The organism is Mycobacterium appelbergii (genome assembly GCF_032883035.1).
Classification (GTDB): domain Bacteria; phylum Actinomycetota; class Actinomycetes; order Mycobacteriales; family Mycobacteriaceae; genus Mycobacterium; species Mycobacterium appelbergii.
Map to the genome: position 1 here is coordinate 115,344 of NZ_JAMQTH010000008.1, position 229,229 is coordinate 344,572.

Annotated in this window: 218 protein-coding genes and 2 tRNA genes (2 of these 220 cut by a window edge); 145 read left to right on the plus strand and 75 right to left on the minus strand. The window is 66.5% G+C overall.

Translation table 11 applies throughout. The annotated features are described in order from the left end of the window. Window positions 1–206 carry the final stretch of an esterase gene (locus tag M1247_RS19430; protein WP_317158021.1) on the plus strand. The gene continues 484 nt to the left of window position 1, outside the view, so only the last 206 of its 690 coding nucleotides appear in the window; its start codon lies beyond the left edge, outside the window; the stop codon is at window positions 204–206. 9 nt (window positions 207–215) lie between these two features. Here the strand turns inward: M1247_RS19430 and M1247_RS19435 are convergent, their stop codons facing one another. Further along, complete coding sequence (locus M1247_RS19435; RefSeq protein WP_317158022.1) at window positions 216–797, minus strand: CGNR zinc finger domain-containing protein; 582 nt, start codon at window positions 795–797, stop codon at window positions 216–218. 372 nt (window positions 798–1,169) lie between these two features. On the opposite strand from M1247_RS19435, the gene M1247_RS19440 reads away from it, so the two are divergent. After that, window positions 1,170–1,334: a hypothetical protein gene (locus M1247_RS19440; protein ID WP_317158023.1), complete on the plus strand. Its 165-nt coding sequence runs from the start codon at window positions 1,170–1,172 to the stop codon at window positions 1,332–1,334. A gap of 105 nt (window positions 1,335–1,439) precedes the next feature. Here the strand turns inward: M1247_RS19440 and M1247_RS19445 are convergent, their stop codons facing one another. Further along, complete coding sequence (locus M1247_RS19445) at window positions 1,440–2,723, minus strand: BamB-related PQQ repeat family beta-propellar protein (RefSeq protein ID WP_317158024.1); 1,284 nt, start codon at window positions 2,721–2,723, stop codon at window positions 1,440–1,442. A 106-nt stretch (window positions 2,724–2,829) separates the two neighbouring features. Here M1247_RS19445 and M1247_RS19450 point away from each other — a divergent pair, with 106 nt between their 5' ends. The 3 genes from M1247_RS19450 to M1247_RS19460 are packed head-to-tail and all read left to right on the plus strand — an operon-like array spanning window position 2,830 to window position 4,267. Continuing rightward, a complete protein-coding gene (locus M1247_RS19450) occupies window positions 2,830–3,570 on the plus strand; it encodes an acyltransferase (RefSeq protein ID WP_317158025.1) in 741 nt (246 codons plus the stop codon). Then, window positions 3,567–3,956: a YidH family protein gene (locus M1247_RS19455; RefSeq protein ID WP_317158272.1), complete on the plus strand. Its 390-nt coding sequence runs from the start codon at window positions 3,567–3,569 to the stop codon at window positions 3,954–3,956. Before M1247_RS19450 ends, M1247_RS19455 begins: the two co-directional genes overlap by 4 nt. Continuing rightward, window positions 3,953–4,267 (plus strand): DUF202 domain-containing protein, encoded by a 315-nt coding sequence (locus M1247_RS19460; RefSeq protein ID WP_317158026.1) that lies wholly within the window; start codon window positions 3,953–3,955, stop codon window positions 4,265–4,267. The genes M1247_RS19455 and M1247_RS19460 overlap by 4 nt, the downstream gene beginning before the upstream one ends. Window positions 4,268–4,282: 15 nt before the next feature. Here the strand turns inward: M1247_RS19460 and M1247_RS19465 are convergent, their stop codons facing one another. The 5 genes from M1247_RS19465 to M1247_RS19485 form a co-directional block, all read right to left on the minus strand. Continuing rightward, a complete protein-coding gene (locus tag M1247_RS19465) occupies window positions 4,283–5,047 on the minus strand; it encodes an ArsR/SmtB family transcription factor (RefSeq protein WP_317158027.1) in 765 nt (254 codons plus the stop codon). Next, window positions 5,040–6,413, minus strand: coding sequence for an MFS transporter (locus M1247_RS19470; protein WP_317158028.1), 1,374 nt, complete (start codon window positions 6,411–6,413; stop codon window positions 5,040–5,042). Before M1247_RS19470 ends, M1247_RS19465 begins: the two co-directional genes overlap by 8 nt. A 57-nt stretch (window positions 6,414–6,470) precedes the next feature. Beyond that, window positions 6,471–7,712, minus strand: coding sequence for a glycosyltransferase family 4 protein (locus M1247_RS19475; protein WP_317158029.1), 1,242 nt, complete (start codon window positions 7,710–7,712; stop codon window positions 6,471–6,473). Window positions 7,713–7,803: 91 nt separating this feature from the next. Beyond that, the gene (locus M1247_RS19480) at window positions 7,804–9,378 is read right to left on the minus strand and encodes a 1,4-alpha-glucan branching protein domain-containing protein (protein WP_317158030.1); all 1,575 of its coding nucleotides are present in this window, start codon (window positions 9,376–9,378) and stop codon (window positions 7,804–7,806) included. Continuing rightward, the gene (locus M1247_RS19485) at window positions 9,375–10,154 is read right to left on the minus strand and encodes a class I SAM-dependent methyltransferase (protein ID WP_317158031.1); all 780 of its coding nucleotides are present in this window, start codon (window positions 10,152–10,154) and stop codon (window positions 9,375–9,377) included. The genes M1247_RS19480 and M1247_RS19485 overlap by 4 nt, the downstream gene beginning before the upstream one ends. A 219-nt stretch (window positions 10,155–10,373) precedes the next feature. Between M1247_RS19485 and M1247_RS19490 the strand changes: the two genes are divergently transcribed. The 12 genes from M1247_RS19490 to M1247_RS19545 all read left to right on the plus strand — a co-directional run bounded on the left by M1247_RS19490 (window position 10,374) and on the right by M1247_RS19545 (window position 20,165). After that, entirely contained in the window at window positions 10,374–11,165 is a 792-nt protein-coding gene (locus M1247_RS19490; protein ID WP_317158032.1) for an electron transfer flavoprotein subunit beta/FixA family protein, read from the plus strand. 37 nt (window positions 11,166–11,202) lie between these two features. Continuing rightward, on the plus strand, window positions 11,203–12,159 hold the full coding sequence (locus M1247_RS19495; protein ID WP_317158033.1) for an electron transfer flavoprotein subunit alpha/FixB family protein: 957 nt from the start codon (window positions 11,203–11,205) through the stop codon (window positions 12,157–12,159). A gap of 175 nt (window positions 12,160–12,334) precedes the next feature. Further along, a complete protein-coding gene (locus M1247_RS19500; RefSeq protein WP_317158034.1) occupies window positions 12,335–13,078 on the plus strand; it encodes an SDR family oxidoreductase in 744 nt (247 codons plus the stop codon). A 57-nt stretch (window positions 13,079–13,135) separates the two neighbouring features. Next, window positions 13,136–13,519 (plus strand): cupin domain-containing protein, encoded by a 384-nt coding sequence (locus M1247_RS19505; protein WP_317158273.1) that lies wholly within the window; start codon window positions 13,136–13,138, stop codon window positions 13,517–13,519. Continuing rightward, window positions 13,516–14,169 (plus strand): nitroreductase, encoded by a 654-nt coding sequence (locus M1247_RS19510; protein WP_317158035.1) that lies wholly within the window; start codon window positions 13,516–13,518, stop codon window positions 14,167–14,169. The genes M1247_RS19505 and M1247_RS19510 overlap by 4 nt, the downstream gene beginning before the upstream one ends. Before the next feature lie 91 nt (window positions 14,170–14,260). Next, entirely contained in the window at window positions 14,261–15,097 is an 837-nt protein-coding gene (locus M1247_RS19515) for a GNAT family N-acetyltransferase (protein WP_317158036.1), read from the plus strand. Further along, window positions 15,094–15,936 (plus strand): lysophospholipid acyltransferase family protein, encoded by an 843-nt coding sequence (locus M1247_RS19520; protein ID WP_317158037.1) that lies wholly within the window; start codon window positions 15,094–15,096, stop codon window positions 15,934–15,936. The genes M1247_RS19515 and M1247_RS19520 overlap by 4 nt, the downstream gene beginning before the upstream one ends. A gap of 47 nt (window positions 15,937–15,983) precedes the next feature. Continuing rightward, window positions 15,984–17,207 (plus strand): cysteine desulfurase family protein, encoded by a 1,224-nt coding sequence (locus M1247_RS19525; RefSeq protein WP_317158038.1) that lies wholly within the window; start codon window positions 15,984–15,986, stop codon window positions 17,205–17,207. Then, window positions 17,207–18,277, plus strand: a complete 1,071-nt coding sequence (gene mnmA / locus M1247_RS19530; RefSeq protein WP_317158039.1) for a tRNA 2-thiouridine(34) synthase MnmA — start codon at window positions 17,207–17,209, stop codon at window positions 18,275–18,277. Before M1247_RS19525 ends, mnmA begins: the two co-directional genes overlap by 1 nt. After that, window positions 18,274–19,281 carry a uroporphyrinogen decarboxylase/cobalamine-independent methonine synthase family protein gene (locus M1247_RS19535; RefSeq protein ID WP_317158040.1) on the plus strand — a complete coding sequence of 336 codons (1,008 nt, stop codon included), beginning with the start codon at window positions 18,274–18,276 and terminating at the stop codon, window positions 19,279–19,281. The genes mnmA and M1247_RS19535 overlap by 4 nt, the downstream gene beginning before the upstream one ends. A gap of 69 nt (window positions 19,282–19,350) precedes the next feature. After that, window positions 19,351–19,845 carry an SRPBCC family protein gene (locus M1247_RS19540; protein ID WP_317158041.1) on the plus strand — a complete coding sequence of 165 codons (495 nt, stop codon included), beginning with the start codon at window positions 19,351–19,353 and terminating at the stop codon, window positions 19,843–19,845. Continuing rightward, the gene (locus tag M1247_RS19545; RefSeq protein WP_317158042.1) at window positions 19,842–20,165 is read left to right on the plus strand and encodes an ArsR/SmtB family transcription factor; all 324 of its coding nucleotides are present in this window, start codon (window positions 19,842–19,844) and stop codon (window positions 20,163–20,165) included. The genes M1247_RS19540 and M1247_RS19545 overlap by 4 nt, the downstream gene beginning before the upstream one ends. 79 nt (window positions 20,166–20,244) lie before the next feature. On the opposite strand, the gene M1247_RS19550 is transcribed toward M1247_RS19545, so the two are convergent. Further along, window positions 20,245–20,652 (minus strand): MmcQ/YjbR family DNA-binding protein, encoded by a 408-nt coding sequence (locus tag M1247_RS19550; protein ID WP_317158043.1) that lies wholly within the window; start codon window positions 20,650–20,652, stop codon window positions 20,245–20,247. 77 nt (window positions 20,653–20,729) lie between these two features. On the opposite strand from M1247_RS19550, the gene ligA reads away from it, so the two are divergent. Then, on the plus strand, window positions 20,730–22,844 hold the full coding sequence (gene ligA, locus M1247_RS19555; protein WP_458695238.1) for an NAD-dependent DNA ligase LigA: 2,115 nt from the start codon (window positions 20,730–20,732) through the stop codon (window positions 22,842–22,844). Window positions 22,845–22,848: 4 nt separating this feature from the next. On the opposite strand, the gene M1247_RS19560 is transcribed toward ligA, so the two are convergent. From M1247_RS19560 to M1247_RS19580, 5 genes are read right to left on the minus strand one after another with little or no spacing between them, the layout of a single operon-like run. Next, complete coding sequence (locus M1247_RS19560) at window positions 22,849–24,405, minus strand: polyamine aminopropyltransferase (protein ID WP_317158044.1); 1,557 nt, start codon at window positions 24,403–24,405, stop codon at window positions 22,849–22,851. Beyond that, the gene (locus M1247_RS19565) at window positions 24,402–24,872 is read right to left on the minus strand and encodes a DUF350 domain-containing protein (protein WP_317158045.1); all 471 of its coding nucleotides are present in this window, start codon (window positions 24,870–24,872) and stop codon (window positions 24,402–24,404) included. The genes M1247_RS19560 and M1247_RS19565 overlap by 4 nt, the downstream gene beginning before the upstream one ends. A gap of 22 nt (window positions 24,873–24,894) precedes the next feature. Continuing rightward, window positions 24,895–25,326, minus strand: a complete 432-nt coding sequence (locus tag M1247_RS19570; RefSeq protein ID WP_317158046.1) for a DUF4247 domain-containing protein — start codon at window positions 25,324–25,326, stop codon at window positions 24,895–24,897. Beyond that, a complete protein-coding gene (locus M1247_RS19575; RefSeq protein WP_317158047.1) occupies window positions 25,323–25,826 on the minus strand; it encodes a DUF2617 family protein in 504 nt (167 codons plus the stop codon). Before M1247_RS19575 ends, M1247_RS19570 begins: the two co-directional genes overlap by 4 nt. Window positions 25,827–25,833: 7 nt before the next feature. Further along, on the minus strand, window positions 25,834–26,445 hold the full coding sequence (locus tag M1247_RS19580) for a DUF4178 domain-containing protein (protein WP_317158048.1): 612 nt from the start codon (window positions 26,443–26,445) through the stop codon (window positions 25,834–25,836). 332 nt (window positions 26,446–26,777) lie between these two features. Between M1247_RS19580 and M1247_RS19585 the strand changes: the two genes are divergently transcribed. The 7 genes from M1247_RS19585 to M1247_RS19615 are packed head-to-tail and all read left to right on the plus strand — an operon-like array spanning window position 26,778 to window position 33,706. Continuing rightward, window positions 26,778–27,989: a hypothetical protein gene (locus tag M1247_RS19585; RefSeq protein ID WP_317158049.1), complete on the plus strand. Its 1,212-nt coding sequence runs from the start codon at window positions 26,778–26,780 to the stop codon at window positions 27,987–27,989. A 55-nt stretch (window positions 27,990–28,044) separates the two neighbouring features. Next, window positions 28,045–29,049 carry an AAA family ATPase gene (locus M1247_RS19590; protein ID WP_317158050.1) on the plus strand — a complete coding sequence of 335 codons (1,005 nt, stop codon included), beginning with the start codon at window positions 28,045–28,047 and terminating at the stop codon, window positions 29,047–29,049. A gap of 6 nt (window positions 29,050–29,055) precedes the next feature. Continuing rightward, window positions 29,056–29,931, plus strand: a complete 876-nt coding sequence (locus M1247_RS19595) for a DUF58 domain-containing protein (protein ID WP_317158051.1) — start codon at window positions 29,056–29,058, stop codon at window positions 29,929–29,931. Continuing rightward, window positions 29,918–30,394 (plus strand): hypothetical protein, encoded by a 477-nt coding sequence (locus M1247_RS19600; RefSeq protein ID WP_317158052.1) that lies wholly within the window; start codon window positions 29,918–29,920, stop codon window positions 30,392–30,394. The genes M1247_RS19595 and M1247_RS19600 overlap by 14 nt, the downstream gene beginning before the upstream one ends. Then, window positions 30,385–31,476, plus strand: coding sequence for a hypothetical protein (locus M1247_RS19605; protein ID WP_317158053.1), 1,092 nt, complete (start codon window positions 30,385–30,387; stop codon window positions 31,474–31,476). Before M1247_RS19600 ends, M1247_RS19605 begins: the two co-directional genes overlap by 10 nt. Next, a complete protein-coding gene (locus M1247_RS19610) occupies window positions 31,473–32,540 on the plus strand; it encodes a vWA domain-containing protein (protein ID WP_317158054.1) in 1,068 nt (355 codons plus the stop codon). Before M1247_RS19605 ends, M1247_RS19610 begins: the two co-directional genes overlap by 4 nt. Beyond that, window positions 32,537–33,706: a hypothetical protein gene (locus M1247_RS19615; protein ID WP_317158055.1), complete on the plus strand. Its 1,170-nt coding sequence runs from the start codon at window positions 32,537–32,539 to the stop codon at window positions 33,704–33,706. Before M1247_RS19610 ends, M1247_RS19615 begins: the two co-directional genes overlap by 4 nt. A 7-nt stretch (window positions 33,707–33,713) precedes the next feature. On the opposite strand, the gene M1247_RS19620 is transcribed toward M1247_RS19615, so the two are convergent. Beyond that, entirely contained in the window at window positions 33,714–34,382 is a 669-nt protein-coding gene (locus M1247_RS19620) for an ACT domain-containing protein (protein ID WP_458695239.1), read from the minus strand. A 116-nt stretch (window positions 34,383–34,498) separates the two neighbouring features. Between M1247_RS19620 and gatC the strand changes: the two genes are divergently transcribed. From gatC to M1247_RS19645, 5 genes are all read left to right on the plus strand, one after another. After that, window positions 34,499–34,798 carry an Asp-tRNA(Asn)/Glu-tRNA(Gln) amidotransferase subunit GatC gene (gatC, locus tag M1247_RS19625; RefSeq protein WP_317158057.1) on the plus strand — a complete coding sequence of 100 codons (300 nt, stop codon included), beginning with the start codon at window positions 34,499–34,501 and terminating at the stop codon, window positions 34,796–34,798. Continuing rightward, window positions 34,795–36,276 carry an Asp-tRNA(Asn)/Glu-tRNA(Gln) amidotransferase subunit GatA gene (gene gatA, locus M1247_RS19630; protein WP_317158058.1) on the plus strand — a complete coding sequence of 494 codons (1,482 nt, stop codon included), beginning with the start codon at window positions 34,795–34,797 and terminating at the stop codon, window positions 36,274–36,276. Before gatC ends, gatA begins: the two co-directional genes overlap by 4 nt. Window positions 36,277–36,361: 85 nt before the next feature. Then, window positions 36,362–37,540: a sensor histidine kinase gene (locus M1247_RS19635; protein ID WP_317158059.1), complete on the plus strand. Its 1,179-nt coding sequence runs from the start codon at window positions 36,362–36,364 to the stop codon at window positions 37,538–37,540. A 22-nt stretch (window positions 37,541–37,562) separates the two neighbouring features. Further along, window positions 37,563–38,222: a response regulator gene (locus tag M1247_RS19640; protein ID WP_317158275.1), complete on the plus strand. Its 660-nt coding sequence runs from the start codon at window positions 37,563–37,565 to the stop codon at window positions 38,220–38,222. Between the two features lie 73 nt (window positions 38,223–38,295). Continuing rightward, window positions 38,296–39,327, plus strand: coding sequence for an ATP-dependent 6-phosphofructokinase (locus tag M1247_RS19645; RefSeq protein WP_317158060.1), 1,032 nt, complete (start codon window positions 38,296–38,298; stop codon window positions 39,325–39,327). A gap of 77 nt (window positions 39,328–39,404) precedes the next feature. Here the strand turns inward: M1247_RS19645 and M1247_RS19650 are convergent, their stop codons facing one another. Continuing rightward, window positions 39,405–40,097 carry an NAD(P)-dependent oxidoreductase gene (locus tag M1247_RS19650; RefSeq protein ID WP_317158061.1) on the minus strand — a complete coding sequence of 231 codons (693 nt, stop codon included), beginning with the start codon at window positions 40,095–40,097 and terminating at the stop codon, window positions 39,405–39,407. Between the two features lie 74 nt (window positions 40,098–40,171). Here M1247_RS19650 and M1247_RS19655 point away from each other — a divergent pair, with 74 nt between their 5' ends. Further along, complete coding sequence (locus tag M1247_RS19655) at window positions 40,172–40,651, plus strand: MarR family winged helix-turn-helix transcriptional regulator (protein ID WP_317158062.1); 480 nt, start codon at window positions 40,172–40,174, stop codon at window positions 40,649–40,651. Between the two features lie 16 nt (window positions 40,652–40,667). Continuing rightward, on the plus strand, window positions 40,668–42,182 hold the full coding sequence (gene gatB / locus M1247_RS19660) for an Asp-tRNA(Asn)/Glu-tRNA(Gln) amidotransferase subunit GatB (protein ID WP_317158063.1): 1,515 nt from the start codon (window positions 40,668–40,670) through the stop codon (window positions 42,180–42,182). Between the two features lie 6 nt (window positions 42,183–42,188). On the opposite strand, the gene M1247_RS19665 is transcribed toward gatB, so the two are convergent. After that, window positions 42,189–42,818 carry a TetR/AcrR family transcriptional regulator gene (locus tag M1247_RS19665; protein ID WP_317158064.1) on the minus strand — a complete coding sequence of 210 codons (630 nt, stop codon included), beginning with the start codon at window positions 42,816–42,818 and terminating at the stop codon, window positions 42,189–42,191. Window positions 42,819–42,950: 132 nt separating this feature from the next. After that, a complete protein-coding gene (locus M1247_RS19670; protein WP_317158065.1) occupies window positions 42,951–44,072 on the minus strand; it encodes a PQQ-dependent sugar dehydrogenase in 1,122 nt (373 codons plus the stop codon). A 147-nt stretch (window positions 44,073–44,219) separates the two neighbouring features. On the opposite strand from M1247_RS19670, the gene M1247_RS19675 reads away from it, so the two are divergent. Continuing rightward, entirely contained in the window at window positions 44,220–45,071 is an 852-nt protein-coding gene (locus tag M1247_RS19675; RefSeq protein WP_317158066.1) for a DoxX family protein, read from the plus strand. Window positions 45,072–45,074: 3 nt separating this feature from the next. Here the strand turns inward: M1247_RS19675 and M1247_RS19680 are convergent, their stop codons facing one another. After that, window positions 45,075–45,509, minus strand: coding sequence for a PH domain-containing protein (locus M1247_RS19680; RefSeq protein ID WP_317158067.1), 435 nt, complete (start codon window positions 45,507–45,509; stop codon window positions 45,075–45,077). 262 nt (window positions 45,510–45,771) lie between these two features. On the opposite strand from M1247_RS19680, the gene M1247_RS19685 reads away from it, so the two are divergent. The 3 genes from M1247_RS19685 to ilvC are packed head-to-tail and all read left to right on the plus strand — an operon-like array spanning window position 45,772 to window position 49,203. Further along, the gene (locus M1247_RS19685; protein WP_317158068.1) at window positions 45,772–47,634 is read left to right on the plus strand and encodes an acetolactate synthase large subunit; all 1,863 of its coding nucleotides are present in this window, start codon (window positions 45,772–45,774) and stop codon (window positions 47,632–47,634) included. Then, the gene (gene ilvN / locus M1247_RS19690) at window positions 47,634–48,146 is read left to right on the plus strand and encodes an acetolactate synthase small subunit (protein WP_317158069.1); all 513 of its coding nucleotides are present in this window, start codon (window positions 47,634–47,636) and stop codon (window positions 48,144–48,146) included. The genes M1247_RS19685 and ilvN overlap by 1 nt, the downstream gene beginning before the upstream one ends. Before the next feature lie 43 nt (window positions 48,147–48,189). Next, window positions 48,190–49,203, plus strand: coding sequence for a ketol-acid reductoisomerase (ilvC, locus tag M1247_RS19695; protein WP_458695240.1), 1,014 nt, complete (start codon window positions 48,190–48,192; stop codon window positions 49,201–49,203). 69 nt (window positions 49,204–49,272) lie between these two features. Here ilvC and wrbA read toward each other — a convergent pair whose 3' ends face one another. Next, window positions 49,273–49,872 carry an NAD(P)H:quinone oxidoreductase gene (wrbA, locus tag M1247_RS19700; protein WP_317158070.1) on the minus strand — a complete coding sequence of 200 codons (600 nt, stop codon included), beginning with the start codon at window positions 49,870–49,872 and terminating at the stop codon, window positions 49,273–49,275. Window positions 49,873–49,911: 39 nt separating this feature from the next. Between wrbA and idi the strand changes: the two genes are divergently transcribed. Further along, the gene (gene idi, locus M1247_RS19705; RefSeq protein WP_317158071.1) at window positions 49,912–50,463 is read left to right on the plus strand and encodes an isopentenyl-diphosphate Delta-isomerase; all 552 of its coding nucleotides are present in this window, start codon (window positions 49,912–49,914) and stop codon (window positions 50,461–50,463) included. Here the strand turns inward: idi and M1247_RS19710 are convergent. Genes M1247_RS19710 through M1247_RS19745 form a run of 8 tightly spaced genes read right to left on the minus strand, consistent with a single transcriptional unit; the run spans window position 50,396 to window position 58,392 of the window. Continuing rightward, a complete protein-coding gene (locus M1247_RS19710; RefSeq protein ID WP_317158072.1) occupies window positions 50,396–51,484 on the minus strand; it encodes a Rieske (2Fe-2S) protein in 1,089 nt (362 codons plus the stop codon). The two genes, idi and M1247_RS19710, sit on opposite strands and share 68 nt — an antisense overlap. Continuing rightward, the gene (locus M1247_RS19715) at window positions 51,481–53,010 is read right to left on the minus strand and encodes an FAD-dependent oxidoreductase (protein WP_317158073.1); all 1,530 of its coding nucleotides are present in this window, start codon (window positions 53,008–53,010) and stop codon (window positions 51,481–51,483) included. Before M1247_RS19715 ends, M1247_RS19710 begins: the two co-directional genes overlap by 4 nt. Further along, entirely contained in the window at window positions 53,007–53,714 is a 708-nt protein-coding gene (locus tag M1247_RS19720) for a class I SAM-dependent methyltransferase (RefSeq protein WP_317158074.1), read from the minus strand. Before M1247_RS19720 ends, M1247_RS19715 begins: the two co-directional genes overlap by 4 nt. Beyond that, on the minus strand, window positions 53,698–54,039 hold the full coding sequence (locus tag M1247_RS19725) for a lycopene cyclase domain-containing protein (RefSeq protein WP_317158075.1): 342 nt from the start codon (window positions 54,037–54,039) through the stop codon (window positions 53,698–53,700). The genes M1247_RS19720 and M1247_RS19725 overlap by 17 nt, the downstream gene beginning before the upstream one ends. Further along, window positions 54,036–54,383, minus strand: a complete 348-nt coding sequence (locus tag M1247_RS19730; RefSeq protein ID WP_317158076.1) for a lycopene cyclase domain-containing protein — start codon at window positions 54,381–54,383, stop codon at window positions 54,036–54,038. Before M1247_RS19730 ends, M1247_RS19725 begins: the two co-directional genes overlap by 4 nt. Before the next feature lie 2 nt (window positions 54,384–54,385). After that, on the minus strand, window positions 54,386–55,330 hold the full coding sequence (locus M1247_RS19735; protein WP_317158077.1) for a phytoene/squalene synthase family protein: 945 nt from the start codon (window positions 55,328–55,330) through the stop codon (window positions 54,386–54,388). After that, window positions 55,327–56,910, minus strand: coding sequence for a phytoene desaturase family protein (gene crtI / locus M1247_RS19740; RefSeq protein WP_410506904.1), 1,584 nt, complete (start codon window positions 56,908–56,910; stop codon window positions 55,327–55,329). The genes M1247_RS19735 and crtI overlap by 4 nt, the downstream gene beginning before the upstream one ends. A 51-nt stretch (window positions 56,911–56,961) precedes the next feature. Continuing rightward, window positions 56,962–58,392 (minus strand): phytoene desaturase family protein, encoded by a 1,431-nt coding sequence (locus tag M1247_RS19745; protein ID WP_317158078.1) that lies wholly within the window; start codon window positions 58,390–58,392, stop codon window positions 56,962–56,964. Between the two features lie 77 nt (window positions 58,393–58,469). On the opposite strand from M1247_RS19745, the gene serA reads away from it, so the two are divergent. Together serA and M1247_RS19755 are read left to right on the plus strand one after the other, a co-directional pair. Continuing rightward, the gene (gene serA, locus M1247_RS19750; RefSeq protein ID WP_317158079.1) at window positions 58,470–60,056 is read left to right on the plus strand and encodes a phosphoglycerate dehydrogenase; all 1,587 of its coding nucleotides are present in this window, start codon (window positions 58,470–58,472) and stop codon (window positions 60,054–60,056) included. Further along, window positions 60,053–61,063 carry a 3-isopropylmalate dehydrogenase gene (locus M1247_RS19755; protein ID WP_317158080.1) on the plus strand — a complete coding sequence of 337 codons (1,011 nt, stop codon included), beginning with the start codon at window positions 60,053–60,055 and terminating at the stop codon, window positions 61,061–61,063. The genes serA and M1247_RS19755 overlap by 4 nt, the downstream gene beginning before the upstream one ends. 8 nt (window positions 61,064–61,071) lie before the next feature. Here M1247_RS19755 and M1247_RS19760 read toward each other — a convergent pair whose 3' ends face one another. Next, window positions 61,072–62,265, minus strand: a complete 1,194-nt coding sequence (locus tag M1247_RS19760; RefSeq protein ID WP_317158081.1) for an MFS transporter — start codon at window positions 62,263–62,265, stop codon at window positions 61,072–61,074. Window positions 62,266–62,384: 119 nt separating this feature from the next. Here M1247_RS19760 and M1247_RS19765 point away from each other — a divergent pair, with 119 nt between their 5' ends. The 5 genes from M1247_RS19765 (at window position 62,385) to M1247_RS19785 (ending at window position 66,167) form a co-directional block, all read left to right on the plus strand. Next, window positions 62,385–63,557: an alpha/beta hydrolase family protein gene (locus M1247_RS19765; protein WP_317158278.1), complete on the plus strand. Its 1,173-nt coding sequence runs from the start codon at window positions 62,385–62,387 to the stop codon at window positions 63,555–63,557. A gap of 48 nt (window positions 63,558–63,605) precedes the next feature. Then, entirely contained in the window at window positions 63,606–64,382 is a 777-nt protein-coding gene (locus M1247_RS19770) for a fumarylacetoacetate hydrolase family protein (protein WP_317158082.1), read from the plus strand. Next, on the plus strand, window positions 64,382–65,833 hold the full coding sequence (gene gltX / locus M1247_RS19775; RefSeq protein WP_317158083.1) for a glutamate--tRNA ligase: 1,452 nt from the start codon (window positions 64,382–64,384) through the stop codon (window positions 65,831–65,833). Before M1247_RS19770 ends, gltX begins: the two co-directional genes overlap by 1 nt. A gap of 115 nt (window positions 65,834–65,948) precedes the next feature. Continuing rightward, window positions 65,949–66,023 (plus strand) — tRNA-Gln (locus M1247_RS19780). 71 nt (window positions 66,024–66,094) lie between these two features. After that, window positions 66,095–66,167 (plus strand) — tRNA-Glu (locus M1247_RS19785). A gap of 85 nt (window positions 66,168–66,252) precedes the next feature. Here M1247_RS19785 and M1247_RS19790 read toward each other — a convergent pair. Then, window positions 66,253–66,954 (minus strand): IclR family transcriptional regulator, encoded by a 702-nt coding sequence (locus tag M1247_RS19790; RefSeq protein ID WP_317158084.1) that lies wholly within the window; start codon window positions 66,952–66,954, stop codon window positions 66,253–66,255. Between the two features lie 98 nt (window positions 66,955–67,052). Between M1247_RS19790 and leuC the strand changes: the two genes are divergently transcribed. The 3 genes from leuC (at window position 67,053) to M1247_RS19805 (ending at window position 69,970) form a co-directional block, all read left to right on the plus strand. After that, window positions 67,053–68,510 carry a 3-isopropylmalate dehydratase large subunit gene (gene leuC, locus M1247_RS19795; protein WP_317158085.1) on the plus strand — a complete coding sequence of 486 codons (1,458 nt, stop codon included), beginning with the start codon at window positions 67,053–67,055 and terminating at the stop codon, window positions 68,508–68,510. An 11-nt stretch (window positions 68,511–68,521) separates the two neighbouring features. Next, window positions 68,522–69,115, plus strand: coding sequence for a 3-isopropylmalate dehydratase small subunit (gene leuD, locus M1247_RS19800; RefSeq protein ID WP_317158086.1), 594 nt, complete (start codon window positions 68,522–68,524; stop codon window positions 69,113–69,115). A gap of 204 nt (window positions 69,116–69,319) precedes the next feature. Next, on the plus strand, window positions 69,320–69,970 hold the full coding sequence (locus tag M1247_RS19805; RefSeq protein WP_317158087.1) for an HU family DNA-binding protein: 651 nt from the start codon (window positions 69,320–69,322) through the stop codon (window positions 69,968–69,970). 59 nt (window positions 69,971–70,029) lie between these two features. On the opposite strand, the gene mutT1 is transcribed toward M1247_RS19805, so the two are convergent. From mutT1 to cofC, 3 genes are read right to left on the minus strand one after another with little or no spacing between them, the layout of a single operon-like run. Next, complete coding sequence (gene mutT1 / locus M1247_RS19810) at window positions 70,030–70,971, minus strand: 8-oxo-(d)GTP phosphatase MutT1 (protein ID WP_317158088.1); 942 nt, start codon at window positions 70,969–70,971, stop codon at window positions 70,030–70,032. A 56-nt stretch (window positions 70,972–71,027) separates the two neighbouring features. Then, window positions 71,028–73,238: an RNA degradosome polyphosphate kinase gene (locus M1247_RS19815; RefSeq protein WP_317158089.1), complete on the minus strand. Its 2,211-nt coding sequence runs from the start codon at window positions 73,236–73,238 to the stop codon at window positions 71,028–71,030. Between the two features lie 29 nt (window positions 73,239–73,267). Next, window positions 73,268–73,930 (minus strand): 2-phospho-L-lactate guanylyltransferase, encoded by a 663-nt coding sequence (gene cofC / locus M1247_RS19820; RefSeq protein ID WP_410506905.1) that lies wholly within the window; start codon window positions 73,928–73,930, stop codon window positions 73,268–73,270. 51 nt (window positions 73,931–73,981) lie between these two features. On the opposite strand from cofC, the gene M1247_RS19825 reads away from it, so the two are divergent. From M1247_RS19825 to M1247_RS19835, 3 genes are all read left to right on the plus strand, one after another. After that, window positions 73,982–74,980: an NAD(P)H-dependent glycerol-3-phosphate dehydrogenase gene (locus tag M1247_RS19825; RefSeq protein WP_458695241.1), complete on the plus strand. Its 999-nt coding sequence runs from the start codon at window positions 73,982–73,984 to the stop codon at window positions 74,978–74,980. Window positions 74,981–75,014: 34 nt separating this feature from the next. Continuing rightward, the gene (locus M1247_RS19830; RefSeq protein WP_317158090.1) at window positions 75,015–76,118 is read left to right on the plus strand and encodes a cystathionine gamma-lyase; all 1,104 of its coding nucleotides are present in this window, start codon (window positions 75,015–75,017) and stop codon (window positions 76,116–76,118) included. Between the two features lie 62 nt (window positions 76,119–76,180). Beyond that, window positions 76,181–77,302: a D-alanine--D-alanine ligase family protein gene (locus tag M1247_RS19835; RefSeq protein WP_317158091.1), complete on the plus strand. Its 1,122-nt coding sequence runs from the start codon at window positions 76,181–76,183 to the stop codon at window positions 77,300–77,302. 38 nt (window positions 77,303–77,340) lie between these two features. On the opposite strand, the gene M1247_RS19840 is transcribed toward M1247_RS19835, so the two are convergent. Together M1247_RS19840 and M1247_RS19845 are read right to left on the minus strand one after the other, a co-directional pair. After that, window positions 77,341–77,946 (minus strand): DUF3515 domain-containing protein, encoded by a 606-nt coding sequence (locus tag M1247_RS19840; RefSeq protein ID WP_317158092.1) that lies wholly within the window; start codon window positions 77,944–77,946, stop codon window positions 77,341–77,343. 157 nt (window positions 77,947–78,103) lie between these two features. Beyond that, complete coding sequence (locus M1247_RS19845) at window positions 78,104–78,997, minus strand: LysR family transcriptional regulator (RefSeq protein ID WP_317158093.1); 894 nt, start codon at window positions 78,995–78,997, stop codon at window positions 78,104–78,106. Between the two features lie 94 nt (window positions 78,998–79,091). On the opposite strand from M1247_RS19845, the gene M1247_RS19850 reads away from it, so the two are divergent. Continuing rightward, entirely contained in the window at window positions 79,092–80,249 is a 1,158-nt protein-coding gene (locus M1247_RS19850; protein WP_317158094.1) for an MFS transporter, read from the plus strand. Here M1247_RS19850 and M1247_RS19855 read toward each other — a convergent pair. Beyond that, window positions 80,246–80,488 (minus strand): Lrp/AsnC family transcriptional regulator, encoded by a 243-nt coding sequence (locus M1247_RS19855; RefSeq protein ID WP_317158095.1) that lies wholly within the window; start codon window positions 80,486–80,488, stop codon window positions 80,246–80,248. The genes M1247_RS19850 and M1247_RS19855 overlap by 4 nt on opposite strands. Before the next feature lie 104 nt (window positions 80,489–80,592). Here M1247_RS19855 and M1247_RS19860 point away from each other — a divergent pair, with 104 nt between their 5' ends. Together M1247_RS19860 and M1247_RS19865 are read left to right on the plus strand one after the other, a co-directional pair. Further along, entirely contained in the window at window positions 80,593–81,564 is a 972-nt protein-coding gene (locus tag M1247_RS19860; protein WP_317158096.1) for a thiamine-phosphate kinase, read from the plus strand. A gap of 25 nt (window positions 81,565–81,589) precedes the next feature. Beyond that, window positions 81,590–82,273: a uracil-DNA glycosylase gene (locus M1247_RS19865; protein ID WP_317158097.1), complete on the plus strand. Its 684-nt coding sequence runs from the start codon at window positions 81,590–81,592 to the stop codon at window positions 82,271–82,273. A gap of 14 nt (window positions 82,274–82,287) precedes the next feature. On the opposite strand, the gene M1247_RS19870 is transcribed toward M1247_RS19865, so the two are convergent. Then, window positions 82,288–82,641, minus strand: a complete 354-nt coding sequence (locus tag M1247_RS19870; protein ID WP_317158098.1) for a hypothetical protein — start codon at window positions 82,639–82,641, stop codon at window positions 82,288–82,290. Between the two features lie 85 nt (window positions 82,642–82,726). Continuing rightward, entirely contained in the window at window positions 82,727–82,921 is a 195-nt protein-coding gene (gene rpmB / locus M1247_RS19875; RefSeq protein WP_317158099.1) for a 50S ribosomal protein L28, read from the minus strand. A gap of 240 nt (window positions 82,922–83,161) precedes the next feature. On the opposite strand from rpmB, the gene M1247_RS19880 reads away from it, so the two are divergent. From M1247_RS19880 to M1247_RS19890, 3 genes are read left to right on the plus strand one after another with little or no spacing between them, the layout of a single operon-like run. Continuing rightward, window positions 83,162–84,793 carry a fatty acid kinase ATP-binding subunit FakA gene (locus tag M1247_RS19880; protein ID WP_317158100.1) on the plus strand — a complete coding sequence of 544 codons (1,632 nt, stop codon included), beginning with the start codon at window positions 83,162–83,164 and terminating at the stop codon, window positions 84,791–84,793. Further along, a complete protein-coding gene (recG, locus tag M1247_RS19885; protein WP_317158101.1) occupies window positions 84,793–87,033 on the plus strand; it encodes an ATP-dependent DNA helicase RecG in 2,241 nt (746 codons plus the stop codon). Before M1247_RS19880 ends, recG begins: the two co-directional genes overlap by 1 nt. Continuing rightward, the gene (locus tag M1247_RS19890) at window positions 87,030–87,734 is read left to right on the plus strand and encodes an HNH endonuclease family protein (RefSeq protein WP_317158102.1); all 705 of its coding nucleotides are present in this window, start codon (window positions 87,030–87,032) and stop codon (window positions 87,732–87,734) included. The genes recG and M1247_RS19890 overlap by 4 nt, the downstream gene beginning before the upstream one ends. 55 nt (window positions 87,735–87,789) lie before the next feature. On the opposite strand, the gene M1247_RS19895 is transcribed toward M1247_RS19890, so the two are convergent. From M1247_RS19895 to M1247_RS19905, 3 genes are all read right to left on the minus strand, one after another. Further along, window positions 87,790–88,653, minus strand: a complete 864-nt coding sequence (locus M1247_RS19895; RefSeq protein ID WP_317158103.1) for a hemerythrin domain-containing protein — start codon at window positions 88,651–88,653, stop codon at window positions 87,790–87,792. A 192-nt stretch (window positions 88,654–88,845) separates the two neighbouring features. After that, entirely contained in the window at window positions 88,846–89,295 is a 450-nt protein-coding gene (locus M1247_RS19900) for a MarR family winged helix-turn-helix transcriptional regulator (protein ID WP_317158104.1), read from the minus strand. 151 nt (window positions 89,296–89,446) lie between these two features. Next, the gene (locus M1247_RS19905; protein ID WP_317158105.1) at window positions 89,447–89,953 is read right to left on the minus strand and encodes a GNAT family N-acetyltransferase; all 507 of its coding nucleotides are present in this window, start codon (window positions 89,951–89,953) and stop codon (window positions 89,447–89,449) included. 62 nt (window positions 89,954–90,015) lie between these two features. Between M1247_RS19905 and M1247_RS19910 the strand changes: the two genes are divergently transcribed. Continuing rightward, window positions 90,016–90,594, plus strand: a complete 579-nt coding sequence (locus tag M1247_RS19910; RefSeq protein ID WP_317158106.1) for a TetR/AcrR family transcriptional regulator — start codon at window positions 90,016–90,018, stop codon at window positions 90,592–90,594. Between the two features lie 17 nt (window positions 90,595–90,611). Here the strand turns inward: M1247_RS19910 and M1247_RS19915 are convergent, their stop codons facing one another. Both M1247_RS19915 and M1247_RS19920 read right to left on the minus strand, forming a co-directional pair. After that, complete coding sequence (locus M1247_RS19915; RefSeq protein ID WP_317158107.1) at window positions 90,612–91,448, minus strand: aldo/keto reductase; 837 nt, start codon at window positions 91,446–91,448, stop codon at window positions 90,612–90,614. Between the two features lie 5 nt (window positions 91,449–91,453). After that, entirely contained in the window at window positions 91,454–92,296 is an 843-nt protein-coding gene (locus M1247_RS19920) for an aldo/keto reductase (RefSeq protein WP_317158108.1), read from the minus strand. Here M1247_RS19920 and M1247_RS19925 point away from each other — a divergent pair. Genes M1247_RS19925 through rsmD form a run of 5 tightly spaced genes read left to right on the plus strand, consistent with a single transcriptional unit; the run spans window position 92,295 to window position 98,973 of the window. Further along, on the plus strand, window positions 92,295–93,431 hold the full coding sequence (locus M1247_RS19925; protein ID WP_410506906.1) for an alpha/beta hydrolase: 1,137 nt from the start codon (window positions 92,295–92,297) through the stop codon (window positions 93,429–93,431). The two genes, M1247_RS19920 and M1247_RS19925, sit on opposite strands and share 2 nt — an antisense overlap. 32 nt (window positions 93,432–93,463) lie before the next feature. Further along, window positions 93,464–94,324 (plus strand): DsbA family protein, encoded by an 861-nt coding sequence (locus M1247_RS19930; protein WP_317158109.1) that lies wholly within the window; start codon window positions 93,464–93,466, stop codon window positions 94,322–94,324. Then, window positions 94,321–94,947: a vitamin K epoxide reductase family protein gene (locus M1247_RS19935; protein WP_317158110.1), complete on the plus strand. Its 627-nt coding sequence runs from the start codon at window positions 94,321–94,323 to the stop codon at window positions 94,945–94,947. Before M1247_RS19930 ends, M1247_RS19935 begins: the two co-directional genes overlap by 4 nt. 34 nt (window positions 94,948–94,981) lie before the next feature. Then, on the plus strand, window positions 94,982–98,410 hold the full coding sequence (locus M1247_RS19940) for a pyruvate carboxylase (protein ID WP_317158111.1): 3,429 nt from the start codon (window positions 94,982–94,984) through the stop codon (window positions 98,408–98,410). Continuing rightward, window positions 98,407–98,973 (plus strand): 16S rRNA (guanine(966)-N(2))-methyltransferase RsmD, encoded by a 567-nt coding sequence (rsmD, locus tag M1247_RS19945; protein WP_317158282.1) that lies wholly within the window; start codon window positions 98,407–98,409, stop codon window positions 98,971–98,973. The genes M1247_RS19940 and rsmD overlap by 4 nt, the downstream gene beginning before the upstream one ends. Here the strand turns inward: rsmD and M1247_RS19950 are convergent. Then, window positions 98,960–99,688, minus strand: coding sequence for an ArsR/SmtB family transcription factor (locus M1247_RS19950; RefSeq protein WP_317158112.1), 729 nt, complete (start codon window positions 99,686–99,688; stop codon window positions 98,960–98,962). The two genes, rsmD and M1247_RS19950, sit on opposite strands and share 14 nt — an antisense overlap. Before the next feature lie 90 nt (window positions 99,689–99,778). On the opposite strand from M1247_RS19950, the gene M1247_RS19955 reads away from it, so the two are divergent. From M1247_RS19955 to mutM, 6 genes are all read left to right on the plus strand, one after another. Next, complete coding sequence (locus M1247_RS19955) at window positions 99,779–100,207, plus strand: nuclear transport factor 2 family protein (RefSeq protein WP_317158113.1); 429 nt, start codon at window positions 99,779–99,781, stop codon at window positions 100,205–100,207. Between the two features lie 48 nt (window positions 100,208–100,255). After that, window positions 100,256–100,732: a pantetheine-phosphate adenylyltransferase gene (gene coaD / locus M1247_RS19960; protein ID WP_317158114.1), complete on the plus strand. Its 477-nt coding sequence runs from the start codon at window positions 100,256–100,258 to the stop codon at window positions 100,730–100,732. A gap of 175 nt (window positions 100,733–100,907) precedes the next feature. Next, window positions 100,908–101,645, plus strand: coding sequence for a cell division protein SepIVA (sepIVA, locus tag M1247_RS19965; RefSeq protein ID WP_317158115.1), 738 nt, complete (start codon window positions 100,908–100,910; stop codon window positions 101,643–101,645). A 58-nt stretch (window positions 101,646–101,703) separates the two neighbouring features. Next, window positions 101,704–102,306 carry a YceD family protein gene (locus tag M1247_RS19970; RefSeq protein ID WP_317158116.1) on the plus strand — a complete coding sequence of 201 codons (603 nt, stop codon included), beginning with the start codon at window positions 101,704–101,706 and terminating at the stop codon, window positions 102,304–102,306. Continuing rightward, window positions 102,303–102,995 (plus strand): ribonuclease III, encoded by a 693-nt coding sequence (gene rnc, locus M1247_RS19975; RefSeq protein ID WP_317158117.1) that lies wholly within the window; start codon window positions 102,303–102,305, stop codon window positions 102,993–102,995. Before M1247_RS19970 ends, rnc begins: the two co-directional genes overlap by 4 nt. A gap of 6 nt (window positions 102,996–103,001) precedes the next feature. Continuing rightward, complete coding sequence (gene mutM / locus M1247_RS19980; RefSeq protein WP_317158118.1) at window positions 103,002–103,856, plus strand: bifunctional DNA-formamidopyrimidine glycosylase/DNA-(apurinic or apyrimidinic site) lyase; 855 nt, start codon at window positions 103,002–103,004, stop codon at window positions 103,854–103,856. Here mutM and M1247_RS19985 read toward each other — a convergent pair whose 3' ends face one another. Then, the gene (locus M1247_RS19985; RefSeq protein WP_317158119.1) at window positions 103,857–104,543 is read right to left on the minus strand and encodes an Rv0361 family membrane protein; all 687 of its coding nucleotides are present in this window, start codon (window positions 104,541–104,543) and stop codon (window positions 103,857–103,859) included. It lies immediately after the preceding gene. A gap of 128 nt (window positions 104,544–104,671) precedes the next feature. Here M1247_RS19985 and M1247_RS19990 point away from each other — a divergent pair, with 128 nt between their 5' ends. From M1247_RS19990 to M1247_RS20030, 9 genes are all read left to right on the plus strand, one after another. Continuing rightward, complete coding sequence (locus M1247_RS19990; protein WP_317158120.1) at window positions 104,672–105,079, plus strand: OsmC family protein; 408 nt, start codon at window positions 104,672–104,674, stop codon at window positions 105,077–105,079. Next, complete coding sequence (locus M1247_RS19995) at window positions 105,076–105,363, plus strand: acylphosphatase (protein ID WP_317158121.1); 288 nt, start codon at window positions 105,076–105,078, stop codon at window positions 105,361–105,363. Before M1247_RS19990 ends, M1247_RS19995 begins: the two co-directional genes overlap by 4 nt. A 26-nt stretch (window positions 105,364–105,389) precedes the next feature. Beyond that, window positions 105,390–108,977 carry a chromosome segregation protein SMC gene (gene smc, locus M1247_RS20000; protein WP_317158122.1) on the plus strand — a complete coding sequence of 1,196 codons (3,588 nt, stop codon included), beginning with the start codon at window positions 105,390–105,392 and terminating at the stop codon, window positions 108,975–108,977. 169 nt (window positions 108,978–109,146) lie between these two features. Further along, the gene (gene ftsY / locus M1247_RS20005; RefSeq protein ID WP_317158123.1) at window positions 109,147–110,496 is read left to right on the plus strand and encodes a signal recognition particle-docking protein FtsY; all 1,350 of its coding nucleotides are present in this window, start codon (window positions 109,147–109,149) and stop codon (window positions 110,494–110,496) included. Window positions 110,497–110,691: 195 nt separating this feature from the next. Next, window positions 110,692–112,041 carry an ammonium transporter gene (locus M1247_RS20010; protein WP_317158124.1) on the plus strand — a complete coding sequence of 450 codons (1,350 nt, stop codon included), beginning with the start codon at window positions 110,692–110,694 and terminating at the stop codon, window positions 112,039–112,041. Between the two features lie 33 nt (window positions 112,042–112,074). Continuing rightward, window positions 112,075–112,413 (plus strand): P-II family nitrogen regulator, encoded by a 339-nt coding sequence (locus tag M1247_RS20015; RefSeq protein WP_099025406.1) that lies wholly within the window; start codon window positions 112,075–112,077, stop codon window positions 112,411–112,413. 87 nt (window positions 112,414–112,500) lie between these two features. Further along, window positions 112,501–115,050, plus strand: a complete 2,550-nt coding sequence (locus M1247_RS20020) for a [protein-PII] uridylyltransferase (protein WP_317158125.1) — start codon at window positions 112,501–112,503, stop codon at window positions 115,048–115,050. A 35-nt stretch (window positions 115,051–115,085) separates the two neighbouring features. Beyond that, entirely contained in the window at window positions 115,086–116,654 is a 1,569-nt protein-coding gene (gene ffh, locus M1247_RS20025; RefSeq protein WP_317158126.1) for a signal recognition particle protein, read from the plus strand. Window positions 116,655–116,690: 36 nt separating this feature from the next. Next, the gene (locus tag M1247_RS20030; protein WP_317158127.1) at window positions 116,691–117,755 is read left to right on the plus strand and encodes a metal-dependent hydrolase family protein; all 1,065 of its coding nucleotides are present in this window, start codon (window positions 116,691–116,693) and stop codon (window positions 117,753–117,755) included. A gap of 72 nt (window positions 117,756–117,827) precedes the next feature. On the opposite strand, the gene M1247_RS20035 is transcribed toward M1247_RS20030, so the two are convergent. From M1247_RS20035 to M1247_RS20045, 3 genes are all read right to left on the minus strand, one after another. Further along, a complete protein-coding gene (locus M1247_RS20035) occupies window positions 117,828–119,384 on the minus strand; it encodes a diflavin oxidoreductase (protein WP_317158128.1) in 1,557 nt (518 codons plus the stop codon). Between the two features lie 106 nt (window positions 119,385–119,490). Beyond that, window positions 119,491–120,324 carry a D-alanyl-D-alanine carboxypeptidase gene (locus M1247_RS20040; RefSeq protein ID WP_317158129.1) on the minus strand — a complete coding sequence of 278 codons (834 nt, stop codon included), beginning with the start codon at window positions 120,322–120,324 and terminating at the stop codon, window positions 119,491–119,493. A 73-nt stretch (window positions 120,325–120,397) separates the two neighbouring features. Further along, window positions 120,398–121,294 (minus strand): D-alanyl-D-alanine carboxypeptidase family protein, encoded by an 897-nt coding sequence (locus M1247_RS20045; RefSeq protein WP_317158130.1) that lies wholly within the window; start codon window positions 121,292–121,294, stop codon window positions 120,398–120,400. Window positions 121,295–121,382: 88 nt separating this feature from the next. On the opposite strand from M1247_RS20045, the gene M1247_RS20050 reads away from it, so the two are divergent. From M1247_RS20050 to trmD, 6 genes are all read left to right on the plus strand, one after another. Continuing rightward, complete coding sequence (locus M1247_RS20050; protein WP_317158283.1) at window positions 121,383–122,600, plus strand: osmoprotectant NAGGN system M42 family peptidase; 1,218 nt, start codon at window positions 121,383–121,385, stop codon at window positions 122,598–122,600. 27 nt (window positions 122,601–122,627) lie between these two features. Further along, window positions 122,628–123,047, plus strand: a complete 420-nt coding sequence (locus M1247_RS20055) for a nuclear transport factor 2 family protein (protein WP_317158131.1) — start codon at window positions 122,628–122,630, stop codon at window positions 123,045–123,047. A 224-nt stretch (window positions 123,048–123,271) separates the two neighbouring features. Further along, window positions 123,272–123,730, plus strand: coding sequence for a 30S ribosomal protein S16 (gene rpsP / locus M1247_RS20060; RefSeq protein ID WP_317158132.1), 459 nt, complete (start codon window positions 123,272–123,274; stop codon window positions 123,728–123,730). Window positions 123,731–123,738: 8 nt separating this feature from the next. Beyond that, window positions 123,739–123,981, plus strand: coding sequence for an RNA-binding protein (locus M1247_RS20065; protein WP_005148848.1), 243 nt, complete (start codon window positions 123,739–123,741; stop codon window positions 123,979–123,981). 9 nt (window positions 123,982–123,990) lie between these two features. Continuing rightward, on the plus strand, window positions 123,991–124,512 hold the full coding sequence (rimM, locus tag M1247_RS20070; protein WP_317158133.1) for a ribosome maturation factor RimM: 522 nt from the start codon (window positions 123,991–123,993) through the stop codon (window positions 124,510–124,512). Between the two features lie 2 nt (window positions 124,513–124,514). After that, the gene (gene trmD / locus M1247_RS20075) at window positions 124,515–125,192 is read left to right on the plus strand and encodes a tRNA (guanosine(37)-N1)-methyltransferase TrmD (protein ID WP_317158134.1); all 678 of its coding nucleotides are present in this window, start codon (window positions 124,515–124,517) and stop codon (window positions 125,190–125,192) included. Between the two features lie 129 nt (window positions 125,193–125,321). Here trmD and M1247_RS20080 read toward each other — a convergent pair whose 3' ends face one another. Beyond that, a complete protein-coding gene (locus tag M1247_RS20080; RefSeq protein ID WP_317158135.1) occupies window positions 125,322–126,266 on the minus strand; it encodes a serine hydrolase in 945 nt (314 codons plus the stop codon). Between the two features lie 341 nt (window positions 126,267–126,607). Here M1247_RS20080 and rplS point away from each other — a divergent pair, with 341 nt between their 5' ends. The 4 genes from rplS to M1247_RS20100 are packed head-to-tail and all read left to right on the plus strand — an operon-like array spanning window position 126,608 to window position 128,957. Continuing rightward, a complete protein-coding gene (rplS, locus tag M1247_RS20085) occupies window positions 126,608–126,949 on the plus strand; it encodes a 50S ribosomal protein L19 (protein ID WP_317158136.1) in 342 nt (113 codons plus the stop codon). A gap of 58 nt (window positions 126,950–127,007) precedes the next feature. After that, the gene (gene lepB, locus M1247_RS20090) at window positions 127,008–127,850 is read left to right on the plus strand and encodes a signal peptidase I (RefSeq protein WP_317158137.1); all 843 of its coding nucleotides are present in this window, start codon (window positions 127,008–127,010) and stop codon (window positions 127,848–127,850) included. Window positions 127,851–127,860: 10 nt separating this feature from the next. Next, window positions 127,861–128,655, plus strand: coding sequence for a ribonuclease HII (locus tag M1247_RS20095; RefSeq protein WP_317158138.1), 795 nt, complete (start codon window positions 127,861–127,863; stop codon window positions 128,653–128,655). After that, window positions 128,652–128,957: a DUF2469 domain-containing protein gene (locus M1247_RS20100; protein ID WP_015306240.1), complete on the plus strand. Its 306-nt coding sequence runs from the start codon at window positions 128,652–128,654 to the stop codon at window positions 128,955–128,957. Before M1247_RS20095 ends, M1247_RS20100 begins: the two co-directional genes overlap by 4 nt. A 19-nt stretch (window positions 128,958–128,976) precedes the next feature. Here the strand turns inward: M1247_RS20100 and M1247_RS20105 are convergent, their stop codons facing one another. The 4 genes from M1247_RS20105 to M1247_RS20120 form a co-directional block, all read right to left on the minus strand. Next, entirely contained in the window at window positions 128,977–130,143 is a 1,167-nt protein-coding gene (locus tag M1247_RS20105) for a glycoside hydrolase family 88 protein (RefSeq protein WP_317158139.1), read from the minus strand. Then, the gene (locus M1247_RS20110; RefSeq protein ID WP_317158140.1) at window positions 130,140–131,354 is read right to left on the minus strand and encodes a CaiB/BaiF CoA transferase family protein; all 1,215 of its coding nucleotides are present in this window, start codon (window positions 131,352–131,354) and stop codon (window positions 130,140–130,142) included. Before M1247_RS20110 ends, M1247_RS20105 begins: the two co-directional genes overlap by 4 nt. Then, window positions 131,354–132,727, minus strand: coding sequence for an MFS transporter (locus M1247_RS20115; RefSeq protein WP_317158141.1), 1,374 nt, complete (start codon window positions 132,725–132,727; stop codon window positions 131,354–131,356). Before M1247_RS20115 ends, M1247_RS20110 begins: the two co-directional genes overlap by 1 nt. An 88-nt stretch (window positions 132,728–132,815) precedes the next feature. Further along, window positions 132,816–133,847, minus strand: a complete 1,032-nt coding sequence (locus tag M1247_RS20120) for a LacI family DNA-binding transcriptional regulator (protein ID WP_317158142.1) — start codon at window positions 133,845–133,847, stop codon at window positions 132,816–132,818. Window positions 133,848–133,984: 137 nt separating this feature from the next. On the opposite strand from M1247_RS20120, the gene M1247_RS20125 reads away from it, so the two are divergent. From M1247_RS20125 to M1247_RS20135, 3 genes are read left to right on the plus strand one after another with little or no spacing between them, the layout of a single operon-like run. After that, on the plus strand, window positions 133,985–134,419 hold the full coding sequence (locus M1247_RS20125; RefSeq protein ID WP_317158143.1) for a MaoC/PaaZ C-terminal domain-containing protein: 435 nt from the start codon (window positions 133,985–133,987) through the stop codon (window positions 134,417–134,419). Continuing rightward, window positions 134,416–135,630, plus strand: a complete 1,215-nt coding sequence (locus M1247_RS20130) for a fumarylacetoacetate hydrolase family protein (protein ID WP_317158144.1) — start codon at window positions 134,416–134,418, stop codon at window positions 135,628–135,630. Before M1247_RS20125 ends, M1247_RS20130 begins: the two co-directional genes overlap by 4 nt. Then, on the plus strand, window positions 135,627–137,210 hold the full coding sequence (locus M1247_RS20135) for an aldehyde dehydrogenase (NADP(+)) (RefSeq protein ID WP_317158145.1): 1,584 nt from the start codon (window positions 135,627–135,629) through the stop codon (window positions 137,208–137,210). Before M1247_RS20130 ends, M1247_RS20135 begins: the two co-directional genes overlap by 4 nt. Window positions 137,211–137,216: 6 nt before the next feature. Here the strand turns inward: M1247_RS20135 and M1247_RS20140 are convergent, their stop codons facing one another. From M1247_RS20140 to M1247_RS20155, 4 genes are read right to left on the minus strand one after another with little or no spacing between them, the layout of a single operon-like run. Continuing rightward, a complete protein-coding gene (locus M1247_RS20140) occupies window positions 137,217–137,918 on the minus strand; it encodes a dienelactone hydrolase family protein (RefSeq protein ID WP_317158146.1) in 702 nt (233 codons plus the stop codon). Window positions 137,919–137,945: 27 nt separating this feature from the next. Further along, window positions 137,946–139,415: a protein adenylyltransferase SelO gene (locus M1247_RS20145; protein ID WP_317158147.1), complete on the minus strand. Its 1,470-nt coding sequence runs from the start codon at window positions 139,413–139,415 to the stop codon at window positions 137,946–137,948. 19 nt (window positions 139,416–139,434) lie between these two features. After that, on the minus strand, window positions 139,435–139,821 hold the full coding sequence (locus M1247_RS20150; protein ID WP_317158148.1) for a DUF2237 family protein: 387 nt from the start codon (window positions 139,819–139,821) through the stop codon (window positions 139,435–139,437). A gap of 16 nt (window positions 139,822–139,837) precedes the next feature. Then, complete coding sequence (locus tag M1247_RS20155; RefSeq protein ID WP_317158149.1) at window positions 139,838–141,442, minus strand: PucR family transcriptional regulator; 1,605 nt, start codon at window positions 141,440–141,442, stop codon at window positions 139,838–139,840. A gap of 113 nt (window positions 141,443–141,555) precedes the next feature. On the opposite strand from M1247_RS20155, the gene M1247_RS20160 reads away from it, so the two are divergent. Further along, window positions 141,556–143,049 carry a CoA-acylating methylmalonate-semialdehyde dehydrogenase gene (locus M1247_RS20160; protein WP_317158150.1) on the plus strand — a complete coding sequence of 498 codons (1,494 nt, stop codon included), beginning with the start codon at window positions 141,556–141,558 and terminating at the stop codon, window positions 143,047–143,049. A gap of 12 nt (window positions 143,050–143,061) precedes the next feature. Continuing rightward, window positions 143,062–144,450: an aspartate aminotransferase family protein gene (locus tag M1247_RS20165; protein ID WP_317158151.1), complete on the plus strand. Its 1,389-nt coding sequence runs from the start codon at window positions 143,062–143,064 to the stop codon at window positions 144,448–144,450. A 156-nt stretch (window positions 144,451–144,606) separates the two neighbouring features. On the opposite strand, the gene M1247_RS20170 is transcribed toward M1247_RS20165, so the two are convergent. Continuing rightward, entirely contained in the window at window positions 144,607–145,527 is a 921-nt protein-coding gene (locus M1247_RS20170; RefSeq protein ID WP_317158152.1) for a LysR substrate-binding domain-containing protein, read from the minus strand. Between the two features lie 157 nt (window positions 145,528–145,684). Here M1247_RS20170 and tcuA point away from each other — a divergent pair, with 157 nt between their 5' ends. The 15 genes from tcuA to M1247_RS20245 all read left to right on the plus strand — a co-directional run bounded on the left by tcuA (window position 145,685) and on the right by M1247_RS20245 (window position 163,263). After that, window positions 145,685–147,226 (plus strand): FAD-dependent tricarballylate dehydrogenase TcuA, encoded by a 1,542-nt coding sequence (gene tcuA, locus M1247_RS20175; protein WP_317158153.1) that lies wholly within the window; start codon window positions 145,685–145,687, stop codon window positions 147,224–147,226. Next, on the plus strand, window positions 147,223–148,635 hold the full coding sequence (locus tag M1247_RS20180; protein WP_317158154.1) for an MmgE/PrpD family protein: 1,413 nt from the start codon (window positions 147,223–147,225) through the stop codon (window positions 148,633–148,635). Before tcuA ends, M1247_RS20180 begins: the two co-directional genes overlap by 4 nt. Window positions 148,636–148,650: 15 nt before the next feature. After that, window positions 148,651–150,069 carry an MmgE/PrpD family protein gene (locus M1247_RS20185; protein WP_317158155.1) on the plus strand — a complete coding sequence of 473 codons (1,419 nt, stop codon included), beginning with the start codon at window positions 148,651–148,653 and terminating at the stop codon, window positions 150,067–150,069. Then, entirely contained in the window at window positions 150,066–151,580 is a 1,515-nt protein-coding gene (locus tag M1247_RS20190; RefSeq protein WP_317158156.1) for an aldehyde dehydrogenase family protein, read from the plus strand. The genes M1247_RS20185 and M1247_RS20190 overlap by 4 nt, the downstream gene beginning before the upstream one ends. A 54-nt stretch (window positions 151,581–151,634) precedes the next feature. Further along, window positions 151,635–152,999 (plus strand): MFS transporter, encoded by a 1,365-nt coding sequence (locus M1247_RS20195; protein ID WP_317158157.1) that lies wholly within the window; start codon window positions 151,635–151,637, stop codon window positions 152,997–152,999. After that, window positions 152,983–153,669: a cyclase family protein gene (locus tag M1247_RS20200; protein ID WP_317158158.1), complete on the plus strand. Its 687-nt coding sequence runs from the start codon at window positions 152,983–152,985 to the stop codon at window positions 153,667–153,669. Before M1247_RS20195 ends, M1247_RS20200 begins: the two co-directional genes overlap by 17 nt. Before the next feature lie 16 nt (window positions 153,670–153,685). Then, entirely contained in the window at window positions 153,686–154,864 is a 1,179-nt protein-coding gene (locus tag M1247_RS20205; protein ID WP_317158159.1) for a mandelate racemase/muconate lactonizing enzyme family protein, read from the plus strand. Window positions 154,865–154,885: 21 nt separating this feature from the next. Beyond that, on the plus strand, window positions 154,886–156,469 hold the full coding sequence (locus M1247_RS20210) for a GMC family oxidoreductase (protein ID WP_317158160.1): 1,584 nt from the start codon (window positions 154,886–154,888) through the stop codon (window positions 156,467–156,469). 23 nt (window positions 156,470–156,492) lie between these two features. Beyond that, the gene (locus M1247_RS20215; RefSeq protein ID WP_317158161.1) at window positions 156,493–157,956 is read left to right on the plus strand and encodes an aldehyde dehydrogenase; all 1,464 of its coding nucleotides are present in this window, start codon (window positions 156,493–156,495) and stop codon (window positions 157,954–157,956) included. A 109-nt stretch (window positions 157,957–158,065) separates the two neighbouring features. Next, on the plus strand, window positions 158,066–159,073 hold the full coding sequence (locus tag M1247_RS20220) for a tripartite tricarboxylate transporter substrate binding protein (protein WP_317158162.1): 1,008 nt from the start codon (window positions 158,066–158,068) through the stop codon (window positions 159,071–159,073). Continuing rightward, window positions 159,073–159,528, plus strand: coding sequence for a tripartite tricarboxylate transporter TctB family protein (locus M1247_RS20225; protein WP_317158163.1), 456 nt, complete (start codon window positions 159,073–159,075; stop codon window positions 159,526–159,528). The genes M1247_RS20220 and M1247_RS20225 overlap by 1 nt, the downstream gene beginning before the upstream one ends. Then, window positions 159,528–161,075: a tripartite tricarboxylate transporter permease gene (locus M1247_RS20230; protein ID WP_317158164.1), complete on the plus strand. Its 1,548-nt coding sequence runs from the start codon at window positions 159,528–159,530 to the stop codon at window positions 161,073–161,075. The genes M1247_RS20225 and M1247_RS20230 overlap by 1 nt, the downstream gene beginning before the upstream one ends. 88 nt (window positions 161,076–161,163) lie before the next feature. After that, entirely contained in the window at window positions 161,164–161,937 is a 774-nt protein-coding gene (locus tag M1247_RS20235; RefSeq protein ID WP_317158165.1) for an HAD-IIA family hydrolase, read from the plus strand. A 142-nt stretch (window positions 161,938–162,079) separates the two neighbouring features. Next, complete coding sequence (locus M1247_RS20240; protein WP_317158166.1) at window positions 162,080–162,805, plus strand: GntR family transcriptional regulator; 726 nt, start codon at window positions 162,080–162,082, stop codon at window positions 162,803–162,805. Further along, on the plus strand, window positions 162,802–163,263 hold the full coding sequence (locus M1247_RS20245) for a RidA family protein (protein ID WP_317158167.1): 462 nt from the start codon (window positions 162,802–162,804) through the stop codon (window positions 163,261–163,263). Before M1247_RS20240 ends, M1247_RS20245 begins: the two co-directional genes overlap by 4 nt. Window position 163,264: 1 nt before the next feature. On the opposite strand, the gene M1247_RS20250 is transcribed toward M1247_RS20245, so the two are convergent. Then, the gene (locus M1247_RS20250; RefSeq protein ID WP_317158168.1) at window positions 163,265–163,858 is read right to left on the minus strand and encodes an SRPBCC family protein; all 594 of its coding nucleotides are present in this window, start codon (window positions 163,856–163,858) and stop codon (window positions 163,265–163,267) included. A 106-nt stretch (window positions 163,859–163,964) separates the two neighbouring features. Here M1247_RS20250 and M1247_RS20255 point away from each other — a divergent pair, with 106 nt between their 5' ends. The 20 genes from M1247_RS20255 to M1247_RS20350 all read left to right on the plus strand — a co-directional run bounded on the left by M1247_RS20255 (window position 163,965) and on the right by M1247_RS20350 (window position 189,911). Beyond that, complete coding sequence (locus M1247_RS20255) at window positions 163,965–164,960, plus strand: LLM class flavin-dependent oxidoreductase (protein ID WP_317158169.1); 996 nt, start codon at window positions 163,965–163,967, stop codon at window positions 164,958–164,960. A 355-nt stretch (window positions 164,961–165,315) separates the two neighbouring features. Next, window positions 165,316–166,302 carry an ABC transporter substrate-binding protein gene (locus M1247_RS20260; protein ID WP_317158170.1) on the plus strand — a complete coding sequence of 329 codons (987 nt, stop codon included), beginning with the start codon at window positions 165,316–165,318 and terminating at the stop codon, window positions 166,300–166,302. Between the two features lie 38 nt (window positions 166,303–166,340). Continuing rightward, complete coding sequence (locus M1247_RS20265) at window positions 166,341–167,141, plus strand: ABC transporter ATP-binding protein (protein ID WP_317158171.1); 801 nt, start codon at window positions 166,341–166,343, stop codon at window positions 167,139–167,141. Beyond that, window positions 167,138–167,989 carry an ABC transporter permease gene (locus M1247_RS20270; protein ID WP_317158172.1) on the plus strand — a complete coding sequence of 284 codons (852 nt, stop codon included), beginning with the start codon at window positions 167,138–167,140 and terminating at the stop codon, window positions 167,987–167,989. The genes M1247_RS20265 and M1247_RS20270 overlap by 4 nt, the downstream gene beginning before the upstream one ends. After that, complete coding sequence (locus tag M1247_RS20275) at window positions 167,986–168,780, plus strand: ABC transporter permease (protein ID WP_317158173.1); 795 nt, start codon at window positions 167,986–167,988, stop codon at window positions 168,778–168,780. Before M1247_RS20270 ends, M1247_RS20275 begins: the two co-directional genes overlap by 4 nt. Then, window positions 168,759–171,122: a xanthine dehydrogenase family protein molybdopterin-binding subunit gene (locus M1247_RS20280; RefSeq protein ID WP_317158174.1), complete on the plus strand. Its 2,364-nt coding sequence runs from the start codon at window positions 168,759–168,761 to the stop codon at window positions 171,120–171,122. Before M1247_RS20275 ends, M1247_RS20280 begins: the two co-directional genes overlap by 22 nt. Continuing rightward, window positions 171,119–172,000, plus strand: a complete 882-nt coding sequence (locus M1247_RS20285) for an FAD binding domain-containing protein (protein WP_317158175.1) — start codon at window positions 171,119–171,121, stop codon at window positions 171,998–172,000. Before M1247_RS20280 ends, M1247_RS20285 begins: the two co-directional genes overlap by 4 nt. Next, a complete protein-coding gene (locus tag M1247_RS20290; RefSeq protein WP_317158176.1) occupies window positions 171,987–172,493 on the plus strand; it encodes a (2Fe-2S)-binding protein in 507 nt (168 codons plus the stop codon). The genes M1247_RS20285 and M1247_RS20290 overlap by 14 nt, the downstream gene beginning before the upstream one ends. Then, the gene (locus tag M1247_RS20295) at window positions 172,493–173,656 is read left to right on the plus strand and encodes an FUSC family protein (protein WP_317158177.1); all 1,164 of its coding nucleotides are present in this window, start codon (window positions 172,493–172,495) and stop codon (window positions 173,654–173,656) included. The genes M1247_RS20290 and M1247_RS20295 overlap by 1 nt, the downstream gene beginning before the upstream one ends. Next, on the plus strand, window positions 173,653–174,873 hold the full coding sequence (locus M1247_RS20300) for an amidohydrolase family protein (RefSeq protein ID WP_317158178.1): 1,221 nt from the start codon (window positions 173,653–173,655) through the stop codon (window positions 174,871–174,873). The genes M1247_RS20295 and M1247_RS20300 overlap by 4 nt, the downstream gene beginning before the upstream one ends. Before the next feature lie 31 nt (window positions 174,874–174,904). Further along, entirely contained in the window at window positions 174,905–176,089 is a 1,185-nt protein-coding gene (locus tag M1247_RS20305; RefSeq protein ID WP_317158179.1) for an acyl-CoA dehydrogenase family protein, read from the plus strand. A 61-nt stretch (window positions 176,090–176,150) separates the two neighbouring features. Further along, complete coding sequence (locus M1247_RS20310) at window positions 176,151–178,316, plus strand: thiamine pyrophosphate-dependent enzyme (RefSeq protein ID WP_317158180.1); 2,166 nt, start codon at window positions 176,151–176,153, stop codon at window positions 178,314–178,316. Window positions 178,317–178,328: 12 nt separating this feature from the next. Further along, entirely contained in the window at window positions 178,329–179,561 is a 1,233-nt protein-coding gene (locus M1247_RS20315) for a CoA transferase (RefSeq protein ID WP_317158181.1), read from the plus strand. After that, complete coding sequence (locus M1247_RS20320; RefSeq protein WP_317158182.1) at window positions 179,558–180,358, plus strand: acyl-CoA thioesterase; 801 nt, start codon at window positions 179,558–179,560, stop codon at window positions 180,356–180,358. The genes M1247_RS20315 and M1247_RS20320 overlap by 4 nt, the downstream gene beginning before the upstream one ends. Before the next feature lie 420 nt (window positions 180,359–180,778). Beyond that, window positions 180,779–181,516 carry an ESX-1 system-associated protein gene (locus M1247_RS20325; RefSeq protein WP_317158183.1) on the plus strand — a complete coding sequence of 246 codons (738 nt, stop codon included), beginning with the start codon at window positions 180,779–180,781 and terminating at the stop codon, window positions 181,514–181,516. Between the two features lie 219 nt (window positions 181,517–181,735). Next, window positions 181,736–183,172, plus strand: a complete 1,437-nt coding sequence (locus tag M1247_RS20330) for a gamma-aminobutyraldehyde dehydrogenase (RefSeq protein WP_317158184.1) — start codon at window positions 181,736–181,738, stop codon at window positions 183,170–183,172. A gap of 58 nt (window positions 183,173–183,230) precedes the next feature. After that, entirely contained in the window at window positions 183,231–183,575 is a 345-nt protein-coding gene (locus tag M1247_RS20335) for a RedY/HapK family protein (RefSeq protein ID WP_317158185.1), read from the plus strand. After that, entirely contained in the window at window positions 183,572–185,326 is a 1,755-nt protein-coding gene (locus M1247_RS20340) for a phytoene desaturase family protein (RefSeq protein WP_317158186.1), read from the plus strand. Before M1247_RS20335 ends, M1247_RS20340 begins: the two co-directional genes overlap by 4 nt. Before the next feature lie 49 nt (window positions 185,327–185,375). Then, complete coding sequence (locus tag M1247_RS20345; protein WP_317158187.1) at window positions 185,376–186,866, plus strand: APC family permease; 1,491 nt, start codon at window positions 185,376–185,378, stop codon at window positions 186,864–186,866. Window positions 186,867–186,911: 45 nt separating this feature from the next. Next, a complete protein-coding gene (locus tag M1247_RS20350) occupies window positions 186,912–189,911 on the plus strand; it encodes an aminotransferase class III-fold pyridoxal phosphate-dependent enzyme (protein ID WP_317158188.1) in 3,000 nt (999 codons plus the stop codon). 4 nt (window positions 189,912–189,915) lie between these two features. On the opposite strand, the gene M1247_RS20355 is transcribed toward M1247_RS20350, so the two are convergent. Continuing rightward, complete coding sequence (locus tag M1247_RS20355; RefSeq protein WP_317158189.1) at window positions 189,916–190,590, minus strand: GntR family transcriptional regulator; 675 nt, start codon at window positions 190,588–190,590, stop codon at window positions 189,916–189,918. 58 nt (window positions 190,591–190,648) lie between these two features. Between M1247_RS20355 and M1247_RS20360 the strand changes: the two genes are divergently transcribed. Together M1247_RS20360 and M1247_RS20365 are read left to right on the plus strand one after the other, a co-directional pair. Continuing rightward, entirely contained in the window at window positions 190,649–193,549 is a 2,901-nt protein-coding gene (locus tag M1247_RS20360) for an FAD-binding and (Fe-S)-binding domain-containing protein (RefSeq protein ID WP_317158190.1), read from the plus strand. After that, window positions 193,546–195,027, plus strand: coding sequence for an NAD-dependent succinate-semialdehyde dehydrogenase (locus M1247_RS20365; protein WP_317158191.1), 1,482 nt, complete (start codon window positions 193,546–193,548; stop codon window positions 195,025–195,027). Before M1247_RS20360 ends, M1247_RS20365 begins: the two co-directional genes overlap by 4 nt. Window positions 195,028–195,116: 89 nt before the next feature. On the opposite strand, the gene M1247_RS20370 is transcribed toward M1247_RS20365, so the two are convergent. Further along, complete coding sequence (locus M1247_RS20370) at window positions 195,117–195,584, minus strand: ester cyclase (protein ID WP_317158192.1); 468 nt, start codon at window positions 195,582–195,584, stop codon at window positions 195,117–195,119. Window positions 195,585–195,744: 160 nt separating this feature from the next. Between M1247_RS20370 and M1247_RS20375 the strand changes: the two genes are divergently transcribed. From M1247_RS20375 to M1247_RS20390, 4 genes are all read left to right on the plus strand, one after another. Continuing rightward, on the plus strand, window positions 195,745–196,113 hold the full coding sequence (locus M1247_RS20375; RefSeq protein ID WP_317158193.1) for a YraN family protein: 369 nt from the start codon (window positions 195,745–195,747) through the stop codon (window positions 196,111–196,113). A 1-nt stretch (window position 196,114) separates the two neighbouring features. Further along, a complete protein-coding gene (locus M1247_RS20380; RefSeq protein WP_317158194.1) occupies window positions 196,115–197,626 on the plus strand; it encodes a YifB family Mg chelatase-like AAA ATPase in 1,512 nt (503 codons plus the stop codon). Then, window positions 197,623–198,747, plus strand: a complete 1,125-nt coding sequence (dprA, locus tag M1247_RS20385; RefSeq protein ID WP_317158195.1) for a DNA-processing protein DprA — start codon at window positions 197,623–197,625, stop codon at window positions 198,745–198,747. The genes M1247_RS20380 and dprA overlap by 4 nt, the downstream gene beginning before the upstream one ends. 80 nt (window positions 198,748–198,827) lie before the next feature. Beyond that, complete coding sequence (locus tag M1247_RS20390) at window positions 198,828–199,406, plus strand: HutD/Ves family protein (protein ID WP_317158196.1); 579 nt, start codon at window positions 198,828–198,830, stop codon at window positions 199,404–199,406. Here the strand turns inward: M1247_RS20390 and hutI are convergent. Genes hutI through hutU form a run of 4 tightly spaced genes read right to left on the minus strand, consistent with a single transcriptional unit; the run spans window position 199,392 to window position 204,830 of the window. Further along, entirely contained in the window at window positions 199,392–200,567 is a 1,176-nt protein-coding gene (hutI, locus tag M1247_RS20395; RefSeq protein ID WP_317158197.1) for an imidazolonepropionase, read from the minus strand. The genes M1247_RS20390 and hutI overlap by 15 nt on opposite strands. Beyond that, window positions 200,564–201,937, minus strand: a complete 1,374-nt coding sequence (locus M1247_RS20400; RefSeq protein ID WP_317158198.1) for a formimidoylglutamate deiminase — start codon at window positions 201,935–201,937, stop codon at window positions 200,564–200,566. The genes hutI and M1247_RS20400 overlap by 4 nt, the downstream gene beginning before the upstream one ends. Next, window positions 201,934–203,163 (minus strand): allantoate amidohydrolase, encoded by a 1,230-nt coding sequence (locus M1247_RS20405; RefSeq protein ID WP_317158199.1) that lies wholly within the window; start codon window positions 203,161–203,163, stop codon window positions 201,934–201,936. The genes M1247_RS20400 and M1247_RS20405 overlap by 4 nt, the downstream gene beginning before the upstream one ends. Next, a complete protein-coding gene (hutU, locus tag M1247_RS20410; RefSeq protein ID WP_317158200.1) occupies window positions 203,160–204,830 on the minus strand; it encodes a urocanate hydratase in 1,671 nt (556 codons plus the stop codon). Before hutU ends, M1247_RS20405 begins: the two co-directional genes overlap by 4 nt. A 121-nt stretch (window positions 204,831–204,951) precedes the next feature. Here hutU and M1247_RS20415 point away from each other — a divergent pair, with 121 nt between their 5' ends. The 6 genes from M1247_RS20415 to M1247_RS20440 all read left to right on the plus strand — a co-directional run bounded on the left by M1247_RS20415 (window position 204,952) and on the right by M1247_RS20440 (window position 211,192). Next, complete coding sequence (locus M1247_RS20415; protein WP_317158201.1) at window positions 204,952–205,740, plus strand: IclR family transcriptional regulator; 789 nt, start codon at window positions 204,952–204,954, stop codon at window positions 205,738–205,740. Between the two features lie 298 nt (window positions 205,741–206,038). Next, entirely contained in the window at window positions 206,039–207,217 is a 1,179-nt protein-coding gene (locus M1247_RS20420; protein WP_317158202.1) for a CaiB/BaiF CoA transferase family protein, read from the plus strand. A 10-nt stretch (window positions 207,218–207,227) separates the two neighbouring features. Further along, window positions 207,228–208,007 (plus strand): enoyl-CoA hydratase-related protein, encoded by a 780-nt coding sequence (locus tag M1247_RS20425; RefSeq protein WP_317158203.1) that lies wholly within the window; start codon window positions 207,228–207,230, stop codon window positions 208,005–208,007. 25 nt (window positions 208,008–208,032) lie between these two features. Next, the gene (locus tag M1247_RS20430) at window positions 208,033–209,394 is read left to right on the plus strand and encodes an MFS transporter (protein ID WP_317158204.1); all 1,362 of its coding nucleotides are present in this window, start codon (window positions 208,033–208,035) and stop codon (window positions 209,392–209,394) included. 21 nt (window positions 209,395–209,415) lie between these two features. Continuing rightward, entirely contained in the window at window positions 209,416–210,306 is an 891-nt protein-coding gene (locus M1247_RS20435) for a LysR substrate-binding domain-containing protein (RefSeq protein ID WP_410506907.1), read from the plus strand. Between the two features lie 106 nt (window positions 210,307–210,412). Beyond that, window positions 210,413–211,192, plus strand: coding sequence for an enoyl-CoA hydratase-related protein (locus tag M1247_RS20440; RefSeq protein WP_317158206.1), 780 nt, complete (start codon window positions 210,413–210,415; stop codon window positions 211,190–211,192). 46 nt (window positions 211,193–211,238) lie between these two features. Here the strand turns inward: M1247_RS20440 and M1247_RS20445 are convergent, their stop codons facing one another. The 8 genes from M1247_RS20445 to M1247_RS20480 all read right to left on the minus strand — a co-directional run bounded on the left by M1247_RS20445 (window position 211,239) and on the right by M1247_RS20480 (window position 220,786). Further along, window positions 211,239–212,342: an aminotransferase class I/II-fold pyridoxal phosphate-dependent enzyme gene (locus M1247_RS20445; RefSeq protein WP_317158207.1), complete on the minus strand. Its 1,104-nt coding sequence runs from the start codon at window positions 212,340–212,342 to the stop codon at window positions 211,239–211,241. Further along, window positions 212,339–213,913, minus strand: a complete 1,575-nt coding sequence (hutH, locus tag M1247_RS20450; RefSeq protein ID WP_317158208.1) for a histidine ammonia-lyase — start codon at window positions 213,911–213,913, stop codon at window positions 212,339–212,341. The genes M1247_RS20445 and hutH overlap by 4 nt, the downstream gene beginning before the upstream one ends. Before the next feature lie 85 nt (window positions 213,914–213,998). Beyond that, entirely contained in the window at window positions 213,999–215,207 is a 1,209-nt protein-coding gene (locus M1247_RS20455) for an alpha-hydroxy acid oxidase (protein WP_317158209.1), read from the minus strand. After that, the gene (locus M1247_RS20460) at window positions 215,204–216,646 is read right to left on the minus strand and encodes a purine-cytosine permease family protein (RefSeq protein WP_317158210.1); all 1,443 of its coding nucleotides are present in this window, start codon (window positions 216,644–216,646) and stop codon (window positions 215,204–215,206) included. Before M1247_RS20460 ends, M1247_RS20455 begins: the two co-directional genes overlap by 4 nt. Before the next feature lie 63 nt (window positions 216,647–216,709). After that, window positions 216,710–218,047: a histidinol dehydrogenase gene (gene hisD / locus M1247_RS20465; RefSeq protein WP_317158211.1), complete on the minus strand. Its 1,338-nt coding sequence runs from the start codon at window positions 218,045–218,047 to the stop codon at window positions 216,710–216,712. Window positions 218,048–218,186: 139 nt separating this feature from the next. Continuing rightward, window positions 218,187–218,915, minus strand: coding sequence for an SDR family NAD(P)-dependent oxidoreductase (locus M1247_RS20470; protein ID WP_317158212.1), 729 nt, complete (start codon window positions 218,913–218,915; stop codon window positions 218,187–218,189). Beyond that, complete coding sequence (locus M1247_RS20475; protein WP_317158213.1) at window positions 218,912–219,925, minus strand: zinc-dependent alcohol dehydrogenase; 1,014 nt, start codon at window positions 219,923–219,925, stop codon at window positions 218,912–218,914. Before M1247_RS20475 ends, M1247_RS20470 begins: the two co-directional genes overlap by 4 nt. A gap of 51 nt (window positions 219,926–219,976) precedes the next feature. After that, window positions 219,977–220,786 carry an IclR family transcriptional regulator gene (locus M1247_RS20480; protein ID WP_317158214.1) on the minus strand — a complete coding sequence of 270 codons (810 nt, stop codon included), beginning with the start codon at window positions 220,784–220,786 and terminating at the stop codon, window positions 219,977–219,979. 234 nt (window positions 220,787–221,020) lie between these two features. On the opposite strand from M1247_RS20480, the gene M1247_RS20485 reads away from it, so the two are divergent. Together M1247_RS20485 and M1247_RS20490 are read left to right on the plus strand one after the other, a co-directional pair. Beyond that, window positions 221,021–221,878, plus strand: coding sequence for a siderophore-interacting protein (locus M1247_RS20485; protein WP_317158215.1), 858 nt, complete (start codon window positions 221,021–221,023; stop codon window positions 221,876–221,878). Window positions 221,879–221,910: 32 nt separating this feature from the next. After that, window positions 221,911–223,077, plus strand: coding sequence for an alpha-hydroxy-acid oxidizing protein (locus M1247_RS20490; protein WP_317158216.1), 1,167 nt, complete (start codon window positions 221,911–221,913; stop codon window positions 223,075–223,077). A gap of 30 nt (window positions 223,078–223,107) precedes the next feature. Here M1247_RS20490 and M1247_RS20495 read toward each other — a convergent pair whose 3' ends face one another. The 3 genes from M1247_RS20495 to M1247_RS20505 form a co-directional block, all read right to left on the minus strand. Continuing rightward, the gene (locus tag M1247_RS20495) at window positions 223,108–223,494 is read right to left on the minus strand and encodes a RidA family protein (RefSeq protein WP_317158217.1); all 387 of its coding nucleotides are present in this window, start codon (window positions 223,492–223,494) and stop codon (window positions 223,108–223,110) included. Window positions 223,495–223,577: 83 nt separating this feature from the next. Beyond that, entirely contained in the window at window positions 223,578–224,618 is a 1,041-nt protein-coding gene (locus M1247_RS20500; protein ID WP_317158218.1) for an aminotransferase class V-fold PLP-dependent enzyme, read from the minus strand. After that, a complete protein-coding gene (locus M1247_RS20505) occupies window positions 224,615–225,013 on the minus strand; it encodes a RidA family protein (RefSeq protein WP_317158219.1) in 399 nt (132 codons plus the stop codon). The genes M1247_RS20500 and M1247_RS20505 overlap by 4 nt, the downstream gene beginning before the upstream one ends. 454 nt (window positions 225,014–225,467) lie before the next feature. On the opposite strand from M1247_RS20505, the gene M1247_RS20510 reads away from it, so the two are divergent. The 4 genes in view from M1247_RS20510 to M1247_RS20525 are tightly spaced (each overlapping or abutting the next) and all read left to right on the plus strand, a layout consistent with a single transcriptional unit that may run on beyond the window. Further along, complete coding sequence (locus M1247_RS20510; protein ID WP_317158220.1) at window positions 225,468–226,352, plus strand: ABC transporter substrate-binding protein; 885 nt, start codon at window positions 225,468–225,470, stop codon at window positions 226,350–226,352. Next, window positions 226,349–227,209, plus strand: a complete 861-nt coding sequence (locus tag M1247_RS20515) for an ABC transporter permease (protein ID WP_317158221.1) — start codon at window positions 226,349–226,351, stop codon at window positions 227,207–227,209. Before M1247_RS20510 ends, M1247_RS20515 begins: the two co-directional genes overlap by 4 nt. Next, the gene (locus M1247_RS20520) at window positions 227,206–227,997 is read left to right on the plus strand and encodes an ABC transporter ATP-binding protein (RefSeq protein ID WP_317158222.1); all 792 of its coding nucleotides are present in this window, start codon (window positions 227,206–227,208) and stop codon (window positions 227,995–227,997) included. The genes M1247_RS20515 and M1247_RS20520 overlap by 4 nt, the downstream gene beginning before the upstream one ends. Next, window positions 227,994–229,229, plus strand: partial view of an NAD(P)/FAD-dependent oxidoreductase gene (locus tag M1247_RS20525; RefSeq protein ID WP_317158223.1) — the 5' portion only. Its footprint extends 60 nt past the window's final position; only the first 1,236 of its 1,296 coding nucleotides appear in the window; its start codon is at window positions 227,994–227,996; its stop codon lies beyond the right edge, outside the window. The genes M1247_RS20520 and M1247_RS20525 overlap by 4 nt, the downstream gene beginning before the upstream one ends.

Here is a 229,229-nt window from a genome sequence, read left to right on the forward strand (position 1 = left end):
TCGTCGAACGTGAACTGCAGAAGCAGTCCGGAGTGGAGCAGGCGATCCCGGCAGGTGTCGGCCTCGATCCGAGGCACTATCAGAACTTCGCGATCACCGATGATGCGGTGATCTTCTTCTTCGGCCAGGGTGAATTGCTGGCTGAGGCCGCCGGCGCCATCCAGGCATCCGTACCGCGTTCGGCACTGGCGCCTCTGCTGGCGTAGCCGTGCCATTCACCCTGTGCGGTGGCGGTGTGCGTGACGTGCGACGCGTGCCCGATTTCCGCAGTGCGGCGAACACCACTGCCGGCGCATTTGGTCTTTGACGAAGAAATGCGCACAGCCCGGGGCAAGACATGGATGCAACTGACCCCATTGGGGACTGACGGCGAGATCGATCGTCTGCCGTGCGATGACCGTGATGAGCGCATCGAGGTACTCCCTGCCCGCCCATACGTCGCGTCGCTGCGCAGTCGGGCCTGCGCAATCCACTTCGGGCCAGACCAAACCGAGTGCGGAGCTGCTGTTGACGATGTCAGTTGCCGCGGCCGCGTCGGGAACGGGTGACTGACCGAGGGTTCGCGGGTCCTGCGTTTGGTCGGCGGCGAGCCGGCGGACGGCGTCGCGTAAGGAGACGAGGCGGTCAACATGGGCGCCGATGAGCGTGTCACTGCTGGGTGGCTGCGGCGTCAAGTTCAACTGCCCGCTGATCTTGCGCAGCCACTGCTCTGCATCGTTCTGCTCGGCGAGAGAGTCATGAACGCGACCACGGTCGATGGAGATCGTATTGGCCAGCACGATCGGCACCGGTTCCATGCCCTCGTTCCCTTCACCCAGCGCCCGCGCGAATGACGGCGAGCAACGGTCCGAAATAATGATAGACGTACTGACAACCATTAGCACGTGATGAGCGGTCACTGAGCTTTGCGGCCCATACTGAAGCACCCGAAAGTACTGATGCGCGATAGGGACCGGAGCCGGGGGCGCTGACGTTCGCCCCCTGGTGCGGCAGGTCCGCAACTCGATTCTGCCAGTGACCGGTCAATTGCTGCCAGCGGAATTAATGGTAAGAGTCTCTGGTTACCATTAGCAGATCGCTACGGGAGCTGGTCACCGCACCGATCCGATGGTCAACAGGACTTCTCCTGTGTGACCGCTGGAATTCGACATGCTCAAAGGAGCACCACTGTGAAGAACATCGGGATCGCCTCGTTGATTGCCGGAGCCCTGACTGCTGGGCTGGTTGGATTGGCCGCACCGGCGCAGGCCGATATCGGCCATCACATCTGGGTGAACGACATCACCCAGCCGCATGTCTACGTACCGCACGTGGACACCACAGTTCACCCCTGAGTGTTCACACCCAGACTGCGCTCAGGGACAAATCCGGCCCGGATTTTGTCCCTGAGCGCAGTTTCGGCAAATGGTCCGGGCCTGGCGGGATGAGCCCGGTGGAGCTCAGGCCGGGGCGAAGCCGTACACCTGGCCGTCACTGGTCGCGGCGACGATGCGGCCGTCGTGACCGATCGACACCCCGACGGGCCAACCGGTGGCTTCCGGCAGCGGGTAGCTGTTGACGGTGTGCCCGTCGCCGGCGTCGAACACCAGCAGTGCCTGACCATGCCCACCATCGCGGGCCACCGCGTAACCGACGTGTCCGGAGCGGCTGGACGTGGTCAGCGGTGCCACGTCGTCGCGGGTCCACACCACCTCGCCGTTGTCTCCGGCATCGCGCACCGCGATCAGCGTGGCGTCCGGTCCGCCGCCGGCGACGATCAAGCCGTCCGGCGACACCGACGGCGGTGTCTGGGGAAGGTAATTGAGCGGCACGGACCACTTGGCCGAGCCGTCAGCAGTGTTGATGGCCCACAGTTTCTGATCGCGGCCGTTGACGTAGGCCGTCGTCCCGTCCGCCGAAAGCACCGGGCTGGCCAGCGGCCCGCCCCCGACCGCGGTACTGGTCCACTCCCGGCTCATCAGAGGACTCTGGCCGGGCCGGTAGCGCAGTCCGACCAGTACGGGAGCTTCGGCACCGGGCTCCCACAATCCGAGCACCGCGGTGCCGGTGTCCGCGCTGAACCCCGGCGCCGCCGCCACCGGGCACCGGGAACGGCCCAGTCGGCAATCGGCGAGCCCGCGCTCGGAATCGGTGGGGTCGACCCCGGAGACCAGGTCGAGCGGTTCACCCTCCACGGTGCCGCGATGCCCGTCGAACACCAGGACCTGGCCCAGGTGGGTGACCACCAACAGTTGGCCGCCCGCGAGGATGCGCGGGGTGTTGGGCATGCCGATCACCGGCTGGCGCCAGCGGATCCACTGGGTCGGCGGAAACGACAAGATCGCGCCGGGCTGACCCACATAGAGATTGTCGAACCCGTCGAACAGTGGACTGGTCCAACCACCGCCCTGCACCAACCGGGTGCACCAGCGTTGCCGTGCGTTGTTGTCGCCTTCCCACACCATCAGTGAGCATCCGCCCGCCGACTGGGCATTGACACCCACATAGCCTGTTGACCCGAGTGCGACCTGAGCGCCCAGTTCGCCTTTGGCCGACCGGCTCCATTCCAGCCGCAGCGCCTCGGCCCCGTCGGCGCCGGTGTAGCTGCTGTTGGCCGCGTCGCCGTATTGCGCGGACCAGCCTTCGGCGGCATGCGCCTGGACCCAGGAATCGGTGTCCTCACAACCGGCGAGCAGGCCCGTGAGCAGCGCCGCTACCACCAGCGCAAGGTATCGCCGGAACACGGTGTCCTTTCGTCGTGGTGCACTCTGGAGTCCATCGGGACCGGTCGCAATGGCCCCACTGAGGGTATCCCGCCGGTACCCACCGGCTCGCGTAGGCTTTCCGGCCATGACGACCATGTGGGGTGCCCCGATTCACAAACGCTGGCGGGGTTCCCGCCTGCGTGATCCGCGGCAGGCCGACTTCCTCACTCTGGCATCGCTGAAATGGGTGATCGCCAACCGCGCCTTCACGCCGTGGTATCTGGTGCGCTATTTCCGGCTACTGAAGTTCAAGCTCGCCAACCCGCACATCATCACCAGAGGCATGGTGTTCCTGGGCAAGGGCGTGGAGATCCAGTGCACACCCGAACTCGCGCAGATGGAGATCGGGCGGTGGGTGCACATCGGCGATAAGAACACCCTTCGCTGCCATGAAGGCTCGCTGCGCATCGGCGACAAAGTGGTGCTCGGCCGTGACAACGTCGTCAACACCTACCTCGACATCGAGATCGGTGACTCGGCGCTGATGGCGGACTGGTGCTATGTCTGCGACTTCGACCACAAGATGGACGACATCAATGTGCCGATCAAGGACCAGGGCATCATCAAGGGCCCGGTCCGCATCGGCCCGGACACCTGGATCGCGGCCAAGGTGACGGTTCTGCGCGGCACCACGGTGGGCCGCGGTTGCGTGCTCGGCGCCCACGCGGTGGTCAAGGGCGACATTCCGGACTATTCGATCGCGGTCGGTGCTCCGGCCAAAGTGGTCAAGAACCGCAAGCTGTCCTGGGAGACGTCGGCTGCGCAGCGTGCGGAGCTGGCCGCGGCGCTGGCCGACATCGAACGCAAGAAGGCCTCGAGCAACTGACCGGCTCGGGGCGCAAGCCCGGTGAAGATGCAGGCTCCGGCTCTGATGAGCCGGAGCTCGACTACCGTTTCACTCTCGCCAACGAGCGGACGTTTCTGGCGTGGCAGCGCACTGCGTTGGGTCTGCTGGCGGCCGCCGTCGCCGTCATCCAGTTCGTGTCCGACATGGCCGTGCCGGGCGCGCGTCACTTCCTCGGGCTGTTCCTCGCATTTCTCGCGACCGTGACTGCCGCAGTGGGACTGTGGCGGTGGCGCCAGGTCGATCGCGCGATGCGGACGGGGACAGCGCTGCCGCGCCATCCCACCCCGGCGTACCTCGCCGTGGGGTTGTGTGCCATCGGGCTGCTGGCCCTGGTCACCGCGCTCCTCGGAGCGGGCACCGGTTGACGGCACCCGATCCGGGCCTGCAGGCCCAGCGCACATCGTTGTCGTGGACGCGCACCTCGTTCGCGGTACTCGGCAACGGGGCATTGTTGATGCTGCACGACATCCAGGACCACCGCGCCGGGTTCGGCCTGGCTGCTGCAGCTGTGGCGGTCGTCATCGCATTGCTGGTTTACCTGGTCGGGGTGCGTAGGCAACGCACCCTGGCTCGGCATCCGCTGCCGAGGAATGTCCGGCCCGTCAGGGAGGTCCATGTGGTGACGATCGGGGTGCTGGTGCTCATCGTCGTTTCGGTGTTTTCGTTGCCGCTGTAGGCCTCTCGCCTCGCATCAAGGGGTCCAGTCGATTCCGAAAACATCACCCATCGCGGTGCGGCCGGTATCGGTGACCGTCAACGCGCGGCCTCGGGGTGTCCGTTTCACCCAGCCCGCGGACAGCAACCGGTCGAACACGGCCCGGCCCAGGCCACCGGACAGATGGTGACGCTGCTCGGTCCAGTCCACGCAGTACCGGATGAGTGGCCTTCTGCCCGTAGGTAGTTCAACTCCGATGTGGCTGAGAAAGCGTTGTCCGTCGCGGGTCAGTTCGTAACGGATGTCGTGGCCGGGGCTGCTGAGGGCATCGTGGCCGTCGCGGCGCGGGTCATAACGGCCATCCCCGCCGGTCAGCACCTGCCGGTCGAGCAGGCTGCCCATGATCTGCACACCCAGGCGCCCGGCGACATGGTCGTAGCAGGTGCGTGCGGTCCGCAGCCGCGCCGCCCGGGTGCCCTCCCGCAGAGAGGTGACCGGACGTGTCGGTGCGAGCCGCCCGAGCTGCTCGAGCAGGGCGCCGACCTCGGGACCCGACAGCCGGTAATAGCGGTGCCGCCCATGGGTTTGGACCGTCAGCAGCCCCGCCTCGGTCAGCTTGTGCAGGTGACTGCTGGCCGTGGGGCGGCTGATGCCTGCCTCGGTGGCCAGCACGCTGGCCGGCAGCGCACGGCCGTCGTCCAGTGCCATCAATACCTTGCAGCGGGCCGAATCGGCCAGCAGCGCCGCGAGGGCTGCGATGTCGACGTCGGCCACCGCGGGTAGGTCCTGCGCGTCACGCATCGCTCATCGCCCTCCGAATCAGCGCCGGATCGGGTCGCGCCAGCCGCAGTGCCACGACCGCGCCCACCAACTGGCATACACCACCGAGCAGTAGCGCGCAGCGGACACCGCCGTCGCCGCCCACCGCCGCCAGCGCACTGCCCAGCACCGCCACCCCGATACTGATCCCCAGCAGCCGGGCCAGATTGACCATTCCCGCAGCCAGTCCGGCCTGCCGAACCGGGATGGCGGCCATCGCCAGCGCTACGGCCGGTCCGGTGTTGAGTGCCAGCCCCGCACCGGCGAGCATGAACGACGATTCGAGCAGCCAACTCGAACCGTGGGGACCGGCGGCGGCGTAGAGCAGCAGGCCGGCGGCCATCAGGCTCAGGCCCGCGGTCATCACCAAGCGTGGGCTGGTGCGTCGGGTCAGTGCGGTGGCCGCAGGGATCAGCACCAGATAGGTGATGGGCATGGGCAGGAACCAGACCGCGGTCGTCAACGCGCTCACGCCCCGTTGTTGTTGGAATGCAAAGCTGTTCACCAGCAGCAGCCCATAGATGCCGAACGTCATCGCGAACGTCGCGAACAGCGCCGCCACCAGGCGGCGGCTGCGGAACAGATCCAGCGGCAGCATCGGGTGCGCACCCCGGCGTTGGGTCCGGACGAAGACCGCCAGGACCACCGCTGCGAGAACCGCGACCGTGGTGACCCGGCCGGCAGGCCAGGCCGCCCCTTCGACGAGTGCGACGGTGAGCGCACCGAGGCCGACCACCGCCAGCATCTGGCCCGCCACGTCGATGCTGCTCGCGCCCGGGTTGTGGGACTCCGGCAGATAGCGGTAACTCAACAGCACTGCCAGCGCACCGATCGGGACGTTGAGCCCGAAGATCCAGCGCCAGCCGACGGAATCGACGAGTACGCCACCCAACAACGGCCCGATCGCGGTGCTGCCGGCGGCCGCCATTGCCCATGCCGCGGTCGACCGGGCCCGGTCGACCGGATCGGGGAACGCCGCCGTGGTGATGGCCAACCCCTGCGGCAACATCATGGCCGCACCGACTCCCTGGGTCGCGCGGGCGGCCAGGAGCACCGGCAGGGCCGGGGCGAGCGCGCATCCCACCGACGCGCCGATGAAGACGATCAACCCGATACGCAGCAGCCTGCGCCTGCCGAACCGGTCACCGAGGGAGCCCGCGGTGAGCAGGAACGCCGCGAACGTGACGTTGTAGGCGTCGATGGTCCACTGGGCTCCGGCGATACCGCCGCCGAGGTCGTCGCGGATGGCCGGCAGTGCAAGGTTGACCGCGTTCGCGTCCACGAGCCCGACGAACAGGCCCAGATACGCCGCGATGAGCGTGAGAACTGCGCTGCGGGTGAGTGCCATACCCGCAGGTTAGGGCGGAAACAGTTCGGTGCCGGTCGAACTATCGGTGTGCTCGGCTCAGCGGTCGGGCAGCGCGTGCTCGACGATGGGCCTGCGCCGGTGTGGTTCGCGTTCCCCACGTTTGGCGGCGAGGTAGACCTGCGAGGTTTCATTCGCGACGGTATGCCAGTCGAAATCCGCGGTGAGCCGTTCGCGGGCGGCCACCGCCCGACGCGCGGCCGCCGCCGGATCGTCGAGCACCGCGCGGACCGCGGCGGCCAACCCGGCGACATCGCGTGGGTCGAATGACATTCCGGTCTGCCCGTTGATCACCGCCTCGCCAAGTCCGCCGACGTTCGACGTCACCAGCGGGGTACCGGTGGCGGCAGCTTCCAGCGCCACGATCCCGAACGGTTCGTAATGACTGGGCAGCACGGCGGCGTCGGCGGCTTGCAGCGCACCCACCAGGTCTTGGTGGCCGAGTCGACCGACGAACCGGGTGGCCTTGAGCACCTTGTGTTTCCGCGCCTGCTCGACGAGCCATTGCTGTTGGGTCCCGTCACCGGCGATGGTCAGCGTGGTGCCGGGGTGGGCGCGTCGGATGCGGGGGAGTGCCGCGATCGCGTCGTGAATCCCCTTCTCATATTCCAGGCGTCCGACGTAGAGCAGTTGCGCAGGACCTTGGCGTGGCCGGCGCGGCGCGAACGGCCATAGGGCGGCATCGATTCCGTTGCGGATCACCCGGGTCTCGGCGAGTCCGGGACCGAACAGCTCGGTGATCTCCTCGCTCATCGACGTCGAACATGTGATCAGCGAGTCGGATTCGTGGACCAACCACGATTCGACGGCGTGCACCTGTCGGCTGATGGGACCCGACACCCAACCGGAGTGTCTGCCTGCCTCGGTGGCGTGGATGGTGGAAACCAGTGGCACATCGAAGAATTCCGCCAGGGCGACGGCGGGATGGGCGACCAGCCAGTCGTGGGCGTGCACCACATCGGGTACCCACCGCTGGCCCGAGGCGTCCTTGACCGTGAGCCCGGTACGGATCATCGCGTGGCCCATCGCCAGGGTCCACGCCATCATGTCGGTACCGAACTCGAACTCGTGCGGGTCCTGGGCGGCGGCCACGACGCGCACCCCTTCACTGACCTCGTCGCTCGACGGGTGCGTGCTCGGGTCGGTACCCGAGGGTCTGCGGCTGAGCACCACGACTTCGTGGCCTGCCGCGGCGAGTGCGGTCGCGAGGTGATGCACGTGCCTGCCGAGTCCGCCGACGACAACCGGCGGGTACTCCCACGACACCATCAGGATCTTCATGAATGCGTGCCTTCGTGCCGGTGCGAGCGTGCGGACAATGTCGTGGATTGACGGCGGGTCGAGCGGCAGACGCGCACCCTCGCGGTGGGGGTCATTTCGGCAGCCGTCGTGCGTCGAGGGCACCGAACAGGCCGTCGGCCTTGTGCCAGCCGTCGGCCAGACGCTCGGCATGTTCGCGGCGGCCCGCCGCGAGTGCGTCGCTGATCTCGCGGGTCGCGTGCGCGTGCAGGTGTGCCCGGTAACGCGCGTAGTCAGCAGCCGAATCCTTGCTGACCATGAACGGCCAGTCACTGGACACCGTGAGCAGTGTTTCGCGCAGGATCTGGTCGGCGACCCGGTCCCGCGGCGTCGGTGCGCTCAGCGATGCCTGCTGGGTCAGGGCCTTGTCCACGGTGCTCAGCGCGGCGTCGACAACCTCGTTGTTGAGGTGAACGAGGTCGCTGACCGCCTCCCCATTCCAGACCTGCCAGTTTTTGCCCGAACCCCATGAGCTGGGCGGTAATTCGACCGGGGCGCCGACGTACCCGTCGGTTCGGGCGTCCGAGAGCGTGCCGACCCGGATCCCGGCCTCGGGCAGTGCCCTCAGGACCCGCTCCAGCCACACCGGTCCCTCGTACCACCAGTGCCCGAACAGTTCGGTGTCGAACGCGGCGACCACGTGGGCGGGCCTGCCGATCCGGTCGCTCTCACTGAGCAGCCGCTGACGAACCACCTCGACGAAGTCGGCGACATGCTCGTCGACCGCACGGTCGGCGCGCTGTGGGTCGTAGGGCGCCTTGTCCTCGGAGGCCACGTTGCGTCCGGTGACGCGAGCCGGTTTGAGGCCTGTGGTGTGGTCGTAGGTGTGAAAGTCGCGGTATGCGGCGTGGCCTGGGTAGCCCGACTTCGGTGACCACACGCGGTAGCTGACCTGCAGGTCCCGGCCGAATGCGATCACATCGGAGTCGCCGACCGGACGTCCCAGCGCGGTGTCCCCGTGCAGGGACGGACCGTCGACCATGAAGTGGCCCACTCCTGCTGCGGCATAACCGTTTTCCATCCCCGGTGCATACGCGCACTCGGGCGCCCAGATGCCCTCGGGCGTATGGGCGAACCGTTGCTGCGCATCGGCGAGCCCCTCGCGGAGGGCGAATTCGCGCAACCGCGGGTTCAGTAGCGGCTGGAACGGGTGCGACAGCGGCCCGCCGAGCAGCTCGATGGTGTCGGCGTCGATCAGCTCGCGCAGCAGCGGGCTTCCGCCGTGCCGCCAGTGCGTGGTGAAATCCTCGATGGCTGCGCCGGCCTCGGCGTACTCGCGAATGCCGAACTCGCGCAACGCCTCCTGCTCACGCAGCGTGGTTGCCTCCAGTGCCCGCAGCTGCCAGTTCGCCAGCCAGTGATGCATACCGGTGAGGCAGTAGGGATCGTCGAGCTGGGCGGTGACCACCGGTGTCATGCCGAGGGTGATCAGATGCGTGCGATCCTCGGCAGCCAGGGTCCGCAGCACCCGCATCAACGGCAGGTAGGCCGCCGACCAGGACTGGTAGAGCCACTCTTCGCCGACGGGCCAACGGCCGTGATGTGCCAGCCACGGCAGATGGGTGTGCAGGACGAGGGTGAACAGGCCTGGCACGGGGTTCGGGTTCGGCGGGCAGGAGCGCAGCGACCCGGGGTTCGAATCAGTCATGGCCTGATCGCGATCGCCACGAGATCCAGGCTGTCATCAATGTTCCGGTTGTTGCGTCCGGCTTCTTCGAGGTCGAAGTCGTCGGTGCGCACTGCGGCGACGTCGGTGAGCAGCTGCTCGGGCCACGGGGCGTCGGCGACTGCACGCTGTACCTGGGCTTCGATGATGGATCCGCCGTGCCTGGCATCCAGGACGGCCAGGCCGGCGCCGTGAAAGACGCCGAGCATCGATTCGAGGGTGAACCCCGCGGATTCCAGCAGCTCGGTCAGCTCGGCGGCGTTGAGTTCCCTGGTGTGGAACGGGTTGAGCGGAGTGTCCCGGCCGGGGGAGAAGGTGATGCGGTTCGGGGTGGAAACCATGAACACACCGCCGGGCCGTAATACGCGGAAACACTCGGCAACGAATTGCGCCTGATCCCAGAGATGTTCGATGACCTGAAAATTGATGACGACGTCCACCGTGCCATTTGCCAGCGGCAACTCGGCGAGGTTTCCATGCCGAATGTCGACCCGCGGGTAGCGGGCCCGCACATGCGCGACGGTGGCCTCGTCGTAGTCGAGTCCGATCACCCCGCGAGCGACCCCGGCGACCAGGTCGGCGCCGTAACCTTCGCCACAACCGGCCTCCAGTACGTCGCGACCGCGGCAGCGGTCGGCGAGCCGCTGATAGACGACCTCGTGGCGGCGGAACCAGTAGTTCTCCTCGGCCAGACCCGGAATGGTCCTCTCGCCGGTCAGGGGTAGGGCGTCCTCCGGATCGCCAACGATTGTGCTCATTGGAAGGCAGGCTAACCCAGGCGAAGGGTTGGTGGACTATTCGCGAACGGTTCCCTTACGTCCGGACTGTGCTAGGGGAAAACCGGAATGCAGAGTTCGACCAGTTATGGTGTTCCTGCGAACCACCACAAGTTACCGGCGAGTAACATGGTGCTGGTTGCTCAGAACGTGATATTGCAGGCCGGTCCCCGGCCTCATCGAGGAGGACGAACCAGAGTCATGACGAACATCGTGGTCCTGATCAAACAGGTCCCAGACACTTGGTCGGAGCGCAAGCTCACCGACGGCGACTTCACCCTTGACCGTGAGGCCGCGGACGCGGTGCTCGACGAGATCAACGAGCGTGCCGTAGAAGAAGCACTGTTGATCCGCGAGAGGGAGGGCGCCGAAGGCACCGTCACCCTGCTGACCGCCGGCCCGGAGCGGGCCACCGAGGCGATCCGCAAGGCCCTGTCGATGGGCGCCGACAAGGCGGTGCACCTTAAAGACGACGGCCTGCACGGCTCCGACGTCATCCAGACCGGGTGGGCGCTCGCCCGTGCGCTCGGCACAATCGAGGGCACTGAGTTGGTCATCGCCGGTAACGAGGCCACCGACGGCGTCGGCGGCGCGGTCCCGGCCGTCATCGCCGAGTACCTGGGTCTGCCCCAGCTCACGCATGTGCGCAAGCTGACCGTCGAGGGCGGGAAGGTGACCGCCGAGCGCGAGACCGACGACGGCGTGTTCACCCTCGAGGCGGCGCTGCCTGCTGTGGTCAGCGTCAACGAGAAGATCAACGAACCCCGTTTCCCCTCCTTCAAGGGCATCATGGCCGCCAAGAAGAAGGAAGTCACCGTGCTCAGCCTCGCCGAGATCGGTGTCGAGGCCGACGAGGTCGGTGTCGCCAACGCCGGGTCGAAGGTGCTCTCGTCAACGCCCAAGCCGCCGAAGACGGCCGGCGAGAAGGTCACCGATGAAGGTGACGGCGGAACCAAGGTCGCCGAGTACCTGGTCGCCCAAAAACTCATCTAGACCCATCCACTTGACGCGAAAGACATAACGAGAACTCATGGCTGAAGTACTTGTGCTCGTTGAGCACTCCGAAGGCGCCTTGAAGAAGGTCAGCGCCGAACTGATAACCGCCGCCCGGGTGCTGGGTGAGCCTGCCGCCGTTGTGGTGGGCAAGCCCGGTACGGCCACGTCGCTGGTCGATGGACTGAAGGCCGCCGGTGCGGCCAAGATCTACGTCGCCGAGTCAGACGACGCAGAGAACTACCTGATCACCCCCGTGGTCGACGTGCTGGCCGGGCTGGCCGAGTCGGCCACGCCCGCAGGCGTCGTGATCGCCGCCTCCGCCGACGGCAAGGAGATCGCCGCCCGACTGGCCGCACGCATCGGTTCGGGCCTGCTGGTCGACGTGGTCGAGGTCCGCGATGGTGCAGTCGGGATCCACAGCATCTTCGGTGGCGCGTTCACCGTCGAGGCCCAGGTCACCAGCGACACCCCCGTGATCACGGTGCGTCCCGGCTCGATCGACGCCGCACCTGCCGACGGTGCCGGCGAGGTCGTCAACGTCGAGGTTCCGGCGCAGGCCGAGAACGCCACCAAGATCACCAAGCGTGAGCCTGCGGTGGCCGGCGACCGCCCGGAACTGACCGAGGCCACCGTTGTGGTCGCCGGTGGCCGCGGTGTCGGCAGCGCGGAGAACTTCTCCGTGGTCGAGGAGCTCGCCGACTCGCTCAGTGCTGCGGTCGGTGCGTCCCGCGCGGCGGTGGACTCGGGTTACTACCCGGGTCAGTTCCAGGTGGGCCAGACCGGTAAGACCGTGTCGCCCCAGCTGTACATCGCGCTGGGCATCTCCGGAGCGATCCAGCACCGCGCCGGCATGCAGACCTCGAAGACGATCATCGCGGTGAACAAGGATGAAGAGGCGCCGATCTTCGAGATCGCCGACCTCGGCATCGTCGGTGACCTGTTCAAGGTCACCCCGCAGCTCACCGAGGCCGTCAAGGCCCGCAAGGGCTGACCTCGCTGCGCGAGCAGACACAAAAGCACCCCAAAACCGCGGTTTTGGGGTGCTTTTGTGTCTGCTCGGCGCAATCTGGACGCGGGGACTACGGACTTTCAAGGGCTCGTCCGCGGCGGTGCACTGCCAGTGTGGTGTGGAGACATCAACACCAGTGAGAGAGGTTGTTCGCACAATGAGGATCACAGTTTTCGGCGCGACCGGTCTGATCGGATCCAAGGTGGGGGAGCTGCTCACCGAGGCGGGCTACGACGTGGTCGCCGCATCGCGGAAATCGGGCGCAGACGTGCTCAGCGGGGACGGACTGAAAGAGGCGCTCGCGGGCGCCGAAGTCCTTGTCGACGTGACGAATTCGCCGTCCTTCGCCGACGGCCCGGTGATGGACTTCTTCACCACCTCGACGCGGAATCTGGTTGACGCCGCCAAGGCCACCGGCGTCGGTCACTATGTGGCGCTGTCGATCGTCGGCTGCGACGGCCTGCCCGAGAGTGGTTACATGCGGGCCAAAGTGGCCCAGGAAAAGGCCATCCTGGCCTCCGGCCTGCCCTACACGATCGTGCGCGCCACCCAGTTCCACGAGTTCGCCGAGGCCATCACCGATTCGCTCGTGGTCGGTGACGAGGTCCGCGTGCCCGATGCCCGTATCCAGCTGATCGCCTCGGCCGAGGTGGCCGCTGAGGTGGCCAGGGCCGCGCAGACGGCACCGGTTACCAGCCCGGTGAACATCGGCGGGCCCGAGAAGCTTTCGTTCGCAGACATGGCCCGCGCCGTGCTGGCCAAGCGGGGCGAGGACAAGCCCGTGGTCCTCGACGCGCAGGCCACGTACTTCGGCACACCGGTCGACGACGACAGTCTGGTCACCGGCGATGACGGCAAGCTCGCCACGATCCGCTTCGCCGACTGGCTCGCCGAACAGTGACAACCTTCCGGCCCACCACGATTGGGGAGAAAACCAGTGTTCGACAACGCTGAACTGATGAAGGCCATCACGACGATCCAGACCATCACCCCGCCGTTCATACCGTCGGACGCCCACGTGATGACCTCGATCATCGAATGGCCGGCCGGAAGCGCGGGAGCACCGCCGCACCGCCATCCGGGTGGGCCGTCCTTCGGTTATGTCCTGGACGGGGAGATGCTCTTCGAGCTGGAAGGCGAAGCGCCGCGGGTCATCAAGGCCGGTGAGGCGTTCTGGGAGCCGGGTGGCGATGTCATCCATTACTCCGACGCCAACAACCGCACCGACGTGCCGCTGCGGTTCCTCGTCACGATGATCTGCGCACCCGGCCAGCCGATGCTCGTCGTCGTCGACGACGACGAACTCGCGCAGCGGCGGGACCGTCGGGTACCGCTGCCATGACGGAATTCGGCGCGCTCGTGCGGGAACGCCGGTCGGTCCGCATGTTCTTGCGGGACAAGCCGGTACCGCGGGAGTTGCTCGACGAAGCACTCGCGTTGGCGATGCGCGCGCCGTCGAATTCCAACATTCAGCCGTGGCGGGTGTTCATCACCTCCGGGGCGCGCCGCGACCGGCTGGTTGCGGCGCTCCTGGAGGCCGCGTCCGCCGGTTTTCCCGAGTCCACCGGTGTCCCGGAGTCCTTCCTGCCGCTGCGACGGGAGCTCGGTGCCCTGGTGTACGGCGCGATGGGCATCGCCCGCAGCGACACCGAGGCCCGTCGGCAGGCTCGGCTCCGCAACTGGGAGTTCTTCGGTGCCCCGGTGGGCGGCGTCGTCTGCATGCACCGTGACCTCGGCCTGGTCGACAGCCTGGGGGTGGGGATGTTTCTGCAGACCCTGGTGCTGGCCTTGACCGAGCGCGGCCTCGGCGCCTGCGTGCAGGTGTCGATCGCGGAATACCCGGAGGTGTTGCGGGCCCAGCTGGAGATCCCGGATGAGCTGACGATTCTGTGCGGGCTGTCGATCGGCTACCCGGATCCGGCGTTCCCGGCCAACGGCCTGGCCGTACCGCGTAACCCCGTCGAGGCGAACGTGGTGTTTCTGGAGCGCTGACGCGGCCCGGCGACAACTGGTCACCCATTCTCCACAGACATGTCACGCGCGCGATGCCGTCCGGCGACCCGGCTGGGCGACCGTGCAGACTATGAGCACTTCAGCTGTTCTCATCGCCGCAGATCGCCCAACGCCGTCGGCGGAGACGCCGCGTTACTCACTGGTGCTTTCCACCGACTCAGAGCTCATCGACGCCGCCCAGCGGCTCCGTCAGGACGTATTCACCGCCGAACCCGGTTTCGAGCTGTCCGGCACCGTGGACGGCCGCGACGCTGACCACTTCGACCAATACTGCGATCACCTGCTGGTCCGTGACGAGGATTCCGGTGAACTGGTCGGCTGCTACCGGATGCTGCCGCCGCCCGGTGCCATCGCCGCCGGAGGGCTCTACACGGCCACCGAGTTCGACGTCCGCGGCCTCGACCCGCTGCGTCCCTCGCTGGTCGAGATGGGTCGCGCGGTGGTACGTGCCGACCACCGCAACGGTGCCGTGGTCCTGCTGATGTGGGCGGGCATCCTGGCCTACCTGGACCGCTGTGGTTACGACTACGTCGCCGGTTGCGTATCGGTGCCGGTGGCAGGCGATGCCGACGGACCGCCGGGCACCCGGATCCGTGGGGTGCGCGACTTCGTGCGACGCAGGCACGCCGCGCCCGCTGAATACACCGTGCACCCGTACCGGCCGGTGGTGCTCGACGGGAAGAGCCTGGACAACATCGACCCGCCGTCGCGCACCACGGTGCCACCGTTGATGCGCGGTTATCTGAGGCTGGGGGCGCAGGTCTGCGGTGACCCGGCCCACGACCCGGATTTCGGCGTCGGCGACTTCCCGGCCCTGCTCGACAAGCGCCGGGCCGATACCCGCTACCTGAAACGCCTGCGGTCGGTGTCGGCGGCAACCGGCCTGGCTGACGGGATGTCGGCATGACCAGCCGGGGCTGCGACCACTCCTGGTTGCCGCGGGCCTCGTGTGACGCCGGCTGCGTCCAGGTCGGCAGCGCTGACACGGGCCGGCGGGCCGTGGTCTGGATCCGCACCACGGTGCGGGTGGCGATGGCGATTCTCCTGGCGCCCGGCGTACCGCTGCTCGCGGTGCCGCTTCCGGGCCGCACGCACATCCAGCGGTTCTACTGCCGGCTCATGTTGCGCTGCCTTGGCGTGCGGATCAGCGTGGCCGGTGGTCCGATCCGCAACCTGCAGGGTGTCCTGGTGGTCAGCGGCCACGTGTCCTGGCTGGACATCTTCTCCATCGGCGCGGTGCTGCCGGGCTCGTTCGTGGCCCGCGCCGACCTCGTCGAATGGCCCGCGCTCGGCAGGCTCGCCCGCATCATGAAGGTCATTCCGATCGACCGGGGCAGCCTGCGCCGGCTTCCGGCGGTGGTGGGCGCCGTGGCCGATCGGTTGAGTGCCGGGCACACCGTCGTCGCCTTCCCGGAGGGCACCACCTGGTGTGGCCTGGAGTACGGGCCGTTCCGGCCGGCGATGTTCCAGGCCGCCATCGATGCGGCCCGACCCGTACAGCCGCTGCGACTGGCCTATCGGCACCGCGACGGACGCCCGTCGACCGTTCCGGCGTTCGTCGGGGAGGACACGTTACTGCGGTCGGTACGGCGGGTGATCACCGCCCGACGCACCGTCTGCCACGTGCATGTCGGCTCGCTGCAACTGCCCGGCGATGACCGCCGTGATCTGGCGCTGCGCTGCGAAGCGGCCGTGCGGAGGCCACAGCCACAGCCGAGCGGAGCCGCGCACGTTCTGGTGGCCTGAGCGGGTGGTCGGGCCGGTGGCCGGACGGCGGCTATTCTGGATGAGCTATGACCGCCATCCCGACCGCGTCCTCAGGCGGGCAGGTCTACCTCGATCACGCCGCCACCACCCCGATGCATCCCGCCGCCATCGAGGCGATGACCGCCGCGCTGGCCAGCGTGGGTAATGCATCCTCGCTGCACGGTTCCGGGCGCCTGGCCCGCCGCCGGATGGAGGAGGCGCGCGAGTCGCTGGCCCAGTTGCTCGGAGCGCGGCCGTCGGAGGTCGTGTTCACTGCAGGCGGCACCGAGAGCGACAACCTCGCGGTTAAGGGCATCTACTGGGCCCGCCGTGACGCCGATCCGAAGCGGCGCCGGATCGTCACCACCGCGGTCGAACACCACGCGGTGCTCGACGCCGTGCAGTGGCTGGTCGATCACGAGCACGCCGAGGTGACCTGGCTGCCGGTCGATGCCGACGGTGCGGTCGCCCCCGATGCGCTGCGCGAGGTACTGGCCGCCCACCACGAGCTCGGTGACATCGCGCTGGTCACGATCATGTGGGCCAACAACGAGGTCGGCACGATCATGCCGATCGCCGATCTGGCCGCCGTCGCCGCCGAATTCGACGTTCCGATGCACAGCGACGCGATCCAGGCTGTCGGCCAGATCCCGGTCGATTTCACCGCCAGCGGACTGGCCGCGATGAGCGTGGCCGCACACAAGTTCGGCGGTCCGGCCGGTGTCGGTGCGCTGCTGCTTCGCCGCGACACCGCATGCGTCCCGTTGCTGCACGGGGGCGGACAGGAACGCGACGTCCGGTCCGGCACACCGGATGTGGCAGGCGTGGTCGCGATGGCCACGGCGGCGCGGGTGGCCATCGAAGGAATGACCGTCAACAGTGCCCGGGTGCAGGCCTTGCGGGACCGGCTGATCGACGGCGTGCTGGCGGCCATCGACGACGCCGACCTCAACGGCGCCCGTGGCAACGCCCGACTTCCCGGTAACACCCACTTCACTTTCCGTGGCTGCGAAGGTGATTCGTTGTTGATGCTGCTTGACGCCAAGGGTGTCGAGTGCTCGACGGGATCGGCCTGTACCGCAGGGGTGGCGCAGCCGTCCCACGTGCTGATCGCGATGGGCGCCGACCCGGCCAACGCACGTGGGTCATTGCGACTGTCGTTGGGCCACACCAGTACCGGTGCAGATGTTGACAGGGCGCTGGAGGTGCTGCCTGCCGCGGTAGACCGGGCCAGGCAGGCAGCGTTGGCGAGCGCGGGCACGGTGAAGTGATGCGGGTACTGGTCGCAATGAGCGGTGGGGTCGACTCCTCGGTGGCTGCCGCCCGGATGGTCGACGCCGGTCACGATGTCGTCGGAGTACACCTGGCGCTGTCCTCCGCGCCTGGGACGCTACGCACCGGATCACGGGGGTGCTGCTCCAAGGAAGACGCCGGGGATGCGCGCCGGGTCGCCGACATTCTCGACATCCCGTTCTACGTATGGGATTTCGCGGACCGATTCAAAGACGACGTGATCGACGACTTCGTCGAGTCCTACGCCCGCGGTGAAACCCCGAATCCCTGTGTCCGGTGCAACGAGCGCATCAAGTTCTCGGCCCTGGCGGCCAGGGCGCTGGCGCTGGGCTTCGATGCAGTCGCCACCGGCCACTACGCCCGGCTTTCGGACGGGCGGCTGCGCCGCGCTGTCGACGCGGACAAGGATCAGTCCTACGTCCTGGGTGTGCTGACCGCCGAACAGCTGCGCCACGCGATGTTCCCGATCGGCGATACGCCCAAGCCGCAGATCCGCGAAGAAGCTGCGCGTCGCGGTCTGGCGGTCGCGGAGAAGCCCGACAGTCACGACATCTGCTTCATTCCCTCCGGTGACACCCAGGCGTTCCTGGGGGCCCGCATCGGCGTGCGGCGCGGCGCCGTGGTCGATCCCAGCGGCGTGGTGCTCGCCGAGCACGAGGGCGTGCACGGCTTCACGATCGGTCAGCGCAAGGGCCTCGGCATCGCCGGGCCGGGCGCTGACGGTCGGCCCAGGTACGTCACGGCCATCGATGCGGACAGCGGCACCGTCCGGGTGGGCCCGGTGGAGGATCTCGAAATATGGGAATTGACCGGGGAGAAACCAGTTTTCACCAGCGGTTCGGCCCCCGAGGGTCCGGTGGAGTGCCAGGTGCAGGTGCGCGCCCACGGTGGTATCGCCGATGTGGTGGCCGAACTGCGTGACGGGCACCTTGCCGTGACGCTGCGCACCCCGCTGCGTGGGGTTGCGCCCGGCCAGACCCTGGTGTTGTACCGGCCCGATCCGGCCGGTGACGAGGTCATCGCCAGCGCCACCATCGCACGCGCGTGAGTGTTTTCGCCGGAGCCACCGGTGTCGGATCATGGCCGGGTACGGCGGCGCGCGAGGCGGCGGAAGTCGTCGTCGGCGAGCTGCACACGCTGACCCATCTCGTCGAGCTGCCGGCCCGGGGGATCGGTGCGGACATGATCGGACGCGCAGGTGCGCTGCTGGTCGACATCGGCATCGACACGGTGCCACGTGGGTACCGCATCGCGTCGGGGCGCAGTGCCGCGACGCGGCGTGCCGTGAGCCTGCTCGGCGAGGACATCGATGCACTCGAGGAAGCCTGGGAGCGGGCCGGGCTGCGAGGCAGCGGGCGCGTGGTGAAGGTACAGGCGCCCGGACCCGTCACCCTGGCCGCGCACCTGGAGATGACCGGCGGTCATCGCGCCATCACCGACCGCGGTGCGTTGCGTGACCTGTCGGCCTCACTGGCGGAGGGCCTGAAAGTGCACCGTGCGGAGCTGGCCCGCCGGCTCGACACTCCGGTGGTGCTCCAACTCGACGAACCGACTCTGCCCGCCGCGCTGGCCGGACGATTGACCGGCGTGACGGGCGTGACGCCGGTGCATCCGGTCGACGAACCGTTGGCGATGAGCCTGCTGGACCAGTGCACCGCGGCCGCGTCCGAGGTGGTGCTGCACAGCTGCGCGCCGGAGCTGCCGTGGAAGGGTCTGTTGCGCAGTGCGATTCAGGCGATTTCTGTGGACGTCTCGACATTGACGGTCGCGGATCTGGACGGGATCGGTGAGTTCGTCGAATCCGGCCGGACCGTGCTGCTCGGCGTCGTGCCGACGACGGCGCCTGCGCGTAGCCCCTCGGTCGAAGAGATCGCCAAGGCAGCGGTGTCGGTGACCGACCGGCTGGGTTTCGCCCGGTCGGTGCTGCGGGAGCGGATCGGCATCACGCCGGCCTGTGGCCTTGCCGGCGCCACACCGGAGTGGGCGCGCACCGCTGTCGAGCTGGCGCAGCGGGTCGCCGACGTGTTCGCCGAGGATCCGGACGCATTCTGAGAGAAGCAACCAAAAGGTTGCGCTTGAGCCGATTCAGTTCTAAGCTGAGGAGCAACTGAAAGGTTGCATATGAGTTCTGATCGGATTGAGAAGGAAGTTCTGCTGCGCGCACCGCTGGACCGGGTGTGGCGGGCAATAAGCAATGCCGAGGAGTTCGGGCGGTGGTTCGGAGTCCGCTTCGACGGACCGTTCGTGCCCGGCGCCTCGCTGTCCGGCGTGATGACGCCGACCGAGGTCGACGCCGAGGTGGCCGCGTCCCAGGAGCCGTACGCAGGCGAGGCCGACACGTGGCACATCGTCGCTGTCGAGGCGCCGCACCGATTGTCATTCCGCTGGCATCCGTACGCCGTGGAACCCGGCGTCGACTATTCGGCCGAACCCACGACGCTGGTCGAGTTCACGCTGATCGAGCAGGCCGACGGGGTGCTGCTGAAGATCGTCGAGTCCGGATTCGACGCCATCCCCGCGGATCGACGTGTCTCGGCCTTCGAATCCAACAGCGAGGGCTGGGCCGCCCAGACCGAACTGGTGCGCAAGTATCTCGCGCAGGACGCACCGGTGTGACCGTCACCGTCGACGAGCGTGCCCCACTGTTCGATGCGCTTGGAGATCCCAACCGGTTACGGATCGTCATCCGGCTCTGCGATGACGGACCTAGCTCGACTGCGCAACTGACGCAGGTCATTTCGGCTTCACGACAGGCGGCGACCAAGCACTTGCTGCTGATGGAGGCGGTGGGGCTGGTGAGCAGTCGACGACAGGGCCGGGAAAGGATCTGGCGCATCGAACCCGAGCCACTGGCCGAGGCCAGCGACTACCTGACCACGCTGTCGCGTCGTTGGGACCGGGCCATCGACCGCTTGCGTGCCTACGTCGAGGATTAGGCGCGTCCGCGTGCGTAACGCCAGGGCGCTGTCATCGCGACAGAATCGCCCTGGCGTTACGCACGCGGTAGCCCGCCGGTCAATTACCGGCTTCGTCGAGTTGCCTGATGAGCTTGCGTGGCGCGACCAACCGGAATGAGGCGTCGACGAGTTCGCGCACCTCGTCCCAGTCCACGTTCGCGGCAGTGAAATCCAGGCCCAGCCAGCCGAAGGGCCCCACGTAGGCCGGAAAGAAGAACCGGCTGTCCTGCTCGAGCGACCTGCGGTCACTGTCGTCGACTTTGATGAGCAGGGAATGCGGGTACGCGGTCATCTCCCCGCGCGTTTCGGTCTTGGCATTGCCGCCGTACATGGCGAACATCTTCGGCGCGCAGAACACCGGCCTGCCCCATGACACTTTCTCGAAGGCTTCGGGAAAGCCGAGTGTGATAGCGCGGAGCTCTGCCAGGCCCTGGTCGTCATCGCGGAACATGATCGGGTGAGGCATGGAGTCAAGGTTAGCGGCCGCACTGAACGCCTGATGAGGGGTCGAAGCGTGTCGGCCGCCTCGGCTAACCTGCCAGAGTGAGCGCAAAGTCGAGCGGAGATCCCGAAGCGGTGCTACCCGAGCAGCCCGACGCTGACCTGCGGCGACGTTGGCAGGAACTCGCTGACGACGTGCGGGCACATCAGTTCCGCTACTACGTCAAAGACGCGCCGGTCATCTCAGATGCCCAGTTCGACACGCTGCTGCGGGAACTGCAGGCACTCGAGGAATCCCATCCCGAACTCCGCACTCCCGATTCGCCCACCCAGCTCGTCGGCGGCGCGGGCTTTGCCACCGATTTCGCCCCGGCTGAGCATCTGGAACGAATGTTGTCGCTGGACAACGTGTTCGACTCCGACGAGTTGACGGCCTGGGCCGCGCGGATTCGCGGCGAGACCGGCGGCACCGCCCACTACCTGTGCGAGTTGAAGATCGACGGTGTCGCGCTGGCACTCGTCTACCGGAACGGCCGTCTGGTGCGGGCGGCCACCCGTGGTGACGGGCGCATGGGTGAGGACGTCACGCTCAATGCCCGCACCATCGAGGACATCCCGGAGCAACTGAGTGGATCCGACGAGTTCCCGGTGCCTGACGTGCTCGAAGTGCGCGGCGAGGTGTTCTTCCGGGTCGCCGATTTCGAGGACCTCAACGCCGGACTGGTTGCCGAAGGAAAACCGCCGTTCGCCAATCCGCGCAACAGCGCGGCCGGGTCGTTGCGGCAGAAGAACCCTGCCGTCACCGCACGCCGCAAATTGCGGATGATCTGTCACGGCCTGGGGCGGATGGAAGCTCCCGACGGGTTCGCGTTCAAAACGCTGCACGACGCATACCTGGCGCTGGGGGCGTGGGGGTTGCCGGTGTCGCAACACACCACCAGGGTTTCCGGTGTCGACGAGGTCGCCGAGCGGATTGCGTACTGGGGCGAACACCGACATGACGTCGAACACGAAATCGATGGTCTGGTGGTCAAAGTCGACGAGGTGGCACTGCAGCGGCGGCTGGGGTCGACGTCTCGCGCGCCGCGCTGGGCAGTGGCCTACAAATACCCGCCTGAGGAGGCCACCACCAAGCTGCTCGATATCCGGGTCAGCGTGGGACGGACCGGTCGGGTCACCCCGTTCGCGTACATGGAGCCGGTCAAGGTGGCGGGCTCGACCGTGGGGCTGGCCACGCTGCACAACGCCACCGAGGTCAAGCGCAAGGGCGTGTTGATCGGTGACACCGTGGTGATCCGGAAGGCCGGGGATGTCATCCCCGAAGTGCTGGGCCCGGTGGTCGATCTGCGCGACGGATCCGAGCGTGAATTCGTCATGCCCACAGCATGTCCCGAATGCGGCACCACGCTCGCACCGAGCAAGGAGGGCGACGCCGACATCCGCTGCCCCAACACCCGCAGTTGCCCGGCGCAGCTGCGGGAGCGGGTGTTTCACGTCGCCGGGCGCGGTGCGTTCGACATCGAGGGCCTGGGCTACGAGGCAGGGACGGCGCTGCTGCAGCACGGTGTCATCGCCGACGAGGGCGACCTGTTCACCCTCACCGCCGAGGACCTGCTGCGTACCGATCTGTTCACCACCAAGGCCGGCGAACTGTCGGCCAACGGGAAACGCCTGCTGGCCAACCTCGACAAGGCCAAGGCACAACCGTTGTGGCGCGTCCTGGTCGCGTTGTCCATCCGACACGTCGGGCCGACCGCTGCGCGTGCCCTGGCCACCGAGTTCGCCAGCCTGGACGCCATTGTCGCGGCCTCCGAGGAGCAGCTGGCCGCGGTGGAAGGCGTGGGCCCGACCATCGCTGCCGCGGTCGTCGAATGGTTCACCGTCGACTGGCACCGGGCCATCGTGGACAAGTGGCGCGCGGCCGGAGTGCGAATGGCCGACGAGCGGGACAGCAGCATCGAGCGCACCTTGGAGGGACTGTCGATCGTGGTCACCGGATCGCTGCCCCGGTTCTCCCGCGATGAGGCCAAAGAGGCCATCATCGCCCGCGGCGGCAAGGCCGCCAGTTCGGTGTCGAAGAAAACGGCCTACGTGGTGGCCGGAGATGCACCCGGATCCAAGTACGACAAAGCCGTGGAACTCGGTGTGCCGATCCTCGACGAGGACGGCTTCCGGCGGTTGTTGGCCGACGGCCCGCCCCCGCCTGCCGAAGAGTGAATCGTCAGCGGTAACCCAGCCGCATGTCTTCCACGATGAGCGGATGGGTCAGTGTCGAGGGTGTCATCGGGCGTGGTCCGATATCGGGGGAGAACACTGTCGCCGCGTCTAGCACCTGTTGATCGAGAAACCGCAGCGGGGGAGTGTCGGACGGCAGCGTCGGAGTCGGAGGCGTCGCCCCGCGGCGGGCCAGCGCGAAACCCCAGTCGCCGAACGTCGGCACATGCACGTGGTACGGAGTGACGGCGAATCCGGCGGATTCGATGGTGGAAACGTTGCGCCAGAACGCGTTCAGCGTGGAGAACGGGCTACCGGCCTGTACCACCATCAGTCCATCGGGGGCCAGTGCGCGCGTGACCAGCGCATAGAATTCGGTCGAATACAGCCGCCCGAGCACCGGGGTGTCGGGGTCGGGCAGATCGACGATGACCGCGTCGAAACCACCCGCAGGCACCGCCTCGGGCCGTCGCAACCATGTCATCGCGTCGTCGACCACAACCTGCACGCGTGGATCGTCGAGTGAGTCGTTGTTGATGTCGCGCAGCGTCGTGCGAGCCAGCTCAACGACTGCCGGGTCCAACTCGACCTGAACGATGTTGTCGATTGCGGGCTGCCGCAGCAGTTCCCGGGCGGCCAGGCCGTCACCGCCGCCGAGAATCAGCACAGAGTGTGCGCCCTCGCCCAGCGCCGGATACACCAGACTTTCTGTGTAGCGGAACTCGTCGCGGGTGGAGAACTGCAGTGCCCCATCGAGATACAGCCGGGTATCGGTGCCGCGGCGGGTCACCACGATCTCCTGGTAGGGCGACCGTTCATAAGCGACGATCGGATCGGCGTAGAGCCGTTGGCGGGTGGTCGTCTCGACGTCGTCGGCGACAATCAGGAGCGTGACCAGCAGCCCGAGCGCGCCGGCCAGCACGCACAGCGCCGTGGTCAGCTCCCGACCACTGACGATTTTGCGCAGCAGGAACAGCGAAACCACTGCAGCGGCAACGAGGTTGATGACACCGGTGGCCGCCGCGCCCCGGATCATGCCGAGCTGGGGCAGCAGCAGAAAGGGCCACAACAGGCCACCGACGAGTGCGCCCAGGTAGTCCGCGGCGTTGAGGTTGGCCAGCACACGGCCCGCATCGGCCGCACCGGCTGTGCGGCCCCGCTGTAGCAGCGTCATCAGCAACGGAACCTCGGCGCCCACCAGGGCGCCGATCAGGGCCGTCCCGATGACCAGCACCCACAGCGAACCACCGATGAAGGCAAACGTCACATACAGCGCCGCCGCTGACAGGCCGCCGATGATCCCCAGCACCGTCTCGACGGCGATGAAAGTGATGGCTGCCCGTCCCAGCAGCGGTTTGATCAGCAGGGCGCCGGCACCCAGGGCGGCGACGTATCCGGCCACGATCAATGAAGTGGCGACGATCCCGCCGCCGTGCAAGCTGGTCGAGAGGGTCAGCAGTGCCAGTTCGTAAACGATTCCGCAGGCCGCGCACGCAGCGACGGCGGCGAGTAGTAGGGCCCGCCAGCGTGTCGTGTACTCAGACGTGGTGTCGGCCGCCGTCATGACAGCGCGGCTGCGTTGACCCCTCCCACGGCCAGCAGTGCGACGGCGGTGGCGATCGCCGCGGGGTGCAGGGTCTCGGCGGTGATGAGGTCCCGGAATCGTCCCGGTACCACCATCTCCAGTATCACCAGCGCGATGCCCTGCAGCACGACACCGATGAGACCGTAGACCGCGGCATCGATCAGGCCCTGCCCCAACGAGTCCGAACTCGCGACGATCGCGGTGATCACCACCGCGGCCACTGCCGCATACATCGCGGACGCGACCGCGACGGCATTCGGGCGATGCTCGACGAACACCAGGCGACGCAGATCACCGGGGGTGAGCACATCGACCATCAGAAATCCCACGACCAGCACCGCGATACCGACCCCGAAATAGAGCACGGAGGCCACCACGTTCTGGGCGAGGTGGTCGGGGCTGATGTTGCCGAACTCGATTGCCAGGTATTGCGTTGTCTCGGTCATCTGAGTCGTCTCCTTTGACATGTCACTTTGCGTCGCCGCCCGGGCCGCCGGGACTGCCGCCAGAGCCACCGGCAGGTGATCCCGGGGTGAAGCCGGGCCCCAGGAAGATGTAGGAACCTCCGCTGTAGCCCGCGGCGAGGTCCTCGATCTTGATGCTGCAGGGCCGGGGGCTGTCCGCGCCCACGGTGACGATGTAGTCGTCATAGCGCAGATATTCGATGCCACGATCGGTGGCGCGCGCGTCGGGCGCCTTCTCGGCGACCAGTTTGTCGGCCACCGCCGACGGTGGTCCGTTGCAGACGTAGCGGGTGCCGCGCGCATCGGAGGAGTATTCCGTGTAGTTCTTGGCGACGTAAGAGCGCACGTTGGCCAGCTGGGATATCCCGATGAGCAGAAACAGGACTCCGCCGACGGCCAGCGCCCCTGCCAGCAGGAAGTATTGGTTGCGGGTCACGGCTGCCACCTGCTCGTCGTCCTGACCACCGTTCCACCACCGGTGTGGGGATACAGATGCCAAGTGCGCCAACGCCATCCGGAGCTGTACGGCCGGGCGGCAAGCACGGTCAGTGCGGCGTCGTCACCGGGGAACGCACCTCCGAACCAGTCCGGCTCGGTGGCGCAGCGTTCCCGCAGCTCTGCGGCCAGCGTCCGGAATTCGGCGTCATCGAGTCCGGTGGTCTGCGACCGCAGGCGGTATCCGGGGTGGTCGGCACGTTCGGGAAGGTCGGTGCCCCCGGGTTGCACGGTGCAGGAAATCTCTTCGGAGAAGCGGCCTTCCGCGTGATCGACGGTGATGACGTGTGAGGCGCCGAGAACCCCGAGGGTCAGCACGCCGCCGTGCGGGTGCTGGAGGCTGCAGCTGGCCAGCGGCGGCGGTGCCGGCGCATTGAGCGCCAGGCGCAGTGCCGCACCGGACACGTCGGCCGGCGATACGGCGAGTTCGAACAGGGGCACCGAATACCTACGCGGTCGCGGGCGGGGCGGGGTACACCGTGAGCTCACCCGGGAGCACCGTGCGACCGACCGACACCTCCCAGGCCATGTTGGGCCCCCACTGTTCGAACCCCAGGTACGCCGTCTCATCGGAATTGGCGTAGTCGACATAGGCCATGTCGCCGGCAGGCGGCAGCCCGGTGGTGCCTTCGGTGGTGTACGAGGCATGGCCGCGCTCGGTTTCGCGGTACAGCACGTCGTCGAGGGTGTGGTCGCCGCCCGGTTGCAGCGTCAATCCCTGACGGCGATTCCACATCGCCAGCTCGAGCCTGCCCTCGTCTTCCTCGACGCTGAACCAGACCGGGTCACCGGAACCACCTTCCAAAAGGTGCTCCCACCATACGAACGGTCCCTCACTCAGCGTGACCGATCCGCGCACCACATAATCGATTCCGCCGTGGCTGACGATGGCCCCCGGCCCCAATTGACGCGGACCGAAGGTCGGCATCTCGGCGAACCTGAGCGGATCTTGGCGCGCGGCGGGCGCATCGGTTTTGCGAGGCCGACGCAACGCGATGATGAAGACCACCACCGCCGCGATCAGCAGTATTACCGCGAGCACAATCAGCAGCGTTCCCACGCAAAGCCTTTCGTGTGGTGTTGGTGCGACCGGTCGATCTGTGGATCGCTGGACAGATGACTACACGGTAACAGCAGGTAGCGGTCGCGGACCCGGCGCTTTCTGGTGTCGGGCCTCGATGGGGCGCCATCGCGATGACGTTGCTGAGATGCGCCTCCCGCGATATCTCCGCCGATCCTCGGGTGTGACAAATTGGTGTCACCGCAAGGCGCAATCGCTGGTTAGAATGCCTCGAAGCGACGGAGCGTCCGAGGCTCTTCTGTGCGCTGAAATCGGGTGGCGAGAAGTGGGGGTTTGCCGGTGGGCCGCGAACCACGGTTGGGAGTTCTGCTGTGACGAATTGGCCAGGCGGCGAGGGCTACGGCGGTCCCAGCCCTATCGGCAACCCGGGCGGCCAGGGGGGTACCAATCCGCCCGGCGGCTGGGGCGCATCCCAGCCTGCGCCGCAACAACCGCCCACCTGGGGACCGCCCCACCAGCAACAACCTCCGGAATGGGGGCAGCAGGGCCAACCGGGCTGGCCGCAGCAGCCACCACCCCCATTCGGCCCGCAGTTCGGCGGCGGTGCCCCGCCTCCCGGCGGTCCGCGGCGTAATCGCAAGGCGCTGTTCGTCACCATCGGCGCCGGCGCGGCGGTGCTGCTGGTGATCGTGTTGATCGCGGTGTTCGCGTTGGCCGGTCGTGGCGAGGGCGGGGGATCCAGTGACTCCGCGGGCGCGACGGTGCAGGGCTACCTTGAGGCGCTCGCCAAGGGCGATGCGGAGGAGGCATTGAGTTTCGGCTCGGACCAGCCGGCGTCGAAGGAACTGCTCACCGACGAAATCCTCAAGTCGCAGATCGAAAAGATGCCGATCTCCAACATCCGAATTCTGGGCGACGATTCGTCCAACGGCATCGGTTACGCGCAGGTGCACGTGACCGCGAACTTCGGTGATCAGGTATCGGATACCACCTTCATGATGAAGAAGGCGGGCAACAAGTGGAAGCTCGATTCCGCTGCGGTGCGCCTGGATTTCTCGCGCCAGGGCACCAACAAGGCGGCCGGCACGATGACGGCCTTCGGAAAGCCGGTGGGAAAGTCGGTGGCCTACGTGTTTCCCGGCTACGTGGAATGGGGTTCGAACAACAAGAACCTGTCGGTGGACGGTAAGCCGATTCTGTTGGATTCGCTGACGGGATATTCGGGGCTTTCCACGACGCCCAAGTTCGACCTGAGCGATTCTGCGCACGCAGCGATCGTGGCGAGTGTCAAAGGCCGGTTGGACGAGTGCGCACGGTCGCGGGCGCTGTCACCTCCGGGGTGCCCGCAGCATCTCTTCGAGTACGGCGCGGTTGACGGCACGGTCGAGTGGCAGGCACCCAACGCCGACGACGCCCAGATCACGTTCTCGGACTATTCGATGTCGGCCCGCGTCACGATGTCAGGCAGCTTCGGCTATTCGGTGCAGGGCCGCGACGGCGCACGTGTCACCGGAAGCGATACGGCCACGATCTACGGAGACGCCGACCTCAACCAAACTCCTCCGACGATCGCGTGGAGTTGAGCCTCACCCCGCGCCGCACATACGGCGCGGTGACCCACGTACCGAGAGTGAGTGCATGACGACAGCCGCGCGTGTTCAGCCCAACCAGCACGAGATGGAGGGCGCCCATCGCATCGTCAACGCGATATCGCAGGTCTTCTCCAGCAAGGTTGTCGGACAGGAGAATCTCCGCGAGTCCCTGTTGATCGGTTTGCTCACCGGCGGCCACATCCTGCTGGAAAGTGTTCCCGGCCTCGCGAAGACGACGGCGGCGCGGGTGATCGCCGATTCGATTTCGGGTGGCTTCCAACGCATTCAGTGCACACCGGACCTGTTGCCCAGTGACATCATCGGCACGCAGATCTACGACTCGTCGTCAGGCCAGTTCGTCACCCAACTGGGCCCTGTGCACACCAACATCGTCCTCCTCGACGAAATCAACCGCTCCAGCGCAAAGACCCAGAGCGCAATGCTGGAAGCGATGGAGGAACGACAGACCACCATCGCAGGCAAGCTCTACCCGATTCCTGAGCCTTTCGTCGTCATCGCCACCCAGAACCCCGTCGACCAGGAGGGGACGTACCCGCTCTCGGAAGCACAGACCGACAGGTTCATGCTCAAGGAGGTGCTTCGGTACCCCACGCCGCAGGAGGAGGCCGAAGTCATCTTCCGGATCGACGCCGGCGTCTACGACCGCCAGGACAAGCCGAAACCGGTTGTTGCCCTGGAGGATATGCGGCGGCTACAGAACGTGGTCCGTAATGTCCACCTGGATCCGGTGCTGGTGCACTACGCCACCCAGTTGATTCATGTGACCCGCAACCCGCAACAGTTCCTACCGCCCCAACTGGCCAAGCTGGTGCAGTACGGCGCCAGCCCGCGGGCCACGATCGCGTTTTCCAAGGCAGCACGTGCCGTTGCCGTGCTGCAGGGACGCAACCATGTGCTCCCCGACGACATCAAGAAGTTGGCGCACCGGGTACTGCGGCACCGACTGATTCTGGGATTCGAAGCCGCCCGGCTCAATGTCACATCCGAAACCATCATTGACGCGGTGCTGCAGTCAGTTCGAGTGCCCTGAGCCGATATGGGCAAGTACCTCAACCGCGCCAAACAGTATTTCGGTACCGACGCCAGGGGTCTGCTGGAGGGTGGCAGATACTCGCTGCTGCACACCAGGACGCTCGAACTCGACGATCTGCGGCCCTATGTCCCCGGTGACGACGTCCGTGACATCGACTGGAAAGCCACCGCACGGGCCGGTTCCGTACTGATCAAGCGGTTCGTCTCCGAACGCCATCACAAGATCCTGCTGGTAGCCGATGCGGGGCGCAACATGACGGCGCTGACTCCGACCGGTGAGGTGAAACGGGAAGTCGCCACGAACGCCATGGGTGCGATCGGACTGATCGCGACGGGCCGCAGCGATGAGGTCGGCATGGTCTACGGGGACTCGAGGGGATCGGCCAATATCCGCAACCGGCGCGGAGAGACCCACATCGAGAGCATGCTTGAGCACTACTACGGGCATACCGCGGGCGATGTCGGCGCCTCCGACATCGTCGGTCAACTGGAGTATGTCGCGCGCGCCCACCGCCGGCGGCTGTTGCTGATCGTGGTGTCGGATGAGCCCGACGTCACTCCACGCCTCGACGAGGCGCTCAAACAGATTGTCGGGCAACATGAACTGATCTGGCTGATGGTCACAGACATGCCTGCGGTCGGCGCGGATGAGGGTGAGCACGACGGATTCGACGTGGCAACGGGCCGTTTCGTCCTCAACGGCGCCACCCTCGGGCCTCGGGTCGTGGCTGCCTACCGGGCCGCTGAGCAGGCCCGCGCCGCTCAACTGGACAGCTTCCTCACCTCGCACGAGGTCTGCTTCGCCCGGATCGCCAACAGTGCGGAGATCCGCGACCGCATCGTCGAGATCAGCGAGGTTTACAGCGATGCCCGTCGATGACCTGCTGCGGTTCATCGGCGGCCCGTTGCCCTTCTCACCCTGGTGGATCTGGACCGGGTTGCTGCTGATCGGACTGGTCATCGGTTGGTGTGCAGGCGTTTTCATCTGGACGATGTCACCGGCCCGGTTGCGAACCATTCCGGTGATCCGCAACCTGCACAGTTGGTTCGTGCGACACCGGTTCGCCAGGTCGGTGATGCGGACTAATCAGCAGTACCTGGCAGGCACGCTTTCGGCTGCACACGCCGGCGCCGGAATCAGTCGCGTCCTGCGCAGCTTCATCTTCGTGGCCACCGGGGTGCGGGCACAGTACCTGCATGTCGGCGATCTCGCCGAGGGCGAACTGGCCGGGGTCGGACCGTTGTTGAACGCGCTCAACGACGTTCAGTTCAACCGTGGCGGCCGAAACGACATGGTCGCACTCGGGCGGTCCGCAGAGGAGTTGATCCGGTCATGGCACTGAAGTGGTGGCCGATCATTCTCGGCGGCCTGATCGTCCTGGCGATCTGTGTCGCGGCGGCCTCGTTGCTGCCGATGGCCAAGGTGCAGCGCGTGCTTCGGCCCTTGGCGCACGTGGACCGGTTGACGCGGCTGCCCGAGTACGTGCGGGTATACCGGCTCTACTTTCTTGCCGTGATCATCACCGGCGTACTGCTGTTGACCACGTTCGCCGCTGCCCTCATCGCGAGCGCACGCCCCGTCGGAATGTCGACCACCACCAAGGAATTCGAAACCGAACATCCCGAGGACATCATGCTGTGTGTGGGCGAGCCGGTCACCGACCCGAGCACCGCGAACTTCCTGGACTATTACGCACAGCAGGCCAGGTCATTCGACACTCAGCGAATCGGGTTGACCTCCTCTAGCCTTCGGGTCGTTCCGTTGACCCGTGACCACGACTATGCCGCGGATCAGTTCGAGTACTTCGCAAAAATGGCCCGGATTCAACAGGATCTGGACACCAACCGGCCGGTGTCGGAGGCCGACCGCGCGGAACTGCAGGTGGGAATCGAGAAGTTCGCCCAGCCGATCACCTACGTGGACTATGCGCCGAGCGTCGAGGACATCCTGGCGCTGTGCCTGACCGGCTTTCCCTCGTTTGAAGGTAAGAGCACGCACCGGAGATCGTTGACTTACATCGGGTACAGCGCATTCCGGTCACCGACCGAGCAGCGCGCCGCGCTCTACACCGAGCAGGCGATCAAAGACCTGGCGATCGCCGCGGGTGTCCAGGTCAATGTCATCTCGCGATCCGACGTCGCCGAGAGCTCACCGGAGGCCAACAACAGGCTGCAGTCCATCGCCGAATCCACCGGTGGCAGATTCTCGTTGTACAACCCGGCGGGTACTGCGCAAACGGATGCCGGTGCCGACTCCACCTTGAACCGGATCCTCGACGAATTCCGGGACAACCCACCCGAGGTCGTGCTGCCGAGCGGACGATCGGTGACCAGTCAGTCCTGGGATGCACCGCAGTCCGCACTCATCGCCGCGGTCGCAGCGGCGATCCTGCTCTGCGTGTCCTTGGCGGTGCTGCGCCGATGACATTCGACCCGGTAACCGCCCCGGTGCTGTTGATCGTCGTGGCCATCGCATTGATCGCGATCCGCATGGTCGCGCTCTATCGCGTACTGGTCCGCACCGGCACCGGCCAATATCGCACGGTCGTCCTCCGTTGGGCCGGGCTTACGCTGGCCGTGTTGATGCTCGTGTTCGCCGCGACACGGCCCGGATTCGATCTGGACGACAACAGTCCGTCGGAACAGCCCAAGGGGGCGCTGGCGGTGGATCCCAACCTGAACGTTTTCTTCGTGGTCGACCGATCGGTCAATGCGCGGGTGGAGGACTTCGGCGACCGGGAATCACGGATGGCCGGAATCCGCGCTGACGTCGCCTCATTGATCAACGAGTATCCACGCGCCAGATTCGGCGTGATCTCGTTCGCATCCAGTGCCGCGACGGACTGGCCGCTTTCCGACGATGCGTGGAGCCTGGAATCGATGATGCACGGGCTGTCGCCGTACACGTTGGTGGCGCCGGACGCGATGTACCAGGCCGATCCGATCGCGGCGAAAAGTGTGCTGGCAAAACAACTCGAAGACGCCGCCGCACGCTTCCCGGGCTCCAAGAGCCTGGTCTTCTATCTGGGTACCGGCGACGGGGGGAGCCGCGCGGCATCGGGGTCCTTCGACCTTCCCGACGGCGCCGTGACCGGCGGGGCGGTGATGGGTTACGGCACCCCCGCCGGTGGACCGATCCCGCAGGGCTGGATGGGCGGCGCCAAGGTGTACCAGAGCGACCCGGCGACCGGGGCGCCGATGAACTCCACCCTCGACGAGGCGAAGCTGAAGCAGATCGCCACGGATCTCGATGTTCCCTACTTTCATCGGGAAGCCGGCCAGTCGATCACGGCAGCACTGCCTGCGGTGGATCTGAGCACCGAGGCGTCCGACGAAGCGGACGCGCTGAAGGCCTCGAAATTCGTCGAACGCCAGGAGCTGTACTGGGTGTTCACCCTGCTGGCTGCGATCCTCGTGCTCGTCGAGATCGCCCTGACGATTCGTGAATTCCGGCGGAACCGCATGTCGCGCAAGGACATGGCGTCATGATGCTGAGGAAGGCTCCCGGCGCGGCAGTCGGCGAGGTGGCGCGACGGGTGATGGCGTGGTACCGGTCGGGGCCATCGCGGCTGCGCTTGCGGCGGCGCCTGTACCTGTTCTCCGCGCCGCTGATCATCGTGTTGCTCGCGGCTGCGGTGAAGATGATCAGCGTCGTGGTGGCGGGGAACTGGGCGGCGACGGACTTCGATCGCCACGACATCGCCGCGCTACGCGACGACATCTCGATCCTGGAGACCTTCAACGTGATCGACCCGACCAAAACCTCGTTCGCCGGCGGTGATCTGATGGTTCTCGAAGGTCGGTTGACCGATGCCGAATCCCGCTTTCGAGAATCGCTGTCGCGCACAGATGCCGCCGCATCGTGTCCGGTCCGGGTGAACCTTGAGCTCGTGCAGGAAACCCTGGGTGACATCGCAACCCGAGGCAACGACAAGGAAGCGGCCGAAAAGTGGTACACCACCGCGATCGCGGTGGTGACCGAAGCACCCGGGCAGTGCTTCGAAGGCAACGACGACGCCAATGCCGACCGCTCGGCGATCCGCGCCGAGGCGTTGCCCCGCCTTGAGGAGAAGCTGCGGAATCTGCGTCGGCCGCCCGCGCCGTCGCCCCCTCCGCCGCCTCCGTTCACCCCGCCGCCTCCGCCGACCTCACTGACCCCGACATCGGGCCCACCGCTGCCCGGTTTGGGAGGAGGGGCCCCGTCGCCGTCCCCGGATGCCTCTCGGTCGGAGGGCGGTGAGTCCCCGGATGGTGCACCGTCGCAGGGTGAATCGCCAGGTGCGGCGCCGTCGCCCTCGCCGGGCGAGCCGGGTGAGGCCTCGGACGGTGCGGGTGCCGGACAGACCCCCGGCGCTGCTCCGCCTCCCGGCCCCGGGCCGAACATGCCATCGGCGCAAGCGCCGGAACCCACGATGACGCCCGGCCCGGGCCCGAACATGCCTGCGCCACCGACGTCCGCCGGCGGTGACAACCCGATCGTCGGCCCTGAGGGCGGCGGCCCCGATGTGCTCAATCCGATCAGCCCGGACCGGCTGCCCAGTGCAGGAGGCGGCCGTGCCCCGGGTCAGCAGCTGGGGGTCGGCAGGGGGGACCCGCTGGATCGGTTGAAGATTCTGTTGGACAACGCCAACGCGCACGGCGAGAACCGGGAGTGACGCGGGCTCAGCGCAGCAGGGTCGCCACGATCCCGGCCAAGTAGCCCAATCGTGCGACCTCCGAGGGCCGGAACAGTGGACCACCGGGTCGGCCGAGCATGACCGCCGTGTCGTGTGCACCCAACGGCGCCGCCGCCAGCGCGGTCCCCATATCGCGCCACACCGTGGGTACCCATTCCGCGGTGGCGTCTAGCGCCACAGCGGTTTCCAGCGGTAGCCACGGCGCCGACTCGGCCTGCGTTTCGGGCGCACCGTAACTGCCTGCCAGCCGTTGGGCGCCGGCATCGGTGGAACGGACCACGGTGCACCAGCCGACCCGCAGCACGCGCGGAGCTTCCTCGGCAAGCACCTGCAACCGGGCGGCCTTCGAACCGGCGGCGGCGATGTGGTCGACCAGCTCGAGTTCCCGGTGCGCTTCCAGCAGGCCGGTGTGCGGCCGGATGCTGTCGACGTAGACACCCGACAGGTTTTCGGCCGCGGTGATCAGGGTGTCCGGCATGGCTCCGGCGGGCAGGTCGACGACAAGATCGTCGATCGCGTAACCCGTACCGCGTTCCACGACGTCGAGGGAGAGGATGTCCGCGCCCACCGTGCCGAGCGCCACCGCGAGGGAGCCGAGGCTGCCCGGCCGATCCTCCAACTGGACGCGCAACAGATACGAAGGCACGCGCAACACTGTTGCACAGGATCGGTCCGTGGGCAGTGCGGGTGTACCGCCGTATCGATTCCCCGGTCGCTTCGCTCCTGCCCGCCGAGATCCCCGATTTGGTGCCTTGACTAGGCTGCTTTGTCGTGTCGCAAATCTCCCGAGATGAGGTTGCCCACCTGGCGCGTCTGGCCAGGTTGGCCCTGACAGATAACGAGCTGGACAGTTTCGCGGGCCAGCTGGACGCCATCCTTGGCCACGTCGGCCAGATTCAGTCTGTCGACGTGACCGGTGTCGAACCGACGGACAACCCACTGAAAGACGTCAATGTCAGCAGGCCTGACATCGTTGCGCCGTGCCTGAGCCAGGAGGAAGCGCTGGCCGCGGCGCCGAATTCGGTTGACGGGCGGTTCGCGGTGCCGCGGATCCTGGGAGAGGCCGAATGAGCGAGTTGATCCGCCGCGATGCGGCCACCCTCGGCGCCCAGATCGCAGCCAAGGAAGTGTCCTCGACCGAGGTCACCCAGGCACACCTGGATCAGATCGGTGCGACAGACGATCGCTTCCACGCGTTCTTGCACGTGGCGGGTGAGGCCGCGCTCGCCGAGGCCGCCCGGATCGACGCTGCCGTCGCCGCCGGTGAGCGACTGCCCTCACCGCTGGCCGGGGTGCCGCTGGCGCTCAAGGACGTGTTCACCACCACCGACATGCCGACCACCTGCGGATCGAAGATCCTGGAGGGCTGGCGCTCGCCGTACGACTCGACCGTCACCGCGAAGCTGCGGGCGGCCGGAATCCCGATCCTCGGCAAGACCAACATGGACGAATTCGCCATGGGCAGCTCGACGGAGAACTCGGCATACGGGCCGACCCGCAATCCGTGGAACACCGAACGGGTGCCCGGCGGATCAGGCGGTGGCAGTGCGGCCGCGCTGGCGGCCTACCAGGCGCCTCTGGCGATGGGCTCGGACACCGGGGGCTCGATCCGCCAGCCTGCCGCGCTGACCGCGACTGTCGGCGTCAAACCGACCTACGGCACGGTGAGCCGGTACGGGCTGATCGCGTGTGCATCGTCGCTCGATCAGGGCGGTCCGTGTGCGCGCACCGTGCTCGACACGGCCCTACTGCATCAGGTGATCGCCGGACACGACCCACGCGATTCCACCTCCGTGGACGCCGCGGTGCCCGATGTGGTGGGTGCGGCCCGCGCAGGTGCCGAGGGCGATCTCAAGGGTGTGCGGGTCGGTGTGGTCAAGCAGCTGCGCGGCGAGGGCTACCAGCCCGGGGTGTTGGACTCGTTCAACACGGCCGTCGAGCAGCTCACCGCACTCGGGGCCGATGTCACCGAGGTGGACTGCCCGAATTTCGACCACGCGATGGCGGCCTACTACCTGATCCTCCCGTCGGAGGTATCGAGCAACCTTGCGCGTTTCGACGCGATGCGTTTCGGTCTGCGCGTCGGGGACGACGGCACGCACAGCGCCGAGGAAGTGATGGCACTGACGCGCGCCGCCGGATTCGGCCCGGAAGTCAAGCGCCGCATCATGATCGGCACCTATGCGTTGTCCGCCGGATACTACGACGCTTACTACAACCAGGCGCAGAAGGTGCGTACCCTGATCGCCCGCGATCTGGATCGCGCCTATGAGAACGTCGACGTGCTGGTGTCGCCTGCCACGCCGACCACCGCGTTCGCACTGGGGGAGAAGGTCGACGACCCGCTGGCGATGTACCTGTTCGACCTGTGCACATTGCCGCTGAACCTGGCCGGTCACTGCGGTATGTCAGTGCCGTCGGGACTCTCGCCCGACGACGGGTTGCCGGTCGGCCTGCAGATCATGGCCCCGGCGTTGGCCGACGATCGCCTCTACCGGGTGGGTGCGGCATACGAAGCCGCACGCGGGCCGCTGCCGAGCGCGCTCTGACAGGGCGTCTAGCTCTGTCGAGCTAGTCCACAAATCGCCCCGTGGGGGGAGTGCTGCGCGAGGAATCCGCCTTAGCATTTGGTCTGTGGACAGGCCAAAGGGATTCAAAAATTGGTTGCGGCACGGGCGCTGGACGGCCTGGCTGGTGATGGTCGTCAGCGGGATCCTGTACGCGGTGGCCTGGCCGACGCTGTTCCTGACACACCAGGTGCCGGCGCCGCTGGCGCCCATCGTCGCGGCCCTCGCGGCGTTCCCGCTGCTACTTCTGTTGGTCAATCCGCTTCTGGGATGGTCGATCTCGGCCGCGTCGGCGGTGGCGATCCCGCTCATCTTCGATCGGCTCCCAACGTGGAGCTACCCGTGGCAGGTCGTGCACCTCATCGAACTGCTGGTGCTGACCGTCGCGGTGGCGTGGACCCGTTCGCTGCCGACTGTGCTCAAGGTGTGGCTGGCATCGACGGTGTTGTTCCTCATCGCAATGCCTGCGGATGCCGATGCGGGGTGGGCGTTCGGCATCACGGCGATCATGTTCGCGGTTCTGCTGGTGCGCTGGTTGGTGCTGTCGCGGCGGCAGGTCGCCGAGCTGGAGGAGGTCAGCGAGCTGGAGCGGGCCCGGCGCACGGTGCTGCAGGAACGCACCAAGATTGCGCGCGACCTGCACGACGTCGTTGCCCATCACATGTCGATGGTCGTGGTGTCGGCCCAGACCGCGCCGTACCGGCACACGGAGGTCCCGTCCAGCCTGCAGGCGGAGTTCGAGACGATCGCCGCCACCGGCCGCCAGGCACTCAACGAGATCCGCGGCCTGCTCGGGGTGCTGCGCAGCGACGGGGATCTGGCGTTGCTGGCACCCGCGCCGACGATCGCCGACCTGCCCGAGCTGTTCGCCTCGACGCAACGGGCCGGTGTTCCCTTGACGTGGCAGATCGACGGCTCGACGGCGCTGGTGGGCGAGCTGATCGGGGCGGCGGCGTACCGGATCGTGCAGGAGTGCCTGGCGAATGCCTCACGGCACGCGCCGGGATCACCGGTGGCCGCCGATGTGAGCATCACCGTCGACGGCGTGGGTATCGAGATCCGCAACAGGCGCCTGCCGGAGTCCTCGGAGCCTGCCGTGCCCGGGCTCGGTATCGCAGGCATGCGTGAACGAGCCATGGCGGTCGGCGGCATGGTCGCCGTCCACGATGGCTTTGACGACGGCGAATTCGTAGTGTGGTCGTATCTGCCGTTCGTCCCGGCTAGCGTGACGGAGTGCCCGGCCTGACCGACTCCATTCGACCGACGTCCTGATGATCACCACCTTTATCGCCGATGACCAGGCGATGGTCCGTCAGGGGTTCGGCGCGCTGCTGAGCGCGCAATCCGACATCTGCGTGCTCGGTGATGCGGCCAATGGGCGCGACGCGGTGACCGGCGTGCGGGCACTGGTGCCCGACGTGGTGCTGATGGACGTGCGGATGCCCGAACTGAACGGGTTGGATGCCGCGCGTGAGATTCTCACGCACACCACATCCAAGGTGCTCATGCTGACCACCTTCGACATCGACGACTACGTGTACTCGGCGTTGCGGGCCGGTGCCAGCGGCTTCCTGCTCAAGGACGCACCCTCCGAGGATCTGATCCGCGCCGTGCGGGTCATTCACGCCGGGGATGCGCTGCTGGCGCCGTCGGTCACCCGGCGCGTGATCGCCGACCTCATGGGTCGCAACGGTGTGCCTCGCCGCTCGGCCGAGGAGCTCGCCCGGCTGACCCCACGGGAGACCGAGGTGCTGGAACTGCTGGCCCGCGGACTGTCCAACGGCGAGATCGCCGCCCAGTTGTTCATTTCCGAGGAAACCGTGAAAACCCATGTCGGCAAGGTGTTCTCGAAGCTCGGTCTGCGTGACAGGGCGCAGGCGGTGGTGATCGCCTACGAATCCGGCCTGGTGTCCCCGTTTGCGCGTTGACCACGTGGCGCGCCGCAACTGGACGAAGCTGGCAAGATCGGGGTTCATGCGCACGCGAGGAGCGATATAGATCATGCGGATCGGAGTACTCACCGGTGGCGGTGACTGTCCTGGCCTGAACGCGGTGATCCGGGCGGTGGTTCGGACCAGCGACGCGCGGTACGGGTCGTCTGTCGTCGGGTTCCAGGACGGCTGGCGCGGGCTGCTGGAGGATCGTCGCGTCCAGCTCAAGAATGACGACCGCAACGACCGGTTGCTTGCCAAGGGCGGCACGATGCTGGGCACCGCACGGGTCAACCCGGACAAACTGCGGGCGGGCCTCGATCAGATCAAGCGGACGCTGGAGGACAACGGGATCGATGTGCTGATCCCGATCGGTGGAGAGGGCACGCTGACCGCAGCGCACTGGCTGTCCGAGGAGAACGTCCCGGTGGTCGGGGTGCCCAAGACCATCGACAACGACATCGACTGTACTGACGTCACATTCGGCCACGACACCGCTCTGCAGGTCGCAACGGAGGCCATCGACCGCTTGCACAGCACCGCGGAGTCGCATCAGCGGGTGATGCTGGTCGAGGTGATGGGGCGGCACGCGGGTTGGATCGCACTCAACGCGGGCCTGGCCTCCGGTGCGCACATGACGTTGATCCCCGAGCAGCCGTTCGACGTCGAGGAAGTGTGCCGACTGATCAAACAGCGGTTCGTCCGTGGCGACTCGCATTTCATCTGCGTGGTGGCCGAGGGCGCCAAACCGGCCGAGGGTTCAATGCAGTTGCGCGACGGCGGCATCGACGAGTTCGGTCATATCCGGTTCACCGGGGTCGCACAGCAACTCGGCATCGAGATCGAGAAGCGCATCAAGAAGGAAGTGCGCACCACGGTGCTCGGCCATGTACAGCGCGGCGGCACACCGACGGCCTACGACCGCGTCTTGGCCACCCGGTTCGGGGTCAACGCCGCCGATGCGGCCCACGCCGGTGAGTACGGGATGATGGTGTCGCTGCGCGGCCAGGACATCGGCCGGGTATCCCTGGCCGACGCCACGCGGCAACTCAAGCTGGTGCCGCAGAGCCGCTACGACGACGCGGCGGAGTTCTTCGGCTGATTTCCCCCGCGAGCAGACACTTCGGTACCCCTGTGGTGCCCTTTTCGGGGGCCTAACTGTCTGCTCGCCGGGGGAAATCAGGCGCTCTTGAACGCTTCGCGACGGATCATCTGCCACATGGTCGGAGTGTCGGCGACCGTCGAAATGGTCACGGTCTCGTGACCGCCGGGGACCGCGGCCAACGTCAGCAGATAGTGCGCCAGGTCGGTGCGTGAGGTGAAGGCGCCGACCGGATCAACCTGTCCGGCAACATAATCGGTGACATACGGCAGATCGAAGAGTCCCGATGGCCGGACGATGGTCCAGTCGAGGTCGCTGCCCCGGACGATCTCTTCCATCCGGCGTTGGTCGTCGTAGGTGGTCTTGCCTACGGTGCGCTTGATCACGGGTTCGAAGAGCTGGAGCGCGAACGGGGCGCCCGTGCGGCCGGGATACCGGCCGACGGCGGTCGAGCTGACCACTGCCAGGCGGCGTACCCCCGCCTCGTCCATGGCCGCGACGACGTTGGTCACGCCGGTTGAGTAGGTGTCGATCGGCGCCCTGCCGAACGGCACACCCAGCACCGACAACACGACGTCGGAACCGTCGAGCACCCCGCGCAGGGACGCGGCGTCGCGCACGTCGGCCCCGGCGACTGTCAGCCGCGGGTGCGACACCGGGAAATCGCCCGGCTTGCGGGTGACGGCGACGGTGTGGTGACCCGCGTCGACCGCTTGCCTGGTCAGCAGCCGGCCGGTCTGCCCGTTCGCGCCGAAGATGACGATGTTCACCTGTGCCTCCTAATTAATCACTTGAAGTGATTATCATAGTAGGTGACTATCATGAGAAGGGCTAGTGTCAACCCATGGCCGACGCGACATCAGGTATCGCCGAACTGCATCAGCGCGTTCCGTTTCTGCTGTCCCAGCTGGGCGTTTACCTCGCCGACGACTTTGTGCAGCGCCTGCGGCCGCACGGAGTCGGGCCCCGGACGTATGCCGTACTGATGGCGCTGCACGCCGAGGACGGGCAGTCTCAACGGCAGCTTTCGGAGCGGCTGGGCATCCACCGCAACGCGATGGTCACCGTCGTGGACAAGCTGGAGGGACAGGGCCTGGTGGTCCGCAAGCCGAACCCGAGCGACCGGCGGGCGTTCGCGGTGACACTGACGCCGCAGGCGCGTGAACTTCTGCCCGCTCTCGACGCGCATGGCCGGGCCCAGGACGAGCAGATCACCGCGGTGTTGACGGTCGCCGAGCGTGCGTCACTTCTCGACCTGCTCCAGCGGGTGTCGGCGGGCCTGGGGATGAGCCCGGGTGTGCATCCGAAGCTCGCGGAGGGGTAACACTAAAATCGCAGGCATGACCGTTGCCCCCGCCGCAGAACTCGTTGACTACGACGACGTCATCGCCACGTTCGATCCCGTGATGGGCATGGAGGTCCACGTCGAGCTCTCCACGGCCACCAAGATGTTCTGCGGCTGCGCCAACAAGTTCGGTGCCGACCCCAACACCCTGGTATGCCCGGTGTGCCTGGGCCTGCCCGGTTCTCTGCCGGTGCTCAACGCGGCCGCGGTCGAATCGGCGATCCGCATCGGGTTGGCGCTGAACTGCCAGATCGCCCCGTGGGGCCGCTTCGCGCGGAAGAACTACTTCTATCCGGACCAGCCGAAGAACTACCAGATCAGCCAGTATGACGAGCCGATCGCGGTCAACGGTTACCTGGACGTACCGCTCGACGACGGCACCACCTGGCGCGTGGAGATCGAGCGTGCGCACATGGAGGAGGACACCGGGAAGCTGACCCACCTGGGCAGCGACACCGGCCGGATCTCCGGTGCGACGACATCACTGGCGGACTACAACCGGGCCGGCGTGCCGCTCGTCGAGATTGTCACCAAACCCATCGAGGGGGCCGGCGAGCGTGCGCCCGAGATCGCCCGCGCGTATGTGACCGCGTTGCGTGATTTGCTGCGTGCGCTGGGGGTCTCCGATGTGCGGATGGATCAGGGCTCGATGCGCTGTGACTCGAACCTGTCGCTGAAACCGAAGGGCGCCAGCGAGTTCGGCACCCGCACCGAGACCAAGAACGTGAACTCGCTCAAGAGTGTCGAGGTGGCCGTGCGCTACGAGATGCGCCGTCAGGCCGCGGTGCTGCAGGCCGGCGGCACCGTGACCCAGGAGACGCGGCACTTCCACGAGGATGGTCACACCACGTCGGGGCGCAGCAAGGAAACAGCAGAGGACTACCGGTATTTCCCCGAACCGGACCTGGAGCCGGTGGCGCCCAGCACCGAGCTCGTCGAGCGGCTGCGCGAGACGATCCCCGAGCTGCCGTGGTTGTCGCGCAAGCGTATTCAGGATGATTGGGGCATCTCCGACGAGGTGATGCGGGACCTCGTCAACAACGGCGCGATCGATCTGGTGGCGGCCACGGTCGCCCAGGGCGCCTCCAGCGAGCAGGCCAGGGCCTGGTGGGGCAACTTCCTCGTCCAGAAAGCCAACGAGATCGGCGTCGAGCTCGATGCGCTTGCGATCACCCCCACTCAGGTTGCGACCGTGGTGAAGCTCGTCGACGAGGGCAAGCTGTCCAACAAGCTTGCCCGTCAAGTGGTCGAGGGGGTGCTGGCCGGAGAAGGTGACCCCGAGCAGGTGATGACCGATCGCGGGCTGGCGCTCGTTCGCGACGATTCGGTGATCCAGGCTGCGGTCGACGAGGCGTTGGCGGCCAATCCTGATGTGGCGGAGAAGATCCGGGGCGGCAAGGTGCAGGCCGCCGGCGCGATCGTCGGCGCGGTCATGAAGGCGACCAAGGGGTCGGCCGATGCGGCCCGCGTGCGGGAACTGGTGCTGGCCGCTTGCGGCCAGCAGGCGTAGCGAGGCTCAGTCGGGTAAGCCGGTGAACATTGTCATCGCCGTGTTCGCGTACTGCTCAAGGCGTTCACGCGGATAGCTTTCCGGATCGTTGACGGCGAGCCGGCCGAGCATCTCTGCGAACGACAGCATCGTGTGGCCCACGAGTATCGGATCCAGCCGGGTCAGCCGTGGATCCAGGGCGAGCCCCGCCTTCGCCAGACCTTCGACCTGATTGATGATGACCGAGCGGGCATTGCGCAGAGCCGAGCGGTAATCGCGGGGCGCGCTGTCGGGCACGGTCAGAACGAGGCGCCATCGGGTGGGGTTGTCCAGCACGGAATTCAGGAATGCCGACACCGTCGCGGTGTACGCGCGAGTAGGTCCGGCAACGGACAGGTCGTGGGGTATGGCGGCGCGCACCTGTTCCATCGCCTGCTGATGCTCACGCGTCAACAATGTCGTGACAAGCTCGGCACGCGTATGAAAGACGGTGTAGAGCAACGGCTTTCCCACTCCGGCGGCCTCGGCGACCGCTTCCATGCTCAGCTCGTGCAACTGACAGTTGGACAGCACCCGCAGTGCTGCGTCCAGCAATTGTTCGCGCCGTTGCTCGCGCGGTAGCCGCGGCGCGTACCTGCGGCGTTGGCGTTCGGGCATTCGGACAATGGTACTTCATGTTAGGTTCGTCACAACTTTTGTCTCCACCCGACCGAGGCCGGTCCGGCCGGGTGTGAACGGTACGCCCCAGGGGCTGTACCGGGGCGGTATGACCCTCAAAGATGTTGTGGCTCAGGTGTTGTCAGCGTTGCTACGCGGGAATCCGCCACCCTGCGGGAAGAGTGGGAACACGACGTCGTCGAGTTTCTCGGCGTCGCCGGCGGTACGGTTCACCGTTGCGCCCCACACGTTGCCGTCGGGGGAGAGCTGCAGTGCCCACGCATGACCGCGGACGTTCTCCCGAATGACCTCGGGATCGCCGGTGACAGCGCCGGTGTCCGGAGCCTGTCGCACCGCGACAGTCATCTTCGTGTTGACCAGATTGACCAGAACGGTGCCGTCGAGCGCGGCGCAGCCGGCCACACCGGGCCGGTCGGGCCACGTCCACACCGTGGAGGTCTTCGAATCTCTGGTGATCCGTTGCAGACGGTCGGCGGTCGGGGTCCGGTCGGTGATGTACAGCGAGCCGTCGGAGGGATCGATGCACATGCCGCCGCCCGCGCCCATCCCGCTCAACGCGGTGGTGGTCGGTGCTTGGTTGACCGTCGTGGGCTGTTCGATGCGCAGTACCTTGCCTGCCAGCGAGCCGGGATCTGAGGCCTGAGCCGGATTGCCCGCGTCGCCGGTCTGCACTGTCAGCGTGGTGGGACTGGTGAAGATCAGCGAGCCGGTGTTGCCGGTCGCCCCCTTGGGGATCCCGGTGAGGATCGGCTTGGGCACATCGCCGTCGGCGATCCGGATCACCCGATTGTCGGACGGGGTGGTGACGTAGGCGTACATCAACCGGTCCTGTGAGTAGGTCGGCGAGAGCACGATGTCCATCAGCCCGCCGTCGCCGGACGGATCGACCGGGATGACCGTCTTCACCTTCGGCTCGGCACGCACGGACACCTCTTTGACCGCGCCCGTCATCCGTTCGGCGACCAGCGCGGACTGGCTGTCCGGTCCCATGATCAACCCGCTGGTGCTGTCCAGGCAGCCCTGCATCACCCCGGGCGCCGGACATTCCTTGGGGAACGGTTTGGCAGGCAGCGGTGGCGGGGGAGGTGGCGTGGTGGTCGGCGGCGGCTGCATCTGAGGTTCGGTGGTGAACGGCTCGGACTGCGCCGCATCGAATCGGGCGCAGCCCGAGCCGACCAGCATCGCGGCGCACAGAAGGGCGACCACCCCTGTCATCCTCCGGCGCGATTTCATGTCGCCAGATTACGGATCGTCTCGAGGTGCGCGCCACGCCGGGACACGACGGCACGCGAGCCCACGACGCGGTGGCACGCCAATACCAGGCGGAAGCGCCGCGGTAAATACCCGGCTCGAGACTGACTTGCACTTACCCTGGGCTCTGTGACCAGTCACTCGCAGGACCCACACGCCTGGCAAAGACCCGATTATTCGGGGCCTGGCGACTCCTCCAGGCCGGGTGCGGCAAGCCTGGTCGATCCGGAGGATGACCTGCCATCCTCCACCTACGGCGGTGACTTCGAAACGACCGCCATACCACGCTATGACTCCGCCAAGCCTGCCGATCAGCAGGCATTCGGCATGCTCGGGGAGCCTGAGCCGCTGCCCTATGTGCATTCGGAGGCGCGGCAGCCACTCGGGCCGTTCTCGGCCGAGCCTGCCGAAATCGAGCGCGACGAACTTGTGGACGACCGGGTCAGGGCCGCAGGCAGACGGGGAACCCAGGACCTGGGCCTACTGATTCTGCGTCTCGCGGTCGGCGGATTGCTGATCCTGCACGGCCTGCAGAAGGCTTTCGGCTGGTGGGGCGGCCCCGGGCTGAACGGGTTCGAGACATCACTGGGCGAGATGGGGTACCAGCACGCCGGGATCCTGACCTACGTGGCGACCGGAGGGCAGATCGCGGCCGGTGTCCTGCTCGTCCTCGGGCTGTTCACGCCGATAGCCGCCGCCGGCGCGCTGGCCTACCTGATCAACGGTGTGCTCGCCGAGGCGGTGATCGCCCACAACGAGGCCAGACTCTCGGACTTCCTCACCGACGGCCACGAGTATCGGGTGATCGTGGTGATCGCTGCTGCCGCGATCGTCCTGACCGGTCCCGGCCGCTACGGATTCGACGCCGGACGTGGATGGGCCCGCCGTCCATTCGTCGGTTCGTTCGTCGCGCTGCTGCTCGGTGTCGCTGCGGGTGTGGGCGTCTGGATTCTGCTCAACGGTGCGAATCCGCTGGCGTGACGACTAGGCGTACGGGTTCGGTACCCGTCCGCCACTGACCTCTGTCAGCAGCGGCAGGGTGGCGAATGTCACCGCGGGCAGCCGCAACTCGGATCCGTCCGTGCGGTGTGCGATGGCCCAGGAGGCCCGGTCGAACCGCAGGCCTTCAATATCCGACCATGCCGCGGTCTCACTGCTCACCAGGGACCGCGCGGTCACCGAGTCCTCGTCGGCAACTGTCCGGTATCGGAAGATCGCGAACGATGCGACGATCGGGATGATCAGCAGCGGGGCGAACCACGCCGGATTGGTGAACACCAGTGCCAGCAGGCCGAGGGCGAAGAATCCGACCGCGAAATGCGCCATCGGGGACATCTGGATGACGACCGGTTTCGTTGCGGCGGATCGGGGACTCACACCTCCTATCCTTGCACTGACCCGTGGCCGGTCTGGCGTCATGTCCTTGCATATGGACTGGAATTTGACCATTGACCAGTACGGCAGCTACCGTCTTTGGTTATGCAGACCCCGGGATTGCTCGTAGTAATTGGTTGGCGCGTTGATGCCGCGCTGGCCCCATGCCGGGCATAGCCAACAGCATCGACGCGCCACCCTCGTTCAGCAGCCTGCTGACGGGGGTTTTTTGTTGCCCCAAGGCGCCTTGCCATCACCACCAGAGATAACAACCAGATTTCCGTAAAGAGGACGTGAAGAGGAAACCGTGAGCGCACCGACAACACGACCGCCGGAACAGGCTGGGACACCCCCGGCCAACGGCGCCTCGTCTGCAGCGAACAACGACCAGTCCCAGCCCAATCGGGTTTCGCCGCATCAGCTCACCGGAGCGCAGGCGGTCATCCGTTCGCTGGAGGAACTCGGCGTCGACGTGATCTTCGGCATCCCCGGCGGTGCCGTGCTTCCGGTCTATGACCCACTGTTCGACTCGCAGCGGCTGCGTCACGTGTTGGTGCGTCACGAGCAGGGTGCCGGGCACGCCGCCAGTGGCTACGCCCACGCCACCGGCAAGGTCGGCGTAATGATGGCGACGTCCGGCCCGGGCGCGACCAACCTGGTCACGCCGCTGGCCGACGCCCAGATGGACTCGATCCCGGTGGTCGCCATCACCGGCCAGGTCGGCCGCGGCCTGATCGGCACCGACGCCTTCCAGGAAGCCGACATCTCCGGCATCACGATGCCGGTCACCAAGCACAACTTCCTGGTCCGCAACGGTGACGACATCGCACGGGTGATCGCCGAAGCGTTCCACATCGCCCGCTCGGGTCGACCGGGCGCGGTGCTCGTCGACATCCCGAAGGACGTCCTGCAGGGCCAGTGCACATTCAGCTGGCCGCCCCGGATCGACCTGCCGGGCTACAAGCCGACGACCAAGCCGCACAACCGCCAGATCCGTGAGGCCGCCAAGCTGATCGCGGAGTCCCGCAAGCCGGTTCTCTACGTCGGTGGCGGCGTGATCCGCGCAGATGCCAGTGCCGAACTGCTGGAGCTGGCCGAGTTGACCGGCATCCCGGTGGTGACCACGTTGATGGCACGCGGCGCGTTCCCCGACAGCCACGAGCAGAACATGGGCATGCCGGGTATGCACGGCACCGTCGCGGCGGTCGCGGCGCTGCAGCGCAGCGATCTGCTGATCGCGCTGGGCACCAGGTTCGACGACCGGGTGACCGGCAAGCTCGATTCGTTCGCGCCGAACGCCAAGGTGATTCACGCCGACATCGACCCCGCCGAGATCGGCAAGAACCGTCACGCGGATGTGCCGATCGTCGGCGACGTCAAGGCCGTCATCACGGACCTGACCGAGTCGCTGCGCAAGACCGGAGCCAGTGCCGAGACCCTGAAACTGGACAGTTGGCACGAGTACCTGTCGGGCGTGAAGGCGACCTACCCGCTCAGTTACGGGCCGCAGAGCGATGGCAGCCTGTCACCGGAGTACGTCATCGAGACACTCGGCAAGTTGGCCGGACCCGACGCGGTGTATGTCGCGGGGGTGGGACAGCACCAGATGTGGGCCGCGCAGTTCGTCTCGTACGAGAACCCGCGGACCTGGCTGAACTCGGGCGGCCTGGGCACCATGGGCTTCGCAGTGCCTGCCGCCATGGGCGCCAAGTTCGCCCGGCCCGAGGCCGAGGTGTGGGCCATCGACGGTGACGGCTGCTTCCAGATGACCAACCAGGAACTGGCCACCTGTGCCGTCGAGGGCGCACCGATCAAGGTGGCGCTGATCAACAACGGCAACCTGGGCATGGTGCGGCAGTGGCAGACCTTGTTCTACGACGAGCGCTACAGCCAGACCAATCTGTCCACCCATTCCCGGCGCATCCCGGACTTCGTCAAGCTGGCCGAGGCATTGGGCTGTGTCGGACTTCGATGCGAGCGAGCCGAAGACGTCGAGGACGTGATCAACCAGGCCCGCGCGATCAACGACCGCCCGGTGGTCATCGACTTCGTCGTGGGAGCCGATGCGCAGGTGTGGCCGATGGTGGCCGCGGGCACCAGCAATGACGAGATCATGGCTGCCCGCGACATCAGGCCGTTGTTCGATGATGACGAAGAGGGGCATGCCTGATGAGCAGCGGAACTCCCACGCACACGTTGTCGGTGCTCGTCGAGGACAAGCCCGGTGTTCTGGCCAGGGTGGCGTCGCTGTTCTCCCGCCGCGGCTACAACATCGCGTCGCTGGCCGTCGGTGCCACCGAACAGAAAGACATGTCGCGGATGACCATCGTGGTCAACGTGGAGGAATCCCCGCTCGAGCAGATCACCAAGCAGCTCAACAAGCTGATCAACGTGATCAAGATCGTCGAGCAGGACGAGGGCAACGCGGTGGCCCGCGAGCTCGCGTTGATCAAGGTGCGGGCCGACGCCAACACCCGGAGCCAGGTCATCGAAGCGGTGAACCTTTTCCGCGCCAAGGTCGTTGATGTCTCGAACGAGTCGTTGACGGTGGAGGCCACCGGTACACCGGAGAAGTTGGAAGCCCTACTGCGGGTGCTGGAGCCGTACGGTATCCGGGAACTCGCGCAGTCCGGTGTGGTGTCGGTGTCCCGCGGTCCACGCGGCATCGGCACCACCAAGTAGCGTCAAACAGGTTGTAAAGCTGAGAAGAGAAGGATATTCACGCATGGCAGTTGAGATGTTCTACGACAATGACGCCGACCTGTCGATCATTCAGGGCCGCAAGGTCGCGGTGATCGGCTACGGCAGCCAGGGACACGCGCATTCGCTTTCGTTGCGCGACTCGGGCGTGCAGGTCAAGGTCGGTCTGAAAGAGGGCTCGAAGTCCCGCGAGAAGGTCACCGAGCAGGGCTTGGAGGTCGACACCCCGGCTGAGGTCGCCAAGTGGGCCGACGTTGTCATGCTGCTCGCGCCCGATACCGCGCAGGCCGAGATCTTCAAGAACGACATCGAGCCGAACCTGGAGGCCGGCAATGCGCTGTTCTTCGGCCATGGCCTCAACATCCACTTCGATCTGATCGAGCCCGCCGACAACATCACCGTCGGCATGGTCGCGCCGAAGGGTCCGGGTCACCTGGTGCGTCGTCAGTTCGTCGACGGCAAGGGTGTGCCCTGCCTGATCGCGATCGACCAGGATCCGACCGGTGAGGGCCAGGCGCTCGCGCTGTCGTATGCCGCCGCGATCGGTGGTGCCCGCGCCGGTGTCATCAAGACCACCTTCAAGGAGGAGACCGAGACCGATCTGTTCGGTGAGCAGGCCGTGTTGTGCGGTGGCACCGAAGAACTCATCAAGGTCGGCTTCGAGGTGATGGTCGAGGCGGGTTACGCCCCCGAGATGGCCTACTTCGAGGTGCTGCACGAGCTCAAGCTCATCGTCGACCTGATCTACGAGGGTGGCATCGCCCGGATGAACTACTCGGTGAGTGACACCGCGGAGTTCGGCGGTTACCTGTCCGGCCCGCGGGTCATCGACGCCGACACCAAGAAGCGTATGCAGGACATCCTCAAGGACATCCAGGACGGTTCGTACGTCAAGCGACTGGTCGCCAATGTCGAGGGCGGCAACAAGGAACTCGAGGCCCTGCGCAAGAAGAACGCCGAGCACCCGATCGAGGTCACCGGCAAGAAGCTGCGCGACCTGATGAGCTGGGTCGACCGGCCAATCACCGAAACCGCCTAGATCTTTCACCCAGAACAACGCAATGGCTGCCGTCGGACGCTGATGGCAGCCATTGCGTTGTTTTCGCGTTTACCGGGTGATGCGATCCGCCACGCTGACCACGCGTCGGGCCAGATGGTCGAGCGCATCGTTCGTCGCCTGATCGAATTCGGCGATGTTCTCCCGGTTGGCGATCAGGCCCACGCCGTAGGGATTACCGTCGGTGAACTTCACCTGGTCGGTGTAGCCGGGCGGCACGATGATCCCGCCGAAATGCATCAGCGTGGTGTACAGGTTGAGCAGCGTCGATTCCTGGCCGCCGTGGGTGGTCTGGGTCGAGGTGAAGCCGGCATAGACCTTGTCGGCCAGCTTGCCTTCCGCCCAGAACCCGCCGAGCGAATCGATGAACGCGCGGAACTGTGCGGTGGGCGAACCGAATCGGGTGGGGGAGCCGAAGATCACCGCATCCGCCCAGACGATGTCGTCGCCGGTCGCGGCCGGTTGGTCCTTGGTGGCCTCGTAATTGGCGGTCCAGGCCGGATTGTGGGCGAACGACTCCGGAGCAAGCGTTTCGGCGATGGGGCGCAGCCGCACATCGGCGCCCGCCGATTCCGCGGTGGTCGCCACACGCTGCGCCATGGTGGTGCCGTGCCCGGTGGCCGAGTAGTAGATCACTGCGAGTTTGGTCATGTCGTCAGCCTAAGACGGTCCCACAGTGGGTAATCGGAGATGGTGACGGTGTCTGCTGACGATGAGTTCGTGGTCCTGCTCGACGAGGCCGGTGGGGTTGTCGGCCACGCCGAGAAGGCCACGGTCCATCACCGGGAAACCCCGTTGCACCTCGGTTTCTCGTGTTATCTGTTCGATGACGACGGGCGCATCCTGCTGACGCGCCGCGCCCTGGGCAAGCGCACCTGGCCGGGGGTGTGGACCAACTCGTTCTGCGGACATCCGGCACCCGGAGAAGAATTCGGCGCCGCGGTGACCCGCCGTGCCCGCCAGGAACTCGGCGTGTCGATCGATGCGGCGAGATGCGTGCTGCCGGACTTCCGGTACCGCGCCGTCGCGCCGGACGGCACGGTGGAGAACGAGATCTGTCCGGTGTTCTGGGCCCGGGTCGACGGAGTGGTGGTACCCGCGGCGGAAGAGACCATGGACGCACGGTGGGTGCGCTGGCGTGACCTGCGTGCGGCGGCCGCCCTGGTCTGGGCGATCAGCCCGTGGGCGGCCGAACAGATTCCGCTGCTCGAGCGTGCCGGGCTTCCGGAGCAGGTGCGCTGACCGAGAGTTCGGTTCGGCGCCGACGCAGCTCGAACAAGCGCTCGGCGTACGCGAGGTCGTCGCGCCACAGGCGGCCTGCGAGGTACCGCATGAACGGCGTGAGCACTGCCGCCGCGCGCGTGGCGTGGCCGAAGCCGTCACGGTCGGAATGCGCGATGACGGCTTCGATGACGGCGGTGCGCGGCAGGCCGTCGGGTCCGGTGCCCAGCGGTGTGGCGTGTGTTTCGACCACACTGCCGCTGCCCTCACCGTCCACGATGCGCATGAGGATCGTCCGTGGTTCGGGACTGAAGAACTCGGTCGTCACCGGTACACCGAGTCTGCCCATTCGGAAGGTGACGGCCACCGTCAGATAATCCCGCTCGTCGGGCAGGTCCGGGGTGGCCGGTGGTGCGCGCAGCACGTCGAGTCTGGCGAACGAGTATGGGTGGAACCATGATCCGTGCCACGGATCGAGCCGGTTGGCGATGATGTCGGCGGGCTCGCATATGCCTTCCAGATGCGCGACGGCGGCGATGACGGGCGAGGGCGGCCGGTGCACGATCACCGGCCGGTCCGTCGGCGTCTCACCGCCGACGTCGTCCAACCGGACCCAGACCAGCACACCGTCGTCATATCCGGGGTGCGGCCGCCAGCCGGCCTGGCGGTCGCCGGTCAGGCGCAACCCGTGCCACGGGCAGATCAGCGCACCGCACTCCGTTCGCCCGGTCGACAGGTCGGCGCCGAGGTGTGGGCACTCCCCGGGACCGACGCGCAGTGCGCCCCTGCTGTCCCGCCACGCGACCAGCTCCTTGCCGGCGACCCTGCCGGCGAACGGTTTTCGCGCGGTCACGGCCCGGCTGGCGCCGAGCACGTACCAGTTGCCGCTCGGCCTGCGCGCCGAACGCTGCAGCGCGGACCGGATGACGGCAGGCGACGCGTCGGCATGGGTCGGACGCTGGCCCGCCCAGTGCAGGGGTGGAAGCGTCTGGAACGGCCAGGCTTTGGCCAGTTTTGCGCGCAGATCGTCGAGAGTGGTCACGCTGAGAGACTCCTCTGCTGTCCGGCCAGTCGACGCAGCAGCGGAATGCGGCCCTCGACGGGCACGGTGTGCAACGGGTGCCCCTGCACACCCCACCGGGTCAGGATCGCGTTCGCTGCCGCCCATCCGGTGGTGGCGGCTCGTTCCATGAGTGCGACGGGAAGGTCGATGCGGATGCCGTCACCGGCCAGCATCACGTTCGCGTGCGGGGTGGTCACCGTCGGCCGCGTCCCGAAGTCGCCAGGGGCGAATCGCGGGCAGTCCTGCCGGTACAACATCCGCTCGTCGACGATGGTGGCCGTGGCGGTCTCGGGATAAATCTCGTACAGGCGGTCCAGGAGATGTTCGCGCAGACCCTCGTCGGGGCCCGGCGCGGCGTACGCGTGCAGTTCGACCACGGATCCGCCCGTGCGGCGGGACCATTCGGCGGCCTGGCGCTCGTAGCGCTCCAGGACACTGACATTGTCCAGCGGTGGCCGCCCACCGGTGCCGAGAAAGGCGGGCCGGTCGGCTCGAACGGCGCGATCCAGCCACAAGCGGTGCACGACGAAGGGTGGTGCCGTTCCCAGGTCGCCGACCGAAGTTCGCCATGCGGCGTTTCCCAACGCTGGTGACGCTGCCACGATGCGCTTCAGCGCGGCGACGTCGGTGGCGAGAACGATGGCGTCGGCAGTCAGCTCGCTGCCGGTGTCCCCGGTTTCCACGCAGATCCGACCGGCCGGGTCGACCGTGGTCACCGTCGCCGCGGTGTGAAACTGCACCCCGAGCGACTCCAGATAAGACCGCAGCGGATCCCACAGGGCCACATCGAAATTGGCGTCGGTGACGTCGAAGACCAGACCCTCACTGGATCCTAGGAAGTAGATGTGGAACATCGTGGCCAGTTCGGCGGCCGAGAGTTGGTCCGGCTTGGCGAAGAAGCTGCGGGAGAACACCTCGAAGGCGAGGTGGCGCGCCGCATCCGGAAAGTTGATGTCGCGCAGGAACTCCTCGGCGGTGCGGTGATCGAGGCGGGTGTAGGTCTCCGGAACCGACACGGCCGCCAGCGGTGCCGCGGCCCTGGCGTTGAGACGGACGAGGTCACGCAGCCGAAAGGTGGGGCTGCGCAGCGCGAACAGCAGCGCGTTGAACGGCGGTACGGTGGGCAGCCCACGGAAGGTGTCCTGCCTGCCGTGCGCGTCGAGCAGCGGATAGTCCTCGACGGGAACGAGCATCGACAGGTCGTCGTCGACCCGTCGGAGCAGGGCGCGCAGATTGTAATACTGCCGGAAGAAGGCGTGGAAGCCGCGGTTCATCGCGGCCTCGGAACCGTCGCGGAGCACCTCGGGCCAGCCCGCGACCCGCCCACCGAGATACGGTTCGCGTTCTACCACAACGACATCGACTCCACGTTCGGCGAGCCCGGTGGCAGCGGCCAGCCCGGCGACACCGGCCCCGACCACGACGACGCGGGGTCGTTCCGCCAGGGCGGCGGTGTCCGGCGCTCCGGATGGCGCGCGGTGGGTCACCCGTCGGGAGTCGGTCATTGCGGTGCCTGCGCGAGGAAGGTGTGTACCACGCCGCGCTGCCAGCCCGACATCGTCGCGCTGCGGACATCGACGAAGCCGTTGTCACGCAGGCGGTTCAGGAACGTCGAGGCGCCGTCGAAGTCGTTGACGCTGTCCCGGAGGTAGCGGTACAGCGACGCGTCGCCGGTGCGGATCCGTCCCATCGGGATGATGATGGTGGTGCTGACGAGGTTCCACATCGCCCTGGCCGTCCAGGAGTCGCGCACCGAATACTCGTGCACGGCCAGCGTTGCACCGGGCCGCAGCAGTTCCCGGAACGTGTGCAGCGTGGTGTCCGGATCGGCGAGGTTGCGCACGAGGTAGGCCGCGAAGATACCGTCGAACGGTCCCTGAACGCCGGATTCGGCCAACTGCTCGACGTAGGACTGCACGAAGTGCACCGACGCGGGCCAGTTCTTGGTGCCGGCCTGCGCCAGCATGCCCGCTGATCCGTCCACGGCGATGATCTCGGCGTGCGGCGCGGCGGCGAGCAGGGCCGACGTCGAAGCACCGGTGCCGCAACCGGCGTCCAGCAGGCGCATCCCGTCGCCACCGGCCGGCAGGCCCATCCGCCGCGCCGAGAGACGCAGATGGTCGTGGTAGCCGGGGTTGGCGCCCACCAACCCGTCGTAGGCGGCGGCGCCCGCATCGAAGGCCAGCGGTACATCACGACGAACGTTCACGGTCCACCTCCTCGGTGTCCCGCTTCCGTTGGTGCTGCCAGAGGATGAGCACGGCGGTCACCATCGCCCAGCCGAACAGGAAGTCCTCGACCGGAATGTCCCACGGGAAGCGGATACCCGTGGTGTGGTGGTCGTCGTACAGCACGATCGGAGCGCTGAGTTTCGTCAGCCAGCCGTCCACGGGAATCTGGAAGCCGAGCACGATCACCATCGAAATCCAGTAGGTCGCCGTACGAAAGATGCCGGTTCGGAACACCATCGACTCCAGCGCAACGACCACGACCACCGCGAGCAGCACGGGAATCGTGTAGCCGAGCCCGGTCATGCGCGCACCTCCCTGTGCTGCGCGCGTAGCCGCTGTCCCTTGCGCAGCAGATTCCCCACCGCGGTGAAGGTGAGCAGGCCGCACAGCGGGATCACGACGAAGAACAGGAGTTCCTCCAACGGCAGCACGCCGAAGAGCCGGATGCCGCTGAGGTAACGCGGGTTGTAGGTCCAGATGTCGCCGTTGATCGCCAACACATCCCAGATCACGAAAACCACGGTCACCGGCAGCACGGCGCGGATCGTACGGGCCGGGCGTCGGTAGACGCCGGTGCCGAGGAACTCCAGGGGTGCGGTGATCAGCAGGCAGGCCCCGAGCACGAACAGATAGTGCCAGCGGTCCACCGTCACGACCCCCGCACGGCTCGCCGCGCCAGCCAGGCCCGGGTCAGCCCGTTCGCGGCCACGGCCAGGCGGCGCCGGGTGCTGACGGTGGCGCGCTGGCTGAAGACCGCGAACTCGATGGATTCGATGCGATCGAGAATTTCGGAGTACAGCGTCAGTGCGGCGGTGATACACGGCCGCGACCGTGGTTCGAGCATGTCGATGCCGCGCTGGGCGTACGTGTACACCCGGCGCGTGATGGCATGTTGTTCGACGAGCGCGCGCCGGACCCGCTGATCGGTGCGCCGATTGGTGTGGCACCACTGGAGCACGTCGCGGTCTACGTCGTAGGCCGACAGTTCGTCGGCAGGCAGGTAGACCCGGCCGAGCTGCAGGTCCTCGTCGATGTCGCGCAGGAAGTTGGTGAGCTGGAACGCCGTTCCGAGGTGGGCCGCGTACGGCGCCGCCTCTTCCGGTGGACCGACGGTGCCGAGCACCGGCAGCATCTGAAGGCCGATCACCTCTGCCGATCCGTACATGTAGCGGTTGAGAGCGGCGCGGTCGGCGTAGTCGGTCACCGTGAGATCCATTCGCATGGAACGCAGGAAGTCGTCGAACAGCTGCCAGTCGATCCCGTAGATCCGTGCCGTGTGGGTCACCGCGGCAAGGGTGGGGTCGTCACCGGAGCATTCATTTTTCACCAGCCGCTTGAACAGGTCTCCGGCCAGGGTCTCGAGTCTGCCCGCGCGGTCCTGGGTGCTCGTCCCGTCCGGGTCGTCCAGGATGTCGTCGGCGTGCCTGGCGAAGCCGTACAGCGCGTGCACGGCGGGTCGCTGATCCGGCGCCAGCAGCCTGGTGGCCAGATAGAAGGTCCGCCCGTGCCGGGCGTTGATCGCCCGGCAGCGCCCATAGGCTTCGCGCAACTCGGGCGCGCGTACGCCTGCTGCTTTCAGTTCTGCCGAGATCATGTCAGCACCGTTCGAGTTTGATTCTCCGACAAAGGGATACCGGTGATCCTGTCGGCTGCCAGGCGTCCGGAGATGACCGCGGTGGGCACCCCTACACCGGGGATCGTCGATGATCCGGCCAGCACGATGTTGTCGATGCCACGCACAGTGTTGGCGGGCCGGAAAGGGCCGGTCTGACCGAATGTGTGTGCCAGGGCGAAGGGGGTGCCTGCGGCCATTCCCTGACGCTCCCAGTCCGCCGGGTCGACGACATGCAGCACCTCGGGTTCTTCCCCGACGCCCGGGAGGCGCTCGTGGACCGTCTCCATCATGTGTTGGACGTAGTCGGTCCGCGCCGTCGCCCAATCGATCGTGCCCACTGCGGTGTTGGGAGCAGGCGCCAGCACGTAGAGCAGATCCCGCCCGGCCGGCGCCAGGGTCGGATCGCTCGCGCTCGGCCGGGTCACCAGGAGTGAGGGATCGGTCATCACCCGGCCCTCGTCGATGATGTCGGCGAAGGTCTCCTGCCACGCGGCACCGAACAGGAGGTTGTGGTGTCCTGCCTCTTTTTCGGTGACGGCCCGGCATCCGACGTGTGCGACCACCGCCGACGGTGCCGGGCGCAGTCGCAGCAGTCGCCGTGGGGCCCGCCCCAGCAGGCGGTAGGTGTCGGGCAATTCGGTGGTCAGCACCACGGCGTCGGCCGCGAACCGCTCACCCGTGTCGGTGACGACCGCGCGAACCCGGTGATCGGACCGCTCGAGTGCCGTCACTGTTGCGTCGTACCGAAATTCGACGCCGGCGCGGGCGGCCGCTGCAGCCATCGCATCCGGGAGCGCCCGCACGCCGCCGACCGGGAAGTGCACACCGGCGACCGTGTCCATGTAGGCGATGACGGCGTACACCGCGAGTGCGCGCTGCGGCGGCACGCCGACATACAGCGCCTGGAAGGTGAACAGACGCTTGAGGCGTTCATCGGTGATGAACCGGCTGACCATGCTGTCCCAGTGGCGGAACGCGCCGAGGGCGGTCAGCCGGGCAAGCTGCGGGGTGAGCAGCGACAGGGGAGAGTTGAAGTTCGCGGAGATGAACCCGTCGAACTCGGCCTGGTAGAGCCGGGACAGCCAGCGGCGCAACTCCAGATAACCCTGCGCCTGGCCACGCCCGGCGAACCCCTCGATCTCGGCGGCCATCAGATCAGGGTTGCTGTGTACGTCGATTCGACTGCTGTCGGCGAAGGCCGCGCGATAGGCCGGGTCCAGCGGCAGCAGGTCCAATCGTGCGGACAACGATTCGCCTACCGCGGCGAAAGCCTCGTCGATGACATCGGGCATGGTCAGCACGGTGGGTCCGGTGTCGATCCGGTACCCGGCCACGTCGGCGCGGCCCACCCGGCCGCCCGGATGGTGACCACGCTCGATGACCGTCACCTGACGGCCGCGCCCGGCCAGCTGCATGGCGGCCGACAGCCCGGACAGGCCGGCGCCGACCACCACCACGTGCGCGGCGAGTCCCGCGACAGCGCGCATCACGTCCGGCATCCGAGCGCCATCGCGGTCTTCACACAGGCGATGTACCCGTGTGTGCGTGAAGACAATCATTTGCGACCGGATTGGCGGCTCCGGCGGTCTGAATCTCCGGTTCGACGACTCTTACGGTGCGAGTCGGGGCATGCGGCGGATGCCGAACTCGTGCTTGAGGACGGTGCGTGCGGCGTAGAAGCCGGCCATCCCGTGTACGCCTCCGCCGGGCGGGGTCGCCGACGAACACAGGTAGGCCTTCGGGATCGGAGTCGTCCACGGGTTGAGTCGCGGTGTCGGCCCGGTCAGCGCGCTGACCATGTTGTTGCCGCCCACGCCGATGTCGCCGCCCACCAGGTTGGCGTTGTGCTCGGCCAGTCGGGCTGCAGGCACGCTGCGCGTGGCGACCACGATGTCGCGGAAACCCGGGGCGAAGCGTTCGAAGATGTCGATGACGGATCCGGCCATGTCCACCGGTGAATCGGCAGGCACATGCGCATAGGTCCACAGTGGCCGCCGGCCCTGAGCGTCGATGCGGGCCGGATCGGCGATATGGGGTGATGCGGCGAGCACCATCGGCCACGACGCATGCCTGCCCGCGGCGACCTCTGATTCCGCCAACGCCATCTGGGCCCGGCTGCCGCCGAGGTGCAGGGTCGGGGCGTGGGTCAAACGTTCATCGCGCCAGGGAATCTCACCGGACAACACGAAGTCGACCTTGGCTACTCCGGGTCCGTAGGAGTAGCGGCGCAGCGCTTTCGCGTAGCGCGGCGGCAGGGAATCGCGGTAAATCGAGAGCAGCGCGGTGGGGGCGGTGTCGTAGAGCACCACACCACCCGGGGGCCGGGTCACTTCCTCGTCGAGCACCAATTCGCCGCCGTGTGCCCTCAGATCGGCGATCAGTGCGTCGGGAATCGACTGCGATCCGCCGACCGGGATCGGCCAGCCAACCGCATGTCCGAGCGTGGCCAGCATCAGCCCGGCGCCTGAGGAGACAAGCGAAGGCATCTGCGAGATCGTATGTGCGGCAACACCACTGAACAGGGCGCGGGCATCTTCGCCCTTCAGGGACCGCCACAGCGCAGTGCCCTGGGCGAGCAGTCGGGGTGCCACCTGAAGCGCTGCGGGCAGCGAGGGCGGGATGGAGCGTTTGTCACCGAGCAGCAGTCCGACGACGCCGTCGCAGTCGCGGGCCAGCGGGCCGAGCAGCCGTTTCCACGAGTCGCCGGATTCAAGTTCGGCACAGGTGCGGTCGATATCGCGGTAGCCGATGGCCGCAGGCCGGTCCGTGAGAGGGTTGCCGTAGGAGATGTCGGGGACCGCTAGTCGCACTCCGCGGGCCGGTAGGTCATAGGCGGCGAAGAACGGCGAAGCCAGCGCCAGCGGATGCACCGCCGAGCAGATGTCGTGGCTGATTCCGGAGAACTCGGGGTCGGGCAGTGTCCGTGCGCCGCCGCCCGGGGTCGATTGCGCTTCGATGACGCGCACCGAAAGCCCAGCTCTGGCGCAGATGACGGCGGCGGTCAGGCCGTTCGGGCCGCTCCCTACGATGGTGACGTCCACGCCGCCATCCTAGGGACGCGCGCTGGACAAGGCGGCCGCCTTCGTGGGCGCTCGACAGAGCCCATTACGCTAGCCGGGTGAGCCTCCCAGTTGTTTTGATTGCCGACAAACTCGCGGAATCGACGGTTGCCGCCCTCGGTGACCAGGTAGAAGTCCGCTGGGTAGACGGTCCCGACCGCGAGAAACTGCTCGCCGCCGTGCCGGAAGCCGATGCGCTCCTGGTGCGTTCGGCCACCACCGTCGACGCCGAGGTATTGGCTGCCGCGCCGAGACTCAAGATCGTCGCGCGGGCCGGCGTGGGCCTGGACAACGTCGACGTCGACGCGGCCACCGCGCGCGGTGTGCTGGTGGTGAACGCGCCGACGTCGAACATCCACAGTGCGGCCGAGCACGCGCTCGCGCTGCTGCTGTCCACTGCCCGCCAGATACCGGCCGCCGACGCGACGCTGCGCGAACGTACCTGGAAGCGCTCGTCGTTCTCCGGTACCGAGATCTACGGCAAGACCGTCGGCGTCGTCGGCTTGGGCCGGATCGGTCAACTGGTGGCTGCCCGCCTTGCGGCCTTCGGTGCGCACGTCGTGGCCTATGACCCCTATGTCTCCCAAGCCCGCGCCGCACAGCTCGGCATCGAGTTGCTCACCCTCGACGAGCTGCTGGGCCGCGCCGACTTCATCTCGGTGCACCTGCCGAAGACCAAGGAGACCGCGGGGCTGATCGGCAAGGACGCCCTCGCCAAGACCAAGCCGGGCGTGATCATCGTCAATGCCGCACGCGGCGGCCTGATCGACGAACAGGCCCTGGCTGACGCGATCACCAGCGGTCATGTGCGTGGCGCCGGGCTCGACGTGTTCTCCACCGAGCCGTGCACCGACAGCCCGCTGTTCGAGCTGCCCCAGGTCGTCGTCACCCCGCACCTCGGAGCCTCGACCGCCGAAGCCCAGGACCGGGCCGGGACCGACGTCGCCGCCAGTGTGAAGTTGGCCCTGGCCGGCGAGTTCGTGCCGGATGCGGTCAACGTCGGCGGCGGTGTGGTCGGCGAGGAAGTGGCGCCGTGGCTGGAACTGGTCCGCAAGCTGGGGGTGCTCGTCGGCGCACTGTCCGACGCCCCGCCGGTGTCGCTGGCCGTGCAGGTCCGCGGTGAGCTGGCGTCTGAAGATGTTGAGATCCTGCGGCTTTCGGCGCTACGCGGTTTGTTCTCCGCGGTGGTCGACGAACAGGTGACATTCGTCAACGCCCCGGCGCTGGCCGCCGATCGCGGCGTGACCGCTGAAATCAGCACGGCCACCGAGAGCCCCAACCACCGCAGCGTCGTCGACGTGCGCGCGGTGCACGCCGACGGATCGGCGCTGAATGTGGCGGGCACGCTGTCCGGGCCGCAGCTCGTTCAGAAGATCGTCCAGATCAACGGCCGTAACTTCGATTTGCGCGCGGAGGGGCACAACCTGATCGTCAACTACAGCGATCAGCCCGGCGCGCTCGGCAAGATCGGCACCCTGCTCGGTGGGGCGAACGTCAACATCCTGGCCGCCCAACTCAGCCAGGACGCCAGCGGTGAGAGCGCCACGGTCATGTTGCGTCTCGATACCGATGTACCCGACGACGTGCGCGCCGCGATCGCCTCGGCGGTCGGCGCCACCACACTGGAAGTGGTCGACCTGTCATGAAACTCGCTGTAATCGCCGGCGACGGCATCGGGCCCGAGGTCATCGGCGAAGCGCTCAAGGTGCTCGAGGCCGTGCACCCCGGTGTGGAGACGACCGAATACGATCTCGGCGCCCGGCGCTACCACGCCACCGGGGAACTGTTGACGGACAGCACAATCGAAGAGCTGCGCGGGCATGACGCGATCCTGCTCGGCGCGATCGGCGATCCGACGGTGCCCAGCGGAGTGCTGGAGCGCGGTCTGCTGCTGAAACTGCGGTTCGCGCTGGATCACCATGTGAATCTGCGGCCGGGTCGGTTGTTCGCGGGCGTCAGCAGCCCGCTGGCCGGGGTGTCGGACATCGACTTCGTCGTGGTGCGCGAGGGCACTGAGGGGCCCTACACCGGCAACGGCGGTGCGCTGCGGGTGGGCACGCCGCACGAGGTGGCCACCGAGGTCAGCGTCAACACCGCGTTCGGCGTCGAGCGCGTGGTACGCGACGCGTTCGCCCGGGCCCAGGGGCGCCGCAAGCATCTGACGCTGGTGCACAAGACCAATGTGCTGACATTCGCTGGCAGCCTGTGGTCGCGGGTTGTCGCGGCGGTGGGCGTGGAGTTCCCCGAAGTCGAGGTGGCCTACCAGCACATCGACGCCGCGACAATCCACATGGTCACCGATCCCGGCCGCTTCGACGTGATCGTCACCGACAACCTGTTCGGCGACATCATCACCGACCTGGCCGCCGCGGTGTGTGGCGGTATCGGGCTGGCCGCCAGCGGCAATATCGATGCCACGCGGACCAATCCGTCGATGTTCGAGCCCGTGCACGGCAGTGCGCCCGATATCGCGGGGCAGGGGATTGCCGATCCGACCGCCGCGGTGATGAGCGTCGCACTGCTGCTGGGCCATCTCGGGGAAACTGATGCGGCGGCCCGGGTCGACAAGGCCGTGGCCGAGCACCTGGCCACCCGCGGGGAGAGCCCGCTGTCGACCGGCGAGGTCGGCGAGCGGATCCTGTCGCTGCTCTAGTCGACCGCTCAGCGTTCGTCGCGCACGCGCTCGTCGGTCGGAACGAGCGGGATCGCCAACAACGGCAATACTGCACATGCCGCGAACGCGGCCGAATACCCCGCCACGCTGATCAGTGCGCCGAACACCGGCGCCGAGCTGGCGGTCGCCAGATGCTGGGCGGTGTTCTGGGTGCCCAGGGCCCGACCGCTCCAGAACGGGCCTGCGATCTCGGCGATCGCCGTGAACGCCAACCCGTTGTCCGAGACGGTGATCACCGAGGCGATCACGATCAACGCGACGCTGATCGGCGAGTCCAGCCAATCGGTCAGGGCCAGCAGTGCCATCGTCGCCCCGGCGGCCAGCGCGATCGTCCGGATGGGGCGCAATCGCTGCCCGATGATGTCGGACCAGCGGCCGGCGGCGATCCGTCCGGCGGCGCCCAGCAGTTGGGAGGCGGTGACCAGTGCGCCCGCGGAGGCGGCCGACCATCCGCGGTCGCTCATCAGCCACACCAGTGTGAATGTCCACACCATGCCCTGAGGCACCACCAAAAGCACTGATACCGCGTGTATGCGCCACAGGACCGATGAGCCCCGGTACGGGTTGGCCAGGTGTTCTGTCGGCGCTTCGTGACGCGGCGGCCGAGGCGGGTCGAGCACGCCCACCGCGCAGATCACCGCGGCGATCACGCAGACCACCGCCGGGAACAGCAGTGCCACGGCGGTTCCATGACTCTCCGCCAGACGCGGAATGACCAGGGCGCCCAAGCCGACTCCCAGTGGAGTCGCCGTCTGCCGGATGCCCATCGCCAGTCCGCGCTGTTCGGGCGGGAACCAGCCGACCACCACGCGGCCGCTGGCGGCATTGCTGCTCGCCGCGGCCATGCCGCCCAGCAGCAGGAACGCGCCGACCGCCAGCAGTGAATCCGCTGAGGCGGCGGCGAAAGCGGCTGCGGCGGTCAGCGCCGAGCCCACCGTCAGCACGATCCGTTCGCCGACGCGGTCCACCAGATAACCCCATGCGATGAGCGTGATCACCAGGCCGAAGCTCGGCATCGAGGACAGCAGTCCGGCTTTCGCGAGATCCAGGCCGCGCTCAGTGTGCAGCGTGGGAATCAGGAACGCCGCGCCGTTGATGAACACATTGGCACAGGTGGTCGCGGTCAGTGCGATGGCCAGCATGGACCAGCGGCGAAAGTTGCTGATCGACGAAACCGGCATGACCGCATGGTTTCACATTTGATCCCAATATCTGAATTGTGATCTCAGTAATTGAGATCCGGTCTGGTGCAGGGCGTCTGGAATGCGACGTGCCCTAGCCTGACACCGTGAAGGCATGGATGGCGGCGATCGGTTTGCTCGTATTCGCACTCGTGGCAGGCCCCGTCCCGACGGCGGCCGCGGCCGAGCCGAGCTGGTCAGGGCTGGATGCGCGGCACTATGCAGGCCCCATTCCTGCCGCAGGCACGCTGATCGAAGAGGTGCCGTTGGACCCCGCGCTGTCGGTCGCGGGCGCGGACCGGGCCTATCGCATCCTGTACTCGACCGTGGATCAACACGATTCGCCTGCGGTCAGCACCGCAGCGGTATTCGTGCCGCACGGTGAGGCGCCATCGGGCGGATGGCCGACCATCGCGTGGGCCCACGGCACCGTGGGGCTCGGTGACGACTGCGCGCCGTCGGCCCAGCCCCGCAGCGAGCGCGACAACGAATACCTGTCGCACTGGCTCGACCAGGGCTATGCGGTCGTGGGCTCCGACTATGCGGGCTTGGGAACACCAGGCTTGATGAGCTACCTCAACAGCATCGCGACCGCGCACGGCGTCGTGGACTCGGTCGTCGCGATGCACCAGATGGACCTGCCGCTTTCGCCGAAGTGGGCGATTGTCGGCCAATCGCAAGGTGGCGGGGCCGCGGTCAACAGTGCCCGGTGGGCAACCGAATTCAGCCGGGGCGCCGGACTGGACTACCGCGGGGTGGTGGCGACCGGGACTCCGTTCAACGTCCAGAGCATCGTCAAGCAAGCCGGCCCGGATATGGCACTGCCGGCGACTCTGGGGCCCGCCGCCAACAGCTACACCGGCTACATCCTTGCCGGGTTCCGCGAAGCCCGGCCCGACATCGACGTCAACAGCGTGCTGACGCCCGCTGGACTCGACGCGGTCAACAAGGCCGAGACGTTGTGCAAGCCGCAACTGGACCAAGCGCTCGCCGGTATGACACCCACCAGCTTCTTCCGTGCGCCGCTGGCGGACCTTCCCGGCGTCGGCGAAGCGCTCGACCGCTACCTGGGCACCCCGACGAACGGCTATGACCGGCCCATCTTCCTGGGCGTCGGGTTGCTCGACCGCGATGTTCCGCCGAACATGTCACAGCAGCTCAACGACGAGCTCGTGGCCAACGGGCAGAACGTCACACTCAAGATCTATCCCGACGAGGATCACTCCGGCACGGTGCTCGCGTCGACGGCGGACTCCACCCCGTTCCTGCGGGGCCTGTTCGACGGGACCTGACCGGAGGCGTCCGGCGCATCGTCGCGCCTGCGCACTACGCTGGCAAAAATGCGCCTAGGTCGAATCGCCAGCCCCGACGGGGTCGCCTTCGTGAGTATCGAAGGTGACGGGTCGGACACCATCTGCAAAGAGATCGCCGAGCATCCGTTCGGTTCGCCGAACTTCACCGGACGCACCTGGCCGCTCGCCGATGTGCGGGTGCTCGCGCCGATCCTGGCCAGCAAGGTGATCTGCATGGGCAAGAACTACGCCGCGCACGCCGAGGAGATGGGCGCCGTGGCACCGGAGGATCCGGTGATCTTCCTCAAGCCCAACACCGCGATCATCGGTCCCGGTGTTCCGATTCAACTGCCCGCAGATGCCTTTCCGGTCCACCACGAGGGTGAGCTGGCAATCGTGATCGGCCGCCCGTGCAAGGACGTGCCTGCTGCACGCGCGGCAGAGAACATCCTCGGATACACCATCGCCAACGACGTGTCGGCGCGCGATCAGCAGAAACAGGACGGCCAGTGGATGCGGGCCAAGGGGCACGACACGTTCTGTCCGGTGGGCCCGTGGATTGCCACCGACCTGGACCCCTCGGATCTGGAACTGCGCACGGAAGTCAACGGCCAAGTGCGGCAGCGCAGCCGGACATCGTTGATGATTCATGACGTGGGCGCCATCGTGGAGTGGGTCTCAGCGGTGATGACCCTGCTGCCGGGCGATCTCATCCTGACCGGTACGCCGGAAGGCGTCGGCCCCATCGAACACGGCGACACCGTCAGCATCACCGTCGAGGGTATCGGTACCCTCTCGAACCCTGTTGTGCGCAAAGGAAAATAATGACTACTCGGGTACGTTTCTGTCCCTCGCCGACGGGCACCCCGCATGTCGGCCTGATCCGAACCGCCCTGTTCAACTGGGCCTACGCCCGGCACACCGGCGGCGCGTTCGTGTTCCGGATCGAGGACACCGACGCCGCGCGGGACAGCGACGAAAGCTACGCCGCGATCCTCGACGCGCTGCGCTGGCTCGGGCTGGACTGGGACGAGGGCCCCGAAGTCGGAGGGCCGTATGAACCGTACCGGCAGTCGCAGCGCGGGGAGATCTACCGTGACGTCGTTGCGCGCCTGCTGGAGGCCGGCGAAGCCTATGAGGCCTACTCGACACCCGAGGAGGTCGAGGCCCGCCACCTCGCGGCGGGCCGGAATCCCAAGCTGGGTTACGACAATTACGACCGCGACCTGACCGACACGCAGCGCAAGGCCTTCGCTGACGAAGGCCGCAAACCGGTGTTGCGGCTGCGGATGCCCGATGAGGATCTGACCTGGAATGACCTGGTGCGTGGTCCGACCACGTTCGCCGCAGGCGTCGTGCCCGACTTCGCGATCACCCGCGCCAACGGGGATCCGTTGTACACCTTGGTCAATCCGGTCGACGACGCGTTGATGAAGATCACCCACGTGCTTCGCGGTGAAGATCTGCTGCCTTCCACACCGCGTCAGCTGGCGCTGTACCGGGCGCTCATCCGGATCGGGGTCGCCGATGCGATCCCCGAATTCGCCCACTTGCCAAGCGTGCTGGGCGACGGCAGCAAGAAGTTGTCCAAGCGGGACCCGCAGTCCAACCTGTTTCTGCACCGGGACCGCGGGTTCATTCCCGAGGGCCTGTTGAACTACCTGGCCCTACTGGGCTGGGGTATCGCGGACGACCACGACATATTCAGCCTCGAGGAGATGGTGGCTGCGTTCGACGTCGTCAACGTCAACTCCAATCCGGCCCGGTTCGATCAGAAAAAGGCCGACGCCATCAACGCCGAGCACATCAGGATGCTCGACGCGGAGGACTTCACGGCCCGGCTACGGGCACATTTCGTTGCCCACGGCCACGACACCGGGCTGGACGACGCCGGGTTCGCCGAGGCCGCCGCGCTGGTACAGACACGGATCGTGGTGCTCGGCGATGCATGGGAGCTGTTGAAGTTCTTCGACGACGACGCCTACGTGCTCGACGAGAAGGCGGCCGGCAAGGAGCTGAAGCCCGAGTCGTTGCCCGTGCTCGACGCCGCGCTGAGCGCCCTGGAAGCGGTCGGGGAGTGGACCACCGCCAACATCGAAGCTGCGCTCAAGGCGGCGCTCCTGGAGGGCCTTGAGCTCAAACCACGTAAGGCTTTCGGGCCGATCCGCGTCGCGGTCACGGGTGCATCGGTGAGCCCACCGCTGTTCGAGTCGATGGAACTGCTCGGCCGTGAGCGCAGCATGTCGCGGCTGCGTGCCGTCAGGGACCGCGTGTGAAAGTGGCCGGAGAATCTTTGGTAGTCTGCACGTCGGCCCGATAAGCACAGCGGAGACGTCGCCACCGTGTGGTTCGGTTCGAAGAATGTCCGTGACCAGCGGTGATGGACAGCCATGGGGTATGGTGTAATTGGCAACACAGCGGTTTCTGGTACCGCCATTCTAGGTTCGAGTCCTGGTACCCCAGCCATTGCGGGAAGGCACAGCCGATTAGGTCCGTTTGAACACCTGAGCTATGCTTTCTCACCGGATTATGTTCTAGCCCCCGTCGTCTAGCGGCCTAGGACGCCGCCCTCTCACGGCGGTAGCGTGGGTTCGAATCCCATCGGGGGTACAAGTCGGTTTCGCGCCTCGTCGCGAGACAAAAAAGGCGCCCAGTTCTCGACGAACTGGGCGCCTTTTGCGTTATGAGATGTCTCTCACAGCCGACGGGTGAGTGCCTCGGACGCCGCAAGCAGGTCCGCCGCCCAGCGTGCCCCCGGTCGCCGCCCCATCCGGTCGATCGGCCCCGAGACAGACACTGCGGCGATCACCGCTCCACGGCCGTCGCGCACGGGCGCGGAAACGCTCGCGACGCCGGGCTCGCGCTCGGCAGCACTCTGCGCCCACCCACGACGGCGCACGTCGGCCAGTGTGCGATCGGTGAACTTGGCGGTCGGCAGCACTGCCTGCTGGGTGGCAGCGTCGGCGTGGGCCAGTAGGACTTTGGCGCCGGAGCCTGCCGTCATCGGAAGTTGGGTACCCACCGGCACGGTGTCGCGGAGGCCGGCGGGAGGTTCCAGTGCGACCACACACACGCGCGACAAACCTTCACGCCGATACAGCTGAACGCTCTCGCCGGTAATTTCACGCAGTCGGGGCAGCACCGCCGCTCCGGCCGTCACCAGCGGATCGTTGACGTGAGCGGCCAATTCGCTCAGCGCGGGCCCCAGCCGCCAGCGGCCGTCGCCGTCGCGGGCCAGTAGCCGGTGGGTCTCCAGTCCAGCGGCCAGACGGTGTGCGGTCGCGCGCGGGAGTCCGGTCCGCGCACAGAGTTCGGCCAACCCGCAGGGTGACTCGGCCACCGTATGCAGCACACCCACCGCTTTGTCGAGCACGCCGATGCCGCTATCATTTCTCACAGAGAGATACTAACGTCTCGCATTATGAGATGGCGAATGTAACTCCCAGCCCTTGACTGCAGCCCACGCAGTGCCCTGAATCGAATCGAGTAGTTGTGATGGACCAATCGACACAGAAAACTCCCAAGCCGCGCACGCTGGCCGAAAAGGTGTGGGACGACCATGTCGTCGCACTCGGCAGTGGGGAAGGCGCGTCGAAGGAACCCGACCTGATCTACATAGACCTGCATCTCGTGCACGAGGTCACCAGCCCGCAGGCGTTCGACGGGCTGCGGTTGGCGGGGCGAGGGGTGCGCAGGCCGGATCTCACCATCGCCACCGAGGATCACAACGTGCCGACGGTCGACATCGACAAGCCGATCGCGGACCCCGTATCCCGCACCCAGGTCGAGACGTTGCGGCGCAACTGTGAGGAATTCGGCATTCGGCTGCATCGGATGGGCGACGCCGAACAGGGCATCGTGCACATCATCGGGCCGCAGCTCGGACTCACGCAGCCGGGCATGACGGTGGTGTGTGGAGACAGTCACACCTCCACCCACGGTGCGTTCGGCGCCATAGCAATGGGTATCGGCACATCCGAGGTCGAGCATGTGATGGCGACGCAGACGCTGCCGCTCAAGCCGTTCAAGACCATGGCCGTCAACGTCGACGGTGACCTGCCGCCGGGTGTGAGCGCCAAGGACATCATTCTGGCGGTGATCGCCAAGATCGGGACCGGCGGCGGACAGGGCCACGTCATCGAATACCGCGGCAGCGCCATCAGAGCGCTGTCGATGGAGGGCCGGATGACGATCTGCAACATGAGCATCGAGGCAGGTGCCCGTGCCGGCATGGTCGCACCCGACGAGACCACCTACGAGTTCCTCAAGGGCCGCCCCCACGCCCCGCAGGGTGCGGACTGGGATGCTGCGATTGCCGCGTGGAGCCTGCTGCGTACCGACGAGGGAGCCGAATTCGACACCGAGGTCTACCTCGACGCCGCCACACTCAGTCCCTTCGTGACCTGGGGGACCAATCCTGGTCAGGGGGTGCCACTGTCGGCCGCGGTGCCCGATCCGGAGCTGATCGTCGACGAGGGCGCGCGACAGTCAGCTGAAAAAGCATTGGCATATATGGACCTTCGAGCGGGTATGGCCATGCGAGATATCGCCGTGGACACCGTGTTCGTGGGCTCGTGCACGAACGGTCGTATCGAGGATCTGCGCGTGGTGGCCGACGTGCTGCGCGACCGCAGGGTCGCCGACGGGGTGCGGATGCTCGTCGTGCCCGGATCGATGCGGGTCCGCGCCCAAGCCGAATCGGAGGGCCTTGACCGGGTATTCACCGCCGCGGGAGCCGAGTGGCGCCAGGCCGGATGCTCGATGTGCCTCGGAATGAATCCAGATCAGCTCTCGCCGGGACAGCGCTGCGCCTCGACGTCGAACCGGAACTTCGAGGGCAGGCAGGGCAAGGGCGGCCGAACACATCTGGTGTCGCCTGCCGTCGCGGCGGCCACCGCTGTGCGCGGCACGTTGTCGTCGCCCGCCGATCTGCCCGCCGCCAGAAACCGTTAGAGGAGTTAACAATGGAAGCTTTTCAGACCCACACCGGCATCGGCGTCCCGCTGCGGCGGTCCAATGTCGACACCGACCAGATCATTCCTGCGGTCTATTTGAAGCGCGTCACCCGAACGGGTTTCGAGGACGGCCTGTTCGCCGCCTGGCGCAATGATCCGTCTTTCGTATTGAATCTGGCGCCATTCGACAAAGGCTCCGTGTTGGTCGCCGGGCCGGATTTCGGCACCGGTTCCTCACGCGAGCATGCCGTCTGGGCACTGATGGACTACGGATTCAGGGTGGTCATCTCATCGCGATTCGCCGATATTTTTCGGGGAAACGCGGGCAAAGCCGGGCTATTGGCCGCCGAGGTGGCTCAGGATGACGTAGAACTTCTGTGGAAGCTCATTGAGCAGAATCCGGGCTTGGAAATCACTGTGAATCTTCAAGATCGAAACGTGACCGCCGGAACGGTTGTGGTGCCGTTCAGGATTGACGATTACACCGCATGGCGCCTGCTCGAGGGACTCGACGATATAGGCCTTACGCTGCGGAAACTGTCGTCGATCGAGTCCTATGAGCAGCGCAGGCCGGACTGGAAGCCGCGTACCTTACCGGCCTGATTTCGGGCCCCTGGCGACCCGAATTCACCGCCTATCAAACCGGTTCTGGACCCTCCCGGTAGGAGCCCAAGGGGGGCAACCAGATTGCCCGAATGTTCGCTAGCTACGCCTGAAATTGCGCGTGGCTCTTGGAAATCAGTGGTCATAGGGTTTACCGTGTCCTCTAGTCGGTCCAAAGAGGACCACTGGTTTCGGAGGTTTTGCATGAACAAAGCGGAGCTCATCGACGTACTCACAACCAAACTGGGCACCGATCGTCGGCAGGCTACCGCCGCGGTGGAGAACGTTGTCGACACCATCGTGCGCGCGGTGCACAAGGGTGACAGTGTCACGATCACCGGGTTCGGCGTTTTCGAGCAGCGCCGCCGCGCTGCTCGGGTCGCCCGCAACCCGCGCACCGGTGAAACGGTGAAGGTCAAGCCCACCTCGGTGCCTGCGTTCCGGCCCGGTGCACAGTTCAAGGCGGTTGTTTCTGGGGCGCAGCGCCTCCCGTCTGACGGCCCGGCCGTCAAGCGTGGCGTTACCGCAGGCCCGGCCAAGCGGACTGCCGCGAAGAAGGCTCCGGCCAAGAAGGCCGCCGCCGCCAAGAAGGCCGCTGTCAAGAAGGCTCCGGCCAAGAAGGCAGCGACCAAGGCTCCTGCCAAGAAGGCCGCTGTCAAGAAGGCTCCGGCCAAGAAGGCCGCGACCAAGGCTCCTGCCAAGAAGGCCGCTGTCAAGAAGGCTCCGGCCAAGAAGGCAGCGACCAAGGCTCCCGCCAAGAAGGCAGCGACCAAGGCTCCCGCCAAGAAGGCTGCCACCAAGGCTCCTGCCAAGAAGGCCGCCAAGAAGGCACCGGCCAAGAAGGGCCGCAAGTAGATTCCAGTCAGGCACGCCGTGAGCCGTATGGACTCACGGCGTGCCTTTCTGTGCGGCGGCTATTTCTCCTTGGCCAAGGGACTGCAGATGTGATCGGCCGAGATCAGGCGGCCCTGCGACAGTGACAGCACCCAGGTGCTGCCCTTGCGGTTGCCCGTCGTCTCCGGGCGCACGTGTGCCCGGTCGCACCACCATGCGATGAGATCGGGTATCACCTTGCCCTGCGTGCAAATCACCGGGATGCCGGGATGCGCGGCAATATCGAGCACCCGGTTGCGGGCGGCCTTGTGGTCGGAGGTGTAGCCCTCCTCGGTGAGCAGAGGCTCGTTGCGGATGTCGACTCCGAGTTCTTCGGCCAAAGGTATGAGCGTCTGGTGGCAGCGCACGCGATCGGCGGCATGCAGTGTGGTGGCACCGAAGGCAAGCAGTTGTCCGACGAGTGATTCCGCCTGTGCCCGGCCGTGCTTGTCCAGCGGGCGCAAGCTGTCATCGCCCTTGTAGTGCGAGCGGCTGCCTGCGGACCCGTGCCGGACGATCAGCACGGTCTTGGTATCAGGCGGTTGTTTTGCAAAGCGGTGCAACACTTTTCGATCGTGTGGATACTGCAGCTGATCCATGGCGGCCTCGACGGGCAGCCAGATGAGCTTGTCCACTTCCGAGTTCGGGCTGAAGTCCCCTGCGGTTGCCTGCGCCGCCCAGTACCAGACTTGCTTGGTTCCCTGGGGCAGGTCGTAGGTGACCGAGCCCAGCCGGCGCCCGAGTCGGGCGGTGTAGCCCGTTTCCTCGTGCACCTCGCGGGCCGCGGTGACCGGCTCGGTCTCACCAGGGTCGACCTTGCCCTTGGGCAGCGACCAGTCGTCGTAGCGCGGCCGGTGAACGATGGCCACCTCGATGGCGGCCGGATCACCGATCAGGTCACCGCTGCTGCGCCACAAGACCGCACCGGCGGCCGGCACCACCGGATTCGCCGGATTCGCGGCCGGTTTGTTGCTGTTCGACACCTCTACTCCTGCAGGTCATTCGCCGGTTTGGGCCGCCAGCCGGTACTCGACCCGGTTCAGGGATGCCGGTGGAGTTCCATGAGCGATACCTGGTGGTCGCGTACCGTCTGGCCTTCCTGGGGTAACGCCGTCCAATGACCGTCGTGTTGGAGTTCCCAACAGCGGGTGGCCGGGTCCATCGCTGACTCGAACACATCATTGAGTTGTGCGGTCAGCCGTGGATCCTTCACCTGAGCCATCACTTCGACACGTCTGTCCAGATTACGATGCATCATGTCGGCGCTTCCGATCCAGAACTCGTCGATGGCGCGGAAGTGAATAATTCGTGAGTGCTCGAGGAATCGCCCGAGGATCGAGCGCACGGTGATGTTCTCGGAATAGCCGGCCACCCCCGGGCGCAGCGCACAGATCCCGCGGACCACGACCTCGACGGGCACCCCGGCCTGTGCCGCCCGATACAGCGCGTCGATGACCTGTTCGTCGACCAGAGCGTTGGCCTTCAACCGGATCCGCGCCTCGGCGCCACCCCGGTGTGCGGCGATCTCGCGCTCGATGCGTTCGACGATGCCCCTGCGCACGCTGTGCGGCGCCACCAACAAATTGCGGTAGGACACCTTGCGGGAGTAACCGGTCAGCGAATTGAACAGATCGGTCAGGTCGGCGCCGATATCGGGTGAGGCAGTAAGCAGACCCACATCCTCATACAGGCGGGCCGTTTTCGGGTTGTAGTTGCCGGTGCCGATATGGCAGTAGCGGCGGATCGTCGAACCCTCACGCCGGACGACCAGACACGTCTTGCAGTGGGTCTTCAACCCGATCAGCCCGTACACCACGTGCACGCCTGCCTTTTCCAGCGCACGAGCCCATTTGATGTTGGCCTGCTCGTCGAAGCGGGCCTTGATCTCCACCAGGGCAACCACCTGCTTGCCTGCCTCGGCGGCATCGATGAGGGCATTGACGATAGGGGAGTCGCCCGAGGTGCGGTACAACGTCTGTTTGATTGCCAGCACATTCGGGTCGGCGGCGGCCTGTTCGATGAAGCGCTGCACCGTCGTCGAGAACGAGTCGTACGGGTGGTGCACCAGGACATCCCCGTCACGCAGCGTCGAGAAAATGCTCTTGGGCGTTTCGCGTTCGCCGAAGGCCGGTGGCGTCGCAGGCACGAACGGCCGGTCCTTCAGCGCAGGCCGGTCCACGCTGTAGATCTGCCACAAGGCCGAGAGATCGAGCAGGCCGGGCACCTCGATGACATCGCCAGGTGCCACGTCGAGTTCGCGCAGCAGCAGCTCAAGCATGCTCTCGGTCATGTCGTCGGAAACTTCCAACCGGACCGGAGAACCGAAGCGGCGGCGGGCGAGTTCGCGTTCCAGTGCCTGCAGCAGATCTTCGTCGCGGTCCTCCTCGACCTCGAAATCCGCGTTGCGGGTGATGCGGAACGCATGGTGCTCGACGACCTCCAGACCCGGGAACAACACGGGGAGGAAAGCCGCGATGAATTCCTCCATCGGGAGGAACCGCACGGCATCGGATCCGTCGGCAGGTGCACCGAGTTCGACAAACCGGTCCACGTTGTCAGGCACCTTGATACGGGCAAAATGCTGTCCGCCGTCGTCGGGTGCCTTGACGGTGATCGCCAGATTCAGGCTCAATCCACTCACAAACGGGAACGGATGGGCCGGATCCACCGCCAGCGGGGTGAGCACCGGGAAGACCTGCTCGTGGAAGTAGGCCGAGAGCTTCTCACGTTCGGCGGCATCGAGTTCGCCCCACGTGACGATGACCACGCCCTCCGCGGCCAGTGCCGGGCGCACCGAATTCAGGAACACGCTGGCATGGCGGTTGGCGATCTGTTGGCTGCGCTCATTGATCCGACGCAACTGCTCGCGCGGGGACAATCCGTCCGCGGACCGCACGGAAAGTCCCATCTCGTCGCGACGTTTGAGCCCCGCGACACGGACCATGTAGAACTCGTCGAGATTTGAAGCGAAGATCGCGAGGAATTTCAACCGCTCCAGCAAGGGCAGTGACTGGTCGGCGGCCAGGGCCAGTACCCGGGCATTGAAGTCCAGCCAGCTCAGTTCTCTGTTGAGGTAGCGATCCTCGGGCAACGCGTCCTCGATCGCCGGCGCGGTGGCAGCCGGCGGGGCTTCCGGTGTGGAGTCGGAACCGGCCGCTGCCGCCCGCCTGGCCGAGGTGCCGTCACGGTGGGTGTCGTCGGGCCTGATCACAGGCTCGGCTTCGGTGGCTTCGCTCACCTGACCGATCATCCCCTATCTGGGCGCACTCCTGCCACCCGCTAACGGTGCTGGGCAATCACCCGGGACGTGGCGGGCCCGACACCGAGACGCCGGGCCGTCAGTAGATCGTCGGGTGTGTCGATATCGCAGCGCAGGCCTGGCCAGGCCCCGGTCAGCTCGATCGCACCGGAGTTTCGGTGCCGCGCAGCCGAATCTGCCCCGAATTCCGGTTGCAACGGAACTGCGAACGAGAACAGCGCGGAGGTGCCGGTGCCGTGCCGGTCCCCGACGAAGCTGCGTTGGTAGCCCTGGGCTGCGGCCAGCGCCTCGGCCAGCTCCTGGGATTGCAGAGCGGGCAGGTCACCTTGCAGAACAACGATATTCGGTGTGGAGGTGCGCAGTTCGGTCTCGGCTGTGCCGATCGCGTTGTTCAACGGGTTCCGGTGCCCGGCCGGAGTCGGGTCGGCGATGACGCGCGCGCCGAGTTGCCGTGCGGTGTCCGCGGCGACATCGTCGGGGGTGACGACGGTCACCGGGGCAACCGCGGACGCCGAGGTGATCGTGTCGACGAGCATCGCCAAAACGACCGACTCCCGGGTGGCCGCCGAGAAGATCGGCGCCAAGCGGGTCTTGGCTGCAGTCAGCCGTTTGACGGCGATGACCAGTGCAACGTCAGCACCCGACATCGACGCTGCCTGTTCTCGTGCCACGCATACAGCCATCCTGCCAGCCGGTGGAGTCGAGCGGCCGAGCGCCCGCGTTAGGGTGATGCCGTGGTGGAAGCTGCGGTCATGGGAGCCGGTGCGTGGGGAACGGCGCTGGCCAAGGTTCTGGCGGACGCGGGTAACCCGGTGACGATGTGGGCCCGCCGCGTCGAGGTTGCCGACGAGATCAACGCCGACCACCGCAACCGTGCCTATCTCGGCGACATTGCGCTGCCGTCGACGATCCGAGCGACGAGCGACCCGGCCCAGGCACTGGCCGGTGCCTGCACCGTATTGCTGGCCGTGCCGGCCCAGCAGCTGCGGTCCAATCTCGATGGCTGGAAACACCTGATCGGCGACGACGTCACCCTCGTCAGCCTGGCCAAGGGGATCGAACTGGAGTCATTGATGCGGATGAGTCAGGTCATCGTCCAGGTCACCGGCGCCGACCCCGGCCGCATCGGTGTGGTGACAGGCCCGAACCTGGCCAGCGAGATCGCCGATCAGCAACCCGCCGCCACCGTCGTGGCCTGCAGCGATTCGGGGCGGGCGGTAGCGCTGCAACGCGCGCTGTCCACCGGATACTTCCGCCCGTACACCAACTCCGATGTGATCGGAGCCGAAGTGGGCGGCGCCTGCAAGAACGTCATCGCGCTGGCCTGCGGGATGGCGGTCGGTGTCGGGCTGGGGGAGAACACGATCGCCGCCATCATCACCCGTGGACTGGCCGAGATCATGCGGTTGGGCATCGCCTTGGGTGCGAAACCCGCCACACTCGCCGGACTCGCCGGAGTGGGCGATCTCGTCGCGACCTGTACCTCACCGCACTCGCGGAATCGCAGCTTCGGCGAGCGGCTCGGCAAGGGCGGCACCATGGAGTCGGCCCGCAGTGCCGCCGGTGGTCACGTCGCGGAGGGAGTGTCGTCGTGTGAATCGGTGCTGGCGCTGGCCTCCAGCTACGACGTCGAGATGCCGCTGACCGATGCGGTGCACCGGGTCTGCCACAAGAGCCTGTCGGTCGACGAGGCGGTCGCAGGGTTGTTGGGCCGCAGTACCAAACCGGAGTAGGCGCTCGCCCCGGACGCGAAGAGGAGAATCGAATATGGACGGCACATATGGTGATTCCACCCGCAGCGTCAAAGCCGTTGGTTCGGAATCGATCCCGGGTCAGCCCGTGGCGCCTGTGCCAATTCCCGCGTCGACGTTTCATCTCTCACCCGACGAGGCCGAAGGGCTGGACAGTTACGGTCGCAGCTCCAACCCGTCCTGGCGGCAGTTGGAAGCGGCGCTGGCCGAGTTGGAGGGGGCCGCAACGGCCCTGACCTTCGGTTCCGGGATGGCGGCGATCACCTCGGTGTTGCGCGTGCTGGCCAAACCGGGTACGACACTGGTCGTCCCGGCCGACGGTTACTATCAAGTCCGTCGGTACGCCGCGGAATACCTTGCTGCGCAGGGGGTAACGGTCATCGAAGCCGGCACTGCCGAAATCTGCGAGGCGGCGCAGGGCGCCGATGTGGTGTTGGCCGAAACCCCGGCCAATCCCGGCCTGGATGTGGTCGACCTGCACCGGCTCGCGATGACGTGCCGAGGCCGGCGGGCCACCCTCGTCGTCGACAACACCACCGCCACCCCGCTAGGGCAGCAACCGCTGTCGCTGGGTGCCGACATCGTGGTCGCCAGCGCCACCAAATCTCTTGCCGGACATAGTGATCTGGTTGCCGGCTATGTGGCGGGCAGTCAGCTTGAACTGATGGCGGCCGTCGAGTCGGACCGGCTGCTGTCGGGGCCGATCCTGGGCGCGTTCGAGGCGTGGCTGGTGCTGCGCAGTCTGGGCAGCGCCGGCCTGCGATTCGAACGGCAGTGCCAGAACGCACACGCGCTCGCGGTGATGCTGCGCGGTCACCCGGCGGTGGTGTCGGTGCGCTATCCCGGCCTGCCGGAGGATCCGGCGCACGAAGTGGCCTCCGCTCAGATGAAACGGTTCGGCGGTCTGGTGGCGGTCGAGCTGGCCGACGCGGATGCCGTGCACGGTCTGGTCGAACGCAGTGAGTTGCTGATCGCCTCGACGAGCTTCGGTGGCATACACACCTCGGTCGACCGGCGGGCGCGCTGGGGTGATCCCGTCCCCGCGGGGTTCGCCCGAATCTCGGCCGGCATCGAGGACACCGATGACCTGCTCTTCGACGTGGAGCAGGCGCTGACGTAGAAAGCGCAGCTCATGATGCGCCGAAGTGTCGGGACGGGACCAGACTGTAACCTCTCTAGGTTGTGACCGCCCGCAATCAGACCGGAGCCCGTATCCGCGTCGCCGTCGTCTACGGCGGACGTAGCTCCGAACACGCGATTTCCTGTGTGTCGGCGGGCAGCATCCTGCGCAACCTCGACCCGGAGCGATTCGAGGTGGTGGCAGTCGGAATCACCCCGGACGGATCCTGGATGTTGACCGACGGCCGGCCGGAGACGTTGGCGATCACCGACGGGCAGCTGCCGGAGGTCACCGAGGCATCCGGCGAGGAGTTGGCCCTCTCCGCCGACCCGGGCCGCAGCGGTCAGCTGCTGTCGCTGGGCAGCGGTCCTGCCGAGGTCCTTGCCGCCGTCGACGTGGTGTTCCCCGTGTTGCACGGGCCGTACGGCGAGGACGGCACCATCCAGGGTCTGCTGGAACTGGCCGGGGTGCCTTACGTGGGGTCGGGCGTCTTGTCCAGCGCGGCAGGCATGGACAAGGAATTCACCAAGAAGCTGCTGGCCGCCGAAGGGCTGCCGATCGGCGACCAGGTGGTGCTGCGCCCGAAAGACGCCACCGTCACCCTGGACGATCGTGAACGGCTCGGCCTGCCGGTGTTCGTGAAACCCGCCCGTGGTGGGTCTTCGATCGGAGTCAGCCGGGTCACTGCCTGGGATGAGCTTGCCGCAGCGATCGAGCTGGCCCGCCGACATGACCCGAAGGTCATCGTCGAGGCCGCCGTGCCCGGTCGTGAGCTGGAATGCGGTGTGCTCGAAATGCCCAACGGGACAATCGAGGCCAGCACCGTAGGCGAGATCCGGGTGGCCGGAGTACGCGGCCGGGAAGACGGCTTCTACGACTTCGCCACGAAGTATCTTGTCGATGCCGCGGAGCTGGACGTGCCCGCCAAGATCGACGACGACATCGCCAACGAGGTACGTCGACTCGCCGTGGCTGCCTTCACTGCGATCGATGGCCAGGGTCTGGCCCGCGTGGACTTCTTCCTGACCGACGATGGGCCCGTGATCAACGAGATCAACACCATGCCCGGGTTCACCACGATCTCGATGTTCCCGCGGATGTGGGCGGCCAGCGGTATTGACTATGCGACCCTGCTGGCAACCATGGTCGACACCGCGTTGGCCCGCGGTACCGGGTTGCGCTGAGCGCAACGGGTTCAGCGCACGCGAGGAGCGAAACAGCTTCAGCGCGCGGGCGCCGGGTCCAGTGGCCGTGCCGGCATGACGCGGGCGATCTGGGTGGAAAGCTGTTGAATCGGTGTCGGTCCTGATCCGGCGGGCAGGGTGAGTGCGACATATACCGGTCGGTCCACCGCGTACCAGGTGCTACGGCCCTGCGCTTCGCCCACAGGGTTTTCACCCGCCCCCGCTTCGCCCACAGGGTTTTCCCCCGCCCCTGCTTCGCCCACCCGGAACCACTGAACCGCATCCACCAACTGCAACGGTGCACCGACGACGAAGTCGCCCGGTCGTTCCAGGCCGCAGCGCAGAATGACGGGCTCGCTGTCCGCCTCGGCCTGCCACGCCGCTGTGCCCGTCGGATTGGGCTCGACGGTCTGCGCGCGGCGGAAATCGCCGAGTTGCTCCGGCAGGGCACCGATCAGGGCGTGGCATTCCGGGCTGTCGGCCCGGGGGGCGGGGACCGACGAGATCGCCACCGGTTCTTTCTGCGGCGACTGCTGGCGCACCGCGGCGATACCCAGCACGGTGATCAACGCGCAGACCGCAACCACGACTGCTGCGATCAGCAGTGTGCGTGGAGGTCCGTCGTTGCTCTGCGGGTCGGTCACGCCCTCAACTCTAGGGCCCGTCGAAAAAACCAGGTTCAGTGCTGCCCCCAGGTGCTGTTGACCGCGCACAACAAATCGGCCCGGGCGATCGGGTCCTTCGCGTCCGCTCAGAACATAAAGTCAGATCCGTTGGGCACGTTGATATTTGAATCGGCAATCACTGTGGGGACGCCGCACCGCTCCATGCTTTCCGGATCTCGGTGAGAACGACCCCGGTGGCGGGGCCGAGATGGCGACGCGGGTGGGTGAGGGCGAACACCTCGCAGGCGGGTAGGTGCGGCCCGGCGATCACCTGCAGGGTGCCGTCGCGGAGCTCGGCATCGGTGGCCAGGGCGGGCAGAGTGGTCCAGCCGAGACCGGCGGCCACGCAGCGTTTGATCGCCTCGATGCTGCCGAAACGTGAGCACCGGCCCGTCGCCGATCCGGTGGCTGCGAGTCGGTCCGAGACCACATCGCTGTAGCCACAGCCTTCCTCGACGAGCAGCACGTCACGGCGGGCCAGATCGCTCCAGGTCGCCTCGGCGGTGCCTATCGTCGGCTGCTCCAGGAATACCAGCGGTTCGGCGCCGAGTCGCTCGACGGTGAGGTTCGTGGGTGGCAGACGAGGCTCCATCGTCAGAGCGATATCGACCGTGGCGCGACTGACGGCGTCCAGGGACATTCCGATGCCCCCGGGGCTGACCCACACCTGCACCAGCGGCTCGACCGCGCGGACGGCGCTGACGATCGCCGGGAGACGGTATGTGCACAGGGATTCCGGCGCCATGACGCGGACAGTCCCCGCGGGGCGTTGGGTCCGCTCGACCGGAAGGGCGCGGATGCGGTCCTCTGTGGCGAGCATGGCTTCTGCCAATGGGACCAACCGTGAGCCGAGGTCGGTGGTTTGCACGCCGTGCGGCAGACGATCCAGCACGCGACGGCCCATCTGGCGTTCCAGCTTCTGAACGTGGCTGGTGACCGTGGACTGGGTGAAGCCGAGTTCCAGTGCGGCCTCGGTGAAGCTCCCCGCGTGCGCGACGCTCAGGAAACTGCGCAACAGCCTCGTGTCCACTGGTGTCTCGTCCTCGCCGCTATTGCAATCCTCGATATGGCTGATCGAACTTCATTGTTAGACACGATAGCCCTCGTGGCTGACAGTGGAAATCATGGGCGACGGATGCGATACGACCGACCGCGAGCAGGCCGGCCGGACGGCAGTCGCGCTGGTCGCGTTGTTGGGCGTCACGTTTCTGGCGTTCGTCAACTACGCCGCGTTGCTGCCCGTGGTGCCGATGTGGGCCGTTCTGGGCGGTGCAACCGACGTCGCAGTCGGTGTCACCACCGGTGCGATGATGGCCGCCACCGTCCTTACTCAGATGGCAATGCTCCGGCTGTCGAGAACAGTCCGGCTGCGGAGCCTGATGCTGGCCGGTCTGCTCCTCCTGGGCGCACCGACTCCGCTGTACCTGCTGTCGACTGACTTCGCGCCGATCATGGCGATCACGATCCTGCGCGGTATCGGATTCGCGTTCATGGTCACCGCCGGCGCCACCCTCGTCGGCACTCTCGCCGGTACAGGCCGACTTGCGTCCTCCGCGTCGTGGTACGGGGTGGCGGCGGCGTTGCCGAACATCGGGGCGCTGGCAGGTGGTGTGTGGGCTACCGAAGCACTGGGGTACGCACTGGTCTTCTGGGCCTCTGGAGCTGCGTGCATTGCGGCCGCGTTCATCGCCTGGTCGCTGCCGAACCATCGAAGCACGTTCCGGCTCGGGAACGTCGCACTCACGCGCCGAATAGCCCTGCCACTCATTCTGTTCGCCTTGACCGCTGGGGCGTTCGGTGCGGTCACGACATTCCTGGCATTGTCCGGTCCGACCGCGAGCGTGTCGGCAACGGCGTTGCTCGCTGCATCCACTGCACTCGTCGCGGGCCGGTTGCTCGCCGGCTACGTCGGAGACCGCCGCAAGGCCGCACCCCTGCTGTTCATCGCTGTCATCGTCGCCGCGTGCGGCGTGGGCCAGATCGGGTTGTCGTTGGACGGGCATCCGGTATGGCTGATCGCCGGGGCGTCGTTGCTCGGTGCGGGCTTCGGGGCCAGCCAGAACGATTCCTTCGTCGCCACCGTTGAGCGACTCGGGCGCGACAACAGCGGCACCGCCAGCACGATCTGGAACGCGACCTACGACGGAGGGCTTGGCGCCGGCGCCGTTGCCCTAGGTGGGGCAATCGGTTACTTGGGGTATGACCGCGCGTTCTTGGCCATGGCAGCCGCGATGATCGCCACCATCGTCGTGGCACCCCGTTCGATCTGGAAACAGGGCTAAGGCTGTGCCCCGCCGGCGATCGGGCAAGTGAGGGTACGGGTGATCCCGGCGATCTGCTGCACCGTCGGAACCACATCGGCCCGCAGCGCGTCCAGTGTTTCGGCGGCGATGCGCAGGACGACATCGTAGGGACCGGTCACGTACTCGGCCGACCGCACGCCGGGCAGGGTGGCCAACTGTTTGGCGACGACCTCGGCGCGACCCACCTCGGTCTGGATCAGCACGTAAGCCTCAACCACCTGCTGTCTCCTCCGTGTCGCTGCATAGACTCCTCGCCGCAGGGCATAAACGTACCGCAGGGCTTTCCAGTGTTCACGGCGCCGCGGGAACCGGCAGGAGGCATATGGCCGACGAGAAATCCGCCGACACAGGCCGCGACACCCTCGCTACGGCGGGCGAGTTCGACGTCATCGACCGGCTGATGGCCGGGCGTGTGCAACCGGACGCGGTCGCCCTGGGTCCGGGTGATGACGCCGCAGTGGTGCTGGCCGGTGACGGCCGGACAGCGGTGTCCACCGACATGTTGGTACAGGGGCGGCATTTCCGGCTCGACTGGTCGACACCACACGATGTCGGGCGAAAAGCGATCGCGCAGAACGCGGCTGACATCGAGGCGATGGGGGGCCGGGCCACCGCATTCGTCGTGGCACTGGGCGCACCTGCGGAAACCGCCACCGCCGCAGCGGTTGAGCTCGCCGACGGACTGTGGGAAGAGGCGGCACGGCTGGGTGCGGGCATTGTCGGCGGTGACCTGGTGCATGCGCCGGTATGGGTGGTATCGGTCACCGTGCTGGGGGATCTCGATGGCCGCGCGCCGGTGCGACGCGATGGAGCTCGCGCCGGTGACACCGTGGCGGTGGTAGGCGATTTGGGTCGGTCTGCGGCGGGGTATTCCTTGTGGAACAAAGGAATTGACCAATATGCCGACCTTCGGCGTCGGCACCTGGTTCCTGAACCGCCGTACGGCCAGGGGGCTGTTGCCGCTGAAGCGGGCGCGACCGCGATGACCGACGTTTCCGACGGCCTGCTGGCCGACCTCGGCCACATCGCCACGGCGTCGGGTGTCACGATCGACCTGTCCAGTGATGCGCTGGGCGGCGATTGCGCGGCGGTCGCCCAGGCGGCTGCGGCGGTGGGCGTCGACACCCTTGACTGGGTGCTGGGCGGTGGCGAGGACCATGCGCTGGTCGCGACCTTCCCGGAGGGGCCACCGCCCGGCTGGCGGGTGATCGGCCGGGTCGTGGCGGGCCCGGCACAGGTGTTGGTCGACGGCGCCCGGTGGACGGGAAACCCGGGATGGCAGTCGTTCGACTAAACGGCTCAGACTAAGTTGGCATTTCGTGACTGCACGTCCGCTGAACGAACTCGTTGACGATGGCTGGGCCCGCGCGCTGGAACCGGTGGCTCCTCAGGTGGCCCAGATGGGCGAATTCCTGCGCGAAGAACTGGCCGCCGGCAGGCGTTATCTACCTGCTGGAGAAAACATTCTGCGCGCCTTCAGCTTTCCGTTCGATCAGGTGCGGGTGCTGATCGTCGGACAAGACCCGTATCCGACACCGGGGCACGCGGTCGGGTTGAGCTTTTCGGTCGCCCCCGACGTGCGTCCGCTCCCACGCAGTCTGTCCAACATCTTCAGCGAGTACAGCCAGGATCTCGGTCATCCACAGCCCGGTACCGGCGACCTGACGCCCTGGGCGGAACGGGGCGTGCTGCTCCTCAACAGGGTCCTCACGGTGGCGCCGGGCACCCCGGCGTCGCATCGTGGAAAGGGCTGGGAGGCGGTCACCGAGTGTGCGATACGGGCATTGGTGGCCCGCAAGCAGCCGATGGTGGCGGTGCTGTGGGGGCGGGACGCATCCACCCTCAAGCCGATGCTGGCCGAAGGAGAATGCGCGATGATCGAATCACCGCACCCCTCGCCGCTTTCCGCGTCGCGCGGGTTCTTCGGATCCCGACCGTTCAGCCGCGCAAACGAACTGCTCGGGCAGTTGGGCGCCGACCCGATCGACTGGCAGTTGCCCTGACGAATCGTCCCGGCTCAGGAGCCTGGGATCGCCGGTGGTGCCGGGATGGCGGGCGGTGCCGGGATGGCCGGGGGCGCGGGGATGGCGGGCGGTGACGGGATCGCCGGCGGCGACGGAATTTCGATCGTCGCGTCCCCGCCGCCATCGGTCGCCGGCGGGGATTCAGCCGGCGGTGAGGCGGGTGCGGGGGAGGGCACGGTGGTTTCGATGACCGTGGTCTCGGTGGTGACCGAGGTGGTCGTGTCCGACGTCGTCGACGTGGACTCGTCTCCGGAGTTGCCGCCGCCACAGGCGGTCAACAATGAACCGGCCGCTAGGCAGGCCGCGAAGCCGTACAGGGGTAAACGGGTGATGCGACGAGGGCTCATGCCGACAGGACGTACCCCGCCGTGCCGTCAGTCAAACAACAGCGCAAGCGCTCAGCCGTGCCGGTCTTCGTCTTCGCGCAAGCGCTCAGCCGCGCGAGACCTTGCCGGCCTTGATGCACGACGTGCACGCATTGACGCGCTGCTTGTTGCCGCCCGGGCGGGACACGGCGCGCACCGGCTGGATGTTCGGATTCCAGCGCCGACTCGTCCGCCGATGCGAATGGGACACCGACTTGCCAAAGCCGGGGCCTTTCCCGCAGATATCGCACACGGCAGCCATATCAACAACTCCTTGAATCAGTACTTGGGGGTCTGGGCCTGTTCACCGCAAACCGACACGGCTCGACCCGACAACCTGACCAGGATACCGGCAGGCCAGGCTATCGCCAAAACCGCCCGTGAACTCCCCATCAGGTTATGCACAGGCGGCGATGGTCTGATCGGGATCTGTCGTCGTCACTGGCTAGGCTGACGCCCACGGCAGCCACGCCGCGCAACCGGAGGATATGGGGAGGGTTCGATGTCGGCTCGGCGGCTTGATGCGTCCGCCCTGCGGGACTGGGCCCACGCTGCCGTGGACGACCTGATCGCCCACACCGACGAGATCAACCGGCTCAATGTGTTCCCGGTGGCCGACGCCGATACCGGAACAAACATGCTGTTCACCATGCGTGCGGCCTGGGCGCAGGCTGACAACGACGCCGCGGGTGCCGATGTCGCCCGGGTGGCAGGCGCGCTCGCGGCGGGCGCACTGCAGGGCGCTCGCGGCAATTCCGGCGTGATTCTGTCCCAGATCCTGACCGGACTGGCCGAGGTGATCGCCGCCGCCGCGGCCGAGCGCGACGGCGATCTCACCGACGTCGACGGCGTGTTGCTCGGCGCCGCGCTACGGCACGCCGTTGCCCTCGTCGTCACCTCGATGGGTGAACCGGTGCCGGGAACCATCGTGTCGGTGCTACAGGCCGCCGCGGGTGCCGCCGAACACAGTGCGGTCGGCGGGGCTGAGCTGCCCGAGGTGCTGGCGGTCACTGCCGAGGCCGCCGCAGTCGCGCTGGATCGGACCCCTCGGCAACTCGACGTGCTCGCCGAGGCCGGCGTCGTCGATTCCGGTGGCCGCGGCCTACTCGTGCTGCTCGACGCCCTGACCTCGACGCTCGGTGGACAGCCGCCCGCCCGCCAGGTCTACAAGCCGTCGCCGCCACAGGCGGTGTCCGCAGCCGAGCCCGTCGCGGCGCCGCCGCAATTCGAGGTCATGTACGTGTTGAGCGGCTGTGGGGCGGCAGGCGTCGAAGGTTTGCGGGCTGAGCTTGAGAACCTGGGGGAGTCGGTGGCGATCGCGACCGCAGGCGGCGGTCAGTACTCGGTCCATGTGCACGTCGACGATGCCGGCGCCGCGGTCGAGGCCGGACTGGCGGTGGGCTCTCTTCGCCGCATTCAGATCACCGCGCTGATCGGTGCTGCCGGAGCCCGGCCGGTCGGCGGCTGGGCCCGCAAGCGTGCGGTGCTGGCCGTCGTCGACGGTGACGGAGGCGCCGCACTGTTCGCAGGTGAGGGCGCCTGTGTACTACGTCCCGAGGCCGACGAGCCGGTTACCGCCAAGCAACTGCTGCGGGCCCTGGTCGACGCGGGCGCCGCGCAGGTCATGGTGTTGCCGAACGGGTACGTGGCCGCCGAGGAACTCGTCGCCGGCTGCACGGCCGCGGTCGGCTGGGGCATCGACGTGGTTCCGGTGCCCGCGGGTTCGATGGTGCAGGGTCTGGCCGCGCTCGCCGTGCACGACGCGGCCAGGCACGCCGTCGACGACGGGTACACGATGGCCCGTGCGGCAGCGGGTGCGCGTCATGGCACGGTCCGGGTGGCCACCGAAGAGGCGCTGACCTGGGCAGGCAGCTGCCGGCCCGGTGACGGCCTCGGTATCGCTGGAGATGAGGTGCTGATCGTGGGGCCCGACATCACCGCTGCGGCCGCCGGACTGATCGACCTGTTTCTGGTGGCCGGCGGTGAGTTGATCACGGTCTTGACCGGTGACGGGGTGGACCCGGCCGTCGGCGCGGCGTTGCAGGAACATGTTCATCGCGAGCACCTCGGCGCCGAGTTGGTGACTTACCACACCGGCCACCGCGGCGACGCACTGTTGATCGGGGTGGAGTAGTGGCCACGCTCACCGACCGTCTGGACTTCGTCATCGGGGCGAAGGCGGCCCGCCCGCTCGAAGAACACTTCGGCATCCGTACGGTCAACGACCTGCTTCGGCACTTCCCGCGCAAGTACAGCGACGGTATGACGGTGCGCGGCGAGGGTGAGGCCCTCGACCTCGAAGAGGGTGAACACGTCACCTTCATCGACGTCGTCACCGAGACCAAGCACGGCGACATGAAGCCGGTGTTCGACAAGAAGACCAACAGGACGAAATCCCGCAAGTATCTGCGGGTCACGCTGGGCAAGCATCGACCGGCGGTGACCGCGACGTTCTTCAACGCAGGCTGGATGAAGGACAAGGTGGAGGTGGACACCCGCCTCATGCTCTCCGGTGAGGTCAAGTACTTCCGGAACACCCTGCAGCTCAACCATCCTGCGTTCCTGGTCCTGAATCCACCGCCCGGCAAGCAGATCGGGACAAAGTCGCTCAAGACCATTGCGACCACGTCGGGCGCCACCGGTGAGGACATGCTGGCCGAGTTCGAGCGAGAGTTCTTCCCGATCTATCCGGCCAGCGCGAAGGTGCAGAGCTGGGACATCTATGCCTGTGTGCGCCAGGTACTCGACGTGCTCGATCCCGTCCCGGACCCACTGCCGGAATCGTTTGTCCGCCAACGCAATCTGATGTCCGAGGATGAGGCGCTGCGGGCCATCCACCTGGCAGAGAATTCGGTGCAGCGGGAGCGGGCCACCGAGCGGCTGACCTACGACGAGGCCCTCGGCCTGCAGTGGGGACTGGTGGCACGACGGTACGGCGAGCTCAGCGAATCCGGGCCGTCCGCGCCGCGCACCGACGGCGGGCTTGCCGCAGCCATGGAAGACCGGCTGCCGTTCGAGTTGACGGCCGGTCAGCGTGAGGTGCTCGAGGTGATCTCCGGCGAGCTGTGCTCGACGCGGCCGATGAACCGCATGTTGCAGGGCGAGGTGGGTTCCGGCAAGACCATTGTGTCGGTGTTGGCGATGCTGCAGATGGTCGATGCGGGTTATCAGTGCGCATTGCTGGCGCCGACGGAAGTACTTGCCGCGCAGCACGCGCGTTCCGTGCGCGACACTCTGGGACCGTTGGCGATGGCCGGCCAGCTGGGTGGCGCCGACCATGGCACACGGGTGGCGCTGTTGACCGGATCCATGTCACCGCAGCAGAAACGAGAGGCCCGTGCCGAGATCGCCTGCGGTGAGGCCGGCATCGTGATCGGTACCCATGCCCTGCTGCAGGAGACCGTCGAGTTCCACAACCTCGGCATGGTGGTGGTCGACGAGCAGCACCGCTTCGGCGTAGAGCAGCGAGACACCTTGCGGGCCAAGGCACGTGAGGGCCTGACGCCACATCTGTTGGTGATGACGGCGACGCCGATACCGCGCACCGTTGCGCTGACCGTTTACGGAGACCTGGAGACTTCGACGCTGCGCGAGCTGCCTCGCGGACGTCAGCCCATCGCGAGCAACACGATCTTCATCTCGCAGAAGCCCGCCTGGCTCAATCGGGCCTGGGAACGGATCCGGGAGGAGGTGGCCGCGGGCCGCCAGGCGTATGTGGTGGCTTCGCGGATCGATGAATCCGACACCAAGGGCGGCAATGAAGGCGGTCCGCCGCCCGTCACGGTTCTTGAGCTGCTCGACCGATTGCGCGGCGGGCCCTTGGCCGGCCTGCGCCTGGGACTGATGCACGGGCGCCTGTCGGGCGAGGAGAAGGACGCCGCGATGTCCGCGTTCCGGGCCGGTGAAATCGATGTCCTGGTATGCACCACAGTCATCGAGGTGGGCGTCGACGTGCCCAACGCCACGGTGATGGTGGTGATGGACGCAGACCGGTTCGGCGTCAGCCAGCTCCATCAGCTGCGTGGCCGGATCGGTCGTGGGCAGCATCCGAGCCTGTGTCTGCTGGCCACCCGGCTGCCGGAGACCTCCAAAGCCGGTGAACGGATCAAGGCCGTTGCGGCCACCCTCGACGGCTTCGCCCTCGCCGACCTCGACCTGGACGAGCGTCGCGAGGGAGATGTACTGGGGCTCAACCAGTCCGGTCGCACCATCAACCTGCGTTTCCTGTCACTGCGGGAACACCTGGAGGTGATCACCGACGCGCGGCAGTACAGCGAAGAAACCTACCAACGAAACCCGAACGATCCCGGGATGGACCTGCTGGCAGCGCAATTCGTGGAGACCGACCGCGTCGAGTACCTGGAAAAGTCGTGAGCCGCCGTCGGGTGTGGTGGCTGGTGATGGCCGTCGCGCTGGCGGTCGTGGTCGCCGTGCAGGTCACCGCGGGCGCGCGGTCCGAACGATTCGTCGCCCGGGCCGACACGCCCACTCTGGCGCCGGGTGTTGACCTGCTGGCCGGGGTGATGGAGATACCGGCTCGGGTGCACGGTCACGACTACCGGCGGGTCGCGTTCGGCGAGGCGTGGGACGACGACAACGGTGCTCCCGGCGGGCACAACGGTTGCGATACCCGTAACGACATTCTCGAGCGCGACCTCGTCGACAAGACGTACGTGTCGATCAAGCGGTGTCCCACCGCAGTTGCCACCGGCACGTTGCACGATCCCTACACCGATGCCGTCGTGGCATTCGTCCGCGGCAACAAGGTGGGCGCCTCGGTGCAGATCGATCACATCGTGCCGTTGGCGTACGCCTGGGATCAGGGTGCGCGGGGTTGGCCGGACGATCTGCGGCTGCGGTTCGCCAACGATCCGGCCAATCTGCTCGCGGTCGCGGGCGGCGCCAACCAGGACAAGAGCGACAGTGAACCGGTCGACTGGATGCCACCCAACCGGGCGTTCTGGTGTCAGTACGCCGTGCAGTTCGTCGCCGTGCTGCGTGGGTACGGCCTTGCGATTGACGCGCCGTCGGCGGTGGTGCTGCGCGAGGCGGCGGCCACCTGCCCGACGGGCTGAGGGGAGTGCGCGCAGGCCGATCCTCACCGGCTGGTGCGCCGGGGCCTTGGTTCCTTCATGGGTGCAACTGACAGCGCAGGCGGGCGGTCTCGTTGCGGTGTTGGCGTTCTCCGATAAGACGGTAGGCCAGTTGGACGGGTCTGGGTATGGCGGCGAGGAATTCGCTTTTCTCCTGCGCAGTGGCACCTTCGAGGAGATAGCCCAGCGTGATGAGGCGGCGGGTCAGGGGTATCGATGTGAGCCCCCGTTGGCCGACCTCCCGGTATTCGGCGGCGGTGATCACGCGTTCGACGATCGGCAGGACCGCGGCTTCCTCCTCGTCGAAGTGCTCGTCGAGTCCTCTCGAGAGCTGTTCCAGGAGTGCGGTGAGTGCCCTGCCGGTGGTCGCGGTGGGGGCCTCCTGCCACGCCGCGAACGCTGTCGCGGTGTGCTCGAGCAGTACCGCGAGGCCCTGATGCTGACTGTCCATGCGGGCGAGCAGCTCGCTGTTGAACTGGGTCCGCTCCGACAGTCTCGGCCAGAGCAGTTCGTCCTCACCCACGTGGTGGTGATGCAGCATGTCGAGTACTTCGCGGGCATGCCGAGCCACGGTGCGGGCCTGGGTGACGTCGCCGCGATCTACTGCGGCGACGAGTCGAGGAAGCAGGGCGCATTCCCGACGGAACATGCGATGCACTATCACCATACCGCTTGTGTCGCAGAGCGTTTGCGCGGCCTCAGGGGCGGTCATCGCGGCCCAGGCTGCCGCGTCGATGTGCCGCTCGGTGCCCCGATCGCGGATCTCGGCGAGGATGCGTTCACGGGACAGTTCGGTGTTTTCGTATGCGCGGGCGTGGGCCTGCACGTTGTTCACCAGTTCCTCTTCGGTCTCCCCGGTGATGACAGCGCCGGATGGACCACAGGTCAGGCTGATACTCATGGCGATGCTCCTTCTGGTGGGTGGTGTGCGATGCCGGACCCGCGACGGCCGCTGTGCACGCCCGCGTCGGGGGCGGCGCGACAGGCCCACTGACGAAACTAGTCAATAATCCTGACTAATGTCAAGAAGGGGGCGAACCCCGCCGGCGCGGACCGATTCGAGTGGCTCGCAGGGCTAGTGGATGCGGCCTGGCTACGGCTTTTGTGCGTACGGGTCGGTGATCTCGCGGAGTTGATCCAGGATCTCGTGCAACAACGTAAAGTTGCGGGTGCCCAGGTAGGCCGTCCACTCTGACATGATCTCGCCGGATGTCGCTGCGGCTACCTTGGCTGCCTGACGGCCGCGTTCCTCCATCGTGATCAACCGGGCGCGGCCATCGCTCGGGTCGGGGACCCGGCGGACATAACCCAGGCGTTCCAGCTGATCGACGAGCACCCCAGCGCTCTGTTTGCTCACCTGCGCCTGATCGGCGAGATCGGTGAGGCGTGAACCGGCAGGGGCGATGCGTTGAAACACCCGGACCTGAGCCAGCGTCCAGTCATCGAACCCGGCTTTCTGGACCGCCCGGAAAATCCGGTCCTCCATGTACCGGTACGGGATGAACAATGCCACCCCTAGGTCCACCCGTTGTGCCTCGTCCATACCGCTCCGGCTCCATCGCCATTCTGTGATTACGGTAGTCAGAATATATGACTAACACGCCTATCTCGAAGTTCATGTATCGAGGCAGGGCCGAAGGCTCCGCGGCAACGGGGGACGGGCCGGCCACGAGAAGCATTGCGGTCCAACGAACCTAGAGATCGAGTATCCAGTTCTGGCCGTTGAGATCCCGGCCGAAACTGTGATGCCGGTCTTCGTCGACAAGTCGAAATCCGAACCCCTGGTAGATCTTTCTGGCGGCCACCAGCACGTCGTTGGTCCACAGGGTGATCCGGCGATAGCCGGCGTCGCGGGCGAACTGAATGCACTGCTCTACCAGGCGCGTACCCAGCCCGAGACCGCGGGCGCGCGGCGTGACGAGCAGGATCCGCAACTGCGCGACGCCCGGTTCGCCACCGGCCACGCAGAAGATGCACCCCGCGCGTTCACCGTCGACTTCGGCGATCCATCCCGTCTCCCGGTCCGGATCGTGGTCGGCAGCGTAGTCGGCCACGATCCGGGCGACCAGGGCCTCGAAATCGGTGTTCCAGCCGAACTGCTCGTCATAGATCTCGCCGTGGGCCATCACCACCCAGCCGAGATCGCCGGGACGATCGGCTCGGCGCACAACAATCCGCGATTGCTCTACCTGCAGCGACACGCCGTACCTCCGTCCCGCGCGCTGGACTGACACACTTGTTTCAGTAGCGGTAGGCTACCAACGTGTCCGCGCAGACGACAACCCCTTCGGCCCGGCAGATCGAACTCCTGGAACGCGCCTACCGGTACGCGCTCACGCATGGTCTGGGCGACCTGTCGTTGCGCCCCTTGGCCGCGGCCATCGGGTCGAGCCCGAGGGTGTTGCTGTTCCTGTTCGGAAGCAAGGACGGGTTGGTGCGAGCGCTGCTGGCGCGGGCGCGCGCCGAGGAACTGGAGCTGCTTGGCCGCTTTAGACACCCCGCAGGCGCCGGGCTGGCCGCCGCTGTCGAGGAAGTCTGGAATTGGCTTGCCGCGGAGGAACATCGACCGCTGCTCACGCTGTGGTCGGAGGCCTATGTCCGCTCACTCGTCGAGTCCGAAGGTCCGTGGACGGGTTTCGCCCAGGCGACCGTCGAGGACTGGCTCGCTCTGCTGGAGGATCAGCAACCCGCGCACGAGAAGGACAGCGCCGAGGGCGTCGCAGATCGCACACTGGCACTGGCGGTGCTCCGCGGTGCTCTGCTCGACCTGTTGGCCACTGGCGACCGAGAGCGCGTCGACAACGCAGTTCGCCGGCATTGTTCAGATAAGCGCAGGCACTAGCGCGTGCGCGCCGGGTCTCAGGAACCTGTGTAGGTCTCTGGGTCGGGCCGGAACCTGGTTCCGTTGTCGAGGCCGCTCAGGGTGGTCATCTGGTCCTCGGTCAGTTCGAAACCGAATACGTCGAGGTTGGCGGCGATGCGCTCCGGGTTGCCCGACCGTGGGATCACGATGTTGCCCAGCTGAATGCTCCACCTGATCAGCACTTGGGCCGGGGTCTTGCCGTGTGCTTCGGCGACCGCGCCGATCACGGGATTATCCAGCAGGTTGCCGACGCCGAGCGGGCTGTAGGCCTGGGTGGCGATGTTGTTCTCGGCGTTGGCGGCGCGCAATGCGGCCTGGTTGAGCAGCGGATGCAGCTCGATCTGATTGATGGCGGGGGTGACGAAGGTCAGGCTGATGACGTTCGACAGATCGTCGGCGCTGAAATTGGCCACACCGATCGAGCGGGAGAGGCCGTCCTCCTTGAGCTTGCTCAGCCCCGCGAAGCTGTCGACGTACTTGCCGGTGTCACCGCCCGGCCAGTGGATCAGGTAGAGATCGAGGTAGTCGAGCCCGAGACGTTCCAGGCTCGCACGGGCCGCCTCCTGCGAGGATTTGAACCCTTGATCACCGGTGGCGAGCTTGGTGGTGACGAAGACCTCTTCGCGGGGGATACCCGAGGCCGCGACCGCGCGGCCGACCCCCGCCTCGTTGCCGTAGGCGGCGGCGGTGTCGATCAGCCGGTAGCCGGCTTCCAAAGCCACTGAAACCGCGCGTTCAGCGTCGGAGTCCGACAGTTCTCCGACTCCGAGACCGACGACCGGAATCGTGTGGTCGTCGTTGAGTGTGACGGTGGGAATCGCCGCCGACGTCATGGCACCTACCCTGTGAAATTGAAGGTTCGGGGATCGGGACCCAAGCGTGTGCCCTGCTCGAGCGACGCGATGGACGTCAAGTCCTGCTCGCTGAGCTCGAAATCGAACACGTCGAAATTGCTCACAATCCGTTGAGGGTTCACCGACTTGGGAATGACGATATTACCCAGCTGCATATGCCACCTAATCAGTACCTGCGCGGGCGTTTTGCCGAGGTTGCCCGCGATCTCGGTGATCACCGGGTCGGCCAACAGCGATCCCTGCCCCAGCGGGCTCCATGCCTCGGTGGCGATCCCCAGCTGTGCGTGTACTTCGCGGAGTTCGTGCTGCGGCAGCAGCGGATGCAGTTCGATCTGGTTCACCGCGGGAACGATGCCGGTGGAGTCGATCAGAATCTTCAGATGTTCAGGCTCGAAATTGCTGACGCCGATGGACCGGATACGGCCCTGATCGCGCAGATGCGCGAACGCCTTGAACGTGTCGACATAGGCATTGTTGGCCGGGACCGGCCAGTGGATCAGGTAAAGGTCGAGGTAGTCGACCCCAAGGCGGCCGATACTCGCGTCGAACGCCGCCAGCGCGGCGTCGTATCCCTGGTCGCTGTTCCACAATTTGGTCACCAGGAAGACGTCCTCGCGGGCCAGACCAGAGTCCGCCAGCGCACGCCCGGTCTCGACCTCATTGCCGTATGCGGCGGCGGTGTCGATGTGCCGATAACCGACCTGCAGGGCGGCGGCGACGGCGCGTGTGGTGTCCTCTGGAGGCGTCTGCCAGACGCCCAACCCGACCTGAGGTATCGCATGGCCGTCGTTGAGCGTGACGCGCGGATCAACTGAGGGAGCTGTCATGACTGAAAGTCTGCCAGGCCACCGCGCCGAATGCGGAACTGCCGCGGGTCGCCGGGAAACGGCTAAAGACCTGCTGTTGAACCGAGCCACCGGGCTCACACTGAGCGCGATATCCCGCATGCCGGATTCGCGTAAACGCCTGCTGTTGGGTGGGCGGTCGGTGACGGTGGACGGCAATACGCTGGACACCACACTGCAGTTGATGCTCGCGGCGCAGCGCGCGGCTCGAATGGGCGGCCTGGTGGCCGACTTCAGCCCCGTCGGCGGTGTCGCCGTCTCCCGTGCGGATCTGCGGACGAAGGCGGCGATGATGCGTGCACAGATCGATGTGGATGTCAGCAACGTGTCGATACCGGGACCGGCGGGGGCAATGGCGGCCCGGCGCTATGTGCCTGACGAGACCGGCCCCGGGCCGTCCGCAATCCCTGCGTTACTACTGTTCTTCCACGGGGGCGGGTTCGTGCTCGGCGACCTCGACACGCACGACGCGCTGTGTCGATTGATCTGCCGTGACGGCGGAATGCAGGTGTTGTCGGTGGATTACCGGCTGGCACCCGAACACAAGGCCCCGGCTGCGGCCGACGACGCGTATGCCGCCTACCAGTGGGCTCTCGATCACGCCGCGGGTCTCGGCGCGACCCGCATCGTCGTCGGTGGGGACAGTGCGGGCGCCAACCTGGCCGCGGTGGTGGCACAACAGGCGCGCAACGACGACCTGCCACCGCCTGCACTGCAGCTCCTGCTGTATCCGGTCACCGACAGTGTCGGGCAGACCCGGTCGCGGACGCTGTTCGCCGACGGCTACTTCCTGAGCAAACGCGACATCGATTGGTGCATGGCGCACTATCTCGATGACGCCGACGTCGAACCCGACGACCCGATGGTCTCGCCCCTGCTCGCCGAGGATCTTTCCGGGTTGCCGCCGGCCCTGGTGGTCACCGCCGGGTTCGATTCGCTGCGCGACGAAGGGAACCGGTACGCCCACGCCATGCAGGAGGCCGGGGTGTTGGTGGACCTGCGCGAGGAGCGGTCGCTGATCCATGGGTTCGCCAGTTTCTTCTCGCTGGGTGGCGGTAGTGCCAGGGCGGTCAGCGCGACGATCTCGGCGATGCGCGCCCATCTCAGCCACTCCTGAAGGCAGCACGAAGCCGCCGGTACGCTTGTCCCGTGGCCAAACCCAAGAAGACCGCCAAATACGACCTGAAGGCAGCCGATCGCAGACGGAATCTGACGATCCAGATCGGGCTGACGGCCGTGGTGGTCGTGTTCGCCGCCGCCTTGGTGTTCTACATCGTGATGACCGGCAGCAAGAAGCCCGACGGTGGCGAAGGCAAGGCTGTGCGGGTCGCTTCCAGCAACGTCGTCACCAATGAAGGCACCGCGGATCCCAAGGTGGTGCTCGGCCTCTACGAAGACTTCCTGTGCCCGGCGTGCGGCCAGTTCGAACGGCAGTTCGGCCCCACCATCTCCAAGCTCATCGATGCCGGCGCGATCGCTGCGGACTACCACATGGTTGCCATCCTCGACAAGCAGGGCGGCGGCTACTCCTCGCGCGCGGGCAACGCGGCGTACTGCGTGGCCGACGAATCCAACGAGGCGTTCCGGCGCTTCCACACCGCGCTCTTCAGCCCCGAGCTGCAGCCCGCCGAGGGCGGGAGCATCTACCCGGACAATGCCCGGCTCATCGAGCTGGCCCGGCAGGCTGGTGCCGCCGGTGGAGTCCCCGATTGCATCAACAACAACCGTTACGTCGAGATGGTTCAGGGCATGGCCGCCGCGACCGGCATCAACTCGACGCCAACCATCCGTATCAACGGTGAGGACTACAACCCGACCACACCGGACGCCCTGGTCGACAAGGTCAAGGAGATCGTCGGCGACATGCCGGACCTGAACGCGGTCGCCCCTGCCGCACCGGCGGCGCCCCGCGCTCCGGGCGCTCCCGGCGCGCCCGCGGTGGCTCCTCTTGCGCCGCCCGCCGCACCGGCTCCGGCGGCGCCGGCCGCACCGGCTCCGACTGCGCCATGACCGTGAGCGCGGCGGCCGAGGCCGAGGGGAGGCCGGCCGAACAGTCGGATCGCCCGGCCGTCGGCAGGCTGAGCGCCGTGTGGGTGTTGATCGCCGGACTGGTCGGATTGACGGCGGCGTTGACGCTGACCTACGAGAAGATCGAACTGCTGATCAACCCCGACTATGTGCCGTCGTGCAGCATCAACCCGGTGCTGTCCTGCGGGTCGGTGATGTCCACGCCGCAGGCCTCGCTGTTCGGCTTCCCCAACCCGCTCATCGGCATCGTGGCCTTCACGGTCGTCGTGGTGACCGGGGTGCTGGCGCTCGCGGGGGTGTCGCTGCCGCGGTGGTACTGGATCCTGCTGGCGGCAGGCACGCTGCTGGGCGCGGTGTTCGTGCACTGGTTGATCTTCCAGAGCCTGTACCGCATCGGCGCCCTGTGCCCATACTGCATGGGTGTCTGGGCGGTCACGATCCCGCTGCTCGTGGTGGTGAGCGCGGTCGCGCTGCGCCCGCTGCATGCCAACCCCGTAGCCCGCGCCGTGTACCAATGGCGCTGGTCGCTTGTGACATTGTGGTTCACGGCGTTGGTGCTACTGATCCTGGTCCGATTCTGGGACTACTGGTCGACGCTGGTGTAACAATCCGGAAACAACCTGACCGTTAGGGTTACGCGTGATCTCCAAAGTCCTGGTGGCCAACCGTGGCGAAATCGCTATCCGTGCGTTTCGTGCCGCATATGAGATGGGGATCGCGACTGTCGCGGTCTATCCGTATGAAGACCGAAACTCACTGCACCGGCTCAAAGCCGACGAGTCGTATCAGATCGGTGATGTCGGCCATCCCGTGCGCGCATATCTGTCCGTCGACGAGATCATACGCGTGGCCCGCCACGCCGGTGCGGACGCCGTGTACCCCGGATACGGGTTCTTGTCGGAGAACCCCGAATTGGCGGCGGCGTGCGCTGAGGCAGGTATCACGTTCGTCGGTCCGTCGGCGGATGTGCTCGAGCTGACCGGCAACAAGTCGCGGGCGATCGCAGCCGCCCGTGGCGCGGGCCTTCCGGTGCTGGATTCCTCGGAGCCGTCCTCGTCGGTCGAGGAACTGGTGGCGACCGCGGCCGGCATGCAGTTCCCGTTGTTCGTCAAGGCGGTTTCCGGCGGCGGTGGGCGCGGCATGCGCCGGGTCACCGATCCCGACGCGCTCCCCGAGGCCATCGAAGCGGCTTCACGGGAGGCGGAATCGGCGTTCGGGGACGCTGCGGTGTACCTGGAGCAGGCGGTGATCAACCCGCGTCACATCGAGGTGCAGATCCTGGCTGACGGGCAGGGCAATGTGATGCATCTGTTCGAACGCGATTGCAGCGTGCAGCGGCGTCACCAGAAGGTCATCGAGTTGGCGCCGGCGCCGAACCTGGATCCGCAACTGCGGGAACGCATCTGCTCGGATGCGGTAGCGTTCGCTCGTCAGATCGGCTACTCGTGTGCGGGCACGGTGGAGTTCCTGCTCGACGAGCGTGGTCACCACGTGTTCATCGAGTGCAATCCGCGCATCCAGGTGGAGCACACGGTGACCGAAGAGATCACCGATGTGGACCTGGTCGCCAGCCAGTTGCGCATCGCGGCGGGGGAGACGCTCTCGGATCTCGGCTTGAGTCAGGACACCTTGGTGTTGCGCGGTGCTGCCATGCAGTGCCGCATCACCACCGAGGACCCGGCCAACGGCTTCCGCCCGGACACCGGGCGGATCACTGCATACCGGTCACCGGGTGGTGCGGGTATCCGGCTGGACGGCGGCTCGAACCTGGGCGCGGAGATCTCCGCCCACTTCGATTCGATGCTGGTGAAGCTGACCTGTCGGGGGCGTGATTTCTCCGCGGCGGTGACGCGGGCCCGTCGTGCGCTGGCGGAGTTCCGGATCCGTGGCGTGTCGACGAATATCCCGTTCCTGCAGGCGGTCATCGAAGATCCGGACTTCCGGGCCGGTCGGGTCAACACCTCGTTTATCGACGACCGCCCGCACCTGCTCACGGCGCGCTCCCCAGCGGACCGTGGCACCAAGATCCTGAACTACCTCGCGGACGTGACGGTCAACAAGCCGCACGGTGAACGGCCGTCGACGGTGTATCCGCAGGACAAGTTGCCGCAGCTGGACATGTCGGTGCCGCCTGCGGCGGGGTCCAAGCAGCGCTTGGTGGAGCTGGGACCGGAGGGATTCGCGCGGTGGATGCGCGATTCCAAGGCCGTCGGGGTGACCGATACGACGTTCCGCGATGCCCATCAGTCGTTGTTGGCGACGCGGTTGCGGTCCACCGGACTGATGAAGGTGGCGCCGCATGTCGCCCGGATGATGCCGGAGTTGCTCTCGATCGAGTGCTGGGGCGGCGCGACTTACGATGTGGCGCTGCGATTCTTGAAGGAAGATCCGTGGGAGCGGCTGGCCGCGCTGCGCGAGGCGGTGCCCAACATCTGCCTGCAGATGCTGCTGCGCGGTCGGAATACGGTGGGCTACACCCCGTATCCGGAGATCGTCACCTCGGCGTTCGTCGAGGAGGCCGCGGCGACGGGCATCGACATCTTCCGAATTTTCGATGCGCTCAACAATGTGGAGTCGATGCGCCCGGCGGTCGATGCGGTGCGCGAAACCGGTTCTGCGATCGCTGAAGTCGCGATGTCCTATACCGGTGACCTGAGTGATCCGGGCGAGAACCTCTACACATTGGATTACTACCTGAAGCTGGCCGACCAGATCGTGGACGCGGGTGCGCACGTCCTGGCGATCAAGGACATGGCGGGCCTGTTGCGGCCCGCCTCGGCGCACACCCTGGTGAGTGCGTTGCGGTCCCGGTTCGACCTGCCGGTGCATGTGCACACCCATGACACCCCGGGTGGACAGTTGGCGACCTACCTGGCGGCGTGGACGGCCGGCGCCAGCGCGGTCGACGGGGCGGCGGCACCGTTGGCGGGCACGACGAGTCAGCCGGCGTTGTCCTCGATTGTGGCTGCGGCCGCCCACACCGAGCATGACACCGGATTGTCGTTGCGCGCGGTCTGTGACCTGGAGCCGTATTGGGAGGCGCTGAGGAAGGTGTACGCGCCCTTCGATGTTGCGGCGTCGGGTCCTCCTACCCCGACGGGACGGGTGTACACCCACGAGATCCCGGGCGGTCAGTTGTCGAACCTGCGGCAGCAGGCCATCGCGCTGGGCCTGGGTGACCGGTTCGAAGAGATCGAGGCCAGCTATGCCGCAGCGGATCGGGTGCTGGGCCGGTTGGTGAAGGTGACCCCGTCGAGCAAGGTGGTCGGGGATCTGGCGTTGGCGCTGGTGGGTGCGGGCGTCAGTGCTGATGAGTTCGCCCAGGATCCGGCGCGGTTCGATATCCCCGACAGCGTGATCGGGTTTCTGCGCGGCGAGTTGGGGGATCCTCCCGGTGGCTGGCCAGAGCCGTTGCGCACCAAGGCTCTCGCCGGGCGCGCGCCGGCCAAGCCCACCGAAGAGCTCTCGGCTGCCGACGAGGCGGTGTTGGCGGCTCCCGGTGTCAAGCGGCAGGCGGCGCTGAACCGGCTGTTGTTCCCCGGACCGACGAGAGAGTTCGAAGATCATCGCGAAACCTACGGTGACACTTCGGGTTTGAGTGCCAACCAGTTCTTCTACGGGCTGCGTCACGGCGACGAGCACCGCGTGCAGTTGGAACGCGGTGTGGAGTTGTTGATCGGGCTGGAAGCGATTTCGGATCCCGACGAGCGCGGGATGCGCACGGTGATGTGCATCATCAACGGGCAGTTGCGCCCGGTGCTGGTGCGTGATCGCAGCGTGGCCAGTGAGGTACCGGCCGCGGAGAAGGCCGACCGCAACAACCCCGACCACGTCGCGGCCCCGTTCGCCGGGGTGGTCACGGTGGGCGTGGCTGCCGGGGATGCGGTCGAGGCCGGTGCGACGATCGCCACCATCGAGGCGATGAAGATGGAGGCTGCGATCACGGCACCCAAGGCAGGCACCGTGGACCGCGTGGCGGTCGCGCCCACCGCGCAGGTCGAAGGTGGCGACCTCCTGGTGGTGGTCGGCTCGGCGGGCAGGAGCGAAGCGACCGGGGGATCAGCCTGACCCGGATCATCGCCGGGACGCTGGGCGGTCGACGGATCACGGTGCCCCGTAGCGGCACCCGGCCTACCTCGGACCGGGTGCGCGAGGCCATCTTCAACGCGCTCGACGCCCGGTTGGACTTCGACGGCCTGGCCGTGCTGGATCTGTACGCCGGCTCGGGTGCCCTTGGGCTGGAGGCCCTTTCGCGAGGTGCGGCATCGGCGGTACTGGTCGAGTCCGATCCGCGTGCGGCCGCCGTGATCACCGCGAACATCGCCGCGCTGGAGGTCGGGAACGCTGCCACGGTGCGCCGCGGCAGTGTCGAATCGGTCCTGGAGGCGGGCTCCGACTCACCCGTGGATCTGGTGCTCGCTGATCCGCCGTACGACGTGTCCGCAGCCGATGTCGACGCGGTGCTGAACACGCTGGTCGACGGCGGATGGGTCGGGGCGGGAACGGTGGTCCTGGTCGAACGCCGGGCCTCCAGCGCGCCGGTGACCTGGCCGGCGGGCTGGTCGGCACTGCGCGCGCGCCGGTACGGCGACACCAGGGTGGAGCTCGCCGAAGTATCTACCGCGAGTTGATGCTTCGTTCCGATCCGGCCAACCACGCGTCGAGCCGCTGGGTGTAGTCGGGGGCCACGCGCAGGCCACGGCCCGCGGTCGGCGCCAGCCAGCCGAGTTGAATAAGCCGGCTCGTGAGGGCCGCGGGGAGCGCACCGGCCAGATGTGGCTGACGCTGCGTCCAGTCCACACAAACCCGGGCGAGCACCCGCCGGGTCTTGTCCAGCGATGTCGGATCAATTCCCAACTCGCTCAGGCGTTGTCGCCCGACCGGAGTAAGGAGATGGTCTCGAGCCCCTACCGTGCGCAGGGCTCCTGCGGCCAGCAGGCGCTCACGTAGTTCCACACCCCGTCGGCCGGCGAGATGGTCGTAACAGGTTCTCGCCTCGGCGAGGGCCTTGGCTGCACGGTCGGTCCGCAGGGAACGAACCGGTTTGGCCGGAGCCAGCTGCGCCAGGGCTTCGATCACGGCCGCCACCTGCGGCCCCGCCAGTTGGTGGTATCGATGCCTGCCCTGCACATGCACGATCACCAGGCCGCCCTCGACAAGTCGGCGCAGATGAGCGGTGGCAGTGGCGGGATGTACACCGGCCCGACGCGCCAACTCACCCGCCGGGAGCAGGCGCTGCTCGGTCAGCGCGGCGAGGATGGCGACTCGCGTCGGGTCGCCGATCAGTGACGCAATGGGGGCCAGATCGCGGTCGAGCGCCCGCGGCTCGTCTCGTTCCTTTGGCACGCCCAACCGTGCCACAACCACGATTTGGTCCGCACCAAAACGTTGTCCGCCTACCGTTGGAAGCACCGACACAGGAAGGCAGGAACTGATATGGCTCGGCCGGTTTCATCGACAAGCGACGAGCAGATCGCGCACATTTTCACCGCCTGGGATGAGGCGTTGGGCGCCAAGGACATCGATGCCGCGATGGCGTTGTATCGAGCCGATGCGACGCTGGAGAGTCCGTTGGTCTGCCACCTGCTCGGCACGGACGAGGGTGTGATCCGGGGTCGGGAGGAGCTCAGGAGTTTCGTCGCCAAAGTGTTCGCCCACCAACCCGCCAAGCGGCGTCGGCATCGAGCCGGGTTCTTGACCGATGGGGCTCACCTTGTGTGGGAATACCCGCGCGAGACACCGGACGGCGAACAGATGGACATCGTGGAGGTGATGGAGATCAAAGACGGGCTCATCGCCCGGCACCGCGTGTACTGGGGTTGGGTGAGCGTGGGAATGCTCACCAGCGGCGAGCATTCGAGCTAGGGCGGCGTCGCGCGTCCCCGTGCGGGCGGGCATGTAGCCTCTTCAGCCATGAGCGGCGCCGTCTGCCCGGGATCGTTCGATCCGGTCACCCTTGGACATCTCGATGTCTTCAACCGTGCCGCTGCGCAATTCGACGAGGTCGTCGTGGCCGTGCTGGTCAACCCCAACAAGAAGGGCATGTTCACCGTTGACGAGCGCATCGAGATGATCGACGAGTCGACGCGCCATCTGCCCAACCTCAGGGTTGAATCCGGTCAGGGCCTGGTCGTCGACTTCGCCAGATCCCGCGGGCTGACGGCGATCGTCAAGGGACTGCGCACCGGCACCGATTTCGAGTACGAGCTGCAGATGGCCCAGATGAACAGGCACGTCGCAGGGGTGGATACGTTCTTTGTGGCGACCACGCCGCAGTATTCATTCGTGTCGTCGTCGCTGGCCAAGGAAGTCGCCACGTTCGGCGGTGACGTGTCCGAGCTACTGCCCGAACCGGTGAACCGTCGGCTCCTGGAGAAGCTCGGCCGTTAACCGGGGCCGAATCTGCGATTGTTTGCGCGTTTGCGCCGGAAATTCGACCGCGGGCCCACGTTGAGTAGCGTGACTGTGATGGATGCCAGGTGGCGACACACCGGCTGCGCTCCGTAGTCACAGGCGTAACACCAGGCACACTAGTAACGACCGACTACGCCTGGAGGGTATTGCCGTGTACCGAGTTTTTGAAGCGCTCGATGAGCTGGGTGCCATTGTCGAAGAAGCACGCGGCGTGCCGATGACTGCCGGATGCGTGGTGCCCCGCGGCGACGTGCTCGAGCTGATCGACGATATCAAGGACGCCATCCCCGGCGAACTTGATGACGCCCAGGATGTGCTCGACGCCAGGGATTCGCTGCTACGTGAAGCCAAAGAACATTCCGAGTCGGTGATGTCGTCGGTCAACGCCGATGCCGACGGCATGCTCAACCACGCCAGGAGCGAAGCTGACCGGTTGCTGGCTGACGCCAAGGCGCAGGCCGACCGGATGGTTGCCGAGGCCCGCCAGCACACCGAACGCATGGTCGGAGAAGCGCGCGAAGAGGCCGCGCGCGTGTCGACCGCGGCCAAGCGTGAGTACGAGGCCAGCACGGGCAGGGCCAAGGCGGAAGCCGACCGGCTCATCGAGAACGGCAACCTGTCGTATGAAAAGGCCGTGCAGGAAGGCATCAAGGAGCAGCGGCGTCTGGTGTCGCAGACGGAGATCGTCTCGACCGCGAACGCTGAGTCGACCCGGCTCATCGACGCCGCACATGCCGAGGCGGACCGACTGCGCGGTGAATGCGACATCTACGTCGACAGCAAACTCGCCGAGTTCGAGGATTTCCTCAACGGGACCCTGCGCTCGATCGGCAGGGGCCGCCATCAGCTGCGCACCGCCGCAGGAACGCACGACTACGCCACCCGCTGACGGCATCGGCGGCGCACGCGTCAGAATTTTGCTGAGCCACCGGTCGTAGGATTGCTGCATGGCGACGCATACGAGCGCGGGCAGGCACCGCCGGTCACAATCGCCGTTGGTGATCAATATTTCCGGGCTGGGCCGGCGGCCCGGCACGATGATGACCCATCATGAGACGGTTCCCAGTCCGGCGCGAATCGGTCTGGACCTGATCGCCATCGAGCAGGGCGCACCGCTGGAGCTGGAGCTGCGCCTGGAATCGGTATCCGAAGGTGTCCTGGTCACCGGGACGGTGGCAGGGCCGACCGTCGGCGAATGCGCCCGGTGCCTGACCGCCATCACCGGCGACGTGGAGATCGACCTGACCGAACTGTTCGCCTATCCCGACAGCACCACCGACGAGACCAGTGAATCCGACGAGATCGGCCGGGTCGACACCAGCGGGCAGGCCGATACCGTCGATCTGGAACAGCCCATCGTCGACGCCGTCGGGATGGCGCTGCCATTCGCACCGCTCTGCCGTCCGGACTGCGCCGGCTTGTGCCCGGAATGCGGGGTCCCGCTGGCCACTGCCGAGCCGGACCACCACCACGACCAGATCGACCCGCGCTGGGCGAAACTGGCGCAGATGCTGCCCACCGACGAGGACAAGGCCGGGGGCGGTTCATGACCGACTCGCACACCGAACTGCTCAAGGCGTTGGGCGTGGTGCTCTCCGAGGAACTGCTGACGATCGCACTGACCCACCGCAGCTACTCCTACGAGAACGGCGGGCTACCCACCAACGAGCGCCTGGAGTTTCTCGGTGACGCGGTGCTGGGGCTGACCATCACCGAGGAGCTCTATCACCGTCACCCCGACCGGTCCGAAGGTGACCTGGCCAAGCTGCGGGCCAGCATCGTCAACACCCAGGCGCTGGCAGACGTCGGCCGTGGGCTCACCGACGGCGGTCTGGGCGCTCACCTCCTGCTGGGGAAGGGGGAGGAGAGCTCGGGTGGCGCCGACAAGTCCAGCATCCTCGCCGACGGCGTCGAATCCTTGCTCGGGGCAATCTATGTGGAGCACGGACTGGTTGGCTCGAGGGAGGTGATCCTGCGCCTGTTCGCCGACCTGCTCGACACTGCGCCGACGCTGGGCGCCGGTCTGGACTGGAAGAGCAGCCTGCAGGAACTGACCGCAGCCCGAAACCTCGGGGCGCCGTCGTATGTGGTGACCTCCACCGGACCAGACCATGACAAGGAATTCACCGCCACCGTGGTGGTCGGAGAGGTCGAATACGGCCGCGGGGTCGGCAGGACCAAGAAAGAGGCCGAGCTCAAAGCCGCCGCGGCGGCGTGGAATGCGCTCGACGATGCGTGAACGCCGATGCCCGAACTACCCGAGGTAGAGGTCGTCCGCCGGGGGCTCCAGGAACATGTGGCGGGCAGATCCATCACCGCGGTACGCGTGCATCATCTGCGGGCGGTGCGGCGGCACGAGGAAGGGCCCGCGGACCTGACCGCCCGGTTGCTGGGTGCGCAGATCACCGGCACCGGGCGACGCGGCAAATACCTGTGGCTGACCCTTGACGGCGGTGAAGCCCTGGTCGTGCATCTCGGGATGAGCGGCCAGATGCTGCTCGGGTCTGTCCCGAATGAGAACCATCTACGCATTGCGGCCATGCTCGACAACGGCACCACACTCAGCTTCGTCGACCAGCGCACGTTCGGCGGCTGGCAACTGGCTGAGATGGTCGCGGCCGACGGCACCGATGTTCCGCAGCCGGTCGCGCACCTGGCGCGCGACCCGCTCGACCCGCACTTCGATCAGGACAGTGTGGTTACGGTGTTGCGCCACAAGCATTCCGAGATCAAGCGCCAGCTGCTGGATCAGACCGTGGTGTCGGGGATCGGCAACATCTACGCCGACGAAGCCCTGTGGCGGGCACGGGTGAACGGGGCGCGGCAGGCGGCGTCCTTGCCCCGACGGCGGCTGGCCGAGTTGCTCGACTCCGCCGCCGCGGTGATGACCGAAGCGCTCAACCAGGGCGGCACGTCATTCGATTCGCTCTATGTCAACGTCAACGGTGAATCCGGTTACTTCGAGCGGTCATTGGATGCCTACGGCAGGGAGGGCGAGCCCTGCCGTAGGTGCGGTGCGCCGATGCGCCGCGAGAAATTCATGAACCGATCGTCCTACTACTGCCCGAAATGCCAGCCGCGGCCCCGAACTCAGCGCTGATCAGGGCATCGAGGGGAATCCCGGCATATCGCTCATGCAGAACTTCCATTCCCCACTCTCCTTGCGGAAATACATCTTCCCGGCGCCGGCGCGGTTGTCGATCCGCGCGGTGGCCTTGTCACCGTTGACGTCGATATCGCCGATCGTCGTCGAGGTGTCCTGTTCCTGCATCGGAATGTCGATCGAACCGAGATCTCCCACGGAGTCGAGCAGTTTCCGGTCTGCCGTGCAGAAATAGGGCAGCGCGTCGGAAAGGTCAGCGCTGGCGTTGGAGGAAGCCTCCTCGAACAACTGCCGGATCGCATCCTCGTCACTCGACGAGCCGGCCTGGTCCGAGACCGACCCGGAGAACGCGAACACCACAGCGCCCATCACGACGACCAGAACCACCACGATCGCGCCGATGATCCACAGCCACTTACCGTTTCCACCGCTCGGCGGTACCGGTTGTGGGTAGGGGTAATAACCCTGCTGCGGTGCGCCATACCCGTACTGCTGCTGCGGGGCTCCGTATTGCTGCCCGTAGGGCTGCCCGTACTGCTGCTGCGGTGGGCCGTACGGCTGTTGCGGGTCCGGGTACTGCTGCGGGGCGCCGTACTGGGGCGGATACTGCTGCGGCGGAGGTGGCTGCTGTGGCTGCCACGGACCGTCGGGCCCGGGTGGCGGATAGTTCGGCGGGTAGGTCACTGTGCTCCTCGGCAAATTGCGGTAAGCAATTCTATCGCCCACAGGGGATGTGGCGTCGGTGCGAAACCCGATGTCCGCCCGGATCGGTGCGGGATTGCCGGCGAGCGGCGACGTGTAGAAATACACCCATGACCGAACTCTGGGTTGAGCGCACCGGCGTGCGCCGCTACACCGGGCGCAGTTCCCGCGGAGCGCAGGTGCTGGTCGGCAGTGAAGACGTCGAAGGCGTGTTCACCCCCGGTGAGCTGATGAAGATCGCGCTGGCCGCCTGCAGCGGGATGTCCAGCGACCAGCCACTGAGCCGGCGTCTCGGTGACGACTACCCGGCGACGATCCGGGTCGCCGGTCCGGCCGATCGGGAGCAGGAGCGCTATCCGCTGTTGGAGGAGAAACTCGAGGTTGACCTCTCCGGGCTGTCCGAAGCCGAGGTGGCCAGGCTGTTGACCGTTGTCGAGCGCGCCATCGACCAGGTCTGCACGGTGGGCCGCACGCTCAAGTCGGGCACGGAGGTGAAGTTCGAGGTCACCCCGACATGACCGGGCCGGACCCTCATGTTCGCCTGAGCGCCTGGGTGCACGGTCGGGTGCAGGGCGTGGGGTTCCGGTGGTGGACCAGGGCGCGGGCGTTGGAGCTGGGGCTGACGGGGTTTGCCTCGAACCGGCCCGACGGCCGCGTGCACGTCGTGGCCCAGGGCCCGCGCGAGGCGTGTCAGCGATTGCTTGACCTGCTGCAGAGCGGGGAAACCCCAGGTGCGGTGGACAACGTCGTCGCAGATTGGGTCGAACCCGACGCCCCGATGACGGGGTTTCACGAACGGTAGCCGACTCGGCGGTAGGGTTTGACGTCGTGCACCTCAAGAGTCTGACGCTGAAGGGATTCAAGTCCTTCGCCTCGCCGACGACTCTGCGCTTCGAACCGGGCATCACCTGCGTCGTCGGGCCCAACGGGTCGGGCAAATCCAATGTCGTCGACGCGCTGACCTGGGTGATGGGTGAGCAGGGCGCCAAGACGTTGCGCGGCGGCAAGATGGAGGACGTCATCTTCGCCGGCACCTCGTCGCGGGCGCCGCTGGGGCGTGCCGAGGTCACGCTGACCATCGACAACTCCGACAACGCGCTGCCCATCGAGTACTCCGAGGTGTCGATCACGCGGCGCATGTTCCGCGACGGCGCCGGCGAGTACGAGATCAACGGCAGCAGCTGCCGGCTGATGGATGTACAGGAATTGCTGAGCGACTCGGGCATCGGTCGCGAGATGCACGTCATCGTCGGACAGGGCAAGCTCGCCGAGATCCTGGAATCGCGACCCGAGGATCGCCGTGCGTTCATCGAGGAAGCCGCCGGGGTGCTCAAGCACCGCAAGCGCAAGGAAAAGGCGGTCCGCAAGCTCGACTCGATGCAGGCCAACCTGGCCCGATTGACGGACCTCACTACTGAGCTTCGGCGTCAGCTCAAGCCGCTGGGCCGGCAGGCCGAGATGGCCCGGCGCGCGCAGACCATCCAGGCCGATCTGCGCGACGCGCGGCTGCGGCTGGCCGCCGACGACCTGGTCACCCGCCGGACCGAGTTCGAGAACACCAACAAGGCCGAGACCATGCTGCGCCGTGAGCACGACGAGGTGTCCGCCCGGTTGCAGAGCGCCACGGTGGAACTCGATGCACACGAGGCGGCGGTGACCGAGCTGACCGAACGCGCCGAGGCTGCCCAGCAGACCTGGTTCCGGTCCTCGGCCCTGGCCGAACGCGTGAGCGCCACCGTGCGGATCGCCACCGATCGGGCGCAGTCTTTCGAGGCCGAACCTGAAGTGTCCTCCGGGCGCGATCCCGAGGAACTGGAGGCCGAGGCCGAGCAGATCGCCGAGTTGGAACAGCAACTACTCGACGAACTGGCCGAATCGCGAACCCACCAGGAAGCGGCCCGCGCCGAACTGGCCGAACTGGAGCGGGTGGCCGCCGAGGCGGAACGCGCACACCTGGCCGCGGCCCGTGCCGAGGCCGACCGGCGGGAAGGGCTGGCCCGGCTGTCCGGTCAGGTCGACACCATGCGCACCCGCGTGGAGTCGATCGACGAAGGCGCGGCCCGGTTGACCGTCAGCATCGAAGAGGCCGCCGCCAAAGCCCAACAGTCGCAAGCAGAATTCGAGACCGTGCAGCGCCGGGTCAGCGAACTCGATGCCGGCGAGGTGGGCCTGGACGACCACCACGACCGCACTGTGACGGCGCTGCGGCTCGCCGATGAGCGCGTCGCCGAACTGCAGGCCGCCGAACGCGCCGCCGAACGTCAGGTCTCCTCCCTACGCGCGCGCATCGAGGCCCTTGCGATGGGGCTCGACCGGCGGGACGGCTCCGCATGGCTGGAGAAGAACCGAAGCGACTCAGGGCTTTTCGGTTCGGTCGCCAAAATGCTCAAGGTGCGGCCCGATTACGAGGTGGCCATCGCAACTGTGCTCGGGGCCGCCGCCGACGCGGTGGCCGCCGAGAACTTCACCGCGGCCGCCTCCGCGGTCGCGGCCCTCAAGGAATCCGACGGCGGCAGGGCAGCGATCCTGCTCAGCGACTGGCCTGCCGACTCGCCGCCGCCCGCGACGGCACTGCCGGGCGGTGCGATCTGGGCGATCGACCTGGTCACCGTTCCGGATCGGCTGCGTGGCGCGATCACCGCGATGCTCTCCGATGTCGCCGTGGTGTCCGATATGCCTGCCGGCCTGCAGTTGGTGTCTGCGCGGGCGGGTTTGCGCGCGGTCACCACCGAAGGAGATCTGATCGGTGCGGGCTGGATCAGCGGTGGCTCCGACCGTAAGCCCAGCACGCTGGAGATCACCTCGGAGATCGACAAGGCCCGCGCCGAACTGGAAGCCGCGGAACGGCAGACCAGTGAGCTGGGAGCGGCCCTGTCCGGCGCGTTGAGCGAGCAGTCGGCCCGCCAGGAGTCCGCCGAAGAAGCCCTGGCCGCGCTCAACGAATCCGACGCCGCAATCTCGGCGATCTACGAGCAGTTGGGCCGCCTCGGCCAGGACGCCCGCGCCGCGGAAGACGAGTGGCAGCGGTTGATCAGACAGCGTGATGAACTCGAAGCCGGGCACACCAAGACCATGGAGGAACTGCTCGAACTCGAGACCCGGCTGCACAACGCCGAGGAAACACCGACATTCGAGGCCGAACCTGTCGACCGGCAGGCATCGGTCGCCGCGGTTGAGGAGGCCCGCTCGGTCGAGGTGGAGGCCCGCCTCACCGTGCGCACCGCCGAGGAACGTGCGAATGCCGTTCGCGGCCGGGCTGATTCACTGCGCCGGGCCGCTGCCGCCGAGCGCGAGGCGCGGCTGCGCGCCCAACGCGCCCGGGCAGCCCGCGAGCACGCCGCGCGGATGGCTGCCGCCGTTGCCGAATCGGGGCGTCTGGTGGCCCAACGCCTGAGTGCTGTGGTGGCCGTGGCCTCGCGTACCCGCGACGAACTGAGCGTCGAACGCCAGCAGCGTGGGGCAGGCTTGGCCAAGGCGCGCGAAGAGGTGACCGCGCTCAGCGCGAAGATCACCGCCCTGACCGATTCGCTGCACCGCGACGAGATGGCCAAAGCTCAGGCGTCGCTACGCATCGAGCAGCTCGAGGCGCAGGTGCTGGAGCAGTTCGGGATGCCCACCGAAGATCTGATCGCCGAATACGGACCGCAGGTGGCGCTGCCACCGACCGAGCTGGAGATGGCTGAGTACGAACAGGCCCGTGAGCGTGGCGAGCAGGTCACCGCACCGGCGCCGCTGCCGTTCGACCGGCCCACCCAGGAACGCCGCGCCAAACGTGCCGAACGCCAACTGTCCGAGCTGGGACGGGTGAATCCGTTGGCACTGGAGGAGTTTGCGGCGCTGGAAGAACGCTACAACTTTCTGTCGACGCAACTGGAAGACGTCAAAGGCGCGCGCAAAGACCTGCTCGACGTCATCGCCGACGTGGACGCCCGCATCCTGCAGGTGTTCGCCGAGGCCTACGCCGATGTGGAGCGCGAGTTCGAGCAGGTGTTCTCCACGCTGTTCCCGGGCGGCGAGGGCCGGCTGCTGCTGACCAATCCCGCTGACATGCTCACCACCGGTATCGAGGTGGAGGCCCGCCCGCCGGGCAAGAAGATCAAGCGGCTCTCGTTGCTGTCCGGTGGTGAGAAATCACTGACCGCGGTCGCGATGCTGGTCGCCATCTTCCGTGCCCGCCCGTCACCGTTCTATGTGATGGACGAGGTCGAGGCCGCCCTCGACGACGTCAACCTCCGCAGGTTGATCAGCCTGTTCGAGCAACTGCGCGAACGGTCGCAGCTGATCGTCATCACCCACCAGAAGCCGACCATGGAGGTCGCCGACGCGCTGTACGGCGTCACCATGCGCGGTGACGGCATCACTACGGTGATCTCGCAGCGGATGCGCGGCCAGGAGCTGGTTTCCAACTCGGGCTAGCGCATCGCGGCCGGTATCCGGCAAAGCGAAGAATCGCGGATGTCTGTGGTGAATGCGATGTTCGTCGACTGCGCGGAGGAATTCCGGGGTCCTCTTCAGCTACCTGTCGTCGGGTGAGGGGACAGTTGGGCGACGGGGCTGGTCGGCGGGCGGCGATACCCCTGAGACAATGGGCGTCGTGACAGATGGTGCGTTGATAGGTTTGTGGATCGCAATCGCGGTCGTGGCCGTTCTCCTGGTGACTGCGGTTGTGGTCGGTCTGGTGCGATACCGCCGCCGGCGGATCAGTCTGTCGGAGGCGGACACCCCGACGGGAATCGACCGCTCTGGTGGGTATACGGCATCCTCGGGCATCACGTTCAGCCAGTCGACTGCCCCGTCCGCCGAGCGCATCGACACCGGCGGGCTGCCTGCGGTCGGTGATGACGCCACGATCCCGCGTGATGCGCCCAAGCGCCCCATCGCCGATGTGCAGCTGCCCGACCTGTCCGAGACCGTGGCCGAGCCGCAGGTCCCGCCGGCCCCTCCGGAACCGGAAGTGCCTGCGCCGCCGGCCGAGCCTGTTGCCCCGCCCAGCGCCCCCGCCGTCGAGGAGATCGCGCCGAGCGAGGGCCGGCTGGACCGGCTCCGCGGTCGGCTGTCCAAGTCCCAGAACGCACTGGGCCGCAGCATGCTCGGATTGCTCGGTGGTGGCGACCTCGACGAGGATTCGTGGGAGGCGGTGGAGGACACGCTGTTGATCGCCGACCTTGGGCCCGTCGTCACCGAATCCGTTGTCACCGCGCTGCGCTCGCAGATGGCCAGCAAGGGTGTGCGCAACGAGTCCGACGCTCGCGCGGTGTTGCGCGAGGTGTTGGTGTCTGAGCTGCGGCCCGAACTGGACCGCTCCGTCAAAGCGCTACCGCATGCCGACAAGCCGTCGGTGATGCTGGTCGTCGGGGTCAACGGCACGGGGAAGACCACCACCGTCGGGAAGCTGGCCCGGGTGCTGGTTGCCGACGGCCGCCGCGTGGTGCTGGGCGCTGCCGACACCTTCCGTGCCGCTGCGGCCGATCAGCTGCAAACCTGGGCGTCGCGCGTCGGTGCCGAGGTGGTGCGTGGCGCCGAGGGCGCGGATCCGGCGTCGGTCGCGTTCGACGCGGTCGATGCGGGTGTCGCAGCCGGTGCCGACGTCGTCGTCATCGACACCGCGGGGCGCCTGCACACCAAGACCGGACTGATGGACGAGCTGGGCAAGGTCAAACGGGTGGTGGAAAAGCGCGCCACGGTCGACGAGGTGCTGCTGGTGCTCGATGCGACGATCGGCCAGAACAGCCTGCCGCAGGCCAAGGTGTTCGCCGAAGTCGTCGACATCACCGGGGTGGTGCTGACCAAACTCGACGGCACCGCCAAGGGTGGCATCGTGTTCCGGGTCCAGCAGGAACTGGGGGTGCCGGTGAAGCTCGTCGGCCTCGGTGAGGGCCCGGACGACCTGGCCCCGTTCGAGCCGGGCGCGTTCGTCGACGCGCTGCTCGGATAGCGCCCCGATAACCGGGTTCGACAGCCGTTTACGACCCGTTTCGGCGTCGTGGGCAAGCGGGAAACACAGGTGTAACAGCGATCCGGATTGCGTTCACTTCGACGAAACGTAACCGCATCACCCACGAAACGCCCGCAATCGAATCTCAACGGGAGGCCGATCCGTCGGCACACTTCCCAAGGAGGTTCACTCAAAGTGGTCTTAGCCCTACCTGACGAATCGTTCGCCGTGTTCGACAGCGGCGATACGGCGTGGGTGCTTGCGAGCGCCGCGCTGGTGTTGTTGATGACGCCCGGCCTCGCGTTCTTCTACGGCGGTCTTTCTCGGCAAAAATCTGTGTTGAACATGATGATGATGTCCTTCGGCGCGCTGGGCATCGTCAGCGTCATCTACGTGCTGTGGGGCTACTCGATGTCCTTCTCCTCAGCGCACACCGGCCAGTCGGACATCGCAGGCATCTTCGACAACCCGTTCTCGTTGTTCGGGCTGAGCCAACTGCTGGAAACCCGGGAGATCGGCGGTGCCGAGCTGCACGTGATCGGCGGATTCGGCTCTGTCCCGGCCATCGTGTGGGTCGCGTTCCAGCTGACATTCGCGGTGATCACTGTGGCGCTGATCAGCGGTGCGCTGGCCGAGCGGGTCAAGTTCGGCACCTGGCTGGTCTTCGCGGGCGTGTGGGTCACCCTCGTCTATTTCCCACTGTCGCACATGGTTTGGGGTGGCGGTCTGTTGTCGGCCAACGCGCGCGGATTTGCGGCATGGCTGTTCGGGACCACCACCGGTGACGACGGCACTGCGACCGCCACCGTGGCGCCGATCGACTTCGCGGGCGGCACCGTGGTGCACATCAACGCCGGTATGGCTGCATTGGTGTTGGTGCTGCTGATCGGCAAGCGGGCGGGGTTCGGCAAGATGGCATTCCGCCCGCACAACATTCCGTGGGTGATGCTCGGCGCCGCGCTGCTGTGGTTCGGCTGGTTCGGATTCAACGTCGGTTCCGAAGGCGCCGCGGATGCCACCGCCGGTCTGGTGTGGGTGAACACCACCGCCGCCACCGCGGCCGCCATGCTGGGATGGTTGGTGGTGGAACGCATTCGTGACGGCCATCCGACGAGCGTCGGAGCTGCCTCGGGCATCGTCGCCGGCCTGGTGGCCATCACCCCGGCGTGTGGTGCGCTCAGCCCGATCGGATCGTTGTTCCTCGGCGCCATCGCCGGGGCGCTCTCAGCGCTTGCCATCGGACTGAAGTACAAGTTCGGCTACGACGATTCGCTCGATGTCGTTGGCGTGCACCTTGTTGCCGGCCTGTGGGGAACCATCGGCATCGGCTTCTTCGCCACCGAGACGGGGCTGTTCTACGGCGGCGGTATCAAGCAGTTGGTTGTGCAGTTTGTGATTGCCGCCGTGGCAACCGCGTTCACCGCGGTCATGACTGCAATCATTGCGTTGGCCCTCAAACCGCTGGGCTGGCGTGTCACCGAGGAAGATGAGGCCACCGGCATCGATGAGACCGAGCATGCGGAAACGGCTTATGAGCTCGCCTGATCGGGAACAATTGTCCTGGAAGGGATGGAATCTATGAAGCTGATCACTGCGATCGTCAAGCCGTTCACACTGGAGGATGTCAAGACGGGACTGGAGCAGACGGGCATCCTCGGTATGACCGTCAGCGAGGTTCAGGGTTACGGCCGCCAGAAGGGCCACACGGAGGTCTACCGGGGCGCTGAGTACTCGGTCGACTTCGTGCCCAAGGTCCGGGTGGAGGTCGTCGTCGACGATTCTGCGGTCGACAAGGTCGTGGACGTCATCGTGCAGGCGGCGCGGACCGGAAAGATCGGTGACGGCAAGGTGTGGGTGAGCCCGGTCGAGACCGTGGTACGGGTGCGCACCGGCGAGCGGGGGACCGACGCGCTCTAGCCGCACGCCGACGGAGGACACCGACGACAGTCCTCCGGCCAAGCACCGTATGAACGCTCAAGGTCAATGGCCGGGGGAGGAGTCGAAATGACGGACGAGCACACAGATTCCACCGACGAGCGCTTGCGCGAGGAGCCGACAAGCACCGACGAGCGCTTGCGCGAGGAGCCGACAAGCACCAAGGAGCAGGCGGGCACCGGAGCCTCCGAAAAGGGGGTTCCGGTGGTCTCGTCGCGTCCCGCAACGGATCTCGCGGCGGCCACTGGACAACTGTTGTCCGGTGGGGCACACCAACTCGATTCCACCGCCTTGCGGGACGCGCTGCTCGATCTGTATGAATTCTGGCTCACCACAAAGGCGGCCGAGATCGGCATCACCGCCACCAGCGGGTTCGCCATCGTGGCCACCGGTGGGCTCGGACGCGGGGAGATGTTGCCTTACTCCGACCTGGATCTGATGCTGTTGCACGACAACATGCCGGCCGAGGCGGTCGGTGAGGTCGCCGAGAAATTGTGGTACCCGTTGTGGGACGCCAACATCCGCATCGATCACAGCGTGCGTACCGTGCCCGAGGCGTTGCAGGTCGCCGGCAGCGACATCGCGGTGGGCCTGGCGATGCTCGATGCGCGTCATATCGCCGGGGACGCGGAGCTGTCGGCGCTGTTGGTCGGCGGGGCACGCAGGCAGTGGCGAATCGGAATCGCTTCGCGGTTCGGCGAACTCGTCGAACACGCGCGGGCGCGCTGGCAACGCAGCGGTGAGATCGCGCACCGCGCCGAACCCGACCTGAAGTCCGGTCGCGGCGGCCTGCGCGATGTGCAACTGCTCAATGCCCTGGCAATCGCGCAACTGGCCGATGTCTATCCGAGTCGGGCGTTGGCGTCGCCGACCGGCACCCTCGGCGGCGCCCATCTGGCGCTGCTCAACGTCCGCACCGAACTGCACCGGGCGTCCGGGCGCGGCCGCGAACTGCTGCTGGCCCAGCATGCCGACGAGATCGGGGCGGCGTTGCGAATCGGAGACCGCTTCGATCTGGCCCGGATGCTGTCCGACGCTGCGCGGACCGTCAGCTATTACGTCGACTCGGGAATTCGCACGGCCTCCAACGCATTACCCCGTCGCGGGTTCGCCGCCCTGCGCCGGCCCGTGCGCCGACCGCTCGACGAAGGTGTCATCGAATTCGCCGGTGAGGTGATCCTGGCGCGCGACGCCCGCCCGGCCCGTGATCCGGGTCTGATCCTGCGGGTGGCGGCTGCCTCGGCGAGCACCGGTCTGCCGATGGCGGTGTCCACCCTGAGCCGCCTGGCCGAGACAGCGCCTGAGCTGCGTACGCCCTGGCCGCGCCCGGCGCTCAAGGATCTGCTGGTGTTGTTGGCGTCGGGTCCGGCGGCAGTGGCCACCATCGAGGCGCTCGATCGAACCGGACTGTGGGGCAGGCTTTTTCCGGAATGGGGCGCGGTGCGCGACCTTCCGCCCCGCGATGTGGTGCACATCTGGACCGTCGACCGTCACCTGGTCGAAACGGTCTCGCGGGCGAGTGCTTTCACCACCCGCGTATCCCGGCCCGACCTGCTGTTGCTCGGCGCGCTGTGTCATGACATCGGCAAGGGCCGCGGCGGTGACCACAGCGTGATCGGTGCCGAGTTGGCCGAACAGATCGGCACCCGGCTCGGTTTGTGGCCGTCGGACATCGCTGTGCTGTCCAAGATGGTGCGCTACCACCTGCTGCTGCCAGACACCGCGACCCGCCGCGACCTGCAGGACCCGAAGACCATCGAGGCCGTCGCCGAGGCGCTCGGCGGGGACCCGGTGCTACTGGAGCTGCTCGATGTACTCGCCGAAGCTGACTCGTTGGCCACCGGGCCCGGGGTGTGGGGTGACTGGAAAGCCTCGCTGATCGGCGACCTGGTGCGACGCTGCCGACTGGTGATGGCCGGTGAGCCGCTGCCCCAACCGGATCCGATCGAAGACCGCCACCTTGCCCTGGCGGCCCAGTTGGGGGTGCACGTGGAGATGAGTCGAGGTGACAGCCCACACATCTACCACGTCACGATGATCGCTGCCGACCGTCGCGGGCTGTTGTCCAAGGCAGCCGGGGTGCTTGCGCTGAATTCGCTGCGGGTGCACTCGGCATCGGTGAACAGTCATCAGGGTTCGGCAATCAACACGTTTGTGGTGTCCCCCCATTTCGGGTCGCCGCCGGCCGCCGAATTGTTGCGTCAGCAGTTCGTCCTCGCGCTCGACGGAGAGCTCGATGTGATCGCGGCACTGGAACGTCGCGACCTCGACGCCGCGCAGCAGCCCGCCACCCGCGCCGGGGAGATTCTCGCGTCGGTCCCCGTCAACCAGGTTCCGGCGCCGCCGCGCATTCTGTGGTCGGACGGCAGCGCGCCGGGGGAGTCGATCGTGCAGATCCGCACCATCGACCGGCCCGGTCTGTTGGCGCGGTTGACCGCCGTGTTCGAACGTGACGGCGTCGACATCGCCTGGGCGAAGGTCACCACGCTGGGGTCCTCAGTGCTCGACGCGTTCGGGATCACCAGTAGCCCGAGCGCGGTGCGCGAGGACCTCCAGCGCGACCTGCTCGCCGTCCTGCCTGCGCCGCCGCAGCCCAAACCGGTGGAACAAGCGGGCTGACCACGCCACCATTCCCGGGCCGTTAGGCTTACCACGTGTTTGAAAGCCTGTCTGACCGGTTGACCGGTGCCCTGCAGGGGCTCCGTGGCAAGGGGCGCTTGACCGACGCCGATATCGATGCCACCGCGCGCGAGATCCGGTTGGCCCTCCTGGAGGCCGACGTCTCGCTGCCGGTGGTGCGTGCGTTCGTCGCACGCATCAAGGAGCGCGCGAAGGGCGCCGAGGTCTCCGCCGCGCTCAACCCGGCCCAGCAGGTCGTCAAGATCGTCAATGAGGAGCTGGTCGGCATCCTCGGCGGGGAGACCCGCCAGCTCGCGTTCGCCAAGACCCCGCCGACGGTGATCATGCTCGCCGGTCTGCAGGGCGCGGGCAAGACCACGCTGGCCGGAAAGCTCGCGATATGGCTCAAGGGGCAGGGACACACGCCGCTGCTGGTGGCCTGTGACCTGCAACGCCCCGGCGCCGTCAACCAGCTGCAGATCGTCGGCGAGCGGGCGGGCGTCGCGGTCTTCGCCCCGCATCCGGGCACTGCACCCAGCGCCCCGGAGAACGAGGGCGCGGGCCCGGGCGATCCGGTGCACGTCGCCGCGGCTGGTCTGGCCGAAGCGAAAGCCAAGCACTATGACGTCGTCATCGTCGATACGGCCGGCCGCCTCGGTATCGATGACGTACTGATGGCGCAGGCGGCAGGCATCCGTGACGCCGTCAATCCCGACGAGACACTGTTCGTGCTCGACGCGATGATCGGTCAGGACGCCGTGGCCACCGCCGAGGCGTTCCGCGAGGGCGTCGGTTTCACCGGTGTGGTGCTGACCAAGCTCGATGGTGACGCCCGCGGCGGCGCCGCCCTGTCGGTGCGCGAGGTCACCGGCGTGCCGATCCTGTTCGCCTCCGCGGGGGAGAAGCTCGAAGACTTCGACGTCTTCCACCCCGACCGGATGGCCAGCCGGATCCTCGGCATGGGTGACGTGCTCACCCTGATCGAGCAGGCCGAACAGGTCTTTGATCAGCAGAAGGCCGAGGATGCCGCGGCCAAGATCGGATCGGGCGAGCTGACGCTGGAGGACTTCCTCGAGCAGATGCTGGCGATCCGCAAGATGGGACCGATCGGCAACCTGCTCGGGATGCTGCCCGGCGCCGGCCAGATGAAAGACGCACTGGCCGCCGTCGACGACCGGCAACTGGACCGGGTGCAGGCCATCATCCGCGGTATGACGCCGGCCGAGCGGGCCGACCCGAAGATCATCAACGCCTCGCGGCGGCTGCGCATCGCCAACGGATCCGGGGTTGCCGTATCCGAGGTCAACCAGCTGGTCGACCGGTTCTTCGAAGCCCGCAAGATGATGTCGTCGATGGCCGGACAGATGGGCATGGGATTCGGGCGCAAGAGCGCCACCCGCAAGGCGGCCAAAGGTAAGGGCAAAGGCAAGGGTAAGAAGGGCGGACGCGGGCCGACGCCGCCAAAGGTGCGCAACCCGTTGGGTGCGCCCGGGATGCCCGCCGGGTTCCCAGACCTGTCCAACATGCCGAAGGGACTGGACGAACTCCCGCCAGGGCTGGCCGATTTCGACTTGTCGAAGCTGAAGTTCCCGGGCCAGAACTAACCGGCGGTGGGCGGCTTGCGCGAAGAGCAGACAACGATGCACGCACTGCACGTCCGGGGCCGTGGTTTGCCCGACGGTGAACCGACGCAGTGGTGGATCGTGAACGGGAAGCTGTCGGCCGAGCCGGTCGCCGGCGCCGAAACCGTCTTTGACGGGGGCTGGATCATTCCCGGTCTGGTGGACGCACATTGCCACGTCGGGCTGGGCCCCGCAGGTGCGGTCACCGTGGAGGAGGCCGTCGGGCAGGCGGAGACCGAACGTGACGCCGGTGCGTTGCTGCTGCGGGATGCCGGATCGCCGGTGGACACCCGCAGCTTCGACGAGCGTGAGGATCTGCCGCGCATCATCCGTGCGGGTCGACACCTGGCCCGGCCCAAGCGCTACACGCCTGGTCTGCCGATCGATATCGAAGACGAGTCGCAGCTGCCCGACGCCGTCGCGGAGCAGGCCCGCTGGGGCGACGGCTGGGTGAAGCTGGTCGGGGACTGGATCGACCGGGGAATCGGTGATCTCGCCCCGCTGTGGTCCGATGACGTCCTCAAGGCCGCGATCGATGCGGCGCACGCCAACGGCGCGCGGGTCACCGCTCACGTGTTCGGCGAGGATGCGCTGCCCGGCCTGATCAACGCCGGCATCGACTGCATCGAACACGGCACGGGCATCACCGACGACACCATCGAACTGATGCTGGAGCACGGCACCGCGCTGGTGCCGACGCTGATCAACATCGACAACTTCCCGGGCATCGCCGACTCGGCAGGCAAGTACCCGGTCTACGCCAAGCACATGCGTGAGCTGTACGCGTCGTGCCGGCAGCGGGTGGGCGCCGCGCACGACGCCGGGGTGCCGATCTATGCGGGCACCGATGCCGGCGGCATGGTCGCCCATGGCCGGATCGCCGACGAGATCGCAGCGCTCGCGGGCGTCGGGATGAGTCCGACCGAGGCGCTCGGCGCCGCCAGTTGGGATGCCCGCGCCTGGCTCGGCCGGCCGACGCTCGCCCACGGCGCGTCAGCCGATCTGCTGTGCTTCACCGAGGATCCCCGTGAGGTCGGTGTCAGTCACCCGGACCTGGTGTTCCTGCGGGGCCGGGTGTTCTGAACACCTCGAAATCAGCGCAATGGTGGCAGAGCCCAAGCAATTTCAGCCATTTCGTTGATCTGGGTGTCTGGGTCAGTACACGTCGCGCACGTAGCGGTGCGTCTTGACGAGTTCGTTGACGTACGCGTGTGCCGCGTCGGCGTCCACCCCGCCGCAGCGCGCCACGATGTCGTGCAACGTCGTATCGACATCCTTGGCCATCCGGTCTGCGTCCCCGCACACATACAGGTATGCGCCGTCCTGCAGCCAGCTGTAGAGCTCTGAAGCGTTCTCCTGCATGCGGTGTTGCACATACAGTTTGGCCTGCTGGTCGCGGGAGAACGCCAGGTCCAATCTCGTCAGGGCGCCCGATGCGACGAAGCCGGCGAGCTCGTCGCCGTAGAGGAAGTCGGTGGCGTGCCGCCGATCCCCGAAGAACAGCCACGACCTCCCACCGGCCGCGCGAGCCTGCCGTTCCTGCAGGAAGGCCCGGAAGGGCGCGATGCCGGTGCCCGGTCCGATCATGATGATCGGGACATCAGCCGCGGGCAGCCTGAAATGGGTGTTCGGGCGCAGGTGTACCCGCACCTTCGCGCAGCGATCAGCCAGATATGTCGAAGCGACGCCACCGTGCCTGCGGTTCCCGTCGGTGTAGCGCACGCTGGCCACCGTGAGATGCACGCTGTCGGGGTGGGCAAGCGGGCTGGAGGCGATCGAGTAGTCGCGGAACTGCAACGGGCGCAGGGTATCGATGACCTCGTCGGCACTCAGATCGGCCAACCGCACCACATCGATGACGTCCTTGCCGGGCAACCACGACGCGTCGAGGGCGGCGCCGCGGTCGGCGACCAGGGTCAACAGGGCCCGCGACGGCGTGCGGATCTCCAGGTGTTCGGTGAGCAGCACACCGAGCGGTTGATCGTGGTCGGCGACGGCGAAGTCGGCATCCACACCGAGCTCCGCCAGGAGCTCCTCGACGAGTGCCGGATCGTTGGTGGCGTGCACAGCGATTGAATCGCCTGCCTGATAAGAGATTTCGGTGCCGGTGAGGTCAAGCTCGTAGTGGCGGACCTCCTTGTCGGACTCCGGTGCGTTGAGTAACCGGTTGACCGCCAGCCGGGCTTCGACGGGAACGTGGCGCTCGACCCGTTGCGGTGGGGCGGTGGCAGCCACGGCGGGAGCCGGGGTGGAAAGCTCGGCGGCCAGCAGTTTGAGGACGTCGGAGGTCCACGCCTTGGCCGGCTGCTCGTAGTGGCCGTCGATGTCGACACGGTCGACCAGCCGGGTCGCACCGAGGGCTTCCAGGCGTTCGTCGAGGAGCTTTCCGGCGTTGCAGAAGAGGTCGTAGGAAATGTCACCCAGCGCAAGCACCGCGAAGTTCAGGTGCTCCAGACGTTCGGTGTCGCCGCTGATTGCCTCCCAGAAAAGGGTTGCGGTGTCGGGAAACTCGCCGTCGCCGAACGTCGATACCACCACGACGAAATGTGTGGCTGTTTGCAGGTCGGCGAGGTTGAGCTGGTTGAGCTCGACTGCACCCGCTTCGATGCCGAGGGGCGCAGCGGCCTCGGCGAACGTCATGGCGGCATCCTCGGAATTGCCCATGTCGGTGCCGAAGGCGACGATCAGCGAAAGCTCGCGTTGGGCGGTCACGATGGCGGCTCCCCTCTTGAGCGCGGGACCCATCCGGCGCTTACTTAGGGTGACCTTAGTTGGAAGGATTCTGTTGTGGGGGCGTCCCTTTTCGGGCCGAAGTACTTCAGGCGTATTGGCCGAAGCCCCAGTCGAACAGGTTGATCGCCTGGCCGTAGAGGTCGCCGGTCCCGTACATCTGGACGACGACCAGGCGGTGGTTGCCCCGCTGGGCGGCGCCCACGTAGGTCTTGCGGGCCAGATCGGTGTAACCGGTCTTGCCGGCAAGGTCGCCGGGGTAGCGGGTCAGCAGCTCGTTCTGGTTGGTGATGGTCTTGCCGGGGAACTGCGCAGAGGGCTGACGCATGATGTGTGCGATCAGTGGATACCGTAGCGCGGCACGGTATATCACTGCGAGGTCGTGGGGCGTGGTGACCGATTCCCAGCCTGGCCCGTCGAGGCCGGACGGAGAGTTCGCGCGTGTGGCGCGGGCGCCGACACTGGCGGCCTTGCGGTTCATCGCCGCCACCGCCACACGCTGTCCACCGAGCATGTCGGCCAACATGTTCGCCGCATCGTTGCCCGACACCATGAGCAGCGCTTCGAGCAGTTGGCGGGTGGTGTACGGCTGGCCCGGCTTGAGGCCCACACACGAGCATTCGACCCTGGTGTGGGACTGATTGGCCCGCGCGAAGTTGTCCGGGCGCAGGTGGTCGAGGACGACCATCGCGAGCAGTGGCTTGATGGTGCTGGCCGGTGCATACGAGCCGTTGGGGTCCTTCGATGCCAGCACCTGGCCGGTGTCGAGGTCGGCGACGAGCCAGGCCTTGGCTGGCCCGTCGGCGATAGCCTGCGCGCCTGCGGGTTCCACGTTGGGCTGCGCCGCCACCACGGGTACGCCGACCGACGCCGACACGATCGCGCTGAGGGCGAGCGCGGTCGCCGCGAACAGTCTTCGCACGCGCGTCGACGCTACGGCGCCCAGGACTCGTTCAGCGCGCGATCAGGTGTCTGTCAGGTATCGACTGCCGGACCTAGAGGGCGCCGACGCCTGCGGATCGGTCCTGGGCGAAGCCCCAATCCAGGAGGGCGGTGGCCTGATCCCAGTACGTCGGCCCGCCCTCCTTCACCAGTCCGTACATCATCGCGATCACCAGGCGACGGCCGTCGCGCTGCGCGGCGCCGACGAATGTCTTGCGCGCCGGATCGGTGAAGCCGGTCTTGCCGCCGAGCATGCCCGGATAGCGGCCGAGCATTTCGTCCTGGTTGATGAGGGTGACCGGGCCCGCGGCGCCGGGGAACGGAGCGGAGGGTGAGGCGGTGATCGCGGCGAACACGGGGTTGGCCAGCGCGGCGCGGAAGATCACCGCGAGATCCCGCGGCGTGGTGGCGCCGTCGATCCCCGGGCCGTTGAGTCCGGACGGCGACCCGGCGTGCGTCGCGTTCGCGCCGAGCGCGGCCGCCTTCGCGTTCATCTTGGCCACCGCGGCGTCGGTGCCGCCCAGCATGTGTGCGAGTGTGTTGGCGGCATCGTTGCCGGAGACCAGCAGCAATCCGTCGAGCAGTTCCTGCGTCGTGTAGGTGCGGCCGGCTTTGATCCCGGCACAGTTGCACTCCACCGACGCATCGGCTTCGTCGGCGACGACCGTGGCGTTCAATGGCAGCTCATCGAGCGCCACGAGAGCCAGCAGCGTCTTGATCGTGCTGGCCGGAGGGTGCGCAACGTACTGGTCACGGCCGGCCAGAATCTGACCGGTGTCCATGTCGGCGACGATCCATGCCGGCGCGGGACCGTCCGGGATGGGCGCGGTACCGATCGGCTGCACACCCGCGTCGGCCGAGGCGGCGGGCGCGCCGACGGCGACGCCGACTACAAAGGTGGGAAGAAGCGCTGCGAGAAAGAGTGCGATTGCGCTGACGAGCCTGACCATGTGCACTGACCCTAGCGGCACACCAGCGCGTCGGTGCCTAGTAATTTCGACGACTTCGAAGGGAACGACCGTGGCCGGACCTGCCACCATGCCGGAGGCAGAACGCAGTTGGATGATCGACACCCTGCTCGCGTTGCTACAAACCCCGAGCCCTTCGGGGCGCACCGACGCCGTGATGCAGTTGATCGGCGACATCCTCGATGACCTCTGCGTGCCGTTCACGCTGACCCGTCGAGGCGCCTTGACCGCTGAATTCCCCGGTGAGTCACCGACCATCGACCGGGCACTGGTGGTGCACTCGGACACCATCGGCTGCATGGTCCGCGACCTCAAGGACAACGGCCGTCTCCAGTTGGTCCCGGTCGGCACCTTCTCGCCGCGGTTCGCCGCGGGTGCGCGGGTGCGGATCTTCTCCGACGATCCCGACGAGTTCTTTACCGGCACCATCATGCCGCTCAAGGCCAGCGGACATGCCTTCGGCGACGAGATCGACACCCAGCCGACCGACTGGGAGCATGTCGAGGTCCGTGTCGACCGCAACGTGTCGACCCGGGCGGATCTGGAGAAGCTCGGTCTGAACGTGGGGGATTTCGTCGCGTTGATCGCCAGCCCCGAACTCACCGAGGACGGCTTCATCGTGTCCCGCCACCTGGACGGCAAGGCCGGCGTCGCCGTCGCGCTCGCGTTGGCCAAGACCATCGCCGAGCAGAAGATCGTGCTGCCGCACCGCACCACGCTCATGGTGACCATCACCGAAGAGGTGGGCCACGGCGCCAGTCACGGCCTGCCGCCGGATGTCGCCGAACTGGTGTCGGTGGACAACGCGGTGTGTGCGCCGGGGCAGCGGTCCATCGAGCACGGCGTCACGATCCCGATGGCCGATCTGCACGGTCCGTTCGACTACCACCTGACCCGCAAACTGTGTCGGCTCGCCGAAGGGCAGGGCATCCCGCACGCACGGGACGTGTTCCGTTACTACCGTTCGGACGCGGCGGCCGCGATCGAAGCAGGCGCGAACACCCGTGCGGCACTGGTCGGTTTCGGCCTCGACGGCAGCCATGGCTGGGAGCGGACCCATCTGGACTCGCTGGAGGCCACCTATCTGCTGCTGAACGCCTGGCTGCAGACACCGTTGACGTTCGAGGCGTGGGACGCCAAACCGACCGGGGAACTTCGCGACTTCCCGTCGTCGAAGCAGCCGGCGCCCAGCGAGCAGTGGGTGCCGCTGTCGCGGGGCGATTTCACCGAACCCGGCGATGCGTCGGCGGGGGAGCACTGGCCGCCTTCGGAGGGACCGCAGGCCTGACTTGCTCAGGTCGTGTTGAATCGACTCGTGCTGAGTTTGGAAGAGATTTCCGACCGTCTCGAAATACAGCAGCTGTTGGTGGATTACTCCACCGCGATCGACCGGCGCCGCTTCGATGACCTTGATGCGGTGTTCACCGCTGATGCCTACATCGACTACCGCGCGATGGGCGGTATCGACGGGCACTATCCCGAGGTCAAGGCATGGTTGGCGGAGGTGTTGCCGAACTTCCCGGCCTACGCCCACATGCTCGGCAACTTCGATGTCAGCATCGCCGGCGACACCGCCTCGTCGCGCACCATCTGCTTCAACCCGATGGTTCTGCCCGGCGAGCAGCCGCAGGTGTTGTTCTGCGGGCTCTGGTACGAGGACGAGTTCGTCCGCACCACCGACGGCTGGCGGATGAGCCGGCGCGTCGAGACGAAATGCTTCGACAAGGTGGTGTGAAAACACCGCGGAACTGCATTCCCGGTCGTCAACCGTGCGTGTTGACGACCGGGAACGCAGTTCCGGTGCGATTTTGGGTGCACGACGGGCTCTGGCAGAATAGGCGGCTGTCCGCCGCGCGACTACGGCTGCGCGCCGGTCACACACGCAGGCAAAACCGGATCGGGCAATTCCGCCCGCATCGCTGAATTGCAGCGTGACACCCTAGGAGAATTTTCTTAACCATGGCTGTCAAGATCAAGCTCACCCGGCTTGGCAAGATCCGCAACCCCCAGTACCGCATCTCTGTCGCGGACGCGCGCACCCGTCGCGAAGGCCGCGCCATCGAGGTCATCGGCCGGTACCACCCGAAGGAAGAGCCCAGCCTGATCGAAATCGACTCGGAGCGCGCACAGTACTGGCTCGGAGTCGGTGCCCAGCCCACCGAGCCGGTGCTGGCCCTGCTGAAGATCACCGGTGACTGGCAGAAGTTCAAGGGCCTGCCCGGCGCTGAGGGCACGCTGAAGGTCAAGGAGCCCAAGGCTTCCAAGCTGGATCTGTTCAACGCCGCGCTGGCCGAGGCGGAGAGCGGCTCCACCGCCGCGGCCGTCACGCCGAAGAAGAAGAAGCCGGCCAAGAAGGACGAAGAAGCCGCCGCTGCCCCGGCTGAGACCCCGGCCGCCGACGCTGCCGGCGAGAGCTGAGCGTCGCAGTGAGTTCCGTCGTGGTCGACGCCGTCGAGCACCTGGTGCGCGGCATCGTGGACAACCCGGACGACGTGCGTGTCGACATGGTGACCAACCGTCGGGGACGCACGGTCGAGGTGCACGTGCACCCCGAGGACCTCGGCAAGGTCATCGGTCGTGGCGGTCGCACCGCCACCGCGCTGCGCACCCTTGTCGCGGGTATCGGTGGGCGCGGAATCCGCGTCGACGTGGTGGACACCGACCAGTAAAGCGCTGACATGGACCTGGTAATCGGGCGGGTCGTCAAAGCGCACGGCGTCACCGGCGAGATCGCCGTGGACGTGCGCACCGATGACCCGGACGCCCGGTTCGTACCCGGCCTCGCATTGCGGGGCCGGGCCAAGGGCGGCGCCGAGCGGCCTTTCACCATCGAATCAGTGCGTGAGCATGGCGGTCGCCTGCTGATGCGGCTGGTCGGAGTGGCTGACCGCAACGCCGCCGACGCGCTGCGGGGCACCCTGTTCGTGGTGGATACCGCGGAACTACCCGCGATCGATGACCCTGACGAGTTCTACGATCACGAACTCGAAGGGCTGCGCGTGGTGACCGGCGACGGCGCAGCGGTGGGCACCGTCGCCGAGGTACTGCACACTGCCGCGGGCGAGCTGCTCGCGGTGAACGCCGAGGGGGACGGCCGCGAGCTGCTCATCCCGTTCGTCAGTGCGATCGTCACCTCGGTTTCCCGGGCCGACGCGACGATCGTGATCGATCCTCCCGACGGTCTGCTGGAACTGAGCTGACCGTGCGGATTGACGTCATCACCATCTTCCCGGCGTATCTCGATCCGATCCGCCAGGCGTTGCCGGGCAAGGCCATCGACAGCGGCATCATCACATTGGCGGTGCACGACCTGCGGTCGTGGACCCACGATGTGCATCGCTCGGTCGACGATTCCCCGTACGGCGGCGGCCCCGGCATGGTGATGAAGGCTCCGGTGTGGGGCGAGGCCCTTGACGAAGTATGTTCTGAAGAAACACTTCTCGTGGTACCCACACCTGCGGGGCGGCCCTTCACCCAAGCCGTTGCGCAGCGGTGGAGTGCCGAGCAGCACCTGGTGTTCGCGTGTGGCCGTTATGAAGGCATCGATCAGCGGGTCGTCGAGGACGCGGCGCGGCGCATGCGGGTGGAAGAGGTTTCCATCGGTGATTACGTGCTGGCCGGCGGGGAGTCGGCCGCGCTGGTGATGATCGAGGCGGTGGTCCGCCTGCTGCCGGATGTACTCGGCAACCCCCAGTCGCACCAACAGGATTCGCACTCCGATGGACTGCTGGAAGGGCCCAGCTACACCCGGCCGCAGAGCTGGCGTGACCTGGATGTGCCGGAGGTCTTGTTGTCAGGCGATCACGCCCGCCTCGCGGCGTGGCGCCGCGAGCAGTCGCTGCTGCGAACCCGTGAGCGTCGCCCCGACTTGCTGCCTTAGCTCAGTTGGCCCGTTGGCCCGTTGGCTCGGCCCCGTCCGCCGGCGAGTCAACCCGGCGAGCAGACGCGTAGGTACCCCGAAATGGCACTTTGCGGGGACATAGCTGTCTGCTCGGCGAAGGAAGTGGGCCTAAATGCGGCCGTTGGGGAACATCGCCTTGACGGCGTCGGTGATGGTATCGCGTGCGGTGTCGGAGTCGGTGGGTTGCAGTGACCCGATCACCATGATGAAGCGACGGTTCGGTCCGACCACCCCGGTCGACAGGTGCATCCAGTCCGAGCCGATGCAACACATCCAGCCTTGTTTGACCGCCACCGGTTCGGCGTACAGCCCATCGGGAATCCCGAAGCGCTGTGGGTAGGTGCCGCCCGGTTGGGTGCCGTCGATGGCATTCGGGGTGGACTGCGCGAGGTTGGACAGGATGACGTTGGCCTGCTCCTGAGGAAGGCCGCCACTGCCGTTCATCAGCATGTCGTAATAGCGCACGAGATCGGCCGCCGTGCTGATGGTGTTCCACCAACGGCCGTCGTTGGGCGGCTGGGTCGACGCCAGGCCGTACCGGGCCGCGACCCTGGTGACGATTTCGCTCCCACCACTGCGGTTCCAGAAAACCTCGGCCGCGCTGTCGTCGGAGGACCGCAACATGACATCGAGTTGTTCGCGGTCCTCGGGCGTGATGACCGTCTCGCCCTTGGCCTCCTGCAGCAGCAGGTCGTCGGCGATGAACAGCTTCACGACCGACGCGATCGCGATCGTGGTGGTGTTCCCGTTGGAGATCTGTTGCCCGCTGTTGCGGTCGAGCACCAGCACGGTGATGTCGGCCCCGGCGTCCGACGCGGCCGCGGTGGCGGCATCGGTGCGTTCCTGCAGGCCCTCGAACGCCGGGGAGAACTCGCCCGGCGATGCCTCGGGAAGCGGCGCCATGCTGCCCTGCGGCACCACCACCGTCAGTCGCGGCGCGTCCGGTGCTACCGGTGGCGTGCCATACACCCGCGCTTCACAACCTGCGACAGTGACGATCGCGATCACACCCACTGCGGTCGCGGTCATGAGCCTCGACGGCCGCCGTCGCATGGGCACTCCTCGAAACCGGTCGGTGGGGTCCGGATGGCGACGTCTTGCAGCGGCACACCCGGTTGGTGCAGCCTAACCGTTGGCGGGCCGCCGTGCGCACCTAGGCGGCTATGGTGTTTCCGGTGGTCACTCTGGTGATCCGGTTTGCGAATGGCACCGCGAATGTCACCGGATTTCCCTGGACTGGGGCCCATCTGGCACAATTGAGCAGTTGTCTGTGCAGGACGGTGCTGGTTACCGCCCGCCCGCTGCGAGATACACCCCGATACGCCCGAAAAAATTGCTTCGGCTGCGCGACTGCGCGGACCCCCGAAGCTGCTAACAACAAGGAAGTGTCACCGATGAACACGCTGGACTTCGTCGATCAGACGTCGCTGCGCGACGACATCCCGACCTTCAGCCCCGGCGACACCGTCAACGTGCACGTCAAGGTGATCGAGGGCGCCAAGGAGCGCATCCAGGTCTTCAAGGGTGTCGTGATTCGTCGTCAGGGCGGTGGAATCCGCGAGACCTTCACCGTGCGGAAGGAGAGCTACGGCGTCGGCGTCGAGCGGACCTTCCCGGTGCACTCGCCCAACATCGACCACCTCGACGTCGTCACCCGTGGTGACGTGCGCCGGGCCAAGCTCTACTACCTGCGCGAGCTCCGCGGCAAGAAGGCGAAGATCAAGGAAAAGCGCTGACTGCGCGGCCGCGCCCGGCGCGGCTGCGGTCACCGCTCTGGTCACGTCGCTCGCTACTGTGGATGCCGTGACCGGAACCACCGAATCCGCCGATTCGTCGTCGGAGGACTCGCTCGACGTCCAAACTGAGCAGTCCCAGCCGGGGGCCGAAACGGACGAGCCCGCAAAGCGCAAGCATTCGGCTTTGCGCGAGGGCGCGATCCTGGTAACCATCGCCATCGTTCTGTACTACGTGATGCTCACGTTCGTGGCGCGGCCGTATCTCATTCCGTCGGAGTCCATGGAGCCGACGCTGCACGGCTGCAACGGATGTGTGGGTGACCGCATCATGGTGGACAAGGTCACCTACCGTTTCTCCGAACCCGAGCCGGGCGACGTGGTGGTGTTCAAAGGTCCGCCGTCGTGGAACATCGGTTACAAGTCGATCCGCTCTGACAACGCCGCGTTGCGGTGGGTGCAGAACGCATTGTCGTTCGTGGGATTTGTACCGCCCGACGAGAACGATCTGGTGAAGCGGGTGATCGCGGTCGGCGGTCAGACAGTCCAGTGCCGTGCCGATACCGGGCTCACCGTGGACGGCAAACCGCTCGATCAACCATTCCTGGACCCGACCACGATGATGGCCGATCCGAACATCTACCCGTGCCTTGGCCCCGAGTTCGGCCCGGTCACCGTGCCGAAGGAACGGGTCTGGGTGATGGGCGACAACCGCACGCATTCTGCGGATTCCCGCGCGCACTGCGGCAATGTCCCGGCTGACGCGCAACGCGGTCTGGTGTGCACGGGCGATCCGATGCCCGGCACCGTTCCCGTCGAGAATGTGATCGGAAAGGCGAGGTTCATCGCGTGGCCGCCGTCCCGGTGGGGCGGCATCGACAGCGAGAATCCGCAGACCAACTAGGAGCTGCTCCGTGCCGGCATCGTGGCCGCCTCGAACGGTGATCCGGAAGGCATCCGGATTGCGCACCCTGGAATCCGCGCTGTACCGCAACGGTCTTGGGCCGGTCGCGGGTGTCGACGAGGTGGGGCGGGGTGCCTGCGCGGGACCGCTGGTGGTCGCGGCCTGTGTGCTCGGCCCCAACCGGATGGAGAGCCTGGCGGCCCTCGACGATTCCAAGAAGCTCAACGAGAAGGAACGTGAGCGGCTGTTTCCGTTGATCCGCCGCTTCGCACTGGCCTACCACGTGGTGTTCATCCCGTCGGTGGAAGTGGACCGCCGCGGCGTGCACGTGGCCAACATCGAGGGCATGCGGCGTGCGGTGGCGGGGTTGTCGGTGCGGCCTGGTTACGTGTTGTCCGATGGATTTCGGGTGCCGGGCCTCGCGGTGCCGTCCCTGCCGGTGATCGGTGGCGACGCGGCGGCGGCCTGTATCGCGGCGGCGAGCGTGCTGGCCAAGGTCAGCCGCGACCGGTTGATGGTCGCGATGGAACAGGAGCATCCGGGATACGGGTTCGACGAGCACAAGGGCTACAGCACGCCGGCTCACACCGCTGCACTGGCGATGTTGGGGCCGTGTCCGCAGCACCGCCACTCGTATGTGAACGTGCGGCGGGCGGCAGAGACGGCTGACGTGCGGCGGGCCGCAGAGACGGCTGACGTGCGGCGGGCCGCAGAGACGACGCGTGTTGCGGGATCGGTGCGACGGGACGCGGCCGCGTGGGGAATGATGGAACGCAACCTAGACGAAGGACAGCTGAGCAGATGAGTGCCGAGGATCTCGAGAAGTACGAAACCGAGATGGAGCTCTCGCTGTACCGCGAATACAAGGACATCGTCGGTCAGTTCAGTTATGTGGTGGAGACCGAGCGCCGGTTCTACCTCGCGAACAGCGTGGAGTTGGTTCCGCGCAATTCCGAGGGCGAGGTGTATTTCGAGTTGCGGCTGGCCGACGCCTGGGTGTGGGACATGTACCGGCCGGCCCGCTTCGTCAAACAGGTACGTGTCATCACGTTCAAAGACGTCAACATCGAAGAAGTGGAAAAACCCGAGCTGCGGTTGCCGGAGTAGCCCGAGCGGGACGCGTTGCTTACCGCGGTTGCCTCGAAAGCGACGCGTTCTTCGTCAAGGCTCTGAGGTAGAAGTAGTCGCCGTACGGGAGGGCGCCGTCAACACCCCAGCCGTGTGGTGCTGAGTAGGTGGATCTGCCGATGATGCCTGCGGGGCTGCTGAACAGTGCGTCCCTAGCGAGTGTTGTGAGCACCTGGTCGAGGCGCTCGCGGGCGTCCAGTTGTTCGGCCAGCACCGGATCCGCGGCGGCATCTGCCAGGCCGGACGCGAGAATCGCCGAAGCGCTCGCGTCGAACAACCCGGTGGTGGCCAGGAGGTCGTAGGGGGGCAGTTCGCCGAACGGTGCATGGTCGGCCCAGAACTGCAGGCATCGGGCGGCGACGTCGACAAACTGGATCTCGCCGGTGGCGAGGTAGGCGTCGATGAAACCGTGGATGGCCCAGGCTTGTCCCCGCGTCCAGCAACTCTGGTCGCCGGCCCCCTGGAAGGTGCCGCGAGACCGAAGGCTGCCATCAAGATTGTGGTGGACGAGATGAAAGCTCGCCCCGTCGTCGCGGATGAGATCCCGACTGGTGGTCAGCGCATGTTGGTGGGCGATGTGTTGCAGGTCGTCACGGTCGAATCTGCGCGCACACCACCACAGCAGCGGCAGATTCATCATCGTGTCGATCGTCGACGTCGCCTGGCCGCGGACGTCGTTCAGCGCCCCGAACGCCTGCAGGTAGCCACCCGCAGGCCGGAACCGTTTGGCGAGTGTCTCCGCGGCGGTGAGCGCCACCTGTCCCCATCGTTTCGCGGATGCGGTGTCGCCGTGGGCTTCGCGTTCCTCGGAGAGCAGTACCGCCGACGGCCAGAACATGAATCCGACGTCGTGGGTTGTCTCGTCGAGGGCACGCACTGCGGTGGCTCCGGCCAGCGCCGCGGCCAACTCTGCCTCCGCCGGCGCCCCGAGTTGATGCAAATGCAGGAGGCAGCCGACCCAGAATCCGCTGGTCCAGTTCCCGTGGTCGTAACTGTCGTCGGTCCAGAAGCTGCCCTCGGCGACCGAAACCTGCTTCCAGCGGCCATTTTCGACGTAGTGGCCGCTGCGGACCGGCGCGTGCGACACCGCGTCCAGAACGCGGGCGTGGGCCGTGGTCAAGAAGTCGCTCTCGGTGGGCAACACACTCGCGTCGGTCGAAGTCATCTGGTTTTTCCTTCCTGCACAACGCCTTTGCTGATCAGCGCCTCGAGTTCATCGTCATCGAGGCCGGACTCGCGAAGGATCTCGCGAGTGTGCTGGCCGCAATGCGGGGGAGGGGTGCGGACGGCGGGCAGAGCGCCGTCGTACATGACCGGGTGGTGGATGACCGAGGCCCGCCAATCGTCGTCGCCGACAGCGCCGATGATGCCGTTTGTCTCAACCTGCTCGCTGGCGAGCACCTCGTCGTAGTCGAGAACCGGTGCGTGCCAGACACCTGCAGCGCGCAGACGGGCTTGGGCCTCGTCGGAGGACAGCACGGTCAACGCGGAAGTGACTCTGCGAGTCACCTCGTCGCGGTCTCGCATCGGGTCCAGACCGGTGAGATCACCCACTTCGGGCAAGGCTGCGCACAGGGTCTCCAACGGTCCCATGCTGACCGTCAGCCAGCCGTCAAGGGTTTCGTAGACGCCGTACGGGGCCTGGTGGTACCAGGTCGCCAGGTTCTCATGGCGCTTACCGACACTGGACCATTTGGCGTCGGAGTTCATGAAGAACGTGAGTGCCTCCATCTGGAGATCCAGTGCGGCATTCAGCAGACTCGCCTCGATCTTGGTGCCCTCCCCGGTGTGTGACCGCCGGACCACCGCGGCCAGTACCGACAGTGCGAGCAACGTCGCGCCGTGCTGGTCGACGACTGCGGCACCGACCGGTGTCGGTCGTGCGCCTGAGGCGGCGGTCAGTCCGGACACCGATTGGGCCAGCAGGTCCTGTCCCGGCATCGAGGCCAGTGGCCCGCGTGGACCATAGCCGGTGGCGGAGGCGAAGATGAGTGACTCGTTCTCGAGCTTGAGCTGTTCGTATCCCAAGCCGAGTTTGTCCAGGACACCTGGGCGGTAGTTCTCGATCACGACATCGTGGGTCCGCACGAGGCGGTGTACGAGCTGTGCGCCGTGCTTACTCTTGAGATCGATGCAGAGGCTGCGCGTGTTGCGGTTGCCTGCGACAAACAACGAACTCGCGTCCGCGGGCCCGGGGCCCGGGCCCATCACCGCTCGCTCGGCGGAACCGCTCAACGGTTCGACCTTGATCACGTCGGCGCCGAGGTCGGCCAGGTACTGGCAGGCTGCCGGCCCCTGCAGCCAGTGGGTGAATGCCAGCACTCTGACACCGGCGAGCAGGGAGGCTTCCCGTGTGGGCACCCGATTGGCGGTCATCAGGACACCACCTTTTGCGGATCGGCCGCCGCGGCCTGCGCAGCGGGTAGGTGATCCAGCGTCACATCACGACCGACCTTGACATAGGCCGTTTCCTTGCTGACGAACGCACTGGCGAAGGTGACGGCTCCCATGACGATGACCAGTCCGGACACCAGTGCGATGCCGGCGTACTCGGGGCCGGCCAGCGCGGTGGCGATGAGGGGTGCGCACCCACCGAAGATCGCGGCGAGTTGGGGGCCCAGCGATGCGCCGCTGTAGCGCAGGTGCGGCGGGAACATCTCGGTGAAGTATGCGGCTTGCGGCGCGTAGCAGGCATCGCGACCGAGGTTGATGCCCAGCACCAGCAGCAGCGCCACCAGCCACATCGCTCCGGCGTTGACCGCCCAGAGAAACGGGAAAGCCAGAAGCGCCATGACGACAGCACCGAACATGATGGTCGGCCGCCGCCCGATCTTGTCCGAGACCGCGCCCCACATCGGGATCGTGGCTATGGCGATCGCAGAGGCGACCAGGGTCGGAGTCAGCACGGTCGATTTGTCGAAGCCGAGCCCGACGGCATAGGCGAGGAAGAAGCTGGTCCATACGTAGTAGATGCCGACGTCGGCGACGCGGATGCCGCCGGCCCGCAGAATCGCCAACGGGTACTGCCGGATGACCTCCAACACCGGTCGGCGTTGAATGTTGCCGGCATCTTTGACGGCTGTGAACGCCGGTGACTCGGCCATGCTGAGCCGGATATACAGGCCGACGGCGATGAGGACCGCCGAAGCGAGGAAGGGGATACGCCAACCCCACGAGGTGAATTGGTCGCCCGGAATGAGCGCACTGGTCAACACGAAAGCGCCGTTGGCGGTCAGCGCACCGAAGGCCACGCCGAGTTGAGGCAGGCTGCCCCAGAACCCCCGGCGCTGCGGTGGGGTCTGCTCGGTGACCATCAAGGTGGCCCCGGCCCATTCGCCGCCGACTCCGATTCCCTGCAGGAATCGCATGAGGGTCAAGATCAACGGCGCCGCGATCCCGATCGAGCCGTAGGTTGGGAGCAGTCCGACCACCACGGTGGCGATGCCCATCATGAGCAGTGAGAAGACCAGTGCCTTCTTCCGGCCGATCCGGTCACCGAAGTGTCCGAAGATGATCGCACCGAGCGGCCGTGCAAGGAAGCCGACGGCGTAGGTGCTGAACGCGAGGAGCGTGCCCACGTAGACGCTGGTTCCCTCGGGAAAGAACTGACGGTTGAAGATCGTGGCAGCTGCGACGCCGTACAGGTAGAAGTCGTACCACTCGATGCTGGAGCCCAGTGTGCCGGAGACGATTGCGCGGCGGCGCTGTGTGTCCTTGACGGCTACCGGGTTTGGCGTGGGATGTGACATGAAGTGACTCCATTGGCGGGAAACGGTGGACGGGTTGTGAGTGCGCCCGGGGCGCGGGCGGGGGTTGGGCGCCGAATGAGGTTGGTGGTTAGATGCTTTCGGACAAATCGTGAGTAGCTGCGCGGGTAGCAGGCCCGATGGTGCTTTCCCGGATGACGAGTTCGTATGCAAAGGGTGTGGCCGGGACCGGATCTCCGTCGCATAGCACCCGTACTGCGGTCTCGCCGAGGCGTGCCGTCGGAAAGCGGATCGTGGTCAACGGGACTCGTGCGTACGCAGCGATATCGGTGTCGTCGCAGCCGACAATCGCCACATCGCCTGGGATCGCCCGGCCGGATCCGGCGAGCACGGACATCGCTCCGACGGCCGCGTAGTCGTTGAAGGCCAGCACGGCGTCGAAATCGAGTTTCTCGGCCAGGGCCGCGTTGGCCGCAGCCGCACCAGCTTCGGCGGTGAACCCCGTATAGCGCACCAAATCGGGATCGGTGTCCATACCGAGGGAGTGCGCGGCGTCGTTGGCGGCCTCCAACCGGGCTTGGGTGATCAGCCACTCGCGTTCGCCGGCGATGCACAGGACGCGGGTGCGGCCCAGTGTCGCAAGGTGACTGATCGCGGCGTGCATCGCCGAGTGGTTGTCGACCGCAAGGTTCGGCACCGGGAGTTGGTGTGGGCCGATGGAGATGATCGTGAGATTGTCGAAGTCGGCGAGATGCTTCTCGTCTTGCAGCCCTCCGCCGCAGAGGACGACGCCGTCGACGCGCTTGTCAGAGAGAAATTCCAGCGCAGCGAGTTCACGATCGGGGTCGCGGTCGGTGTTGCAGAACACGATTCCGTACCCGCGTTCCCGCGCGGCCGTCTCGGCGCCGCGGGCGATGTACTGAAAGTACTGGTCGCCGATGTCGGGGACGACGAGGCCCAGTGTGCGGCTGGATCCGCTGCGCAGGGAGCGTCCCAACGGGTCCGGCTTGTACTGCAGTCGTTCGGCCGCGGCGATCACCCGCTCGCGGGTCTCGACACTGATCCGGCCCGGCTTGCCGTTGAGGACGCGCGAGACCGTCGCGATCGAGACACCGGCGGCCTCGGCGACATCTTTGGCAACAACCGGCCGATGTGGTGTCACTGCCAGCCCCTTCCCTTGAGCCCCGATGGGAAAACGTTTGTGCAAGTTGGATAAACGTTTGCGCAATCATGTCGGTTCGGGTTGACTGTGTCAAGGGTCATAACCGATCACTGACCCTGAGCAATCAAGGAGGCCGAATGGCAGAGCAAGGAATCGCTGCGGCGACGGTTGGTCGTGAAGTCGCATTCACAAAAACCGTCGGTGAGTCCGACGTCTACCTGTTCGCAGGGATCACCGGAGATCTGAGCCCGAACCACGTCGATGAGTCGGCCATGTCGAAGACCAGGTACGGCCGTCGGATTGCGCACGGTGCCTTGCTCGTGGGGTTCATGTCGAACACGTCGACGCAGATGATTTCCGCGCTGGGCGGTGCGGCGGTCTCCTATGGGTACAACCGGGTGCGGTTCATCGCGCCGGTGTTCATCGGCGACACGATAACCGTCACGTACACCATCCGTGAGGTAGATCGCGACGCGGCGAAGACCTACGCGGACGTCAACGTGCGGAATGTCGACGGCGCGGTCGTCGCTGCTGCAGAGCACATCCTGTACTTCCTCGCGGAGGCGCTGTGAGCGGGTCGAGCGCGCTGCCCGGGGTGAGGCAGGTATTGCCGGCAGACGGCCGGGCGCGCCTGGTGGGTCGGCTCGGAATCGACGGCGTGGCACCGGTTCCCGTGCTTGTGCTGGGAGGCGATGTGTGGGACCTACGGCCGGTGGCCGCCACGGTTTCGCAGCTGCTGGAAGTCGGCGACCTGGTTGCCACACTCGATGACATCGCATCCGGTAGGCCGCTGTGCGGCGTGGACGATGTCGCAGGTGAGGCTGACCTGACGAGTTCGACGAGTGCACCCGTGTTGTTGTCGCCTGTCGACTTGCAGGTGCTCAAGGCCTGCGGCGTCACCTTTGCCGGCAGCATGCTGGAGCGACTCATCGAAGAACGAAGCGCGGGCGATCCCGCCCGCGCGAATGTCCTTCGCGCAGAGCTTGAATCCGGTGGTCTCGGCGACGAGCCACTCGACCTGTCCACCGTCGTTCCCGGCTCCCGCAAAGCAGCTGAGGTCAAGGCGAGGCTGGTGGCCAACAATCTATGGTCGGCGTACCTTGAGGTCGGCTTGGGGCCGGACCCGGAGGTCTTCACCAAAGCGCCCGTCCTGTCCTCGGTCGGATCGCTCAGTCACATTGGTATCCCTGAATTCTCGCAATGGAACAATCCGGAACCCGAACTGGTGCTCGCCGTCAACTCACGCGGCGTGCCCGTCGGAGCCGCCCTGGGCAATGACGTGAACCTGCGCGATGTCGAGGGCCGCAGCGCTCTGCTGCTGGGAATGGCAAAGGACAACAATCGTTCAGCCGCACTCGGGCCGTTCATCCGGATCTTCGACGAGCACTTCACCCTCGACCACGCCCGATCCCTCCAGATCAGCCTCCGTGTGGACGGACTGGATGGTTTCGTCCTGCACGGCACCAACGTCGTCGCGGCGTTGAGTCGATCCTTCGAGGACCTCATCGCGGCCACTTACGGACGTCACCATCAATACCCTGACGGATTCGCCCTTTTCACCGGAACGTTGTTCGCTCCGACCGAGGACCGCGACACCCCCGGGCTCGGATTCACCCACCACCTGGGCGACGTTGTCACGATCTCAAGCCCGGAACTGGGCAGCCTCGTCGACGTGGTCGGCCGATCCGAAGAGCTGCCCCCGTGGCAATACGGCGTCGGCGCTCTCCTGGCCGACCACCGAAACCGCACCGACCACATGACGACACGGAGGAACCTTCCATGACTCTTACCGGACAGATGTTCATCGCCGGCGATCGCGTCGATGGGGCGGCCGACGCGCTGTACCCGATTGCGGCTGTCGACGGCCGCAGATTGACCCCCGCCTACGGCGCCGCGCGCGACGCCGACATCGACGTGGCGGCCTGCGCCGCGCGTGAGGCGTTCGACCCCTACCGTGCTCAGCCGCTCGAGGTCAGGGCCCGGCTGCTCGAACGCATCGCCGACGGTCTCGAGCGACTCGGCGACGAACTCCTGGAACGCGCACACCAGGAGACGGCCTTGCCGATGGGCCGTCTGGTGTCCGAACGTGGCCGTACCGCCGGGCAACTGCGGATGTTCGCCGACCATGTACGCGAAGGCGACTGGCTCGGGGTGCGCATCGCCCCCGCCGACACCGACCGCCAGCCATTACCGCGACCTGACCTTCGCCTCCAACACATTCCGGTCGGGCCCGTCGCAGTGTTCGGTGCGAGCAACTTCCCGTTCGCGTTCTCGGTCGCCGGGGGAGACACCGCCTCCGCGCTCGCCGCGGGATGCCCGGTGATCGCCAAGGGACACGAAGCCCACCTGGGCACCAGCGAACTCGTCGGTGGAGTGATCACCGAGGCGGTTCGCGCCGAGGGGCTGCCCGCCGGAGTCTTCTCGCTGCTGTTCGGCGCTGGTCCCGATGTCGGACAGGCCCTGGTGCGTCATCCGGCCGTCGCCGCGGTCGGATTCACCGGTTCGCGCCGCGCCGGCCTGGCCCTCACCGCCACGGCGGCGCAGCGGCCGGTGCCGATCCCGGTCTATGCGGAAATGTCCAGCGTCAACCCGGTTGTGTTGGCCGGCGGTGCCCTCGCCGAGAATGCCGACCAACTGGCGGCCGGATTCACTGCCTCGCTCACCCTCGGTGCGGGCCAGTTCTGTACGAATCCGGGGCTCGTCTTCGTGGTGGGATCACCGGACGCCGACCGATTCGTCCGCACCGCGGTGACGCTGCTTGAGGCCACCGACCCGCAAACCATGCTGACACCGGCGATCGCGGATGGGTATCGTCGCGGCCTGGACCGGTTGCGGGCACAGCCGGGCGTACGTGAACGGACCGCCGGCGCGGCGGCGGGAAACCATCAGGCAGTCGCGGCGTTGTTCAGCGTCGCGGCCGAGGACTTTCTGCGCAATCCGGTTCTGCACGAGGAAATATTCGGCCCCGCCGGACTGGTCGTAGAGCTCGAGTCGCCACACCTGCTGACGGCTGCCCTGAGGGCCCTACCCGGTCAGCTGACGGTCACGGTCCACGCCACTGAAGACGACGATGAGTTCGTCGGCGATCTGTTGCCGCAGCTGGAGCAGCTGGCAGGACGAATAGTGTTCGGGGGCTGGCCGACTGGTGTGGAGGTCGGCGATGCAATGGTCCATGGCGGCCCGTTCCCGGCCACGTCCGATGCCAGAAGCACCTCGGTTGGGACATTGGCCATTGAGCGGTTTCTCCGGCCGGTCGCCTACCAGGACATGCCCGCGGCCCTCCAGCCACCGGCGGTGCGTGACGAAAACCCGCTCAACCTGGTCCGTCGAATCGACGGCACGCCGGCGTTGCCGCCTCGCTGAGGTGATTCAGGCCCGTGGGCGTAGATGTTCGCCGAAGAATGCGAACACGCGGGACCAGGCGTCGGTGGTGGCCGCCTCGTTGTAACCGAATCCGGTGATGCGGAGCAGCGGCTGGGCGGGCAACTGGTTGGCGAAGCTGTGCCCGGTTTGGGGATAGACCTTGATATCGGCGGGGATCTTCTTGTCCGCGACGATCTTGCGCAGCCGGGCCGGCGCTCCGATACCCATCGGGTCGCGGGTGCCGAAGCTGGCCACGATCGGGCAGGACGCGTCCAGGGTCTCGTTGAGCCGACGTGGCAGCGGCGTCCCATAGAACGGTGCGGACGCGGCGAAACCTTTGGGGCCCATGAGAAGTGCGAACTGACCGCCCATGCAGAACCCGACGATGCCGATGGTGCCGCTGCACTGTGGTTCCGCGATCAGGTGATCGCGGGCGGCAAGGATGTCATCGAGCGCGCGGCCGCGCTGGCTGAGAAGTTCGCGGAACACCCGGGTGATGCAACGCGCCCGGCCACCGCGGGCGTACAGGTTCGGCGTGAGGGACAGGTAGCCGGCTGCGGCGATCCGCTCGTTGATCGCCTCGATGTCGGACCCGTATCCCACCGCATCGTGGACGACCACCACGCCGGGCCACGGCCCGTCACCCTCGGGAACGTCCAGGAGGGCATCGATGGAACCGTCGCCGGTCTCCAGAGCAATCGTCGTCACGTCAGCCAATCTAAAGTCTGCGAGCCGTCACGTCCCGCAGAAAGTTCGGTAGACACCGAAGTCCGCGGGCGCGGGGGCGGCGTAGCGCTCGAGACCCGGCCGCTCGTCATACGGTGCGGCGAGGACGGTGAGGAGTTGTTCGAACGGACCCTGATCTCCGGCGGTCGCGGCGGCGAGCGCCTCCTCCACCAGGTGATTGCGCGGGATGTAGACGGGGTTGACCCGATCCATCGCGGCGGCATCCGGTCCGAGTGCCTGCCAGCGCGCCAGCCAATCGTCGAATGCGGCGGCATCGGTGGTGAACAACGCCCGCGTTCCATCCGCATCGCCGCGCGCGGCATGACCGAGGCTCCGGAAGAACGAGGTGTAATCGACGCTGCTCTGCTGCAGGAGCACCAGGAGTTCGTCGACGACATCGGCGGTTTCGACGTCGGTGGGCAGTCCGAGTTTGGCGCGCATGCCGGCCGACCACGCGGTCTGGAACTGATCGCGAAAACCGTCGAGCGACTCCGTCGCCTGTGCCACGGCCGTCTCCGGATCGTCGGCGAGCAGCGGCAGGAGGGTTTCGCCGAACCGGGCCAGGTTCCAGTGGGCGACGGCGGGCTGGTTGGCGTAGGCGTACCGCCCGCCGTGGTCGATCGAACTGAAGACGATCGCCGGATCGAAACTGTCCATGAAGGCGCAGGGGCCGTAGTCGATGGTCTCGCCCGAGATGGTCATGTTGTCGGTGTTCATCACGCCGTGCACGAAGCCGACGAGAAGCCACTGGGCCACCAGCGACGCCTGGGCGGTGATGACCGCCTCGAACAGGGCGAGGTAGGGCTGCTCGGCGTCGGCAGCTGCGGGATGGTGGCGTGCGATCGCATGATCGGCGAGGCGTTTCAGCAGATCGACATCGCCTGCGGCCCGACACTGCTGGAGCGCGTACTGGAAGCTGCCGACCCGCAGGTGGCTGGCGGCGATCCGCGCCAGCACCGCGCCGGGCAGGCGGGTCTCGCGCAGCACGTCGCGCCCGGTGGCGGTGACGGCAAGGGAGCGGGTGGTCGGGATGCCGAGGGCATGCATCGCCTCGCTGACCAGGTATTCACGCAGCATCGGGCCGACGGCGGCCAGACCGTCGCCGCCGCGCGCGAACGGTGTGCGTCCGGATCCCTTGAGGTGCAGGTCCCGGATGCGGCCCGTCGTGTCGACGAGTTCGCCGAGCAGCAACGCGCGACCATCCCCGAGGCGCGGGACGAAGCCGCCGAACTGGTCACCGGCGTAGGCCTGCGCCACCGGGGTCGCGCCGGCGGGCACCTCGGTGCCCACGAGCAGGCCCAGCCCGTCCCGACTGCGCAGCCAGTCCGGCGCCAGGCCCAGCTCGGCGGCGAGCTGTTCGTTGAGCACGAGCAACCGTGGCTGCGGCGCGGCCTGAGCCTGCCATTGGACGCTCAGCTCCGGCAGCTCCCGGGCGAAGCGGTTGTCCAGGACGACGGCCGTATCGGGTGCGACACTCACACCTCGAGCCTACGGAGCTTCAGAGGCTGCCCAGGTCGTCGGGCACATCGACCGCGTATTGCTCCAGTACCTCGATGGGCACGACATCCAACGTGCGTTCGTGGGTCGCGGCCAACACGACCGGGGCCGCACAGCCGTCATGGTGGGCCCGCAGCCAGTTCGCCGCGGTCACGCACCAGCGGTCACCGGGGGACAGGCCAGGGAATCGGAAATGCGGTGCCGGAGTCGAGAGGTCATTGCCGATGGAACGCTGGTGCTCAAGGAATTCGGTGGTGACCACAGCACAGATCGTGTGTCTGCCACGGTCCTCGTCGCCGGTGGAGCAGCAGCCGTCGCGGTAGAAGCCGGTGAGTGGGTCGGTGCCACACGCATCCAGTGGGCCACCCAACACATTGCGCTCAGCCATGGCACCAGTATTGCGCTCAGCCGGTGGGACTCCGGGTTGCGCCGTGGTGGGTGTCGAGAATCAGCAGTGCCACGTGCAGGGAAGTCATCGACTCACCGTCGTCCAGGTCGACACCGAGTCGGCGCTGAATCGAGGCCAGCCGGCTGTAGAGCGCGGGCCTGCTCATGTGCAGCCGTTTGGACAACGCGGACTTGTTGCCTGCCAGTTCCAGATATCCGCGCAGCACCGCCATGTCGTTCTCCCCGTGATCGGCGTCGTGGATCAGCAGGGTCTTGAGTTCGGTCTCGGCGAAGGTGAGCACCCGGGGATCATCGTGCAGCAGCGCCAGCAGTCCGCGCAGGCGGACGTCGGACGCGCGCACGAAGGGGCGGGCTGCTCCTGACATCGACATCGCCACGTCGGCGACGTGCGCGGCTTCCCGGAGGCCGTGCACCGCGTCGGCGAACGCGCCCGCGCTGGTGCCGATCGCGACCACGACCTTGTCGGTGTCGCCCCCGCGGCCGATGGCTTCGCGAAGGCCCTCGGCGATGCGGGTCAGATTGGCCTCGGCGGTGACACCACGGCGGGTTGAGACGGCCAGCACCAGGCCCACCTCGCCATCGCGTCGGATGGAGCATATTGCACTGTGCCCCAACGATTTGACGCTGTGCACGACCGCGTCGAGAATTCGGAGGTTGCGGCGTTGCACGGCGACCGGGTCGAGCCGGTCCAGCGGTGCGCTCACGCGGACCGTCACCGGAAGATAGGGCCCGCTGGTGCGCAGGCCGAGCGCGAACGCACGGGCATCGGCCTCACGATCGTCGGCGATACGGTCACCGAGCACATCGTCGATCAATCCACTCTGGGCCTGGTGTTCCAGCCCGGTACGTCCCCGTTCGGCCATCCGGTGCAGGGCCAACGCCTGGGCCGCGCGTTCGAGCACCATCTTGGCCTTGGCCGGCGCCGCAGGCGCGTGCGGAATGATGAGCCGGCCCCACTCCTCGGACCGCGGCCCGACCGCGGTGGTGGCCCACGGTTCTGCCATCGCCCTTGACCGGTGCTGCCAGTCGGTCAGTACGGCCGCGGTCGGCTCGCCTTGCGGTGACACCGCCAGCACCTGATGTGAAAGGTCCTCCAGCACCACCGATTCGGTGACCAGATCCGCGGCAGCGCGGACGATGTCGGCGAGCGATGCGCGCCTCATGCTCAGGTCGGTGAACGTCTGGTGGGCCCGGTGGGCGAATGCCAGTTCCTCGTACTGGTCGGCGACGATCAACCGGTGCACCGCCTCGGTGACTTCGACGAACTTGGTCTCCCGGTGCAACAGCACGAGGGGGATCCCGAGGGACTGCGCGAGCGGACCGACCGTGTCGGGCAGTGAGTCGACGCGGGTGCCCAGCTCGACCACCACCCCGACGGCGCCTGCCCGCCCCATCCGATCGAGGTACTCCCGCGGCGCGTCGCGCAGCGCCGAGCCGGTGGTGAGCACCAGCTCACCGCCCTGCAGCAGGCCGGACAGGTCGGGCATGTCGCTGACATGCACCCAGCGCACCGGGCGGTCGAGGTGTTCGGCACTGACGACCTCGGGTGCCCCGGCTTGCATCACCGGCAGGTCGATGACGTCACGGACAGTCGGGATCATTTACAGAGTGTAATAAAGAGCCGATCCATCAAGACACAGTGACGGCCGTCGGCGGGCTGGTGGTGTCGCACAGTGATAGCACCAGATCATTCCGTCGATGGAGGTTCCCGCACATGAGCAATGTCATCCAACACTGGCGCGACGGCAAGTCGTTTGCCGGTGCTTCCAGCGCAACTTCTCCGGTGACCAATCCGGCGACGGGCGCGGTGACCGGTGAACTGGCGTTGGCCAATGTCGAGGATGCGCGTGCGGTGATCGATTCTGCGGCCGCGGCGTTCCCGGCATGGCGCGACACCTCGCTGACCAAGCGCACGCAGGTGCTGTTCGCCTACCGCGAATTGCTCAACGCCCGTAAGGAAGAGCTGGCCGCGATCATCACCTCCGAGCACGGCAAGGTGCTCTCCGATGCGCTCGGCGAGGTGAGCCGCGGCCTGGAGGTCGTCGAGTTCGCCTGCGGCATCCCGAATCTGCTCAAGGGTGGGTTCACCGAAAACGCATCGACCAACGTGGATGTGCACTCCGTGCTGCAGCCCCTGGGCCCGGTCGGGATCATCTCGCCGTTCAACTTCCCGGCCATGGTGCCGATGTGGTTCTTCCCGATCGCGATCGCCGCGGGCAACACCGTGGTGCTCAAGCCGTCCGAGAAAGATCCGTCCTCCTCGATCTGGATGGCCAAGCTGTGGGAGGAGGCCGGCCTGCCTGCCGGTGTCTTCAACGTGCTGCAGGGTGACAAGACCGCGGTCGACGAGCTCTTGACCAACCCCAAGATCAAGGCGGTGTCTTTCGTCGGCTCGACCCCGATCGCCCAGTACGTCTACGCCACCGCCACCGCGGCAGGCAAGCGGGTGCAGGCCCTGGGCGGAGCCAAGAACCACGCGGTGATCCTGCCCGATGCCGATCTGGACCTGGCTGCCGATGCGATGGTCAACGCCGGCTTCGGCTCGGCCGGGGAGCGTTGCATGGCCATCTCGGCCGCGGTCGCGGTTGGTCCGATCGCCGATGAGCTGATCGCCAAGATCGCCGAACGCGCCACCGGACTCAAGACAGGTGACGGCACCAAGGATTCGGATATGGGTCCGCTGGTCACCAAGGTGCACCGCGACAAGGTCGCCGGCTACATCGACGCCGGAGAGGCCGATGGTGCGAAGGTCGTGGTCGACGGGCGCACCGTGATCGCCAACGGTGGTGAGGACGGCTTCTGGCTGGGCCCCACCCTGCTCGACAACGTCACGCCGCAGATGAGCGTCTACACCGACGAGATCTTCGGCCCGGTGCTCTCGGTGCTGCGCGTCGACACCTATGACGAGGCTCTGGAGTTGATCAACAACAACCCCTACGGCAACGGCACCGCGATCTTCACCAACGACGGTGGCGCCGCGCGGCGCTTCCAGAACGAGGTCGAGGTCGGCATGGTCGGCATCAACGTGCCGATCCCGGTTCCCATGTCCTACTACAGCTTCGGTGGCTGGAAGGCATCGCTGTTCGGCGACAGTCACGCGCACGGCGCCGAAGGCGTTCACTTCTTCACCCGCACCAAGGCCATCACCACCCGCTGGCTGGACCCCTCCCACGGTGGCATCAACCTCGGCTTCCCCGAGAACAAGTGAGAGACTGCAGACATGACTGTGACTGAAGAGTCCTCGACCGTGCTGCCCAACGGGCTGACGGTCGAGGCGGCCAAAGCCGAGGCCGCGCGTGCCTACGAACTCGACCGCGCGCACGTGTTCCACTCGTGGTCGGCGCAGGCCGAGATCTCCCCGATGACGATCACCGCCGCGCAGGGTTCCTACGTATGGGATGGCGACGGTAACCGGCTGCTGGATTTCTCCTGCCAGCTGGTCAACACCAACATCGGACATCAGCATCCGAAGGTGGTCGACGCCATCGCCGCCCAGGCGGCCAAGCTGTGCACGGTGGCACCGCAGCACGCCAACTCGGCACGCTCGGAGGCGGCTCGCCTGATCGCCGAACGCACTCCTGGTGAATTGAACAGGATCTTCTTCACCAACGCCGGTGCGGATGCCGTCGAGCATGCGGTGCGGATGGCGCGGCTGCACACCGGGCGCTACAAGGTGCTGTCGCGCTACCGCGCCTATCACGGTGGCACCGAGACGGCGGTCAACCTGACCGGTGACCCCCGCCGTTGGCCGAACGATCACGGTAATGCCGGGGTGGTGCACTTCTTCGGGCCATTCCTGTACCGCTCGCAGTTCCATGCGACCACCGAAGCCGAGGAATCCGAGCGGGCGCTGGCCTATCTCGACGAGTTGATCCGGCTCGAAGGTCCGTCGACGATCGCCGCGATCATCCTGGAGTCGATCCCCGGCACCGCGGGCATCATGGTGCCCCCGCCCGGCTACATCGCGGGTGTCCGGGAGATCTGCGACCGTTACGGCATCGTCTTCATCGCCGACGAGGTGATGGCCGGATTCGGCCGTAGCGGAAAATGGTTCTCCATCGACCATTTCGACGTGGTTCCCGACCTGTTGACCTTCGCCAAGGGTGTCAACTCGGGTTACGTCCCGCTCGGCGGCGTGGCGATCAGCCCTGCCATCTACGAGACGTTCGCCCATCGCACCTATCCGGGCGGGCTGACCTACTCCGGGCATCCGTTGGCGACCGCGTCGGCCGTGGCCACCATCAACGCGATGGAGGACGAAGGCATGGTCGACAACGCCGCGAAGATCGGCGCCGAGATCATCGGACCCGCTCTTGCCGAAATGGCCGCCAAACACCGCAGTGTCGGCGAGGTGCGCGGTGCCGGAGTGTTCTGGGCCGTCGAACTCGTCGCGAACCAGGAAACCCGGGAACCGTTGGCGCCCTATGGTGGTTCGAGCCCGGCGATGGCCGCGGTGATCGGCGCGTGCAAGGCCAACGGCCTGCTGCCGTTCGCCAACTACAACCGCATCCACGTCGTGCCGCCGTGCAACGTCTCGGCCGACGAGGCGCGCGAAGGACTGTCGATCCTGGACAAGGCACTCGACGTCGCCGACGAGCACGCCGTCTGAGTCAGATAGCGCGAAAAACCCGGCTGTGCATGGCGCAGCCGGGTTTTCGGCTATAACGGCTGTTGCCGATGATGAGGTCGTTGATCTCGGCCAGGTGTTGATCCCGCAGGGCAGAGTCGGGCGCGCGTTATTGGCGGAAATCGGCGAATCTCCGGCTCAGGTGCGAAGGTGACTGCGGACTACGTCCGGAGTGAGCCGCGGAGCGATCCGCTCGATGAAGCTCAGGAGGTACCGTCGCGGATAGGCCGACGGACGCAATTTGACGTAGGTCGTGCTCGACTCGAACAGATGGCTGACCGGGATTGCCGTAAGGCCGACGTCGCGTTCGGGAACAACGGTGATCTCAGCAAGAATTGCTATGCCGAGACCCATTTCGACGTAGGTCTTGCATACGCCCGCGTCGATGGCGCTCAGGACGATGCGCGGAGTCAGGTTCACCGACTGGAATGCCTTCATCACCTTCCAGTAGCCGCTGAAGTGATGGTCGTACGTCAGGATGGGATAACGGGCGATGTCTTCGATTTGTAGCTGCTTGACCTTGGTCAAAGGGTGGTCATTCGGCGTGACGAGAACGCGTGGCAGCGCAAAGCACGGAAGCTTGACGAGATCAGGAAAGTCCTTCTGAGACTCGGAACTCACGGCAAGATCGGCCTCACCATCCTGGACCAGCTTGCTGACCTCGTCCGGATCGCCTTGCCGCATGATGACCTGCACGTCAGGGTAGGCGCGAATGAACGAGGCGATCACCTTCGGCAGCACATAGCTGGCATGCGTGTGCGTAGTGGCAATCGTGAGGGTGCCCTTGTCGGCCGCGAGTATGTGGTCCTCGAGGTTCTTGAGCGTCTCGAGGTCACCGGTGACCCGCCGCGCGATGTCCGCGACGATCTCGCCTGCCTCGGTCAGCCCGTCAATGTGATTGCGAGTGCGGGCGAAGACTGGGAAACCCAGCTCGGACTCGAGCATCTGGAGCTGACGGCTGACGCCGGGCTGTGAGGTGTGCAGTGCCCTGGCGGCCGCCGATATGTGGAAGCCGTTCTTGACGATCTCCAAGACAATCTCGAGTTGCTGAAGCTTCATCGGCCCCATCTCTCTTCCGTCGGGGCTATACAGGCCCAGTATGCCGGTATGACATATCAATCTGCTCAAGTATGCGTTATTGCCTTATCGTCGTGTGAGTTGCAACACGCGGAAAACGCCCGCACAACAGCCAATCGCACGAAAACGGAGACCCCACATGCCTCGACCGACAGTCGAGCCCACCTACGACGTGATCGTGGTCGGTGGCGGCAACGCCGCGCTCTGCGCCGCCCTCAGTGCCCGCCAGGCCGGAGCCCGCGTCCTGGTCCTCGAACGCGCGCCGAGTGAGGAACGCGGGGGCAACAGTGCCTTCACCGACGGACTGATGAGATTCGTTTACGACGGCGCCGGCGACATCCGTGCGCTCTGCCCGGATCTGACGGACCGGGACGTGAGCACCGCCGACTTCGGGTCGTACTCAGAGGCCGACTTTTACGACGACATGGGACGCATCACGCAGTACCGCACCGACCCTGAATTGTGTGAAATCCTGGTCACCCGCAGCCGCGAAACGCTCTTCTGGATGCGGGACCAGGGCATCCGCTTCATGCCTGACTTTGGCCGTCAGGCATACAACGTCGAGGGCAAGTTCAGTTTTTGGGGCGGTGCGACCGTCGCGGTGACTGCTGGTGGACCCGGCCTCGTCGAAAGTCTGTACAAGGCCGCAGCCAAGCGCGGCGTCGACGTCCTCTACAACGTCTGGGTCCGTGACCTCATCCGGGACGACGACGGCGTCCACGGGGTAGTGGCGACGATCGAAGGCGTCACGCGCGAGCTCCGCGCGGAATCGGTGGTTCTTGCCTGCGGCGGCTTCGAAGCGAACGCGGAGATGCGCAGCCGCTACCTCGGGCCGGGCTGGGACCTCGCAAAAGTCCGGGGTTCGCGGTACAACACCGGAGACGGACTGCGCATGGCCCTGGAGGTCGGCGCCCAACCGTGTGGGCACTGGTCGGGCTGCCACGCCGTCGCATGGGAACGCAATGCCAGTGATTTCGGCGACCTGGCCCTGACCCCGCAGTTCCAGCGCCACAACTACCCGTTCGCGGTGGTGGTCAACAGTGAGGGGCACCGATTCATCGACGAAGGCGCAGACTTCCGGAACTATACGTACGCGAAGTATGGGCGCGCAGTGCTCAATCAGCCCGGACAGGTCGCCTGGCAGCTCTTCGACAGCAAGACAGAGCACCTGCTGCGCGACGAGTACCGCACGAAGATGGTCACGAAGGTCAGGGCCAACACGCTCGAGGAGCTTGCCGCCAGGCTGGAAGAGGTCGACGGCCAGCAGATGCTGCGCACGGTGCGGGATTTCAACGATGCCGTCCGCGACGACCGGCCCTTCAACCCGAACGTCAAGGACGGTCGCAGCGCGGAAGGACTGCCGATTCCCCGTAGCAATTGGGCCGTCAAGCTCGACACTCCGCCCTATACCGCCTATGAGGTCACCTGCGGTATCACCTTCACCTACGGCGGCGTGCGGATCAACGGCCACGGTCAGGTCGTCGACGTCCGTGAGCAGTTGATCCCTGGTCTGTTCGCCGCGGGGGAAATGGTCGGCGGCATCTTCTATCACAACTATCCGGGGGCAACCGGTCTCACCAGCGGCGCTGTCTTCGGCCGACTCGCAGGCGAGAGCGCGGCCGGCCACGCGATTGCGGCCGGTTCCACGACTGAGCTGACCGAAGGGATCGCAACGGCATGACCACCAGTATCGACAATGGCATCAGTACCCGACCGGTGACGAGGATCCTCGCCGACTTCGTTGCGAATCTTCGCTATGAGGATCTGCCGGCAGAGGTCACACAGATGGCCAGGCAGTCCGTACTCGACAGCCTCGGTTGTGGCATCTACGGGTCGGGGACCCAATGGGTCGACGCCGTGGTGCGAACGGTCGCCCAGTTCAACGATGCCGACACTGCGTCGGTGTGGGGTCGGCCCATCAAGGCCGACGTCCTCGGGGCCGCGCTGATCAACGGCACCGCAGCCCAGGGCTACGAGCTCGACGACTGCCATGACCAGTCGATGTCCCACTACGGGGCCGGGGTGATACCGGCGGTTCTCGCAGTGGCCGAGGCGATGGGGCCGTTCGACGGGCGTCAAATCATCACTGCGGTGGTTGCGGGTTATGAAGTCGGTACCCGGGTCGGGAACACCGTGAGCCCCAGTGCCTTTCACCGCGGGTTTCACCCATGCGGTCTCACAAGCACCTTCGGAGCAGCGGCCGCGATCGCCAAACTTCTTGAGCTCGACGTCGATCGGTACGTCAACGCCCTTGGGCTCGCCGGCTCCCAGGCCGCGGGGCTGATGGCGGCACAGTTCGGCGCGATGGCCAAGCGCTTCCACTCCGGCAAGGCGGCGATGAATGGGATCATCGCCGCTCTGGCAGCCCGGGAAGGGTTGACCGGGGTGCGTAACGTCCTCGAGGCGCCGTACGGCGGATTCTGCTCGACCTACTCGGCAGAGTACGACTTGAGCTACGCCACCGACGGTCTCGGTGAGCACTGGGAGACGCTACGCAACGGCTTCAAGCAGTACTCGTCGTTGGCCAGTAGTCAGACGACAGTGGACGCACTGCGGGCGATAGTGGCACGCACCGGCCTCCGGCCCGAGGAGGTTGCCGACATCCGGGTGGAGACGACCGAGATGGTCTATGTCCACTGCGGCTGGCCGTACGAATACAACGGCGAGACCATAGCCGCGCAGATGAACCTTCCATTCACCGCGGCTGTCACCCTCATCGACGGAACCGCGTTCATCGACGGTTACACAGACGACCGTCTGAACGACCCGCAGATCCTCGCGCTCGCCGAGAAGGTCAACGTGGAAGTCGCCACGGATCTCGACGCGTCAGGGAAGCAGGAAATGCGCGCGGTCCGGGTCACCGTGACGACAACCTCGGGTGCGAAACACACCGAGAACGTCACCTACCGCAGTGGTCACTGGAAGGCACCCCTTTCTCAGGAGGACCTCACCGCGAAGTTCCACAATCTCGCTGAGCGGGTCATCACCGCCGAGGCCGCCCGCGAGATCGCGCGCATCGTGGCCGATCTGGATCAGCGCACCGACCCCGTCAAGGAACTTGCACGGCACCTGCAAGTGACCAAGTCCTGAAAGAGGGGAGTCACCATGAATTCGGGGCCCCAACCTTCTCTCGCGCGCACCTATGCACACTTCGTTTCACAGCTGCGCCACGACCAGATCCCGCAGAACGTTCGGCGGGTTGCCCAGTGGCACATCGCGGATTCGATCGGAGTCGCGATCGCCGCAGCCGATCCCGAGGAACCGACCGGGCAGGCGCTGCGGGCGGCCGCCGAGCGGTGGCCCGCGGACGGCGGATCCACGGTGTACGGTACCGGCCGGCGTCTGCGCCCAGACACCGCCGCACTGGTCAACGGAGCGTTCGGTCAGGCACTGGAGATGGACGACAAGCACGGGTCTTCGCTGGCCCGGCCGGGGTCTACGGTCATCCCTGCGGCCTTGGCTGCCGCCGAGGATGCCGGCTCCACGATCGCCGACCTGCTGACCTCGGTGGTCGCCGGTTATGAAGTGATGATCCGGCTCGGCTTCGTGGCCGGAAAGCGCTTCCTGCAGCGTGGCTATCACACCAGCTCACTGATCGGCGGCTTCGGATCGGTTGCGGCCATCGGCAACCTGCGTGGTCTGTCGGCCTCCCGAATCGTCGACGCGTTCGGAATCGCAGGCACGATGGCCTCGGGGATCCAGGAGGCCACCCGTACCGGATCTACCTCGAAGGTCCTGCACGGCGGTTGGGGCGCGCACTCGGGCATGCTCGCCTCAGACCTTGCCGAAGCCGGCATCACCGGACCGGAGAGCGTGTTCGAGGGGGAGTTCGGATTCTTCCTGACACACCTGGCGCCCATCGAGGGCGAACTCGATTGGGCCACTGCGTCTTCTGGGCTCGGTGACCGATGGCACACGCCCGACACCGCGATCAAACCCTACCCGTGCTGCCAGTTGCTGCACGCCTTCATCGTCGGTCTCGGCCAACTGCGGGCCGAGGTCGTGACAGCCGGATTGAATCCCACAGCGGCGGAGTCGATCACGTGCCGACTGGCCGAGCCGGGACTCACGCTGGTCACGCAGCCGGCCGATCGCAAGGTATGCCCGACCGCACCGCACGAGGCCCGGTTCAGCCTGCCCTACGTTGCGGCGCATGCCTTCCTGCGCGGCGACGTCGATCTCGAGACGTTCCGGGAGAAGGCGCTGGCCGACACCGAGGTGCTCGATCTCGCGTCGAAGGTCAAGACCGGCGTGGACCCGGACTCCGACTACCCGGCGCACTGCCCTGCAGACATCGAGGTGACAGTAGGCGGACGCGAATTCACACGCCGCGTGCCGTATCACCCGGGGTCTCCCGAGATGCCGATGACCGAGTCCGACACGTTGGACAAGTTCGCGCGGAATGCGGCGTGGCTGCTCGGTCGCGAGGCCCGTGCGATCGGTGAGCAGATCGCCACGATGCCGGAGAATGCACAGGCGACGGATATCGCGGCGGCCGTGGCCGCGGGCGGGGCGCGATCATGAGCACCGTGTCCCAGAGCCGTGGCGTCGGCACCGAAGAGGACGTGCAGGTGTTCGGTCGCCTCTTCATCGGTGGCGAGTGGACGCAGCCCCATTCGGGCCGATTGATCGAGAGTGTCGATCCGTCGACCGAGCAGGTATGGGCCAAGATCGCCGAGGCCGACGAGCAGGACGTCGATGCGGCGGTGGCCGCGGCACGCGATGCGCTGAGCGGCCCGTGGGGACGTATGAGCGGATCGCACCGCGGGGCTCTGCTGCTGAAGCTGGCCGAGCTGCTTCGGCGGGACGGCGACGCGCTGGCCGAGATCGAATCGCGCGACAACGGCAAGCCGGTACGCGACACCCGCGGAGAGATGCTGCGTTCCGCGGACTGGCTCACCTACTTTGCCGGAGCCGCGGACAAGATCCGTGGGGCCCAGATCCCGGTGAACCCGGACGCCCATGCCTATACGGTGCGCCAACCCGTGGGGGTCGTCGGTGCCATTCTGCCGTGGAACTCCCCGATATCGCTCGCGACGTGGAAGCTCGCGCCTGCCCTTGCGGCGGGGAACACTCTCGTGCTCAAGCCGGCCGAGCTGACATCGGCAAGTGCCCTGGTCTTGGCCCGCCTGATCGAAGAGGCGGGTTTTCCGTCCGGAGTGGTGAACGTGGTTCCCGGGTATGGGGCGATCGCGGGCGCACGCCTGGCCGAGCACCCCGACGTCGACAAGATCTCGTTCACCGGCGAGCACCGGACGGCACAGCAGATCATGCGCGCGGCCGCAGGCAACCTCAAACGCATCTCGTTCGAGTGCGGGGGCAAGTCCCCTTACATCGTCTTTGCCGATGCCGACGTGGACCGAGCATTGTCGGTGGCGGTGCACAGTGGCTTCCGTTCCACCGGGCAGTCCTGTTCCCTGGCGTCTCGGGTGTTCGTCGAACGGAGTGTGTACCAGGACTTCGCCCGGAAGTTGGCCGAGCGCGCGTCCCGGATCAGGGTGGGTACGCCGTTCGACCCGAAGACTCACATCGGGCCACACAGCTCGGCCGAGCAATTGGCGAAAACGAAGGACTTCATCGAGTTCGGTCGCGGTGCGGGTTTTCGGCTGCTCGCCGGCGGCGGCAGGCCCCCTGGCCTTGACCGCGGTTATTTCGTCGAGCCGACCGTGTTCGCCGACGTCGACCACACTTCGCGCCTTGCCCAGGAGGAGATCTTCGGGCCGGTGCTGTCGGTGCTGCCGTTCGACTCCGAGGAAGAGGTCGTTGCGATGGCCAACGGCACCCGGTACGGGCTAGTCGGGGGATTGTGGACTTCGGACGTGACCCGCGCCCACCGCATCGCCTCGCAGATCGAGACGGGGCTCGTCTCGGTGAACACGTTCCGCCCAATTCTGCCGATGTTGCCCTACGGCGGCTTCAAGTACAGCGGCATCGGACGCGAGAACGGCATGGAGGTCCTCGATGAGTACACGGAGACGAAGGCGGTCTACATCGACCTGTCGGTCGAGAGTCCGCACGACCCATTCGCAGACTGAACGGCGGGGCGAATGTCCCGCTGGCGGGGCAGAGAGGTGGCAATGTCTCAATCAGTGACCGACGACGTTGAGAAGAGGCCCTCGCCACGTCAGGTGGCGATCGTCAGTCTCGTTGGGACGACCATCGAGTGGTACGACTTTCAAATCTATGGCCTGGCTTCCGCGCTCGTCCTCGGCAAGTTGTTCTTTCCGTCGTTCAGCCCGGTCGCCGGGACGCTGCTTGCCTTGGCGACGTTCGGGGTCGGGTTCCTCGCGCGACCTGTCGGAAGCGTCGTCTTCGGGCACCTGGGTGACAGGCTCGGCCGGCGCAAAGTCCTGCTGGTGGCCCTTGTCATGATGGGATCGGCGACGTTCCTGATCGGGTGCCTGCCGACATACCAGCAGCTCGGCGTGTGGGCGCCCATCGCCCTGGTGTCGTTGCGTCTCGTACAGGGTCTGGGCCTCGGTGGTGAATGGGGCGGTGCCACCGTTTACGCCATCGAGTCAGCCCCGGCCGGTCAGCGCGGCCGTTACGGTGGCTGGCCACAGATGGGCTCGCCGCTGGGCCTGCTCGCGGCGATCGCGGTGTTCACCGCGATCGGCTTCCTCCCCGACGACCAGCTGCACAGTTGGGGGTGGCGGATTCCGTTCCTGGCCAGCGCTCTGCTCATTGTGATCGGCGCGTACATGCGGCGCCGACTCGAGGACACCCCGTCTTTCAAGCGGGCCCAGGCGAAGCAGCAGCTGGTCCGGTTCCCATTGGGCACGCTGCTGCGGGACTACCGCAAGGAGCTGTTCCTGACATTCGGGATGTTCTCGGCGACAGCAGGCGGCTTCTACATGTTCGTCACGTTCATTCCGGCGTACGTCAACAACAACCTCGATATCGGGAAGGCGACGCTCGACATCGGTCTGTTCGGCTTCGGACTGGTCGAGCTGGCAGCCGTGTGGTTCGCGACGACACTTACCGACCGCATCGGCAGGCGCCCTCCGTTCATTGCCTGTGGGATCGTGGCGATCGTCCTGGCGTTCCCGCTATACCGCCTCGTCGAGGATGGTTCGCGCGCTGGGGTCATCGGCGCGCTGCTTGTCGGCGGCGTGCTCATCGGTGTTTTGTTCGGCATTCCGGGATCCCTTGCACCGGAGCAGTTCCCCGCCGAAGTGCGCTACAGCGGCGCCGGGTTGGGGTACCAGGCGTCGGCGGCGGTGGTGGGCGGTTTGACCCCCGTCGTGACGACGGCGGCGGCCGATGCGGCGAACTCGACGTGGCCGGTCGCGGCGCTGCTGGCCTTCTTCATCGGTGTCGGCGTCGTCGCTGTGCTGTGCTGCCGTGAGACCGGTCATTCGCAACTTCGGGAGAGTCGGACCGACGAATGTACCGGTGTCACAAGCGATGATCAGGTCCTGGCGCGAGGAGGTATCGATGTCCGACGTGATTGACCTGTCGCATCCACTGCACAACGGGATGCCGCATGCCCGCACCATCCCCGCCCCGCGGTTCGAATCCTCGCGCACCTGGGACGAGCACCACATGCGCGCCATGCGGCTGGACCTGCCGACGCACGTCGGGACCCACCTTGATGCACCCTCTCATTTCGTCGAGGACGGGACGACAATCGATCAGCTGGACCTCTCGGTGCTCGTCGGCCCCGCGTACTGTCTCGAGCTGCTGCGCCCGGGCGCCGAGCCGGTCACGGCCGACGACCTGACCGAGTCGCTCCACAGTGCCGGCGTCGAGCTGCGTCCGCGCGACGCACTACTGATACGCACCGGCTGGGACGAACGGTACGGCAGTGACGACTACATCGACCGGCACGCGTATCTGACTCCCGACGCGGCTCGCTGGTGCGCCGAGCAGAAGCTGCGGCTCGTGGGGTTCGACACCATCACACCGGAGTATCCGATGGGGCTGCGGTCCGCCGACTATCGGCACGACGTCCACCACGCGCTGCTCGGGTCAGGGACCTTGATCGTGGAAAACCTTGTCCTGCACGGGGTTGCCGGTCAGTGGATGACCCTTTTCGTGGGAGCGCTTCTTGTGGCGGGTGGTGACGGCGCGCCGGCACGTGTACTCGCAGTCCCGCTCCGGGACACGGAACCATCAATTTGAGGAGACCCGAATCATCGTGAAGATCGAACGCGTCGACATTGTTGTGACCGAGCTGGCGGGACGGCTGCAGCGCACCATGTCCAGCGGTTCCTATGACACCGGGCCCGCCGGGTCTCCGCTCGGAAAGCCGGTACTGGTACGCATTCACGCCGAGGGCGTCGTGGGCTACGGTCAGGTTCGCCCGACCGCACCGGGACATTTCGTACCGGACACCGTGCACAGTGTGGTCAGTGCGATCCGGGACATCTACGCGCCCTACCTCATCGGTAAGCGCATCTTCGACCTGGACCAGATGTGGGCGGACTTCGACCTGCGCCTGCCCTTCAACTCCAATGCCCGGACCGCGATCGACTTCGCGTTGCACGATGCGATCGGCAAGGCGGTCGGCCTTCCGGCCTACAGCCTGATCGGCGGTCTCTGCCAACCCGAGATCCCGTTGGAATGGTCGATCAGCCTCGGCAAGACCGAACAGATGGTGGCCGACGCACAGCGCGCGGTGAACGAGTTCGGGATCGGTGTGCTGTGCCTGAAGGCCGGCGGCCGAGGTGGCTGGCGCCAAGACGTGCACAACTTCGAGGCTGTGCGCGCCGAGGTCGGCTCCGATGTCGTCGTCGGTGTCGACCCCAACACCGGTTGGCAGGTATCAGAGACTATTGCGGCCATGGGCGCGCTCGCGCAGTACGGGCTCGGATACATCGAGCAGCCGGTTGACCGTCGCGACCTCGCCGGCTTGCGACGGGTTCGCGATGCAGCCGATGGAGTGCCCGTGATGGCCGACGAGAGCCTGTTCACGCTGCACGACGCTTATCAGCTCGCGGTGGCCGAAGCGGTCGACGTGTTCTGTATCAAGCTCTACAAGACCGGGGGTATCAGAGCGGCGAAGCGCATCTCGGCGATCGCAGAGGCGGCGAACATCCGGATCAACATCGGCGGGCTCGCGGTCCAGTCCCGCCTCGAGGCGGCCGCAGGCGCCCATTTCTGCGCCAGCCTCCCGGAGCAGCGGGTCATGCCCGGCGCGGAGTTCATCTTCGGGCTGGGCGTCTCGGGCGAGGATCCGCTGACCGTCCAGGCCGATTTCACGATCCACGACGGCCACGTCACCGTCCCCGGCGGCCCCGGTCTGGGCGTCGAGGTCGACGAGGACGCCGTTGCTGCCCACACCATTTCGAGCGACTCGGTCACTGAACCGGCCTGAGTCCCAGATGAGGAGAACCCGGTGACAAAAGTGCGGCAGTGGGACTGCATCGTCGTTGGCGCAGGCTCCGCGGGCGCGGCGCTGGCCGGTAGGTTGAGCCAGGGCCTGTCTGTGCTCGTCCTGGACGCCGGTCCGGATTGGCGGTTCGAGGAATGCCCGCCCGAATTGCGCCGCCCCAACAACATGTACAAGTGGGACATCACGACGTTGTCGATGGTGCCGCCGCAGTTCATGTGGCAAGGACAGCTTGCGCGGCGGGTCGCCGGCCGCGATCCGGCACCGTATATGCGGGGGCGTGGGCTCGGCGGGTCATCTTCGGTCAACGGGTGTTATGCGATCCGACCCCCGATGGAGGAGTTCGATGACTGGGCTGCCGCGGGATGCGACGGATGGTCTTCTGCCGACGTACTGCCCTATTTCATCCGACTGGAGCGCGACGCCGATTTCGGCGACCAGCCTTACCACGGGTCCGACGGCCCGACCCCGATCACCAGGGTTGCCCAGGAGGATTGGGGCACGATCGACGAGGGGCTGCGTGACTCCGCGTTCATCCTCGGGCATGGCTGGGCGCCCGACCACAACGCACCGAACACCCTGGGCGCCTCGCCGACCGCCTCCAATATCGAGGACCTGCAACGGATCACGACCAACGACTCCTACCTGCAGCCGGCCCGGTCTCGGTCGAACCTGACGATCATCGGTGACGCCCGGGTCGACCGGGTGTTGTTCTCACAAGACCGGGCAGTCGGGGTCGCGGTGACGATCGCCGGTGAGTCGCGATCGTTTTACGCCGACGAAGTGATCCTCTCGGCGGGGGCGATCATGACGCCGGCCATCCTGCAACGGTCGGGTGTCGGCCCCGCCGGCCTACTGCGCGCACTCGACATCGACGTGCGGGCCGAGCTGCCGGTGGGCATCGGCCTGCAGGACCACGCCGGTTTTGAGCTGCTGCTGCGCGTGCCCAACGGTCGTCCCGCCCGGACCGAACGTCGCCGGGGCAACTGCACCATCCGGTTCAGCTCGCAGCTTCGCGAGAGCCGGTTCGGAGATCTGCTGATCACCGACGTGAACGTGATCCCCGGCAGCGACACGGGGGCGTTGCTGTGCAAGCTGGCGCTGAATCAGTCGCGGGGTCGGGTACAGATTGCCTCCGCCGATCCGGGGGCGCTCCCCGACGTCGACTTCAACCTGTTGAGTGACGGGCGCGATGTCGACCTCGCGCAGTACCTCATCCGCCATGCCGTCGATCTGGTCCGGGCGGGTGGCTTCCCGGACGGAACCGCGATCGTGGACGTCAACGGAAATGAGGTCGACCTGAACATGGCAGGCGAAGAGCTGCGGGCATGGGCGCGGTCCGTCGTGCGGGACACTGCGCACGCTGCCAGCGGCTGTGCGATCGGCAGGACCGACGATCCGGCGGCGGTCCTCGATACCGAGTGCCGGGTGCGCGGGTTCCAGGGATTGCGCGTCGCCGACACCTCTGTGATGCCCGCGGTCACGCGCGCCAACACCCACCTACCTGCCGTCATGATCGGCGAGCGGGTGGCCGACTGGGTGCTGCGCGACCACCAGCACACGGTGACCACGATGAGCGCCTCGGCATGATCGTGAACGTGAGGAGCCATGTGATGCAGGACTACACCCGGCACTACGTCGGCGGCCGGTGGGCCGCCGGCTCGGGACGCGGGTTCACATCGATCGATCCCTATACCGGCGAGCCGTGGGCGCAGCACACCGAGGCTTCGTCCGCTGATGTCGACACCGCGGTCGCGGCCGCGGCTGCAGCGGCGGACGAGTGGGGGCGCACCCCTGGCGTCGAGCGGGGCCGGTTGCTCGATGCGCTCGCGATCGCCGTGCAGGACAACGTCGAACAGCTGGCGAAGATCGAGACTCGGGACAGCGGCAAGGTTTTCCGCGAGAACCGTGCGCAGATCGCGTTCGCGGCCCGCAACTACCGGTTCCACGCGGGCAGTGCCGACAAGCTGACGGGCGAGTACAAACCGCTCGACACCGAGGACATGGTCGACTTCACGAGCCGGGAGCCGGTCGGGGTGACGGCCCTGATCACGGCGTGCAATTCGCCGCTCAGCCAACTCGCGAACAAGCTCGCTCCCGCCTTGGCGGCCGGTAACGTCGCGGTGGTCAAACCGTCGGAGCATGCGAGTGCGAGCACGTTGGAGTTCGCCCGCCTCGTCGAGGAGATCGGGTTCCCGCCGGGCGTTTTCAACGTCGTCGTGGGCGCAGGCGAGACGGGGACGGCGCTCACGAGCGATCCGCGGATCGGTCTCATCAGTTTCACCGGTGGCGTGGGCACGGCGAAGCGTGTTGCTGCCAACGCAGCCGCGAATCTGGTGCCGTGCGTATTCGAGCTCGGCGGGAAGTCGGCCAACATCATCTTCGAGGACGCGGACGTCGACCGCGCCCTTGTCGGTGCCGTTGCCGGGATCTTCGCGGCCGGAGGGCAGACCTGTATCGCAGGTTCGCGTCTGTTGGTGCAGCGCTCGATCTACCGCGATGTGGTGGATAGGTTGGCCGAGCGAGCCGGGCAGATCCGTCTGGGCGACCCGAACGACCCCGACACCGACATGGGGCCCATCACTCACCGCGGCCAGTACGACTCGGTGCTGCGACGGATCGACGAGGCGGTGCAGGACGGGGCGCGGCTCGTGACTGGGGGACGTCAGGCTGACTCCGGGCCTGCACTCTTCGTGCCGCCCACAGTATTCGCCGACGTCACTGCGCAGATGCGGCTGGCTCAGAGTGAAGTCTTCGGCCCGGTTCTGGCAATCATGCCGTTCGAGGACGAGGTGGAGGCGATCCAGATCGCGAACGGCACGAATTTCGGTCTCGCCTCCGGTATTTGGACCCGCGATATCACCCGTGCGCACCGCGTCGCGAAGAGGTTGCAGGCGGGCACGGTGTGGATCAACACGTACCGGGCGAGCGCAGCGCAAGCGCCGTTCGGTGGCGTCAAACAGAGCGGATACGGCCGTGAACGCGGCACCGATGCGTTGTTGGAGTACACCCGCACAAAGAACACGATGATCGACCTGTCGGACTCGACGCGCGATCCGTTTCGCTTGGCTACGTGAGCTGTGACGCGACAGCTCACGCATACCGGTATCAAATACTGATCTGCTCGAGCATGCGATTTCGATGTTAGCGTCGTCACATTCCGCTGGTAATCGAAGGGACACCGAGATGCCGCACCCTCGAAGCGCAACATCCAGGACAGTCAACAACATTCGCGCGCTCGCCGTGATTGCGTGCCTGTGGTTGCTTGCCACAGGCTGCGCGAACTCCGGATCCACAGCCACTGGAGCGGACAACTTCCCCGAGCACGGGATCAACGTGATCGTCCCGTTCTCCGCCGGTGGTGGAACGGATATGTCGATGCGCGCACTCGCCGAGGCGGCACGTGAACCGTGCGGCACCTCCATCACGATCACCAATGTCGAAGGCGGCGCAGGCGCAGTCGGTATGCAGCAGGTAGGCAGCGCAGGCGCCGACGGCTACACGGTCGGCGTCGCCACTTCGTCCACCTATCTGGCCCCCAACCTCGGGACGTCCCAGCTCGACCCGGCACAGTTTCGCGGCGTAATGCAGTTCGACAATGACCCGCCGGTGATCTCGGTCCCGGCCAACTCGGATATCAAGACGTTCGATGACCTCAAAAAGCATGCCGCGTCCGGCCTGAACATCTCGACGAGTGGCGCAGGGTCGATCACCCAGCTCGCCTTCCTCGGCATGGCGGAACGTGCGGGCGTGGCGGCGCCGACCAACGTTCCACTCGGCGGCGGATCCCAGGCGATCCTGGCTGCGCTCGGCGGGCAGGTCGACGGGGTCAGCGCGACAGCCGGAGAGTCCTACGCGCAGATCAAGTCCGGTCGGTTGCGCGCGATCGCGGTCATGGGCGACAAGCGATTGGAACAGCTGCCCGACACCCCCACCCTCAAGGAGCTGAAGGTCGATTGGAGCATCCCGGTCTGGCGGGGGCTTGTGGTTCCCGCCGGCGTCTCCGACCAGGTCGTGGAGAAGCTCAACAGCTGCTTCAAGAAGGCATTCGACGCCGAATCGTTCCAGAGCTTCATGGCCGGGCAGAGCTTCACACCGACCTACAAGGACCATGACGACTTCACGAAGTTCCTCCAAAGCCAGTTCGTCGAATACGGGCACCTCGTCGACCAGTTCGGAATGACGGAGAAGTGATGGAGCCCACCGCAACCCGCTGGGTGTCGGCCGGGTTCGTCGTTGCTGTCGGACTCGCGATGCTCGTGCTGTCGCAAGGGTTTCCACAGCCGGCACAAGTCGGCGATCCGGGGACGGCAGCCTTCCCCAAGCTCGCGGGCATCGGGCTCGTCGCACTCGGGGTCTACCAGGGGTGCAAGCGCACATCGGTGGAGTCATTCCCGGGTGGCACGGCCGCGATCAGAGTCCTTGCGATCCTTGCGGTGCTCGCGCTGTACTCGGTCTTCTTTCTGTCCGTGGACTACGTGATCGGGAGCGCCCTGTTTGTCTTGATCGCCATGCTCATTGCCGGTGAGAAATCCGTTGTGACGCTCGTATCGGTCTCGGTGGGGACCTCACTGGTGACCGCATTCTTCCTCATCACCCTCGCCGACGTGCCCTTGCCGTCCGGCCCTATCGGAGACATGTTGTTCTGATGGGCGGCTGGCTCGAGGGAGCGGAGGCCGTTCTCACGGCGCACTCGCTGACGATGATCCTTGCGGGCGTGTTGCTCGGCATGCTCGTTGGTGCGATTCCCGGGTTCTCCGCCACGATGGCGGTCGCGGTCCTGGTGCCGTTCACCTTCACCATGGAACCGTTGCCGGGGCTCATGATGCTGCTGGGTGTCACGGCCAGCGCGATGTATTCCGGCGCGATACCAGCGATTCTCATCAATGTGCCTGGCACCCCCGGTGCCGCCGCGACGACCATCGACGGTTACCAGATGGCCAAGCAGGGCAGGGCCCGCCAGGCATTGACGATCTCGTTGATGACCTCGGTCGTCGCCGGCATCGTGAGCGTTGTGCTGCTGGGCCTGATGGCCCCGATGCTGGCACGGGTGGCGTTGATGTTCGGGCCGGCCGAGATGTTCATGCTGTGCCTGTTCTCGTTGACGGTTATCGTCTCGGTCTCCGGCGGAGTCGTCATCCGCGGCATCATCTGTGCGCTGCTGGGGGTCGCGTTCTCAACGGTCGGATTGGACCCCATCCAGGCTTACGCTCGTTTCTCCTTCCACTCCGCCGAGCTGACCTCGGGTATCCAGTACATACCGGTGATGATTGGTTTGTTCGGCGTGGCAGAGGCTTTCAAACAGTACGAACGCATCCGGCGCGGGTCTGGCGACGAGGTCCTCGATCTCACCGGGCGATATGCGCTCACCAAGAAGGAGTGGCGCGCGCTGGCACCGACGACATGGTGGTCAACCCTGATCGGATTCGTCGTGGGTGTGATGCCGGGCGCCGGTGGGACGATCGGCTCGTTTGTCGCCTATAGCGAGACCAAGCGGTTTGCGCGGGATAAATCACGGTTCGGCAAAGGTGATCCGCGTGGCGTCGCCTCCTCAGAGGCTGCGAACAACTCCAGCATCTCCGGAGCGCTCGGGCCGATGCTCACCCTCGGAATCCCGGGGGACGGTGTGACAGCCATCCTCATCGGCGCACTGACCGTGCATGGACTCAATCCCGGCCCTGAACTCTTCGAGACACGTCCGGACCTCGTCTACGGCTTGTTTGTCGGGTTGATCGTCGCGTACGTCATCCTGACAGTCGTTGGGCTCGTCGGGGTGAAGGGCTGGTCCCGGATCAGCCTCATCCCCCCACGGATTCTGTGGCCGGTGATTGTGCTGTTGTGCGTCGTGGGGTCGTATACGTTGCGCAACAACCCTTTCGACATCTTGGTGATGACGGTGGCCGGTGTGATCGGATACATCCTCCTCAAGGCTGACTACCCGATCATCGCCCTGGTCATCGGCCTCGTGCTGGGACCCATCATGGAGAGCAGCTACCGGCGCTCGATGATCATCGAGCACGGCAGTTTCGGGTGGATCGTCAAGCCGCTGCCTTTCTGTCTGCTGCTCCTGGCGCTGGCGGCACTGTTCCTTCCGGCTGCGATGCGGTTCATCAAGGCTCGTCGCACGAGTGCGGCGGGGGAGAAGGTGGAGTCTCCCGTAGTGCACGTCGGCTCGGAGCGCACCGACTCGGATTAGCGGCCCGGTCCCGCTGACAGCTGGCGCCACGCCTGGTGGATCACCGCGTTGCACGGTGGTTTCGGCGCCCTGTTGACACACTGGACCCGTGCGTTCACATGCCCAGTGCTGGCTTACCGATATGGATGGCGTCCTGGTACGCGAGGAACATGCGTTGCCCGGTGCCGCTGAATTTCTGCAACGGCTGGCCGACAAGGAGCGGCCGTTCCTGGTTCTGACGAACAACTCGATTTTTACGCCGCGCGATCTCGCCGCCCGGCTGACCCGGTCGGGTTTGACGGTGCCCGAACGGGCGATCTGGACATCCGCGCTGGCCACGGCGGCGTTTCTGGATGGCCAGTTGCCCGGCGGGTCGGCGTATGTGATCGGTGAGGCGGGCCTGACCACCGCGTTGCACGAGGTCGGGTACACCCTCACCGACGTCGAGCCGGATTTCGTCGTGCTCGGTGAGACACGGACCTACTCGTTCGAGGCGATCACCAAGGCGATCCGCCTGATTCTCAGCGGCTCACGGTTCATCGCCACCAACCCCGACGTGACCGGACCCTCGGCCGAGGGTCCGTTGCCTGCGACCGGTTCGGTGGCCGCCATGATCACCAAGGCGACCGGACGCGATCCCTACTTCGTCGGCAAGCCGAACCCGATGATGTTCCGCAGTGCGCTCAACCGGATCGAAGCGCATTCGGAGAACACCGTCATGGTGGGGGACCGGATGGACACCGACGTGGTGGCCGGCATCGAGGCGGGGCTCGACACGATCCTGGTGCTCACCGGTTCGACCTCGGTCAACGACATCGAGCGATACCCGTTCCGGCCCAGCCGGGTGCTGCCGTCGATCGCCGAGGCGATCGATCTGATCTGAGGGTGCGACGGCGTGGTGCTGGCCAACCGGTGGCGCATTGTGCTCATGATTGGGGATTCGAAGGCGCGAAACACGCACTAGGCCGTAGCCCTGCGGGTAGGTAATCGCATAGAATATCCAATATTAGCGAAAGCGAGATCTGATGCCACCGCGTACAGCTACCCGTCGCAGCGCCTCCGATGGCGCCAAAGAGCCGCGTTCGGATTTCGTGCGGCCCAAGACCGCCCAGCAGGCGGTGGCCGAGGCGCTGCGCAAGGACATCACCAGTGGCAAACTCGCGCCCGGCAGCTGGATCGTGCAGGAAAGCCTGGCCGAGCAGTTCGGCATGTCCCGGATCCCGATCCGGGAGGCATTGAAAACCCTTGAGGCCGAGGAATACATCACCTACGTGCCGCACAGCGGTTACCGGGTGGCCAAGTTGGGGCTGGACGAACTCCTCGAGGTGTTTCGGTTACGCGCCATCCTCGAGGGCGAACTCATTCGCGACGCCATGCCGACCGTCACCGACGAGATTGTCGAGGGCATGCGCCATGAGATGGCAGAGATGGATCGGGCCGCCGCGGCTGGTGACCTGATCGCGGTGGGTCTGTCCAACCGGCAGTTCCACCTCTTGACGTTCGAGACGAGCGGGATGGCCCGCACCAAGCGCATCGTCGCTCAGCTGTGGAACACCGCCGACGCCTACCGACCCCTGTATGCGCACCTGATGGACCTGGAGAAGGTCAACAGTGAGCACGTGCTGCTCGTCGATGCGATGGCGGCGCGTGACGTCGACCGCATGGTCGAGTTGAACCACGAGCACCGCCTGCACGCGATCGACCACCTTCATACGGTGTTCGGTCGCGAAGAACCCGAAGCGGACTCGTGACACCGCGGGATCGATTGGCGGCCCTGGGGCTCGAATTACCCGCGCCGGTCAAACCTCTCGGTGCCTATTTCCCGAACCGCCGCAGCGGGGACCAGGTGTGGATATCCGGGACCACCGCGCGTCGCCCTGCCGACCCCGGCGCGGTAGGCGTCGTGGGCGATGACGTGAGCATCGACCAGGCTCGAACGCAGGCCCGGTTCGCTGCGCTGAATCTGTTGGCGTCCCTCGACGCGGCAGTCGGCCTGGATGCCGTCACCGCGCTGGTGCACATGCGCGGCTACGTGCGGGCGGTGCCGGACTTCGACGCCCAACCCGCGGTGATCGACGGCGCATCGAAGCTTCTCCTTGAGGTGTTCGGCGAGGACGTCGGGGCACATGCCCGCACGGCGATCGGGGTGGCCTCGCTGCCCGGAGGAGTGTGTGTGGAGCTGGAACTCGTTGCGACGACAGCACGCTGAGTCACGCCAACCGCTGGGCGGTGCGACCGATGGCAAGTCCGAGCACCGCGCCGGCAAGTGCCGTGACCACAACGGTGAGCCAGTCCGTCTCGCCCGTGCTGACGTGCGCCGCCACGGCGGCCGGAGCCGGGCGTGACGGCACGGCCTCGCCGGGAGCGGTGATCATCGTGTTGAGCCTGCGGACGAATTGCCCGAGTATCCGGTTGCTCACCTGTGAGATGACGCCGCTGCCGAACTGGGCGATACGACCGCCGAGTTCCAGGTCGGTACGTACCGTCACCGTCGCGCGGCCGTCGAGCTCGCGTGCGGACATCGTGACGGTGGCCTCGGCCGAGCCGTTGCCCTTGCGGTCACGGGCCTGCCCGCGCACCACCATCTCGTGCGCAGTGTCATCTCGGCGCACAATCGAGGCGGTGCCTGCCAGGGTCAGTCCGACCGGGCCGACCTTCACGGCGACCTTCGCCCGATAGTCGTCACCGTCGTGTCCTTCGAGTTTCGCGCCGGGGATGCACTCGACCACCCGTGGAATGTCGGTGAGCGCCGACCAGGCGATATCGAGTGGCGCATCGACGGAGAACTCGTTGACCAGTTGCATGACGCTTCTTTCTCCTCAGCCGACTCGATCGCGGTTACCGGTTGTGTGACCGGGACCATCGCCCTACGATTGGATACGATATCCAACGTCGCCCAGGAGGTCGATAGTGCTGAGTAAAGGGGTCGGTCTTTTTCCGACTGAACCAGTGGGCGCCATGCGCGAATACGTACAGCTGAGCGAATCGCTCGGGTACGACAACGTGTGGTTCGGCGACTCCCAGAACATCTGGCGTGAGTCATCGACCGTCATGGGTGCCGCGGCCGTCGGGACCGAACGCATCGTGTTCGGCACCGGTGTGACCAATTCCGTGACCCGTCACCCGTCGTTGCTCGCGTCGACGTGGGCAACGCTGTCGGAGTTCACCGGAGGCCGGGTGGCCCTGGGAATCGGCACCGGGGATTCCTCGCTGCGCACCATGGGGCTCAAACCGCTCAAGCTCGCCGAGTTGGAGGCGTCCATCCGCGATCTCCGCGAGTTGTTCAAAGGGGAAAAGGTGGCGGAGCCGACCAGCGGCGCCGAATACCACCTGAACTACCTCACCGAACCGATGAACATCCCGATCTACATCGCCGCCTCCGCGCCCAAGATCCTGCGGATGTCGGGGCGCATCGCCGACGGTGTGATCGTGCTCGTCGGAACCGCACCGCATTTCATCGAGGCCGCGTTGAAGACGATCGAAGCCGGCGCAGCCGAAAGCGGGCGGACCCTCGACGACCTGCACATCGTGCTGTGGACACCGACCGCGATCGATGAAGACCGCACCCACGCGCGGGATCTGGTCCGTGCGCACGTGTCACGGGTGGCGATCCGTCCCTTGCCGGCCAAGGTGGACCCCTCGCTGGAGAAGGCCATCGACCGAATCCGGGAGTCGTACAACTACTACGAGCACATGAACACCGAGGCCTCGCACGCCGATCTGGTGCCCGATGAGCTGGTGGATCTGTTCGCACTGGCCGGGACGCCCGACGAATGCCGGCAGCGCCTGAAGCAGATCGAGGGGCTCGGTGTGGACCAGGTTTCGATCATTCCCTTCGTCCGGCCCGGTGAGAGCCGCGCGCCGACCATCCGCACATTCGCAGAGATCGTGGACAGCCTTGGCTGATCCAGCGCAACCGGTGCCTGCATTTCCCGCCCCGGGAAGTGCGGTGCCGGGCGCTCCACCGCCGCTCAAGCGCGCGCTGACCGTCGCCGACGGGCTGCGGATGTCCGCGGTGGAACCAACCGGCGCGACCGTTGCCGGTTCGGCAGATGTCCCCCTCCCGGCCGTGGCGGGGACCGCGTCAAAGAGTCATTCGCGATTTGCCGCGGCAGCGGCGATGATCGGTATTGCAGCCGGCTTGGAGTTGGCGGGATTGTTGTCCAGGGTTTCGACCCGTCACAACGTCCGAAAAAGTTGACCTAGATCACAGTAATTCGTATAGTGTATCCAATATTCACTACCTCGGAGGTTGTGTCGGATGTCCTGGTTTCCCAAAGTCCTTGTAGCGGCGGGTGCCGCCGTTGCCCTCTTCGCCGGAACCACGGCCTGTGCCGATGAGTCCGCCGGGCCCGACAGTGCAGGAACAGATGCTTTGAGCATCTCCGCGACGGGCGTCGACAGCCTGCCGTTCATGGCGATACTGCAGGTCGGTATCGACAAGGGTTGGTTCAACGAGAAGGGCCTGAACGTCGACCTGTATTCCGGCGGCGGTGGCGGTAACACCTTGCGCGTCGTCACCAGCGGTGATGCCGATATGGCGATCGCAGGCAACAGCTCGGTGATTCTTGCTGCGCAGCAACCGAATTCGAATCTCAAAGTGGTGGCGCCGTGGTTCCAGGTCAACGACTTCTCGTGGATCTCGCCGCCCGGGCGCAGCTTGGAGGGCGCGACGCTGGGGTTCAGCTCGGCCGGTTCGTCGACCGAGCTGGTCGCCAAGGGGCTGGAGCGCAAGCTCGGGGTCAAGACGCAGGCGGTCGGCCCGATGGGCGACAACTGGACGGCAGCCAAGGCAGGCCAGATCACCGCAGGATGGGCCATGCAGCCCTTCATCGCCGACAAGAAGGCGTCGGAAAACGCTGAGGTGCTGGTCGATTCCCGCGATGTGCTGGGTGACCTGCCCACCGATCTGGTAGCGGTCAACGCCGACTATGCCGAGAAGAACCCGGACAACGTGCGCGCCTTCTTTACCGTCGCCGACCGGCTCAACGAATGGCTGGTGGCCAATCCCGATGAGGCGGCGACCGAGATCGCCCCGCTGGTCGGGGTGTCACCCGAGGTCATGAAGGCGGCGTTGGCCGCCAATCCCGAGCTGCTGGCCAAGGGATATTCACAGAAGGTCGACCCCGCGGGCCTGAAGAACCTCTCGGATCTGATGGTGGCAGCCGGACAGATCTCCGAGCCCATCGACTGGTCCACGACGCTTGACCAGCAGTACCTGCCCGAGGACGACCGGGCAGAATTCTGAGCCAGGACGGCCCATCAATCTCCCGAGAGGCATACCCCATGGATCGTGACGGCATCCAGATCGAGGACGTATCGGTTGTCTTCGACGCACCGGCCGGCAAGGTGACCGCGGTAACCGACATCACCCAGCACGTGCCACATTCCAGTTTCGTGTCCATCGTCGGACCCAGTGGCTGTGGAAAGTCCACCCTCCTGGCAGTGATCGCCGGGTTGCAGAAGGCGACGACCGGCCAGGTGCGCGTCGCCGGGAAACCGGTGACCGGCCCGGACCCGTCGATCGGAGTGGTGTTCCAGGAGGATTCGACCCTCCCATGGCGCACGGTGGAGGAGAACGTCGCGTTCGCGATGGAGATGATCGGCACCGCCAAGGATGTCCGACGCCAGCGGGCCAAGGAAGCGATCGAACTCGTCGGCCTCGGCGGATTCGAAAAATCCTACCCCTCCATGCTTTCCGGCGGCATGCGGCAGCGCGTCGCGTTGGCCCGCACCTTGGCCGTGCAGCCCGAGGTGGTGCTGATGGACGAGCCGTTCGCGGCGCTGGACCAGCAGACCCGCCTGTTCCTCGGCGCGGAGGTTCGGCAGATCTGGGCCAGCACGCAACAGACCATCGTGTTCGTCACCCACGACATCTCCGAGGCGATCCTGCTGTCCCAGCAGGTTTGGGTGATGTCCTACCGCCCGGGCTCGATCATCGATGTCGTCGATATCAACCTGCCCGACGAACGTGACGCGAGTATGGTGTCCACGCCGGAGTTCAACGAGTTGCAGAACCGGGTCTGGACATCGCTGCAAGCCGAGTCGATGCGTGGGTTCAAACAGCAGGAAGCCGCATCGACGTGACGACTTCCTACGTAGCAGAGGACGACCTGCCCACCGAGACGATGCCCCCCAAACCCGGTCAACCGCAACCTGTCCGCAGGAAGCGCGGCCTGAGCAACGGCGCCCTGAGTGCCCTGTCGACCCTCGGCCTGATCGTCATCTTCCTGGTGTTCGCCGAGATCGGCGCGCAGATCGGGCTGTGGAGCGACCACATTCTGCCGGCGCCCTCGGTCATCCTGGGCGAGCTGGTTCGATTGCTCGGTGAGCCGCAATTCTGGGACGACGCCGCACGCACGGGCGTCGAGGTGGCGTTCTCGATCGTCTTCGGTGCACTGTTGGGTTTCGCTGCCGGACTGATCTTCTGGAAGTTGCCGGCGGTCGGGCGGATCTTCGAGCCGTATCTGGTCTCGTTCTACGCGGTGCCGCTGGTGCTGTTCTACCCGGTGATGATCGTGCTGGTCGGCATCAACGCCACGTCGGTGATCATTCTGGCCACCGTCATGGCCGCGATCCCCATGGCGCTCAACACCGCGGTCGGGCTCAACTCGATGCCGCCGGTGTACATGAAACTGGCACGTTCGCTGAAAGCCTCACCACGGCAGACCTTGTTCGCCATCGCGATTCCGGCAGCCGGACCGTACATCGTCGCCGGCCTGCGACTGGCGGTGGTGTACGCGCTGATCGGCACCATCGCCATGGAGTTCACCACCGCACAGGCCGGGCTCGGATACCGCATCCGCTACCTGTACGAGATCTTCAACAACAACGAGATGTACGCCTACATCGCAGTCGTGCTGGTGCTGTCCTGCATCCTCACGGCGCTGCTCACGGTGGTCGAACGCATCCTGCTGCGGGGGAGGAACCGATGACCTCGACTGTGCAACGATCGGCACCGCAGGTGCCTGCCGGACCTGCGAAATCGCAGCGGCTCCGTTCGATCCTGGGCAATCAGGCGGTCGGGGCAACTCTGCTCGCAGTGGTGGTGGTCGTGGTCTGGGAGGTCTTCTCCGACCTGACCTTCGTGATCCCGTCACCGATGCAGACCCTGCGTGTGTTGGTCCAGAACCTTGGCGACCCGTCGTATCTGTTCGATCTGCGCGTCACCGCCCAAGCCGTGTTCCTGGCGTTCGTCATCGGCACCGCGATCGGCGGGGCGCTGGGACTGCTGCTCGGACTGTCCGCGCGACTGCGGCTGATATTCGAGCCGATGCTGATCGTGCTCAACGGAATTCCCAAGATCGTGCTGTATCCGGTGCTGCTGCCGATCTTCACCCTGTCGGGCTCGAAGGTCGTCATGGGCGTGCTGTTCGCGCTGTTCCCGGTGCTGATCAACGTGGCCACCGGTGTGCAGGAGATCCCGCGCGTCTACTGGAAGCTCGCACGTTCGGTACAGGCCAACGGATGGCAGATGCTCGTCCACATCATCATCCCCGCAATCCGGCGGCCGCTGCTGACCGGAATCCGGCTGGCGGTCAGCCTCGCGGTGGTGGGCGTGGTGCTCTCGGAGTTCTTCGCCACCAGACGCGGCCTGGGGCGGGTGGTGTTGCAGGCCTACAGCCACGGTGATTACCCGTCCATGGTCGCGACGATCATGCTGCTGATCACGATCTCGTTCGCGATATCAATTGCCTTGTGGCAATGGGAGAAACGACTCCATTGACTCCGAACGCACCCACGGTCGGCCACATCGGCAGTTCGGTGCGGCGACGTGAGGACGAGCGCATGCTCGGCGGCCGTGGTCAGTTCGTTGCCGACCACGCCGCCGGGGCCCACCACGTGGTGTTCCTGCGGTCGGCCGAACCGCACGCCGGCATCACCCGAATCGATACCTCGGTCGCTGCCGGTATGCCCGGCGTCCTCGGCGTCTACACGGCCGCCGACCTGGGCCTGGACGGGGTGCCGATACCCACACTCACCACACCGGACGCAGATTTCACCACGGCGACATCGTGTGTGCTTGCCGAGCAGCGGTTGTCGATCCTGGCCGCTGACCGCGTGCACTACGCGGGCCAACCGATCGCGATCATCGTGGCCGAGGACCGCTATTGCGCCGAGGATGCGATGGAAGCCGTCGAGGTCGACTATCAGAGCCTGCCCGCCGTGACCGACCCGGCTGCGGCGCTCGAGAGCTCCGCTCCGGTGTTGTTCGATCACCTGGACAGCAACGAGGCTGCGCGGCTGCACTATTCGTTCGGTGATCCTGACCGGGCGTTCGACGGTGCGGCCACCGTCGTCGCCGGGACCTACCGGATGAACCGGCACGGTGCGGTGCCACTGGAATGCCGCGGGGTGCTGGCCGAATTCGACAGCAGGCGGGGACGCGTCGAGGTGACGACCTCCACCCAGGTTCCCCATATGGTCCGTAACGCCATCTGCGCGGTCACCGGATGGTCGCGCCAGGAGATCAAGGTGGCGGTACCCGACGTGGGCGGCGGCTTCGGCACGAAAGCCAATGTCTACGGCGAAGAGATCCTCCTCGCGATGCTGGCCCGTCACACCGGGCAGCGACTGATCTGGGTCGAGGATCGTCAGGAACATCTCGTGGCCAGTGCGCAGGGACGCGATCAGGTGCACCACACCCGGCTGGCGGTCGACCGGGACGGTCAGATCCTGGCCTGGGCGGACGATTTCATCGTCGACATCGGCGCCGGAAGCCTGTGGGTGGCAGGGATCATCGCCAATACCGCGATCCATCTGCTGGGCCCCTACCGGATCCCGGCCGCGCAGATCTCCGGGCGGGCCGCACTGACCAACAAGACGCTGGTGGCCCAGTACCGCGGTGCCGGCCGGCCCGAGGCGACCTTCGCGCTCGAACGCAGCCTCGACGCCGCCGCCCGCGAACTCGGCATCAGCGGCGAGGAGATCCGCAGGCGCAATCTGCTCACCGATGCCGATATGCCGTACCCGCGGCCGATCCCGTACCGGGACGGCGTGCCCATCCGCTACGACGGCCGCGACTACCGGGCATGTCTGGAATCGGTACTGCAATCGTTGCCGCGCGAGGAAGTGACGCGTTGTGCGGCAACCTATCCGCAGTACCACATCGGCTATGGATTGTCGTCGTACCTTGAAGCCACCGGACGCGGACCGCATGAGACAGCACGGATGCGGCTGCTGGACGACGGTCGTTTCGAGGTGACGGCGGGAGCCGCGTCGGCCGGGCAGGGCCATGAAACGGTCTTCGCGCAGGTGGCCGCCGAGGCGCTCGGGGTCGGGCTGGATCAGGTCGTCTACGTGCCCGGTGACACCGAACGGCTACCCGACGGGGTGGGCACCTTCGCCAGCCGATCGGCGATACTCGCGGGTTCGGCCGTACACGAGGCCGCCCAGGACCTCATCGGGTTGGCCGTCGACCGGGCCGCGGCATTGTTGGGCGCCGATCGCGAAGACGTGCAGTACGTCGACGGCCGTTTTCATGCGGCGGCAGAGCATTCCATCGGCTGGGCGGACGTGGCCGGCGCCATGGCGGTCGGTGGCGATCAGGAAGGCGGCGGTGCGCTCGACGTGACCGCCGTGTACCGGGTGCGGACGGTGACCTGGACGATGGGCGTGCATGCGGCGATCGTCGGTGTGCACCGGCGCACCGGGATCGTCAAGGTGCTGCGCTACGCCGTTTCCCACGAAGGCGGCCGGGAGATCAATCCGAAAATCGTCGAGGGACAGATCATCGGGGGAGTCGCCCAGGGCGTGGGCGGGGCGCTGTTCGAGCAATGGCGGTATTCCGACACCGGACAGCCGCAATCCACCACCTTCGCCGCCTACCACTTGCCGCTGTCCACCGATATGCCCCGGGTGACGGTCAAGCATCTGCATGTCGACACCCCGGCCAACCCCATCGGGGTCCGCGGAGCGGGGGAGAGCGGCACCATCGCGGTCTACTCGACGCTCGCAGGCGCCGTCGACGACGCGCTCGACGGCCGCTTCCACGTCGACAGCACACCGATCTCGACAGGCGACCTGTGCCGGGCCCTGACGACGGTGTCCTCGGGGGTGGCATCGTGAAACCCGCACCGTTCCAGTATTTTCGCCCCGACTCGGTCGCCGAGGTTCTCGAGCTGCTCGCGGCCCATCCGGATGCCAAGCTCATGGCGGGCGGCCAGTCATTGATGACCCTGATGAACCTGCGGCTGGCCCGGCCTGCCGTCATCATCGACATCGGCCGGCTCGACGAACTCAGACGAATCTTCGACGACACCGATGATCTGATCCTGGGTGCGCTGGTCACCCACCGCACCGTCGAGGTCGATCCGCTGATCGCCGCGCGGGCCCCGTTGCTGGCCGATGCCGCGCGCTACATCGGCCACATCGGCATCCGGAACCGCGGCACGATCGGAGGATCGGTGGCCCACGCAGATCCCGCCGCCGAAATGCCGCTGGCCACGCTGGTGCTCGGCGCGACATTCCACGTGGAATCGGCATCCGGCGGGCGCCGCCAGGTCAGTGCCGAGGACATGTTCGTGTCGTTCTACACGAGTGCTCTGGAGCCCGACGAGATCATCACCTGGGTCTCGGTACCGGCGATCCGGCACGGCCAAGGGTGGGGTTTCGTCGAATATGCCCACCAGCACGGGGATTACGGGCTGGCCGGCGCCGGTTGCGTACTTGACCTCAGTGCCGACGGCCGAATCGCCTCGGTGCGCGCAGCAGTGCTCAGCGCAGCTGACCGCCCGCTCCTGTTCGTCGGTGAGGACGCGGTCGGCGAACATCCGAGCGCTGCGCTGTGGGAGGCGCTGGCCGAGCGCTGGGCCGGCACCACGGAGCCGTCCTCCGATGACCCCGACTACACGCGCCGGCTGTGTTCGGTCGCGCTGACCCAGGCGCTCACCGAGGCTGAACATCGTGTCACGGAACGACAGGAGGGCGCTGATGCACGCCACTGATACCGCCAATTCCCCGGTAGGGGTGACGTTGTCGGCCGTCGTGAACGGCCGGCTGGTTCAGCGCACGGTACCGCCCCGGCTGACCCTGGCCGATTTCCTGCGCGACGAACTGGACCTCACAGGCACCCACCTGGGGTGTGAGCACGGTGTGTGCGGGGCCTGCTCGGTGTTCATCGACGGTCGCAGTGTGCGGGCCTGTTTGATGTTCGCCGTCCAGATCGACGGTATGCGGGTGACCACCGTGGAAGGCCTTGACGAGTTCGAGGAGACACAGCGGCTGCGACAGGCGTTCTCCGAGCGTGGCGGGTTGCAATGCGGGTTCTGTACGCCCGGGTTCCTGGTCACCGCCGTCGAGTTGCTGCGCGATCCCAACACCGAGAAGCCTCTGACAGAGGATTCGGTGCGCGAGGCGCTGTCGGGAAACATCTGCCGCTGCACGGGATATCAGGGCATTGTGCAGGCTGTGCTGGACGCGGCCGCCCCCACCGGGTGATGTCGGATCGGCCGGCGGTCTCGGCCGGCACCGAGAACAGCGGTGCCGCACGGATCCGCACGCCGGAGTTGTTGCGGCCGGTCGGCCGTAGCCGTTGGGGCATGGCCGCGGCGCTGGCGATCGCCCTCGGCGCGATCCTGGTGGTCGCGGTATCTGCGGGGCGGGCTGAGCTCGGCTCGGCGATCGGGCTGGGTTTCGTGTTGACCGCGGTACCCGAGCTGCCCGGTTCGTTGCGCGCCGCGGTGGAGACCATCTGTGTGCGGGCGCTGACCGTGGTGGTCTGCGGGGCGATCGTCCTGCTCAGTGCTCCGTATCCGTATGCACTCGCCGTGGTGACAGTCGGGGCGGCGGTGTTCGGCGCGCTCATCGGCAGGGTCGGCGCCACCGCCGGTCTGGCCGTGGTGCTGATGTCCACCGACCTGGGCGCGTCCACCGGCGGCGTTGCGGCGCTGTGTCCGTACGTGATCGGCGCGTTGGTGGTGTTGGCGGCATGGTCGGCCTGGTTCGGTGTCGCACGCTTGGGCGGTGCCGCGGCCGAGGACGCTGAGCCGCCCCGTGCCGGTGGAGGCCGTGCCCATGCACTGCGGGTGGGAGTCGCGGTGGGCCTGGCGGTTTCGGCGGCGAACCTGCTGCCTGCAGACATGGTGGGCGGGCACTGGCTGGTCACCAGTGTGCTGCTCACCATTCAGCCGAGTCAGGGCCAGACGGGAAAGCGCATGGCACAACGCCTGTCCGGCAATGCTGTCGGTGCGGTGATCGCCGCCGCGCTGCTGGGTGCGCAGCCGCCGGCCCCGGTGATGATCTTTGCGACGGTGGTGTTGTTTGCGCTCGCGATCGCGTTGCGGCCGGTCAACTACACCTGGTGGGCGATAACGGGACCGCCGGTGCTGCTGGTGATCAGTGAGTACCCGGAGTTGTTTCCCTGGTACGAGGGTGGTGTGCGGTTGGCGATGAACTTCGCCGGGGCGGCGATCGTCGTGCTGGTGGTGTTCGTCATGCCGATATTCAGCGCCCGAGTGGGCCGATCCCGAGTTCGGCCGCGAGACGTCGCAGAGATTCGGCACGCTGGGCCGAATGGAGGCCCAGCCGGGATGCGCCCTATACCGCGGCCCAATTATCGGATAGTGTATACAAAATCCAACGACGTCCAGGGGGATATGTGACGACACTGCTTGTGGAGGACATCGGCCTCCTGGTGCACGGCGACGCTGCGCTGACACCGCTGCGGGACACCACGCTGCTGATCGAAGACGGCCGAATCGCAGGCATCGGTGTCGATCACCCCCACCCGGACCGGGTGGTCTCCGCGGGTGGGTTGACCGTGATGCCCGGCCTGGTCGACGGTCACGTCCACCCGACCTTCGGCGAGTGGACGCCCGCGCAGAACTCGGTCGGGTGGATCGGAAACTATCTGCAGGGTGGCACCACGTCGATGGTGTCGGCAGGCGAATTGCACATTCCGGGCCTCGATTTCGGTGCGCTCACCCCCGAACTCGTGTTGAGCATCGCCATCACGTCCAAGCACACGACCGGTCGCTCACGGCCATCCGGCGTCAAGGTCAATGCCGGCACCATGCTGCTGGTCCCGGGTATGACCGAGGAACATTTCGACCGTGCGCAGCGCGAAGGCATCGAGCACCTCAAGTTCATCTTCTACGACTGGAACCGGTTGGGCGACGGGGAAGCCCAACGCTACGTCAGCTGGGCACACGAACGTGGCATGACGGTCAAGATGCACACCGGTGGGGTGTCGCGCTCGGGATCGAGCCGGGTCGCGGGACGTGACGTGGTGGTCGCGGTGAAACCCGATATCGTCGGCCACATCTCAGGCGGGCCGATACCCGCGCCCGACGACGACATCACGGCGATCATCGCCGACCTGCCCTCGGCGAGCGTCGAGGTGTGCAGCTCGATGAACTACCGGGCGACCAAGCTGGTGGCCGAACAATTGACTGCGCGCGGAGAACTGGGGCGGCTCACGCTCGGCACCGACACTCCCGGCGGCACCGGTGTCATCCCCCGGGGAATGCTGCGCAACATCTGCTTCCTGGCCTCGATCTGCGGTGTCGAGCCGGTGGCCGCGGTCGCGGCCGCAACCGGTCAGACCGCCACGGCGCACGGGCTGGACACCGGCATTCTCGCCGAGGGCCGGCCTGCCGACCTGCTGATACTGGGACCGATCACCGGCTCGACGGCCGGTGACGCACTGGAGTGCTTCGCGCTCGGTGACCTGCCCGGGATCGCATCGGTGCTGGTCGACGGAGTGCCGTTGGTCAAGACGCGTAGTGAACAGACCCCGCCCCCGAGCCGCGCGGTGAGCTGGCGCGGCGAGGTGGCGCCACCGGTGCCTGCGGGTGCGCGTGGCACCGGGTGCTGCTGAACCGATAATCACCTTCAAGGCAGGAGTTACTGTGGCCCAACGAGTTCCCGAGTCTGTCAGCGCCGACGAACTGGTCGGCGTCGACGCGTTGTTGAGCACCGAGGAACGGGAGATTCGCGATACCGTCCGCTCCGTCGTGGCGCGCCGGATCAATCCGCACATCGCCGGCTGGTACGAGAACGGTGAACTGCCGGCGCGCGAGCTGGCCGTGGAACTGGGCGAACTCGGCCTGCTCGGCATGCATCTGCAGGGTTACGGATGCGCGGGCACCTCGGCGGTCGCCTACGGCCTGGCCTGTCTGGAGCTGGAAGCCGGCGACTCCGGTATCCGGTCGCTGGTGAGCGTGCAGGGATCCTTGGCGATGTTCGCGATCCACGCGTTCGGCAGCGAGGAGCAGAAGCAGCAGTGGCTGCCGGAGATGGCGACCGGCCGAGCCATCGGCTGCTTCGGTCTCACCGAGCCCGACCACGGCTCCGACCCGGCAGGCATGCGCACCCGCGCGACACGTGCAGGCGACGATTGGGTGCTCAGCGGCACCAAGATGTGGATCACCAACGGTTCGGTCGCCGATGTGGCAATCGTCTGGGCACGCACCGACGACGGTATCCGCGGTTTCGTGGTACCCACCGACACACCAGGTTTCACTGCGAACACCATCAAGTCGAAGATGTCGCTGCGCGCCTCGGTCACCAGTGAACTGGTGTTGGACAACGTCCGCCTGCCCGACTCCGCCCGGCTGCCGGAGGCGACGAGCCTCGGCGCCCCGCTGCGCTGCCTGAACGAGGCCCGGTTCGGCATCGTGTTCGGCGCACTCGGGGCGGCCAGAGACTGCCTGGAAACCGCACGGGAGTATGCCCGCTCCCGCGAACAGTTCGGCCGCCCCATCGGCGGGTTCCAGCTCACCCAGCAGAAACTGGCGGATATGACCCTGGAGTACGGCAAGGGTTATCTGCTGGCCCTGCATCTGGGCCGCCGCAAGGACGCGGGCGAGTTGGTGCCCAACCAGGTCAGCCTCGGCAAGCTCAACAATGTGCGGGAGGCGATCGACATCGCGCGTACCGCGCGGACCATCCTCGGCGCCAGCGGGATCACCGCCGAGTATCCGGTCATGCGGCACGCCAACAACCTCGAATCGGTGTTGACCTACGAAGGCACCAGCGAAATGCATAGTCTGGTTGTTGGGCAGGCACTCACCGGAATCGCCGCGTTCCGTTGATGCGATAACGCCTCGCAGATTCACCCGCATCGTCAACCAGCCGCGAGCTCAGGAGGGCCAGGTGGCCGAATCCATCGACGAACACTTCACCACAACCGTCTCGGCGCTGAAGGCCGCGGCACCGGTCCGCGGTGAGGCCGAGCCCGTGCGCGACGGTTCGGCGCTGACGGTACGGAACGCGTTGGCGCTCTTCGATGCCCAACTCTCCAGCCGGCATCTCGACCTCGCCGCACGGTGGCTGCGGTCCCATGGCAAGGGCTACTACACCATCGGCTCGTCCGGACATGAGGGCAACGCCGCGGTCGCCGCGGCGTTGCGTCCGACCGATCCTGCGTTGCTGCATTACCGCTCCGGCGGCTTCTACCTGGCGCGCGCCGCGCAGGTCAGCGGTTCGGACCCGGTCCGCGATGTGCTGTTGGGGTTGGTCGCGGCCACCGCCGAACCGATATCCGGCGGCCGGCACAAGGTCTTCGGCCGCCATGACCTCAGCGTCATTCCGCAGACCTCCACCATTGCCTCGCACCTGCCGCGCGCACTCGGTGTCGCATTCTCGATCGCCCGGGCCCGCAAGCTCGATGTGGACTGCCCCTGGCCTGATGACGCGGTGACGGTGTGCAGCTTCGGCGATGCCTCGGCGAACCACTCGACGGCGGTCGGCGCCATCAACGCCGCACTGCATGCCGCGTACCAGGGTCTGCCCATGCCGCTGCTGTTCGTGTGTGAGGACAACGGCATCGGCATCAGCACCAAGACACCGCGCGGATGGGTGGCTCGCACATACGCCCACCGCGAGGGGTTGGAGTACTTCGCGGCCGACGGCTGCGACCTGCCCGATGCGTTCGACACCGCACTGGCCGCGGCCACCTGGGTGCGCAGCCACCGCAAACCGGCGTTCCTGCACCTGAGCACGGTCCGGTTGATGGGCCACGCCGGGTCCGATTTCGAGCCGTCCTATCGCCGACCCGACGAGATCATGGCCGACTTCGACCGTGATCCGGTCCTGAACACCGCGAAAACCCTTGTCGCCGCGGGTATTCTGAGTCCCGAAGAAGTGCTGCAGCGGTACGAGACCGTCCGCGCCGAGGTCATCGACTCGGCGCGTGAGGTCAGCAGTTACCCGCAACTCGACAGCGCGCCCGCGGTGGTCCAACCGTTGCGCGACACCCTTGACGAGTCCCTGTCCGCGTCGGTGGTTCCCCCCGAATCCACCGGCGACGGTCTGACCCTGGCGTTGGCCATCAATCGGGCCCTCAAGGACGTACTCACGGCTCACCCGGAGGCGATCCTGTTCGGCGAGGACGTCGCGCGCAAGGGCGGTGTCTACGGGGTCACCCGCGGTTTACAGAGCAGCGCGGGACCGGCACGGGTGTTCGACACCCTGCTGGACGAACAGACGATTCTGGGCCTGGCCCTTGGGGCCGGTGTGTCGGGGCTGCTGCCCATCCCGGAGATCCAGTACCTGGCCTATCTGCACAACGCCGCCGACCAGATTCGCGGCGAGGGCGCCACCCTGCAGTTCTTCTCCAACCGGCAGTACCGCAACCCGATGGTGGTGCGCATCGCCGGATACGGGTATCAGAAGGGCTTCGGCGGCCACTTCCACAACGACAACTCGATCGCGGCGATCCGGGACATCCCCGGCGTGGTCATTGCGTCCCCGGCCCGGCCCGACGACGCCGCGGCCATGTTTCACAGCTGTGTCGAGGCAGCCAAAACCGCTGGCGCGGTGTGTGTTTATCTCGAACCCATCGCCCTGTACCACACGAAGGACCTGTATGAGGACGGCGACCAGGGTTGGCTGGCGTCCTACCCGACGCAGCCGGTCCAGATCGGCCGGGCCCGCACCTACGGCGACGGTGCGGACCTGACGATCCTGACCTTCGGCAACGGCCTGTGGATGAGCCTGCGGGTCGCCCGCCGGCTGGCCGGGCAGGGCATCGCGGCCCGGGTGGTCGACCTGCGCTGGCTGGCCCCGTTACCGGTCGACGACATGGTGCGTGAAGCTGCCGCCTCCGGCCGCGTCCTCATCGTCGACGAAACTCGCCAGACCGGCGGTGTCGGCGAAGGCGTCCTTGCCGAACTGCTGTCACACGGATACACCGGACAGGTGGAGCGGGTCGCCAGCAACGACAGTTTCATCCCACTCGGGGACGCCGCGCTGCAGGTGCTGCTCTCCGAGGAAACTATCGAGGCCGCGGCGGTGAAGCTGGTGGGCGAACGGGCTTGATAGCTTGACCCGATGGCTGAACCTGTATCGCCACCGGATAGCGCCCGGCCCCTGGCCGGGGTGCGGATCATCGAGATTTCCAGCTTCGTCGCGGTGCCGCTTGCGGGCATGACGCTGGCCCAGCTGGGCGCGGAGGTGATCCGGGTCGACCCTGTCGGCGGTGCCGCCGACTATCGCCGCTGGCCGGTGACCGGCGACGGGGACAGCATCTACTGGGCCGGGCTGAACAAGGGGAAGCGGTCGGTGGCGGCCGACCTGCGCTCCGCAGAAGGCCAGCAGCTGGTACAGCGGCTGATCGCACAGAGCGGCGTGCTGATCACCAACGTCGCAGGACGGCAATGGCATTCGTATGAGACGCTGGCCGCACTGCGACCGGATCTGATTCACGTCGAGGTATCGGGGCGGGCCGACGGCGGCACGGGGGTGGATTACACCGTCAACGCCGGTCTGGGTTTTCCCCTGGTCACCGGGCCGGCGCAACTCGGGGTTCCCGTCAATCACGTGCTACCGGCATGGGATGTGAGCTGTGGGCTGTATGTCGCGCTGGCCGTGAGTGCTGCGCTGCGGCACCGCGATGCCGGCGGCGAGGGCGCGCGCATCAGCATCCCGCTGGAGAATGTGGCCCTGGCGACCGCAGGTAATCTCGGCTTCCTCACCGAGGTGATGATCAACGGCACCTCTCGCGAGCGGCTCGGCAATACCCTCTACGGCACCTACGGGCAGAACTTCACCAGCCGCGACGGTGTCGCGTTCATGCTCGTCGCGCTCACCGGCCGGCACTTCCGCGATCTCACCGAAGTAACCGGCACCACCAAAGCCGTTGGCGCCCTTGCCGAGGCGCTGGGCGCCGACTTCTCCGACGAAGGCCAGCGCTACCTCCACCGCGATGCGCTCACCGGATTGTTCACGTTGTGGTTCAGCGAGCACACCGCCGAAGAGGTCACCGCCGCGCTGTCGGGGACCTCGGTGCTGTGGGAGCGGTACCGCAGCTTCGATGAGGTCGCCTCCGGCGACCGTGTCACCGCCAATCCACTGTTCACGCCGTTGGACCAGCCGCGGATCGGCCGGTACCTGGCACCGGGGCTGCCGGTGTCGATCGGCGGTACCTACCCGCCCGCGGTCGCTGCACCCGCCCTCGGGGACGACACCGCCGCGGTGCTGACCGAGTATCTCGGACTCAGCGCAGACGAGGTGGCGGCACTGAGTGAGTCGGGCACTGTCGCAACCGATTCCGGTGCGCGTTGAGCGAGCTGCTGGAGCTGCTGAACCTCCGGCAGGACGGCGACACCTGGACCGGACCCGCCAGCGGCCCTGCCGGAAAGCGTGCCTACGGCGGCCTGATCGCCGCGCAGAGCCTGGCCGCCGCGTGCGCGACGGTCACCGACGATCGAGCACCCACCAACATGCACCTGCAGTTCCTGCGCGGCGGCGACGCGGGCGGGCCCGTGGCCTATCAGGTGCACCGTGTCTATGACGGCCGCACCGCTGCCTCGCGCCGGGTCGACGCCCAGCAGAACGGCCGGTTATTGACCACGGCGGCCGTATCGTTCGCGACCGCGCTCGCCGGGCCCGAGCACGGCCACCGCGCGCTGCCGCAAGACCCGGACACCTTGCCGCGCACCGGCCCACCCGGCCCGGCGCCGTCGCTACCGCTGGACGAGCTCGACATCCGCATCGCCGACGACGCCTCGAGTGGTGAGTTCATTCGCCGGTTCTGGTGGCGTGTCACCATGCCGCTGCCCGATGACCCACTGCTGCACACGCTGATCGCCGTGTACGTCACCGACCTGTACGGCATCGATCCCGCGCTGGCCGTGCACGGGCACAGCATGCGATCCCGCAGCCACCGCAGCGGGACGACGGACTCGTCGATCTGGTTTCACCGGCCGCTGCGTGCCGACCAGTGGAATCTGTTGGAGTCGCGATCGCCCGCGGCCGCGCGCGGCCGCGGGCTCATCACCTCGAGCTTGATCACCCTCGACGGTGCCATTGCCGCAACCCTCACCCAGGAGGGGCTGATGGCCGAGCGCGCACCGGACTGATAACACCTCCGCATCATCGCGCCAATCGCCACTGGCACGCCGGCGAACCCGGCCATGTTGCTGACGAGTACGCCAGGGCCGCGCTGCGGGACCCAACGACCTACCACGGGTTGATCTGCATCACCGGTGGTTTGATGCCATATCCGCACTGTGTCGCCAGTGTCGGTAGCTGCGTGTCGCCCACCGTGAACCGGGGCCGGTAATAGTTTCCTCGGCTATCACACTGCGGCAGTGGCAATCTCGGCGGACCGCTCGGGCGGCTTGCAGTGTGTACGGGGATGTTGTACCAATCTTGCAGGGGGTGAGAGACCTATGACAAGGCATGTGCCTGATGTGGTTTCCGGACATTGGTTGACGGCGGCGGAAGTCGCTCGAGCGTCCGACCTCCGGGAAGACCTCGTCGAACGATTTCTCCCCGCGGTGGATCCTCCCGAAGCGCTCTACAGCGCGGACCTCGTCGCCATCGCCCGGTTCGTCAAAGAGCTCACCGACCTCGGTACGCCGGCGCCTGCGGTGGAAGTTGCCGTTGCCGAACTGCGCGGCCGGCCCGACGCGGCGTTTCGCGTCGCCCTCGGAAACGGCAGCCGGCGGGCGGCTTTCGACGGTGGTCGGATCCGGGGATGGGTGTCGGTCGGGGCCGCCGCGGCGGTGGCGCTGATCATCGGTGGCGCGGTCGGCGTTTACGCCGGGTCCGGCAGCCAACGGGACAGTACGGCCTCCGATCCGGTCGCCGTCGCCAAAGCTGTTCCGGCAGAGGCGGTCACCCCAGCTGTCAAGAAAGTCCCTGCGGTGCCCGCGGTTCCGGCGAAGGCGGATCCGGTGTGCGCCGAGTGGGGCCGGGTGGCAGCATCTTTCAGCAAGAAGCAGCAGGCGTGGGCGAAGACCGATCCACGCGTTCCGGCGTCCCGGTGGTCGCCGAAGCAACGTGCTGTCACGCTCGCCGTCATCCCCGTGATGAAAGAGGAGGCCGCCGCGATGCGGCGGCTGGCCGACAAGGCCGTCGACCCGTTTCTCGTCGGCATCATGAAAGGCCAGGCGGTGTACGAGGATGAGTACGCCAAACGACTGCCGAAATTTCAACCGCGCGACCACGACTACTGGCAGGCTGCCAGTGCGTTGCGCGGCACGGTGAAATCTGTCTGCTCTGCAGTGAAGTAGTTCCTCGAGGCTCTCCTCATCTTCTTGGCATAGATCGGCGCTACCGGCACGAGGCCGGTAGCGCCTTTTGCTTTGGCGATGGCCCGTGCCGTCGAAAATTTCTCAACTTCTGTTGCCGTTGCCGACACCCTGTGCTTGAGTAGTACATATCAACTGTTCAACAATCTGGCGAGGCTGGCACGACCGGCTCGTCATCCCGCATCCATGAAACGAGGACGAATGGCAGACGTTCAGCCGATGTTTGTCGCCGGCGAGCATGTCGGGGCCGCTGATGGTGCCACCGAGTCGGTGATCAACCCCGCCGATGGGACACAGATCGCGACCGTGTCGCTAGGCGGCGCCACCGATGTGGACCGCGCGGTCGCCGCCGCCGAGGCGGCCTTCGATGGCTGGGCATCGACGACACCGGGTAAACGGGCGGAGCTGCTGCTGAAGCTGGCCGACCGGCTGGAATCACACGCCGAAGAATTCGCCCAACTGGAATCGCGCAATGTCGGCAAGCCGATCAGCGTGGCCCGGGATGAGATCCCGTTCGGGGTGGACAACATGCGCTTCTTCGCGGGTGCGGCCCGAGTCCTGGAGGGTCGCGCAGCAGGAGAGTACTCGCCGACGCACACCAGCATCATCCGCCGTGATCCGCTCGGGGTGATCGGCAGCGTCGCCCCGTGGAATTTTCCGCTGGTGATGGCCATCTGGAAAATCTGCCCCGCGCTGATGACCGGAAATACCCTGGTGCTCAAGCCCAGTGAGCTGACTCCGCTGTCGACCCTGCGGCTCGCCGAACTGGCTGCCGACATCTTCCCGCCCGGCGTCCTCAACGTGGTCACCGGGCACGGCGACACGGTCGGCGCGGCTCTCACGTCGCACCCGAGCGTGCGGATGAGCTCGCTCACCGGTGACACGGCGACCGGCAAGGTCGTCGCGCGCGCCGGGGCAGAAAACCTCAAGCGGCTGCACCTCGAACTGGGCGGTAAGGCGCCGGTGCTCGTGTTCGACGACTGCGACGCCGAGTTGGCGATCGCGAAGATCTGCGAGGGCGGGTACGGCAACTCGGGCCAGGACTGTATGGCCGCGGCGCGTGTCTACATCGCCGAGGGCATTTACGACGATTTCGTCACCGAGCTCACCCGCGCGGTGTCCAAGGTGGCGATGGGGCAGCCGGACAACGAGTCCACCGAGATGGGTCCGGTCATCTCGGAACGTCAACGTGACCGGATCGCCGGCTTCGTCGATCGAGCCACCGCATCGGGGGGCCCGGCGACCCTGGCTGTCGGTGGGCCGGGGGAGGGGCCCGGCTTCTGGTATCGGCCCTCGTTGGTCGTCGATGCCGCCCAGGACTCCGAAATCGTGCAGAAAGAGGTGTTCGGCCCGGTCGTCACCACCACCCGGTTCAGCACTGAAGAGCAGGCCTTCGCCTGGGCCAACGATGTCGAATACGGTTTGGCGGCATCGGTGTTCACCAAAGATGTCGGACGCGCCATGCGGGCTGCGCGCAAGCTGCAGTTCGGCACGGTGTGGGTCAACGATCACCTGCCGATCGTTTCGGAGATGCCCCACGGCGGGTTCAAGCAGTCCGGCCACGGCAACGACATGTCGATCTACTCGGTCGAGGAGTACACCGAGATCAAGCACATCATGATCAACCTCGAAGCCTGAGTGCCACCGCACGACTGAGTGAAAATCCCACATGGACAACGATTCTGGAGCAAGACCGATGCCCTCATCTGATCATTCGGTGGTCGCGATCAACCTCTTCTCGATGTTGCCCGGCGTCGACCCGGCGGAGTTCGAGCGGTTCTCCACCGAAGTGGACCGACCAACCTGCCTGGCACACAGCGACATCGTCAAGAGATTCGACGCGTATCGAGTCGACACGGCACCTGACGGAGCCCCTGCGGACATCCTCGAGATGATGCAGGTATCGGACTGGGCAGCGTGGGAAGAGTTGCGGGACAACCATCCGACGATGAAACCGGTCATCGAGGGCTTCGACAAACTCGTCGACCCCACCACGGTGCGTACCTACTTCACCCGCCCCATCCCTGGAGACAGCAAATGAACGCGACCCCCAGCTACGACGCCATCGTCATCGGCGCCGGGCACAACGGACTCATCACCGCCGGCTACCTCGCCCGCGCCGGAAAGAAAGTACTGGTCGTCGAGGCCCGCAACGTCGTCGGGGGAGCGTGCACCAGCGAAGAACTCATCGCCGGGTCCACGTGGTCGTCGTGCGCGTTCATCGCCAGCCTGCTGCGCCCCGAGATCATCGCCGAGCTCGAACTGGAGCGCTACGGGCTTCAGATGTACCAGACCGAGGCCAACGAAGTCAGCATCTTCCCCGACGGCAGTCACCTGTTCATGTGGAAGGACATGGACCGCACGCTCAAAGAGATTGCAAAGTTCTCCAAGGGTGACGCCCAGGCGTTTCTCGACTTCGGCTTGCGGGTCAAGAAATTCGCCTCGATTCTGACCCCGTTCCTGCTGTCTCCCGCGCCGAGCCGCTCCCAGGTGATCGCGGCCTTCGAGGCGGCGGGCGCCGAGGATCTGTTCAACGAACTGGTGCTCCTGTCCACCAAGGACCTGCTGGACCGCTACTTCGAATCCGAACACATCAAGGGCCTGTTCACCTTCTTCGGCATGATCTCGATCTGGGGCGGGCCCTCCACCCCCGGTACCGGATACGTCTACGGGCATCACTCGGTCGGCGAGTTCAAAGGCACGCTGGGACAGTGGGGTTTCGTCAAAGGCGGCATGGGTGGGATCACCCAGGCGCTGGCCCGCAGTGCCGAAGCGCACGGTACCCAGATCCGCCTCAACGCGCCGGTGCGCCAGGTGCTCACCAAGTCGGGGAAAGCCATTGGCGTGGAGCTGGAGAACGGTGAAAAGATCCTCGCGGACACCGTGATCTCCAACGCCGATCCGCAGCGGTCGATGCTGACCCTGCTGCCACCCGGTGCGGTGGACGCCAAGCTCACTGCCAAACTGCAGAACTACGACGCGCGCGGGTCGATGGCACGCATACACCTGCTGATCGACGAACTCCCGGACTACATCGGCTTCCCGGCAGGGGCAGAGGGGCCTCAACATCAAGCGCAGGCCATCCTCGGGGCGTCCATCGAGAACTTCGAACGCGCCTGGGAAGCCGAGCGGCGCGGTGAGTTCCCCGACGACTTCGTCATCGAGGCGGTCATCCAGTCGACGCACGACAAAACTCTTGCCCCTCCCGGAATGCACACCATGACCCTTGGAGTGCAACAGCTTCCGTTCGAGCTCAACGGGACCGACTGGGACACGATCCGGGACGAGTGGGCAGATCGGGTGCTGGAGGTGCTGTTTCGGTACGCACCGAACCTGCGTGACCACATCCGTGACCGGGTCATCATCACCCCGAAAGACCTGGAGCGTGACTACGGGCTGACCGGCGGCAACATCTTCCACGGTGCGATGTTCTTCGATCAGCTCTTCAACAACCGCCCGACGCCCGAACTCGCGGACTACCGGACGCCGGTCAAGGGCTACTACCTGTGTGGTTCGGGAACGCATCCCGGCGGTGGCGTGATGGGCGCCAATGGTCACAACGCCGCCCAGGTGGTCATCGCCGATCTCAACGGCACCCCGGCGCCGACGGCGCAACGTGTCGGAGCCACCGGCACCAAAGCTGGTGTGGTCGACCGGGTGGTGGACACCGTGATGGAGACCAAGGCAGGCAAGAAACTGGGCTTCACGGTGGCGTCAAACCCCGCCTTCCGCAAGGTCGTCCAGTTCGCGGCGCGCAGCGACAGTGCCAAGAACGGTCCGCGCTCCCGCTGACGATCAGGACGCTCCCCGACCACACCGATGCTCTGCCGAAAGGACCGCCATGCTCCATCAGGATGCCCCCCAATCGCCGGCGACGGTCAAGGACTCCCCAGACGGGGGCCCGGCCTCACTGGCCCGCAACCAGGTCGGGGTGTTGGGGATCGTATTTTTCGTGATTGCGGCAGCCGCGCCGCTGACGGTCGTCGTCGCGCTGTTCCCTGTCATCATCGGATCGGGAAACGGCGTCGGAATCGCCGGCGCGTTCATCGTGGTGGCGGCGGTCCTGACCCTGTTCGCGGTCGGATACGTCGCGATGAGCCGCCACATCACCAACGCCGGAGCGTTCTACGCATTCATCACCAGAGGTCTGGGCCGACCACTCGGGCTCGGCTCAGCCTCACTGGCGATCTTCGCCTACAACGCGATTCAACTCGGTGTGATCGGTGGGTTCGGTTACTATGCAGCGGAATTCGCTGCCAAGCATACGGACATGAACGTCCCGTGGTGGGTATTCTCATTCGCGGCAATGGGTGCTGCGTTGTTCCTCGGCGTTCGCCAGATCCATGCCGGGGCGATCGTGCTGGCGGTGTTGCTCACGCTGGAGACCGGGGTGATCCTGATTCTCAACGTCGGCATCCTGGTCAACAGTCCGGCCCCGCTCAGCGAATACTCGTTGGAACCGTTCGCCCCGTCGGCGGTGTTCGCGGGTGCGCTCGGGGTGGCGCTGATGTTCGCCCACGCATCCTTCATCGGCTTCGAGGGAACGGCGATCTACGGTGAAGAGGCCAAGGACCCCAAACGTACCGTTCCGCGCGCCACCTACGCCTCGGTGATCTTCATGGGGCTGTTCTACGCGGTGACCGCCTTTCTGATCGTCAACGCCGTCGGGGTGGGAAACGCTGTGGGGCTTGCCGAATCCGAGGGCGGGGAGCTGGTGTTCGCCGTCAGCGATGACGTCCTGGGTCGTGTCGGTACCGAGGCCTTCCAGCTGTTGGTGATCACCAGCCTCTTCGCCGCGATCCTGACGTTCCACAACAATGTCGCCCGATACCTGTTCTCGCTGGGGCGCCAGGGAGTGGTGTGGGCCAAGCTGGGGCAGACACACCCGACCCGCAAGTCACCGGCGATGGCCTGTTATGTGCAGATCGCCATGGTCGCAGTCGTGGTGGCGATCTTCGCGGCCTTCGACCTCGATCCGTACGCGACGCTGTTCACGTGGTGGACCGGTGTCGGCGCTGCGGCGATCATCTTGCTGCAAACCATCGCCAGCATCGCGATCTTTGTCTTCTTCCGGCGTTCCGATGTCGACAAGCGGCCGTGGAACACCTTCATCGCTCCGCTGCTGGGCATCGCAGGCCTGTTGCCCTTCCTGTACTTCGCGCTGACCGGTATGGACGTGCTACTGGGTGCGGGCGGTTGGCTGCAGGCGGCGTTCACCGCGATGTTGTTCGCCTCCCTGGCTATCGGCGTCATCGGTGCGTACGTCATCAAGTTTCGTTCGCCTACCAGGTACGACCGGTTGAACTCCACTCTGGGCAACCGGATCAGCTGAGCTGTCGCACCGACACATTCTCGCACTACGAAAGGGATATCCCACATGTCAGCCGACAGCGCCATCGATTCGCGCCGGGCAGAGCCGATCGACCTCGATGAGGCGATCATGCTGGTGCAGAGCCGGTTCGGGTTGTCGGTCACCGACCCGGTCACCCTGGGCGGGGAGTTCGACCAGAACCTCCGGGTGACCGACGCACGGGGTAGCCATTACCTGGTCAAGATCTCTGCGGTCTTCGACTCCGACACGACCACGGCGGCCTGGCATGAGGGGATCCTTCGGCATCTGGCCGCCACGGCGCCCGAATTGCCGTTGCCACGCCTGCATACCGCGACTGACGGCGCCCAGCATGTCATCGTGACGACCAGCAGGGGCGACCGGATGATCCGGCTGTTGACGTGGCTGACCGGTGCGCCGCTGGCCGAGCAGGAACAGCACTCCGACGAGCTGCTCACCGAGCTCGGTCACGTTGCAGGCAAGGTGTCGAATGCCCTGTCGACGATGCCCGAGCCGGACGTGGCCATCACCCACGACTGGGATATGCGCCGCGCCCGCTCGGTGGTCGATTCCAGCCTGGACGCTGTCGGCGATGCGGACCGCCGCGCCGATATCACCGAGGTCATGTCGTGGTTCGACACCGTCGAGCCGCTTCTCGCCGGCCTGCCGCGCGGCGTCGCGCATCAGGACCTCAACGACTCCAACATCCTGGTCGACCATGACGGAGACGGACGCCACGCCATCAGTGGGGTGCTCGACCTCGGCGACGCGCTCTACACCGTGCGCGTCGCAGAACTGGCCGTGGCCACCGCATATGCCCTGGTGCGTAAGGACGATCCGATGCGAGTCGCCCAACTCGTCGTCGCGGGGTTCGATTCGGTTGCGCCCCTCACCGATGATGAACTCGCGGTGGTGTTCCCGCTGGCCGCCGCGCGGTTGGCCATGAATGCCGCAACCTGGACACAACGCAACGGGCAAAGCCATAACGCCCACGGCGAGAAGCGAATGCGTCATACCTGGCCGGCGCTGTCCAAGGTGGCAGGCATCGACCCCGACTACGCGGAGGCCGCCCTGCGGCACGCGTGCGGGCGGCCTGCGCACCCCGACGCCGAGCGGGTCGTGACGGTGCTGGACCGCGTGAAGCCGGCGCCGTGGTCACCTCGCCAGAGGCGCGCACACACGATGGACACCTCAACGGCGAGTGACCTTTTCGATGGGATCGACTGGACGGATCCGCGGGAGATGGCCCGGTCGGTGGATGCGGAGCTCGGCACCCGGGAGCAGCGCTTCGGCGTGATCGGCCACCTGCAACCCAACCTGCAGTGGGCCGCGCAACGCGGTGTGGGATCAGCCGAGCCGCGGACCACCACACTGGGCGTACGGCTACTCATCACTGCCGGTGAAACCATCCGCACACCCATAGACGGTGTCGTGGTCACCTGCGGGCAACAGGTGACAGTCCGCCACGACGTCGCCGACGAGGCAGGGCCACTGAGTTTCTTCACCCACTGGTCGGGTCTCTCCGGCGCTGAAGTCGGCCCCCTGGCCGCCGGTCACGGCATCGGCACCGCAGCGCAGGACAGCAAGGATGGGTTCGGAACCGTTGTGGGCATGAGTATCTCGTTGCCGCGGCGGCATCACCGGGACACTCCCTGGCCTGCCCGGGTGCGGCCCGGTTCGGCTGCGGTTCTCGCTGAACTGTCCCCGGACCCGTCACCCATCCTCGGGCTCGATCGGCGGGACCGGCCCGGGCGTCTGAAGGTCGATCAGGTCCTGGCGATCCGGCAGCACCGCCTGGCCAGTTCGCAGCGCGCCTATTACCGGGCGCCCATGAACCTGCAACGTGGCCGCGACGTGTGGCTTTACGACGAGGACGGGCTTGCCTACCTGGACTCGCTGAACAACGTCACCCATGTCGGCCATGCCGAGCCGCGGATCGCCCTGGCTTCGAGCCGGCAGATGAACAAGCTCAACACCAATTCACGGTTCATCTACGAAGACATCGCCACGTATGCCGACAAGCTCGTCGCCACCCTGCCAGATCCCTTGGAGGTGGTATTCCTGGTGTGTTCGGGCAGCGAGGCCAATGACCTGGCAATCCGTATCGCGCGTCAGGTGACCGGGCGTCCCGACATCGCCATCGTCGATGGCGCCTACCACGGCAACACCGGTGTGGTGACCGGGCTTTCGCCCAACCGCTACAAGGGTCCCGGCGGTGCGGGCGCACCAGCGACCACTCACGAGACCCCCATCCCGGACCGCTACCGCGGACCCTACGGCTACGACGACCCGCTGGCGGGCGCGAAATACGGCGCCCGAGCCGCCGCCGTCATCGATGCGATGGCTGCCGACGGCACGCCACCGGCGGCCTTCCTTGCCGAATCCCTGATGGGGTCGGCCGGCAACATCGTCTTCGGCGAAGGCTATCTGGCCACCGCATTCGCCGCCGCCCGCAAGGCAGGCGCGCTGTGCATATCCGATGAGGTACAGGTCGGCGTCGGTCGGATGGGGGACACCTTCTGGGGCTTTGAACTCGGCGGTGTGGTGCCGGACATCGTGACGATGGGCAAGCCGCTGGGCAACGGACATCCGCTGGCGGCGGTGGTGACCACCCGCGAGATCGCCGACGCTTTCGATACCGGGATGAAGTACTTCAATACATTCGGCGGTAACCCGGTCTCGTGTGCGATCGGTTCCACCGTGCTCGACATCATCATTTCAGACGGGTTGCAGCACCATGCCAAGGAGGTCGGCGCGTACTTCGCGGACAGCCTGCGCCAGGTGCAGCGGCGACAGCCCCTGATCGGTGACATCCGGGCTCAGGGCCTGTATCTGGGGGTGGAACTGGTGCGGGATCGCGACACGAAGGAACCCGCCAAGGACGAGGCATTCGAGGTTACCGAGCTGATGAAAGAAGAGGGCGTCATCGTCTTCCCCAACGGCGTCTACGACAACGTGCTGAAGATCAAGCCGCCCATGTCATTTCAGACCCGGCACGCCGACATCTACTGTGAGGCGCTGGATCGCGTGCTGACCCGGTTGCGCTGACACATTACGTGGTGCGGTTGGCGAAGATCGCCGCGACCCGCTGACCGGTCTCGGTCAGGATCGTCGTGAGCACGGCCCGGGCGCGTTCGGGATCTCCGGATTCCAGCGCGGCCATGATCGAGGTGTGTTCCTCGATGACACTGTCCTGTGACTCGAATTCGCGGTCTTCCACCGACAGCACCACCAGGAAGAAACGCAACTCGCGTGCGAGCTGGCCATAGAACTCGTCGATGCGCTTGCTGCCCAACAGTGAGACGATGGCGGCGTGGAAGGCCAGGTCCTTCTCTGCGATCCCCGCCGGGTCCCGGGTTTCGTAGGCAGCCATCAGGTCGTGCAGGGCCTCGCGCACCGGGGCGAGTTCCCCCTTGGTGCGCGGGACCGCGGCCGCGGCCAGCTCCAGAGCCATCCGCGCCCGGTACAACTCCGCGAGATCATCCTGGGACGGATCGATCACGGTCGCGCCGTGATGCATGGTGTGACGGACCAGCCCGCCGGCCTCGAGCATGCGCACGGCCTCCCGCACGGTGTTGCGCGAAATTCCCAGCGACGCCGCGATCGCGCTTTCCCGGATCGGTGCGCCCGGCGGCATCTCACCGCGCATGATGGCATCGCTGAGCCCGTCGGCCACCTGCTGGGCGGTGCTGGTGCGGCGCAACGTGATGTTTTCGACCGGGTTCATGCTTACGACTATAAGCAGATTGCGCTCAATAGCTATACTGTCCTACTGTTGAACAACTATGACTGTCGTGGATAACACCCTGGCTCCGGAGCGCACGAACCAACTGCGCATCAGGGTGGCAGCAGCCGGCGTGGCTGCCGATTTCGGGCCCGCGGCGCGTGCCCAGTTCGCTTACGACGCATCTCATTTCCGGGTCGCGCCGCTCGGGGTGGCCTACCCGCGGCATGCCGCCGACGTGGTGGCGTTGGTGTCGGCCTGCGCGGACGCCGGTGTCGCGGTCGTCCCGCGTGGCGGCGGCACGAGCATGGCAGGCAACGCCATCGGAACCGGCTTGGTCGTCGATTTCTCCAGGCACATGAACGCGATCGGCCGGCTCGATCCGGAAGCCCGCACGGTTGTCGTCCAACCCGGCGTGGTGCTCGACGACCTGCAGCGTGCCCTGCGCCCGCACATGCTGCAATTCGGTCCGGACCCGTCCTCGCACAGCCGCGCCACTCTGGGCGGCATGATCGGCAACGACGCGTGCGGTAACCACTCCGTGCGCGACGGGCGAACTGTGCGCCACGTGGTGGAACTCGAGCTCGTCCTCGCCGACGGCAGCCACCTTCTCGCCGGTCGTGGCGGGCTTCGGGCGGCCGACCCCGATGACTCCGGGGCAGTAGCGTGTGCCGAGCGACTCAACACGGCGCTGGGAGCCCTGGCCGAGGCGAATTTGGCGCCGATCCGCACCGAACTGGGCCGAATCGGCCGCCAGGTGTCGGGGTACCAGTTGCAGCACCTGTTGCCGGAGAACGGTTTCGACGTGGCCCGCATGCTGGTGGGCACCGAGGGCAGCTGCGCGGTGATCGTGGGCGCGACCTTGTCGCTGATTCCGGTGCCGCCCGCCGCTCTGCTGATCGCTCTCGGCTACCCCGACGTGGTCGCGGCCGCCGATGACGTGCCGGCGATTCTGGAGTTCGATCCGGCCGCGGTTGAGGGCCTCGACGAGAGCATCGTGGCGACCATGCGGGCGCGGCGGGGGCCCGACTCGGTCACCGGTCTGCCCGATGGCAGCGCCTGGTTGTTCGTCGACCTCGACGGGGAGAACCCCGATGTGGTGGCGCGGCGTGGCGCCGAGCTGGTGGAGGTGCTGCGCGACCGTGGGCACCTCAGCGACGCGAGGGTGGTTCCCGACCCGGCACAGCGGGCGTCGTTGTGGCGGGTCAGGGAGGACGGGGCGGGCCTGTCCGCGCGGCGTTCCGACGGTCAGCAGACCTGGAGCGGATGGGAGGACTCCGCCGTCGACCCGGCCGAATTGCCGGGGTATCTGCGGGACTTCCGCAAATTGCTGGCCGACCACGGGCTGACCGGAGTGCTCTACGGTCACTTCGGCGCGGGTTGTATCCACGTGCGCATCGACTTCGACCTACACACCGCCGCGGGTATTGCCGCGATGGGCCGGTTCGTGCACGACGCAGCACATTTGGTGACCCGCCATCACGGAACCCTGTCCGGTGAGCACGGCGATGGGCGTGCCCGCAGTGCGCTGCTGTCGATCATGTACAGCCCGGAGATGTTGGGGTTGTTCGCCGCGGCGAAGGACATCTTCGACCCCGACGGCCTGCTCAATCCGGGCATCATCGTCCGCCCACCGCCGGTCACCGCCAACCTGGCCCCGCTGCCGATCGTCGACACACCGTCGTCGTTCAGCTATCCCCACGATCCGAACGGATTTGCCGACGGGGTCGGCCGATGCGTCGGAATCGCCCGGTGCCGCAGCGACACCGGCGGGGTGATGTGCCCCAGCTACCGTGCCACGCACGACGAGAACCACTCGACCCGCGGGCGTGCCCGCGCGCTGCAGGAGATGTTGCGCGGTGACGTGATCGCCGACGGTTGGCGTTCCTCGCAGGTCGCTGACGCCCTCGATCTGTGCCTGTCGTGCAAGGCCTGCTCAAGCGACTGTCCGGTCGGGGTCGACATGGCCACCTACAAATCCGAGTTCCTGCATCACCATTACCGTGGCCGGCTGCGGCCCCGCACCCACTACTCGCTGGGCTGGCTACCGCTGCTGGCGCGGCTGGCCGGGATGGCCCCGCGGTTGGTGAACGGCATCGCAGGCAGCCGCGTCGCGCACCGCGCGCTCGCGGCGGCGGGCGGCGTGACACCGCAGCGTCAGGTGCCGAAGTTCGCCGCGGCGGGCGCCGCCCGTCGCGCACTGCGGCCGTATCTGGCCGGCACCGGCCGACACGACGCGGTGCTGTTCACCGACACCTTCACCCGGGCGTTCCGGCCCGAGCTGATGGGTGCTGCCGCGGGGGTGCTCACCCACGCGGGTCTGGATCTGCATTCGGTGCATGGCGCCTGCTGCGGACTGACCTGGATCACCACAGGGCAGCTCTCGATCGCCAAACGCGTGCTCGCCCGCACCGTGGCAAAACTCGACCCCACCGGCCCCGGACCCATCGTGGTGCTCGAGCCGAGTTGCGCTGCGGCGCTGCACAAGGATCTCCCCGAACTGGTGCCCACCGAAGGGGCCCGCAGGGTGGCGGCCAGGATCACCACGTTCGCCGGAGCCGTCGAGGACCGGCTCGACCAGGGCTGGCAACCGCCCCAGCTTCCTGAAACGCTGATGCTGCAACAACATTGCCATGAGTACGCGGTATTCGGCGCCACCACCCAGCAACGCGTGCTGTCCCGACTCGGCGTGGGCAGTGTGCACAACGCCGCCGGGTGTTGCGGGCTGGCAGGAAACTTCGGCTTTGAACGCGACCACTACGAGGTGTCGATGGGAGTCGCGGACCTCGCACTACGACCGGCGTTGGCCACGGACGCCGCCCGGCAGGCGATCGTCGCCGACGGGTTCAGCTGCCAAACTCAGATCGAACACCTCAACACCGACGACAATCCGGCGCCCGCCCATCTGGCGCAACTGCTCGACCGTGCCCTGCAATCCGACCACAGAGGAATCCGGCCATGACCGCCACCGTCTCATCCGAACGCTTCACCGACTTCGCCGCAGGCTTCCCGCGGAAACTCCTCATCGACGGCAGTTGGGTTGACGCCGAAGGCGCCACGACCATGCCCGTCGACAATCCGGCGACCGGCGAGATCCTCGCCTCCGTGGCCGACGCCTCCCCGGCCGACGGCCAGCGAGCCCTGGCCGCGGCGGTCGCGGCTCAACGCAGCTGGCGCCGCACCCCGCCGCGGGTACGCAGCGAAATTCTGCGCCGCGCCTTTGATCTCGTGCTCTCCCGCGAGGATGATCTGGCCCTGCTGATGACGCTGGAGATGGGCAAACCGCTGGCCGAGGCCCGCGGCGAGGTTCGTTATGCCGCGGAGTTCCTGCGCTGGTTCTCCGAAGAAGCCGTGCGGATCGACGGTGGCTACATGACCGCGCCGGACGGTGCGAAACGGGCACTGGTGCTTGCCGCTCCGGTCGGCCCGTGTGTCCTGATCACCCCGTGGAACTTTCCCCTGGCGATGGGTGCCCGCAAGATCGGACCCGCCATCGCCGCGGGTTGCACGATCGTGCTCAAACCCGCGCCCCAGACGCCCCTGTCGTCATTGGCATTGGCGGCGATCCTCGCCGAGGCCGGCCTGCCTGCCGGCGTGCTCAATGTGGTCACCACTTCACGGGCCGGTGAGGTGATCGAGCCGATGCTGCGCAGTGGGCAGGTGCGCAAGCTGTCCTTCACCGGGTCGACCAACGTCGGGAAAATCCTTCTGGCGCAGTGTGGTTCCGCCGTCATCCGGACATCGATGGAACTCGGCGGCAACGCGCCGTTCATCGTCTTCGATGACGCGGACCTCGACATCGCTGTCGACGGTGCGATGCAGGCCAAGATGCGCAACATGGGCGAGGCCTGCACCGGCGCCAACCGGTTCTACGTGCACGAGCGGGTCGCTGCGGACTTCTCCCGCCGGCTCGCCGATCGGATGGCCGCGCTGCGGGTGGCACCGGGCTGGGAGGACCAGGCACAGGTCGGGCCGCTCATCGATGTGGTGAGCCGCGACAAGGTCGACCGGCTGGTGCGCGACGCGGTGGATCGCGGCGCGACAGTCGTGACCGGCGCACAGGTTCCCTCCGGCGCCGGCTACTTCTACCCGCCGACGGTGCTCACCGGGGTCGCCGCAGGCAGCGAGATGTGCGGGACCGAGATCTTCGGGCCTGTGGCCGCCATCCAGACGTTCACCGACGCCGACGATGTCGTGGCGATGGCCAATGAAACGCCATGGGGGCTGGTGGGCTACGTGTTCACCCGGGATCTGGACCGGGCGTTCAATGTCAGTGAGGATCTCGAAGTCGGCATGGTCGGTCTCAACGCCGGCATTGTCTCCGATCCCGCGACACCGTTCGGCGGTGTCAAGGAATCCGGGCTGGGCCGCGAGGGTGGGCGGGTCGGCATCGACGAATTCCTGGAGTACAAGCTGATCAGCATGCCCATTCGGCGCTGACCGGCTCCTTGCGTCGCCGAGATCAACGGTATGGCGGCTTTTTCGCAGTTTTTCCGACCAATTTGCTGATCTGGGCAGGCGGCTGGGCGCTAGGCGGTTATCACGCCGAGTTGACGAAGCTGGGTGTAGACGTCGACGACGCCCCAGACTTCGGCGAGTTTGCCGTCGGTGAATCGGGCGATGAAGATCTCGTTGTAGGTGACGGATTTCCCGGTGGCGGGCAGACCGCGGTAATCGCCCTGATGGGTCCCGGTGACGGTGTTTCGGAGGACGACTTTGTCATCGTGCGCGATGGCGTCGTTGACGGTGACGTGGATGTCGGGGAATGCCTGCAGGAGGACGGTCCACACCTGCTTCATCGCTTCCGGTCCGGATTCGCCCACGGGAGCAGGCGTGTGAAAGATCGCGTCCGGTTGGAAGGTTTGGTCGATCAGCGTGAAGATTCGCTGTAGGTCACCGCTGTTGGCGGCATCGGTAAACCGCTCGAAGGCGGCGATGTTGGTGGCTTCTTCGGGTGTGACCATGGTGCTCTCCTCGCATTCGTCGGGTGCGCTCACCTAGTTCGACGACACAGCGATCCGATGTGTCAGGTCCAAGGCCGACGGTCCAAGCGGGCCCGCGCATCGGCCCCGCTGAAGTTATCCCCAATCGAGACTTCATCCACAGGCGGTCCCGGGCCGGGTCTGTTCTGTCGGACCGTGGCCGCACGGTGTTGGCATGACTGCAATGACACGGGCCGAGATCGGCGCACTGGGTGAACGGCTGGCGGTCGAGCACCTGACCGCCATGGGTCTGCGGACACTGGTCCGCAATTGGCGGTGCCGGTACGGCGAGCTCGATGTGATCGTTGAGGACGCGGCAGCGCGCACGGTGGTGTTCGTGGAGGTGAAGACCCGCACCGGGGACGGTTTCGGCGGAATCGCCGAGGCGGTCACCGCGCAGAAGGTGCGACGGATACGCCGGCTCGCCGCGTTGTGGCTCGCCGACCAGGACACGCGATGGGCCGCGGTGCGTATCGACGTGATCGGAGTTCAGCTGGCCTCCGGACGTGAACCTCAACTCAGCCACCTGAAAGGGGTGGGTTGAGATGGGTTTGGGAAGAGCATATTCCGTGGCAGTTCGCGGACTCGACGGAGTGATTGTGGAGATCGAGGCTGATATCACTTCAGGGCTGCCGGGCGTGCATCTGGTCGGGCTGCCCGACACCGCGCTGCAGGAGTCGCGGGACCGGGTCCGCGCCGCGATCACCAACTGCGGTGGCACTTGGCCGATGTCGCGGCTGACGTTGGCATTGTCGCCGGCGACGTTGCGAAAGGTCGGTTCGGCCTACGACCTGGCCATCGCGAGCACGGTGCTGTCCGCGCACACCAAGGCGGAATGGCCGCGGCTGGAGAAGACGGTGCTCCTTGGTGAGTTGGCTCTTGACGGCCGGGTGCGGCCGATCACCGGCGTTCTGCCGTCGGTGCTCACGGCGAAACAGGAAGGGTGGCAGGCCGTGGTGGTTCCGGTCGACAACCTCGCCGAGGCAAGTTTGATCGACGGTATCGAAGTGTTGGGCGTGCGTACCTTGGGCCAGCTGAAGGCCTGGTTCGAGGGGAAGGCGCAGTTGTACGGCCGGATCACCGCGGCTGAGCTGGCTCCGGAGCCGGCCGCTGACCTCGCCGACGTGGTCGGCCAGTCACACGCCCGCTATGCGGTCGAGGTGGCCGCCGCCGGAGCGCACCACCTCATGCTCACCGGACCGCCTGGCATCGGAAAAACGATGCTGGCTCAACGGCTTCCGGGTCTGCTACCACCGCTGTCGCACGGCGAATCACTGGAGGTGACCGCGATCCATTCGGTGGCGGGGTTGTTGACAGGTGATACCCCGCTGATCACCCAGTCGCCTTTTGTCGCGCCGCACCACACCTCGAGCGTGGCTGCCCTGGTGGGAGGCGGCAGCGGGCTGGCCCGCCCCGGTGCGGTCAGCCGGGCCCACCGCGGTGTGCTGTTTCTCGACGAGTTCGCCGAGATGGGCGCCAGCGCACTGGAAGCACTGCGAACGCCGTTGGAAGACGGTGAAATCCGATTGGCCCGCCGCGACGGGGTGGCGTGTTACCCGGCCCGCTTCCAGCTGGTGCTGGCGGCCAACCCGTGCCCGTGCGCACCGCCGAACCCGGTCGACTGCGTCTGTTCCGCTCAGGCCAGGCTGCGTTATCGAGGCAAACTGTCGGGGCCGTTGGTGGACCGGGTGGACCTGCGCGTCGAGTTGCACCCGGTCAGTGCACACGCATTTGCACCGGACGCGGGGGAGTGCAGCGCGACGGTCCGCCAACGCGTGTCAGCGGCCCGCCAGGCCGCCGAAGAGAGATGGCGGCCCTACGGCATCCGGACCAACGCCGAGGTCGGTGGCCCGCTGCTGCGGCGCAAGTTCAGGTTGCCCCGGGCCACGATGCAGCCTTTGCGGACTTCGCTCGAGCGTGGCCTGATCAGCATGCGAGGCGCGGACCGGTGTTTGAGGGTGTCGTGGACCTTGGCTGATCTCGCAGGCCGCAACTCGCCCGCTCTCGCAGATGTCGCGGGTGCGTTGAGCTTTCGCCAGGCCGGGGGTGTGGCATGACTGACGAGGTGCGCCGCGCGTGGGCATATCTTTCGCGGGTGGCCGAACCGCCGTGTCCGCAGCTGAGCGCTCTGGTCGCCCAGGTCGGTCCACTCGAGGCGGCAGCCAAGGTGAAGGCCGGAGAGGTGAAGCCCGGCTTGGCGCGTTGGGTGGACGCGCGGCGGGAGTTGGATTGTGCTGCCGATGATCTCGACATCCTGGACCGGCTGGGCGGCCGGTTGATCACGCCCGACGACGTCGAATGGCCGCTGTTGTCTTTCATGGCGTTTGAGGGGGTGGTGCGCAAACGGTCGAACGGCCACCCGCCGTTGGTGTTGTGGGCCATCGGGCCGGCGCGGCTCGACGAGGTCACCGGGCGTGCCGCGGCGATCGTCGGCACCCGCGCGGCCACCGCCTACGGCGAGCACGTGGCCGCCGAACTGGCGGCGGGTCTGGCCGAGCGGGACGTCACGGTGCTTTCGGGCGGTGCCTATGGAATCGATGGTGCGGCGCACCGTGCCGCGCTGGCCTGCGACGGGGTCACCGTCGCCGTGGTGGCCGGTGGTATCGACAACCCGTACCCGGCGGGCCACAGTGCGTTGTTCCGTCGGATACGTGAAGACTGCCTGCTGATCAGCGAATACCCGCCCGGAGTGCCGCCGGGTCGACTGCGGTTCCTCACCCGCAATCGCCTGGTAGCCGCGTTGTCCGGGGCGACGGTGGTGGTCGAGGCGGGCTTGCGCAGCGGGGCTGCCAACACGGCCGCGTGGGCCAAAGATCTCGGTAGACCGGTCTGTGCGGTGCCCGGCCCGGTGACCTCGGCCGCATCTGCGGGCTGCCACGCACTGCTGCGCACTGGCGCCAATCTGGTCAGCCGCGCGGCGGACATAGTGGAACTCGCCGGACGCGTCGGTGAACTCGCGTCCGAGGAGCCGCATCCGGTCGGGCCGCTTGATGGCCTGGCGGACGGCGAACGCCAGATCTATGACGCATTACCCGCCCGTGGCGCCCACACCGTCGACGAGATCGCAGTGGCGGCCGGCGTGCCCCCGCACCATGTGCTCGGCCCGCTGGCGATGTTGGAGGTCGCCGGGTTGGTGATCAGCGACGGTGGCTGTTGGCGGTTGAGCAGGCGCCGGTAGTGGCCGGGCCTTCTCGGATCTCGGACGGATCTTGTGCTTGAGGCGTTGGCGGGGTGCCGTTCGGGCGGTGTGATGACAGCATGTCGACTTCAGCTCACCCCGAATTGGTCCGCTTCGCTGACTGCACTGACCAGCCGTGGGCGAATGGCGGTGGCAGCACGCGAGTGATCGCAGTCGGAGGTGATTCGCCGGGCGGCACGTTCGATTGGCGCTTGAGCATCGCATCGGTGACAAGCGGTGCCTTCTCCCGGTTTCCGAGGATCGACCGGGTGATCGTGCTGGCCGAGGGGCCGCCCATGACGTTGACGATTGACGGCGAGGAGCACCTGCTTGAGCCGTTTCGTCCGAAACGGTTCGCGGGAGAGGCGGTGGTGACGTGCGAGACACCGCAACCGTCGTTCGACTTCAACGTGATGACCCGTCGCCAGGTGTGCACGGCGGAGGTCAGCATCCGCGTCGGCTCCGGTCATGTCAGCACCTCACCGGGCACCCTGACGGTCATCGTGGTGCTGGCGGGGTCGGCTACCGTTCGATCAGCCGATGGCCACGTCGCAGAACTGGGTCGATTCGACAGCGTGAGGTTGTCGAGCGCAGCTGATTTCAGCGTCGAACCGCAGGGGCGCGTGGCCCTCGTACGGGTGACGTCAGCCGCGCGCTGAGGTGTGCCCGCCGAGGACGGTGTCTCCGATGAGGTCGACCCCGGGCCGGTAGGCGAGGTGCAGATAGGTGGGTGCCTGCAGCTGCACGAAGTCGGCCCGGTTGCCGGGAGCGAGCATGCCGATATCGTTACGGCGCAAGGCTGCTGCGCCGCCGGCAGTGGCCGCCCACAGCGCCTCTGCCGGGGTGAGGTGCATGTCGCGCACGGCCAGCGCGATGCAGAACGGCATGCTGGTGGTGTAGCTACTACCGGGGTTGCAGTCCGTCGCCAGCGCCACCGTCACCCCGGCGTCGAGGAAGCGGCGCCCGTCGGGCCATTGTGCGCGGGTACTGAATTCGGCACCCGGCAGCAGGGTGGCGACCGTCGAACCGCCGGCGAGGGCGTCGATGTCGTCGTCAGTGGCGTAGGTGCAGTGATCGACCGAAGCCGCATCGAGGTCGACGGCGAGCTTGATGCCCCCGCCGGGGCCGAGCTGGCCGGCGTGCAGCCGTGGCTGCAGCCCGCGGTCGATCCCGGCGGTCAGGATCGCGCGCGCCTCGTCGACGTCGAAGGCGCCGCGGTCGCAGAAGACGTCGATCCATCGGGCATGGGGGGCGCATGCCGCAAGCATCGCCGTACATACCAGGTCGACGTATTCGTCACGCCGAGTGTTGTATTCGGGAGGTACGACATGGGCGCCGAGGAAAGTGGTTTCGGTGGTGAAGGTGCGCGCCACGCGCAGGCTTCTGAGTTCGTCTTCGACGTTGAGCCCGTAGCCGCTCTTGGTTTCGAACGTGGTCACCCCGGCGTCGTGCAGTTCCCGGGCGAGTCGGGCGACGTTGGCGGCCAGCACGTCGTCGGTGGCAGCGCGGGTTGCCCGGACAGTGGTGGCGATGCCGCCGCCGTCGTAGGGTTGCCCGGCCATGCGGGCGGCGAACTCTGCGGCGCGGTCGCCGTCGAAAACGAGGTGGGCGTGGCTGTCGACGAAGCCGGGGATGACCGCGCGGTGCTGGCAGTCGACGCGCCGATCGGCGGCCGGGGCTTCGGCCCGTGGCCCGACCCACGCAATCTGTGCATCGTCGACGAGAAGTGCGGCCTCGGTGAGGATTCCGAGTTTACTGTGGTCGCCTTGAGTGGGGTCGTTGGTGACCAGTTCGCCGATGTTGTCGTAGAGCACTGTCATGGCGTTCTCCGGATCGGTTCGTCGTCGAACAGGGCGGTGATGCTGCGGCCGAGCTCACGTGCGGGTTGTTCGATGGTGGTGTGGCGGCGGTCGGTGACCACGGCCCGGCCGCCGATGATGACGTCGGTGACGTCGGACGCGGTGGCGGCGAAGACGGCGGTTTCGGCGGCGGCAGGGCTGCCGGTGGTACGGATGGAGTCCAGGTCGACAGCGATGAGATCGGCGCGTTGGCCGACGCTCAGGTGCCCGGCATCGCGGAATCCCAGGGCCTGGTGGCCGTTGGCGGTAGCCGCGGTCAGCAGGTCGGCGGCGGTGAACAGGCCGCGTTCGCGGCGGGCGAGGCGTTCATCGAGTTCGACGCCGCGGGCTTCTTCGAACAGGTCGATGACGGCGTGACTGTCGGAGCCGAGGCTGAACAGCCCGGCTGCCTGCATCAGGGCCGTGGCGGGCCCGATGCCGTCGCCGAGGTCGCGTTCTGTGGTGGGGCAGAAGCAGACTCCGGTGACGGTGGTGTCCAGGTCGGTGATGTCGGCGTCGGTGAGATGGGTGGCGTGCACGGCGGTGGTGCGCGGTCCCAGTGCGCCATTGTCGCGCAGCAGCGCGGTGGGGGTGCAGCCGTGCACGGCCAGGCACTGGTCGATTTCGCCGGTCTGCTCCGAGGAGTGCACGTGCAGCGGTGCATCGTGGCCCGCGGCCCAGTCGACGACCGCACCCATGTGTTCGGTGGGCACCCCGCGCACCGAGTGCAGGGCGGCGCCGACCACGACGTCGCCGGCGTCGGCGTAGTGCTGGTGCAGGGTTTCGACGCGTTCGGCCCATCGCAGCCCCGTGTGGTCACCGAAGCGTTGTTGCGGGCCGTCGGCCAACGGCGATCCGTCCACGGCCGAACTGAGGTAACAGGTATCGAGTAGGGCGATGCGCAGCCCGGCGTCCCGGGCCGCGGCCACCAGCGCGTGGCCCATGGCGTTGGCATCGGCGTAGGGGGTGCCGTCGTGATCGTGGTGCAGGTAGTGGAATTCGCCGACGCAGGTGATGCCGGCCAGGACCATTTCGGCGTAGACACCGCGGGCCAGGTGGTAGTAGGTGTCGGGGGTCAGCCGGTCGGCGGCCTGATACATCAGATTTCGCCAGGTCCAGAACGTGCCGCGGTCGCGCTGGGTGCGTGAGCGCAGCGCGCGGTGGAACGCGTGTGAATGCGCATTCGCCAGCCCCGGCAATACCAGCCCGGTCAGCACTGTATCGCCGTCGCGGCGGTCGGTGTCGGTGGTGACGGCGGTGATGTAGCCGTCGGTGACCTCGACGGTGACCGCGTCGGCGACGGTGTCACCGCCGAGCCAGGCATGCTGACACCAGTGCCGGGCCGTGGTCATCCGCTGATCCAGTCGGCCATGACGGCCGCGAGCGCATCGGCACCGAGTCGGCAGTCGCTGATCTCGGCGTACTCGTCGGGCGAGTGCGAAATGCCGGTGGGGTTGCGCACGAACAACATCGCCGTCGGCAGCACCGCTGACAGGACGCCGGCGTCGTGGCCGGCGGCGGTGGGCAGCACCGGTAGTTCCCCGAACTGTGGCGTGAGGATCCGTTGGATGCGATCCCGCGGTTCATCCGGGAAATGAACAGCGGGCGAGACGGATTCGACGTCCACCTGGACAGCGGTCTTGTCGATTCCGGCGTTGCGTGCGGCATCGGCGGTGATGTCATCGACCAGGGCGCGCAAGGTGTCCTCATCGGCGGCGCGGGCGTCCAGCCACGCCAACACCTCTGACGGGATGGCATTGGCGCCATTGGGGGTGACGCGTACCTTGCCGAAGGTGGCGACCGCCTCGTGGGCAGCTGCGCGGGCGCGGGCATCGTGCACGGAGGTGGCGAAGGTCAGCATGGGGTCACGCCGATCGACCAGCCGAGTGGCCCCGGCGTGATTGGCTTCCCCGCAGAACGAGAACTGCCAGCGGCCGTGTGGCCAGATCGCCGACGCCACTGCCAGCGGCTTGTCGACGAGATCCAGTGCGCGGCCCTGCTCGACATGCAATTCGACATACACACCGACCCGCCTGGTCAAGGTGGGATCGGCGCCGACATGCTTGGGATCGCGGCCTGCGGCGGCCATCGCCTCAGCCAGGGTGGTGCCATCGGCGTCACGGAGCCCCAGCGCGCGTTCGGCGGTCACCGCGCCCGCCGAGAGCTGCGACCCGACACACGCGACCCCGAACCGGGCCCCTTCCTCGTCGGAGAACGCGGCCACGGCCACCGGCCGACGCGGGGTCACACCGGTGCGCTGCAGTGTGTCGATGGCGGCGAAAGCGGTGATGATTCCGAGTGGTCCGTCGAAGGCGCCGCCGTCGGGCACGGAGTCCAGGTGTGACCCGGTGACAAAGGCGTCCTCGGGGTCACCGGTGTGGCCGGGCGGTAGCCACCAGGCCCACAGGTTGCCGTTGCGGTCCTCTTCGACGCTCATGCCGCGTTGCGCCGCTTCGCCGGTGAACCATTCCCGCAACGTGAGATCTGCAGTGCTCCAAGCGAATCGACGATAGCCGCCGCTGGCGGGGACGCGGCCCACTTCGAGGATCGACTCCCACAGCGAGTCGAACGTGCTCATTTGGTGTCCTGCATGGGGATCCGGACACCGCGTTCGACGGCAACCTTGTTGGCGTGCTCGTAGCCGGCGTCGGCGTGGCGGATGACGCCCATCGCCGGATCGTTGGTCAGCACGCGCTCCAATTTGCGTGCGGCCAGCTCGCTGCCGTCGGCGACGCAGACCTGCCCGGCATGGATGGAGCGTCCGATACCGACGCCACCGCCGTGGTGAATGGACACCCAGGAGGCGCCGGAGGCGGTGTTGACCAACGCGTTGAGCAGCGGCCAGTCGGCGATCGCGTCGGAGCCGTCGGCCATCGCCTCGGTCTCGCGGTAAGGGGAGGCCACCGAGCCGGAGTCCAAGTGGTCGCGGCCGATGACGATCGGTGCCGACAACTCACCGGAGGCCACCATCTCATTGAACTTCAGGCCGGCCCGGTGCCGCTCGCCGTAGCCGAGCCAGCAGATCCGGGCGGGCAGCCCCTCGTACTCCACCTTCTCCTCGGCCATGGTGATCCAGCGACGCAGGTGCTCGTTGTCGGGGAACAGTTCCAGAATGGCGCGGTCGGTGGCCTCGATGTCCTTGGGATCACCCGAGAGCGCAACCCACCGGAACGGGCCGAGGCCTTCCTCGAACTGCGGGCGGATGTAGGCGGGCACGAAGCCGGGGAATTCGAATGCCCGGTCGTAACCGGCCTTGCGGGCCTCGTCGCGGATGGAGTTGCCGTAGTCGAACACCTCGGCGCCGCGGTCCTTGAAGCCGACCATGGCCTCGACGTGCCGCGCCATGGACGCCTGGGCCTGCTCGGTGAAATAGCCGGGGTCCTTGTCGGATATCTTGGCCATGTCCTCGAACGCAATCCCGAGGGGCAGATACGACAACGGGTCATGGGCGGAGGTCTGGTCGGTGACGATGTCGATGGGCGCTTCGCGGGCCAGCAGTTCCGGAAACACCTCGGCGGCGTTGCCCACCAGACCGATCGACAGCGGCCGCTTGGCGTCGCGGGCTTCGATGGCCTGGCGCAACGCGTCGTCGAGGTCGGCGGCCTTGGTGTCGAGGTAGCGGCGCGCGATGCGCCGGTCGATGCGGCTCTCGTCGCAGTCGACGCAGATCGCCACGCCCTCGTTCATCGTGACTGCCAGCGGCTGGGCGCCACCCATGCCTCCGACACCGGCAGTCAGCGTGATCGTGCCTGCCAATGTTCCATTGAACCGCTTCTTGGCCACCGCGCCGAACGTCTCGAAGGTGCCCTGAAGGATGCCCTGGGTGCCGATGTAGATCCATGATCCGGCGGTCATCTGCCCGTACATGATCAGCCCGGCGGCTTCCAGTTCGCGGAAGTACGCCCAGTTGGCCCAGTCGCCCACGAGGTTGGAGTTGGCGATGAGCACCCGCGGGGCCCACTCATTGGTACGTAGGATGCCGACCGGCTTGCCCGACTGCACCAGCAGCGTCTCGTCGTTCTCGAGGTCGCGCAAACTGGCCACGATTGCGTCGAACGCCTGCCAGCTGCGCGCCGCGCGTCCGGTGCCGCCGTAGACGACGAGTTTCTCGGGGTGTTCGGCAACCTCGGGGTCGAGGTTGTTGCACAGCATGCGCAGTACGGCTTCCTGTTGCCAACCCTTGCAGGACAAGGTGTTTCCGCGGGCCGCCCGCACAGTGCGGGCTCCGGAGGTCTGCTCGGTCATGGGGCTTCCTTAGAACGGGCGGGTAAAGCCTTGTTGGTATTCAGCACACCGCATCCGATCGCTTTGCCGTAGACCCGTTCCCGCGATATCGTCTCGTATCCGAGACATGGAGGTGAAGTAGGTGTCAAGCGCCTCCCCGGCCGTGGGCCGATCACTGAAAGTGCTGCTCGCGCTGGCAGCGCGCACCGGGCCGGTCAGCGCGGCGACCCTGGCCCGCGAGATCGGCATTCCCCGTTCCACCGTCTATCACCTGCTGGAAGTCCTCATCGAGCACCACTTCGTGGTGCATCTACCGGATCAGCGCGGCTATGGGCTGGGAGTGGCGGCATTCGAGGTCGGTTCGGCCTACATGCGTCATGAACCGCTGGAATTGCTTGCCCGGCCGGTGCTGCGCCGGTTGGTCGATTCGGTGGGTGAGACCGCGCATCTGGGCGTGCTGCATGGCGCGGAGACGCTGTACCTGATCAAGGAGCAACCCGCGGTGGCCCGGGTGCCCGTGACGTTGGTGACCGATGTCGGTGTCCGGTTGCCGGCCCAGCTGACCGCCAGCGGCCGGTCGATCCTGGCGCATCTGCCTGCTGCCCAGGTGCGCGCGCTGTTTCCGGGAAGCCCCGCGTTCGTGGTCCGCACGGGGCACGGTCCGGCGTCGTTGCCGCAACTTCGGCAACTGCTGGCCGCCGAACGGGCCAAGGGCTGGGCCGAGGAAGACGGCATGATCACCGAGGGATTGCACTCGGTGGCCGCATGCGCGTTCGACCACTCCAGTCGCCCGATTGCCGCGATCAGCGTGACGCGGCGCGTCGACCGATCCGCCATCGCGGTCGAGGAGCTGGTCCGCGCGGTGCGTCACGCGGCGCAACAGTTGACCTGGGCGATGTCAGGGGTGGCGCCGACCGGCTGGTTCGACTGACCGACAGGTACCGATTCGTCTCGACGGCGGCGAGAGTTCTTTGCGCAGAATGTGTTTCGCCGATCTTCGGGTGCCGGTAGGAGGCACCTCATTCGGCATGGCCATAAGACCGGACGCAGCTCATCTGTGGATCGAGGCTAACTGCTGGTCAAGTGGTGCCTTTACAAAAAGTTAAAGCTGCCGGCAAATATTGTCGATTGTTTTCGGCGGAAACGTCTCCTTAACTTGATCTCAACGGACGAACACACCCGTGAAGAAATCAGGAGAAATGTTCCGAGAAAGTATGCGTGGAATTCGCGTGCTCGATTTTGCGCACGTCGTCGCCGGCCCTTTGTGCACGATGACCCTCGCCGATCTGGGGGCCGACGTCATCAAAATCGAGCCGCCGACCGGTGAGATCGGACGTCGGATCGGGCCCCCCTGGCTCGCTGGGCGCAGTGTGATCTCACTCAGCATGAATCGGAACAAGCGCAGTCTGGCAATTGATCTGAAGACACCGGCCGGGCTGGATGCAGTTTGCCGCATGGCGCGGCAGGCCGATGTGGTGGTGGAAAGCTTTCGGCCCGGCGTGATGGCGTCATTGGGCCTTGGTTACGACACGTTGGCTGCGAACAATCCCGCCCTGGTGTACTGCTCGATTTCCGCGTTCGGTCAGACCGGTCCCGCGAGCGACCGGCCGGGTGTGGACGGAATCATGCAGGCCGTTACCGGGCTGATGAGTACGCTCGGGGATTCCGGCTCCGGCCCAGCGAAGGTCCAGGTTCCGGTGGCCGACATGGTTACCGGATACCTCGCGTCGATCGCGGTGTTGGCTGCTCTGCACGAGGTGCGGGACAGTGGGCGCGGGCAGCAACTCGACGTATCTCTGTACAACGCGACGATCCTGTTGCAACAGACGGGTCTTGCGTCGTACTTCGCCTCGGGTGCCGAACCGCAGCGGCTGGGCAGTGCGGCACCGTACGCGGCGCCGAACGAAGCGTTCCCCACCTCCGACGGGTGGATCATGATCGCCGCCTACGACCCTGCCCGGTGGACCGCGCTGTGCGACGTGCTCGACGCGTCGGACTTGCACACGGATCCCCGCTTCGCCACGAATGACTGTCGTGTCCGCAACCGATCCGCGTTGCGCCATGAGATCGGTCGCCTGTTGGCCGACCGCACCACGCGCTCATGGCTTGATCTGTTGTCTGCGAGGGACATTCTGTGCGCGCCCGTCAACGGATACGACGACGTCGTCGCATCCGAGGAGTTTCGTGCGAGTGGTCTCGATCAGGTGGTAGGTGTCATCCGGTCTCCGGGCTTCGTGCTCGGTCCGTCGCAGCCGCCCGCGCCTGCGGACCAGGCCGCACCCATGCTGGGGGAGAACTCGGCCGAGATCCTCGCAGATTACGGGCTTTCCGAGTCGGAAGTGGCGCTGTTAACCGACTCCGGCGTCATCACTGACGTCCGTCCGCGACCTCGCAGTGCCGCGAGCTGAGGAGGTTTCAATGAATGTACCGGTCCACACAGATATTTCGGACGGCGTATTCACCCTTTCACTGGACGCCCCGCATACCGGGAACGCGTTGGACACCACCATGGTGGGCGCCATCGCCGATGCGCTCGAGCACGCCAGTATTCATCCGGCTGTGCACTGTGTGCTGATCCGGTCGACCGGAGCACATTTTTGTACCGGCGGCAATGTCAAGGACATGGCCCGCGGGGCGGATCTGATGGCCGGAACCGTCGTCGAGGTTCAGGAGCGACTCCGGACGGGATTGCACCGCATCACCCGCGCGTTGCGCGCCCTCGAGGTGCCGGCCGTTGCCGCGGTCAACGGGTCCGCCGTCGGTGCTGGTTTCGATCTAGCCCTCATGTGTGACATACGCATCGCCGCACAGTCGGCGCGGTTCGCCGAGAGCTTTCTGCGGCTGGGCCTCGTATCCGGCATCGGCGGCGCGTGGTTCCTGGCCCGGATCGTCGGTGTCGCCAAGGCGATGGAGTTGACGCTCACCAGTGAGTTCATCTCCGCAGATACCGCACGCGAGTTGCAGATCGTTTCCCGGATCGTGCCGGACGACGAACTCGATGCCCAGTGCAGTGCGGTGGCGCGAGCGATTGCGGCGAACCCACCACAGGCTTTGCGCATGGCAAAACGTCTCGTACGGGAATCAGCGGAGTCAGGGCTCACTGCGTCCCTGGAGATTGCCGCATCGATGCAGGCGATCCTGCTGTGCGGTGACGAGCACCGGACCACGGTGCAGCAGTTCCTGGAGAACAGAAAGTAAATTGTGATCTCAACGAGGAGATGCCGTGTCAGATAAAAGATCTCGGGACTCGATCGGGCGCATTCTGGTCACATCGAGCACCGGTGCGATGCTCGAGTACTACGACTTCTTCGTGTACGCCGCTCTCACGGGGACGCTCACCGAGCTGTTCCTGCCGGCCCAGGACAAGGCCGTCGCGACGCTGCTCGCTGCGGCGACTTTCGGTGTGTCGTACCTGGCCCGGCCGTTGGGCACCGTGATCTTCAGCCCGATGGCTGACCGCATCGGCCGGAAGAAGACCTTCGTCGTCACGCTCGCGCTCATGGGTGTGGCGACGGTGTCGATCGGTTGCCTGCCCACCTACGCCGCAATCGGCGTGTGGGCACCGGCGATGTTGCTGTTCTTGCGGGTGGTCCAGGGTGTGGGGCTGGGCGGTGAGTATGGCTCGGCGGTCGTTTATGTCACGGAGCACGCCCCAGCGGAGCGACGCGGCCGCTATACCAGCGTGCTGCAGGGCACCGCGACTGTCGGACTGCTGATTGCGCTCGTGCTGGTATCGCTGCTCAAGGCGACGTTGACCGCGGACGCATTCATGAGCTGGGGCTGGCGCGTCCCGTTCCTGATCTCCGCGCCGATCGTCATGGTTGCCACATTGATCCGGCTGCGGATGCGAGAAACCCCGGTATTCACCGCACTTCAGGTATCAGGGCAGGTATCGAAATCGCCGCTGCTCGATACCGTCCGCACCTGGAAGTCGTGGAAGTCCATCCTGCTGGCCACGTTCGGCGCCCAGGGTGCCACCTCAGTCACGCTCTACACGTCGATCGTCTACATGCTTTATTTCCTCCAGACCGTGCTCAAGGTCGACCAGAGCCACACCAATATGTGCCTGGCAGTGGCAATTATCGTTGCGGCCCCGTGCTACCCATTGTTCGGAGCACTTTCGGACCGCATCGGTCGCTCCCGGGTCATGCTCGCCGGCATTGTGCTGTGGATGGTGGCTGTCTATCCCGCCTTCTCGGCCATCCGCGGCGCTGTCCAATCCTCATCGTGGGCTGCTGTTACGGCAGTGATCGCGGTGCTCGCCGTCCTCACGGCGATGGTGATGGCCCCGCTACCGGCGTTCATCACGGAGCAGTTCCCGCCGCAGACCCGCACCACCGGTTTCGGTTTCGCCCAGCAACTGGGCAACATCCTGTTCGGCGGTTTCCTCCCGCTCATCAGCCTCTCCCTCGTCGACTTCACGGGTAACCAGCTGGCTGGTGTCGGCTACTCAGTCGCCTCGCTCGTGCCGTGTCTGGCGGTGACGTTGTGCTGGGGTCTGCGCTCGGAACGGTCGCGGCGAAACGAGGTTGCGGCCGCAGCACAACCGCTCCTGGTGCGTCCCACTCAGCCCCAGACTCTGTGATGCCGAGTAAAGTGCGTGGACGTGTCGGCTCGCCGGGATCCGCTTCCGCCACTGAACCCGACCAGGGTGTTCGAGGTGACAGGACGGTTGCTGAGCATCTCGAAGGCCGCGGCGGAACTGTCTGTCACTCCTGCCGCAGTGAGTCGGCAGATCCGTGCGTTGGAGCACTTCCTGAGGGTGCCGTTGTTCAACCGCGTACACGGTGGTCTGGAGCTGACACCTGCCGGTGTACGTTTTCTCGCCGAGATCGGGCCGCTCTTCACGGCCCTGGAGATCGCCACGGAAGCGGTGCGGCCCGGCTCTCGGGGAACGATCTTGAAAATCCGGTCTCCCGCGACGTTTGCGGTGCGGTGGCTGATTCCGCGCTTCGCGAGTTTCCACCGTCTGCACCCCGACATCGACGTCCAGCTGACTACGTCGCCGGCGCCGATCGACTTGGATCGCGAAGATCTGGACGCAGGCTTCCAACTCGGCGACGGCAACTGGCCCAGTCTGTGCGCACAACCGCTCATCCCCAACGAACTCGTTCCGGTCGTCGCGCCGGCGACCCACGCTGCGCTCACCGATCCCGCAGACTTGGCCGATGCCACGTTGCTGCACTCCCTGGCCCGGATGGACGACTGGGCGCAATGGCTGGCGGCCGCCGGAGTCCGCGCATCCAATGCGTACAGCGGGATGAAATACGAGACATCGCTGCTGGCGTACCAAGCTGCCATCGAGGGACACGGTGTGGCGATTGCGCAAAAAGCGCTTGTTGCAAAGGAACTCGGCGACGGTACGCTGGTGACTCCGTTCCCCGATACCCTCGATCTAGGTCCGCACACGTACTACTTCGTCTGGCATGCGCGACGTCGACAATCTCCGGCTCTCACGGCGTTCCGCGAGTGGCTCAAGGCTGCGGTCGACGACTGAGAACCGTCCCACTGCCGGAGGTGACCGAGGTGTGCCCGCTGGACCAGCTTGGCACTGCCGGCAGTGTTGACGATAGACGGTCCGCCATCTTCGCGGCGGTAATGGCATGACTGCCTATACGATGATCGAGATCGAGCGCCCCGCAGAGGGTGTGGGTCTGATCCGCCTCAACCGGCCCGGTGCGCTCAATGCGCTCAATCATCGGGTGGAAGCCGAAGTAATACGCGCTGCCCGCGTATTCGATACCGACCCTGAAGTCGGCGCCATCGTGGTGACTGGTTCCGAGCGCGCCTTCGCGGCCGGTGCCGACATCGCGGAAATGGTCAGCCTTACGCCGGAAGCGGCGAAAGCACGGAAGCTACTCGCCGGTTGGGACTCGCTGTCCGAGATTCGCAAGCCGATCATCGCCGCAGTGTCCGGATACGCCCTCGGCGGCGGCTGTGAGCTCGCCATGCTCTGCGATCTCGTCATGTCCTCGGACACCGCAAGGTTCGGCCAACCCGAGATAACGCTCGGCATCCTCCCCGGCCTGGGCGGAACGCAGCGGCTCACGCGGGCGATCGGGAAAGCCAAGGCCATGGACCTGTGCCTCACCGGCCGGACCCTGACCGCCGAGGAGGCCGAGAGAGTCGGGCTGGTAAGCCGGGTTGTTCCGGCCGCCGATCTGATGGAGGAAACGCTGGCCGTGGCGCAGCTCATCGCGCGCATGTCCCGACCAGCAAGCCGAGCGGTGAAAAGGGCGGTGAACGAGGCGTTCGAATCGACCCTGGCCGAGGGTATCCGACACGAACGCGAGGCATTCTTCGGCCGGTTCGGAACGCACGATCAAAGGGAGGGGATGAACGCATTCCTCGAAAAGCGCACTCCGCGGTTCTCGGACACTTGACGACGAACAACGAGAACCGCGACGCGCAGTGACGCTCACCCCGTCGTCAACGCCGACGGAGTAGTGGCGGCACGTCGATGCTGTCGATCGCGGCCAGTACGGCGTCCTCGGCGTCGCGGTCACCGACGGTGACACGCACCCCCTCACCGCGGAAGGCACGCACCGAAACGCCTTGGGACACACAGGCTTGCTCAAGTTCGGTGGCACGTGACCCGACGGGCAACCAGACGAAGTTGGCGCCGCTGACCGGAGTGTGCAGTCCGCGCCCGGCGGCTTCGGTGCGCAGGTATTCGCGGCTGTCACGGACCACGTCGATGATGCGACCGGTGTGGCCGGTGTCGGCCCAGGCAGCCCGGGCACCGGCTTCGGCGAGCAGGCTGAGCCCGAAGGGCGGTGCTGCGGCGCGCACGTTGTCGGCGATGTCGGGATGGGCGATCATATAGCCGGCGCGCAGGCCGGCCAATCCGTACGCCTTGGAAAAGGTCCGGAACACAACGACGTTGGGATACCGGCGGACCAGGCTGAGCCCGTCGATCGGGGTGGTGGCGAACTCCTGGTAGGCCTCGTCGAGCAGCACCAGCACGTTGCTGGGCACCGAGGTGATGATTCGTTCGATCTCGGTGCGCGGCAGCTCTGTCCCGGTGGGGTTGTTCGGGTTGCACACGATGATCGCCCGGGTGGCCGGAGTGATCGCGGCCACCATGGCGTCGACGTCGTGCGTGTGGTTCGCATCCAGTGCCACCGGGACGGGGGTGGCTCCGACGACACCGATGAGAATCGGATAGGCCTCGTAGCTGCGCCAGGCATGGACGACTTCTGTTGCGGCCCCGGTGTATGCGGCCAGCGTGTGCTGCAGGAGCGCCAGCGAACCGCCGCCGACCACGATCTGCTCGGGCGCGACCTGTAGCCGGGCGCTGAGGTCGGCGATGAGCAGATCGCCTTGCAGCGACGGATAGAGATGAGCGTGCGCAGCCGCCTCGGCGATGGCTTGCTGGACCAGCGGCGAAGGCGGCACCGTCGATTCGTTGGACGATGCACGCCGGCGAACCTGGTCGAGTCCCGCGGCCCGCGAGTATCGGGGCAGTCCGGCCACGACGGCGCGAGGCCGCACGGTGGGTCGGGCGTGGTGGGCGGGAACGGGATTGGTCACTGCAGTGCGCCGATCGCGCCCTCAGCGGCCGCCACCAGCGCGCCACTGCGGGCCAGGTCGACGACCGCGGCGATCTCCGGAGCCAGGTAGCGGTCGGTGCCGGGGCCTGGCACGTGTTCGCGGACGGCGGCAATGACGGCCGCCGTGGCCGGAGCGGGGGTCAGGGGCGTGCGCAGATCGAGGGCGCGTGCGGCAGTGAGCACTTCGACGGCCAGTACCCGCGTGAGTCCGTCGATCGCTCGCCGCAGTTTGCGTGCCGCCGACCAACCCATCGACACGTGGTCCTCTTGCATCGCCGAGGACGGGATGGAGTCGACGCTGGCGGGGGCGGCCAGGCGCTTGAGTTCGGAGACGATGCCGGCCTGGGTGTACTGGGCGATCATGTGACCGCTGTCGACGCCGGGATCATCGGCCAGGAACGCGTTCAGGCCGTGGTTGCGCGCCGGATCGAGGAACCGGTCGGTGCGCCGCTCGCTGATGGAGGCAAGGTCGGCGATCACGATGGCCAGGAAGTCGAGCACGTAGGCCACCGGGGCACCGTGGAAGTTGCCGTTGGACTCCACCCGGCCGTCGAGAGTCACCACGGGATTGTCGATCGCGCTGGCCAATTCGCGTTGGGCGACCAGCCGGGCATGATCGGCGGTGTCGCGGGCCGCGCCGGCGACCTGCGGGGCGCAGCGCAACGAGTAGGCATCCTGGACCACGGTGCAGTCGTCGGTCTTGTGGCTGGCCACGATGGCCGAATCGGCAAGCAGTCGTGTCATATTCGCCGCCGCCAGTGCCTGGCCGGGGTGCGGTCGCAACGCCTGCAGGTCGGCGGCGAACACCCGCTCGGTGCCCAGCAGACCTTCGACGCTCATCGCCGCCGCCACGTCGGCCAGCCGCAGCAACGCGTCGAGGTCGGTCAGCGCGAGGACCAGTTGGCCGAGCATCCCGTCGGTACCGTTGATCAGGGCCAGGCCTTCTTTTTCGGCAAGGATCACCGGCTGCAGGCCGTGCGCGGCCAGCGCTTCCGCCGCGGGCCGGAGCTCACCGTCGCGGGTGCGGACCTCGCCCTCGCCGATCAGGGCCAGCGCCACGTGGGCCAGCGGGGCCAGGTCGCCCGAGCAGCCGAGGCTGCCGTACTCGTAGACGACCGGTGTCAGGCCTGCCGTCAGCAGATCGGCGTAGGCCCGGACCACCTCCGGTCGCACGCCGGTACGCCCGGTGGCCAGCGTGGACAGGCGCAGCAACATCAATGCCCGCACGACCTCGCGTTCCACCTCCGCGCCCGAACCGGCCGCATGTGAACGAATCAGACTGCGCTGCAACTGTGTTCGTAGTTCTTGCGGAATATGACGGGTGGCCAGGGCGCCGAATCCGGTGGACACCCCGTACACCGGGGACGGGTTGGCGGCCAGGGCGTCGATGCGCATCCGGCTTTCGGAGACGGCAGTCATCGCCTCGTCAGACAGTTGCACTGCCGCGTCGTTGCGGGCGACCGCGACGACGTCGGCGAAACTGACCGGCCCGATCCCCACCGTGACGACAGAGGTGGATTTCGGCGCGGTGTTCGGAGAGGTCAGTGTCATCGAAATCTCTACCTTCTGTCTTGTATTGCAGACTTAAGTCTCGCAGTGAAATGGTAGTGCGGGTGGGCACTCTGGTGGTTGCCGGTCAGCGATGTTGCAGCAGCGTGGTGCCGCGTCTGCGTAGTTCGTCGACGCTGTTGACGCCGAGTAGTGCCATGGTCCGGGCGAACTGATCCGACAGCAGCTCGATCACTTTGTCGACCCCGGCGCGACCGCCGGCGACCAAACCCCAGAGGTAAGGCCGGCCGATGAACGCGGCGTCGGCCCCCAGGGCCAGCGCGGTGGCGATGTCGGCGCCATGGCGTACGCCGGAGTCGACGAAGACCGCGAAGCCCGGGCCCGCGGCCTCGCGCACGGGCGCGACCAGATCGATGGGCGCCACGGTGCGGTCGAGTTGGCGACCCCCGTGGTTGGACAGGTGCACGCCGTCGACGCCGAGGTCGCGGGCGCGAATGGCATCGTCCGGGCCGAGCGGGCCCTTCAGTACGACAGGCCCGGGCCACAGCTCGCGGATGCGAGCCAGATCCTCCCACGACACCGACGGGTCGAACTGTTTGGTGATGTTGTCGATGGTGTAGCCGCCGCCGGCGGTCACATTCGCGAATTGCAGTGCGGGGCTGGCCAGCATCTTCGTCCAGTACCCGGGACGTATGCCGATGTCGACGAGTCCCTTGAGGGTCAGTTGCGGGGGGATCGTCAGCCCGTTTCGCACGTCGCGCACCCGGTACCCGGACACGGCGGTGTCGACGGCGATCTCCAATACCCGGTACCCGGCGGCCGCCGCGCGGGTCACCAGCCGTGCGGTGAGGTCGCGGTCCTTCCAGATGTACAGCTGAAACCACCGGTCGGTACCGCCGCTTTCAGGATGGGTGGCCAGGGCTTCCACTGAGGTCGACGCCATCGTGGACAGCACGTACGGGATGCCTGCGCGGGCGGCCGAACCGGCGACCGCCGGTTCTCCCGCGGTCGAGATCATCCGGGTGTAACCGGTGGGCGCCAGTCCCAACGGCAGCGCACTGCGTCGGCCCAGCAGGCTGGTGGAGGCGTCGACCGACGCCACGTCCACCAGCACGCTCGGCGTGAAGCGCCACCGGCGGAACGCGTCGACGTTGTCGGCCAGGGTCAGTTCCTCGTCGGCACCGCCGTCGACATAGTCGGCCACCGGGCGGGGCAGGCGTCGGCGCGCAAGGCGGTGTAGGTCTTCGACGGTCTTGCAGGCATCGAGGCGGGCTGCTCGGCGATCGAGCCGGGGCGGCTTGACCTGGATCAAGGCGCGGACTTCGCAGGCTTTCATACGGGAGCTGCGTTCTGGTCGCCTGCGGCGGCCGCAGCCTGTGGGCTCGGGGAGGAGGGGATGGCGAAGGTGGGCTCGGGATACCCGGACCGGTTGGGATAGCGCTTCATCAAGAAGATGTACAGACCGCCTGCGACGAAGATGCCGAGGATCCACGAGATGTCTGCGCCGTCAAGCCAGTTTGCCACCGGGCCCGTATAGAAGGGGCTCGCGATGAACGGAATTTCGACGAGGATGCCGACCAGGTAGGCGGTCATGGCGCGCCAATCCACTCCGCCGTAGTGCCCGCGCGGGTTGAACATGTCGTCGATGCTGTAGCGCTCCTTGCGGATGACGTAGAAGTCGGCCAGGTTGATCGACGTCCACGGGATCAGGAAGTACGCCAGCAGCAGGATGAAGTTGCTGAAGTTGGTGAGGAAGTTGTCCTTGCCGACGAGCCCGATCGTGGTGGCGACCGCAGCGACGACGACGATCAGCACTGCGCGCATGAGTGCGGAGACCTTCATCTTGAAGACCGAGTTCAGCACGGTCGTGGTCGACATGAACATCCCGTACAGATTCAGCGAGTTCACCCCGATGACCCCGGCAATGATGATCAGGAAGAACAGGGCGTGCCATCCGGCGGCCTGGTCGACGATGAAGTCGACCGACCCTCCGTCGAACGCATCACCGGCGACGGCCGTCGCGGTCGCGCCGAATGAGAACATGAACATCGTCGAGAGCACCGCACCGGCGTAGGTGAACCAGAACGAGGCGCGCACCGAGGTGTCGGCGGGCAGGTAGCGCGAGTAGTCGGCGACATACGGTGCGTAGGTCAGCTGCCAGGTGGCTGCGATCGCGGTCGCGGCCAGGAACAGTGCCCAGGAGAAGTCACCCGTGTGCCACACGGCGCTGAGGTCATTCGTCGACACCAACCGGTAGCTCAGGTAGAGGAAGGCCAGGCCGGCGATCACCGACAGCCACTTTTCCGAAGCATGGATGAGGCGATATCCGAATATGGCAAGCGCAGCGGTCACCGCGGCGACAACGATGATCGACGCGTCGATGTTGACCCCGGTCAGGCTGGAGAACGCCGCCCCTCCTTGCACGGCGGTGGTGGCGAAGTAACCGAGGTACATCAGGATCACCAGGATCAGCGGCAGGACGGCTCCGTAGAACCCGAACTGGGCGCGGCTCTGGATCATCTGCGGGATGCCGAGGATCGGTCCCTGCGCGGAGTGCAGCGCCATGAAGATCGCACCGATGAGGTTGCCGACCAGGGAAGCCAGCAGCGCCCACGGCAGCGAGAGCCCGATCGCCACCGAGATGGCGCCCGCGGCGATCGCGGTGACCTGAAGATTGGCGCCGAACCACAAGGTGAAGAGGCTGCGGGCCCGGCCGTGGCGTTCGTGGTGGGGAACGTACTCGATCGAACGCTGTTCGGGGTTGAGGACGGACATTGGTCAGTTCCTTCGTTGGGCCGTGCGGCGCGCCGCGGGGCGGGAGTGCTGTCGGGCCACGGGTCAGCGGCGTTCGAGCCGGCGGGTGACGGCGAACTCGTGGGCGGGGAAACCCTCGTGCCGGGTGAAGGCGATGACGGTGTCCGCCATGCGCTTGAGGGCTTCGGGGGTCGACTTGGCCACGGCGGTGCGTTTGCGGAACGCATCGGCGGTCACGCCGCTACTGACCTTGGCGTATCCGCTGGTCGGTAGCGCGGCGGGGCAACCGATGATGAAGTTGGCCATCGACACCGTGGTGTGCTGGCCGATCAGGATCTCGCCGGCATCGACGATCAGGTCCAATACGTGCTCCTCATCGCGGACCGCGATCTGCATGTGCTCGGGGGCGAAGACATTGGCGACCTCTGCGGACTCCTCGACCGAGGTGGTCAGCACGGCTCCGCCGTTCTTCCCGAGCGCCAGCCGAGCGTACTCGGCGCGGTTGTCCGGCAGGTCGAGCAGTTGCTTGGCGACCTCGGTCTGCACTGCGTCGATGAGGGCCTGACTGTCGGTGACGAACACGCTGGTCGAGTCGGGGCCGTGTTCGGCCTCATTGAGCAGGTCGGCGGCCAGCAGGTAGGGGTCTGCGGAGTCGTCGGCCAGGATGAGCGATTCGCTCGGTCCCAGCAGCATGACGCTGACGGTGCCATAACGCTGCACCTCGACCTGGGCACACGTGACGGGCGGGCTACCCGGCCCACACACCTTGCGGACCTGCGGCACGCTCTCGGTGCCGAATGCCAGCGCGGCGATACCGGCCGGGCCGTTGGCCCGGAAGACGTCGTGGATACCGAGTTCGTCCGCAACGACCAGCACCGCGGGGTCAACCTCCCCGTCGCCACCGGGGATGGGCGGCACCACGACGGCGATCTTCTGCACGCCCGCCACCACCGCCGGTGCACCCAGCTGGGCCATCACCGAGGGGTAGGAGCCCTTGCCACTGGGGACGAACAACCCGGCGCTGGCGATCGCGGTCACCTTCTCGCCGACGGTCAGGCCGGGTTCGCTCTCGAAGCTCCAGTCGCCGTGCGCGGTCAGCTGCTCGTTGAACGCCTTCAGGTGCGCCAGCAGGTCGCGGATCGCCTCCAGCAGTTCCGGGCTGATTTTTTCGCGCGCGCTGACGAACTCCTCAGGGGAGACGCGGATCCGGTCCGGGGTGATGGAGATCTTGTCGAACTTCTCCAGAGCGCGGATCAGGGCGGCGTCACCGTTCTGGCGCACGTCTTCGATGATCTCCAGTACCCCTTCGCGCAGCTCGGGGTCGAAGATCTTCGCGCTGCCGCGGTCGACGAGATCGGCGCGATCGGCGGCTGACATCGCCTGCCAAAGGCCGCGCTCGAGAAGGGGTCGGTCGGTTGACATGTGCATGGCTCCCAATGGTTCGGCGACTGAGGGTGAGGCGGGTATCACCAACGCTGTTCGTCTTGTATACGAGACTTTGATCTGGAGTGCAAGACTTTATGGGTAATTGGTTGCCGAGGCTCGGGCGTGTGGTCCGCGCTCAGAGGTTGGCTGCGCCGGCGATCGGTATCACCGCACCGGTGAGGAACGGTGCCTGGTTCGACAGCAGGAAAGCGACGGTGGTGGCGATGTCGGTGGCTTCGCCAAACCGCCCGGCGGGGACCCGGGCGAGCAGTTCGGCGCTGACTTCCGGGTCGTCCAGGTATTGCGCGGTCATGTTGGTGCGGAAGTAGCCCGGGCATACGCACGTGACGGTGAGGCCGTCACCACTCCATTCCATCGCCAGCGTGCCCGCGAGCGCTGCAGCGGCGGCCTTGCTGGCGTTGTAGTCGGCGAAATGCGCCTCCGGGCGCATGGCGTTCACCGAGGCGTTGACCACGATCGCTCCCGGTCGGGACACGGTGCGATGGGCAGCCTGGGCGCCGTTGAGGATGCCGACCACGTTGACATCCAGGACGCGGCGGAACGTGTCGGGATCGAGTTGCTCGGCGGGCTTGGCTTCGCCGTCGATGCCGGCGTTGAGGAAGACGCCGTCGAGTCCGCCGAACGCGTCGACGGCGTCGTCGAATGCCCGGTTCGTTGCGGCGGTATCGGCGGCATCGGCGACGCTGCCGCCGGCCGCGGCGGAGCGCTCGAGGGCGCCGGACACGGAGTGTTCCCGGGTGCCGGTGACCCACACCCGATGGCCTTCGGCGGTGAGGTGCCGGGCGCACATTTCTCCGATACCGCTGGTCCCCCCGGTGACGAGGTATCGGCGTGACGTCGTCATCGGGTGCACCTGATCAGTACTTTGATGGCTTCGCGCATGCCCCCGTCGGACACGAAGGCCGGGACGTCGGCGAGGTCGACGGTGTGGGTGACGATCGCGTTGTAGCGGCCGGGTTGTGCGGCCAGCGCGGCCAGGGCTTCGTCGACGTGGCGGTCGTCGAAGCCGACGCTGCCGACCACATGCAGGCTGTGCTCGACAATGGTCGCCGGCATGACGGTGGCTGAGGCGTGGCCGAGCGCGATGAGCAGGACGGACCCGCCGAATGCTGCGGCATCGATGGCGGCGGTCAATGAGCCGTCGTAGCCGGCGGCGTCGATCACCACGGAATACCGTGCCGCATCCGTCAGGTCAGCGACCCGGGCACCCTGTGCGCGGGCGAGGTCGGCCCGTCGGCTGTTCGGTTCCACGACGGTGACGGAAGCTTCGGGCCATCGGCGGGACATCTCGGCATGGGTGAGGGCCCCGATCGGCCCATAGCCGAGAATGGCCACCGTCTCGGGGGACTCGACGGGAAGCTGATCGATCGCGCACATGACGACGGCCAGGGGTTCGGCCAGTGCCGCATCGGCGGTGTCCAGCCCGGCAGGCACCTGGTACAGACTGTCTCCCGGGATGACCATCGCGCCGGCGTAACCACCCGGGCGGGCCTCGCCGAGCCATTGCAGGTCTTGGCTGAGCCGGTCGGCCTGCATGCGGCCGTCAACGACCCGGCAGGGGATCCGGGAGTCGGCCACCACCTGGTCGCCGGCTGCGAAACCGGAGTGTCGCGACTGACGCACCCGACCGGAGACCTCGTGCCCGAGCGTGGCCGGCCAATAAGCCACCCAGTCCCCGGTCTGGAGCACGTGGAGGTCAGACCCGCAGATCCCGGCGTAGTCGACATCGATCAACACGTCGCCGTCGGCGAGGTCGGCCAGCTCGCGGGTGCCGACGGTCAAAGACAAGTCCTTGCTCAACAGCAACGCTGTGGTGTGTACCGGCTGGCCGCGGGTCTCTGTTATCCAAGACATTGGTCTTGAATACCAGACGTCGTGGGAAAGCGGAACAGCGGCGATGCCGGCTTAGGCGATACCCAGGGCGCCGTCGTCGCTGCTCGCCTCGTCGACCCTGGCGCCGAAACTGGCTGAGAAGTCCGCGGCCGTAGCGGCCACGGATCGGGCGATTTCTTCGGCCTGTTCCGCGGTCTTGGTGGCGGACATGTAGGCGACCCCGAGCGCGGCAACGGCACGGCCATCGCGGGTGAGCACGGGACTGGCGATGCAGTCGATACCGGAAGTCGTCGTGCCCTTTTCGTGGGCGTAGCCGTTGTTGCGCACCGATTGCAGAACATCGCGCAAGGCGGACAGTGAGGTGGGGCCCTCGCCCGTGCGGGACAGCCAGGAGTAGCCGTCGTACAGGGTGGACAACTGCTCGACATCGAGACGGCTCAGGATGGCTCTGCCGACCGCGGTCAGGTGGGCAGGCAACCGAGACCCGACCTCGGTCACCAACCGGACTCCCGGCGTCAAGGGCTCGCGCTTGTCCAGGTAGATGACGTCGGTGCCCTGCAGTACGGCCAGGTGCGACGTCTCGTTGACCGCGTTGGTCAGGGCGAGCATGTAGCGCTGACCGGCCCGGTGTAGCGGTCCGGACCTCATATAGGACGCACCGACCTCGAATGCGGAAACGCCGAGGGTCCAGGCTCGCTGATCGGGCCAGTAGGACACGAAGCGCCGCTCCCGCATCACGTTGAGCAGGTGATGAGTGGTGCTCTTCGGCATGGACAGAGTTTCGGCGATCTCCATGGTCGCCATCGGAACTCCCCGCCGCGCCAACAGATCCAGCACGTCCATGACGCGCTCCGCAGACTTCACCCGACTCGCAGTCGCCACAGCGGCCCCTCTTCCAAGCAACCTGTCTCGCATACAAGACAGCAATCTGTGATCAGGGTAGCTGACCTGGTGGTGCACCCGGTGTCGCGTGGTGTCGCGGTGTCGGTCGGCCCGGCTGAGAGGTGTCGAACGGGGGGTTGGGCCAGCCCTGGTAGGAGCCATCGAGCGGGGCCGTCTCCGTATAGTCGGCGAGGTCGACCAATGACGAGTCGGCGAACGAGTTTTGGAGGCGGTATGGCGGCACGTCCAGTGCATACGTTTCAGGTGGTGCGACGCGAAGAGGTGACCCCGCACATGGTGCGGCTCGTGCTCGGGGGCGCGGGCAAGGGCACCGGCTTTGACACCTTCTCACCGAACGATTCCACCGACGCCTACGTCAAGCTCGTCATCGTCGGGAACGGCGTCGATGTGGATACGCTGCCCCGGCCGCTGACGCTGGACAGTTTCAACGAACTGCCCGTCGAGCATCGCCCCACGGTGCGGACGTACACCCTGCGCCGGGTCGACGAGCAACGCGGTGAGATCGCCATCGACTTTGTCGTCCACGGCGACCACGGCGTCGCCGGACCGTGGGCGTCGACGGCCCAGATCGGTCAACCCGCCTACCTGATGGGACCCAGTGGTGCCTACGCACCGGATCCCGCGGCGGACTGGCATCTGCTCGCCGGTGACGAGGCCGCGCTCCCGGCGATCAGCCGAGCACTGGAAGCCTTGCCCGGCAATGCTGTTGGCAAAGTCTTCATCGAAGTCGGCGGACCCGAGGATGAGGTCGCGCTGAGTGCACCCGACGGTGTCGAGGTCAACTGGATCTACCGGGGCGGGCGTGCGGATCTGGTCGGCGAGGAGCAGGCCGGTGACCACGCACCGCTGATCGCGGCGGTCAAGGAAGCGCAGTGGTTGCCCGGCCAGGTGCAGGTCTTCATCCATGGAGAAGCCCAGGCGGTGATGCACAATCTGCGGCCCTACATCCGCAAGGAGCGTGGCGTCGACGCGAAATGGGCGTCGTCGATCTCCGGCTACTGGCGGCGCGGGCGCACCGAGGAGACGTTCCGGCAGTGGAAGGCCGAGCTGGCCAAAGCGGAAGCGGGCTGACCGGCCGACGCCGGGATGGCAGGGTAGCCGTCATGGCATTCGGCGACTACCAACTCGAGATCTATCTTCAGGGCTTGTCCGGCGTGCTGCCGACCATGCCCATGGACTACACCGAACTGGAAGCCAAGGCGCACGCCGCGATGCCGCCGTCGGTGTGGTCCTACGTCGCGGGCGGTGCGGGCGACGAACGCACCCAGCGGGTCAACCGCACCGCGTTCGACCGGTGGGGTCTGATGCCGCGGATGTTCAATGCGCAGCGTGAACGCGATCTCTCGGTCGACCTGTTCGGGCTCAAACTGCCCTCTCCGGTGTTCATGGCGCCGATCGGGGTGCTGGGCATCTGCGGTCAGGACGGCCACGGTGATCTGGCCGGTGCCCGCGCGGCCGCGGCCACCGGCGTGCCCATGGTGGTCTCCACACTCACCGAAGATCCGTTGGAGGATGTCGCCGCCGAATTCGGGGACACCCCAGGGTTTTTCCAGCTCTACACGCCGACGGACCGGGAGCTGGCAGCCAGCCTGGTGCAGCGTGCGGAGGCCGCCGGATTCAAGGGTATCGTCGTCACGCTGGACACCTGGGTGCCCGGATGGCGCCCACGCGACCTGGCCACCTCGAACTTCCCGCAACTGCGCGGAAAATGTCTGGCCAACTACACCAGCGACCCGGTGTTCCGCGCCGGCTTGTCGCAGCCGCCGGAGGAGAACCTGCAAGCCACAGTGCTGCGTTGGGTGTCGCTTTTCGGCAATCCGCTGACGTGGGACGACCTTCCGTGGCTGCGCTCGCTGACCACCTTGCCCCTTATCGTCAAGGGCATCTGCCATCCCGACGACGCGCGCCGGGCCCGCGACGGCGGGGTCGACGGCATCTACTGCTCCAACCACGGCGGCCGCCAGGCCAACGGCGGGATTCCCGCAATCGACTGCCTCCCTGCAGTGGTGGAGGCCGCCGACGGTTTGCCGGTGTTGTTCGACTCGGGTATCCGCAGCGGCGCCGACATCGTCAAGGCGCTGGCGCTCGGTGCCAGCGCCGTCGGGGTGGGACGTCCGTATGTGTTCGGCCTGGCCCTGGGCGGCGCCGACGGCATTGTGCACGTGCTGCGTTCACTGCTTGCCGAAGCTGACCTCATCATGGCCGTCGACGGTTATCCGACGCTGGCCGATCTCACGCCAGGAGCGCTGCGCCGGGTGCACGTCGAGTAGGCGATCACTCGTTGCGCAGCGGATGGTGGGTTACGCAAGGGCGATGACGTCGATTTCGACTCCCATTCCCGCCAGAAGCGTTGCCTGCACTGCGGTTCGGGCAGGTGGCAGGCCACCGATGCGTTCGGCCCAGACCGCATTGACAACCTGCCAGTCGGCAAGATCTGCGAGGAACACCGTGGCCTTCACGATGCGATCAAGGCCCGACCCCGCCGCGGTGAGCACGGCGTCGAGATTGTCGATCGTGAGTTGGGTCTGCTCGGCGATGCTGCCATGTGCGACCTCACCGGTGCCCGGCACAATCGGGCCCTGACCTGACGTGAACACGAAATCCCCGCAAACGATGCCGGGGGAGTAGTGACCGCCGCCGTACGGGGCGGGTGCGGTGGTGGGCGAGACCGCGTGCTTCTGCGTCACGGGAATCCTTTCGAGATCGGAAATTATGATGAGTCAAGGGTTTTCGTCTGCGGTTGTCGTTGATTGCCCCGGCCACCTCGGACTCATCGGACGGCGGCGACGGCGGCTTCGACATCCTCGAGGTCGTTGTAGAGCGCAAAAGCGAATCGGACATTACCGCCGCGTATCGAGCAACGAAGCCCAGTCGCGGCGACCCGGGCAGGGTCGGCCCCGGGAACGGCCAGGATGCCGGTGCCGGTCGGTGGCAAACCGAGAAGTTCGGCGCACCTGTCGGCCAGTCCGCGGCAGTGTGCTCCAACGCGCCCCACACCGATGTCGGCGAGTAGTTCCAGCGACGCCAATGCCGGCGGTGCGAGGAGCCACGGCAGCGAAAGGTCGAAGCGACGCGCATCGTCGGTCAGAATGCGTGGTGGGCCATAGGGATCTCCCCATGGTTCGGGCGCAGACTTCCAGGAGGACAGCACCGGATCGAGCGTGTGTCGGCGCCTCTCCTGCACTGCCATGAAGGCAATCCCTCGTGGGCAGTGGAGCCATTTGTAGGCCGAGACCGCCAGCACGTCGATCCGGTCGGTGGGTATGTCGACCACTCCTACGGCCTGAGTGCCGTCTACGTACACGAGCGCGTCATGTCCGTCGAGAGCGGTGGTATCGACGAGTGCTCCGTCGGGCGATTGCACCAGAGACAGTGCGACGAGCGCGGTGCGGGAGTCAACGGCGCCGGCGAGGTCACTGCGTGAAGCGATCCGGACTTCGTAGCCGCGCGCTTCGAGTGTGAGGAACGGCCAGAGTGCGGACTGATGCTCGTCGCGGAGCAGGACGATGTTCGCGCCAACGTCGGCATCCGGCATCGCCGAAGCGACAATGCCTGCCGCGACATGTGCTGCACCGACCAGCGCAATGTCTGCCGCATGCAATCCGACCAGCCGGGCGAATGTCTCCCGGCATCGTTCGCCGACGGATTCCCAGGCCAGCCAATCCGGGTTGCCTTGCCAGTCAGCGAATGCCTGCCGTCCGGCCGCCACCGCGGCATCGGGGGGCAGCCCGACGCTCGCAGTGTTGAGGTAGCCGCGACTGGCCGCCCCACGGAATACATCCCGGAACGAGTTCGGCGATCGGTCCGTCATGACACGGCTCCGATCTCTGCCTGGCTGGGCGGGGAAAGCGCTGCACCGCCGTTGTCGACGAAGGCGACAGCTGTCATCTCGACAGACAGTCCCGCGGGCAATGCCGCCACCTCGATGGTGGTCCGAGTCGGCAAGGGTATGCCGTCGAATGCCCGCACGTACGCACGATCCATTTCGGCCCGGCTGGAAATGTCGGTCACGTAGCAGGTGACGGAGACCAGGTCGGCCAGGCCGAGGTTCTCGGATCTGAGGGTGTCGGCGATATTGTCCAGGGTCCGTCGCGTCTCTGCTGCCAGACCTCCCGGGACAAGCGCGCCGTCCTCGTCGAAACCGCATTGGCCGCTCAGGAACAATAGGTTTCCGGCCCGGCGGGTGGGGGAGAAGAGGGATGTCATCAACGGGGATCCTTGTGGGTTGAGGCGCGGAGAAGCGGGACAGCTCCGCTACGTAGTGGCAGACGGTGACCGGAATGTGCGGACACCCGGTTCGGGGAAAGCCCGGCCGCATCCCGCGTAATACCCTGAAGCGGAGCATATTTCGAGCGACTGAAGTTAGATGATGCACTCGTGGACGCGTCTGCCGCAAGTGCTGGCCGATATTTGACCCGTATTCCTCAGCAAAGACCGGGAACTTCTCGGACACTGCGGGGGTATCCCAGTGGATTCACCGATGCAGGTGTGATGCGGGTCGCATAACGTATCGACGACCATCAACCAGGTTGCATGAATGGAGCATTCCATGAGACGCGGGCCCACAGCCTTGACAGCGGTAGTGATTTTCGTACTTGGCCTCCTCGCCGGCTGCGGGTCGGACGCCGAATCTTCTTCCGGCTCCTCTGGAGCCGTCGCGATGAACATCGCAATCAATCCATGGATCGGTTATGGCCCCTGGTATGTGGCCAAGGCCAAGGGTTTTGACAAGGCGCACGGTGTTGATTTGCAGTTCGTCGACTTCGTCGACAACAAAGATCTATACGCCGCAGTTGCCTCCGGTCGACTGGATTCCACCGAGGCGCTGATAAGCACGGCGTTGCGATTTCAGTCGTCCAATATTCCGCTCAAAGTAGTTCTGTTCCAGGATGTCTCAAACAAGGCCGATGCGCTGATCGGTGCCGAGGGAGTCGGCTCGGTAGCGGATTTGCGGGGAAAGAAGGTTGCCTACGACGAAGGTGGTGGCCATGAGATGTTTCTGCGTCTGGCGCTGGAGAAGGCGGGCTTGACGATGACTGACATCGACGGAGTTCCGTTGTCCCCTGACAAGGCTGGAGCTGCGTTGATCGCAGGTGAGGTCCAGGCCGCAGTTACCTACGAGCCCTACATCGGGCAAGCGCTCGCCCACAGTGACGGAGCCTCACTTATCGCTTCCGCCGGCGAATTCCCGGGAATCATCTCTGATTCCTGGTTGGTTTCGGACAAGTTCGCCAACGAGCATCCGGACACTGTGACCGGTGCCCTGGAAGCGTGGAACGAGGGAGTCGAGTTCTTCCGGTCCAACGAGGCCGAAGCCATCGCGATCATGGCGAAAGCCGCGGGCGCCGGCGTAGACGAGCTCACGACGACCTATGGCGGCCTGGAACTCTACAACGCCAAGGAATCACTTGAATTTTTCAACACCGGTTTTGACCCGTTGGCCCAGAAAATTCTCGGCATCATGAAAGATCAGGACAGCATCGACGGTCACGCTGATCCGGCCACTCTCGTGGACAAATCCTATCTGAGTGGGGCTGTTCAATGACGATGGCGCCCAATACATTCACACCCGATCGGGTAACCAAGCCCGCTGGCGCGCCCCGACCGGGCCGTGGCCGACGCCCGTACCTGTACCGTGACGTCAGTACGGCTACCTACGCCACCGTGGCGATCTGCGCGCTCGTGGCTTTTGGTGCCATCTGGTGGCTATACGCCAAATTCGGTGGAATGAACCCCCTGTTCTTGCCTTCTCCCGGCCAGGTGGCCCGACGGTTCGTGGAGTACTCCACGACAGATCTTCTGGCTGACACCACGGCAAGCTTCAATCGGGTGACGATCGGTTTCATCCTGTCCACCGTCATGGCGGTACCGCTCGGGATCGTGATCGGGACCGTACGGCCGGCGCAGGCGGCGATCGAACCGGCGATGGGCTTCATCCGATACATGCCTGCCGTCGCGTTCGTTCCGCTCACGATCATCTGGATCGGCGTCGGCGAGGAGCAGAAATGGCTCGTCATCTGGATCGGAACCTTCTTCACCCAGGTTTTGATGATCATGGACAACGTCAAAAGGGTGCAGCGCGAGCTGATAGACGTCGGATTCACCCTTGGTCTATCCGACCTGGCCGTACTGCTGCGCATAGTCGTTCCGGCGTCCTCGCCGGCGATCTGGGATACCTTGCGAATCACTCTCGGCTGGGCATGGACGTGGTTGGTTCTGGCTGAGGTGGTAGCCGCCGATGATGGTCTAGGTCATCGAATAACTTTGGCACAGCGCTATTTACAGACAGACACCATATTTGTCGGGCTGATCGTGATCGGTCTCATCGGTCTGGCAATGGACCTCGTGATGAAAGTTCTCGGTCGTCGGCTCTTCCGCTGGGCGGAGAGGGGAAATTCGTGAGTAATGCCAAGGTTGTCGTGCGAAATCTGACCAAGGAGTTCCGGGTCGGCCGAGGGAGCGTACGCGCCGTCGACGATGTTTCCTTCACGATCGATGACAACGAGTTCGTTTCTGTTGTAGGCCCGAGCGGGTGTGGCAAGAGCACGCTGTTGACCGTCGCCGCGGGCCTCACCGATCCCACCGGAGGCAGCGTATTGGTGGACGGGGAAGTGATTCGTGGTCCCGGCCGCGACCGCGGGGTGGTGTTCCAGTCATATTCACTGTTCCCCTGGCTGACTGTCCGGGCCAATATCGAGTTCGCGCTGCGTGGAGAGGAACTGAGTAAGGCAGAACGCAGAAGCAGATCTCTTGAACAGCTTGATGTGGTGGGCCTCGCTGATTTCGCCGATGTCTATCCGGCTCAGCTCTCGGGGGGCATGCGGCAGCGGGTGGCGATCGCCCGCGCGTTGTCCTACCGGCCGAGCGTGCTGCTGATGGATGAACCATTCGGCGCCCTGGATGCTCTCAACAGACGCACCATGCAGGAACTCCTCACTCAAGTGTGGGAGAACCACCGTCTGACAGTACTTTTCATCACCCACGATATCGACGAAGCAGTGTTTCTTTCTGACCGAGTCCTCGTCATGAGTGCACGTCCAGGGCGAATCGTGGAGGAGGTCCACGTCGAGCTCGAGCGGCCACGACGTGTCGAGATGCAATCGACCAAGGAATTCATGGAACTGAAACAACACCTTCTCAGCGCAGTAACGGCTACCGAGCCCGCACCTCAGGCGGGGAGTCTCGCGTGAGTGGTGACGTCGTCGTTGTCGGTGGCGGAGTCGCCGGCATGACTGTTGCCTACGAGCTGGCACTCCATGGTGCGTCCGTGACGGTGCTTGAACGCGGCGAAGATGTTGGCGGCGAGTGTTCTTCGGGCAACGCAGGCATGGTGGCCTCGACACATGCCATGCCACTGGCCAGTCCCGGTGCGCTCCGTGAAGGGCTGCGGTACATGTTGCGCGCAGACAGCCCCTTCTATCTCCGTCCTCGGCCCGGGATGGTGCCGTGGCTGCTGAGATACGGAATGGCCAGCACTCCCGCGCGGGCCCGCGCCGCGGGCCGATTGCTTCTCGACCTTACGCAGGCGGGTCTCGAAGCACATCGTCAGATGCAGGCTGACGGATTGGAGACCGGATTGCAGACCCGTGGCCATCTCGATGCCTATGAGAGCCAGGCGGGTATGGATTCAGGACGCGCGGAGATCCAACACCGTCACGCGCGTGGGCTCCCCGGTGAACTCCTGAGCCCAGATGAGCTCCTGAAATTCGAACCATCTCTGTCCAAGACCCTGGCCGGGGGCGCCTTCTATGAAGATCAGGCGTGGTGTGACCCGCTGGTGTTCATCCGCGCCATCGCGGCGGCCGCGACCGGTCTCGGCGTCACGATCAAAAAGCGCGTCGAAGTGTTGGGCCTGGAGCGCAAGGCCGACCGGATCGTGGCCGCTCGCACCACCGCCGGGCGGATAACCGGTGACACCTTCGTGATCGCGGCAGGAGTGTGGTGCCGGCCCCTGGCCCGATCGGCAGGTCTCTATCTGCCGGTCGAGGGCGGGAAAGGCTACCACGTGGAACTACCGGAATCGGCAGCCCCGCTACGGGTTCCGGTCTACATGGCCGATTCCAGGGTCGTGGCCACTCCGTTGCCCGGCCGTCTTCGATTGTCGGGGACCTTCGAATTGGACGGACTCGACGATCGGGTGGACCCGATACGTGTGCGTGCGATCACCGCGGCCGGTGTGCGTGTCCTTCCTGGGCTTTCCGGGATGGAGGCGGTCGGTGTCTGGCGAGGGTTGCGGCCCTGCGCGCCTGACGGGTTGCCGCTGGTCGGCGCGATCCCGTGGACGCAGAACCTGCTGGTCGACACTGGTCACGGAATCGGCGGGATCACCACAGCTCCGGTCACAGCGCGGCTGATCAGTGAAGTGATTCGGGGGGTCCCGACGAGTCTCCCGATGGACCTCATGCGTCCGGACAGGTTCAAG

Bases quoted from the DNA above. Each gene is read 5' to 3' on its own strand.
- M1247_RS19435 (WP_317158022.1), bottom strand. From the start codon at position 797: ATGGAACCGGTGCCGATCGTGCTGGCCAATACGATCTCCATCGACCGT.
- gltX (WP_317158083.1), top strand. From the start codon at position 64,382: ATGACTACTCGGGTACGTTTCTGTCCCTCGCCGACGGGCACCCCGCAT.
- M1247_RS20470 (WP_317158212.1), bottom strand. From the start codon at position 218,915: ATGACGACGTCACGCCGATACCTCGTCACCGGGGGGACCAGCGGTATC.
- gatB (WP_317158063.1), top strand. From the start codon at position 40,668: ATGACCGTTGCCCCCGCCGCAGAACTCGTTGACTACGACGACGTCATC.
- M1247_RS19610 (WP_317158054.1), top strand. From the start codon at position 31,473: ATGACATTCGACCCGGTAACCGCCCCGGTGCTGTTGATCGTCGTGGCC.
- M1247_RS19655 (WP_317158062.1), top strand. From the start codon at position 40,172: ATGGCCGACGCGACATCAGGTATCGCCGAACTGCATCAGCGCGTTCCG.
- M1247_RS20200 (WP_317158158.1), top strand. From the start codon at position 152,983: ATGTCCGACGTGATTGACCTGTCGCATCCACTGCACAACGGGATGCCG.
- M1247_RS19725 (WP_317158075.1), bottom strand. From the start codon at position 54,039: ATGACCGGGCTCGGCTACACGATTCCCGTGCTGCTCGCGGTGGTCGTG.
- M1247_RS20380 (WP_317158194.1), top strand. From the start codon at position 196,115: ATGGGTTTGGGAAGAGCATATTCCGTGGCAGTTCGCGGACTCGACGGA.
- M1247_RS20295 (WP_317158177.1), top strand. From the start codon at position 172,493: ATGTCGGATCGGCCGGCGGTCTCGGCCGGCACCGAGAACAGCGGTGCC.
- M1247_RS20515 (WP_317158221.1), top strand. From the start codon at position 226,349: ATGACGATGGCGCCCAATACATTCACACCCGATCGGGTAACCAAGCCC.
- M1247_RS20215 (WP_317158161.1), top strand. From the start codon at position 156,493: ATGCAGGACTACACCCGGCACTACGTCGGCGGCCGGTGGGCCGCCGGC.
- M1247_RS19615 (WP_317158055.1), top strand. From the start codon at position 32,537: ATGATGCTGAGGAAGGCTCCCGGCGCGGCAGTCGGCGAGGTGGCGCGA.
- M1247_RS19860 (WP_317158096.1), top strand. From the start codon at position 80,593: ATGGCCGACGAGAAATCCGCCGACACAGGCCGCGACACCCTCGCTACG.
- M1247_RS20105 (WP_317158139.1), bottom strand. From the start codon at position 130,143: ATGACTTCGACCGACGCGAGTGTGTTGCCCACCGAGAGCGACTTCTTG.
- M1247_RS19760 (WP_317158081.1), bottom strand. From the start codon at position 62,265: ATGCCGGTTTCGTCGATCAGCAACTTTCGCCGCTGGTCCATGCTGGCC.
- M1247_RS20185 (WP_317158155.1), top strand. From the start codon at position 148,651: ATGAATTCGGGGCCCCAACCTTCTCTCGCGCGCACCTATGCACACTTC.
- M1247_RS19925 (WP_410506906.1), top strand. From the start codon at position 92,295: ATGACTGAAAGTCTGCCAGGCCACCGCGCCGAATGCGGAACTGCCGCG.
- M1247_RS19590 (WP_317158050.1), top strand. From the start codon at position 28,045: ATGACGACAGCCGCGCGTGTTCAGCCCAACCAGCACGAGATGGAGGGC.
- gatA (WP_317158058.1), top strand. From the start codon at position 34,795: ATGAGCGAGTTGATCCGCCGCGATGCGGCCACCCTCGGCGCCCAGATC.
- M1247_RS20050 (WP_317158283.1), top strand. From the start codon at position 121,383: ATGCCGGAGGCAGAACGCAGTTGGATGATCGACACCCTGCTCGCGTTG.
- dprA (WP_317158195.1), top strand. From the start codon at position 197,623: ATGACTGACGAGGTGCGCCGCGCGTGGGCATATCTTTCGCGGGTGGCC.
- M1247_RS20405 (WP_317158199.1), bottom strand. From the start codon at position 203,163: ATGAGCACGTTCGACTCGCTGTGGGAGTCGATCCTCGAAGTGGGCCGC.
- M1247_RS20225 (WP_317158163.1), top strand. From the start codon at position 159,073: ATGGAGCCCACCGCAACCCGCTGGGTGTCGGCCGGGTTCGTCGTTGCT.
- M1247_RS19920 (WP_317158108.1), bottom strand. From the start codon at position 92,296: ATGACAGCTCCCTCAGTTGATCCGCGCGTCACGCTCAACGACGGCCAT.
- rplS (WP_317158136.1), top strand. From the start codon at position 126,608: ATGAACACGCTGGACTTCGTCGATCAGACGTCGCTGCGCGACGACATC.
- M1247_RS19880 (WP_317158100.1), top strand. From the start codon at position 83,162: ATGTCGGCTCGGCGGCTTGATGCGTCCGCCCTGCGGGACTGGGCCCAC.
- M1247_RS19735 (WP_317158077.1), bottom strand. From the start codon at position 55,330: ATGATCTCGGCAGAACTGAAAGCAGCAGGCGTACGCGCGCCCGAGTTG.
- M1247_RS20030 (WP_317158127.1), top strand. From the start codon at position 116,691: ATGCACGCACTGCACGTCCGGGGCCGTGGTTTGCCCGACGGTGAACCG.
- M1247_RS20345 (WP_317158187.1), top strand. From the start codon at position 185,376: ATGCTCCATCAGGATGCCCCCCAATCGCCGGCGACGGTCAAGGACTCC.
- wrbA (WP_317158070.1), bottom strand. From the start codon at position 49,872: ATGACCAAACTCGCAGTGATCTACTACTCGGCCACCGGGCACGGCACC.
- M1247_RS19670 (WP_317158065.1), bottom strand. From the start codon at position 44,072: ATGAAATCGCGCCGGAGGATGACAGGGGTGGTCGCCCTTCTGTGCGCC.
- rpsP (WP_317158132.1), top strand. From the start codon at position 123,272: ATGGCTGTCAAGATCAAGCTCACCCGGCTTGGCAAGATCCGCAACCCC.
- M1247_RS19600 (WP_317158052.1), top strand. From the start codon at position 29,918: ATGCCCGTCGATGACCTGCTGCGGTTCATCGGCGGCCCGTTGCCCTTC.
- M1247_RS20160 (WP_317158150.1), top strand. From the start codon at position 141,556: ATGAGCAATGTCATCCAACACTGGCGCGACGGCAAGTCGTTTGCCGGT.
- M1247_RS19595 (WP_317158051.1), top strand. From the start codon at position 29,056: ATGGGCAAGTACCTCAACCGCGCCAAACAGTATTTCGGTACCGACGCC.
- M1247_RS19990 (WP_317158120.1), top strand. From the start codon at position 104,672: ATGACCGAACTCTGGGTTGAGCGCACCGGCGTGCGCCGCTACACCGGG.
- M1247_RS19465 (WP_317158027.1), bottom strand. From the start codon at position 5,047: ATGCGTGACGCGCAGGACCTACCCGCGGTGGCCGACGTCGACATCGCA.
- M1247_RS19955 (WP_317158113.1), top strand. From the start codon at position 99,779: ATGGCTCGGCCGGTTTCATCGACAAGCGACGAGCAGATCGCGCACATT.
- M1247_RS19605 (WP_317158053.1), top strand. From the start codon at position 30,385: ATGGCACTGAAGTGGTGGCCGATCATTCTCGGCGGCCTGATCGTCCTG.
- M1247_RS20400 (WP_317158198.1), bottom strand. From the start codon at position 201,937: ATGACCACGGCCCGGCACTGGTGTCAGCATGCCTGGCTCGGCGGTGAC.
- tcuA (WP_317158153.1), top strand. From the start codon at position 145,685: ATGCCTCGACCGACAGTCGAGCCCACCTACGACGTGATCGTGGTCGGT.
- hisD (WP_317158211.1), bottom strand. From the start codon at position 218,047: ATGTCAACCGACCGACCCCTTCTCGAGCGCGGCCTTTGGCAGGCGATG.
- mnmA (WP_317158039.1), top strand. From the start codon at position 17,207: ATGCGGGTACTGGTCGCAATGAGCGGTGGGGTCGACTCCTCGGTGGCT.
- M1247_RS20455 (WP_317158209.1), bottom strand. From the start codon at position 215,207: ATGAAAGCCTGCGAAGTCCGCGCCTTGATCCAGGTCAAGCCGCCCCGG.
- M1247_RS19450 (WP_317158025.1), top strand. From the start codon at position 2,830: ATGACGACCATGTGGGGTGCCCCGATTCACAAACGCTGGCGGGGTTCC.
- M1247_RS19715 (WP_317158073.1), bottom strand. From the start codon at position 53,010: ATGACCGACTCCCGACGGGTGACCCACCGCGCGCCATCCGGAGCGCCG.
- M1247_RS20315 (WP_317158181.1), top strand. From the start codon at position 178,329: ATGGCTGAACCTGTATCGCCACCGGATAGCGCCCGGCCCCTGGCCGGG.
- M1247_RS20020 (WP_317158125.1), top strand. From the start codon at position 112,501: ATGACGGACGAGCACACAGATTCCACCGACGAGCGCTTGCGCGAGGAG.
- M1247_RS19755 (WP_317158080.1), top strand. From the start codon at position 60,053: ATGAAACTCGCTGTAATCGCCGGCGACGGCATCGGGCCCGAGGTCATC.
- M1247_RS20265 (WP_317158171.1), top strand. From the start codon at position 166,341: ATGGATCGTGACGGCATCCAGATCGAGGACGTATCGGTTGTCTTCGAC.
- M1247_RS19550 (WP_317158043.1), bottom strand. From the start codon at position 20,652: ATGCCTCACCCGATCATGTTCCGCGATGACGACCAGGGCCTGGCAGAG.
- M1247_RS20015 (WP_099025406.1), top strand. From the start codon at position 112,075: ATGAAGCTGATCACTGCGATCGTCAAGCCGTTCACACTGGAGGATGTC.
- M1247_RS20260 (WP_317158170.1), top strand. From the start codon at position 165,316: ATGTCCTGGTTTCCCAAAGTCCTTGTAGCGGCGGGTGCCGCCGTTGCC.
- M1247_RS20500 (WP_317158218.1), bottom strand. From the start codon at position 224,618: ATGACGGACCGATCGCCGAACTCGTTCCGGGATGTATTCCGTGGGGCG.
- M1247_RS19480 (WP_317158030.1), bottom strand. From the start codon at position 9,378: ATGACTGATTCGAACCCCGGGTCGCTGCGCTCCTGCCCGCCGAACCCG.
- M1247_RS20475 (WP_317158213.1), bottom strand. From the start codon at position 219,925: ATGTCTTGGATAACAGAGACCCGCGGCCAGCCGGTACACACCACAGCG.
- M1247_RS19490 (WP_317158032.1), top strand. From the start codon at position 10,374: ATGACGAACATCGTGGTCCTGATCAAACAGGTCCCAGACACTTGGTCG.
- M1247_RS20485 (WP_317158215.1), top strand. From the start codon at position 221,021: ATGGCGGCACGTCCAGTGCATACGTTTCAGGTGGTGCGACGCGAAGAG.
- M1247_RS20250 (WP_317158168.1), bottom strand. From the start codon at position 163,858: ATGCAACTGGTCAACGAGTTCTCCGTCGATGCGCCACTCGATATCGCC.
- crtI (WP_410506904.1), bottom strand. From the start codon at position 56,910: ATGATTGTCTTCACGCACACACGGGTACATCGCCTGTGTGAAGACCGC.
- M1247_RS20330 (WP_317158184.1), top strand. From the start codon at position 181,736: ATGGCAGACGTTCAGCCGATGTTTGTCGCCGGCGAGCATGTCGGGGCC.
- M1247_RS19935 (WP_317158110.1), top strand. From the start codon at position 94,321: ATGACCGTGAGCGCGGCGGCCGAGGCCGAGGGGAGGCCGGCCGAACAG.
- M1247_RS20230 (WP_317158164.1), top strand. From the start codon at position 159,528: ATGGGCGGCTGGCTCGAGGGAGCGGAGGCCGTTCTCACGGCGCACTCG.
- M1247_RS20425 (WP_317158203.1), top strand. From the start codon at position 207,228: ATGAATGTACCGGTCCACACAGATATTTCGGACGGCGTATTCACCCTT.
- M1247_RS20365 (WP_317158191.1), top strand. From the start codon at position 193,546: ATGACCGCCACCGTCTCATCCGAACGCTTCACCGACTTCGCCGCAGGC.
- M1247_RS20220 (WP_317158162.1), top strand. From the start codon at position 158,066: ATGCCGCACCCTCGAAGCGCAACATCCAGGACAGTCAACAACATTCGC.
- M1247_RS19830 (WP_317158090.1), top strand. From the start codon at position 75,015: ATGGACGGCACATATGGTGATTCCACCCGCAGCGTCAAAGCCGTTGGT.
- cofC (WP_410506905.1), bottom strand. From the start codon at position 73,930: ATGGCTGTATGCGTGGCACGAGAACAGGCAGCGTCGATGTCGGGTGCT.
- M1247_RS19560 (WP_317158044.1), bottom strand. From the start codon at position 24,405: ATGACGGCGGCCGACACCACGTCTGAGTACACGACACGCTGGCGGGCC.
- M1247_RS19870 (WP_317158098.1), bottom strand. From the start codon at position 82,641: ATGAGCCCTCGTCGCATCACCCGTTTACCCCTGTACGGCTTCGCGGCC.
- M1247_RS19470 (WP_317158028.1), bottom strand. From the start codon at position 6,413: ATGGCACTCACCCGCAGCGCAGTTCTCACGCTCATCGCGGCGTATCTG.
- M1247_RS20045 (WP_317158130.1), bottom strand. From the start codon at position 121,294: ATGGTCAGGCTCGTCAGCGCAATCGCACTCTTTCTCGCAGCGCTTCTT.
- hutI (WP_317158197.1), bottom strand. From the start codon at position 200,567: ATGACAGTGCTCTACGACAACATCGGCGAACTGGTCACCAACGACCCC.
- M1247_RS20505 (WP_317158219.1), bottom strand. From the start codon at position 225,013: ATGACATCCCTCTTCTCCCCCACCCGCCGGGCCGGAAACCTATTGTTC.
- M1247_RS19520 (WP_317158037.1), top strand. From the start codon at position 15,094: ATGACCAGCCGGGGCTGCGACCACTCCTGGTTGCCGCGGGCCTCGTGT.
- M1247_RS19525 (WP_317158038.1), top strand. From the start codon at position 15,984: ATGACCGCCATCCCGACCGCGTCCTCAGGCGGGCAGGTCTACCTCGAT.
- M1247_RS19765 (WP_317158278.1), top strand. From the start codon at position 62,385: ATGGCGGCGATCGGTTTGCTCGTATTCGCACTCGTGGCAGGCCCCGTC.
- M1247_RS20165 (WP_317158151.1), top strand. From the start codon at position 143,062: ATGACTGTGACTGAAGAGTCCTCGACCGTGCTGCCCAACGGGCTGACG.
- M1247_RS19915 (WP_317158107.1), bottom strand. From the start codon at position 91,448: ATGACGTCGGCGGCGATTCCCACCGTCACACTCAACGACGACCACACG.
- M1247_RS20125 (WP_317158143.1), top strand. From the start codon at position 133,985: ATGGCAGAGCAAGGAATCGCTGCGGCGACGGTTGGTCGTGAAGTCGCA.
- ilvC (WP_458695240.1), top strand. From the start codon at position 48,190: ATGGCAGTTGAGATGTTCTACGACAATGACGCCGACCTGTCGATCATT.
- M1247_RS19895 (WP_317158103.1), bottom strand. From the start codon at position 88,653: ATGAGTATCAGCCTGACCTGTGGTCCATCCGGCGCTGTCATCACCGGG.
- M1247_RS19515 (WP_317158036.1), top strand. From the start codon at position 14,261: ATGAGCACTTCAGCTGTTCTCATCGCCGCAGATCGCCCAACGCCGTCG.
- M1247_RS20490 (WP_317158216.1), top strand. From the start codon at position 221,911: ATGGCATTCGGCGACTACCAACTCGAGATCTATCTTCAGGGCTTGTCC.
- M1247_RS20080 (WP_317158135.1), bottom strand. From the start codon at position 126,266: ATGCGACGGCGGCCGTCGAGGCTCATGACCGCGACCGCAGTGGGTGTG.
- rnc (WP_317158117.1), top strand. From the start codon at position 102,303: ATGACCGACTCGCACACCGAACTGCTCAAGGCGTTGGGCGTGGTGCTC.
- rpmB (WP_317158099.1), bottom strand. From the start codon at position 82,921: ATGGCTGCCGTGTGCGATATCTGCGGGAAAGGCCCCGGCTTTGGCAAG.
- hutH (WP_317158208.1), bottom strand. From the start codon at position 213,913: ATGACACTGACCTCTCCGAACACCGCGCCGAAATCCACCTCTGTCGTC.
- M1247_RS20335 (WP_317158185.1), top strand. From the start codon at position 183,231: ATGCCCTCATCTGATCATTCGGTGGTCGCGATCAACCTCTTCTCGATG.
- M1247_RS20440 (WP_317158206.1), top strand. From the start codon at position 210,413: ATGACTGCCTATACGATGATCGAGATCGAGCGCCCCGCAGAGGGTGTG.
- M1247_RS20190 (WP_317158156.1), top strand. From the start codon at position 150,066: ATGAGCACCGTGTCCCAGAGCCGTGGCGTCGGCACCGAAGAGGACGTG.
- M1247_RS19500 (WP_317158034.1), top strand. From the start codon at position 12,335: ATGAGGATCACAGTTTTCGGCGCGACCGGTCTGATCGGATCCAAGGTG.
- idi (WP_317158071.1), top strand. From the start codon at position 49,912: ATGGTGACGGTGTCTGCTGACGATGAGTTCGTGGTCCTGCTCGACGAG.
- M1247_RS20290 (WP_317158176.1), top strand. From the start codon at position 171,987: ATGCACGCCACTGATACCGCCAATTCCCCGGTAGGGGTGACGTTGTCG.
- M1247_RS20460 (WP_317158210.1), bottom strand. From the start codon at position 216,646: ATGTCCGTCCTCAACCCCGAACAGCGTTCGATCGAGTACGTTCCCCAC.
- M1247_RS20360 (WP_317158190.1), top strand. From the start codon at position 190,649: ATGACTGTCGTGGATAACACCCTGGCTCCGGAGCGCACGAACCAACTG.
- M1247_RS20180 (WP_317158154.1), top strand. From the start codon at position 147,223: ATGACCACCAGTATCGACAATGGCATCAGTACCCGACCGGTGACGAGG.
- M1247_RS20110 (WP_317158140.1), bottom strand. From the start codon at position 131,354: ATGACCGCCAATCGGGTGCCCACACGGGAAGCCTCCCTGCTCGCCGGT.
- M1247_RS19645 (WP_317158060.1), top strand. From the start codon at position 38,296: ATGCGGATCGGAGTACTCACCGGTGGCGGTGACTGTCCTGGCCTGAAC.
- M1247_RS20115 (WP_317158141.1), bottom strand. From the start codon at position 132,727: ATGTCACATCCCACGCCAAACCCGGTAGCCGTCAAGGACACACAGCGC.
- M1247_RS19805 (WP_317158087.1), top strand. From the start codon at position 69,320: ATGAACAAAGCGGAGCTCATCGACGTACTCACAACCAAACTGGGCACC.
- M1247_RS19540 (WP_317158041.1), top strand. From the start codon at position 19,351: ATGAGTTCTGATCGGATTGAGAAGGAAGTTCTGCTGCGCGCACCGCTG.
- M1247_RS20275 (WP_317158173.1), top strand. From the start codon at position 167,986: ATGACCTCGACTGTGCAACGATCGGCACCGCAGGTGCCTGCCGGACCT.
- M1247_RS19495 (WP_317158033.1), top strand. From the start codon at position 11,203: ATGGCTGAAGTACTTGTGCTCGTTGAGCACTCCGAAGGCGCCTTGAAG.
- M1247_RS20510 (WP_317158220.1), top strand. From the start codon at position 225,468: ATGAACATCGCAATCAATCCATGGATCGGTTATGGCCCCTGGTATGTG.
- M1247_RS20150 (WP_317158148.1), bottom strand. From the start codon at position 139,821: ATGGCTGAGCGCAATGTGTTGGGTGGCCCACTGGATGCGTGTGGCACC.
- M1247_RS20375 (WP_317158193.1), top strand. From the start codon at position 195,745: ATGACTGCAATGACACGGGCCGAGATCGGCGCACTGGGTGAACGGCTG.
- mutM (WP_317158118.1), top strand. From the start codon at position 103,002: ATGCCCGAACTACCCGAGGTAGAGGTCGTCCGCCGGGGGCTCCAGGAA.
- M1247_RS19505 (WP_317158273.1), top strand. From the start codon at position 13,136: ATGAAGGCCATCACGACGATCCAGACCATCACCCCGCCGTTCATACCG.
- rimM (WP_317158133.1), top strand. From the start codon at position 123,991: ATGGACCTGGTAATCGGGCGGGTCGTCAAAGCGCACGGCGTCACCGGC.
- M1247_RS19510 (WP_317158035.1), top strand. From the start codon at position 13,516: ATGACGGAATTCGGCGCGCTCGTGCGGGAACGCCGGTCGGTCCGCATG.
- M1247_RS19565 (WP_317158045.1), bottom strand. From the start codon at position 24,872: ATGACCGAGACAACGCAATACCTGGCAATCGAGTTCGGCAACATCAGC.
- M1247_RS19665 (WP_317158064.1), bottom strand. From the start codon at position 42,818: ATGCCCGAACGCCAACGCCGCAGGTACGCGCCGCGGCTACCGCGCGAG.
- coaD (WP_317158114.1), top strand. From the start codon at position 100,256: ATGAGCGGCGCCGTCTGCCCGGGATCGTTCGATCCGGTCACCCTTGGA.
- M1247_RS20135 (WP_317158145.1), top strand. From the start codon at position 135,627: ATGACTCTTACCGGACAGATGTTCATCGCCGGCGATCGCGTCGATGGG.
- M1247_RS20155 (WP_317158149.1), bottom strand. From the start codon at position 141,442: ATGATCCCGACTGTCCGTGACGTCATCGACCTGCCGGTGATGCAAGCC.
- ilvN (WP_317158069.1), top strand. From the start codon at position 47,634: ATGAGCAGCGGAACTCCCACGCACACGTTGTCGGTGCTCGTCGAGGAC.
- M1247_RS20170 (WP_317158152.1), bottom strand. From the start codon at position 145,527: ATGAAGCTTCAGCAACTCGAGATTGTCTTGGAGATCGTCAAGAACGGC.
- M1247_RS19475 (WP_317158029.1), bottom strand. From the start codon at position 7,712: ATGAAGATCCTGATGGTGTCGTGGGAGTACCCGCCGGTTGTCGTCGGC.
- M1247_RS20340 (WP_317158186.1), top strand. From the start codon at position 183,572: ATGAACGCGACCCCCAGCTACGACGCCATCGTCATCGGCGCCGGGCAC.
- leuD (WP_317158086.1), top strand. From the start codon at position 68,522: ATGGAAGCTTTTCAGACCCACACCGGCATCGGCGTCCCGCTGCGGCGG.
- ftsY (WP_317158123.1), top strand. From the start codon at position 109,147: ATGGGCGTCGTGACAGATGGTGCGTTGATAGGTTTGTGGATCGCAATC.
- M1247_RS19850 (WP_317158094.1), top strand. From the start codon at position 79,092: ATGGGCGACGGATGCGATACGACCGACCGCGAGCAGGCCGGCCGGACG.
- M1247_RS19995 (WP_317158121.1), top strand. From the start codon at position 105,076: ATGACCGGGCCGGACCCTCATGTTCGCCTGAGCGCCTGGGTGCACGGT.
- M1247_RS19970 (WP_317158116.1), top strand. From the start codon at position 101,704: ATGGCGACGCATACGAGCGCGGGCAGGCACCGCCGGTCACAATCGCCG.
- M1247_RS20280 (WP_317158174.1), top strand. From the start codon at position 168,759: ATGGGAGAAACGACTCCATTGACTCCGAACGCACCCACGGTCGGCCAC.
- M1247_RS19770 (WP_317158082.1), top strand. From the start codon at position 63,606: ATGCGCCTAGGTCGAATCGCCAGCCCCGACGGGGTCGCCTTCGTGAGT.
- M1247_RS20350 (WP_317158188.1), top strand. From the start codon at position 186,912: ATGTCAGCCGACAGCGCCATCGATTCGCGCCGGGCAGAGCCGATCGAC.
- M1247_RS19815 (WP_317158089.1), bottom strand. From the start codon at position 73,238: ATGATCGGTCAGGTGAGCGAAGCCACCGAAGCCGAGCCTGTGATCAGG.
- M1247_RS20390 (WP_317158196.1), top strand. From the start codon at position 198,828: ATGTCGACTTCAGCTCACCCCGAATTGGTCCGCTTCGCTGACTGCACT.
- M1247_RS19485 (WP_317158031.1), bottom strand. From the start codon at position 10,154: ATGAGCACAATCGTTGGCGATCCGGAGGACGCCCTACCCCTGACCGGC.
- hutU (WP_317158200.1), bottom strand. From the start codon at position 204,830: ATGACCGAGCAGACCTCCGGAGCCCGCACTGTGCGGGCGGCCCGCGGA.
- M1247_RS20355 (WP_317158189.1), bottom strand. From the start codon at position 190,590: ATGAACCCGGTCGAAAACATCACGTTGCGCCGCACCAGCACCGCCCAG.
- M1247_RS19680 (WP_317158067.1), bottom strand. From the start codon at position 45,509: ATGACGCCAGACCGGCCACGGGTCAGTGCAAGGATAGGAGGTGTGAGT.
- leuC (WP_317158085.1), top strand. From the start codon at position 67,053: ATGGACCAATCGACACAGAAAACTCCCAAGCCGCGCACGCTGGCCGAA.
- M1247_RS19900 (WP_317158104.1), bottom strand. From the start codon at position 89,295: ATGGACGAGGCACAACGGGTGGACCTAGGGGTGGCATTGTTCATCCCG.
- M1247_RS20240 (WP_317158166.1), top strand. From the start codon at position 162,080: ATGCCACCGCGTACAGCTACCCGTCGCAGCGCCTCCGATGGCGCCAAA.
- M1247_RS20100 (WP_015306240.1), top strand. From the start codon at position 128,652: ATGAGTGCCGAGGATCTCGAGAAGTACGAAACCGAGATGGAGCTCTCG.